209 protein-coding genes, 1 tRNA gene and 7 pseudogenes (1 of these 217 only partly in view) are annotated in these 224,525 nt (G+C 72.3%); 94 read left to right on the top strand and 123 right to left on the bottom strand.

Annotated elements, in window-relative coordinates; translation table 11 throughout:
* Positions 1–23: 23 nt before the first annotated feature.
* On the bottom strand, positions 24–1,379 hold the full coding sequence (locus tag AB0L37_RS11565) for an esterase-like activity of phytase family protein (protein WP_365502996.1): 1,356 nt from the start codon (positions 1,377–1,379) through the stop codon (positions 24–26).
* A gap of 197 nt (positions 1,380–1,576) precedes the next feature.
* Between AB0L37_RS11565 and AB0L37_RS11570 the strand changes: the two genes are divergently transcribed.
* Positions 1,577–1,942, top strand: a complete 366-nt coding sequence (locus AB0L37_RS11570) for a hypothetical protein (protein WP_365502999.1) — start codon at positions 1,577–1,579, stop codon at positions 1,940–1,942.
* A 36-nt stretch (positions 1,943–1,978) separates the two neighbouring features.
* On the opposite strand, the gene AB0L37_RS11575 is transcribed toward AB0L37_RS11570, so the two are convergent.
* The 3 genes from AB0L37_RS11575 to AB0L37_RS11585 all read right to left on the bottom strand — a co-directional run bounded on the left by AB0L37_RS11575 (position 1,979) and on the right by AB0L37_RS11585 (position 4,138).
* The gene (locus AB0L37_RS11575; protein ID WP_365503002.1) at positions 1,979–3,274 is read right to left on the bottom strand and encodes a replication-associated recombination protein A; all 1,296 of its coding nucleotides are present in this window, start codon (positions 3,272–3,274) and stop codon (positions 1,979–1,981) included.
* A gap of 100 nt (positions 3,275–3,374) precedes the next feature.
* Positions 3,375–3,746: an MmcQ/YjbR family DNA-binding protein gene (locus AB0L37_RS11580; protein WP_365503005.1), complete on the bottom strand. Its 372-nt coding sequence runs from the start codon at positions 3,744–3,746 to the stop codon at positions 3,375–3,377.
* Entirely contained in the window at positions 3,743–4,138 is a 396-nt protein-coding gene (locus AB0L37_RS11585) for an MmcQ/YjbR family DNA-binding protein (protein ID WP_365503008.1), read from the bottom strand. The genes AB0L37_RS11580 and AB0L37_RS11585 overlap by 4 nt, the downstream gene beginning before the upstream one ends.
* An 87-nt stretch (positions 4,139–4,225) precedes the next feature.
* Here AB0L37_RS11585 and AB0L37_RS11590 point away from each other — a divergent pair, with 87 nt between their 5' ends.
* Positions 4,226–5,161, top strand: a complete 936-nt coding sequence (locus tag AB0L37_RS11590) for an AraC family transcriptional regulator (protein ID WP_365503011.1) — start codon at positions 4,226–4,228, stop codon at positions 5,159–5,161.
* A gap of 123 nt (positions 5,162–5,284) precedes the next feature.
* Here AB0L37_RS11590 and AB0L37_RS11595 read toward each other — a convergent pair whose 3' ends face one another.
* Both AB0L37_RS11595 and AB0L37_RS11600 read right to left on the bottom strand, forming a co-directional pair.
* Positions 5,285–6,721: a carboxylesterase family protein gene (locus AB0L37_RS11595; protein WP_365503014.1), complete on the bottom strand. Its 1,437-nt coding sequence runs from the start codon at positions 6,719–6,721 to the stop codon at positions 5,285–5,287.
* A gap of 284 nt (positions 6,722–7,005) precedes the next feature.
* Positions 7,006–7,287, bottom strand: coding sequence for a ribosomal protein L7/L12 (locus tag AB0L37_RS11600; protein WP_365503017.1), 282 nt, complete (start codon positions 7,285–7,287; stop codon positions 7,006–7,008).
* A 176-nt stretch (positions 7,288–7,463) separates the two neighbouring features.
* Between AB0L37_RS11600 and AB0L37_RS11605 the strand changes: the two genes are divergently transcribed.
* Complete coding sequence (locus AB0L37_RS11605; RefSeq protein WP_365503020.1) at positions 7,464–8,585, top strand: substrate-binding domain-containing protein; 1,122 nt, start codon at positions 7,464–7,466, stop codon at positions 8,583–8,585.
* Here the strand turns inward: AB0L37_RS11605 and AB0L37_RS11610 are convergent.
* The 13 genes from AB0L37_RS11610 to AB0L37_RS11670 all read right to left on the bottom strand — a co-directional run bounded on the left by AB0L37_RS11610 (position 8,554) and on the right by AB0L37_RS11670 (position 24,227).
* Positions 8,554–11,007 (bottom strand): polysaccharide lyase family 8 super-sandwich domain-containing protein, encoded by a 2,454-nt coding sequence (locus AB0L37_RS11610; RefSeq protein ID WP_365503626.1) that lies wholly within the window; start codon positions 11,005–11,007, stop codon positions 8,554–8,556. The genes AB0L37_RS11605 and AB0L37_RS11610 overlap by 32 nt on opposite strands.
* 262 nt (positions 11,008–11,269) lie before the next feature.
* Entirely contained in the window at positions 11,270–12,664 is a 1,395-nt protein-coding gene (locus AB0L37_RS11615; RefSeq protein WP_365503023.1) for an NADP-dependent succinic semialdehyde dehydrogenase, read from the bottom strand.
* 93 nt (positions 12,665–12,757) lie between these two features.
* Positions 12,758–13,234 carry an NUDIX domain-containing protein gene (locus AB0L37_RS11620; RefSeq protein ID WP_365503026.1) on the bottom strand — a complete coding sequence of 159 codons (477 nt, stop codon included), beginning with the start codon at positions 13,232–13,234 and terminating at the stop codon, positions 12,758–12,760.
* Positions 13,235–13,249: 15 nt separating this feature from the next.
* Entirely contained in the window at positions 13,250–13,897 is a 648-nt protein-coding gene (locus AB0L37_RS11625; protein WP_365503029.1) for a response regulator transcription factor, read from the bottom strand.
* A 39-nt stretch (positions 13,898–13,936) separates the two neighbouring features.
* Entirely contained in the window at positions 13,937–15,205 is a 1,269-nt protein-coding gene (locus tag AB0L37_RS11630; protein ID WP_365503032.1) for a sensor domain-containing protein, read from the bottom strand.
* Positions 15,198–15,995, bottom strand: a complete 798-nt coding sequence (locus AB0L37_RS11635) for an ABC transporter permease (RefSeq protein ID WP_365503035.1) — start codon at positions 15,993–15,995, stop codon at positions 15,198–15,200. The genes AB0L37_RS11630 and AB0L37_RS11635 overlap by 8 nt, the downstream gene beginning before the upstream one ends.
* Complete coding sequence (locus AB0L37_RS11640; protein WP_365503038.1) at positions 15,992–16,717, bottom strand: ATP-binding cassette domain-containing protein; 726 nt, start codon at positions 16,715–16,717, stop codon at positions 15,992–15,994. The genes AB0L37_RS11635 and AB0L37_RS11640 overlap by 4 nt, the downstream gene beginning before the upstream one ends.
* Before the next feature lie 110 nt (positions 16,718–16,827).
* Positions 16,828–17,394 carry a GAF domain-containing protein gene (locus AB0L37_RS11645; protein ID WP_365503041.1) on the bottom strand — a complete coding sequence of 189 codons (567 nt, stop codon included), beginning with the start codon at positions 17,392–17,394 and terminating at the stop codon, positions 16,828–16,830.
* Between the two features lie 78 nt (positions 17,395–17,472).
* Positions 17,473–19,002, bottom strand: coding sequence for an MFS transporter (locus tag AB0L37_RS11650; RefSeq protein WP_365503044.1), 1,530 nt, complete (start codon positions 19,000–19,002; stop codon positions 17,473–17,475).
* 127 nt (positions 19,003–19,129) lie between these two features.
* Positions 19,130–20,383, bottom strand: coding sequence for a cation:proton antiporter (locus tag AB0L37_RS11655; protein ID WP_365503047.1), 1,254 nt, complete (start codon positions 20,381–20,383; stop codon positions 19,130–19,132).
* A gap of 4 nt (positions 20,384–20,387) precedes the next feature.
* Positions 20,388–20,873 carry a TrkA C-terminal domain-containing protein gene (locus AB0L37_RS11660; RefSeq protein ID WP_365503050.1) on the bottom strand — a complete coding sequence of 162 codons (486 nt, stop codon included), beginning with the start codon at positions 20,871–20,873 and terminating at the stop codon, positions 20,388–20,390.
* A 110-nt stretch (positions 20,874–20,983) separates the two neighbouring features.
* Positions 20,984–22,531 (bottom strand): ATP-dependent DNA ligase, encoded by a 1,548-nt coding sequence (locus AB0L37_RS11665; protein WP_365503053.1) that lies wholly within the window; start codon positions 22,529–22,531, stop codon positions 20,984–20,986.
* A gap of 37 nt (positions 22,532–22,568) precedes the next feature.
* Positions 22,569–24,227, bottom strand: coding sequence for a sigma factor (locus tag AB0L37_RS11670; protein ID WP_365503056.1), 1,659 nt, complete (start codon positions 24,225–24,227; stop codon positions 22,569–22,571).
* Between the two features lie 218 nt (positions 24,228–24,445).
* On the opposite strand from AB0L37_RS11670, the gene AB0L37_RS11675 reads away from it, so the two are divergent.
* The 3 genes from AB0L37_RS11675 to AB0L37_RS11685 all read left to right on the top strand — a co-directional run bounded on the left by AB0L37_RS11675 (position 24,446) and on the right by AB0L37_RS11685 (position 25,959).
* On the top strand, positions 24,446–24,886 hold the full coding sequence (locus AB0L37_RS11675; RefSeq protein WP_365503059.1) for an SsgA family sporulation/cell division regulator: 441 nt from the start codon (positions 24,446–24,448) through the stop codon (positions 24,884–24,886).
* Between the two features lie 21 nt (positions 24,887–24,907).
* On the top strand, positions 24,908–25,825 hold the full coding sequence (locus tag AB0L37_RS11680) for an aminoglycoside phosphotransferase family protein (RefSeq protein ID WP_365503062.1): 918 nt from the start codon (positions 24,908–24,910) through the stop codon (positions 25,823–25,825).
* A 54-nt stretch (positions 25,826–25,879) separates the two neighbouring features.
* Positions 25,880–25,959: transfer RNA gene (locus AB0L37_RS11685), tRNA-Arg, on the top strand.
* A 120-nt stretch (positions 25,960–26,079) separates the two neighbouring features.
* Here AB0L37_RS11685 and AB0L37_RS11690 read toward each other — a convergent pair.
* Together AB0L37_RS11690 and AB0L37_RS11695 are read right to left on the bottom strand one after the other, a co-directional pair.
* Positions 26,080–26,571 (bottom strand): glutathione peroxidase, encoded by a 492-nt coding sequence (locus AB0L37_RS11690; protein WP_365503065.1) that lies wholly within the window; start codon positions 26,569–26,571, stop codon positions 26,080–26,082.
* Between the two features lie 31 nt (positions 26,572–26,602).
* Positions 26,603–27,385 (bottom strand): ABC transporter permease, encoded by a 783-nt coding sequence (locus tag AB0L37_RS11695; RefSeq protein WP_365503068.1) that lies wholly within the window; start codon positions 27,383–27,385, stop codon positions 26,603–26,605.
* Between the two features lie 118 nt (positions 27,386–27,503).
* On the opposite strand from AB0L37_RS11695, the gene AB0L37_RS11700 reads away from it, so the two are divergent.
* Both AB0L37_RS11700 and AB0L37_RS11705 read left to right on the top strand, forming a co-directional pair.
* A complete protein-coding gene (locus tag AB0L37_RS11700; RefSeq protein WP_365503071.1) occupies positions 27,504–28,589 on the top strand; it encodes an S-(hydroxymethyl)mycothiol dehydrogenase in 1,086 nt (361 codons plus the stop codon).
* On the top strand, positions 28,589–29,218 hold the full coding sequence (locus tag AB0L37_RS11705; RefSeq protein WP_365503074.1) for an MBL fold metallo-hydrolase: 630 nt from the start codon (positions 28,589–28,591) through the stop codon (positions 29,216–29,218). The genes AB0L37_RS11700 and AB0L37_RS11705 overlap by 1 nt, the downstream gene beginning before the upstream one ends.
* Positions 29,219–29,274: 56 nt before the next feature.
* Here AB0L37_RS11705 and AB0L37_RS11710 read toward each other — a convergent pair whose 3' ends face one another.
* From AB0L37_RS11710 to AB0L37_RS11735, 6 genes are all read right to left on the bottom strand, one after another.
* Positions 29,275–29,676 carry an ATP-binding protein gene (locus AB0L37_RS11710; RefSeq protein WP_365503077.1) on the bottom strand — a complete coding sequence of 134 codons (402 nt, stop codon included), beginning with the start codon at positions 29,674–29,676 and terminating at the stop codon, positions 29,275–29,277.
* A 5-nt stretch (positions 29,677–29,681) separates the two neighbouring features.
* Positions 29,682–30,281: a VanZ family protein gene (locus AB0L37_RS11715; RefSeq protein ID WP_365503080.1), complete on the bottom strand. Its 600-nt coding sequence runs from the start codon at positions 30,279–30,281 to the stop codon at positions 29,682–29,684.
* Between the two features lie 48 nt (positions 30,282–30,329).
* Positions 30,330–30,617, bottom strand: coding sequence for a hypothetical protein (locus AB0L37_RS11720; RefSeq protein ID WP_365503083.1), 288 nt, complete (start codon positions 30,615–30,617; stop codon positions 30,330–30,332).
* Positions 30,618–31,103: 486 nt separating this feature from the next.
* Positions 31,104–31,856 carry an anti-sigma factor gene (locus tag AB0L37_RS11725; RefSeq protein WP_365503086.1) on the bottom strand — a complete coding sequence of 251 codons (753 nt, stop codon included), beginning with the start codon at positions 31,854–31,856 and terminating at the stop codon, positions 31,104–31,106.
* Entirely contained in the window at positions 31,853–32,437 is a 585-nt protein-coding gene (locus AB0L37_RS11730) for a sigma-70 family RNA polymerase sigma factor (RefSeq protein ID WP_365503089.1), read from the bottom strand. The genes AB0L37_RS11725 and AB0L37_RS11730 overlap by 4 nt, the downstream gene beginning before the upstream one ends.
* Positions 32,438–32,588: 151 nt before the next feature.
* Entirely contained in the window at positions 32,589–34,175 is a 1,587-nt protein-coding gene (locus AB0L37_RS11735) for an FMN-binding glutamate synthase family protein (RefSeq protein WP_365503092.1), read from the bottom strand.
* Between the two features lie 125 nt (positions 34,176–34,300).
* Between AB0L37_RS11735 and AB0L37_RS11740 the strand changes: the two genes are divergently transcribed.
* Positions 34,301–34,996 (top strand): DUF2470 domain-containing protein, encoded by a 696-nt coding sequence (locus AB0L37_RS11740; RefSeq protein ID WP_365503095.1) that lies wholly within the window; start codon positions 34,301–34,303, stop codon positions 34,994–34,996.
* Here AB0L37_RS11740 and AB0L37_RS11745 read toward each other — a convergent pair.
* From AB0L37_RS11745 to AB0L37_RS11765, 5 genes are all read right to left on the bottom strand, one after another.
* Positions 34,977–36,077: an acyltransferase family protein gene (locus AB0L37_RS11745; protein ID WP_365503098.1), complete on the bottom strand. Its 1,101-nt coding sequence runs from the start codon at positions 36,075–36,077 to the stop codon at positions 34,977–34,979. The two genes, AB0L37_RS11740 and AB0L37_RS11745, sit on opposite strands and share 20 nt — an antisense overlap.
* Positions 36,078–36,192: 115 nt before the next feature.
* A complete protein-coding gene (locus AB0L37_RS11750; RefSeq protein WP_365503101.1) occupies positions 36,193–36,984 on the bottom strand; it encodes an SDR family NAD(P)-dependent oxidoreductase in 792 nt (263 codons plus the stop codon).
* An 8-nt stretch (positions 36,985–36,992) separates the two neighbouring features.
* On the bottom strand, positions 36,993–37,664 hold the full coding sequence (locus AB0L37_RS11755; RefSeq protein ID WP_365503104.1) for a TetR/AcrR family transcriptional regulator: 672 nt from the start codon (positions 37,662–37,664) through the stop codon (positions 36,993–36,995).
* Between the two features lie 72 nt (positions 37,665–37,736).
* Positions 37,737–38,777 (bottom strand): PhlD, encoded by a 1,041-nt coding sequence (locus tag AB0L37_RS11760; RefSeq protein ID WP_365503107.1) that lies wholly within the window; start codon positions 38,775–38,777, stop codon positions 37,737–37,739.
* A gap of 73 nt (positions 38,778–38,850) precedes the next feature.
* Complete coding sequence (locus AB0L37_RS11765) at positions 38,851–39,699, bottom strand: helix-turn-helix domain-containing protein (RefSeq protein WP_365503110.1); 849 nt, start codon at positions 39,697–39,699, stop codon at positions 38,851–38,853.
* Positions 39,700–40,174: 475 nt separating this feature from the next.
* Here AB0L37_RS11765 and AB0L37_RS11770 point away from each other — a divergent pair, with 475 nt between their 5' ends.
* Positions 40,175–40,726, top strand: coding sequence for a hypothetical protein (locus AB0L37_RS11770; protein WP_365503113.1), 552 nt, complete (start codon positions 40,175–40,177; stop codon positions 40,724–40,726).
* A gap of 15 nt (positions 40,727–40,741) precedes the next feature.
* On the opposite strand, the gene AB0L37_RS11775 is transcribed toward AB0L37_RS11770, so the two are convergent.
* A complete protein-coding gene (locus AB0L37_RS11775; RefSeq protein WP_365503116.1) occupies positions 40,742–41,935 on the bottom strand; it encodes a DUF4032 domain-containing protein in 1,194 nt (397 codons plus the stop codon).
* A 56-nt stretch (positions 41,936–41,991) separates the two neighbouring features.
* Between AB0L37_RS11775 and AB0L37_RS11780 the strand changes: the two genes are divergently transcribed.
* On the top strand, positions 41,992–42,948 hold the full coding sequence (locus AB0L37_RS11780) for an aminoglycoside phosphotransferase family protein (protein WP_365503119.1): 957 nt from the start codon (positions 41,992–41,994) through the stop codon (positions 42,946–42,948).
* Here the strand turns inward: AB0L37_RS11780 and AB0L37_RS11785 are convergent.
* Positions 42,916–43,845, bottom strand: a complete 930-nt coding sequence (locus AB0L37_RS11785; RefSeq protein ID WP_365503122.1) for a Gfo/Idh/MocA family oxidoreductase — start codon at positions 43,843–43,845, stop codon at positions 42,916–42,918. The genes AB0L37_RS11780 and AB0L37_RS11785 overlap by 33 nt on opposite strands.
* A gap of 150 nt (positions 43,846–43,995) precedes the next feature.
* On the opposite strand from AB0L37_RS11785, the gene AB0L37_RS11790 reads away from it, so the two are divergent.
* Positions 43,996–45,453: an MFS transporter gene (locus tag AB0L37_RS11790; RefSeq protein WP_365503125.1), complete on the top strand. Its 1,458-nt coding sequence runs from the start codon at positions 43,996–43,998 to the stop codon at positions 45,451–45,453.
* A 4-nt stretch (positions 45,454–45,457) separates the two neighbouring features.
* Positions 45,458–46,051 carry a TetR family transcriptional regulator gene (locus AB0L37_RS11795; RefSeq protein WP_365503128.1) on the top strand — a complete coding sequence of 198 codons (594 nt, stop codon included), beginning with the start codon at positions 45,458–45,460 and terminating at the stop codon, positions 46,049–46,051.
* Here AB0L37_RS11795 and AB0L37_RS11800 read toward each other — a convergent pair.
* From AB0L37_RS11800 to AB0L37_RS11845, 10 genes are all read right to left on the bottom strand, one after another.
* Positions 46,027–47,907 (bottom strand): DUF2264 domain-containing protein, encoded by a 1,881-nt coding sequence (locus tag AB0L37_RS11800; RefSeq protein ID WP_365503131.1) that lies wholly within the window; start codon positions 47,905–47,907, stop codon positions 46,027–46,029. The two genes, AB0L37_RS11795 and AB0L37_RS11800, sit on opposite strands and share 25 nt — an antisense overlap.
* Complete coding sequence (locus tag AB0L37_RS11805; protein WP_365503628.1) at positions 47,904–48,884, bottom strand: hydroxyacid dehydrogenase; 981 nt, start codon at positions 48,882–48,884, stop codon at positions 47,904–47,906. Before AB0L37_RS11805 ends, AB0L37_RS11800 begins: the two co-directional genes overlap by 4 nt.
* A 23-nt stretch (positions 48,885–48,907) precedes the next feature.
* Positions 48,908–49,771, bottom strand: a complete 864-nt coding sequence (locus tag AB0L37_RS11810) for a carbohydrate ABC transporter permease (RefSeq protein ID WP_365503134.1) — start codon at positions 49,769–49,771, stop codon at positions 48,908–48,910.
* Positions 49,768–50,754 carry a sugar ABC transporter permease gene (locus AB0L37_RS11815; RefSeq protein WP_365503137.1) on the bottom strand — a complete coding sequence of 329 codons (987 nt, stop codon included), beginning with the start codon at positions 50,752–50,754 and terminating at the stop codon, positions 49,768–49,770. The genes AB0L37_RS11810 and AB0L37_RS11815 overlap by 4 nt, the downstream gene beginning before the upstream one ends.
* A gap of 31 nt (positions 50,755–50,785) precedes the next feature.
* Positions 50,786–52,138, bottom strand: a complete 1,353-nt coding sequence (locus AB0L37_RS11820; protein ID WP_365503140.1) for a sugar ABC transporter substrate-binding protein — start codon at positions 52,136–52,138, stop codon at positions 50,786–50,788.
* 103 nt (positions 52,139–52,241) lie between these two features.
* Positions 52,242–53,375, bottom strand: coding sequence for a substrate-binding domain-containing protein (locus AB0L37_RS11825; protein ID WP_365503142.1), 1,134 nt, complete (start codon positions 53,373–53,375; stop codon positions 52,242–52,244).
* Between the two features lie 87 nt (positions 53,376–53,462).
* A complete protein-coding gene (locus tag AB0L37_RS11830; protein ID WP_365503145.1) occupies positions 53,463–54,266 on the bottom strand; it encodes an arylamine N-acetyltransferase in 804 nt (267 codons plus the stop codon).
* A 10-nt stretch (positions 54,267–54,276) separates the two neighbouring features.
* Positions 54,277–55,539: a cytochrome P450 gene (locus AB0L37_RS11835; protein WP_365503148.1), complete on the bottom strand. Its 1,263-nt coding sequence runs from the start codon at positions 55,537–55,539 to the stop codon at positions 54,277–54,279.
* A 96-nt stretch (positions 55,540–55,635) separates the two neighbouring features.
* Positions 55,636–55,818, bottom strand: a complete 183-nt coding sequence (locus AB0L37_RS11840; protein WP_365503630.1) for a hypothetical protein — start codon at positions 55,816–55,818, stop codon at positions 55,636–55,638.
* A 151-nt stretch (positions 55,819–55,969) separates the two neighbouring features.
* Positions 55,970–57,187, bottom strand: a complete 1,218-nt coding sequence (locus AB0L37_RS11845; protein WP_365503151.1) for an erythromycin esterase family protein — start codon at positions 57,185–57,187, stop codon at positions 55,970–55,972.
* 69 nt (positions 57,188–57,256) lie between these two features.
* On the opposite strand from AB0L37_RS11845, the gene AB0L37_RS11850 reads away from it, so the two are divergent.
* Positions 57,257–57,979 carry a TioE family transcriptional regulator gene (locus AB0L37_RS11850; protein WP_365503154.1) on the top strand — a complete coding sequence of 241 codons (723 nt, stop codon included), beginning with the start codon at positions 57,257–57,259 and terminating at the stop codon, positions 57,977–57,979.
* 142 nt (positions 57,980–58,121) lie between these two features.
* Here AB0L37_RS11850 and AB0L37_RS11855 read toward each other — a convergent pair whose 3' ends face one another.
* On the bottom strand, positions 58,122–59,579 hold the full coding sequence (locus AB0L37_RS11855; RefSeq protein WP_365503157.1) for a cytochrome P450: 1,458 nt from the start codon (positions 59,577–59,579) through the stop codon (positions 58,122–58,124).
* Positions 59,580–59,701: 122 nt separating this feature from the next.
* On the opposite strand from AB0L37_RS11855, the gene AB0L37_RS11860 reads away from it, so the two are divergent.
* The 3 genes from AB0L37_RS11860 to AB0L37_RS11870 all read left to right on the top strand — a co-directional run bounded on the left by AB0L37_RS11860 (position 59,702) and on the right by AB0L37_RS11870 (position 62,241).
* Positions 59,702–60,301, top strand: a complete 600-nt coding sequence (locus tag AB0L37_RS11860; RefSeq protein WP_365503160.1) for a TetR/AcrR family transcriptional regulator — start codon at positions 59,702–59,704, stop codon at positions 60,299–60,301.
* A 69-nt stretch (positions 60,302–60,370) separates the two neighbouring features.
* Entirely contained in the window at positions 60,371–60,826 is a 456-nt protein-coding gene (locus AB0L37_RS11865; protein ID WP_365503163.1) for a MarR family transcriptional regulator, read from the top strand.
* 17 nt (positions 60,827–60,843) lie between these two features.
* A complete protein-coding gene (locus tag AB0L37_RS11870) occupies positions 60,844–62,241 on the top strand; it encodes an MFS transporter (RefSeq protein ID WP_365503632.1) in 1,398 nt (465 codons plus the stop codon).
* Between the two features lie 15 nt (positions 62,242–62,256).
* Here the strand turns inward: AB0L37_RS11870 and AB0L37_RS11875 are convergent, their stop codons facing one another.
* From AB0L37_RS11875 to AB0L37_RS11885, 3 genes are all read right to left on the bottom strand, one after another.
* Positions 62,257–62,907 (bottom strand): maleylpyruvate isomerase family mycothiol-dependent enzyme, encoded by a 651-nt coding sequence (locus AB0L37_RS11875; RefSeq protein WP_365503166.1) that lies wholly within the window; start codon positions 62,905–62,907, stop codon positions 62,257–62,259.
* Positions 62,908–63,139: 232 nt separating this feature from the next.
* The gene (locus AB0L37_RS11880) at positions 63,140–63,580 is read right to left on the bottom strand and encodes a nuclear transport factor 2 family protein (RefSeq protein ID WP_365503169.1); all 441 of its coding nucleotides are present in this window, start codon (positions 63,578–63,580) and stop codon (positions 63,140–63,142) included.
* 44 nt (positions 63,581–63,624) lie between these two features.
* Complete coding sequence (locus AB0L37_RS11885) at positions 63,625–64,425, bottom strand: slipin family protein (protein ID WP_365503172.1); 801 nt, start codon at positions 64,423–64,425, stop codon at positions 63,625–63,627.
* Positions 64,426–64,541: 116 nt separating this feature from the next.
* Here AB0L37_RS11885 and rpmF point away from each other — a divergent pair, with 116 nt between their 5' ends.
* From rpmF to AB0L37_RS11900, 3 genes are all read left to right on the top strand, one after another.
* Entirely contained in the window at positions 64,542–64,712 is a 171-nt protein-coding gene (gene rpmF, locus AB0L37_RS11890; RefSeq protein WP_365503175.1) for a 50S ribosomal protein L32, read from the top strand.
* 243 nt (positions 64,713–64,955) lie between these two features.
* Positions 64,956–65,774: a putative protein N(5)-glutamine methyltransferase gene (locus tag AB0L37_RS11895; RefSeq protein ID WP_365503178.1), complete on the top strand. Its 819-nt coding sequence runs from the start codon at positions 64,956–64,958 to the stop codon at positions 65,772–65,774.
* 77 nt (positions 65,775–65,851) lie between these two features.
* On the top strand, positions 65,852–66,244 hold the full coding sequence (locus AB0L37_RS11900; RefSeq protein ID WP_365503181.1) for a hypothetical protein: 393 nt from the start codon (positions 65,852–65,854) through the stop codon (positions 66,242–66,244).
* Here the strand turns inward: AB0L37_RS11900 and AB0L37_RS11905 are convergent.
* The 4 genes from AB0L37_RS11905 to AB0L37_RS11920 form a co-directional block, all read right to left on the bottom strand.
* Positions 66,232–66,876, bottom strand: coding sequence for a DUF4230 domain-containing protein (locus tag AB0L37_RS11905; protein WP_365503184.1), 645 nt, complete (start codon positions 66,874–66,876; stop codon positions 66,232–66,234). The two genes, AB0L37_RS11900 and AB0L37_RS11905, sit on opposite strands and share 13 nt — an antisense overlap.
* Positions 66,877–66,925: 49 nt before the next feature.
* The gene (otr(A), locus tag AB0L37_RS11910) at positions 66,926–68,854 is read right to left on the bottom strand and encodes a tetracycline resistance ribosomal protection protein Otr(A) (protein WP_365503187.1); all 1,929 of its coding nucleotides are present in this window, start codon (positions 68,852–68,854) and stop codon (positions 66,926–66,928) included.
* Positions 68,855–68,992: 138 nt separating this feature from the next.
* Positions 68,993–69,430 (bottom strand): protein phosphatase, encoded by a 438-nt coding sequence (locus AB0L37_RS11915; protein ID WP_365503190.1) that lies wholly within the window; start codon positions 69,428–69,430, stop codon positions 68,993–68,995.
* A complete protein-coding gene (locus AB0L37_RS11920; protein WP_365503193.1) occupies positions 69,427–70,068 on the bottom strand; it encodes a TetR/AcrR family transcriptional regulator in 642 nt (213 codons plus the stop codon). The genes AB0L37_RS11915 and AB0L37_RS11920 overlap by 4 nt, the downstream gene beginning before the upstream one ends.
* A 92-nt stretch (positions 70,069–70,160) precedes the next feature.
* Here AB0L37_RS11920 and AB0L37_RS11925 point away from each other — a divergent pair, with 92 nt between their 5' ends.
* On the top strand, positions 70,161–71,138 hold the full coding sequence (locus tag AB0L37_RS11925) for a DMT family transporter (RefSeq protein ID WP_365503196.1): 978 nt from the start codon (positions 70,161–70,163) through the stop codon (positions 71,136–71,138).
* Here the strand turns inward: AB0L37_RS11925 and AB0L37_RS11930 are convergent.
* The 3 genes from AB0L37_RS11930 to AB0L37_RS11940 all read right to left on the bottom strand — a co-directional run bounded on the left by AB0L37_RS11930 (position 71,089) and on the right by AB0L37_RS11940 (position 73,806).
* Positions 71,089–71,535, bottom strand: a complete 447-nt coding sequence (locus AB0L37_RS11930; RefSeq protein WP_365503199.1) for an SPW repeat protein — start codon at positions 71,533–71,535, stop codon at positions 71,089–71,091. The two genes, AB0L37_RS11925 and AB0L37_RS11930, sit on opposite strands and share 50 nt — an antisense overlap.
* A 95-nt stretch (positions 71,536–71,630) precedes the next feature.
* On the bottom strand, positions 71,631–72,797 hold the full coding sequence (locus AB0L37_RS11935) for a dihydrofolate reductase family protein (protein ID WP_365503202.1): 1,167 nt from the start codon (positions 72,795–72,797) through the stop codon (positions 71,631–71,633).
* A gap of 37 nt (positions 72,798–72,834) precedes the next feature.
* Positions 72,835–73,806, bottom strand: a complete 972-nt coding sequence (locus AB0L37_RS11940; protein WP_365503205.1) for a glutathione S-transferase C-terminal domain-containing protein — start codon at positions 73,804–73,806, stop codon at positions 72,835–72,837.
* Between the two features lie 164 nt (positions 73,807–73,970).
* Between AB0L37_RS11940 and AB0L37_RS11945 the strand changes: the two genes are divergently transcribed.
* Positions 73,971–74,519, top strand: coding sequence for an SRPBCC family protein (locus tag AB0L37_RS11945; protein ID WP_365503208.1), 549 nt, complete (start codon positions 73,971–73,973; stop codon positions 74,517–74,519).
* Between the two features lie 24 nt (positions 74,520–74,543).
* On the opposite strand, the pseudogene AB0L37_RS11950 reads toward AB0L37_RS11945, so the two are convergent.
* Together AB0L37_RS11950 and AB0L37_RS11955 are read right to left on the bottom strand one after the other, a co-directional pair.
* Positions 74,544–74,678: pseudogene (locus tag AB0L37_RS11950) on the bottom strand (LysM domain-containing protein); the annotation flags it as partial.
* A gap of 69 nt (positions 74,679–74,747) precedes the next feature.
* Positions 74,748–74,969: pseudogene (locus AB0L37_RS11955) on the bottom strand (M23 family metallopeptidase); the annotation flags it as partial.
* A gap of 138 nt (positions 74,970–75,107) precedes the next feature.
* Here AB0L37_RS11955 and AB0L37_RS11960 point away from each other — a divergent pair.
* Positions 75,108–75,344, top strand: coding sequence for a hypothetical protein (locus AB0L37_RS11960; RefSeq protein WP_365503211.1), 237 nt, complete (start codon positions 75,108–75,110; stop codon positions 75,342–75,344).
* 42 nt (positions 75,345–75,386) lie between these two features.
* Positions 75,387–75,734 carry a VOC family protein gene (locus AB0L37_RS11965; protein ID WP_365503214.1) on the top strand — a complete coding sequence of 116 codons (348 nt, stop codon included), beginning with the start codon at positions 75,387–75,389 and terminating at the stop codon, positions 75,732–75,734.
* Between the two features lie 22 nt (positions 75,735–75,756).
* On the opposite strand, the gene AB0L37_RS11970 is transcribed toward AB0L37_RS11965, so the two are convergent.
* From AB0L37_RS11970 to AB0L37_RS11980, 3 genes are all read right to left on the bottom strand, one after another.
* Complete coding sequence (locus AB0L37_RS11970; protein ID WP_365503217.1) at positions 75,757–76,146, bottom strand: VOC family protein; 390 nt, start codon at positions 76,144–76,146, stop codon at positions 75,757–75,759.
* Positions 76,147–76,282: 136 nt separating this feature from the next.
* The gene (locus AB0L37_RS11975; RefSeq protein ID WP_365503220.1) at positions 76,283–76,918 is read right to left on the bottom strand and encodes a flavin reductase family protein; all 636 of its coding nucleotides are present in this window, start codon (positions 76,916–76,918) and stop codon (positions 76,283–76,285) included.
* 64 nt (positions 76,919–76,982) lie between these two features.
* Entirely contained in the window at positions 76,983–78,158 is a 1,176-nt protein-coding gene (locus AB0L37_RS11980; protein WP_365503223.1) for a TIGR03364 family FAD-dependent oxidoreductase, read from the bottom strand.
* Positions 78,159–78,295: 137 nt separating this feature from the next.
* Between AB0L37_RS11980 and AB0L37_RS11985 the strand changes: the two genes are divergently transcribed.
* Together AB0L37_RS11985 and AB0L37_RS11990 are read left to right on the top strand one after the other, a co-directional pair.
* Complete coding sequence (locus tag AB0L37_RS11985; RefSeq protein WP_365503226.1) at positions 78,296–79,084, top strand: GntR family transcriptional regulator; 789 nt, start codon at positions 78,296–78,298, stop codon at positions 79,082–79,084.
* Entirely contained in the window at positions 79,081–79,779 is a 699-nt protein-coding gene (locus tag AB0L37_RS11990; RefSeq protein WP_365503229.1) for a phosphonatase-like hydrolase, read from the top strand. Before AB0L37_RS11985 ends, AB0L37_RS11990 begins: the two co-directional genes overlap by 4 nt.
* Here AB0L37_RS11990 and pgm read toward each other — a convergent pair.
* From pgm to AB0L37_RS12010, 4 genes are all read right to left on the bottom strand, one after another.
* On the bottom strand, positions 79,772–81,394 hold the full coding sequence (gene pgm / locus AB0L37_RS11995; protein ID WP_365503232.1) for a phosphoglucomutase (alpha-D-glucose-1,6-bisphosphate-dependent): 1,623 nt from the start codon (positions 81,392–81,394) through the stop codon (positions 79,772–79,774). The genes AB0L37_RS11990 and pgm overlap by 8 nt on opposite strands.
* A 159-nt stretch (positions 81,395–81,553) precedes the next feature.
* Positions 81,554–82,291: a Clp protease N-terminal domain-containing protein gene (locus AB0L37_RS12000; RefSeq protein ID WP_365503235.1), complete on the bottom strand. Its 738-nt coding sequence runs from the start codon at positions 82,289–82,291 to the stop codon at positions 81,554–81,556.
* Positions 82,292–82,375: 84 nt separating this feature from the next.
* Entirely contained in the window at positions 82,376–83,410 is a 1,035-nt protein-coding gene (locus AB0L37_RS12005) for an aldo/keto reductase (protein WP_365503238.1), read from the bottom strand.
* Positions 83,411–83,538: 128 nt separating this feature from the next.
* The gene (locus AB0L37_RS12010) at positions 83,539–84,492 is read right to left on the bottom strand and encodes a hypothetical protein (RefSeq protein ID WP_365503241.1); all 954 of its coding nucleotides are present in this window, start codon (positions 84,490–84,492) and stop codon (positions 83,539–83,541) included.
* Positions 84,493–84,604: 112 nt separating this feature from the next.
* On the opposite strand from AB0L37_RS12010, the gene AB0L37_RS12015 reads away from it, so the two are divergent.
* The 3 genes and pseudogenes from AB0L37_RS12015 (at position 84,605) to AB0L37_RS12025 (ending at position 87,562) form a co-directional block, all read left to right on the top strand.
* Positions 84,605–85,402, top strand: coding sequence for an alpha/beta fold hydrolase (locus AB0L37_RS12015; RefSeq protein ID WP_365503244.1), 798 nt, complete (start codon positions 84,605–84,607; stop codon positions 85,400–85,402).
* A pseudogene (gene murJ, locus AB0L37_RS12020) lies at positions 85,399–87,038 on the top strand (murein biosynthesis integral membrane protein MurJ). Before AB0L37_RS12015 ends, murJ begins: the two are co-directional and overlap by 4 nt.
* Positions 87,039–87,061: 23 nt before the next feature.
* Positions 87,062–87,562, top strand: a complete 501-nt coding sequence (locus tag AB0L37_RS12025; RefSeq protein WP_365503247.1) for a hypothetical protein — start codon at positions 87,062–87,064, stop codon at positions 87,560–87,562.
* Between the two features lie 275 nt (positions 87,563–87,837).
* Here AB0L37_RS12025 and AB0L37_RS12030 read toward each other — a convergent pair whose 3' ends face one another.
* From AB0L37_RS12030 to AB0L37_RS12050, 5 genes are read right to left on the bottom strand one after another with little or no spacing between them, the layout of a single operon-like run.
* The gene (locus AB0L37_RS12030) at positions 87,838–89,256 is read right to left on the bottom strand and encodes a cellulose binding domain-containing protein (protein WP_365503634.1); all 1,419 of its coding nucleotides are present in this window, start codon (positions 89,254–89,256) and stop codon (positions 87,838–87,840) included.
* A 56-nt stretch (positions 89,257–89,312) separates the two neighbouring features.
* Complete coding sequence (locus AB0L37_RS12035; protein WP_365503250.1) at positions 89,313–90,878, bottom strand: beta-N-acetylhexosaminidase; 1,566 nt, start codon at positions 90,876–90,878, stop codon at positions 89,313–89,315.
* Between the two features lie 41 nt (positions 90,879–90,919).
* Complete coding sequence (locus tag AB0L37_RS12040) at positions 90,920–91,744, bottom strand: carbohydrate ABC transporter permease (RefSeq protein WP_365503253.1); 825 nt, start codon at positions 91,742–91,744, stop codon at positions 90,920–90,922.
* Positions 91,741–92,709: a sugar ABC transporter permease gene (locus tag AB0L37_RS12045; protein WP_365503256.1), complete on the bottom strand. Its 969-nt coding sequence runs from the start codon at positions 92,707–92,709 to the stop codon at positions 91,741–91,743. The genes AB0L37_RS12040 and AB0L37_RS12045 overlap by 4 nt, the downstream gene beginning before the upstream one ends.
* A 43-nt stretch (positions 92,710–92,752) precedes the next feature.
* Complete coding sequence (locus AB0L37_RS12050; RefSeq protein ID WP_365503259.1) at positions 92,753–94,024, bottom strand: extracellular solute-binding protein; 1,272 nt, start codon at positions 94,022–94,024, stop codon at positions 92,753–92,755.
* Between the two features lie 228 nt (positions 94,025–94,252).
* On the opposite strand from AB0L37_RS12050, the gene AB0L37_RS12055 reads away from it, so the two are divergent.
* From AB0L37_RS12055 to AB0L37_RS12070, 4 genes are all read left to right on the top strand, one after another.
* Positions 94,253–95,107, top strand: a complete 855-nt coding sequence (locus tag AB0L37_RS12055) for a GntR family transcriptional regulator (protein WP_365503263.1) — start codon at positions 94,253–94,255, stop codon at positions 95,105–95,107.
* 19 nt (positions 95,108–95,126) lie between these two features.
* Positions 95,127–95,567, top strand: coding sequence for an OsmC family protein (locus AB0L37_RS12060; protein WP_365503266.1), 441 nt, complete (start codon positions 95,127–95,129; stop codon positions 95,565–95,567).
* Positions 95,568–95,717: 150 nt separating this feature from the next.
* Positions 95,718–96,368, top strand: a complete 651-nt coding sequence (locus tag AB0L37_RS12065; protein ID WP_365503269.1) for a TNT domain-containing protein — start codon at positions 95,718–95,720, stop codon at positions 96,366–96,368.
* Between the two features lie 11 nt (positions 96,369–96,379).
* Entirely contained in the window at positions 96,380–96,613 is a 234-nt protein-coding gene (locus AB0L37_RS12070) for a hypothetical protein (protein ID WP_365503272.1), read from the top strand.
* Between the two features lie 4 nt (positions 96,614–96,617).
* Here AB0L37_RS12070 and AB0L37_RS12075 read toward each other — a convergent pair whose 3' ends face one another.
* The gene (locus AB0L37_RS12075; RefSeq protein ID WP_365503275.1) at positions 96,618–98,333 is read right to left on the bottom strand and encodes a glycoside hydrolase family 18 protein; all 1,716 of its coding nucleotides are present in this window, start codon (positions 98,331–98,333) and stop codon (positions 96,618–96,620) included.
* 159 nt (positions 98,334–98,492) lie between these two features.
* Between AB0L37_RS12075 and AB0L37_RS12080 the strand changes: the two genes are divergently transcribed.
* Positions 98,493–98,789: a DUF1905 domain-containing protein gene (locus tag AB0L37_RS12080; protein WP_365503278.1), complete on the top strand. Its 297-nt coding sequence runs from the start codon at positions 98,493–98,495 to the stop codon at positions 98,787–98,789.
* Positions 98,790–98,804: 15 nt separating this feature from the next.
* On the opposite strand, the gene AB0L37_RS12085 is transcribed toward AB0L37_RS12080, so the two are convergent.
* Positions 98,805–99,305: a DinB family protein gene (locus AB0L37_RS12085; RefSeq protein ID WP_365503281.1), complete on the bottom strand. Its 501-nt coding sequence runs from the start codon at positions 99,303–99,305 to the stop codon at positions 98,805–98,807.
* Positions 99,306–99,499: 194 nt separating this feature from the next.
* Between AB0L37_RS12085 and AB0L37_RS12090 the strand changes: the two genes are divergently transcribed.
* The 4 genes from AB0L37_RS12090 (at position 99,500) to AB0L37_RS12105 (ending at position 101,319) form a co-directional block, all read left to right on the top strand.
* Positions 99,500–99,913 carry a hypothetical protein gene (locus tag AB0L37_RS12090; RefSeq protein ID WP_365503284.1) on the top strand — a complete coding sequence of 138 codons (414 nt, stop codon included), beginning with the start codon at positions 99,500–99,502 and terminating at the stop codon, positions 99,911–99,913.
* A gap of 113 nt (positions 99,914–100,026) precedes the next feature.
* Positions 100,027–100,386 (top strand): hypothetical protein, encoded by a 360-nt coding sequence (locus AB0L37_RS12095; RefSeq protein ID WP_365503287.1) that lies wholly within the window; start codon positions 100,027–100,029, stop codon positions 100,384–100,386.
* A 7-nt stretch (positions 100,387–100,393) separates the two neighbouring features.
* On the top strand, positions 100,394–100,912 hold the full coding sequence (locus tag AB0L37_RS12100; protein WP_365503290.1) for a hypothetical protein: 519 nt from the start codon (positions 100,394–100,396) through the stop codon (positions 100,910–100,912).
* A 38-nt stretch (positions 100,913–100,950) separates the two neighbouring features.
* Positions 100,951–101,319, top strand: a complete 369-nt coding sequence (locus AB0L37_RS12105) for a peptidase inhibitor family I36 protein (protein WP_365503293.1) — start codon at positions 100,951–100,953, stop codon at positions 101,317–101,319.
* A gap of 198 nt (positions 101,320–101,517) precedes the next feature.
* Here the strand turns inward: AB0L37_RS12105 and AB0L37_RS12110 are convergent, their stop codons facing one another.
* On the bottom strand, positions 101,518–102,060 hold the full coding sequence (locus tag AB0L37_RS12110) for a sigma-70 family RNA polymerase sigma factor (protein WP_365503296.1): 543 nt from the start codon (positions 102,058–102,060) through the stop codon (positions 101,518–101,520).
* A gap of 155 nt (positions 102,061–102,215) precedes the next feature.
* Between AB0L37_RS12110 and AB0L37_RS12115 the strand changes: the two genes are divergently transcribed.
* Positions 102,216–103,202, top strand: a complete 987-nt coding sequence (locus AB0L37_RS12115; protein WP_365503299.1) for a MerR family transcriptional regulator — start codon at positions 102,216–102,218, stop codon at positions 103,200–103,202.
* Here the strand turns inward: AB0L37_RS12115 and AB0L37_RS12120 are convergent.
* From AB0L37_RS12120 to AB0L37_RS12130, 3 genes are all read right to left on the bottom strand, one after another.
* A complete protein-coding gene (locus tag AB0L37_RS12120; protein WP_365503302.1) occupies positions 103,177–104,550 on the bottom strand; it encodes a deoxyribodipyrimidine photo-lyase in 1,374 nt (457 codons plus the stop codon). The genes AB0L37_RS12115 and AB0L37_RS12120 overlap by 26 nt on opposite strands.
* A 48-nt stretch (positions 104,551–104,598) precedes the next feature.
* Complete coding sequence (locus AB0L37_RS12125; protein WP_365503304.1) at positions 104,599–106,164, bottom strand: SDR family oxidoreductase; 1,566 nt, start codon at positions 106,162–106,164, stop codon at positions 104,599–104,601.
* A gap of 93 nt (positions 106,165–106,257) precedes the next feature.
* Complete coding sequence (locus AB0L37_RS12130; protein ID WP_365503307.1) at positions 106,258–108,219, bottom strand: hypothetical protein; 1,962 nt, start codon at positions 108,217–108,219, stop codon at positions 106,258–106,260.
* A 166-nt stretch (positions 108,220–108,385) separates the two neighbouring features.
* On the opposite strand from AB0L37_RS12130, the gene AB0L37_RS12135 reads away from it, so the two are divergent.
* The gene (locus AB0L37_RS12135) at positions 108,386–108,847 is read left to right on the top strand and encodes an ATP-binding protein (RefSeq protein ID WP_365503309.1); all 462 of its coding nucleotides are present in this window, start codon (positions 108,386–108,388) and stop codon (positions 108,845–108,847) included.
* Between the two features lie 27 nt (positions 108,848–108,874).
* On the opposite strand, the gene AB0L37_RS12140 is transcribed toward AB0L37_RS12135, so the two are convergent.
* The gene (locus AB0L37_RS12140; protein WP_365503312.1) at positions 108,875–109,747 is read right to left on the bottom strand and encodes a SigB/SigF/SigG family RNA polymerase sigma factor; all 873 of its coding nucleotides are present in this window, start codon (positions 109,745–109,747) and stop codon (positions 108,875–108,877) included.
* A 99-nt stretch (positions 109,748–109,846) separates the two neighbouring features.
* Between AB0L37_RS12140 and AB0L37_RS12145 the strand changes: the two genes are divergently transcribed.
* Complete coding sequence (locus AB0L37_RS12145; protein WP_365503315.1) at positions 109,847–111,277, top strand: FAD-linked oxidase C-terminal domain-containing protein; 1,431 nt, start codon at positions 109,847–109,849, stop codon at positions 111,275–111,277.
* A gap of 18 nt (positions 111,278–111,295) precedes the next feature.
* Here the strand turns inward: AB0L37_RS12145 and AB0L37_RS12150 are convergent, their stop codons facing one another.
* A complete protein-coding gene (locus AB0L37_RS12150) occupies positions 111,296–113,710 on the bottom strand; it encodes a GH92 family glycosyl hydrolase (protein WP_365503318.1) in 2,415 nt (804 codons plus the stop codon).
* A 259-nt stretch (positions 113,711–113,969) separates the two neighbouring features.
* Here AB0L37_RS12150 and AB0L37_RS12155 point away from each other — a divergent pair, with 259 nt between their 5' ends.
* Together AB0L37_RS12155 and AB0L37_RS12160 are read left to right on the top strand one after the other, a co-directional pair.
* Positions 113,970–115,253, top strand: a complete 1,284-nt coding sequence (locus tag AB0L37_RS12155; protein WP_365503321.1) for a hypothetical protein — start codon at positions 113,970–113,972, stop codon at positions 115,251–115,253.
* A 51-nt stretch (positions 115,254–115,304) separates the two neighbouring features.
* Positions 115,305–116,177 carry a universal stress protein gene (locus AB0L37_RS12160; RefSeq protein ID WP_365503324.1) on the top strand — a complete coding sequence of 291 codons (873 nt, stop codon included), beginning with the start codon at positions 115,305–115,307 and terminating at the stop codon, positions 116,175–116,177.
* A 21-nt stretch (positions 116,178–116,198) separates the two neighbouring features.
* Here AB0L37_RS12160 and AB0L37_RS12165 read toward each other — a convergent pair whose 3' ends face one another.
* Positions 116,199–117,023: a family 1 encapsulin nanocompartment shell protein gene (locus tag AB0L37_RS12165; RefSeq protein ID WP_365503327.1), complete on the bottom strand. Its 825-nt coding sequence runs from the start codon at positions 117,021–117,023 to the stop codon at positions 116,199–116,201.
* Positions 117,024–117,028: 5 nt separating this feature from the next.
* Positions 117,029–118,021, bottom strand: coding sequence for a Dyp-type peroxidase (locus tag AB0L37_RS12170; RefSeq protein ID WP_365503330.1), 993 nt, complete (start codon positions 118,019–118,021; stop codon positions 117,029–117,031).
* 273 nt (positions 118,022–118,294) lie between these two features.
* Here AB0L37_RS12170 and AB0L37_RS12175 point away from each other — a divergent pair, with 273 nt between their 5' ends.
* From AB0L37_RS12175 to trpS, 3 genes are all read left to right on the top strand, one after another.
* A complete protein-coding gene (locus AB0L37_RS12175; RefSeq protein WP_365503333.1) occupies positions 118,295–119,335 on the top strand; it encodes an NAD(P)-dependent alcohol dehydrogenase in 1,041 nt (346 codons plus the stop codon).
* Between the two features lie 129 nt (positions 119,336–119,464).
* Entirely contained in the window at positions 119,465–120,688 is a 1,224-nt protein-coding gene (locus AB0L37_RS12180; RefSeq protein ID WP_365503336.1) for a cytochrome P450, read from the top strand.
* A 192-nt stretch (positions 120,689–120,880) separates the two neighbouring features.
* Positions 120,881–121,948, top strand: a complete 1,068-nt coding sequence (trpS, locus tag AB0L37_RS12185) for a tryptophan--tRNA ligase (protein WP_365503339.1) — start codon at positions 120,881–120,883, stop codon at positions 121,946–121,948.
* Between the two features lie 36 nt (positions 121,949–121,984).
* Here the strand turns inward: trpS and AB0L37_RS12190 are convergent, their stop codons facing one another.
* The 6 genes from AB0L37_RS12190 to AB0L37_RS12215 form a co-directional block, all read right to left on the bottom strand.
* Positions 121,985–123,223, bottom strand: coding sequence for a cytochrome P450 (locus AB0L37_RS12190; RefSeq protein WP_365503343.1), 1,239 nt, complete (start codon positions 123,221–123,223; stop codon positions 121,985–121,987).
* Complete coding sequence (locus AB0L37_RS12195) at positions 123,220–123,837, bottom strand: ATP/GTP-binding protein (RefSeq protein ID WP_365503346.1); 618 nt, start codon at positions 123,835–123,837, stop codon at positions 123,220–123,222. Before AB0L37_RS12195 ends, AB0L37_RS12190 begins: the two co-directional genes overlap by 4 nt.
* Positions 123,818–124,177, bottom strand: coding sequence for a DUF742 domain-containing protein (locus tag AB0L37_RS12200; protein WP_365503349.1), 360 nt, complete (start codon positions 124,175–124,177; stop codon positions 123,818–123,820). The genes AB0L37_RS12195 and AB0L37_RS12200 overlap by 20 nt, the downstream gene beginning before the upstream one ends.
* The gene (locus AB0L37_RS12205) at positions 124,174–124,593 is read right to left on the bottom strand and encodes a roadblock/LC7 domain-containing protein (protein WP_365503352.1); all 420 of its coding nucleotides are present in this window, start codon (positions 124,591–124,593) and stop codon (positions 124,174–124,176) included. Before AB0L37_RS12205 ends, AB0L37_RS12200 begins: the two co-directional genes overlap by 4 nt.
* A gap of 106 nt (positions 124,594–124,699) precedes the next feature.
* A complete protein-coding gene (locus tag AB0L37_RS12210; RefSeq protein WP_365503355.1) occupies positions 124,700–126,367 on the bottom strand; it encodes an ATP-binding protein in 1,668 nt (555 codons plus the stop codon).
* Positions 126,368–126,893: 526 nt separating this feature from the next.
* Positions 126,894–128,039, bottom strand: a complete 1,146-nt coding sequence (locus AB0L37_RS12215; protein WP_365503358.1) for an ROK family transcriptional regulator — start codon at positions 128,037–128,039, stop codon at positions 126,894–126,896.
* 149 nt (positions 128,040–128,188) lie between these two features.
* Between AB0L37_RS12215 and AB0L37_RS12220 the strand changes: the two genes are divergently transcribed.
* The gene (locus AB0L37_RS12220; protein WP_365503361.1) at positions 128,189–129,388 is read left to right on the top strand and encodes a Gfo/Idh/MocA family oxidoreductase; all 1,200 of its coding nucleotides are present in this window, start codon (positions 128,189–128,191) and stop codon (positions 129,386–129,388) included.
* A 10-nt stretch (positions 129,389–129,398) separates the two neighbouring features.
* On the opposite strand, the gene AB0L37_RS12225 is transcribed toward AB0L37_RS12220, so the two are convergent.
* Positions 129,399–129,680 carry a zinc-ribbon domain-containing protein gene (locus tag AB0L37_RS12225; RefSeq protein ID WP_365503364.1) on the bottom strand — a complete coding sequence of 94 codons (282 nt, stop codon included), beginning with the start codon at positions 129,678–129,680 and terminating at the stop codon, positions 129,399–129,401.
* A 183-nt stretch (positions 129,681–129,863) separates the two neighbouring features.
* On the opposite strand from AB0L37_RS12225, the gene AB0L37_RS12230 reads away from it, so the two are divergent.
* Together AB0L37_RS12230 and AB0L37_RS12235 are read left to right on the top strand one after the other, a co-directional pair.
* Positions 129,864–130,355: a peptidylprolyl isomerase gene (locus tag AB0L37_RS12230; RefSeq protein WP_365503367.1), complete on the top strand. Its 492-nt coding sequence runs from the start codon at positions 129,864–129,866 to the stop codon at positions 130,353–130,355.
* 173 nt (positions 130,356–130,528) lie between these two features.
* The gene (locus AB0L37_RS12235; RefSeq protein ID WP_365503370.1) at positions 130,529–131,857 is read left to right on the top strand and encodes a S28 family serine protease; all 1,329 of its coding nucleotides are present in this window, start codon (positions 130,529–130,531) and stop codon (positions 131,855–131,857) included.
* 44 nt (positions 131,858–131,901) lie between these two features.
* Here AB0L37_RS12235 and AB0L37_RS12240 read toward each other — a convergent pair whose 3' ends face one another.
* From AB0L37_RS12240 to AB0L37_RS12250, 3 genes are all read right to left on the bottom strand, one after another.
* Complete coding sequence (locus tag AB0L37_RS12240) at positions 131,902–132,651, bottom strand: ferredoxin reductase (RefSeq protein ID WP_365503636.1); 750 nt, start codon at positions 132,649–132,651, stop codon at positions 131,902–131,904.
* 13 nt (positions 132,652–132,664) lie between these two features.
* Positions 132,665–133,276 (bottom strand): sulfite oxidase-like oxidoreductase, encoded by a 612-nt coding sequence (locus AB0L37_RS12245; protein WP_365503373.1) that lies wholly within the window; start codon positions 133,274–133,276, stop codon positions 132,665–132,667.
* Positions 133,277–133,383: 107 nt separating this feature from the next.
* Positions 133,384–135,549: an FUSC family protein gene (locus AB0L37_RS12250; protein ID WP_365503638.1), complete on the bottom strand. Its 2,166-nt coding sequence runs from the start codon at positions 135,547–135,549 to the stop codon at positions 133,384–133,386.
* A 271-nt stretch (positions 135,550–135,820) separates the two neighbouring features.
* Between AB0L37_RS12250 and AB0L37_RS12255 the strand changes: the two genes are divergently transcribed.
* Positions 135,821–136,021, top strand: coding sequence for a hypothetical protein (locus AB0L37_RS12255; RefSeq protein WP_365503376.1), 201 nt, complete (start codon positions 135,821–135,823; stop codon positions 136,019–136,021).
* On the opposite strand, the gene AB0L37_RS12260 is transcribed toward AB0L37_RS12255, so the two are convergent.
* From AB0L37_RS12260 to AB0L37_RS12270, 3 genes are all read right to left on the bottom strand, one after another.
* Positions 136,022–137,680 carry a penicillin-binding transpeptidase domain-containing protein gene (locus AB0L37_RS12260; protein ID WP_365503379.1) on the bottom strand — a complete coding sequence of 553 codons (1,659 nt, stop codon included), beginning with the start codon at positions 137,678–137,680 and terminating at the stop codon, positions 136,022–136,024. It lies immediately after the preceding gene.
* Between the two features lie 82 nt (positions 137,681–137,762).
* A complete protein-coding gene (locus AB0L37_RS12265) occupies positions 137,763–138,182 on the bottom strand; it encodes a hypothetical protein (RefSeq protein WP_365503382.1) in 420 nt (139 codons plus the stop codon).
* Positions 138,179–139,303: a molybdopterin-dependent oxidoreductase gene (locus AB0L37_RS12270; RefSeq protein WP_365503385.1), complete on the bottom strand. Its 1,125-nt coding sequence runs from the start codon at positions 139,301–139,303 to the stop codon at positions 138,179–138,181. The genes AB0L37_RS12265 and AB0L37_RS12270 overlap by 4 nt, the downstream gene beginning before the upstream one ends.
* Before the next feature lie 158 nt (positions 139,304–139,461).
* On the opposite strand from AB0L37_RS12270, the gene AB0L37_RS12275 reads away from it, so the two are divergent.
* Together AB0L37_RS12275 and AB0L37_RS12280 are read left to right on the top strand one after the other, a co-directional pair.
* A complete protein-coding gene (locus AB0L37_RS12275; RefSeq protein ID WP_365503388.1) occupies positions 139,462–140,709 on the top strand; it encodes a hydrolase in 1,248 nt (415 codons plus the stop codon).
* A 90-nt stretch (positions 140,710–140,799) separates the two neighbouring features.
* Positions 140,800–141,372: a transcriptional regulator gene (locus AB0L37_RS12280; RefSeq protein ID WP_365503391.1), complete on the top strand. Its 573-nt coding sequence runs from the start codon at positions 140,800–140,802 to the stop codon at positions 141,370–141,372.
* 23 nt (positions 141,373–141,395) lie between these two features.
* Here AB0L37_RS12280 and AB0L37_RS12285 read toward each other — a convergent pair whose 3' ends face one another.
* Together AB0L37_RS12285 and AB0L37_RS12290 are read right to left on the bottom strand one after the other, a co-directional pair.
* The gene (locus AB0L37_RS12285) at positions 141,396–141,959 is read right to left on the bottom strand and encodes a dihydrofolate reductase family protein (protein WP_365503394.1); all 564 of its coding nucleotides are present in this window, start codon (positions 141,957–141,959) and stop codon (positions 141,396–141,398) included.
* 82 nt (positions 141,960–142,041) lie between these two features.
* Positions 142,042–142,917 (bottom strand): SGNH/GDSL hydrolase family protein, encoded by an 876-nt coding sequence (locus tag AB0L37_RS12290; protein WP_365503397.1) that lies wholly within the window; start codon positions 142,915–142,917, stop codon positions 142,042–142,044.
* A gap of 253 nt (positions 142,918–143,170) precedes the next feature.
* Between AB0L37_RS12290 and AB0L37_RS12295 the strand changes: the two genes are divergently transcribed.
* Positions 143,171–144,451, top strand: a complete 1,281-nt coding sequence (locus AB0L37_RS12295) for a M48 family metallopeptidase (RefSeq protein ID WP_365503400.1) — start codon at positions 143,171–143,173, stop codon at positions 144,449–144,451.
* 17 nt (positions 144,452–144,468) lie between these two features.
* On the opposite strand, the gene AB0L37_RS12300 is transcribed toward AB0L37_RS12295, so the two are convergent.
* Complete coding sequence (locus tag AB0L37_RS12300) at positions 144,469–144,633, bottom strand: hypothetical protein (RefSeq protein WP_365503403.1); 165 nt, start codon at positions 144,631–144,633, stop codon at positions 144,469–144,471.
* A gap of 214 nt (positions 144,634–144,847) precedes the next feature.
* On the opposite strand from AB0L37_RS12300, the gene AB0L37_RS12305 reads away from it, so the two are divergent.
* From AB0L37_RS12305 to AB0L37_RS12315, 3 genes are all read left to right on the top strand, one after another.
* Positions 144,848–145,240: a tautomerase family protein gene (locus tag AB0L37_RS12305; RefSeq protein WP_365503406.1), complete on the top strand. Its 393-nt coding sequence runs from the start codon at positions 144,848–144,850 to the stop codon at positions 145,238–145,240.
* 138 nt (positions 145,241–145,378) lie between these two features.
* The gene (locus AB0L37_RS12310; RefSeq protein WP_365503409.1) at positions 145,379–145,981 is read left to right on the top strand and encodes a GNAT family protein; all 603 of its coding nucleotides are present in this window, start codon (positions 145,379–145,381) and stop codon (positions 145,979–145,981) included.
* Between the two features lie 217 nt (positions 145,982–146,198).
* Positions 146,199–147,734, top strand: a complete 1,536-nt coding sequence (locus tag AB0L37_RS12315; RefSeq protein WP_365503412.1) for an MFS transporter — start codon at positions 146,199–146,201, stop codon at positions 147,732–147,734.
* Here AB0L37_RS12315 and AB0L37_RS12320 read toward each other — a convergent pair.
* The 5 genes from AB0L37_RS12320 to AB0L37_RS12340 all read right to left on the bottom strand — a co-directional run bounded on the left by AB0L37_RS12320 (position 147,718) and on the right by AB0L37_RS12340 (position 151,527).
* Positions 147,718–148,632, bottom strand: coding sequence for a PDR/VanB family oxidoreductase (locus AB0L37_RS12320; RefSeq protein ID WP_365503415.1), 915 nt, complete (start codon positions 148,630–148,632; stop codon positions 147,718–147,720). The two genes, AB0L37_RS12315 and AB0L37_RS12320, sit on opposite strands and share 17 nt — an antisense overlap.
* Positions 148,629–148,820, bottom strand: a complete 192-nt coding sequence (locus AB0L37_RS12325; RefSeq protein WP_365503418.1) for a hypothetical protein — start codon at positions 148,818–148,820, stop codon at positions 148,629–148,631. Before AB0L37_RS12325 ends, AB0L37_RS12320 begins: the two co-directional genes overlap by 4 nt.
* The gene (locus tag AB0L37_RS12330) at positions 148,817–149,857 is read right to left on the bottom strand and encodes an aromatic ring-hydroxylating dioxygenase subunit alpha (RefSeq protein ID WP_365503421.1); all 1,041 of its coding nucleotides are present in this window, start codon (positions 149,855–149,857) and stop codon (positions 148,817–148,819) included. Before AB0L37_RS12330 ends, AB0L37_RS12325 begins: the two co-directional genes overlap by 4 nt.
* Before the next feature lie 94 nt (positions 149,858–149,951).
* The gene (locus tag AB0L37_RS12335; protein WP_365503424.1) at positions 149,952–150,719 is read right to left on the bottom strand and encodes an IclR family transcriptional regulator; all 768 of its coding nucleotides are present in this window, start codon (positions 150,717–150,719) and stop codon (positions 149,952–149,954) included.
* Positions 150,720–150,726: 7 nt separating this feature from the next.
* Complete coding sequence (locus AB0L37_RS12340) at positions 150,727–151,527, bottom strand: alpha/beta fold hydrolase (RefSeq protein ID WP_365503427.1); 801 nt, start codon at positions 151,525–151,527, stop codon at positions 150,727–150,729.
* Positions 151,528–151,667: 140 nt separating this feature from the next.
* Here AB0L37_RS12340 and AB0L37_RS12345 point away from each other — a divergent pair, with 140 nt between their 5' ends.
* On the top strand, positions 151,668–152,867 hold the full coding sequence (locus AB0L37_RS12345; RefSeq protein ID WP_365503430.1) for an ROK family transcriptional regulator: 1,200 nt from the start codon (positions 151,668–151,670) through the stop codon (positions 152,865–152,867).
* The gene (locus AB0L37_RS12350) at positions 152,864–153,724 is read left to right on the top strand and encodes a Cof-type HAD-IIB family hydrolase (RefSeq protein WP_365503433.1); all 861 of its coding nucleotides are present in this window, start codon (positions 152,864–152,866) and stop codon (positions 153,722–153,724) included. The genes AB0L37_RS12345 and AB0L37_RS12350 overlap by 4 nt, the downstream gene beginning before the upstream one ends.
* A gap of 3 nt (positions 153,725–153,727) precedes the next feature.
* Here the strand turns inward: AB0L37_RS12350 and AB0L37_RS12355 are convergent, their stop codons facing one another.
* The 3 genes from AB0L37_RS12355 to AB0L37_RS12365 form a co-directional block, all read right to left on the bottom strand.
* Entirely contained in the window at positions 153,728–154,249 is a 522-nt protein-coding gene (locus AB0L37_RS12355) for a hypothetical protein (protein WP_365503436.1), read from the bottom strand.
* Between the two features lie 115 nt (positions 154,250–154,364).
* Complete coding sequence (locus tag AB0L37_RS12360; protein WP_365503439.1) at positions 154,365–155,438, bottom strand: sulfite oxidase; 1,074 nt, start codon at positions 155,436–155,438, stop codon at positions 154,365–154,367.
* A 351-nt stretch (positions 155,439–155,789) separates the two neighbouring features.
* A complete protein-coding gene (locus AB0L37_RS12365; protein ID WP_365503442.1) occupies positions 155,790–156,455 on the bottom strand; it encodes a type III effector protein in 666 nt (221 codons plus the stop codon).
* A gap of 136 nt (positions 156,456–156,591) precedes the next feature.
* Between AB0L37_RS12365 and AB0L37_RS12370 the strand changes: the two genes are divergently transcribed.
* A complete protein-coding gene (locus AB0L37_RS12370) occupies positions 156,592–157,023 on the top strand; it encodes an Hsp20/alpha crystallin family protein (RefSeq protein ID WP_365503445.1) in 432 nt (143 codons plus the stop codon).
* Positions 157,024–157,607: 584 nt separating this feature from the next.
* Positions 157,608–157,988: a DUF2267 domain-containing protein gene (locus tag AB0L37_RS12375; protein ID WP_365503640.1), complete on the top strand. Its 381-nt coding sequence runs from the start codon at positions 157,608–157,610 to the stop codon at positions 157,986–157,988.
* Positions 157,989–158,352: 364 nt separating this feature from the next.
* Here AB0L37_RS12375 and AB0L37_RS12380 read toward each other — a convergent pair whose 3' ends face one another.
* On the bottom strand, positions 158,353–158,709 hold the full coding sequence (locus AB0L37_RS12380) for a hypothetical protein (protein ID WP_365503447.1): 357 nt from the start codon (positions 158,707–158,709) through the stop codon (positions 158,353–158,355).
* 366 nt (positions 158,710–159,075) lie between these two features.
* Between AB0L37_RS12380 and AB0L37_RS12385 the strand changes: the two are divergent.
* From AB0L37_RS12385 to AB0L37_RS12400, 4 genes and pseudogenes are all read left to right on the top strand, one after another.
* Positions 159,076–159,234: pseudogene (locus tag AB0L37_RS12385) on the top strand (DUF3140 domain-containing protein); the annotation flags it as partial.
* Between the two features lie 280 nt (positions 159,235–159,514).
* On the top strand, positions 159,515–161,953 hold the full coding sequence (locus AB0L37_RS12390; protein WP_365503450.1) for a glycoside hydrolase family 3 C-terminal domain-containing protein: 2,439 nt from the start codon (positions 159,515–159,517) through the stop codon (positions 161,951–161,953).
* Positions 161,954–162,000: 47 nt separating this feature from the next.
* Positions 162,001–163,044, top strand: a complete 1,044-nt coding sequence (locus tag AB0L37_RS12395) for a LacI family DNA-binding transcriptional regulator (protein ID WP_365503453.1) — start codon at positions 162,001–162,003, stop codon at positions 163,042–163,044.
* Between the two features lie 309 nt (positions 163,045–163,353).
* Entirely contained in the window at positions 163,354–163,518 is a 165-nt protein-coding gene (locus AB0L37_RS12400; RefSeq protein ID WP_365503456.1) for a hypothetical protein, read from the top strand.
* A gap of 57 nt (positions 163,519–163,575) precedes the next feature.
* Here the strand turns inward: AB0L37_RS12400 and AB0L37_RS12405 are convergent, their stop codons facing one another.
* The 3 genes and pseudogenes from AB0L37_RS12405 to AB0L37_RS12415 form a co-directional block, all read right to left on the bottom strand.
* Entirely contained in the window at positions 163,576–164,652 is a 1,077-nt protein-coding gene (locus AB0L37_RS12405) for a DUF1996 domain-containing protein (protein ID WP_365503642.1), read from the bottom strand.
* Between the two features lie 44 nt (positions 164,653–164,696).
* Positions 164,697–166,874 (bottom strand): discoidin domain-containing protein, encoded by a 2,178-nt coding sequence (locus AB0L37_RS12410; protein ID WP_365503459.1) that lies wholly within the window; start codon positions 166,872–166,874, stop codon positions 164,697–164,699.
* A 208-nt stretch (positions 166,875–167,082) separates the two neighbouring features.
* Positions 167,083–167,526, bottom strand: a pseudogene (locus tag AB0L37_RS12415) (PAS domain-containing protein); the annotation flags it as partial.
* On the opposite strand from AB0L37_RS12415, the gene AB0L37_RS12420 reads away from it, so the two are divergent.
* A complete protein-coding gene (locus AB0L37_RS12420) occupies positions 167,502–167,942 on the top strand; it encodes a hypothetical protein (RefSeq protein WP_365503462.1) in 441 nt (146 codons plus the stop codon). The pseudogene AB0L37_RS12415 and the gene AB0L37_RS12420 overlap by 25 nt on opposite strands.
* 292 nt (positions 167,943–168,234) lie before the next feature.
* Positions 168,235–169,650: an FG-GAP-like repeat-containing protein gene (locus tag AB0L37_RS12425; RefSeq protein WP_365503465.1), complete on the top strand. Its 1,416-nt coding sequence runs from the start codon at positions 168,235–168,237 to the stop codon at positions 169,648–169,650.
* A gap of 57 nt (positions 169,651–169,707) precedes the next feature.
* Here AB0L37_RS12425 and AB0L37_RS12430 read toward each other — a convergent pair.
* Positions 169,708–170,031: pseudogene (locus tag AB0L37_RS12430) on the bottom strand (ISKra4 family transposase); the annotation flags it as partial.
* Positions 170,032–170,414: 383 nt separating this feature from the next.
* Complete coding sequence (locus tag AB0L37_RS12435; protein ID WP_365503468.1) at positions 170,415–171,467, bottom strand: DUF1254 domain-containing protein; 1,053 nt, start codon at positions 171,465–171,467, stop codon at positions 170,415–170,417.
* Positions 171,468–172,190: 723 nt separating this feature from the next.
* On the opposite strand from AB0L37_RS12435, the pseudogene AB0L37_RS12440 reads away from it, so the two are divergent.
* From AB0L37_RS12440 to AB0L37_RS12455, 4 genes and pseudogenes are all read left to right on the top strand, one after another.
* A pseudogene (locus AB0L37_RS12440) lies at positions 172,191–172,700 on the top strand (IS5 family transposase); the annotation flags it as partial.
* A 1,334-nt stretch (positions 172,701–174,034) separates the two neighbouring features.
* A complete protein-coding gene (locus tag AB0L37_RS12445) occupies positions 174,035–175,552 on the top strand; it encodes an NAD(P)/FAD-dependent oxidoreductase (RefSeq protein ID WP_365503644.1) in 1,518 nt (505 codons plus the stop codon).
* Positions 175,553–175,568: 16 nt separating this feature from the next.
* Entirely contained in the window at positions 175,569–176,549 is a 981-nt protein-coding gene (locus AB0L37_RS12450) for a diiron oxygenase (protein WP_365503471.1), read from the top strand.
* Between the two features lie 45 nt (positions 176,550–176,594).
* Positions 176,595–178,208 (top strand): FAD-dependent oxidoreductase, encoded by a 1,614-nt coding sequence (locus AB0L37_RS12455; protein ID WP_365503474.1) that lies wholly within the window; start codon positions 176,595–176,597, stop codon positions 178,206–178,208.
* 15 nt (positions 178,209–178,223) lie between these two features.
* Here AB0L37_RS12455 and AB0L37_RS12460 read toward each other — a convergent pair whose 3' ends face one another.
* Positions 178,224–178,913, bottom strand: a complete 690-nt coding sequence (locus tag AB0L37_RS12460; protein ID WP_365503477.1) for a TetR/AcrR family transcriptional regulator — start codon at positions 178,911–178,913, stop codon at positions 178,224–178,226.
* Between the two features lie 147 nt (positions 178,914–179,060).
* Complete coding sequence (locus AB0L37_RS12465) at positions 179,061–180,092, bottom strand: hypothetical protein (protein WP_365503480.1); 1,032 nt, start codon at positions 180,090–180,092, stop codon at positions 179,061–179,063.
* An 82-nt stretch (positions 180,093–180,174) separates the two neighbouring features.
* Here AB0L37_RS12465 and AB0L37_RS12470 point away from each other — a divergent pair, with 82 nt between their 5' ends.
* The gene (locus AB0L37_RS12470; protein WP_365503483.1) at positions 180,175–180,789 is read left to right on the top strand and encodes a TetR family transcriptional regulator C-terminal domain-containing protein; all 615 of its coding nucleotides are present in this window, start codon (positions 180,175–180,177) and stop codon (positions 180,787–180,789) included.
* A 555-nt stretch (positions 180,790–181,344) separates the two neighbouring features.
* Here AB0L37_RS12470 and AB0L37_RS12475 read toward each other — a convergent pair.
* Both AB0L37_RS12475 and AB0L37_RS12480 read right to left on the bottom strand, forming a co-directional pair.
* Positions 181,345–181,992: a hypothetical protein gene (locus AB0L37_RS12475; RefSeq protein ID WP_365503486.1), complete on the bottom strand. Its 648-nt coding sequence runs from the start codon at positions 181,990–181,992 to the stop codon at positions 181,345–181,347.
* Between the two features lie 123 nt (positions 181,993–182,115).
* On the bottom strand, positions 182,116–182,607 hold the full coding sequence (locus tag AB0L37_RS12480) for a GNAT family N-acetyltransferase (RefSeq protein WP_365503489.1): 492 nt from the start codon (positions 182,605–182,607) through the stop codon (positions 182,116–182,118).
* A gap of 100 nt (positions 182,608–182,707) precedes the next feature.
* Between AB0L37_RS12480 and AB0L37_RS12485 the strand changes: the two genes are divergently transcribed.
* Both AB0L37_RS12485 and AB0L37_RS12490 read left to right on the top strand, forming a co-directional pair.
* A complete protein-coding gene (locus tag AB0L37_RS12485) occupies positions 182,708–183,667 on the top strand; it encodes a LysR substrate-binding domain-containing protein (RefSeq protein ID WP_365503492.1) in 960 nt (319 codons plus the stop codon).
* A 325-nt stretch (positions 183,668–183,992) separates the two neighbouring features.
* Positions 183,993–184,250: a hypothetical protein gene (locus AB0L37_RS12490; RefSeq protein WP_365503495.1), complete on the top strand. Its 258-nt coding sequence runs from the start codon at positions 183,993–183,995 to the stop codon at positions 184,248–184,250.
* A 765-nt stretch (positions 184,251–185,015) separates the two neighbouring features.
* On the opposite strand, the gene AB0L37_RS12495 is transcribed toward AB0L37_RS12490, so the two are convergent.
* A complete protein-coding gene (locus AB0L37_RS12495; protein ID WP_365503497.1) occupies positions 185,016–185,474 on the bottom strand; it encodes a helix-turn-helix domain-containing protein in 459 nt (152 codons plus the stop codon).
* Positions 185,475–185,561: 87 nt separating this feature from the next.
* Between AB0L37_RS12495 and AB0L37_RS12500 the strand changes: the two genes are divergently transcribed.
* The 3 genes from AB0L37_RS12500 to AB0L37_RS12510 all read left to right on the top strand — a co-directional run bounded on the left by AB0L37_RS12500 (position 185,562) and on the right by AB0L37_RS12510 (position 189,701).
* Complete coding sequence (locus AB0L37_RS12500) at positions 185,562–186,794, top strand: MFS transporter (protein ID WP_365503500.1); 1,233 nt, start codon at positions 185,562–185,564, stop codon at positions 186,792–186,794.
* 990 nt (positions 186,795–187,784) lie between these two features.
* Entirely contained in the window at positions 187,785–188,306 is a 522-nt protein-coding gene (locus tag AB0L37_RS12505; protein ID WP_365503503.1) for a hypothetical protein, read from the top strand.
* 504 nt (positions 188,307–188,810) lie between these two features.
* On the top strand, positions 188,811–189,701 hold the full coding sequence (locus AB0L37_RS12510; protein ID WP_365503505.1) for an ATP-grasp domain-containing protein: 891 nt from the start codon (positions 188,811–188,813) through the stop codon (positions 189,699–189,701).
* Positions 189,702–190,344: 643 nt separating this feature from the next.
* Here the strand turns inward: AB0L37_RS12510 and AB0L37_RS12515 are convergent.
* Both AB0L37_RS12515 and AB0L37_RS12520 read right to left on the bottom strand, forming a co-directional pair.
* Positions 190,345–190,830, bottom strand: a complete 486-nt coding sequence (locus tag AB0L37_RS12515) for an iron-sulfur cluster assembly protein (protein WP_365503508.1) — start codon at positions 190,828–190,830, stop codon at positions 190,345–190,347.
* Entirely contained in the window at positions 190,827–191,936 is a 1,110-nt protein-coding gene (locus tag AB0L37_RS12520; protein WP_365503511.1) for an amidohydrolase family protein, read from the bottom strand. The genes AB0L37_RS12515 and AB0L37_RS12520 overlap by 4 nt, the downstream gene beginning before the upstream one ends.
* 145 nt (positions 191,937–192,081) lie before the next feature.
* Here AB0L37_RS12520 and AB0L37_RS12525 point away from each other — a divergent pair, with 145 nt between their 5' ends.
* From AB0L37_RS12525 to AB0L37_RS12540, 4 genes are all read left to right on the top strand, one after another.
* On the top strand, positions 192,082–194,289 hold the full coding sequence (locus tag AB0L37_RS12525; RefSeq protein ID WP_365503514.1) for an MMPL family transporter: 2,208 nt from the start codon (positions 192,082–192,084) through the stop codon (positions 194,287–194,289).
* Positions 194,290–194,669: 380 nt separating this feature from the next.
* Entirely contained in the window at positions 194,670–195,305 is a 636-nt protein-coding gene (locus AB0L37_RS12530; RefSeq protein ID WP_365503517.1) for a TetR/AcrR family transcriptional regulator, read from the top strand.
* A 419-nt stretch (positions 195,306–195,724) separates the two neighbouring features.
* Positions 195,725–196,144, top strand: coding sequence for a DUF4260 family protein (locus AB0L37_RS12535; protein ID WP_365503520.1), 420 nt, complete (start codon positions 195,725–195,727; stop codon positions 196,142–196,144).
* 174 nt (positions 196,145–196,318) lie between these two features.
* Positions 196,319–197,557 carry a cytochrome P450 gene (locus AB0L37_RS12540; protein WP_365503523.1) on the top strand — a complete coding sequence of 413 codons (1,239 nt, stop codon included), beginning with the start codon at positions 196,319–196,321 and terminating at the stop codon, positions 197,555–197,557.
* 202 nt (positions 197,558–197,759) lie between these two features.
* Here AB0L37_RS12540 and AB0L37_RS12545 read toward each other — a convergent pair whose 3' ends face one another.
* Positions 197,760–199,007, bottom strand: coding sequence for an FAD-dependent monooxygenase (locus AB0L37_RS12545; protein ID WP_365503525.1), 1,248 nt, complete (start codon positions 199,005–199,007; stop codon positions 197,760–197,762).
* Positions 199,008–199,107: 100 nt separating this feature from the next.
* Positions 199,108–199,548 carry an SRPBCC domain-containing protein gene (locus tag AB0L37_RS12550; RefSeq protein ID WP_365503528.1) on the bottom strand — a complete coding sequence of 147 codons (441 nt, stop codon included), beginning with the start codon at positions 199,546–199,548 and terminating at the stop codon, positions 199,108–199,110.
* A gap of 379 nt (positions 199,549–199,927) precedes the next feature.
* On the opposite strand from AB0L37_RS12550, the gene AB0L37_RS12555 reads away from it, so the two are divergent.
* The 14 genes from AB0L37_RS12555 (at position 199,928) to AB0L37_RS12620 (ending at position 216,965) form a co-directional block, all read left to right on the top strand.
* Complete coding sequence (locus tag AB0L37_RS12555; RefSeq protein ID WP_365503531.1) at positions 199,928–200,617, top strand: hemerythrin domain-containing protein; 690 nt, start codon at positions 199,928–199,930, stop codon at positions 200,615–200,617.
* A gap of 56 nt (positions 200,618–200,673) precedes the next feature.
* Entirely contained in the window at positions 200,674–202,638 is a 1,965-nt protein-coding gene (locus AB0L37_RS12560; RefSeq protein WP_365503533.1) for an HAD-IIIC family phosphatase, read from the top strand.
* Between the two features lie 309 nt (positions 202,639–202,947).
* Positions 202,948–204,732: a fatty acyl-AMP ligase gene (locus AB0L37_RS12565; RefSeq protein WP_365503536.1), complete on the top strand. Its 1,785-nt coding sequence runs from the start codon at positions 202,948–202,950 to the stop codon at positions 204,730–204,732.
* 1 nt (position 204,733) lies between these two features.
* The gene (locus AB0L37_RS12570; protein ID WP_365503539.1) at positions 204,734–206,509 is read left to right on the top strand and encodes an acyl-CoA dehydrogenase family protein; all 1,776 of its coding nucleotides are present in this window, start codon (positions 204,734–204,736) and stop codon (positions 206,507–206,509) included.
* A gap of 9 nt (positions 206,510–206,518) precedes the next feature.
* The gene (locus tag AB0L37_RS12575; RefSeq protein WP_365503542.1) at positions 206,519–208,297 is read left to right on the top strand and encodes an acyl-CoA dehydrogenase; all 1,779 of its coding nucleotides are present in this window, start codon (positions 206,519–206,521) and stop codon (positions 208,295–208,297) included.
* A gap of 57 nt (positions 208,298–208,354) precedes the next feature.
* Positions 208,355–208,630: an acyl carrier protein gene (locus AB0L37_RS12580; protein WP_365503545.1), complete on the top strand. Its 276-nt coding sequence runs from the start codon at positions 208,355–208,357 to the stop codon at positions 208,628–208,630.
* The gene (locus tag AB0L37_RS12585; protein ID WP_365503549.1) at positions 208,630–211,674 is read left to right on the top strand and encodes a beta-ketoacyl synthase N-terminal-like domain-containing protein; all 3,045 of its coding nucleotides are present in this window, start codon (positions 208,630–208,632) and stop codon (positions 211,672–211,674) included. Before AB0L37_RS12580 ends, AB0L37_RS12585 begins: the two co-directional genes overlap by 1 nt.
* On the top strand, positions 211,671–212,705 hold the full coding sequence (locus AB0L37_RS12590; protein ID WP_365503552.1) for a 3-oxoacyl-ACP synthase III family protein: 1,035 nt from the start codon (positions 211,671–211,673) through the stop codon (positions 212,703–212,705). Before AB0L37_RS12585 ends, AB0L37_RS12590 begins: the two co-directional genes overlap by 4 nt.
* On the top strand, positions 212,702–212,947 hold the full coding sequence (locus AB0L37_RS12595; protein WP_365503555.1) for an acyl carrier protein: 246 nt from the start codon (positions 212,702–212,704) through the stop codon (positions 212,945–212,947). Before AB0L37_RS12590 ends, AB0L37_RS12595 begins: the two co-directional genes overlap by 4 nt.
* A complete protein-coding gene (locus AB0L37_RS12600) occupies positions 212,944–213,810 on the top strand; it encodes a 2-oxo acid dehydrogenase subunit E2 (protein WP_365503558.1) in 867 nt (288 codons plus the stop codon). The genes AB0L37_RS12595 and AB0L37_RS12600 overlap by 4 nt, the downstream gene beginning before the upstream one ends.
* The gene (locus AB0L37_RS12605; RefSeq protein WP_365503561.1) at positions 213,716–214,594 is read left to right on the top strand and encodes a 4'-phosphopantetheinyl transferase superfamily protein; all 879 of its coding nucleotides are present in this window, start codon (positions 213,716–213,718) and stop codon (positions 214,592–214,594) included. The genes AB0L37_RS12600 and AB0L37_RS12605 overlap by 95 nt, the downstream gene beginning before the upstream one ends.
* Positions 214,595–214,671: 77 nt before the next feature.
* A complete protein-coding gene (locus tag AB0L37_RS12610; RefSeq protein WP_365503564.1) occupies positions 214,672–215,718 on the top strand; it encodes an alpha/beta hydrolase in 1,047 nt (348 codons plus the stop codon).
* A gap of 54 nt (positions 215,719–215,772) precedes the next feature.
* Positions 215,773–215,955 carry a hypothetical protein gene (locus tag AB0L37_RS12615; protein WP_365503567.1) on the top strand — a complete coding sequence of 61 codons (183 nt, stop codon included), beginning with the start codon at positions 215,773–215,775 and terminating at the stop codon, positions 215,953–215,955.
* Positions 215,956–215,960: 5 nt separating this feature from the next.
* Complete coding sequence (locus AB0L37_RS12620) at positions 215,961–216,965, top strand: alpha/beta hydrolase (protein WP_365503646.1); 1,005 nt, start codon at positions 215,961–215,963, stop codon at positions 216,963–216,965.
* A gap of 74 nt (positions 216,966–217,039) precedes the next feature.
* On the opposite strand, the gene AB0L37_RS12625 is transcribed toward AB0L37_RS12620, so the two are convergent.
* The 5 genes from AB0L37_RS12625 to AB0L37_RS12645 form a co-directional block, all read right to left on the bottom strand.
* On the bottom strand, positions 217,040–219,706 hold the full coding sequence (locus AB0L37_RS12625; protein WP_365503570.1) for a BTAD domain-containing putative transcriptional regulator: 2,667 nt from the start codon (positions 219,704–219,706) through the stop codon (positions 217,040–217,042).
* A gap of 40 nt (positions 219,707–219,746) precedes the next feature.
* Positions 219,747–220,814 carry an AfsA-related hotdog domain-containing protein gene (locus AB0L37_RS12630; RefSeq protein WP_365503573.1) on the bottom strand — a complete coding sequence of 356 codons (1,068 nt, stop codon included), beginning with the start codon at positions 220,812–220,814 and terminating at the stop codon, positions 219,747–219,749.
* Between the two features lie 551 nt (positions 220,815–221,365).
* Positions 221,366–222,022: a ScbR family autoregulator-binding transcription factor gene (locus AB0L37_RS12635; RefSeq protein ID WP_365503576.1), complete on the bottom strand. Its 657-nt coding sequence runs from the start codon at positions 222,020–222,022 to the stop codon at positions 221,366–221,368.
* A gap of 477 nt (positions 222,023–222,499) precedes the next feature.
* On the bottom strand, positions 222,500–223,672 hold the full coding sequence (locus AB0L37_RS12640) for a cytochrome P450 (protein ID WP_365503579.1): 1,173 nt from the start codon (positions 223,670–223,672) through the stop codon (positions 222,500–222,502).
* A gap of 200 nt (positions 223,673–223,872) precedes the next feature.
* Positions 223,873–224,525, bottom strand: partial view of a ScbR family autoregulator-binding transcription factor gene (locus AB0L37_RS12645; RefSeq protein WP_365503582.1) — the 3' portion only. The gene runs 28 nt beyond the window's last position; only the last 653 of its 681 coding nucleotides appear in the window; its start codon lies off the right edge, out of view; its stop codon occupies positions 223,873–223,875.

A 224,525-nucleotide genomic window follows, 5' to 3' on the forward strand; every position in this document is an offset into this window, starting at 1 on the left:
GAATCGCTGTGACAGGCCGGGCCCTACAGTGCGCCCTTCGGCAGCCGCACGTACGTCACCTTCGTCTCGATGCCGCTGTCCACGAGCCGTCCGTCCGCGTCGAACGCGCCCGTGCCGTCGGTCATCCCGAAGTCGTTGTCGTTGATCAGCGCGAGCGTGTCGCGGCCGGCCACGGCGACGCCCTCGATCTTGTCCTGCACCCCGTCGACCGTGTTCAGGTCCACCACGAGCCGCTTCGCGAGGATCGGCACGCCCGACGCCGCGGGGTCGTCGAGCTGCTCCAGTGACGGGGACGTCGCGTCGTCGTCCCACCGCTCGCCCAGAATGTTCGCGCCGTGCGTGAGCCGCACCTCCTGGAGGCGGGCCGCCTTGTCGGTGCGCTCCTCGACGAGGAGCCGGTCGCCGCCGAGCGCGACGACCGAGGAGATCTTCAGCTCGGACGGGTCGTCCTCGCCCGGGTCGACGACGTCCACCGCGTCGAAGCGGTACGCGTACTCGGCCGTGACCGCCTGCTTCTTCGGCGAGAACCGCAGCAGCCGCGTGGTCCGCGACGCCTCCCCGGCGTCGGTGTCCGGCAGCGACAGTGGGCTCTGCACCGCCAACACCAGGTCACCGCCGGGCAGTTGGGCCAGTCCCTCGAAGCCCCGGTTGACCTTGCGGTGCAGCAGGACCGACGGAAGCGACTCGACCACCGGGTAGTCGGCGCCCTTCAGGACGAGCCCCTTGGGCACGTGCCGCGCGAGCACCTTCCCGTGCGCGGAGACGTGCACGAGCGAGGGGCCGTACTCGTCGACCAGCCAGAACGATCCGTCGGCCGCCCGCACGACACCCTCGGTGTCCAGGCCGTTCGGGTCGTACGAGAGAGGGGTCGACGCGTCGTACGAGTACGGCTTCTCGTCCCGGGCCTCCTGGTTCGGCAGGCCGGTGACGGGCCTGCCGGACGACGTCGTCAGCGGGATCGCCCGCACCACCTTCACCCGGTCGCCGGTGACGCGGATCTTCACGAGCGCCGGGTCGAAGCCGGGCACGGGGAAGGTGCGGCGCTTGCTCCCGGACACCTTGATCTGACCGTTCGGGCCGCGGTCGGTCACCGTCCAGTACTCGCCCTCGCGGCCCGCCGGGTAGATGTCGGAGCCGATGCCGCCCAGGTCGACGCCGCGGTCGTCGGCCACCGTGCCCGGCAGCAGGGCATTGCTGAACCGCCCCAGCGGCAGGTCGCCGAGCGTCGCGCTCCCCGTCACCCCGGCCGCACCGGAACCGCCCGGCGCGGCACCCGTCGCGGTCCCGGCCACGGCGATCGCGGCCAGCACGGCAAGGGGCACCCCGGCGGCGACGGAACGGCGGACGACGCGGCGCTTGCCGGGAACGAGCGGGGACATGGGGCCTCCTGAGGCGCGTGAACCGTGAACGGCGAACTGGGCTCACCGTCGACCCCGGCGCCGAACTCCCGGTGACGGCCGGGTGAATACGGGTGAACGCGAGAACGGCGCACTCCTCGCGAAAACCGTGGCCCGTGCCCCGTGCCCCGTGCCCCGTGCCCCGTGCCCCGTCCGGCCGGGCCCGTAGGCTCCTGCCCGTGACAGCACCTACCTTGCGCGCGACCGAGTGGAACGGGACGGCGTGGGACGACCCGTCCGACGACCGACTGCACGATCTGCTCGCCGACATGAACCTGACCCACCGGCACGTGGTCGTGGCCCGCCTCGACCGTGAGCCGGCCGGCCAGCACTACATGCAGGTCGCCCTGAACGACGACCTGAGCTACCAGATCGAGTACCGCGACGGCGGCCCCGACCGCCATTTCCAGGCCCATGTCCCGTGCGACGGCAGCCCGTTCGCCGTGGAGCCGGTGGCCGCGGTGCTGGCCGACTGGGCACGCGACCGGCCCGGCTGGCGCGACGCCCTTGCCTGGCGGCCCTGGCCCGACCTCGATCCGTCCTGAGGGAGGGTCTCGCGTCGCGCGTCCGACGCATCCACGTCAACCGCTGCGTCGGCGAGCGCGCAGAGCGGTCCAGTGGCGCAGGCGTTCGGAAATCTGGGACTCGTATCCGTTGCGGGTGGGCGTGTAGTACGTCTCGCGCTCCATGGCCTCGGGGAAGTAGTCGGCGCCGGAGAAGCCGTCGGTGGCGTCGGGGTCGTACGCGTAGTCCTTGCCGTAGCCGAGGTCCTTCATCAGGCGGGTCGGCGCGTTGAGGATGTGGGCGGGCGGCATGAGGGAACCGGTGCGGCGCGCGCTTTCGCCCGCCCTGGTGAAGCCGCGGTAGACGGCGATGGACTTGGGGGCGGTGGCGAGGTAGACGACTGCCTGGGCGATCGCCAACTCGCCCTCGGGAGAGCCGAGTCGCTCGTACACGTCCCAGGCCGCGAGGGCCTGCTGGACCGCATGGGGGTCGGCCATGCCGATGTCCTCGTTGGCAAAGCGGGTCAGGCGGCGGGCGATGAAGAGGGGGTCCTCACCGCCGTCGAGCATGCGGGCGAGCCAGTACAGGGCCGCGTCCGGGTCGGAGCCGCGCATCGCCTTGTGGAGCGCGGAGATCAGGTTGTAGTGGCCCTCCTGCGCCTTGTCGTACAGCGGGGCGCGCTGCTGGACGTGGCCGGCGAGCGCCGCGGTGTCCAACACGGGCCCGGAGGCCGGAAGTTGTTCGGCCATGTTGAGCAAGTAGCGGCCGTCGCCGTCGGCCATGGCGATCAGGGCACGGCGGGCGTCGTCGTCCAGGGGCAGCGGGTGGCCGGTGAGGTGTTCGGCGCGGTCCAGGAGCGTGGACAGGGCGGATTCGTCGAGGCGTTTGAGGACGAGGACCTGGGTGCGGGAGAGCAGGGCGCCGTTGAGTTCGAAGCTGGGGTTCTCGGTGGTGGCGCCGATCAGGGTGACCGTGCCGTCCTCGACGTAGGGCAGGAAGCTGTCCTGCTGGGCGCGGTTGAAGCGGTGGATCTCGTCGACGAACAGCAGGGTGCCCTGGCCGACGGAGCGCCGGCTGCGGGCGGCGGCGAACACCTTGCGCAACTCGGCCACGCCGGAGAAGGTCGCCGACACCGGTGCGAAGGCCAGTCCTGCGGCGTCGGCGAGAAGACGGGCGATGGTCGTCTTGCCGACGCCGGGAGGCCCCCACAGGATCGCGGAGCAGAGACGGTGCTGGGCAATCATGCGGCCGAGCGGGGCGTCCGCGGCGAGGAGGTGGTCCTGGCCGACGACGTCTTCCAGCCGGGTGGGACGCAGGCGGTCGGCGAGTGGCCGGGCGGGCTCCTCGTCGAAGAGCGGCAGGGTCGGTTCCATCGGTCTCTCGGATCGCGGGCGAGGGTGTGCGGGCATGTCGAGCCTTGCACGGGGCACTGACAGGCGCGGGTTCAGCGGCTCGCGAGCGCGCCCTCGGTGCTCATCGTCGGGTACGGGGGCGGTCGCGCCGCGGCAGCCGCTCGACGGCCAGGTCGTAGGAATCCTCGACTGCGTCGGTGACCAGCCGCTCGGTGATGCCGGGGCCCGGTCCGAGCGAGATCCAGTGCCGTTTGTCGAGGTAGCGGCCCGGTGTGATCGATGCGTGGCCGTGCACGAGCCCGCGCGCATGTTCCGGTTCGCACTTGACCGTGATGATCTGCTCGTCCGGGTCGTCGGTGACGATCAGGAACACCTTGCCCGCGACCTTGTACACGTCCAGGTGCTCGGTGAACGGGTAACCGTGGTCCGTCCCCGGCAGCGCGAGCGCCGCGTGGCGGGCGGCGTCCTGGAGCCTGTCGCCGGCCGTGCTCACCGGGCCGCCCGCATCCGGGTGCCGTAGGTGTGCGGGGCGACGGGCTGCTCGGCCCTGGGCAGGCGGGCGACGACGAGCCGGTAGGAGTCGGTGACGAGTTCGTCGACGAGTGCTCTGTCGATGCCGTCGCCGCCCTCCAGCGTGATCCAGTGCTTCTTGTTCATGTGGTAGCCGGGGGTGATGTGCGCGTACCGCTCCCGCAGGGCGTGGGCCTCGCCGGGGTCCGCCTTGAGGATCACGACGGGGCGGCCGGGGACCTCGGTCATCAGCATGAACACCTTGCCGCGCACCTTGAAGACTTCCCAGTCGTCGCCGAAGGGATGCTCCAGCCGGGCTCCGGGCAGTTCCTCGGCGCGGTCGGCGGCCATCTTGTGCAGGGTCGTTCCGTTCATGGGGCGTTGCCTTCCTTGCGGCGTGATCGCGGCAGCAACCCCATTCTTCGGCCGAAGCCGGCCATTAGGGCGGTAGGCTGCGGACACATGATGGTCGACAAGCGACACCCCGGCCTGAGCGGACCGGGCGGACCGGCCGCGGTGCCGTTGTACGGTTTCCAGCCCCCGGTCGGCACCCCGTACGGCCTTGAAGTGGGCACCGTCGAGGACTTCTTCGCCCAGCACGACGACTGGCCGTGGAACCCGCCGGTCCCCGGCCGTGCCTCCTTCCACTACCTCATCGCCGTCACCGAGGGTGAGCTGCGGCACGACGTCGACCACGTCACCCGGACCGTCACCCCCGGCCAGTGGCTGTGGGTACGCCCCGGGCACGCGCAGTGCTGGCATCCGCCCGGCGCCGCCCGCGGCCCGTTCATCCTGTTCGAACCGGACGTACTGCGGCCCGACATCGCCCGCCTCCTGGCCCCGCTCACCGCACACGAGGCTCCTGCCGTGCTGAGCCCGCACCCCGACGACGCCGCCTGGCTCCAGCAGACGGCACTCCAGCTTCTGGACGAACACCGCGCACTGGGGCGCCGCCCCCTCGACGTCCACCACGCCCTACGGCGCAGCCTCCTCGAATCGCTCCTGCTGCGCCTCGCGGGCGCCCCCGGGATCACCCCCGCTGGCACGAGTGCCGACACACGCCGTGCCGACACGCGCCGTGGCGACACCTACCGGCGGTTCGCGGACGCCCTGGAGCTGCACTTCCGCGAAGTGCACCGGGCCGCCGATTACGCGCAGTTGCTCGGCTGCTCGGTCCGCACCCTCAGCCGGGCTGCCCGGGAAGCCACCGGCAAGACGGTGCGTGAGGTCATCGACGAGAGACGTCTGCTCGAGGCCCGGCGCCTGCTGACAAGCGCCCGATGGGACGCCCGGTCCGTGGCCGACCACCTCGGCTTCACCGACCCCGCGAACTTCGGCCGCTTCTTCCGCGACCGTACCGGTCTGACGCCGGCGGCCTACGCGTGCTCTTCGGTGTAGCGAGCGCCGATCCACTCTTCGGGAGGATTCCGTGGCCGGCGCCGCAGCCCGGCTTGCGTGCGGGCACCGGCACGTTGTCGATCCTCAGTGAGTCGCGGCCGCCTGGCCGGGCGACGACCACCGTCAGGGGCGGTCGATGCCCTCCCACACGTCGAGGGCCTGCTGGTAGTGGGCAGTGGCCTCGAAGGGAGGATGGCCGACGCTTGTTGCGGTGGGCCGGTTCGTGACGGCGGGCCACAGACGGGTCTGCTCTCCGGTGGCGAAGTCCAGCACGATGTCGCGGATACGCGTGTCACGCTCGGCCTGTTCCGCGCTGCGGCCCGGCTGTTCCTGGCCGACCAGGGCGTACATCTCGGAGCCGTGCACGGCGGGCGCACCCTCGGCGGGCCCGACCAGGAGGAGATGGGCGTTGCCGCCCGCGGCGGCGTGGGCCAGGGCACCCCGGGCTGCGGGGAGCCCGAAGATGTAGTCCGTCAGGAGTGCGGCGCGGACCTCGGCCGGGGTACGGCCGCCCTGGTCGTAGGCGTCGACGATCTTCTGGGCGCGTGAGCGGGGAATGCGCCACCCCGCGACCTCGTCGACGATGCTCTCGACGGTGTGCGGGTCGAACCGGTCGAGGTCGTTCGCCACCCACCAGCCCATGTCGTCGCTGGCCATGCTCAGCAGCACGTCGACATCCCGGTGTGCGCCCGAGGCGAGGACGTCCATGGGGTGGGCGTGCAGCACCGCGCCCGGCTGTGCGATGTCCAGCACCACGCCGAGGCTCTTGCCGTCGATCCCGCCACGCACGCCGAGGTCAGTGGGGGTGACCTTGTGCAGGGCGGCCACCAGGGAAGCGGTGTCGAGGTCGAGCAGTTTCTCGGGGTCGTCCGCGACGCCGAGTTCGGTGACGAAAAGGTGGGCGAGCTGCTCGGCCCACCAGGCCGGCTGGAGACGCGAGGGCCCGGCGGAGAACCCGGCCAGACGCTGGTACAGGCCGTCGGCGGAGGCAGCGCCGAGCAACCCGAAGGTGGAATAGGCGCCGCCGCTGTGGCCGTAGACGGTGACGTTGTCCGGGTCGCCGCCGAAGTGGGCGATGTTCTGCTTGATCCAGGTGAGCGCGGCGATGACGTCTTGCAGGCACAGGTTGCTCGCCTCCGCGAGCCGCCCGCCGTACTGCGAGAGCGAGACCGCGCCCAGGGCGCCCAGCCGGTAGTTGAGGGACACGCCCACCACGCGTCCCGACGCGGCGAGACCGGAGGCGTTCGAGGTGATCTGCGTGTTCGCGCCGAACTCGAATCCGCCGCCGTGGATGTACACGGCCACCGGCAGCGCCGTGCCGGCCGGCTGCTCGGGGGCCCACACGTTCAGGTTCAGGCAGCCCTCGCCCGTCCCGCTGTCCGCCTCGAGCCAGTCGCCGGTGTCGGGCTGGACGGAGGCGACGCCCTTGCGGTCGTAGGGCAGGTCCGGATCGAAGCCGGCGACCACGGGGCTGCGGTAACGCTCGGCGGTGGCGTACGGAATTCCCCACCAGGACCGCACCCCTGATGCGGTCGGAGCCGTGAGTGTGGTGGCGGTCATGGCAGATCCTTACGCCGTGGTTCGGGTGATGTGCGAAGGCGCGGCGGCTGATTGCTCGCCGTGACGCGCCCTCCCATCCTTCCCCTGGACCCGACGGACGGCCCGTCGGGCAGCGGCCACCCGATGGTCGGTAGGCGACTCTTTGCGCCTACCGCCCTGGACGACACTCCGTGGAATCCATCAGCAGGTACTCGCCCGGCCGCGCCGGCCGCAGCTTCCCGTAGAGGCCCTCCGGGCGTTCGGCGATGTCCGCCTCCCCGCACCCGTCGCCCTTCCTCGTCCTGCTAGAGCTTCAGCGCGTCCACCGAATCCTTGGCCTCCTTCAGCCCCGCCCCGGTGATCCGGCGGTAGACCTTGATCGCCTCGATCTCCTTGCCCTGCAACACCAGCGCCCGTACCTCACTCAGGCCATCCGGCTCGGGCTCGGTGATGCCCAAGTGGTCGAGGACGAGGTCGAGTCGGCGGTCGATTCGGTCCACCTTGCGCTCAAGTCCCCGGATCTTGAGGCTCATGGAGGAGCTCAACCAGCTGACGGCGAGGATCAGGACGATCAGGAAATAGAACATGACCGGAGCTTAGGTGACCTGGTCACCCGCACCCTTGGCCCTCAGCTCTCCGCCCTTGACGCCCCGCCCTGCCCGCGGGTGAACGAAGGGATCGTATCGATCGCAAGTGATCGATACGATGGGCCGCTCAGGGGTGAGGCACGGGCCGCGGGCCCATGGACAGGGGAGGCCGGATCGTGCGGCTGCACGTCGATCGGCGTCATGAACGGCTGCTCGAACTGGTGAGGGAGCGCGGCACTGCGCGTGTCGCCGATCTCGCCCGTGAGCTGGGCGTCTCGCCGGTCACGCTGCGCAGGGACGTCGAGATGCTCGCCGCTCAGGGCCGGCTCCAGCGGCTGCACGGCTCCGTCGTCTGGCCGGACGACAGCGCCGTGCGGGAGCAGGGCCGGACGGCCGCGGCGCCCGGCGCGGGCACCGTCGTCGGGATGGTCGTACCGACCACCGAGTACTACTACGCGGAAGTGGTGCGCGGCGCCAGGGACGCCGTGGAGGCGTGCGGGGCGCGCCTCGTCGTCGCGCTCTCGCGCTATCTGCCCGGTGAGGACGCGGCGCAGGTCGAGCGGCTGCTCGGCGCCGGTGCCGACGGGCTGCTCCTGACGCCGAGTTGGGATCGCGGTGAGCCCGCCGCGGGGGAGGGGCGGTGGATCACCGAGCTGCCCGTGCCGACCGTCCTCGTCGAGCGGTCGGCGCCGCACGGCCACCCGGTCGCGGCCCTCGACCGGGTCCGCTCCGACCACGCCCACGGCGCCGCCGCCGCTGTCCGTCACCTCGCCGCGCTCGGCCACCGCGCCGTCGCCCTCGCGGCCCAGGAGTCGCCCACCAGCGGCCGGCTGAGACTCGGCTACGAGGCGGCCGTGACCGCGCTCGGGCTCACCCCCGCGCCCCGCCTGGTGCACGATCCCGCCGCCACGGAGGCCGAGCGGTTCGAGTGGACCTTCGCGTATTTGCGCGGGGCCGTCGAGGAGCACGGGGTGAGCGCCGCGATCCTGCACAGCGACGCCGACGCGATCGTCCTCGTGCCCCGGCTGCGGGCGTGCGGCGTGCGCGTCCCCGACGACCTGGCCGTCATCACGTACGACGACGAGATCGCCGACCTCGCCGACCTGCCGCTCACCGCGGTCGCCCCGGCCAAGCGGACCGTGGGCCGGCGCGCCGCGGAACTTCTGCTGTCCCGCCTCGCCGACTCCGCCGGACCGGGACAACACCTCGACATCCTCCCTGAGTTGAGGGTGCGTGCCTCATGCGGCGCGTCAGGTGGATCGTCCGTCACGCCAGGCGCACGGTCACCTTCTGCGTGACGCCCCCGGCCGCGCTCAGGTCACCGAACGTCAGCCGCAGTTCCCGGCCCACCTCGGCGCCCGTCACCGAACCCGGCTTCGACGCAACGGACTTGACGGGCCGTCGCCAGATCAGCGTGGCACCCTTCACCGTACGGTTGGGGTCGGCCACGCACACCGTCGCCGTCCCGTCGCGCCGCTCCCGGATCTGCACGACCAGCGGCGCGTCCACGGTCACCTTGCCGACCGCGCCCGGCTCCCAGAACGTGACGCCGGTGAACCCGAGCGACGGCACCCGTACCCCTTGCGCCGCAGCCGAGTTGACGGTCACGGCAAGCCAGTCGGCGTCCGACGCCCGCGCGGCCGTGCGCAGTTCACTCGCGCCCGGCAGGAGCACGTACGCGTACGAGGCGTCCGTCGGGTCCGTGCCGTGGTCGGCGAGAAGGGTGACATAGCGGCGGGTGACCGGGTCCGTGGAACCGCCGCCGTTGATGGCCTTCCACGTCCCCGTACGCTCCTCGCGCAGTGCCGTCAGCGAAGCGCCGCCGGGGAAGACGTAGCCGCCGTGCCCGGCCACATGCGCCCAACGCGCCCGGGGGAAGGCCGAGTTCCACGGGTGCGCGGTGGGCTGGGGGCGGCCGTCGACCGTCAGCCGGGCCGTGCCCGACGCCCCCAGGTTGCGGGAGTCGACGACGCTCTCCACGCCGGCGCCGTCCGTGCTCGTGATGCCCGCGCCCAGGCAGACCACCGCGTCGTCCAGGAAGAACCACGTCTTCTTCGCGCGCAGCGTCGAGGAGAGGCCGCGCGTGTCCTGCGCCAGCGCCGCGTACGTGCCGTCCGTCGCCCCGCCCACCCACGTCGTCGCCGGCCGGGCCGCACCCCAGGTGCCGCCCTCCGCGTCCGCCAGCGTCTTGCGCGAGACGGTCGTGCCGGGCAGCCGGTACGGGTCCACGGTCGGCCAGTAGCCGTCGCTGTACTGCCCGCCGCCCGCACTGTCACCCGCGGCCCACCAATAGAGCATCCCCGAACCGGTGTGCCAGCCGCGGACGTTCTCGCCGTTGCCGTTCTCGTAGAACGTGATCGCCTTCGACGACATCGACACCGACGCCGTGAACCGGCTCGTGCGGTGCGCGGAGCGTGCCATCGAGGGGAAGACCAGCGACCCGGTCGGCTCGGCCGCCGGCTTCACCGCGGAGTCGTCGAGCAGGGCCGCGACCCGGGAGAGCGCGGCGACGCCGAGCGTGCGGCCCGTCGTCACGTCGCTGTAGCGGTCGCGCGTGTACCAGCCCTTGGCGAGCGCCCGCCAGCGCGCGTTCTCCTCGGCGCTCGCGCCCTGCCCGAGGAGCAGGATCGACGCGATGACCGCGTGCCCGCGGGAGTGGTCGTCCTGCTGGATCCTCAGCGGGTCGGTGGCGACCAGACCACGGCTGATCGCGCGCCCCGACACGTTGTCGACCATCAGGCCGTCGTGCAGGAACGGCGCGTAGGAAGCCTCCACCGAGTCCAGGAAGATCTGCCGTCCGCTGTCGGTGATCGCCCACGTCGACCCGCCGAGCAGCGCGAACAGCTTGCTCAGACCGTCGATGAGGACGGCCCCGTACGAGCCGGTGTACGGCACGTAGGTGTGCTGGATGAGCGACCCGTCCGCGTACAGGCCGTCGCCCGACGTGACGTACGGGAACACCGGCGAGATCGCGTCACGGGCGAGGGCGACCTTCGCCGCGGTGCCGTCGAGGATGCCGCGCAGGGCGAGGACGCGGCACAGGTCGATGCGGTTGGCGCCGGTGCTCGTGCCGGTGTACTTCGACACGAGCGAGTCCGGTACGAAGTGGTCGATCGCCTCGCCCGCCGCCGTCAGCTGCTCGGCGCTCAGGTGCTCGTACATGAGCACGCAGATGTCGAGCAGTCGCTGCGGGGCGCCTATCTGGAAGTTGTACCAATTTCCGTACTGCGTCTGGGACTTGTTGTAGACCTGCGCGCTGAGATGGTCGACGGCCGTCAGGATCGCCGCCTTGAGGGAGGCGTCGCCCGTCAGGCCGGTGCCCGGCTGGCAGAACGCCTCGGCCATCGACCGCAGCCGCTCGTAACTCGTCTGGATCTTCTCCGAGTAGCCGTACGACTCCGTGTCCGTGTCGGGCTCCGGATCGCCGAACACGGCATCGGGCCACAGGGAGCCGGTCGCCGGGGCCATCGCGTCCTGCCACGCCTTCGCCTGCGTACCGAGCGTCGCGAGCTTCGAGCGGAACGGTTCGGCGGTCGGGCTGAACCCTTCACCGAGGTACAACGCCCGCCATTTCGAGCGCAGTTGGGCGAACTCGTCGTCGGCGGCCCCGGCCGCGCTCACGGGGACGGCCGAGGCCGGACGGGGAACGCCGACGGCGAGCGCTGTACCGGCGGCCGCGCTCGTGGCCAGGAAGGCGCGACGGGACCAAGGGGACGACATCATGAAGAGCTCCGGAGGCTGGAGGGTCCGCTGGGAGTAAGCGGTTTCTAGCACCCGGTGTTCCAAACGCTCAAGAGAATCGGCCGAATTGATCGTTTCGATCGTTCGGGCGGGCGGGCGGGCAGGCCGGACGGCCCCGGGGTGACGCCGTCCGGCGACGACCTGCTGGGCGGCCCGCTCCTCGCGGTCGGCCACAGCTCCGCCAGCGACCTGCTGCACGGACTGTGCGCGGGGGCCCGCCTGATGACCGGTGTGCAGGCGCTCAGGCCGCGACCCACACCGTCGTGATGTTGCAGAACTCCTTGATGCCGTGGCCCGACAGCTCGCGCCCGTAGCCGGAGCGCTTGGCGCCGCCGAAGGGGAGCGCCGGGTGCGAGGCCGTCATGCCGTTCACGAAGACGCCGCCCGCCTGGCTGTCGCGCGCGAACCGCTCGATCTCGTCCTCGTCCGTGGTCCAGAGGTTCGAACTCAGCCCGAACGGCGTGTCGTTGGCGACCCGGACCGCCTCGTCCAGGTCCGCGACGCGGTACAGCGTGGCGACCGGCCCGAAGGTCTCCTCGCGGTGGATCCGCATCTCCGGCGTCACATCGGCGATCACCGTCGGCTCGTAGAACCAGCCGCGGTCCGCGAAGTCCTTCGGCCGCTGCCCGCCGCACAGCACCGTCGCCCCGGCCTCGACGGCGTCGTCGACCAGCTCCTCCAGGTCCGTGCGGCCCTGTTCGCTGGCGAGCGGCCCGACGTCCGTGTCCTCGTCGAGCGGGTCGCCGACCCGCAGCGCCCGCATGCCCGCGACGAACGCGTCCCGGAACTCCTCGAAGACGTCCTCGTGCACGATGAACCGCTTCGCCGCGATGCACGACTGCCCGTTGTTCTGCACGCGCGCCGTCACCGCGGTCTTCGCCGCCTTCGCCACGTCCGCCGACGGCAGGACCACGTACGGGTCGCTGCCGCCCAGCTCCAGGACCGTCTTCTTCACCTCGTCGCCCGCGACCGCCGCGACCGAGCGGCCCGCGGGTTCACTGCCGGTGAGCGTCGCCGCCACCACCCGCTCGTCGCGCAGAATGCCCTCGACCGCGCCCGAACCGATCAGGAGGGTCTGGAAACAGCCCTCGCGGAACCCGGCCCTGCGGAACAGGTCCTCCAGGTAGAGCGCTGTCTGCGGCACGTTCGACGCGTGCTTGAGCAGCCCCACGTTCCCCGCCATCAGCGCGGGCGCCGCGAACCGCACGACCTGCCACAGGGGGAAGTTCCACGGCATCACCGCGAGCACCGGGCCGAGCGGCCGGTAGCGGACCACGGCGCGGCTCGCCCCGGAGTCCTTCACGTCCGCCTCGGCCGGGTGCTCGTCGGCGAGCAGATGCTGCGCGTTCTGCGCGTACCAGCGCATCGTCTTCGCGCACTTCGACGCCTCGGCGCGGGCCGCCGCGACCGGCTTGCCCATCTCCGTCGTCATCACGCGGGCGATGTCCGGGGTGTCGGCGTCCAGCAGGTCGGCGGCCCGCTGCAGCAGCCGTGCCCGGTCGAAGAACGTCGTCGTGCGATACGCGTCGAACGCCGCGGCCGCCCGGGCGAGCTTCACCTCGACGTCCTCGTCGGAGAGGGCGTCGTACGTCTTCAGCGTCTCGCCGGTGGCGGGGTTCACCGTCGCGATGGGCATGGGGGAGACCTCCTGAGCGCGGTTCCTTCGACCTTCCCGCGCGGCGCGGGGCGGCGCAACGCGGGCCGCCCCGGGTACCCGCCGCACCGCACGTCAGACCTGCTCCGCGAGCCGGTCCAGGAACACCGTCTGCGCCTTCACCACGGCGGCCCGCGCCGCGTCGAGCCCGAACCAGGAGACCCGGTCCAGCTCGGGGAACTCGGCCTCCTTGCCCGAGCCGCGCGGCCACTCCATCGTGAACGTCCCCGGCACCACGTCCGCCGGGTCGAGATCGGCCTCCACCGCCCACACGGTCACGTGCTTCCCGCCCGACTGCACCGTGTCGCCGAGCGGCAGCGGCGTCCCGTCCGGCGCGGGCAGCCCCAGCTCCTCGCGGAACTCGCGCCGCGCCGCGTCCCACGGCGTCTCGTCGTCCCCGTACTCACCCTTGGGCACGCTCCACGCCCCGGCGTCCTTGCGCGCCCAGAACGGACCGCCCATGTGCCCGAGGAGCACCTCGACGCCCGCCGGGGTGCGGCGGAAGAGGAGGAGGCCCGCGCTCTGTTTCCTTCGCTTCGTCCCGTCAGCCATGGGTCCCAGTGTCGGTCAGTCCCGGTGCAGATACCGGATGACCGCGAGTACACGCCGGTTGTGGTCCTCCGACGCGGGCAGCCCGAGCTTGCCGAAGATCGCCGCCACATGTTTCTCGACGGTGCCCGCGGAGACGTGCAGGGACTGCGCGATCGCCGCGTTCGAACGGCCCTCGGCCATCAGTGTGAGGACGTCGCGCTCGCGGCCGGTGAGCGCCGAGATCTCCTCGGTGCGCCGGCCCGCCCCGGCCAGCTGCGTCACCACCTCCGGGTCGAGGGCGGTGCCGCCGGCCGCGACGCGGGCGAGCGCGTCGGTGAACTCCGCGACGTTCGCCACCCGTTCCTTGAGTAGATAGCCGACGCCAGCCGAGCCTTCGGCGAGCAGCCGCGTCGCGTACTTCGTCTCCACGTACTGCGAGAAGAGGAGCACGCCGGTGCCGGGCCGCTCGCGCCGGATGTCGATCGCCGCGCGCAGCCCGTCGTCCGTGTGGGTCGGCGGCATCCGGATGTCGACGACCGCGACATCGGGCTCGTGCTCGGCGACCGCCGCGCGCAGGGCGTCCGCGTCGCCGACGGACGCCGCCACCTCGTGGCCGCGCATCCCGAGCATCTGGGCGAGGAGCTCCCGCAGCACGGCGGCGTCCTCGGCGATCACTACACGCATACCGGGAGCCTCGCACACCTCGTGTTCCGCCGGGCGGGATCAGGCATGCAGCGGCAGCCGCACCGCGACCGACGTCGGCCCGCCCGCGGGGCTCGCCACGTCCAGGGCGCCGTCCACCGTCCGCACCCGCTGCACCAGACCCGCAAGCCCGCCGCCCTCCTCGATGCGGGCGCCGCCGCGCCCGTCGTCCGTGACCCGCAGCCTCAACACGCCGCCGCCCGCAGCGAGTTCGACGGTGCAGCGGGTCGCGCCGCTGTGCTTGATGACGTTGGCGAGGAGTTCCGACGCGCAGTAGTACGCGAGGCTCTCGATCGCCGGGGTCGGCCGCTCCGGCGCGTCCACGCTCACCTCGACGGGGAGCGCGGCGCGGGCCGCGAGCGTCGTCAGGGCGCCTGCGAGACCCTCGTCGAGTGCCGGTGGATGCAGCCCGCGCGACAGGTCGCGCAACTCGGTCAGCGCCTCCGTCGCGTTGTCCCGCGCGCCCTCGATCAGGCGGCGCAGCTCGGGCCGGTCCCGGTCGTCGAGCTGCTCCCGCGCCATGTCGAGGCTCATCGCGAGCGCCACGAGCCGCACCTGCGCCCCGTCGTGCAGATCGCGCTCGAGCCGCCGCAGCCGTTCGTTCGCGTCGTCCACGGCGAGGGCCCGGGTCTCCTCCAAGTCTCGTACCCGCTCGGCCAGTCGGTCGGGTCCGAGCAGTGAGCGTACGAGCCTGCGGTCCGCCGACACGGTCGCACGCGTCAGCCACGGCGCGATGACGAGAATCGCGCAGCCCGCCACCGTCGCCCCCAACGCGCCGGCCAGGGAGTGGACTTCGGGGGAGCCGCCGAACGGCAACGGCGTCACCAGGTTCACGTCGTCCGGCGCGAACGCCCACCGCACCGGCGCGACCACGTTCACCGCGCCGATCACCCACCACGACACCGCGTACAGCGTCACCATCGCAACCGGCAGCCGCACCAGGACGTACGCCACCGCCCGCCACGCGGCCCCGTCCCGCAGCCGCGCCTCCGTACGGGCGAGCACGCCGCCGTCCGCTCGCGGCCCGCCCGGCGCCGCCACCCGCTCGCTCAACAGGCTCCGGGCGAGGCGCCGTTGGAGGGATCCGAGGCCGCGCGCCAGGGCGAGCCCCGCCATCAGGAACAGCACACCGAGCGCCGCCCCGAGCAGCGTCAGCGTCAGCGCCGAACCCAGCGCCAGGGCGACGACCACCAGTAGGAAGCCCGCGAGCGCGGGGACGGAGGACGCGAGGCCGTACAGGGCCTCCGCCCATGCCCGCCGCGTCGCGAACGCGGTCACGGCCTCACGCATCACGGCGCACCAGGTGCCGGCCGCCCACCGTGAGGAACGCCGCCGTGTACAGGCACAGGACCACGAACCCCGCCCACGGCGACAGCATCCCGTCGACCGGCACGGTCACCGCGAGCGAGTTGCCCGCGATCATCGTCGGGAAGAACTTGGCGACCGCCGTCCCGGTCGTCCCCGCCATCAGCGCGGGCAGCACGTACATCAGGCCCACGAAGGAGCCGATCGCGGCCGCCGTGTGCCGGGTGATCGCACCGATCCCGACCCCGATCAGGCCGACCATCGCGAGATAGGCCCCCGACATCACAACCGCGCGCAGCACGTCCGGGTCGCCGAGCGACGGATGCGGCACGTCGGCGCCGAGCGCCGCGCGCCCCGCCACGAACGCCACGAACGTCACCGACTCGCCCACCACCAGGGCGAGTCCGCCGAACACGACCGCCTTCGCCGTGAGCACGAGACGCCGGTCGGGCACCGCGGTCAGCGTCGAGCGGATCGTGCCCGACGCGTACTCGCCGGTGACGACGAGGACACCGAGCACCCCGATGACGAGCTGACCGAGCGCCACCCCCGCGAGGACGTTGTTCGTCGGATCGAAGGCCGCCACCTTCGAAGCCCCGTGCGGCGCCTTGGTGTTGGCCATCGTCACCACACCCATCGCGATCATCGCGAAGACCGTCAGGAGCAGCGCGTACGCGGTCGACCGCAGACTGCGCAGCTTCACCCACTCCATGCGCGCCGCGTCCCGCAGGCCGTGGCGGTCGCCGATCGCGGGCGCGTACCCCATGCCGCTCATCGTGCCCCTCCTGCCTGGTACGTGGCCGACGCCGCCGTCAGCGCGAAGAAGGCCTCCTCCAACGACCGCCCGGACGCGGTGAGTTCGGCCACCGACGTGTCCGCGAGCAGCCTGCCCTGCCCGATCACCAGCAGATGGTCGGCGGTCAGCGCCATCTCGCTGATCAGATGGCTCGACAGCAGGACCGTACGGCCCTCGGCGGCGAGCGAACGCATCAACTCGCGGATCCAGCGCACCCCTTCGGGATCGAGACCGTTCACCGGCTCGTCGAAGAGCAGCACCGCGGGATCGCCGAGCAGCGCCGCCGCGATCCCGAGACGCTGCGCCATGCCCAGCGAGAACGAGCCCGCGCGCCGCCCCGCGACCGAGGCGAGGCCCACCGTCTCCAGGACCGTGTCGACCCGCTTCGGATCGATGCCGCCGCCCGCCGCGAGGGCCGCGAGGTGGCTGCGCGCGCTGCGGCCCGGATGGAACGTGCGCGCGTCCAGGAGAGCGCCCACCTGCCGCAGCGGCCGGCGCAGCCGCGCGTACGGCAGGCCACAGATCGTGGCGTGCCCGGCGTCCGGCCGGTCCAGGCCCATGATCATGCGCATGGTGGTGGACTTCCCGGAGCCGTTCGGGCCGAGGAACCCCGTCACGCTGCCCGGCCGCACCCGAAAGCTCAGATCCTCGACGGCGACCGTCCCGCCGTACCGCTTGGTGAGACCCCTGGCCTCGATCATCACGACTCCCTGTGCCGTCCGCGTGGTGTGCGATCCACGCTAGGAGCGCGCCCGGGGCGCAGGAACGAGGTTGTCCTCCGACCCCGCTGGGGGAAATCCCCCAGAGCGGCTCAGCAGCGGGGCCGGGGCAGGATGCCGAGCGCGGCGGCGTCCGCGAGGTGCTGGCCCAGGCGCAACTGGAGCGGCCCCGGCGGCCCCGGACGCTCCGAGAGCAGGCTGAGCGAGCCGAGCGAACGGTCCGCGGTGCGCAGCGGCACCGCGACGACACAGGCGAACCCGAGGCTGCGCGCCATCGCCGTGTACGAGGGCCAGTTGGCCCGCGCGTACGGGTGCGCGAGCGGCACCCCGCGGATCGGCTGGGCGGAGGCCCGGCAGTCCGCGCCGGGGCCCTCGCCCCAGGACAGCGCGGCCTTCTCCAGACGCAGGCCCCGCGGATCCGACGCGGCCACCTCGACGCGGCCCGCCGGCGGTTTGAGCACGGCCGACGCGGACGGCACCCCGAGCAGCGCGACACAGTGGCCGACGAGCGCCGTGAGGGCCTGCGGTCCGCCGCGCACGGCGGCGTCGGCCACTTCCACGAACGCCGTCGCGAGCCGCTCGCTGTCCACCTGGTACGCCTCGTACGGCACGCCGCGCATGACGCCCCACCCCTCGACCCCGTCTCGTCCGCCCCGCACGGGCAAAGCCGCCCCTCGGACGCCGGGGGCGGACTTTGCAGAAGGGGTATGCCCCGTGGGCGGGCCGACCGAACCGCCTCACATGTGCACGGCGCCCTCGGTCGCCACAATCTTCGGCCGGCCGGGGCGGTACAGGACCAGGGTCACCACGAAGCCGACCGCGAAGAACAGCGCCGACCACCAGTAGGCGGTCGAGTAGCTCTCGATCGAGGCCTGCGCCCGCACCTGCGGGGTCGGCTGCTTGCCGACGAGATAGCTCGTCGCGGCGGTCGTGGCGAGCGTGTTGAGCAGTGCCGTACCGATCGAACCGCCCACCTGCTGGCTGGTGTTGACCATCGCGGAGGCCACACCCGCGTCGTGCGCGGCGACGCCGCCGGTGGCCAGGTTCATCGCCGTCGCGAAGATCAGACCCATGCCGACGCCCAGGAGGAGGAGCGGGGGCAGCACGTGCGCGGCGTAGCTGCTGTCGACGTCCAGGAAGGTCAGCCAGACCATGGACAGGGCCGCGATGGCCATGCCCAGGGGCACGATCGGTTTCGGTCCGAACCGCGGCACGAGCTTGTTGGTGGTGATGATCGACGAGGCGACCATGCACGCCACCATCGGCAGGAACGCGACACCCGTCGACACCGGCGAGTACGCGAGGATCTGCTGCAGGTAGTACGTCAGGAACAGGAACACGCCGAACATGCCCGCGCCCGCGATGAACATCGCCAGGTACGACGCGCCGCGGTCCCGGTCCAGGACCACGCGCAGCGGCAGCAGCGGGTGTTCCGCCCGCGTCTCCCACCAGGAGAACGCCGCCAGGAGCACGGCACCGACCAGGAGGAAGCCCCACGTCTGCGCGTCGCTCCAGTCGTGCGTCTCCGCGTTCGAGAACCCGTAGACGATGCAGAACAGACCGACCGACACCAGGATCGTGCCCGGCACATCCAGTTTCGGCCGGTCGGCGGGGCGGCCGCCGTGCAGCAGCCGCAGACCGCCGAGGATCGCGACCACGGCGAAGGCCAGGTTCACGAACAGGCACCAGCGCCAGTCCAGGTACTCGGTGAGCACACCGCCGAGCAGCAGACCGACCGCACCGCCCGCACCGGCGATGGCGCCGTAGATGCCGAACGCCTTGGCGCGCTCCTTCGGGTCCGTGAATGTCGTCGTCAGGAGCGACAGGGCGGCCGGCGCGAGCAGCGCGCCGAACGCGCCCTGCAGCGCCCGCGCCGCGACCAGCATGCCGAAGCTGGTGGCCGCGCCGCCGAGCGCCGAGGCCGCCGCGAAACCGGCCAGACCCGCGATGAAGACGGTCTTGCGGCCCACCAGGTCGGCGATGCGCCCGCCGAGCAGCAGCAGGCTGCCGAAGGCGAGGGCGTACGCGGTGACGATCCACTGCCGGTTGCCGTCACTGAACCCGAGATCCTGCTGGGCCGACGGCAACGCGATGTTCACGATGGTCGCGTCGAGGACGACCATCAGCTGAGCGAGACCGATGACGCCGAGGATCAGCCACCGGTGTTCGTGCTTGCCGCCGCCCGCGTACGGGACGGCGCCGCCGCCCGGTGGCGCGGTGCGTATGCCGGAGTCGGCAGCGGCGGTGGAGTCGGGCGAGCGATCCATGGTGGCCTCCAGAGCACCCAGGTACACCCCCCGATCAACCTCGCCCACCACGCTATGCGCCCTGGTCACGGACGGCGACCGGGGAGGGAACGCGGCCGTTCACCCCGGCGCCGTCCACCCGGTGAGGTCAGTCCACCGGCGCGGCCGGCTCCCCGGCCTTGACCGGCGCCGCATCCGTCGGCGACGAGGCCGGGCGGGGTGCGGGCACCGCGCCCGCGGGCAGTCGGCCCCGGCCGAAGAGGCGCTGGGCGAGCGGCTCCGTGTAGCGCGCGGTGAGCGGGCCGACGATCACCAGGATCAGCACGTACGCGGTCGCCAGCGGCCCGAGCCGCGGCTCGATCCCGGACGTCACGGCCAGTCCGGCGATCACGATCGAGAACTCGCCGCGCGCCACGAGCGCCCCGCCGGCCCGCCAGCGCCCCTTCACCGAGATGCCGGCGCGGCGGGCCGCCCAGTACCCCGTGAAGATCTTCGTGCAGGCCGTCACGACGGCGAGCAGCAGCGCGGGCAGCAGGACCGGCGGAATGCTCGCCGGGTCCGTGTGCAGCCCGAAGAAGACGAAGAACACGGCCGCGAACAGGTCGCGCAGCGGTGAGAGGAGCGTGTGCGTGCCCTCGGCGACCTCGCCGGACAGCGCGATGCCGACGAGGAACGCGCCGACGGCGGCGGACACTTGGAGCTGCTGGGCGATCCCCGCGACGAGGATCGTCAGACCGAGCACGACGAGCAGCAGCTTCTCCGGGTCGTCGCTCGACACGAACCGCGAGATGTGCCGCCCGAACCGCACCGCGACGAACAGCACCAGGCCCGCCGCGCCCAGCGCGATGGCGAGCGTGAGCCCGCCCGCCGCCCACCCGACGCCCGCCAACAGGGCGGTGATGATGGGCAGATACACGGCCATGGCCAGATCCTCGAGCACCAGGATGCTGAGGATCACCGGCGTCTCACGGTTGCCGAGCCGCCCGAGGTCGCCGAGGACCTTGGCGATGACGCCCGAGGACGAGATCCAGGTGACACCGGCGAGCACCACGGCCGCCACCGGACCCCACCCCATGAGCAGCGCGGCCGCCGCGCCGGGCAGCGCGTTGAACGTCATGTCGACGAGCCCCGCCGGGTACTGCGTCTTGAGATTGCTGACGAGATCGCTCGCCGTGTACTCCAGGCCGAGCATCAACAGCAGCAGGATCACACCGATCTCGGCGCCGATCGCGACGAACTCCTCGCTCGCGCCGAGCGGCAGCAGCCCGCCCTCGCCGAACGCGAGACCGGCCAGCAGGTAGAGAGGGATGGGGGAGAAGCGCAGCCGCCCCGCGATCCGGCCCAGCAGGCCGAGCGCCAGGATGATCGCCCCGAACTCGATGAGGAAGACGGCGGAGTGCATCCGATCACTCCCGCCCCAGGATCGTCGCCGCCGCCTCGACGCCCTCACGGGTGCCGATGACGATGACCGTGTCGCCGCCCGCGAGCCGGAAGTCGGGGGCCGGTGACGGTATCGCCTCCGCCCGGCGCAGCACGGCCACGATGGAGGCGCCCGTCTCGGTGCGCATCTGTGTCTCGCCGAGCAGCCGCCCGTTCCAGTACGAGACGCCGGACACCTCGATGCGCTCGGCGACCAGGCCGAGGTCGGTGGTGTGCAGCAGGTTCGGGCTGTGGTGCGAGGGCGCCAACGCGTCGATGAGATACGCCGCTTCGCCCGCGGACAGTCTCAGCGACAGCTCGCACGCGTCCGGGTCGTCGGAGCGGTACGCGCTGAGCGTGCGGCCCCCGTCCCGGTGGGCGACGACCGACACCTGGCGCTGTTCGCGGGTGGTGAGGTCGTATCGGATGCCGATCCCCGGCAATGGTGTCCTGCTCAGGCGTGAAGCGGGCACGTCTCTCCCCTTGGTCCGCGCGTTGCTGATGAGTGTCCCCTGCACCTTTCGGTGCCGGTGTCACCCTATACGCCTCATGTTTTGGCAAAGAAACGGTCAGGAGTCGCGGATCAGACGTCCAGCGCCGGATGTGCCGCGAGCACGGCGTCCACCGTGTCCGCCTGCTCGGCCGTCTTGTCCTCGCGGTAGCGCACGACGCGCGCGAACCGCAGCGTCACGCCCGCCGGGTACCGGGTCGACTTCTGCAACCCGTCGTAGGCGATCTCCACCACCAACTCCGGCCGCACGGTGACCACATGACCGTCGTCCTCGACGGCCAGCTCCCGCAGCCGCTCCGTCTGCCAGGACAGCAACGCGTCGGTGAGCCCCTTGAACGTCTTGCCGAGCATCGCGTACGAACCGTCATCGCGCCGCGCGCCCAGGTGCAGGTTCGACAGCTTGCCGGTCCGCCGCCCGTGCCCCCACTCGGCGGCGAGCACCACCAGGTCCAGAGTGTGTACGGGCTTCACCTTCAACCACGACGCACCCCGGCGGCCCGCGCTGTACGCCGCCTCCAGGCCCTTGAGCACGACGCCCTCGTGACCCCGCTCCAGCGTCGCGGCGAAGAACGCGTCCGCGGCGGCGCGCTGATCCGGGTCCGACTCGTCCTCGACGACCAGCCGGCGCACCCGCGTCGGCTCCGGCACCAGCCGCGCCAACTGCGCGTGCCGCTGCGCGAACGGCAGGTCGAGCAGATCGCGGCCGTCCACGTACAGCGCGTCGAAGAAGACGACCGAGACGGGCAGCGCCGCGGCGGCCCGCGCCACGTCCACCCGCGACCCGACCCGCCCCGCCACCTCCTGGAACGGCCGCGGCCGCCCGGTGTCGTCGAACGCGATCACCTCGCCGTCCAGAATGAACCGCTCACCCTTCAACTCGGCCGCCGCGGCGATCACTTCGGGCAGCCGGTCCGTGATGTCGTCGAGGGTGCGCGTGTACACCCGCACCTCGTCCCCGTCCCGGTGCACCTGCACGCGGATGCCGTCCAGCTTCTCCTCGACGGCGCACGCGCCCAGCTTGTCGAGCCCCTCACCGACCGAGCCCGCCGAGTGGGCCAGCATCGGCTGCACGGGCCGTCCGACGGTGAGCCGGAACTCCTCCAGGGCCTGCGGGCCCCGGCCGAGCAGCGCCTGCGCGACCGGCTGGATCCCGCCCGCGAGCATGACCGCGCGGCGCACGTCCGCCGGGGGAGCGCCGGTCGCCTGCGCGAGCCCCTCGACCGCGACGGCGTCCAGGGCGCCCTGCCGCACCTCGCCGGTCACCAGGCCGATCAGGAACCGCTGCTCGTCCGGCGTCGCCGCCCCCATCAACTCCCCGACCAGGCGCGCCCGTTCGGCCTGCGAACCGGCGCCCGCCACATCACCGAGCACGGTCAGCGCGGCATCGACGTCCTGCACCGTCAGACGGGGTTCGGCGGCCGGCTCGACCGCCCGGCTCAGCACCCGCCAGCCGACCCCGAGCCGCCCCTGCGGCAGCCGCCCCGCCAGATACGGGATGACGATCGGCACGTCGTCGGGGTCGGCGTCCCGGAACAACTCGGCGAGCAACGCGACCTTCCGCGAGCGCGCCGAGGTGGCGGCGACGTCCTGGGACACCTGAGCGAGCCGGGCCAGCAACATGCAGCCATGGTGCAACGCGGGGCGCGGCGGTGCACGGTCAGCCGACGCGGCAGATGAAGATCGGGCCGATCCAGGGGGTGCAGGTTCGGGGTGAGGTGGGGGTGGTGGGGTCGGCGGGTTCCGGGGGCTCCGTGGGCTTAATGGGTTCAGAGGGCTCAGAGGGTTCGGTTGGCTGAGCGGGCTCGGTGGGCTGCGTCGGCTCCACAGGGTCCGTGGGCCGGGTCGGCTCCGTGGGTTCGGTGGGTTCGGTGGGCGTGGTCGGTGGGGGCGGCTGCGTCGGTTCCGACGGCTGAGAGGGCTCGGTCGGCTGCGTGGGCGCCGTGGGGTGTGCTTGCTGTGTCGGCTGCGTGGGCGCGGCAGGGGGAGCGGCCGGTGCCGTGCGCGCGCCGGGGGCAACGGCGGGAGACGAGGGTTCGGAGGGGGCGGGCTGAGTGGGCCGGGCCGGCTGGGTCGGCTCCGGTGCCACGGGCTGCGCCCTTTCCGCCGCCGTTGCCGGCGCATCCGGCGTATCCGGAGCAGCGGACGTCTGCGGTGCCGCGGACGCATCCGGCGCCTGAGAGGCCGCGGGCGCATCCGGCGCCGGCTCGTTCGGTGCGGGCGACGGCGGTGTCGGCGCGGTCGACGGCCCCGGTGCAGCCCCGCGCGGCGCCGAGGGCGCGGACGAGGGCGCATCGCCGGTGGCGGCCGCGTCCGCCCGCTGGGCCGGCACCGGCGCCGCCCCGCCGGACCCGCCGAGCACGAGCCCCGCCGCGACCGCCGCGCCGGCGACGGAGACTCCGAGTACGCCCGCCACGGCGGCGGGCGCCTTCGCCCCGCCGGTCAGCACGTGCCGCACCCCGTGCAGCAGACCTGACCCGTGCCCGCCGGACCCGGCTCCGGCTCCGGTACCGGCACCGGCAGCCCCGGCGCCCGCCGCGAGCGGCAGCAGGAACTTCCCCGCGCCGCCGACCACGAAGATCAGGAGCGCCGGGCCCACCAGAGCGGGCAGCCGGTCGTTCGCGCGGAGCAGGACGGCGAGCCGGGCCCGGCAGTCGTCGCAGGTGTCGACGTGCGCGAGCAGCTTCTCGGACTGCCGCGCGGAGGCGACGCCCCGCACCTGCGCGGGCATCCGGTCCCAGTGCGCCTCGCACGCCGGGTCCTCGGGCGTCCCCGGATGCGCGCGCAGGAACGCCTGGCGCAGCCCCTCGCGCGCCCGGTGCAGCAGCACCGCCGTGGCGCCGCTGCCCGCGCCGATGCCCCGGCCCACCGCCTCCAGCGGCTGCCCCTCGGCCTCGGCGAGCCACAGCGCCTTGACCCAGCGCTCGGGCAGCTGGCCCAGCACCCGGGTCAGCAGATCCACGCGGGACGCGCGAGCGGCGGGGTCCTCGTCCCCGTACGAACCGAACGCACTCCGCGCGACCTGCACCGACTCGACCGCCCCGTGCGGGTCGAGCGGTGTCTCGCGCGCGGCGCCGCGCCCCGCCGTCGCGGCGAGGTGGCGCACGGTGGTCGTCAGGTACGCCGCGACGTTCTCGATCTCGTGTCCGGCGGACAGCCGCCGCCAGACCTTGAAGTGCGCCTCGGCGACCAGATCGTCGGCGAGCCAGGGGTTGCCGGTGAGCGAGCGCGCGTATGCGACCAGGCGCGGCTGTTCGTCGGCGTAGATCCGGGCGTAGGCGGCAGGGGATATCGGGGCGGCTGCGGGGCCGTCGGCCATGACAGGAACACTTCCGTCGGGCGGGATCGGGCAGGATCGCGCGGGATCGGGCGGGATCGGTCGGCAAGTTTGAAACGTTAAGCGAGAAATGTCGGATTATGGAGGGGTGAGTGGCGTAGGTCACAGGGACGACTTCCGGAACTCCCGTAATACGCCGCCCCGCTCCCGCGTCGAACGGGCAACCGCACCTCGCGTGCAGCGCAGAAAGGGAGCCCGCCATGCCGACCACCGTGCCCGTCGTCCTCGAACAGCCCGCCAGCGCCCGGCTCGTCACCGCCGGGGGCCGGGGCCCCGAACGCAGTCTCACCGTCACGCTCCGCTACGCCTCCGACGACCCGCTGGCGGTCAGCCTGGCCTTCCCCGCCGAGGTCACGCTGGTCGGCGCCGAGGTGACGTGGGCGTTCGCGCGCACGCTCCTCGACGACGGGCTGCGCGTGCCGACCGGCTCGGGGGACGTCCACGTGTGGCCGTGCGGCCGGGCCCGTACCGTCGTCGAGCTGCACGCACCGGAGGGCATGGCCGTCGTCCAGTTCGACACATCGGCGCTGCGGCGCTTCCTGCACCGCTCGTACGCGCTCGTGCCGGCCGGCGGCGAGGACGTCGCGGCCGTGGTCGACCGGGCGCTCGCCTCGCTCCTGGGTCGCGACCGGCCCGCCTGACGGTCTGGCACCCTACGACGCATGAGCGACGTCGACAGTCCGAACCATCGCCCCATCGACGCGGACCTGGTGCGCTCCCTCCTCCAGGAGCAGCACCCGGACCTCGCGGAGCTCGATCTGCGTCACGCCGCGTCCGGCTGGTCCCATCAAATGTGGCGTATCGGTGAGGAGTTGGTCGTGCGGCTGCCGCGCACCGAGGACGTCGTCCTGAACGTGCTCAACGAACAGCGCTGGCTGCCGGAGCTCGTCGACCGGTTCGCCCTGCCGGTGCCCGTGCCCCGGCGGACGGGCGGGCCGTCCGAGCGTTTCCCGTGGCCGTGGACGGTCACGACGTGGGTGCCCGGTGAGCCGGCCGACGAGCAACCCATCGCCCAAGGCGGCCCGTCCACCGAGGCGTTGGCGCACTTCCTGCGCGCCCTGCACCGTCCCGCGCCCGACGACGCCCCCGCCCACCCGCAGCAGCGGGGCGTCGCGCTGTCCGCGTTCGTGGACGACATCGAGAGAGGCTTCCGGGACGTGCTGGGCGAGGACCCGGCGGCCGGCGCGCTCCGGGACATCTGGCAGGACGCTCTCGCCGCACCGGAGTGGACGGGGCCCAAGGTGTGGCTGCACGGCGACCTGCACCCCGCGAACGTCGTCGTACGCGACGGAGCCCTCGCCGGCGTCATCGACTTCGGCGACCTCTGCGCCGGCGACCCGGCGACCGACCTCAGCGCCGCCTGGCTCCTCCTGCCGCAGGGCGAGGCGGACCCCTTCTTCAAGACCTACGCCACCGCCGACGAGGCGACGGTCCGCCGCGCCCGGGGCTGGACCGTGCTGCGCGGCATCGGCCTGATCGGCATCGGCCGTGCCGGCGACCGCGGCCTGCCGGGCGGCCAGCCGACCTGGGGCACCGCCGGGCGAGCGGCCCTTGACCGCCTGCTGCGGACCACGCCCTGATCCCACGCCGACCGCCGAACAATTCGGCTGCGCCCCTGCCGGGCCCCCGCTATCGTCGACGTCGTTCAGGTGCGCAGGCTGCGGCTACTTCTCCTCCTAAGAGAGCAACGCGGGTTCGAATCCCGCCGCCGGCTCCGCCCGGTGTCGTCCAGCGGCCCAGGACGCTAACGTCGCCGTCGCCGACCGGGATCTCTGAACACCCGCGCGTCAACCGGCCCGGATCCCCGGGCCGGTTGCGGCTGCCCCGCCGGGCGTCAGCGCGGCAGGTGCTTCTCGACGGCCGCGACGAGTTCGGCCGCGTCCGGCTCCGTCTGCGGGGAGAAGCGGGCGACCGGGGTGCCGGACGCGTCGATCAGGACCTTCTCGAAGTTCCAGCGGATGTCGCCGGTGTAGCCCTCGGCGTCCGGGACCTCGACGAGCTTCGTGTACAGCGGGTGCCGGTCCGCGCCGTTGACGTCGACCTTCTCCGTCATCGGGAACGTCACGCCGTACGTCGAGGAACAGAACTCCGCGATCTCCTCCGCGCTGCCCGGCTCCTGCCCCATGAACTGGTTGCAGGGGACCCCGAGCACCGTGAAGCCGCGCGACGCGTACTGCTCGTGCAGCCGCTCCAGGCCCGCGTACTGCGGGGTGAGGCCGCACTTGGACGCGACGTTGACGATGAGGACGGCCGAGCCCAGGTACTGGGACAGATCGGCGGAGCCGCCCTGGAGGCGGTCGATTTCTACTGCGTCGTAAACGGTCATGGTCCGGAGCGTACGCCCCTCGGCACCGGCATCACGGCGACCGGTGCAGCCGCCCCCGAGCCACCAGTTCCACCGTCACCGCCACCGCGATCGCCTGCACGGCCAGCAGCGCCACCAGCACGAACAGCTGCACCGCGCCCGCCGTCACCGGTGACGCGCCGCCCAGGAGCATGCCCACGAACGCGCCGGGCAGCGTGACCAGGCCCACCGTCCGCGTCTGGTCGAGGCCGGGCAGCAGCGCGTCCGACGCGGCGGGGCGGGAGATCTCCGAACGGGCCTCGTGCGCAAGGAGCCCCAGGGCGAGACAGGCCTCCACCTCGCCGTGGCGCGCGGTCAGTTCGTCGAGCGCGCGGCGGCCCGCGAGGACCGTCGCCGTGAGCGCGCCGCCGATCAGGATGCCGGTCACCGGGATCAGTGCGATGCCCCGGAGCGGCAGCAGACCGCAGGCCACCAGTGACCCGACGACGGGAGCCACCGGCGCGCCGATCGGCAGGGCCGCCCACACCCAGGTGCGGTTCGGGGTGAGGCGGCGGCCCGCCGTGCGCACCGCCACCGCGAACATCAGCAGCAGGAAGGCGAGCAGTGCCGTACCGTGCCGCACCACCCAGCCGATCACCAGGGAGACGGCGGCGAGTTGGACCGCGGCCCGCACGCCCGCCACGACGATGTCCCGCGCCCGTCGCCGCGACGCATCCGGCGCGAGCCGGAAGACCGCGGCCACGGCGGCGGCCACCAGCAGCAGGGCGACGAGCACCGCCGCGAGGACGCCGTTCACGGGCAGCAGGGTGGCCGTGGCCAGGGTTCGCGCACGCATCCGGGCAGCCTAAGCGGCTTTGACCTGGGCACCGATGGTGTGTGGCAGGCCCGCGTGAGCGACGATGGGCGGGCAACACGTTGTGAGGAATCCGCGAGGAGAAAGAGGGCTGACCGTCATGGCACAGCAGGTGCAGGGCGTGATCGCGCGGGCCAAGGGCGCGCCGGTGTCCATCGAGACGATCGTCATCCCTGACCCGGGGCCGGGTGAGGCGGTGGTGAAGATCCAGGCGTGCGGGGTCTGCCACACCGACCTGCACTACCGGGAGGGCGGCATCAACGACGAGTTCCCGTTCCTGCTCGGCCACGAGGCGGCCGGGATCGTGGAGTCCGTCGGCGACGGCGTCACCGAGGTCGCGCCCGGTGATTTCGTCATCCTCAACTGGCGTGCGGTGTGCGGCCAGTGCCGGGCCTGCCTGCGCGGCCGCCCGCAGTACTGCTTCGCCACGCACAACGCCAAGCAGAAGATGACCCTGATCGACGGCACCGAGCTGTCCCCGGCCCTGGGCATCGGCGCGTTCGCGGAGAAGACGCTGGTCGCCGCCGGACAGTGCACCAAGGTCGACCCGGCGGCCTCCCCGGCCGCCGCCGGTCTGCTCGGCTGCGGCGTGATGGCCGGCATCGGCGCGGCGATCAACACCGGTGGGGTGTCGCGCGGTGACTCGGTCGCGGTGATCGGCTGCGGCGGGGTCGGCAACGCGGCCGTGGTCGGCGCGCTCCTGGCCGGCGCCTCGAAGATCATCGCGGTGGACATCGACGACAAGAAGCTGGAAACTGCCCGCACCCTGGGCGCCACGCACACGGTCAACTCCCGTGCGACCGACCCCGTCGAGGCGGTGCGGCAGTTGACCGGCGGCTTCGGTGCGGACGTCGTCATCGAGGCGGTCGGCCGCCCGGAGACCTACGAACAGGCCTTCTACGCCCGTGACTTGGCGGGCACCGTGGTCTTGGTGGGCGTACCGACGCCGGAGATGCGCCTGGAGCTGCCGCTGCTCGACGTGTTCGGGCGGGGCGGGGCGCTGAAGTCGTCCTGGTACGGGGACTGTCTGCCCTCGCGTGACTTCCCGATGCTCATCGACCTCTACCTCCAGGGCCGCCTGGACCTGGACGCGTTCGTTACCGAGACCATCGAACTCGCCGACGTGGAGAAGGCGTTCGAGCGGATGCACCACGGCGACGTGCTGCGCTCGGTGGTGATGTTCTGATGCCCGCCCGGATCGAACACCTCGTCACCTCCGGCACGTTCAGCCTGGACGGCGGCACCTGGGACGTCGACAACAATGTGTGGCTCGTCGGCGACGACGAGGAGGTCGTCGTCATCGACGCCGCCCACGACGCCGACGCCATCGCGACGGCCGTCGGCGACCGGCGCCTCGTCGCCATCGTGTGCACCCACGCCCACGACGACCACATCGACGCCGCCCCCGCCCTCGCGGAGCGCACCGGTGCGCCGATCCTGCTGCACCCCGCCGACACCGACCTGTGGAAGCGCACGCACCCGGACCGCGCCCCCGACGGCGACCTGGCCGACGGGCAGCAACTCACCGTCGCGGGCGTGGAGTTGACGGTGCTGCACACGCCGGGCCACTGCCACGGCGCCGTCAGCCTGTACGCGCCGGACCTCGGCACCGTCTTCACCGGCGACACGCTCTTCCAGGGCGGGCCGGGCGCCACGGGCCGTACGTTCAGCGACTTCCCGACGATCATCGAGTCGATCCGCGGACGCCTGCTGACCCTGCCGGCCGAGACCGTCGTGCGCACCGGCCACGGTGACAGCACGACGATCGGGGCGGAGGCGCCCCAGCTCGACGAGTGGATCAGCCGCGGTCACTGATCGCTCGTACGCGCGGGGGCCGTTCGGTAGCAGAGCGAACGGCCCCCGTACGGCGTTCAGCAGTGCGCCAGCACCGCCCGGACCGTCTTGCCGCCGCGCGGATGGGGCTGCACGCTCCAGCGGTTCGCGAGCGCGTGCACCAGCGCGATGCCGCGGCCCGACTCGGCCGTCTCCGACGCGGGCGCCATCCGTGGCATCCCCGGCCCGTCGTCGTGCACCTCCACCGTCAGCTCACCCGCGTCCAGACGCAGACTCATCCGGCAGTGGCCGTCCTGGACGCGAGCGGCGTTGGTGACGAGCTCCGACACCACCAGCTCCGCGTCCGCCGCTCCGTCGCCGGTCCGACCGGCGAGGAACGACCGGGTCAGGCGCCTGGCCCAGCGGGCGGCACCCGAACCCCGCGGCATGAGGAACTCCACGCGCGCGGCACGCCGGTCGGCGTCCCCGAACGCACGCATGACGATCACTCCCTCTCTTCGACTCCTGCGTGGGCCTTGCTTCGGTAACGATCCCCATTCCCACGGAACCTGATCGCCAAGCGGGACCGCTCCCGCGGACCCGACAGCGCGTGGAAGCCGTGCCCGATGCGCCGCCCGACCAGGACGTACGCGATCAGCGCACCCGTCGTGTTCAGGATGATGTCGTCCACGTCGAAGGCGCGGCCCCGCACGAGGGCCCCCTGCGCGAGTTCCACCAGGACCATGACGGCCGCCGTCACGAGCAGCACCTGCAACAGCCGGAGCCTGCGCGCCACGAGCACCGGCAGCAACAGCCCGAAAGGCGCCCCGAGCAGAAGATTTCCGCCGATCTGCTTGCACGCGGCCAGGAAGGTGTACGACTCCGCGTACTGCCGCAGGCTGGCACCCGGCCGCAGATTGGCCCCCGCGATCCGGTCGGACGCGGGGGAGGGGGAGAGCGTGAGGCGGGCGAGCACCGCCGAGAACGCGACGAGGGCGAGAAACGCGACGAGAGCGACCAGAAGGCGGACCGGGGTCCGCCACCAGCGGGCCGGGCGCTCGGCCCGGGACGTGACCTTCCTGCGTCGTGCCGTCACCGAAGTCATGTCCACCGTGTGCCCCGGCGGGCCGCGATCACGCGCGGTGACAAGCAGTCACGTGCCGTCCGAGGGGTGCGCCAGCGCGTCCAGGAAGCGGTCGAGAGCCGGTGACGAGGCGCCGTCCCGGCACCGTGCCCGCTCCACCTGCGGTATCGACAGCTTGCCCAGATGCAGCGCCTGGGCCTCGATCGCCTCGGCCAAGTGCAGCCGCTCCAGGGCCCGTTCGGCGGCCGAGCGGCGAACGTACTCGATGACCGTCACACCCAGATGGTCCGCGTGGCTGCGGACAGCGTCGAACTCGTCGGGCGTGAAGAGCTCCCGCAGGAGCGCAGTACCGTCCATGGCGGCATGATGCCGCTCCGGATCGCCGGGCGCGGGCAGTTGGCATATTCCCCGCCCGAAGGCGTGGTCCCGCGGGCCCCTGGAAGCCCCCTTCTCTCACTCGTTCGAGTGAGAGACCCCGAAGAGCTGACCCGGCCCTCTCGACGGGCCCGCGAGGGGCGGGACGGGAGGAGCGCGACGCGGGGGACGGCACAGCGCGGGACCGCCGGGGTCGGAAGCGGGGTGGCCGACCTCGCCGCCGCGCACATCCTCGCCCCCGCGCCACCGCGTGACCCTGTACGAAGCGGCTGGGCGGCCACGCCCACACCCCCGAGCGCCCGTCATGAGTTGCCTGCTCACCAAGGGGAGCCGAAGACCGCACCTGGCACGGCACATGGCCGAGCGCCCCGGCTACGCCGAATACGTCGCACGCACCAGCGGCTTCTTCCCGCGACTGCCGCGACTGCCGCGACCGTCTCGATCGCCGCACCTGTCGTGCCGCTCCCGTCAGGCGGGCAGCGACATCAGCGCGACCGGTGGCGACGTCGGCTGCTCGGAGCCGCCGGCCGGTTCGACGGTGACACCCATGCCGGACGCGTCGCCCACCGGACCCTTCATCAGGACCGTCTGGTCGGCACGCGCCGGATCCATCAGGCCGGCCGGACGCATGTGACCGCCGTCGTCGAACCAGAGCTGGTAGACCTTGCCGCCGGGCGGTGCCGCCATCCCCGCCGCGACGAACACGGCCCGGTCGCGGTCGTGCGACACGACCACCGACCCCCGCGCCCCTCCCGCGAGCCGGGCCGAGGTGACCTTCGCGTCGGGCGCGGACAGCACCTGCGCCACCTGGTCGGCCTGCCGCTCGGCGGCGCGGGCCTCCTGTCGTGCCCGGTCGGCCTGTTCGTGCTGCCACACGGCGACCCCGCCGAGCGAGGCGGCCGCCGCCAGACACGCGGCGAGCGCCCAGTGCGCGAGCGGCCGACGGTGCGACGCGGCCGGCGCCCCGACGCCGCCGGCGGAAGTCCGCGGCGGCTCCTGCCGCACGGTCGTCACCCGGCGCAGCACCTGTTCCCGGAACCCGGCGGGCGGCGTCACGGCGACCGCGAGCCCCAGCCGGGCCGCCGTCGCGCTCAGTTCCCGTACCTCCTGTGCGCACGCGGCGCAGTCGCCGAGGTGCCGCTCGAACGCCTCGCGCTCGTCGTCGGCCAGGGCGTGCAGCGCGTACGCCCCCGTCAGGGTGTGCAGTTCGGCGGTGGTCACGCCGTCACCCCCAGGCAGTCGCGGAGCCGGATGAGACCGTCGCGCAGCCGCGTCTTGATCGTGCCGAGCGGTACCGCGAGCAACTCGGCCACCTCGCTGTACGTCAGCCCGCGGTAGTACGCCAACGACACGGACTGGCGCTGGAGCTCGGTCAGGGTGCGCAGACAGCGGCGCACCTGTTCGCGCTCGATCCGCGCCTCGACCTCCTCCGTCACCTCGTCGAACTCCGGGGTGCGTTCCAGCAGGGCCGCCTTGTGGTCGCGGGCCGCCGCGGCCTCCACCGAACGGACCCGGTCGATCGCCCGCCGATGGGCGAGCGTGAGCACCCAGTTGACGACCGTGCCGCGGTCCTCGCGATAGTGGGCCGCCGTGCGCCATACCTCGACCAGGACCTCCTGGGCCACCTCCTCCGACTGCGCCCGGTCGCGCAGGACGCCACGGACGACGCCGAGCACCGGCCCCGCCACCGCGTCGTACACCGCGGCGAACGCCTCGTGATCGCCCTGGGCGACCCCGGCGACCAGCTCCTGGAGATCGGGCCGGGGCGCGGGCCCTCTTCCGATGTGGACGGCTTCTTTCACGTGCGGGGCCTCCATGACCTGTCCGGTGCGTGAGCGACGTGCTGTACATGAGTGATCCGTTGCGGACGGGCGCACGGATGGGTGGGACTTCCCCTCCGCTCCGCGTTCGGCCCGCGCGACCCCTACGGATGCACCGGACAGCTGTCCCCGCTCAGAAGCGGTCGGGGTCCGCCGCCGCCCAGTCCGCCGCCCAGCTCGCCGGGGGACCGTCGAGGAGGCAGCCCGGCTCCAGCCACTCGTAGAGCTGCGCGTACGAGGCCACCTCGTGCGGGGACGTACGGCGCATCAGCAGGTCGGGGCGGAGCCGGTGCGGATCCCTGATGCCCATCGCCGCCATGATCTGCGCGGCGCTGCGCACCGTCGCCTCCTGGAAGTGGTGGACCCGGGCCGCCTTGTCGTCGACGTCGAGCGCGCGCACCCGGCGCGGATCCTGCGTCGTCACGCCCACCGGGCACGTGTTGGTGTGGCAGCGCTGCGCCTGGATGCAGCCGACGGCGAACATCATGGCCCGGGCCGCGTTCGTGAAGTCAGCGCCCTGGAGGAGCCGTTTGACGATGTCCGCGCCGGTGGCGACCTTGCCGCTCGCGCCGATCCGGATCCGGTCCCGCAGCCCTGCGCCCACCAGCGCGTTGTGCACGGTGATGAGGCCTTCGGTCAGCGGTGTGCCGAGATGGTCGGCGAACTCCAGCGGCGCCGCGCCCGTGCCGCCCTCCGCACCGTCGACGATCACGAAGTCCGGTGTCACGCCCTCCGCGAGCATCGCCTTGCACACCGCGAGGAACTGCGTCCGCGAGCCGACGCACAGCTTGAACCCGACCGGCTTCCCGCCCGCGAGATCCCGCAACTCGGCCAGGAACAGGACCAGTTGGCGCGGCGTGTTGAACTCCCGGTGGTACGGCGGCGAGACCACCGTCTCGCCCTCGGGCACATCGCGGGCCGCCGCGATCTCCGCGTTCACCTTGCTGCCGGGCAGCACCCCGCCGATCCCCGGCTTGGCACCCTGCGACAGCTTCAGGGACACGCACTTGACCTGTTCGTACGCCGCCTTCTCGGCGAACTCGGCGCGGTCGAAGCCCCCGTCGTCCGTACGGCATCCGAAGTACCCGGTGCCGATCTCCCACACCAGGTCCCCGCCGTGCGCCAGATGGTGCTCGGACAGACCGCCCTCCCCGGTGTCGTGCGCGAAACCGCCGAGCGCGGCCCCCTTGTTGAGCGCGCGGATCGCGTTGCTCGACAGGGCGCCGAAGCTCATCGCGGAGACGTTCAGGAGCGCCATGTCGTACGGGTGCGCGCAGTCGGGGCCGCCGATCCGTACCGTCGACGGGTCGTCGGGCGCGTCCACGGGACGCATCGACGGCACCAGGAACTCGTGCCCGTCCGCGTACACGTCCTGCTCGGTGCCGAACGGCTCCTCGGCCTCCGCGCCCACGACGGCCTTCGCCCGTTCGTAGACGATGTTGCGCACGTCGCGGTCGTAGGGCCGCCCGTCGTAGTTGCGCTCCACGAAGTACTGCTGGACCTCCGGGCGCAACGACTCCATGAGGAACCGCAGATGGCCGACGACCGGATAGTTGCGCAGCACCGAGTGGCGCGACTGGAGCAGGTCCCACACGCCGAGCGCGGTGAGCGCGAGCAGCGGGCCCGCGGCGCACCACCACCACGGGGTGAGGAGCAGCGACAGGGCCAGGGACCCGATCGCACCGGCGACGACGAACAGGAACACGAGGAAGCGGCGCACCCGTCGAGTCAACCGCACCGCGCGCCGTGCGGGCGCGGGCGACACAGGGCCATGGGGTGGACGTGGGGTGGACCCCTGTCCGCGATCTCCGCTACGTTAGGCAAGGCTTACCTAAGGAGGTCGGAATGGGTGTCCGTCAACTCGCTACCGCCGTGCCCACCACCGCGTCACGCGCACGCTCCGTGCTCGCCGCCGCGTGGACCTGCGGCGTCACCACCGACGTGGGACAGGACGACCTCGTCGGCGCCCACCGCGTCGCCGACGACGGTACGGTGCGGATCGCGCCGCCGCCGGAGAGCGTGCTCGCCGCGGCGGTGCTGCTCGCGCCGCACGGCCGGCCCGCCGCGCTCCTGGAGTTCGCCGACGCGGCGCCCGTCCCCGTACGCGACCGGGTGCGCGCCCGGCTGCGGATGTCGGGCGAACTCGTCCCCGACGGCGACGAGATGGTCCTGCGCCCCGAACGCGCCGTCCTTCAGACCCGCACCGAACGCCTCGGGATCGATCTCGCCGAACTCGCCGACGCGACACCCGACCCGCTGGCCCTCGCCGAACCGCGGCTGCTGCTCCACCTCGCCGACGCCCACCCCGAAGCCGTCGAGCAACTCACCCGGCTCCTCACGCCCGAGAGCCTGCACGGTGTCGTCCGCGTCCAGCCCCTCGCCGTCGACCGGCACGGACTGACGCTGCGCCTCGAACGCGCCCGCGGCCAGGCCGACGTCCGCATCCCCTTCCACGCGCCCGCCGACGACCTCTCCTCCCTCACCGAGCGCATGCAGTGCCTGCTCGCCTCGGCCCAGGCCGTCAGCCGCCGCCGGAGGTGACCTTCTCGCGGGCCGCCGGACGCTCCTCCTGGCCCGGCGCGGGACGCGGACGCCGGAACGCCCAGTCCATCCGCGGTTCGACGACATAACGGAACACCGTGCGCACCGGCGGCGTGCACAGCAGCGTGATCCCGCCGACCGCCACCGCCGTCACGGCCAGCTCACCCGCCGGGGTGTGCAGCCACGGATGCGCGTACCACTCCCAGAACCGGGAGGACTTGATGACGAACCCGTGCAGCAGATACGCGTAGATGGTTCCGGTCCCCAGAGCCGTGAACCACAGCCGCCGCCCCGGAACCCACGACAGGAAACACGCCGTCAGCACGAGAGCGAGCACGAACAGGGCGGGCGTCGCCCACAGCCCCGCCCAGGCGGGCACGCCCCGGCCCACCACGCTCCCGCGGTGGTAGAACCAGCCCGCGTCGAACCACGGAGCCACCCAGTACGCGGCCACGACCGCCGCCAGCAGCACCGGCAGGGCCGCGAGCCGCGTGCCCCAGGTGCGCAGGAACGAGAAGTGCTCGGGCCGCATCACGAGACCCACCACGAAGAACGGCAGGAACTGAAGGACGCGTTGGAGCGCGAGGTCACCGCCCGCGCCCGGCCACATCGACACGGCCGTCCCCACGCCGAGGGCCACCCACACGGGATGACGCAGTTGCAGCCACAGCGGCGTGGAGAGCCGCCAGATGAACAGCGCCGCGAGGAACCACATCAGGTACCAGGGGTCCAACAGGCTGATCGGATAGCCCGGATCGTCCTGCGCCCACCGGTAGAAGAGCGTGTACGCCACCTCGAAGACGACGTACGGCACCACGACCCCGGTCACCAGCCGCTTGAGCCGGCCCGGGGCCATGTCGAAACTGCGTGAGAAGTACCCCGACACGAGCGCGAACGCCGGCATGTGGAAGGCGTACACGGTCAGATACAGCGCGGTGACCGCGCGCGAGCCGTAGGTCAGCGGCTCCCAGGCGTGCCCGCACGCGACGAGCACGATCGTCAGGAACTTCACGTTGTCGAAGTACGACTCGCGCTTCTTGCCCGTGCCGTGGGTGGTGGTCTGTGCGGCCTGCCGGTCCATCGTGCGCCTGCGCCCCTCCTCCTGCGTGGGTCAGGCCCCCCGCCTGCCCCACGCAGACCGTTCCATGACTGGGCCTGTGACACAAGCGCCGTAAAGGAACGGGAGGTACGCCTTGTCACACGGCGGTGTAGGCGCCGTCCACCAGGTGGTAGCTGCCCGCGATGAAGGAGGCACGCTCCGAGAGCAGGAACACGATCAGCTCGGCGACCTCCTCGGAGTGGCCGAGGCGGCCGGCCGGGTGCAGGGCGACGAGACCGTCGTAGGCGGCCTTGTCCATGTCCTTCAGGAGCGGGGTCGCGATGAAGCCGGGGCCGACCGCGTTCACGCGGATGCCCTTGGCCGCGTACTCGGCGGCCGCCGTCTTCGTCAGACCGACGACGCCGTGCTTGGCCGCCACGTACGCGGGGGAGCCCGCGAAGCCGACCGAGCCGAGGATCGAGGAGACGTTGACGATGGCGCCGCCCTTGCCCGCGGCCTCGATGGCGGGGAGTTCGTAGCGCAGCGAGTAGAAGACGCCGTCGAGGTTGGTGCGCACGACGCGGTCGTAGACATCGATGTCGTACGCGCCGGTCGGGGCGCTGGCGCCGCCGATGCCAGCGTTGTTCACGGCCAGGTCGAGCCCGCCGAAGGTGTCGACGGCGAACTGCACGGCGGCCTCGACGGAGGTGGGCTGCGTCACGTCGAGCGCGACGGCGGCGGCCTTGATGCCCTCGGCCTTCAGCGCCTCGGCGGCTTCCTCGGCGCCCTGCTGGTTGTAGTCGGCGATGACGACGTTCGCGCCGCCGCGGCCGAGGCGGCGGGCGGTGGCCAGGCCGATGCCGGAGGCGGAGCCGGTGACGAGGGCGGTCTTCCCGGCGAACTCGGTGGCGTAGTCGGTGATCTGGCCGGTGGTGGGGGTGGTGCTCATGGTGCGGGTCACTCTCTGCTTGCGAGGTCGGAGGTCGCCGCCGATCGGGCGGCCTCCCCGATGAGGGCGTCGTAGGACCGCGCCACCAGATCGGCGAGGTCCTCGGCGTCCGGTCCTTCGCCGCGTGCCCAGGTGCGCAGCGCGGCGGTCAGCACGCCGGCGGCGGCACCGACCACGACCTCGGGGCGGATGTCCCGGGCCGGGTCGGTGCCGAGGCGGTCGGCGATGATGCGTACGGACTCGTCCTGGGCGTCGACCCGGATGCGTTCGTACGCGGCGAACAGGGTGGGTTCGCGGTCCACGGCGGCGTACAGCTCGCGCAGCTGCGGACGGTGGTGCCAGGCGGGGGTGTCCCGGTCGGCGAGCCACTCCGCGACGGCCCTGCGGTAGGCGAGCAGCGGGGGTTCGTCGGCGGGCCGCTCGCGCAGCGCCGCGTTGATGCGGGCGCCGTCGGAGCGGGTGAAGTCCAGCGCCGCGTCCTCCTTGCCGGCGAAGTGCCGGCTGAAGGTGCGGCGCGTGACATCGGCCCGCTCGGCGATCGCCTCGACGGTCACGTCCCCGAGCCCCCGCTCGAGCACGAGCGCGACAGCGGCCTCGGCCAACGCGTCCCGCGTCCGCCGCGCCTTGACCTGCCGCCGGTCCTCGGAGGGCCGGCTCGTGGTGGGTTCGTTCGCCTTCATGGTGCCGAGGGTACACCTTTGTGTCCCAATGGGACATGAGTCTCGGCGGGACGTTTGAGGGGCTGTACGGCGTCAGGCTTGCCAGCGCCCGTGGAGCGCCGCGGTGGTGAAACCCGGGCCGTACGCCACGGCGACCCCGTGCTCGCCCGTGCTGGGTGGATCGCCGTAAGTGCGCTCCAGGACGCGGAGCACGCTGACTCCGCCGATGTTGCCCTCGTCGGCCAAGGTGTCCGTCGAGTGCCGCGTATGGCTGCTGCTGAGCCCCAGGGCCTCGGCGGTGTCGGCGATCATCCGCGGGCTGCCGGGGTGGATCGCGGCGAACTCGACCGCTCGTCCGTCCAGCCACTGGACCAGGCTCGGAAACGTTTCCGCCGGCGCCTTGGGGGCCTGCTTGGTGGAGTCGAAGTGCATACCGTGCGCGTCGAGTCGCCCCCGGTACCGGTCGTAGCTCCCCGGCAGTGTGTATTCGAGGGTGTCCTCGATGGCCAGCCCGGCAGTGAGCGGTGCGGAACTTATGACAGCTGCCGCTGCCGCGTCGGCGAAGAGCGCTTTGTAGATCATCGCTTCTGTGGTGGCGGCCGAGTGGTTGTACGCGGTGGAGAGCACCTCGGCGGCTACGACAAGCACCTTCTCGGTGGGGCGAACGGTGATCAGATCCGCTGCTCTTACCAATGCGTGGACGCCGCCGGCGCAGGCCACAGTGGTGAGGGCGATGCGACGGGTGGTCGGGCGCAGTCCCAGGCGGTGGATCAGGTGAACGTCGAGGTTCGGAACCGCATAGCCCGTGGCGTGCGTCGTGACGATGGCGCCGATGTCGTCCGGGGTGAGATGCGCAGCCTCGAGTGCGGCGAGTGCGGCGCGTTCCGACATGTCGAGCGCGTCGTCGAAGGCGGCCTGCGTGCGCTCGTGGACGCCCGCCCGGCCGGCCACGGTGGGGGACTGGAGCGGGCGGCTGAAGTACCGCGTGCGCACACCGCAGTTGTTGACCACGCGCAGGAAGGCGCCGAGACGCGGGTGGTCGGCGTGGTGGGCCTGTATGTCCTCGGATATCTCCTCCGTGGTCACCTTGTGGGCGCCGAGGACAGTACGTGGCGGGGAAAGATAGGCGGGCATGCGGCAGCTCCCACTGGGGCGAGTAGGGCGTGGGGGGTACCGCTCAACGTACTTGACCGTAAGTGCGGGTCGTCTAGGGGTTCGAATCGAACGAGGGGGCTGTGCCGGCGCGCAGCATCTGGCGGGTGTGCCGAGGGCGCATGACACCCGGACGGAAGACCAGGACGAAGAGGCGGGATCCGGGAGCGGTCATCGGCTGCGCGGCACAGATGGACACCCAGCCCGGCCCGAGCCGGTCATGATGGATCGGTCGCTCGTGGCCGTCGGCGTGGATCAGGGTGGCTCCGGTTTCGTAGATCGGTGAGGTGTCGGGGTCGGCGAGGACCTCCTTCTCGATCTGCCGCAGTGTCTCGTCCTCCGGCCGAGTCGCGAGCGCGGCTCGCAACTGAGGCAACACCCATGGCGCCCAGGCGTTGTGCCAGTCGGTCAACACCTCGCGACCCTGGGGTTCGAGCAGCATCCAGCGCATGGTGTTGCCCGGCACCCGGCCATCGGGGAAGAGCGCGGCGAAAGCGGCGTTGTGCGCGATGAGGTCCCAGGACGCGTCGGACACGTAAGCCATGTGCCCCATGCTGTCGAGCGCGTCCTGCCAGAAGCTGGGGATCTCCTTGCCCGACGACTGGTGGAGAGGCCCTGGCGGATCCTGGACCAGGGCGTAGCGGCACAGGGAGACCCATTCCTGTTCGTCCAGTTGGAAGAGCAGGGCGACGTCGCGCAGCAGGTCCGTGGGCGGATTGGGATAGTTCCCCGACTCCAGCCGGTGATACGTCCCCAGCGTCCGATGCAGCAACTGGTCGACCTGGTGCTGGGAGAGGCCGGGGGCGCGGCGGCCCTGGCCTGTGGGGCGGGTGAAGCCGTGGGACTCGGGGGCTATGAGGGCGCGACGTTCACGGAGCAGGGCGCGCAGCGCCTTCTTGTTCATGGTGAGTAATCCCTCTTTGTACACGCCGAGTTGAGCGTGAGCAGTCTAAATACTCCCATCGCCTTTGGTAATAAACATTGCCCGAAGAAAACGATCAGACGGTCCGTCATGATGGGACGTGCGGGGTTGCCCACCTGCCGGTTTCATCGTCTGTGAGCACGTGGACACAGCGATGGGGCACCTGTGCCGGGCCGCTCGAAAATGGCCGAAATTTCCCGGCGTCGGGTAACCCGCGAGCCTTCGGGCTGTTCGAGGAAGGGAGAGCGGGACCGGGCCACCAATTCGCAGGATGTGGCCGGAAAATGCGTTGCACGACGCACGTCCCGCACTCGTTCCGAGGCAGCCGCAGAAGGTCACTGGCTGCGGTCGGTGCCGTCACTCGCCATTACGTAGCGGCCACGGCACCGGCCGCGCCCGGTCATCCGTGCCCGGTCACCGGCACTCGCCCGGACGCCCCCCGGGCATACTCGGGCCCATGACGCTACGAAGACGCGCCATCGGCACGGGAGTTGTGCTCGCCCTGGGGTGCCTGTCGGTCCTCACGGCGTGCGGCCAGGAGAAGGCCGACGACGCCGCCTCCACTCGGGCGCCGCGCGCCGCCGCGCCGCCCTCCGCGAAAGCCGCCGACTGCGCCGGCCGCTCCGCCCGCCCCACCGCCCGCGCATCCCAGCCCGCCGACGCCGGCGACGCCAACCCCAAGTACGGGGAGAACCACCTCTTCCAGTCGACCGCCGCCCTCACCGGCCGGGCCGTCTGTGACGCGGCCGACGCCGAGGAGCGGGTCAGGAAGGCCCTCGCGCCGTACGCCGAGAGGCGGGACGTCACCGGCGCCCAGGTCAGCGCCGCGCTGGCCGACGCCGGGTACAAGAAGGTGACCGTCAGCGGAGCGAACGGCTTCGTCGGGTTCGTCGTGGACGCCGGTCCCGCCTACTGCCTGGACGGATCGGTCGGCGGGACGGTCAGCGTCGAGAGTCACGGCGTCTATCTCGAAGGCACCGGATGCGAGAAGCCGCAAGGCGGGCACTGACGCCGGCGAACCAGGTCAGCCCTCCGACTTGAGGCGCGTGCGCACGTAGTCCTCCGTGGCCGCGTCAAGGCCGATGTCGTGCTGCGCCCGTTCCGACAAGTACCAACGGTGTTCCAGGAGTTCGTGGTACAGCTCGGCGGGGTCCATCGGCGCCGGGACCCGGTCGCGCACCGCGCGGACAGTCGGCCGGAACACGTCGCGCACCCAGCGGTGCGCGAGCACCTCGGGGCGGGCGTCGGGGGCGTCGTCCTGGGTCGCCATCCAGCTCTCCAGGTCGTTCAGGAGCCGCCGCGCCTGGTTCTCCTCCGCGTCCATGCCGGTCAGGCGCAGGAGTTGGCGCTGGTGGTGGCCCGCGTCGACGACCTTCGGCACGAACGTGACGGTGTCGCCCTGCGGGGAGCGCGAGATCTGCATCTCGGCCACGTCGAAGCCCAGATCGTTGAGGCGGCGGATGCGGCGCTCCATGTAGTGGTGCTTGCCCGCCGGATACACCGACGTACGGGTCAGCTCGCTCCACAGGTTCTCGTAGCGCTGCCCGACCTCGGCGCCGAACTCGATCGGGTCGATGGACGGGTGCAGCGCCCCCGAGGCCTCCAGGTCGAGCATCTCGCCGCTGATGTTCACCCGCGCCAGATCGATGTCGTACGCCCGCTGCCCGTCGCTCAACTTCTCGTGCAGCTCGCCCGTTTCGGCGTCCACGAGATACGCGGCGTAGGCGCCCGCGTCCCGGCGGAACAGGGTGTTCGACAGCGAGCAGTCGCCCCAGGCGAAGCCGGTGAGGTGCAGGCGAACGAGGAGCACCGCGAGGGCGTCCATCAGGCGGTGCACCGTGGAGGGGCGCATCGTCGTCTCGAACATGGACCGGTACGGCTGGGATCCGCCGAGGTGCCGGGTGATCAGAACGGGTTCGAGGGGGCTGCCGTCCGGCTGCTCGCGGCCCGTGACGACGGCGAGGGGGTCGACCGACGGGATCCCCAACCGGTCGAGCGTGCGCAGCAGTTCGTACTCGCGCAGGGCCGGACGCTCGGCCAGTTCCTTCACGGCGACGACCTCGTCACCGGCGCGCGCGTAGCGCACCACGTGCCGGGAGATGCCGCGCGGCAGCGGCACGAGGTACTCCTCGGGCCACTCCTCCAGGGGTATGTGCCAGGGCAGGGCGAGCAGGAGCACTGGGTGCTCGGGGTTGGTGGCGCTGATCTGGAGCGGCATGGTCACCAGCGTAAACGGCGCGAAGAAGGGGCCGGGGCGCGGCTACAGTGCCGATCATGCTGCCTGAGGTGACCAGCGACGAGGAGTGGGCCCGCGTCGTGCGGGACGAGGCCCTGCTGCGGCCCGGCCTGCTCGACCTGTGCCGGCGGCTCGGCCTGCCGGACGCGGCGCCCGTGCGGTTCGCCGACGGGAGCGTGCCGGTGTACGCCGTCGACGACGCGCATGTCCTGAAGCTCTTCCCGCCCGCGTCCGCCGCGGACGGGGTGCGCGAGGCCCGCGTCCTGGAGCGGCTGCACGGCCGACTGCCCGTCGCCACACCGGAGTTGCTGGCCTCGGGGACGTGTGAGAACGGCTGGCGCCACGTCCTCATGGGGCGGCTGCCGGGGGAGAGTCTCGCGCTCGCCTGGCCGCGCATCCCTGGCCCGGACCAGGATCGCCTGGTGGACGCCGCGGGCGAGGTCCTCGCCGCGCTCCACGGGCTGGACGCCGGCCCGCTCGCGGACGTCCTCGGGCCGCCGGACTGGACCGCGTTCGTCGCCGGGCAGCGCGCGAAGGCCGTACGGCGCCAGCGCGAGAAGGGGCTGCCGGAGGAGTGGTGCGCGCAGATCGACGCGTTCCTGGACCGTCACGTGCCGTCGCTCGGAGGGCAGCCCGCCCTGCTGCACACCGAGTTCATGCGGGAGCACCTGCTCGTCGAGGGCGACGGCGACAGTGGCAGCGGCAGGGACACCGCCTCCGCGCGGCTGAGCGGACTCTTCGACTTCGAACCCGCGATGATCGGCGACCCGGTCTACGACTTCGTCGCCGTCGGCCTCTTCGTCACCCGCGCCGATCCCCGCCTCATGTCCCGCTTCGCGAAGGCCTACGGGCGCGCGGTCGAACCGTGCGCCGCGATGGCGTACACGCTGCTCCACGTGTACAGCGATCTGCCCTGGTACCTGAGGGAGTTGCCGCCGTCCGACGGTGTCACCTGCCTCGCCTCACTCGCCGAGGAGTGGTTCGGCGCCGCCTGACTCCAAGGACGTCTCCGCCGCTGCGAGGATCTCCGTCAGCCGCAGCCCGAACCGCGCGTCGCAGGCCGCCGGGACCCCCGTACGCGCCGACTCCAGCAGGGCGTCGATCGCCACGGACAGGCACTCCTGAGCGACGCCGGTGCCCGTCGGCATCGACACCAGGCCCTCCGCGCCCCGCAGTTCGACCGCGATGCCCGCCGCGGCCGGGGGAGTCGTCAGGCTCAGCGCCGCCGTCGAGGACGCACCCGAGGCGTGGCGCAGCACCAGATGCACCGTGTCGCCCGGACCGCGCCGCGCCGTCAGCGCTTCCACGTCGCCCAGGACCGGAAGGAGCACCGACAGGGCGTGCGGGCCCACGTCCCACAGGGCGCCCCGCTCGGCACGCCACGGCGACGTGGCCCGCACCTCGGCGTCGTCACCGGGCGTGTACAGAGCGCCGAACCAGTCGGCCCGGCCCGTGTACCAGCCCTCCGCCGCGGCCTGGCGGGCGATCCACTCCGCCGTCACGGGCGCGTAGCGCAACGTGCAGAACACGGCCGACGCGACCCCCGCCGCGTCCGCGGCCGCCACCACGGCCCGTCCCGCGTCCGGGTCGAGCGCCAGCGGCTTGTCGAGCAGCAGGTGGCAGCCCGCCGCCGCGGCCCGTGCCGCGAGCGGCGCCTGGACGTCCGGCGGCACGGCGAACGCCACCGCGTCGCACGCCGCGAACAGCGCGTCCACATCGTCGTACGCCGTCGTGGCGTGCGCGGCGGCGAGTTCGGCCGCGGCATCGGGACGCCGGCCCCACACGCCCACGAGGTCGACCCCCTTGTGGGCCTGGAGCGCCGGACCGTACGTGCGCCGGGCCCACGAGCCCGTACCGACAAGGCCGAAACGCGGTGTGTCAGTTGAGGTCATGGGCACCAGTATCCCCCGCGCGCCCCGCGAACGGGCTGGTCGCGGCAGGAGCGGACGCCGGGCGCAGACAGGGCGCCGCGCTTGGTGAATACTGATTCACCGACACGGGTGAATGGCCATTCACCCGGGCGTTTCCCGAGCAGGAGACCCATGGACACCGCCCCGATACCCGTGCCGCCGCGCCCGCGCGAGCGGTTCGCCGTGCCCGTGCTCGCCTTCGGCGGCATCCTCATGGCGGTCATGCAGACCGTCGTCGTGCCGCTGCTGCCCGACCTGCCCCGACTCACCGGCGCGTCCCCCGCCGCCGTCTCGTGGATGGTCACCGCGACTCTGCTGGCCGGCGCCGTCCTCACGCCCGTACTCGGCCGGGCCGGCGACATGTACGGCAAGCGGCGCGTCCTGCTCGGCGCGCTCGGCCTGATGACCGCCGGCTCCGTCCTGTGCGCCCTGACCTCCGACATCCGGATCCTCATCGCCGCCCGCGCGCTCCAGGGCGCCGCCGCCGCGGTCGTCCCGCTGTCGATCAGCATCCTGCGCGACGAACTCCCGCCCCACCGCACCGGATCCGCTGTCGCCCTGATGAGCTCCACCGTCGGCATCGGCGCCGCCCTCGGACTGCCTCTCGCCGCGCTCATCGTCCAGTACGCCAACTGGCACGTCATGTTCTGGGCCACGAGCGGCCTCGGCGCGCTCGGCCTCGCGCTCGCCTGGTGGGCCGTGCGCGAGTCGCCCGTCAGGTCGCCCGGCCGGTTCGACGTGCTCGGCACGCTCGGCCTCGGCGCGGGCCTCGTCTGCCTGCTGCTCGGTGTCTCGCAGGGCGGCCAGTGGGGATGGAGCAGCGGACCCGTCGTCGGACTGTTTGTCGCGGCTGTCGTGATCCTGGGCCTGTGGGCCTGGCAGCAACTGCGCACCGCGGCGCCTCTGGTGGACCTGCGCCTGGCCGTCGGCCGCCGCGTCGGACTGCCCCACGTCGCGGCACTGCTCACCGGGTTCGCGTTCTACGCCAACTCCCTCGTCACCGCGCAACTCGTGCAGGCCCCCGTCGCCACCGGCTACGGCCTGGGCCTGTCCATCGTCGCGACGGGCCTGTGCATGCTGCCCAGCGGCGTCATCATGCTGCTGTTCTCACCCGTGTCCGCCCGGATCTCCACCGCGCGCGGCCCCCGCATCACCCTCGCCGTCGGCGGCGTCGTCCTCGCGCTCGGCTACGCCGTCCGCATCGCCGACAGCACCGACCTGTGGGTGATCCTCGTCGGCGCGGCCGTCGTCTCGACCGGCACCACCCTCGCCTACTCGGCGCTGCCCACCCTGATCCTGCGCGCCGTCCCGGCCGGCGCCACCGCTTCCGCCAACGGCGTCAACGTCCTGATGCGCACCATCGGCCAGGCCGTCTCCAGCGCCGCCGTCGCCGCCGTCCTCGTCCACCACACCACCCGGGTCGGCGGCGGCGAGGTACCGACCCTGCACGGGTACCAGCTCGCTTTCACGATGGCGGGTACGGTCGCCCTGCTGGCCACGGCCGTCGCCCTGGCCGTCCCCGGGGACAGCGCGGAGGACCGGGCGGGCGCGAGCGCGACGGCCCCCGTCGCCACGGCGAAAGGAGCGTGAGGCGATGACCACGGCACCCACCGACGAACGGCGGCGCGCGGCGGGACGCCGCGACGCGGAGGCGACCAAGACCGCCATCGTCCGCGCCGCACGGTACTTGCTCGCCCGGCACGCGCACGGCGACATCACGCTCAAGGCCGTCGCCGACCGGGCCGGCGTCAGCCCACCGCTCATCCTGAAGTACTTCGGCAACAAGGACGCACTGTTCGCCCGCGTCATGAACTTCGAGACGGACGTGGACGCCCTCCTCGACGCACCGCTCGACGCGCTCGGCCGGCACATGGTGCGCTCGGTCCTGACCGGGCAGGCCGAGCGGGGCGTCGACCCGATTCTGCGCATCGTCTTCGCCCCGCTGCACGGCGACCGGGGCGACATCCTGCGCGCCGACTTCCGCACCCAGGTCAGTGAACGCCTCGCCGCCCGCCTCACCGGCGACGACGCCGGACTGCGCGCCGAACTCGCCGTCGGCCTTCTGCTCGGCCTCGGCGTCATGTACGGCATCGCCCGCGGCCCGCACGTGCGGGCCGCGGACATCGACGACGTGGTGGACCGCTACGGGCCCGCCCTCCAGGCTCAGCTGGACCCGCCGGCTCCCTGAACGGTCAGCGGCTCGAAGCCCACGACGGTGACGTGACCGTCGGCCCAGCGCACCGTCAACGAACCGTCGGCGCGGGCCACTTCGGCCACGACGCCTTCCAGCGACTGCTCCTCGGCGCTCAGCGAGGCGAGCGCGACGAACACCGCCGTGCCCTCGGCCTCCGCCGAGAGCCGCGGCACCCGCACCCACGGCTCGAACGCCGTGCCCTGAGGCGCCCGTACGGTGTCCCGCTCGCCCCAGCCGTACACGCCGGCCAGTTCCGAGCGCAGCGCGTCCGTCGCCCAGCCGGTCAGTGTCACCCGCGCCCCGTGCGGCGCGCCCACGACCCGGTGGACCCGCAGCTCGTGCCGGCCGCGCGCCACGGTCACGCTCTCCACGCGCAGCCCCGGCACCATCGGCGGCCCCGACACGAACACCGGCCGGTGCCAGGACGCCGCCCAGCCCCACCCGTCCTCGTGGCCGGCGCCCAGCGGGTGGATGCGCCGCCGCACGCTGGCGACGCCGCCGACCTCGACCGACAGGTGATTGTCGGCCACGTTCGTCAGGGACGTGGGGCCGGTGTGCGTGGAGTAGGCCTGGCGGCCGTAGTGGGCGTCCGCCTGGTCCGCGAACTCGCCCTCGTGCGGCCGGACATGGTCGCTGCCGTGGTTGTGCAGCCGCACGATGCCGTCGGCCCGCGTCGACTGGAGCAGCAGGCCCGGCGCGGGCAGCGCGAGGACCCGGTCGGGGCCCTCGCTCGGCGCGGCCTCCTCCGTCGCCGTCCACAGCGGGTGGTCCTCGCCCGCGAGCAGCGCCACGAACCCCTTCGACGCCCAGTACGGGGACGCCGGGCCCGAGTAGTGCTGGAGCGTCGCGTCGTGCGGGCCGTGCCAGCCGAGGCTCAGCAGTCCGTCAATGGTGAGCGCGCCGCGGTCGAGGAAGTAGCGCAGGTTCCCGCTGATCAGACGGCGCGACGCACCCGGCGAGAGCGGCGTGCGGCCCGTGACGGCGCCGATGCCGACGGCCGCCGACGCCGCGAACCGGTAGCTCAGGGACCGCCCGTAGTGCAGCGGCGCCCCGTCCCCGCCGAACATCAGCGAGAAGCCCTCCAGGTGTTCGCGCAGCCGCGGCCCGAAGCGCTCCGCGAGCGCCGCGTCGCCCGCCAGGTGGGCGTGCAGCATCGGGTACAGGTGCAGCGCCCACCCGTTGTAGTGGTCGAAGGCCCGCCCGTCGCCGTCCGCGTACCAGCCGTCGCCCCGGTACCACGTCTCCATCAGGTCGAGCGCCCGCTCCATGGCGCGCGCCGTCGCCGCGTCACCGCGCCCGGCCGACTCCAGGAACGACGCCACCATGAAGGGGAAGAGGTACCAGTTGTTCGGCGCCGGGGTGTGGTTGATCGCGCCGCGCAGCCACTTCTCCGCCCGGTCCTGTACGTCCCCGTCGAGCCGGTCCCACAGCCACGGCCGGGTCAGCATCAGGCCGAGCGCCACCGACGCGGACTCCACCATCGGCTGGCCCTGCACATGGTGGTCGAGGATCAGCGGCCACGACTCGGCGTCGTCCCGGCCCGGGGTGAGGGTGCCCGCGGTCAGGCCCTGCGCGTACCGCTCCAGCCAGCCGTGCGGGTCCTTGCCGTCGGCGCCCGCGACCCGGAAGCCGGCCGCGAGGAACGTCCGGGCGTACCCCTCCAGGCCGTCCGAGCGGACCCCGGAACCCGAGGGCCGGCCCGGCAGGTCGAGCAGCGCGCCCTGCGGGGTGGCCCACCGCCACGCGGCACCGAGCAGTCCGTCGGCGACGGCCTCCCAGTGCGCGCGCGTGTATCCGGTGTACGGGCTCAACGCGCGGTCTTCCGCGGGGAGTTCGAAGGGGATCGTCATGCGAGGAACGCCAGCCTTTCACGTCGTACGGGATGGGCGAAGCCGTCGCCCGCGGCCCAGCGGGCCACCTCGCCGACGGCGGTGTCGGCGAGCCTTTCCCACTCGTTGCCCTGGGAGCCGGCGAGGTGCGGGGTGATCAGCGCGTCGTCGCACTCCCACAACGGGTGGTCCGCGGGCAGGACTTCGGGGTCCGTCACGTCGAGCACGGCCCGGATCCGGCCCGCGCACACGGCGTCGGTCAGCGCGCCCTGGTCGACGACGGCGCCGCGCGCGGTGTTGATCAGGGTCGCCCCCGGACGCATCGAGCCGATGAGTTCACGGCTGACGAGCCCGCGTGTCTCGGGGAGCAGGGGCGTGTGGACGCTCACCAGGTCGCTGCGCGCGAACAGTTCGGGCAGCCCGACCCGCTCCACGCCCAGCGCGGCGGCGTCCTCCTCGGTGACGTACGGATCGTGCAGCAACACCTCGATGTCGAAGGGCCGCAGCAGTTCGATCACCCGGCGCCCGATCAGTGAGGCGGACAGGATGCCCACCGTGCTGCGGTAGTTGCCGACCTGCTGCGAGGTGAGCAGCCAGTTGCCGCGCGCGCGGGTCTGCCGGAAGTCCCGGGCCCGCTCGAGGACCTGCTTGCCGTACAGCAGGATCATGCCGAGGGTGTACTCGGCGACCGGCAGCGCGTTGGCCGCGGCCGCCGACGTCACGGCGAGGCCCCGCTCCCAGCAGGCGTCGGTGACATGTCCCCGTACCGAACCGGCCGCGTGGACCACGGCCTTGAGCCGGGGAGCGGCGGCCAGCACGTCCGCGTCGAGCCGGGGACAGCCCCAGCCGGTGACAAGGACCTCGACGTCGGCGATGAGCTGCTTGGCCCGTACGGTCGTCAGGTCGTCCAGAGCGGGCAACGGCGCCAGGTCGCACACCTCGGTGAGCGCGGCCAGCGAGCGTGGCGTGAAGACGGCCGTCGCGGCCTGGGGGTTCATGGCCAACGCCACGCGGGGCAGGGTCACTTGACCGCCCCCGCCGTCAGGCCGGACCGCCAGAAGCGCTGGAGGAGGACGAACGCGAGAATGAGGGGGAGGACCGCGAGAAGCGAACCCATGATCACCACCGGGTAGTACTCGGGAGAGACGGACGCCTGGCTGTTCCACTGGAACAGACCGAGGCTGACCGGATACAGCTTCTGGTTCGACAGCATCACCATCGGCAGGAAGAAGTTGTTCCAGATCGCCGTCAGTTGGAACAGGAACACCGTGACGAGACCGGGGCCGAGCATGCGCAGCGCGACCTTGAAATACGTCGCCAGCTCACCGGCGCCGTCGACGCGCGCGGCCTCCAGGACCTCGTTCGGCACATAGCCCTGGGCGAAGATGCGGCCCAGGTAGACCCCGAACGGGTTGAACAGGACCGGGATGAACACCGACCAGAACGTGTTCACGACGCCGGTCTCGGACGCGAGCAGGTACAGCGGCAGGGCCAGCACCGTCTGCGGCACCATGACCGCCGCGAGCACCAGGCCGAACAGCTTCTCCTTGTGCCGGAAGGCGTACTTGTCGAAGGCGTACCCGGCCGCGACGCTGATCAGCGCGCCGAGCGCGGCGCCCAGGACCGCGTACAGGAGGCTGTTGCCGTACCAGCGCCCGTACAGTCCGCCGTCCATCGCGAACAGGTCCTTGACGTTCTGGACGAGGGAGAAGTCGCTCAGCGACAGGATGCTGCTGCTGAACAGGGCGTCGCGGGTCTTCGTCGCGGCGAGCGCCAGCCACAGGACGGGAAGCAGTGTGTAGAGGACGGAGATCGTGACGACGACGTTGACGGTCGCCCGGCCCAGCAGGCGCGGGCGAAGGAGCCGGCTGTCCGTGGTGCTCATCGGGCGTTCTCCTCGGCCGGGGCGACGCGGTTGGTCCAGCGGGTGACGCCGTACGAGACGGCGATCGTGATGATCAGGAGGATCACCGAGGCGGCCGCCGCGAGCGAGTAGTTGTTGCGGCTGAACGCCGCGTCGTAGATGTACATGCTCGGCGAGAACCGGGTGTTGATCATCTGTGACGACTGGTGGAGCAGCATCGGCTCGGTGAACAGTTGCAGCGCCCAGATCAGCGTGAACATCGCGACCATGACGATCGACGAGCGCACCAGCGGAGCCTTCACCTGGAGTGCGGTGCGCACCGGGCCCGCGCCGTCGACGACCGAGGCCTCCAGGACCTCGCGGGGCACCGCTTGCAGGGCCGCGTAGAAGACGACCATGTTGTAGCCGAGGTTCGACCACAGGGCGATGTTCACGATCGAGGGCAGCGTGGTGTGCAGGCCCAGGAAGTCCACCGTGATGTCGGCCTTGCCGAGGACCTCGATGACCGGGCTGATGCCCGGCGTGTACAGGTACAGCCAGATCAGCGCGGCGATGATGCCGGGCACCGCGTGCGGCAGGAACAGGCCCAACTGGGCCCAGGAGCGCAGCCGTACGACACCCGAGTCGAGCAGCAGCGCGAGTGCCAGCGAGCCGATCACCATCAGCGGGATGTAGATCACGCAGTACAGGGCGACCGTGCCGAGCCCGGACAGGAACGTCGGGTCGGTCAGCACGGCGCCGTACGAGCGCAGGCCCACGAAGACCGTGCGCTCCGCGCCGAAGCCGAGGCCCGGCTGGTCGTCGCTGAAGAAGCTCAGCCACACCGCCGTCCCGACCGGGATCAGGAAGACCAGCGTGAGCAGGATGAGGAACGGGGCCATCAGGACGCCCGCAGCGCCGGTGCGGCGGCGCGCGGCCGCCCTGTAGGCCTTGCCGTGTGCGGGATCGGCGGCCTGCTGGGCAGCGGGCGGCGCCGTCGGGGCGTGGGCTGTCGTCGCGGTCATGGGGTTCACCTGCCTTTCGGGGTGCGGGCGTTCACGTGGAGCGCTGGGTGGTGGCGAGGCCGAGCGCCTTGAGGTCGGGCATCGTGCCGTCCTGCGCGGCCCGTACGGACGACAGGACCGTGCCGGATCCGCTGCCGGCCCGGGCGAAGGCATCCTGCATGACGTTGCCGGTGGCGGTCATGCGCGGGCCCCAGGTCCAGCCGTCGCGAATCTTGTGGGCCTCCTCCTCGAACAGGGTGTAGATGTCCTGGCCGCCGTAGTACGACGCGTCGAACGCCTTGCGGCCCACGGGGATCAGCCCGGTCGCGGCCGGGTACTGGCTGCTCGCGCCGCTGGACAGCCGGGCCTTGAGGGCGTCGGGGTGCGAGACCTGCCACTCGATGAACTCCATGGCGGCCTCGGGGTGGCGGCTGTCCTTCGTCACGGCGAACGTCGAACCGCCGTGCGTGCCGAGCGCGGGCCTGCCCGTGTCCCACTGGGGGAGCGGGGCGATGCGCCACTTGTTCTTCTGCTCGGGCCGGGCGTTCATCTGCGCGCCCGCGTCCCAGGCGCCGCTGAGCCGGGTCAGCACCAGGCCGTTGCCGATCTGCGCGTCGGCGAGGCGGCTGCTGGCGGAGTTCACGAAGACCAGGTCCTCGTCGATGAGGCGCTGCCAGTACGCGGCGACCTTGCGGGTCGGGGCGTCGGCGAGCGACACGTTCCACGCGCCCTTCGACGTGTCGAACCACTGGGCGCCCGCCTGCCAGGACCAGGCGGCGAACTGCGTGAAGCTGTCGGTGGGGAAGAGGGTCAGCTTGCGGCCGCCGCCGGTGCGCGGCACCTCGCGGGCCAGCTCGGCGAACTCGTCCCACGTGGTGGGTACGTCGAAGCCGTACCGGTCGAAGAGGTCCTTGCGGTAGTGCATGACCATCGGCTCGACGTCGAGCGGCACGCTGAACGTGCGGTTCTCGAACGTCGTCAGGCTCAGCGACTGCGGCAGCAGCTTCGACCGGAGGCCGTCGCTGATCATCGACGTGATGTCGCGGGTCACGCCGTCGATGGCGAACCCGGGCAGCTGCGGGTACTCGATGGTCGCGACGTCCGGGGCGTTGCCCGCGCGTGCCGCGTTGCTCAGCTTGAGGTACCCGCCCTGGGTGCCGGAGGGTATCTGCTCGAAAGCGACCTGGATGTGGTCGTGGGTCTTGTTGAACGCGTCCACCACTTCCTGGCTGCCGCGCAGCGCGGACCAGAACGTGATGGTGGTGGTGCCTTTGGTACCGGACGTGCTGGTGCTCCCCGAGCGATCCGACGCACTGTCGTCTCCGCTGCAAGCGCTCAGGGCGCCCGTCAGCGGCAGCGCGGTGATCGCGGCGAGCAGGGATCGACGGCTCTGTCGACCAGGCATGGGCGCCTCCCGCGGCTCCTGCGTGTTCGAGTCACGGGAATCCTGATCGGCTGAGCGGACCTGGTCAATAGATCGATCAGAAGAAAATGAAACGGTCAAACGCTCACTGTGAGGCGAGGGTTGGAGCGACCGCTTCCGGCGGGGGCTGCGTGGAGCCGCGCACCTGGAGCGAGGGGAGCAGTTCGAGGCGCCGCACCGGGGAGGCCGCGGCGGCCGGGTCCGCGAGGCGGCGAAGCAGCAGTTCGGCGGCGGCCCGGCCGACCTCCGTCTTCGGCGGGGACACGGCGGTCAGCGGGGTGCTGCCGAGCCCCGCGACCACGTCGTCGTAGGCGACGGCCGAGCAGTCCTCAGGCACCCGAAGACCGCTGTCGCGCAGCGCCTGCACCAGCATCAGCGCGTCCACATCGCCGTGCAGGACGGCCGCGGTCGCCCCCAACTCCGAGAGCAGCGCGGGCAGTTCGACGGCTGCGGCGTCGCTCGCCGCCGCCGCCGGGTCGGGCACGGCGCCCGGGGCGCTCAGGGCCACCGCCCACTTGTCGATGCCCGGGTGGTCCGCCGCGATCTCCCGGAACGCGGAGCGCACGGCACGCGCCGTCGGACTGTCGTCGCGCGCGGCGAGCACCACGCGCCGGTGGCCGAGCCCCGTCAGGTGCTCGACCGCGAGGTGCACCCCGTACCAGTGGTCCGTGCACACCGTGTCCACGGCGTGCAGCGCGCTGCCCCGCCGCGGCCTGCGCTCCATCACGACGGCAGGCACCGTCAGACGCGACAGCCACGTGTAGTCGGCCTCCTCCGTCGCCCGGCTGCGCCAGCGCGGCGCGATCAGCAGGCCCCGCGCGCCCTCCGCCAACGCCCGCTCCACCAGCGGCTGTTCGGCCCCCGAGACGGCCGGTGCGATATGCAGAGCGATGCGGATGCCGGCTTCCTCGAACACGGTGCGCGCGCCGTGCAGCGCCTCGTACAGATACGCGTGGCGCTCCGGCACGACGAGGGCGACGGGCCCGCCGTCCGCCGCCGGCTCCGGCGGGGCGGCCGCCCTCTCGTTCTCGGTGAGGACCGGCCGTGCCACCCCGTGCCCGCGCCGCAGCCTGCCCTCGCGGGCGAGTTCCTCCACGTCGCGGCGGACGGTCACCACCGACACCGCGAGCTCCGCGGCGAGGTCGCTGACCCGGGTCGCGCCGCGCGACTGCACGACGGCGAGGATCCGCTGCCGCCTGAGATCGACCGGTTCGCGCATGCTGATGGCCCCCTCACAACCCGCTGTTCGTTTGAGCGCTTCGCTGAACGCTTCGGCGGCAGCATAACCAGCGGGTGCCCGGCGGGGTCAGCCCTCGGCGGATTTCGGTTCCGGCGGAATCCGGTCGAGCACGATGCCGAAGTGCTGGTCGTAGGCAGCGAGCACGGCCGCGTCGGAGGGCAGCTCGGTACGGGTGCGCTCCGCGCCGGTCGTCGTCGTGAGCGTATGACCGCTGAGGGTGACCCGGCCGCCCTCGGTCAGCAGCGAACAGACCAGGGACCGCGTGAAGTGCGAGGCGGGGGAGGTGCGGTGGTACCAGGCCCCCGCCTCGAAGTCCCGCAGCGCGCGCGGGCGCAGGTCGAGCAGATATTGCGGCTCGCCGTCGCGCAGCACCAGCAGATCACCCTCGGCGGCGTCCTCGATCCGGAAGACACCGCCCGGGTCCCGCTGCTCGCCCCGCTCCTCGAACGCGAGCGGGAACTCGGTGTGCGTGCCGAACCCGATGTCGGCCAGCCAGCACGAGCCGTCGCCGGCGCGGACGCGCAGCGCAAGATGGTCGTACGGGATACCGAACCGCCCGTCCTTCCCGGCGACCCGCGCCTGCAACAGCGTCACCTCGAAGCCGAGGGCGTCGAGCAGCGCGGCGAACGCGCCGTTGAGCTCGTAGCAGAAGCCGCCGCGCCGCCGGTCCACCAGCTTCGCGACGAGGTCCCCGGCGTCGAGCGGGACCTCCTCGCCCAGGTGCACGGAGAGGTTCTCGAACGGGACGGTCCGCAGATGCGCGCGGTGCAGGGCCCGCAGTGCCTCGGCGGTCGGGGCGGCCGGGCGCGCGGCGCCGATCCGGTGCAGATAGGCGTCGGCACGGTCCCGGCCCAGTGGTTCGTCGGTCATGCGACCAGTGTCACCGATGCCCCGCGTCCCGCCCCGGCCGCACCGGCAGCTCCCGCACGCTGTTGCCGACGAACCCGGCGTGCGCGGGCAGTTCCCCGTCCGGCACGGCGAGGTCGAGGTCGGGGAACCGCGTGAACAGGCGCTCCAGGGCGACCGTCGCCTCCAGGCGGGCCAGCGACGCGCCCAGGCAGTAGTGCGGGCCGTGCCCGAGCGACAGATGCCTGCGGCGGGCGGGGCGCAGGATGTCGAAGCGGTCGGCGTCCGGGCCGTGCGCCGCCGTGTCGCGGCCCGCGCCCGAGTAGCCGGCGAGCACCAGGGTGCCCTGGGGTATCAGCGTGCCGTCCACCGTGAGATCGCGGGTCGGATAGCGGAACGGGAAGTAGCTGACCGGGCTGTCCCAGCGCAGCGTCTCCTCGACCACGTCCTCCCAGGAGGCCTCTCCGGCGCGTACCAGGGCGAGTTGGTCGCGGTGCCCGCACAGGGCCCGCACCGCGTTCGTGATCAGGTTCAGCGTCGTCTCGTGCCCCGCGATCACGAACAGGATCAGCGTGCCGATCAACTCCTCCTGGGCGAGCCGGTCCCCGTCCGCCTCGCGGGCGGCGAGCAGCGCGCTGGTCAGATCGTCGCCCGGATCCCGCTCGCGCGCGGCGGCCACCTGCGCGAGCACGGCCACCATCTCCTTGTTGGCCGCGACCGCGTCCTCGGGGCGGGTCCGGGTGGACACGACCTGGCTCGACAGATGGTGCAGCCGCGTCCTGAACTCCTCGTCCACGCCGAACAGTTCACAGATCACCCGCATTGGCAGCGGCAGCGCGAACCGCTTGCGCAGCTCCACGACGCCGTGGGCTGCCGCCTCCTCGGCGACACCGTCGAGCAGCTCGTCCGTGAGCTCCTCGACGCGCGGCCGCAGCGCCTCGACCCGGCGGGCCGTGAACGCGCGGCCGACCAGCGACCGCAGCCGCTGGTGGTCGGCGCCGTCGGCCGTCGTCATCCCGCGCACCGTCGCGAACGTCCGCAGCGGCCAGCCGTCGGGTATCCGCCCTTCGGTGAGCGCGGTGAAGTGCCGTGCGTCCTTGGCGACATCGGGGTGCGCGAGGAACTCCTTGAGCGCATCGTGACCGAGGACGAGCATGCCCGGCACGTCACCGGGCAGCACGACGGGCGCGACGGCGCCGTGCGCCCTCAGCCGTGCGTTCACCGCGTGCGGGCAGCCGCCGGCCGGGTCGATACGGTACGGCGCCTCGGCGGCGGGGACTTCGGGGGACGGCGTCAACGCGCACTCCTGACAGGTCGGGGACGGGGCCCGGAGGAACTCCCGGCCGACCGGACCCGACCCGCCAACTCCCCCCGAGCGCGGCGTGCTTGGATCCTAGGGCGATTCGGGCCCCAGGCCCAGGTCGTAGATCCGGTCGAGCAGCCACGCCTCGTTGCCCGCGAGCCCCGCACGGCGCAGGGCCTCGTCGGCCTCCGCGATCGGCACGGCGAGCACCGCCGCCGTGCCGGGTGGCTCGGTGCCGGAGAGCGCGGCGCGCGCCGTGTGCAGCAACCGCAGGCACGCCTGCGCCGCCGCGACCTCGTGACTCCTCGACTGTGATCCGGGCGCGCCGTGCGCAGTGTGCGAACTGTGCTGTACATGCTGCCTGGTGTTCCTGGTCCCGTTCATGCCTCCACTCTTGCGTACGGGTCTGACAATTCGCCTTGAGTCATGGCCGGCCCTGAGCCATGTCCTTGAGGAACAGCAGCCCGTCGGCGCCCGCCAAGTGCGCCGGGGGGAAGGGCGCGTAGCCGAACCAGGGGGACACGCGCGGTTCGGGTCGCGTGTCGCTCAGGGCCGCGTGGAGCCGCCGCACGTCGACGGCGCAGCGGTCCTGAGGGAGCGCGTAGAGGAGACCTTCGAGGGTGTCCGCTGGCGGGGTGTCCACGCCCTGGTGCCGGATCGTGCCGAGGGCGGTGGCGACGAACGCGTACTCCCCGCCGAGCCGGGCGTGCGCCAGCGCTCCCGCGCTCCACCACTCCAGCGGATCCCCGCCCATCCGCATCGAGCTCTTCTCGCGCTGGAGATGGGAGTTGTGGGCGTACACGAGGGTCGGCCCGCGGTCTGCCAGGGCGAGGAGGTTCCGGGCCATCATGTGGTCCCGTACGCCCAGGAGCCGAGGCAGGCGGGCCGGGGACGTGTCGGCCATCCAGGAGTGGTAGCGCAGCAGGCCGGTCGCGGTGCGGGCGTGGAGGCACGCCCGCTCCCACGCCTCCTGTGAGGTGGCCGCGAGCAGGTGCGGCTGCTGCCCCTCCAGGAGCGCCGTCAAGTCGTCGGCGAGCAAGCGCAGTTGGCCGGCCTCGGGGGAGCGGCCGAAGGAGCGGGCCGGATCCATCATCGCGGCGGGTTCGGTCCAGCGGCCGTCGTCGCCGAGCAGATCGTCGAGGCCGTCGCGGGTGCAGGGCAGGAGTTCCGCGTCCACGTGCGCCGCGAGGTGGTCGTGCAGGGAGGTGAGGGCCGGGCGGGGGCTCTCGGCACCGGTGATCTCCAGCGGGCCGTCGAATCCGGCGAACCTGACATGGTCGGCCGCGGGCCGGTCGGCGTTGAACTCCCGCATCCAGCGCACGAGTTCGCGGTTTCCGGTCAGGTCGCCCCACTCGTGGCTGATGCCCTGCCGCACCACCTCGTCGAGGTCGCCCGCGCCCGACGTGACGTAGGCGTCGACGTCCAGGCCCTTCAGGCAGTCGCTCTCGAGCGCGATCGTGCGGTATCCCGCGTGCTCGACGAGGTGGCGGAAGATCTCGTTGCGCAGGTCGAGGAGGGTCTCCTCGCGGTGTGTGGGCTCGCCCAGGGCCAGCAGCCGGGGCCGGTGCGCGAGCAGGTCCAGGACGGCGGCGCCGTCGGCGGGACGGGCGGACTCCTCGATGCCGGTGATGTCGATAGCCATGCCTTCAACGCTATCGTTGAACTATCGGTGGAAACTTTTGCGCGCTGATGCCCCGCTACCCTTGGATTCATGGAGCAGAACCTTCAAACGGGGGAGCGGCTGCGGCCGATCGACCTGGCGCGCGGCAGCGGTCTGTCCACGCAGGCGGTCAGGAACTACGAAGAGGCCGGCATCCTTCCTCCGGCATCGCGATCCGCCCACGGCTATCGCGGCTACACGCCCCTGCACGCCCGGGCGCTGCGCGCCTTCCTCGCCCTGGCGCCCGGCCACGGACACCGCACGGCGACGGCCATCATGCGGGCGGTGAACGACGGGGCGACCGACGAGGCGTTCCGCCTCATCGACGAGAGTCACGCCCAGCTCCTCGACGACCGGCGCACCCTCCAGGCCGTGGAGCGCGCCCTGCGCGACCTGGACCCCGCGGACGCGGGCGAAGAACCGTCCGGCGGCATCACGTTCATCGGCCCCCTCGCCCACCGGCTCGGCATCCGGCCCGCGACCCTGCGCACATGGGAGGACGCGGGCCTGGTCCGCCCGCGCCGCGACCCGCGCACCGGCTACCGCGTCTACGGCCCCGCCGACGTGCGGGACGCCCATCTGGTCCACCAACTCCGGCGCGGGGGCCACCTGTTGGAGCAGATCGCGCCCCTCCTCGACCAGGTCCGCACGGCCGGCGGCCTCGCCCCGCTGGAGGGCGCCCTGCGCGACTGGCAGCGACGCCTGTCCGCGCGCGGCCGGGCGATGCTGGCCGGCGCGGCGGAACTGGAGGCGTACCTGAGCGCGCGGGAATGACGTGCACCGGTCGCTCCCCGTGCGATGAGGTGCGCGGCCCGCTACCCGTGCATGACGTGCGCGACCCGCCACCGCCGCCGCGTACTCAGTGGACGTCCCTCAGCCACGCCCCCCTGCGAGGCAGGCCCCCGCGCCCGAGAGATCACCTCCGGGTAAGCCGCAGCCGCAGCCCGCGCGGCATCAGCGTCAGCCGCTCCGTGACCGCCAGCCGGTAGTCGGGCTCCGGCGCGAGGTCGTAGCGGCGCAGCAGCAGACCGAGCACCAACGTGGCCTCGTGCAGGGCGAACTGCCGCCCGATGCAGGCCCGCGCGCCCGTGCCGAACGGCTTGAACACGTGCGCCGGGCGGGCCCGCACCGCCTGCGGCGCGAAACGCTCCGGGTCGAAGGACTCGGGGTCCTCGCCCCACGCGGCCGTGTCGCGGTGCAGCATCGACGTCAGAACGAGCGCCCACGCGCCGCGCCGCATCGGATGCACCCCGCCCAGCGTCGTGTCCGTGACCGCCTCGCGCGCGAACGCCGGAGCCGTCGGCCACAGCCGCAGCGACTCGTCCAGCACCCGTCGCAGATAACGCAACTTGGCCACCTGCTCGTACGCGGGCACCTCGACGCCGGCCCAGACCCGGTCGACCTCCTCCTGCGCCCGCGCGAGCACCGTGCGGTCCTGCGCGAGGTAGTGCAGGGCGAACGACAGAGCCCCCGACGTCGTCTCGTGGCCCGCCACCAGGAACGTGATCACCTGTCGGCGGATGTTCTCCGCCGTCAGCCGCTCGCCCGTCTCCGGGTGCGCGACCTCCAGCATCCGGTCGAGCAGATCGCCCGGGCCGCCGCCCGACGCACGCCGGGCCGCGACGACCTCGTCGACCGTACGGTTCAAGTACGCGCGATCCGCGGCGTTGCGCCGCTGCGCACCCCGCAGCAGCACCGACGTCAGCAGCGGCGGCACCACGTTGCGCCGCTGCGCGAACGAGAGGGCGCCCACCATCGCCGTCACGAACGGATGCGGCCCCTCGGCGGCGAAGTCCCGCTCGAACGAGCCGAAGTCGTGCCCGAACCCGGTCCGCGCGATCGTCTCCAGCGTCAGCTTCGTCATGTCGCCCGGCACGTCCACGCTCAGGCCCGCCGCCGCACTCGCGTCCCACGCCCCGGTCAGCTGCCCGGCCACGTCCAGCATCAGCGGGTGGTAGCCCTCCATCGCCTCCCGGCTGAAGCCCGGCGCCAGCACGTCGTGCGCCAGCTGCCAGTTGGGCTCGTGGTTGTACGCCGTGAACAGGCCGTCCCCCGCGACCGGGCGCAGGTTCGCGACACCCAGGCCCACGTGCTTGGCGAACCGGGACTCGTCCGCGAGCTCGGCGGCCAGCTCCGCGCCCCACACGAACACGATCTCCTTGCCGAACGCCCGGCGCCGGAAGATCGGCCCCAGTTCGGCGGCCAGCTTCATCGAGTCCTGGATCGGTGTGCGCACATTGGCGCCCACCACGTCGCCGATCAGCGGGACCCGGCGCGGCGGATGCGGGATCCGGTCCAGGCGCGGCCAGCCCTGCTCGGCGCTGCGAAAGCCCCGAGGCAGCGTGTCCGCCGTCGACTGCGTCGTCTGCGCCATCGTGCCCATCTCCCTTGCACCGTCGGCCCGTTGGACCCGCCCGGCAGGCTTGTTAGACGTGGATTCAATAGTGCGCCTCAGTCTGGGCCCGCTATTGAACTCACGTCAAGTAAGGTGCCCGCATGAGTGGTGAGCGGACACGGCGCAGGCTGAGCACCCAGGAGCGGCGGGAGCAACTCCTCTCCGTGGGGGCCAAGTTGTTCGCCCAGGATCCGTACGACGACGTCTGGATCGAGCAGGTCGCCGAGATCGCCGGCGTCTCGCGCGGCCTGCTCTACCACTACTTCCCGACCAAGCGGGACTTCTTCGCCGCGGTCGTCCGGCGGGAGAGCGCCCGCATGCTGCGCCTGACGGCCGCTGTCCCCGGCATCCCGGTCCGCGACCAGATCGGTGCGGGGCTCGACACCTTCCTCGAGTACGTCGCCACGCACGCGCAGGGATTCCGGGCCTTCCACCGCGCCGAGTCCGCGGGCGACCCCGCCGTGCGCACCGTCTACCGGGAGGGCCTCGCCGCGCACGAGGAGCAGATCCTGGCCGCGCTCGCCGCCGACCCGCAGACGGCCGGCCGCCTCCCGGAGCCCGCGGCGCTGCGGCTCGCCGTGCGCGGCTGGCTCGCCTTTCTCGTCGCCGTCTGCCTGGACTGGCTGGACGCCCCCGAACTCTCCCGGGCCCAGGTGCGCGACCTGTGCGCGCGGGCCCTGCTCGGCGCGCTCGACGCGTGAACCACGCCCCGTACCCGAGATCGTAAGGAAAACTTGCAAGGCTTCCTGTCGAACTCCTATCGTGGGGGCATGTCAGGAACGCTGGGACCCGAGCCCTCAGACCCGCCCACCGAGCGGATCGCCGCCGACCTCGCCACCGTCGTCGGACGTCTGTCGCGCCGGCTGCGCACCGCGTCGCCGGACAGCCTCCTCACCCCGACACAGCGCACCGTCCTGGCCCGCCTCGGCACGGAAGGGCCCGCGACCACGGCCGCCCTCGCCCGCTCCGAGTACGTGCGCCCGCAGTCGATGCGGCTCACGCTCGGCGCGCTGGAGGAGCGCGGGTTCGTGACCCGCTCCCCGGACCCGAACGACGGGCGGCAGTCCGTCGTGTCGATCACCGACAGCGGCCGGGCCACCCTCGACGCCGTCCGCGCCGCCAAGCACGGCTGGCTCACCCAGGCCCTCGACACCGAACTCGACGCGGCCGAGCGCCGCACCCTCGCCGAGGCGACCGCCCTGCTCGAACGCCTGGTGCAGAAGTGAGCGGTGACGGCGGCGTCATAGCCACCGCGGCCGCACCGGCCGCGGCCGCCGGACGGACCGGCACCGGCTTCCGCGCCCGGCTCACCGCCCCGCTCCTGCTCGGCTCCGTGCTCAACCCGCTCAACACCACGATGATCTCCACCGCCCTGGTGGCGATCGGGCACCACTTCGGGATCGGCGCCGCCGACACCGCCTGGCTGATCTCCGTCCTCTACCTCGCCAGCGCCGTCGCCCAGCCCGTCCTCGGCAAGCTCGCCGACGCGCTCGGCCCGCGCCGCGTCTTCCTCGCCGGACTCGTCGTGGTCTGCGCCTCGGGTCTGGTCGGCGCGTGCGCGCCGTCCTTCGGCTGGCTGATCGTCTCCCGGCTGCTGCTCGGCATCGGTACGTCCGCCGCCTACCCCGCCGCGATGGCCGTGCTGCGCGACGAGGGGCGCCGCGTGAACCGCCGTCCGCCGCGCCCCGTCATGGCCCGGCTCTCCTTCGCCGCGCTCGGCAGCGCCGCGGTCGGCCCGACGCTCGGCGGACTGCTCGTCACCTTCGTCGGCTGGCGCGGCATCTTCGCCGTCAACGTGCCCGTGTCCGTCGTCGCGTTCATCTGCGCCCTGGCCTGGATCCCCGCCGACCCGCCGCGCGAGACGGGCACCGCACCGGCCCCGAAGCTCTCCCTCGACCCCCTCGGCATCGGCCTGTTCTCCACCGCCCTGACCCTCCTGGTCTTCTTCCTCCTCGACCTCGCCCACCCGATGTGGTGGCTCCTGGCGCCGTTCGCCCTGCTCGCCGGCGCACTGGTGTGGTGGCAACTGCGCTGCGCGGCCCCGTTCATCGACGTACGGATGCTCGCCGGCAACGGCCCGCTGGCCCGCACCTACCTCCGCCACGGTCTGAGCTACCTGCTCATCTACTGCGTCATGTACGGGTACACGCAGTGGCTGGAGGAGGCCCGCGGCTACTCCTCCGGACACACCGGACTGCTCATGCTGCCCATGTCGCTCGCGGCCCTCGTCTGCTCGCTGCTCGGCGCCCGCACGAAGGGCATCCGTGCCCCGCTCACCGTCGCCTGCGTCCTGCTCGCCGTCGGCGCGGGTGTTCTGGCCTTCGTCTCCGGCGGCACACCGCTCGCCGTCCTGCTCCTCGCCGGTGCCTGCTTCGGCATCCCGCAGGGCCTCATCGGCACCAGTAACCAGGCCGCCGTCCAGGAGTACGCCCCCGCCGCCGACATCGGCGCCGCGGCCGGACTCCAGCGCACGGCCCAGTACATCGGCGCGATCACCGCGTCGAGCCTCATCGCCCTCGCCTACGGCCGGCGCGCCGACGACGCCGGTCTGCACCTGATGGCGGGCGCCTCGGTCGTCCTCGGCGTCCTGCTCGTCGCCCTCACGGTCACGGACCGGGCCCTGCGCCGCACGGCCCGCTGAGCTCGTTCTTCCACCTCAGCGCAGTCGGGCGCGCAGGATTGCGGCACCGTCACCCTCAAGGTCCTCGCAGGCCGCCGCACGGCCTGCCATCGCCATCACCAGCGAGAGGGTCGGCCCCCGGAGCGGTTCCCCCGAGCCGGTGGTGAACGGTCCGTCCGTCGCCTCGATCCGCAGACCCGCGATCGCGGTCTTGCTCGGGACGGCGAAATCGCGGCCGGCGAAGAACCGGGCCACGGCGGTCGTCGTGGCCGCCGGGGGTGTCCGCAGCAGCCCCAATGGCCGACGGATGTCCTCGCTGTGGACGACGATCTCGCCCAACCAGGCCGCCGTATGTCCTGACGGCCCGGCGGGCCCGGCGACCACTGCGCGAAATCGTCGCAAGGTCTCTTCCGGTGTGGCACCACGGTGCTCTGCCATCCGTCGGTCGTTGTGCAGATCGGGTTGGAACCGCGCGGCCAGCATGCTCAGCAGCCAGCGCCACATCCGCGTGCCGGCACCTGCCGTCAGATGGGCCACGACCTCCTCCACGGTCCAGCGTTCACACAGTGATGCTGTCGCCCACTGGGCCTCGCTGAGCTCGGCGAGGTCCTGAGCGAGCGCGGACCGCTCGACGTGGATCGCCCTTTCCAGAGCTTTCCGGGTCTCCAGAACGTGTGGTTCAGCCACGGGCCGGCCTCCAGAAGTCGGGTGTCCTCCATCAGACTCCTGTCGCGGCCCGAACTCATCGACCGCACCCGCCCCGCGGACCGTATGCGTAGGAGAGGCGACACGTCTCCGGGACTGCGGTCGGGCGCGCCGTGCTCGCAGGACCGGCTGTTGCGTCGCGTCCACGGCCGCGCGGGAACGGCCTCCCAGTTCGTCCCCGGCCGGTCGGCGCTGCCACGGCGGTGACCGCCGCTCAGCTCCGCGATGTCGGCGGACGGTTCATCGCGGCAGGCTCCAGGAACAGCCCGCCCTCAGGCTCCTGATGCCCGTCCGCGGTGTGCCAGTAGTCCCGTGTCTCCACCGCGAGCCCGTCGGCGTCGAAGCGTACGAACACGCACCCGGCCAGCGTCGAGGCGTGCCCGCCCTCCTCGGCGAGCACCCGGAACTCGGCGACCGCCACCCCGTCGGGCCCGACCACGGGCGGCCCGAACCGTACATCGAGCGGCACCTCGTCCTCGAACGACCAGCGCAGATACGCGGCGAGCGCGGCCCGCCCCCGGTGCGGTTCGCGGAACGGCATCGAGCGGTGCACGCAGTCCGGCGCGTACAGGCCGATCAACGCGTCGACATCGTGCCGCGCCCACCCCGCCTGCCACCCGGCGACGAACCGCCGTGCGGCCTCAGCCGTGTCCATCTGCCGCTCCCTGTCCGCCGGTTGCCGCAGACGCTACCCCGATGTCACGCGGCAGGGGGCTGCTGGGCGCGTTCCAGGAAGCGCAGCAGCTCGACCGGGAACGGCAGGACGAGGGTGGAGTTCTTCTCGGCGGCGACCGCCACCACGGTCTGCAGCAGCCGGAGTTGGAGCGCCGCGGGCTGCTCGGACATCACCTCGGCCGCCTGGGCGAGCTTCTTCGAGGCCTGGAGTTCGGCGTCGGCGTTGATGACCCGGGCCCGCCGTTCCCGGTCGGCCTCGGCCTGCCGGGCCATCGACCGCTTCATCGACTCGGGCAGCGAGACGTCCTTGATCTCGACCCGGTCGATCTGCACACCCCACCCGATGGCGGGGCTGTCGATCATCAACTCCAGGCCCTGGTTGAGCTTCTCGCGGTTGGAGAGCAGATCGTCGAGGTCGCTCTTGCCGATGATGGAGCGCAGCGAGGTCTGCGCCATCTGGGAGACGGCGAACCGGTAGTCCTCGACCTGGATCACCGCGCTGGCGGCGTCGACGACCTTGAAGTAGATGACGGCGTCCACCCGCACCGTGACGTTGTCCCGCGTGATGCCGTCCTGCGCGGGCACCGGCATCGTGACGATCTGCATGTTCACCTTGCGCAGCCGGTCGAGCCCGGGCACCACCATGGTGAACCCCGGCTCGCGCACCCCGCCGGACAGCCGGCCCAGGCGGAAGACGACCCCGCGCTCGTACTGCTTCACGACCCGGGCCGCGGCCGCCGCGTACGCCATGCAGGCGGCGGCCACCCCCACCCCGGCCAGCACCAGTTCCTGGACCATGACGACACCCCCAGGTGTCCGAAGCATCCGCTTCTTCCAGGGTATGCCCGGTTCGCAAGGGGTGACCTGAGTCGTTAATGGGATTCATTTTCATGTAGCGTTGCGGCGCAGTCGTCCCCGTACCGGAGGAGGAACGAGCCGTCATGGCCGTGCCCAAGCGCAAGATGTCCCGCAGCAACACCCGTCACCGCCGCGCCCGGTGGAAGGCGACCACGCCCACCCTGGCCCCGGTCACCGTCGACGGTGTACGCCACCTGGTCCCGCAGCACCTCGTCCGCGCCTACGAGCGCGGACTGATCGCACCGCCCCGCTGAGCGCCTGTGGTTGAGCCCCGACGGGCGCCGCTCGGGGCGGGTCCGGGTGGGATAGGGTGACCGGGCCCAACAGCGCAACGAGGGAACGAGGAGGTGAGTCCGATCACCGCTGTGCACGTCACCGCCGTGTCAGATCGGGAACTGCCTTCTTCTGTCGTACGGTCCGTCCGCTCGGTCTGAGCGGGACGGCGCCGTCCGGCGGCCGGGAGCCCGATCGGTGTCCCGAGAGGTCAGATCCGCCCCATGTCGCTCACCCCGTCGCCCCGTTGCACCCCTGCTTCGCCGCTCTCCCTCGACCCCGAGCCGGTCGTGGCCGCCCTGCGCGCCGCCGGCTGCGTCTTCGCCGAGGACGAGGCCCGCGTCCTTCTGGCCACCGCCCGCGACGCCGCCGAACTGGCCGCGTTCGTGGAGCGCCGCGCCACCGGGCTGCCGCTCGAACACGTCGTCGGCTGGGCCGAGTTCTGCGGGCTGCGGATCGCCGTCGACCCCGGCGTGTTCGTGCCGCGCCGCCGCACCGAGTTCCTCGCCCGGCAGGCGCTCGCCGTGACCCCGCCGGACGCCGTCGTCGTCGACCTGTGCTGCGGGACGGGTGCGGTCGCCGCCGTACTCGCCGCGCGCGGCCCCGCCCGGCTGCACGCGGCGGACCTCGACCCGGCCGCGGTCGCCTGCGCCCGCCGCAATGTCGGCCCGCTCGGCGGCCAGGTCCACGAAGGCGACCTGTACGCCCCGTTGCCCGCCCGCCTCAAGGGCCACGTCGACATCCTCATCGCCAACGGCCCCTACGTCCCCACCGCCGACGTCGCCCTGCTGCCGTCCGAGGCCCGCGACCACGAGCGCCTGATGGCCCTCGACGGCGGTGCCGACGGGCTCGACGTCCTGCGCCGCGTCGCCGCGGGCGCCCCGGACTGGCTCGCACCCGACGGGTTCCTCTTCGTGGAGACCGGCGAGCACCAGGCGGCCGACGCCGTGGCGGCGGTCCGCGCCGCGGGCCTGGACGGGCGGGTGGTCGAGGACGACGAGCTGTACGCCACCGTCGTCATCGCCCGCCGCACACCGCGCTGACCCGGGGGTTTCGACTCCTGAGGCGCCGGTACCCGGTCCTTCCCGGGTACCGGAACGATCTTGAGGAGGGACCCGTCATGAGCCCTGAGGACCGCAACCCCGTCCACGGCTACGGTGCCGCGTCGGTGGGCGTGGAGCTGAGCGAATGCACCCCCGACGACGCCGCGTCCGTCCTCGCCGTGCTGTGCGCCGCCTACCCCTCGGACCGCGTCGAGGGCGAGGCTCCCGACCCGAAGGCGACCGTCTGGCCGACGACCGTGGACGTCACGCCCGACGTCGCCCCGCCCGCCCGTACCTCCTCCCTGAGCGGCCCGGTGACGGCCGACCTGCAAGGCGGCCCGCAGGCACTGTCCCGCCTGCGGGCCACCCTCGACGCGGCGTTCGCCGTGGAGGAGGTCTCGACGACCTCCGGTGACCAGGAGCAGGTCCAGCACCTGCGCCTGACCACGGCGACAGGTCACGCCGCGTAGGCCACACGGACCTCCTTGAAGCCGAGCGAGCGCAGCAGCCCGCGCAGCATGTCCGTCGTGTTGCGCTCAGCGCGCCCGGTGAGGTCGCTGTCCTTCGCCGCCTCGCCGATGTGCCGGGCGGCGAGCTTGCGCACGGCGCGCTCGTCGTTGGGGTTGTCGGAGAACAGGTCGCCGAGCCGGTCCAGCAGCCCGCGCTGCTTGGACACGGCGTAGGACCGGTCCGTGTCCAGGGCCGGTTTGCCGAGTTGTGCGTGCGGCAGCGTCAGCGTCGCCTTCGTACGGTCGCCGTTGACCCGCACGTCACCGTCGTCGACCTTGCCGAGATCCACGTACGCGTCGACCGTTCCGGCCCCGATGTACAGGGTGCGCGTCCCGCGGACCGCGTCGGGGAGGTATTTGGTGTCCTTCTCCAGGTCGACGACGACCTGGAAGTTCCCGGACGCGGCGTCGTAACGGCTCAGGTCCCGCACGGACTTCAGCAGTGCGGGCCCGGACCGGTCGTGGGTCTCCGTGCCGAACACGCCGTCCAGCCGGTCCAGTAGGCGCAGACCGGTGAAGAGCAGCACGAGGACCACGACGACGACGCCCACGGCCTTGCCCCAGCGGGGCAGTGGCAGAGCCCTCCGGTTCATGAGGGAAACCTCCTTCGCTCGCAGGGCGAGTCCCCACCACGAGGGCTGATCACGCCTGGGGCGCCGCCCCGGTGGCCGGGAGCGGCCGGTCGCCCGACACACGCGACCACCACACCCCTTCGCCGTGCGTGAGCCCCGGCAGCGCCAGCTCCATCGCCCGCACCCTGCGCGCCGTGAGCTCCCCGGTGATCAGCCAGGACGTGCCGCCGCCCGTCGTGTCCCGGAACTCGGCTCCCAGAGCGGCCAGTTGGGCCGTCACCGGGGCGAGCGCGTCCAGCGGCACCTCCGCCTCGAAGGAGTGCACCGGCTCGAAGACACGGGTCCCGGCCCGCTGCACGGCCCTGCGGGTCACGAGCGCGGTGACCGTACGGAAGTCGCCCGCGACGCTGACCGGAGAGGAGAACCCTGAGCGGATCAGCGTCACATGACAGTCCGTCACCGGCCAGCCGTGCGGCCCGCCTCGGGCCAGCGTGGCGAGCGCCGTGTCCTCGACGGCCTGGTGGAACGCCCGGGGGAGCGCGCCCAGTTCGGTCTCGTACGAGAACACGCGCCCGGAGCCGGGCGGCCCCGGCTCGACGCGCACCCCGACCGTCGCCGGCAGGCCCGTCTCGCTGTCGCGGCCCATCTCCTCGACCGCCTCGGCCCTCCCCGCGGGCCGCTCGACGCAGCGGATGCGGCTCGGTTCGAACTCCGCCTCGATGCCGAACTCCTGGGCCAGTGTGGCGGTCAGGACCTCCTTCTGGACCTCGCCGTACAGCAGCAGCGCCGTGCTGCCGTCCGGGCCGGGCCGTGCGTGGATGAGCGGGTCCTGGTCGGCGAGATCGAGCAGCGCGGCCCGCAGCGCGGCGCCCTGCCCGGGGCGTACCGCGCGCGCCACCGTCTCCAGCGTCGGCGGCGCGAACCGGGCCCGCCCGTCGCGGAGTTCACCGAGCCGGTCGCCGACGCGGATGCCGGAGACCCCGCGCACCTCGGCGATCTGACCGGCCCGCACCACGTCGCCGTCCGTGCCGACGACCCGGACACCGGTGACGCGCCCGGCCACCGGCACGGCGGCCCCGTCGTCCGGGTCCCGGCGCAGGAACACCACCTTCTGCCGGGCCCGCACCTCACCGTCGTACATCCGCAGCAGGCCGATCCGCTCGCCGGCGGGACCGCGGCGCACCGCGAAGACGGTCCCGATCGGCCCGGCCGAGACCGACGGCTCCGGCTTCGCCGCCGCGGGAACGAACTTCCGTACCGCATCGATGAGTTGGCCGACCCCCTGTCCGCCGAGCGCGGAGCCGAACAGGACCGGGTGCAGCACCCCCGCTCCGACCCGTGCGGTCAGGGCGTCGCGCACGGTGGCGGTGTCCGGCCGCTCGCCGTCCACGAGAGCGGCGAGGATCGTGTCGTCGACCTCGGCCAGCGCCGTCGCCACCCGGTCCCGTACGGCAGGAACGTCGAGCGTACGGGCCGTGACGGCGGCACGCGCCGTACCCGCGTCGCGGACGTCCGCCAGCGGCACCACGTGCGGCGTGAGGCGGCGCCGGATGTCGTCGAGCAGCGGGCCGACGCGTGCGCCCGCCCGGTCGATCTTGTTGATGAAAACCAGCGTGGGCACGCCGAGTCGGCGCAGCGTCCTGAGCAGCACACGTGTCTGCGCCTGCACGCCCTCCACCGCGGAGATCAGCAGGACGGCGCCGTCGAGCACGTCGAGGGCCCGCTCGACCTCGGCGATGAAGTCGGAGTGGCCCGGGGTGTCGATCAGGTTGATCTGGGTGTCGCCCACGCTGAACGCGGCGACGGCCGAGCGGATCGTGATGCCGCGCTGCCGCTCGATCGCGCCGGTGTCGGTGCGGGTGTCGCCCCCGTCGACGCTGCCGAGCCGGTCGATGGCGCCCGTGTCGAACAGGAGCCGCTCGGTGAGGCTGGTCTTACCGGCGTCGACGTGGGCCAGGATGCCGATGTTCAGGGTCGTGCGTACCTGCGGGGTCTGCATAAAGGGTCGAGTCCTCGAAAACGATGGTCCGGCGGGGTCGCTGAACTGCTTCGAGGAATCGGCGCATTCGAGTCTCCTGAACTGGCGAAAACGTGCCCGGCCATGGTGCGCAGCAGGTCATGGCCGGGCGCAACTCATTTATCCGGCCGTGGGCTGTGCGAAGCGGCGCACGTACCGCTTCTGCCACGGCGTCTCCACGGCGCGCCGGTCGTAGTGGGCGCGCACGTACGCGACGGCCTCACCGGCCGGGACGCCGTCGAGGACCGCGAGGCACGCGAGCGCCGTCCCTGTCCTGCCTTTCCCGCCGCCGCACGCCAGCTCCACGCGCTCGTCGGCGCACCGCCGCCAGGCGTCCTGGAGCACGGCGCGGGCCCGCTCCGCGTCGGCGGGCAGCCGGAAGTCCGGCCAGCGCAGCCAGGTGAACTCCCACTCCGTCGGCGGTGGTTGAGAGCCGAGGAGATAGACGCCGTACGAGGGGAGCGGCCCGGGCGGCAGCGGCCGGCGCAGTCCGCGGCCCCGCACGAGCCGTCCCGACGGCAGCCGCAGCACACCCGGCGCGTCCGCGTCCCACGTCATCGGACCTCCCGCGCCGCGGACAGGAGGAACGCGGCCAGCCGGCGCGCCCGGCCGAACGCGTCCGGGAACACATCCAGGCCGTCCGAGACCAGCGCGCCCTCGTGCAGCAGCATCAGGGAACGCCCCAACTCCCGTGCCGCGTCCGGCGACACGTCCCGGGCGAGCCCGGTGAACAGCTCCAGCATCCACTGCTTCTGACCCGCGATCACCGCGTACGCGGGGTGTGCCCGATCGCTGATCTCGGCGTGCGCGTTGACCATGCTGCATCCCTTGCCGGAGTTCTGCCGCATCCACTCCTCGGACGCGTCGAACACCGCCAGCACCCGTTCGGTGGGGGAGAGTTCGCCGGGATCGTGGTGCGCGGCGAGGTAGGCGCGCCAGCGGGCGTCGCGGGTGGCCAGATAGTCGACCACGATCTGCTCCTTCGAGCCGAACCGGTCGTACAGCGTCTTCTTCGTGACGCCTGCCTCGGACGCGATGAGATCCACCCCCACCGCGTGGATGCCGCGCTCGTAGAACAGTCGCGACGCGGTGTCGAGGACGCGCCGCGCCGCGGGGGTGAGATCGGGGCGCTCCGGATCGACCAGGGCCGGCGCCGGGGTCGAGGCCGGTGCCGGGGGCTTGGGTGTCGTACGCATGACTCCACAGTAGACCGATCTGTATAGTCGAGTCATGTAGACCGATCTGTATACCCGCGCGGTTTCCGCGCGTTCGGAGGCGGTGTCACGCCATGAACGTCCTTCTGTCCCTCGGCTTCATCCTGACCTGGAGTTCCGGATTCATCGGCGCCAAGCTCGGCGCCGGCGAGGCCAGCGCCGTGACCATCCTGATGTGGCGGTTCCTGCCGCTCGCGGCCGTGCTCGTCGCGGTGGCCGGACGCCGCGCCCTGCGCGGCCTGACGGCGCGCGCGCTCGGCCGGCAGATCGTCGTCGGAACCCTGTCGCAGAGCGGCTACCTGCTGACCGTCTACTACGCGATCCAGCTCGGCGTCTCCAGCGGCACCACCGCTCTGATCGACGGCACCCAGCCGCTCGTCGCCGGCGCCCTCGCGGGACCGCTGCTGCGGCAGTACGTCACCGCCCGGCAGTGGCTCGGCCTGTGCCTGGGGGTGACCGGGGTCGCCGTCGTCACCAGCGCCGACGCGGCCGCCGTGACGGGCGTGGCCGCATGGGCGTACCTCGTCCCGTTCCTCGGCATGCTGTCGCTGGTCGCCGCCACCTTCGTCGAGAGCCGCTCGCCCACGCCCGTCGCCCCGCTGACCGCGCTGACCGTGCACTGCGCGACGAGCGCCGTCGTCTTCACCGGTCTCGCCGTCCTCGCCGGTGAGGCGGCCCCGCCCGCAGCGCCGTCGTTCTGGCTCGCGGTCGCCTGGCTGGTGGGCCTGTCGACCTTCGGCGGCTACGGCCTGTACTGGATCGTGCTGCGGCGGCGCGGACTCGCCCAGGTCAACACCCTGATGTTCCTGATGGCGCCGGTGACGGCGGTGTGGGGAGCGCTCATGTTCGGCGAGCCCTTCGGCGTGCGCACCGCGCTCGGACTCGCGCTCGGGCTGGCGGCCGTCGTGGTCGTGCAGCGCGGGAGCGCGCAGCGGCGACGGCCCGGGAGCACGGTCTCCGGGCCGCCGCCGCGCGACTGCGATCCTGCCTCTCTGCCCGCTCCTACATCTCGGCCGGCCTGCCGCTGCGCGCCGCGACACCCGAACACATGAGACCGAGCGCGAGCGTGAGTCCGCCGACGATGACGTTGTTGAGGATCACGCCCGTGTCGGGGCTCGAGCCCACGACCCACGGAGCGACGATCATCCACACGCCCATGGCGCACATCGCCCAGCTCAGACCGGCCATGCGCGCCGGTGCGACGGTGAAGCCCAGACCCAGGACCGCGATCGCGATGCCCATGATGAGGTTGTGGGTGGTCAGCGCGGGCTGGCTCGCGGTGAAGTGCACCACCCAGGGGGAGAAGGCGCAGTAGAGGCCGAGCAGGAACACCGGCCCGTCCACGAGCGCCACGTCGCGGTCACCGATCACGCGTGCGTACCGGTCCCGCATTTCGGATACATCGGGGTGACCTGTGATGTCAGCCCTGTGGTGCGAAAGGTCGGCCATGGAAATCGACTCCTCGGCTCGCTGAGTCCGACCGGGTCCGCGTGGCGGGGCCGCCTTGCGGACGGCGAGGCCGCGCACTTCCATTCTGCTCTTATTTATTCCTTATGTGTAGAGCTGGGAAGGGTGGGAACCAAGTGCCGGTTGGGGCGCACAGCCGCCTCCGCGAGTTCCGGGACCTCCGCGACCACGACCCCCGCCGCGCCGAGCACCCCGATCCCGTCGGCCCCCGGCACGAACGTGTCCGGCTCCCGCCAGGCCGTCACGACCCGGCGCACCCCCGCGTCGACGATCAGCCGCGCGCAGGGCCGGGGCCGCGAGGCGCGGTGGGCGCACGGTTCCAGGCTGCTGTAGACCGTGGCCGTCGCGAGCCGCGCGTCGTCCGCCGGGAGCTTTGCAAGGGCCGCCTCCTCGGCGTGCACCACCGGGTCACCGCCCTCCCGCGAGTGCCCGCGCGCGAGTTCCGTGCCGTCGGCGGCGACGATCACCGCGCCGACGCTGAACGCCGTCTCCGAGGGCGGGCAGTCCGCGGCCAGATCGCACGCGAGCCGCAACCAGTGCCGGTCCGCCGCCGTGGCCGCCTCCGTCGTGCCGGGGACCGTCGGCGCGTACCGGGTCACGATCACGTCGCCGACCCGCTCGGCGTCCAGGACCCGCATCCGGCTGCGCGGCCCGCCCGGATACGCGCCGGGCCCGAACAGGCGCGGCGCGTCCGGCTCGCCGACCACCAACGGGGCGACGGCGAGCCGCAGTTCGTCCGCGAGTCCCAGTTGCAGCAGCTGCGTGTGCACCCGCGCCCCGCCCTCCACGAGCAGACGCCGCACACCGCGGGCGCCGAGGTCGTCGAGCAGCGCCGCCCAGTCCACCGTCGCGCCCAGCGCCACGACGTCGGCGGCGCCGCCCACCCGGGCGCGGGCGAGCGCCGCGCCGTCGTCGGTGGTGTAGAGCAGCCGCGCCCCGCCCGTCGTCCAGAACGGGTCGCCCGGGTCGAGGTCGCCGGAGGCGCTGACGGCCACCTTCAGCGGGTACGCGGGGCGGCCGTCCTCGACCCGCTTGGCGCGCCGCTCCGCCGAGTTGACCAGCAGACGCGGCCGGTCCGCACGGAGTGTCCCGGCCCCGACGAGGATCGCGTCGCTCGCCGCGCGCACCGCGTCGACCCGGTCGAAGTCCTCCGCGCCGGACAGCAGCAGACGCTCCGGTCCGGTGTCGTCGAGGCACCCGTCGAGCGAGACGGCGGCGGACAGCAACACGTGCGGGCGGGACATGGCGACTCCGTGACCGGGCGGGACGTACGCCCCGACCCTATCCAGCGGCCGGCGGTGTCCCGTCACCGAACGGCCGCCCGCCGAGCGCCTCACGGCCGTGCGGCGTCAGCCAGCCCGCCGGGTCGGGCCCGAGCGGCACGATGCCGGTCGGATTGATGCCGGTGTGCACCTGGTAGTAGTGCCGCTTGATGTGGTCGAAGTCGACGGTGTCGCCGAAACCCGGCGTCTGGAACAGGTCGCGGGCGTACGCCCACAGGACCGGGTCCTCGGCGAGCTTGTTGCGGTTGCACTTGAAGTGGCCGTGGTAGACGGCGTCGAACCGCACCAGCGTCGTGAACAGCCGCACGTCCGCCTCGGTGATCGTGTCCCCGACGAGGAAGCGCTGCCCCGCGAGCCGCTCGGAGACCGCGTCGAGCCGCGCGAACACATCCCGGTACGCGTCCTCGTACTCGCTCTGCCCGGTCGCGAACCCGGCCCGGTACACCCCGTTGTTCACGTCCCGGTACACGCCCTCCATGACCTCGTCGATCTCGTCGCGCAGCGGCTCGGGGTACAAGTCGGGCGCGCCGTCCCGGTGCAGCGCCGTCCACTCGGTCTCCAGGTCGAGCGTCAGCTGCTGGTAGTCGTTGGTCACGAGCCGCCCGGACGGTACGTCGACGATCGCGGGGACGCTGACGCCGCCCGGATAGTCCTTCTCGCGGGCGTCGTACGCCTCGCTGAGGTAGCGGATGCCGAGCACCGGGTCGCGGCCGTCGGGGTCGAGCGTGAAGCGCCAGCTGCGGTCGTCCTGGATCGGGTCGGCGACGGCGAGCGAGAGCGCGTCCTCCAGGCCGAGCAGCCGCCGCACCACCAGGGCGCGGCTGGCCCACGGGCACGCGTAGCTCACCACGAGGCGGTACCGCCCGGCCTCCACCGGCCAGCCGTCCCTGCCGTCCGCCGTGATCCGGTCGGCGAAGTGACTGCGGGAGCGTTTGAAGCCCTTCTTGCCGTACGAGGCGTTGCCGTCCACGGGAGTCTCCTTCCGGCGCGCGTGACATCTACGAGCGTGCCCGCGAAACGCCGTCCTCACCACCGTGCCGCAGGCGACTGTCGGTGGCCGGTGAGAGGCTCGAAGGGGAGAGACGCCCCCGCGCGGCTCCCCGGCACGCTCTTGGGACGAAGGAAGGCGCAGGCATGACGACCACGACCACCGGCTCCTACCTCACACTGGACGACGGCATCCCCGCCGTCCGCTTCACCCGCACCTACGACCGGCCGATCGACCGCGTCTGGCAGTACGTGACCGACCCCGCGGACCTCGCGCGCTGGTTCCCGTCCGCCTTCGAGGCGAAGGAACTGGCGCCCGGCGCGCCGATCCGCTTCTTCGGTGACCCGGACCAGCCCGAGTCCACCGGCCTGGTCCTCGCGGCCGAGGCGCCACGCCACTTCTCCTTCAGCTGGGGCGGCGACGAGCTCCACTACGACCTGGAGGAGCGCGGCGACGGCGGCACCCACCTCACCCTCACCAACGTCCTGGTCACCCACGACACGGCGGCACGGAACGCAGCGGGGTGGGAGGTCTGCCTCGCAGCCCTGGACGCCGCCGACCGCGGTGAGGACCCGGGCCCGTCGCACACCGGGGCGAGCGTGCGCTGGAAGGCCCTCTACGACGCCTATGTCGCGGCGGGGTTCCCCTCCGGCGCACCGGTCCCGGGGCTGGACGGCCCGGACGCGCCGGCCTGAGCGTGAACTCCCTTCGCGGGAGCGCTACTTCGCGGGCAGCTTGAGACGCTGACCGACCCGGATCAGGTTCGGATCCGCGATCCCGTTGAGCTTGGCGATCTCGCCGTAGCGGGCCGCGCTGCCGAGCTTCGAGCGCGCGATGGCCGAGAGCGCGTCCCCGGCGCGGACCGTGCAGCCCGTACCGGACGACGTCGTGCGCGGCGCGGCCGGCTTCTTGCCGGCCGCCTTCGCGACGCCGTGGTCGGCGAGACGGGCCAGTGGATCGGTGTGCCCGTCGTGCTCGTTGCGGGTACGCGCCTCGAAGTGCAGATGAGGGCCCGTCACGTTGCCCGTGGCGCCGGACAGTCCGAGCTTCTGCCCGCCGGTGACGGACTGGCCGCTCTTCACGTCGAGCGAGTCGAGGTGGACGGCGAAGTCGACGCCGGTGTGGAAACCGGCCGCCCAGCTCCCGGGCAGGCGGTACTTGGCGCTGACGCGGCCCTTGTCGACGGGCATGCCCCAGGTTCCGTTGCTCATGATTCCGTTGTACCGGCGGTGCTCGGGGGCCGCATGTGGCGGGATCGCGGCACTGGGCCCAGAATCGGTGACATGTCCTTTATGTCCGCGGGTGTGACGTGGCTCGGACTCGGCTTCACGCTCGGTATGGCCGGCCTGGTGACCTATGGTCTCGCGGTCCTTCCGTGCACGGCGGCCGTCCGGCAGGAGGACGCGGAGCCGGTCTGCCGACCGGCTCGGCGCACGGCCCTGGTCCTGGCGGTGCTGTCATCGGCGGCACTCGTCGTCGGGACGGTGTACTGCGTCCTGCATGTCACGGACTTCGGCTGAGGCTGCGGGAGCAGCACGTACGGGAAGCGAACGGGAGCACGCATGACCTCAGGCCAGAAGACCGTCATCACGCCCGTCGGCGACCTCGCCGCGGCCAAGGCCCTCTACGCCGCACTGCTCGGCGTGCAGCCGAGCGTCGACGAGGCGTACTACGTCGGCTTCGACGTCGCGGGGCAGCACGTGGGGCTCGACCCCAACGGGCACAAGAGCGGGATGACGGCCCCGGTCGGGTTCTGGCACGTCGACGACATCCGCGCCACCGTCGACGCGCTCGTCGCCGCGGGCGCCGAGGTCGTGCAGGGCGTCACGGAAGTGGGCGCCGGCCGGGAGATCGCCAAGCTGAAGGACGCCGACGGGAACGTGTTCGGGGTGCTCCAGGATCCGTCCTGAAGCACCCCTCAAGCCGTGCGGCTCAGTTCCCGCCGCTCCCGTACGGGCGCGTGATCACTTCCATGCCGTGGTTCGACGGGTCCATGAAGTACACCCCGCGACCGCCGTCGTTGTGGTTGATCTCGCCCGGCTGCTTGCCGTGCGGATCGGCGTAGTACGTGAGTCCGGCGTCCTTGATGCGGGCGAAGATCCCGTCGAACTCCTCCTCGGTGACGAGGAAGGCGTAGTGCTGCATGACGATCGACTCGGCGGGGATGGTCGCGAAGTCCAAGGTCACGTCGTTGCTGAGGGGTAGAGCGACGAACGGGCCCCATTCGGCGCCGACTTCGAGTCCCAGGATGTGCGCGAGGAACTCGGCGGATTCCCGGTTGTTCCGGGCGTGAACGATGGTGTGATTGAGCTGAACAGCCACGATGGATTGCCTCCAGAAGGCAACTCCGGCACCTCCATGCCTCACCCGGTCGGTGACCGGCACGCGATGCTGCCGAAGATCTTAGACGGGGGACGCGGCGTGTGGCCACCCTCTTTTTTCGGCAGCCACGCTGTCGTCAGCCGGCCCGCGCCGCGCCCGCCGTCGCGCTGCGGTAGGTGTGGCCGAGTTCGGGCCCGAGCCCGAAGTAGTGGCGGAAGTTGTAGACGAGCGGGCTCCACGCCACCGGGTCGATGTGGTCGGTGCCGGGCACGACGATGTCGGCGCTCGCGTGCACCTCGCGCACGGCGGCCTCCACGACGACGAAGCCGTCGCCCGCGTCCCGCCGCACGTCGACGGCCCGGGCCTCCAGTTGCAGGGGGCACTCGGCGACCCGCGGCGGCCGCACCACCATGGACGGTTGCGGCGTCAGGCCCGCCGCGCCGAACTTGTCGGGCTCGTAGCGGCAGCCCGGCGCCTTCGTCGGCGGAACGGGGTCGCACCCGGTCAGTGGTGCGAGCCGCTCGACCGCCTGCCAAAGGCCGGGCCCCGGCAGGTTGATCACCAGGTCGGGCCGGGCCGCCAGATTGCGGGCGGTGCGCCCGTCGGCGCCGAGCCCCAGGACGACCGTGTGCCCCAGGGCCCACGCCGACGACATCGGGGCCAGGTTGAACGTGCCGTCGGGGTTCTCCGTCGACAGGAGCACGACGGGCGTGCCGAAGTACAGGACGCTGGGCTGGACGGAGCGATGGGGCAGGGGAGTCGCGGTGTTCATGGCCGTGAGCGTAGGCAGCCATCGGTTCGGCGCCTGCCGAAGTGTGCAGGTCGGCCTCGGTCGTTCAGGCCGTCGCCCGCAGCGCCCCGTCGAACGTCGCCGCCGCGAGACCGAACGACAGCGTCATCCCGATCCCCGACGTCACCGACAGCGCCCGCACCCCCGGCGCCACATCCCGGACGAGCAGGGGCCCGCGCGCGCTGCTCGCGTACACGCCCTGCCAGCGCTCGGTCACCCGCACCCGCGCCACCCCGAGCACCCGGGCCGCCTCGCGCAGCAGCAGCTCCGTCGTCGCCTCGTCCTGGAACGGGATCTCGGTCGCGTCGTACGCGTGCGAGTCGCCGACCAGGACCGTGCCGTCGGGCAGCCGCGTGAACATCACGTTGGCGACGACATCGAGCAACTCCCGGCTGTGCGCGGCAACTTCGGCCCGCAGTGGCGCCGCGGACGGCATCGCCGTGAAGCCGTCGTAGCGCAGCATGGACGTCGCGGTCAGGACCGCCGCGTCGGTCCGGAAGGCGGTCGGCGCCTCGACGCGCGCCATGGACAGACGGCAGCGTTCGACGCCGTGCGCCTCCGCCTCCACCGGGTAGAGGCGGTCCAGATCGTGGCCCACGCAGACCAGGATCCGGTCGCCGTGGACCGGGCCGCGGGCGGTGTGCACCGTGCCGGACTCGACGCCGACGACATGGGTGCCCCACCGGACGTCGACGCCGGGCTGTTCCGCCAGCCATGCGGCAAGGCGCGGTGCCGCCTCCCGCGGGTTCACCCGCAGATCGGCCGGGAGGTGCGCGCCGCCCACCAGGTCGTCGCGCTCGTCCGCCGGGCGCCCGAGTGCGTCGCCCACCTCGTCGCGCGTGCGCAGCCGTACCGCGTCCGCGCCGCGCTCGTCGCGCAGCTCCTCCAGGACCGCGAGCTCCGTCGCCGACCGGGCCACGACCAGGGCGCCCGCCTCCGGGGCCCAGAACCCGGCCCGCGCGGCCGCGTCCACCCAGCCGCTGCGTGAGGCGGTGGCGAGGCCGAGCAGGTCGCCGCGCTGTGCCGTGATGCAGCAGTGCCCGAAGTTGCGCACGGACGCGCCCACCGGACGCCGGTCCCGCTCGACCACGGTGACGCTCAGGCCGCGCCGCACTGCCTCGAAGGCGTGCGCGAGTCCGACGATGCCGGCGCCGACGACGACGACGTCGCTGCGGCCGCGCGGCGGCCCGACAGGGACGGAAGGTGCTGTACCGATGCTCATGCCGCCCAGCCTGCGGAGTCCCGGTCGACCACGGCAAGAGCTGTCTATACAAGTTTCCCGGATGTTTACCAGCTCTTCCCAGGAGCATCTGTGCAGCGCCCTTGCCTGCTCTGTTGTCCGGGTGCCAGACTCAACTTGTGAAGACAAGTGAGGAGGGGCCGCTGCATAAGCGGCTCGGAGCTGAGTTCCGGCGCCGCATCGAGACGGGGGAGTGGCCCGAGGGCAGACCCGTGCCGAGCGAGGCGCAGCTGTGCGAGGAGTTCGGCACCTCGCGCGGGCCGGTCCGCCAGGCCCTCGCGCAGTTGCGCGCGGAGGGCCACCTGGCCGGCGGGCGGGGCAGACCGCCGGTCGCCCGGCGCGTCACGCCGTCGCAGCCGTTCGCCTCGCTCATGTCCTTCACCCAGTGGGCGCGCTCCATCGGGCGCACCCCGGGCCAGCACACCGTCGAGGTCGCCCGGCGCCGCGCGACGCCGGAGACCGCCGGGCGACTCGGCCTCGACGAGGGCGCGCCGGTCGTCGACCTCGTCAGGCTGCGCCACCTGGACGGCGTGCCCGCCATGATCGAACGCTCCACGTTCGTGCTGGACGCGGGGTCGCACCTGTTCGCCTTCGACCCCGACGAGGGCTCCGTCTACGAGGCCCTCACCACGCGCGGCGTGGACCTGCACCACGCCCGCCACACCATCGACGCCATCGCCGCCGACCCGGACGACGCCCGTCTGCTCGGCATCGACCCCGGCCAACCGCTGCTGCGCGTACGCCGGTTGGCGTTCACCGGCGACGGCACCCCCGTCGAGTACGCCGACGACCGCTATCTGCCGGCCATGGCGACCTTCACCATCGAGAACACCGTCGGGGGCCGCACCGTCGCGGGCCGCGACCGCACAACCCCGGCCGCCCGCACCACAGTTGAGGAAAACCAGTGATCGAACTCGCCGTCTTCGACATGGCAGGCACCACCATCGAGGAACACGGAGCCGTCTACGAAGCGCTGCGCCACGCCGTCGAGTCGACCGGGGTCGCGGTCGCCGACGCCGACCTCCAGACCTGGATGGGCACCGACAAGCGCGAGGCCATCGCCGCGCTCGTCCGCATCGGCGGCGGGACGCCCGACGCGGAGCTGGTGGAGCGACAGTACGAGGCGTTCCGCGCCTACCTCGTCAAGCGGTACGCGGAGGTCCCGCCGACGCCGATAGCCCACGCCGACACGGCACTTGAGGAGCTGCGCGCCCGCGGCATCAAGGTCGCCCTGACCACCGGGTTCAGCGACGACGTGGCACTGCCGCTGCTCGCCTCGCTCGGCTGGTCCACCGGCGAGGGCGGCAACCTCGACGCGGTCGTGACCTCGGACGAGGTGCCGCGGGGCCGGCCGGCCCCGTACATGATCCACCGCGCGATGGAGAAGACCGGCGTCGTGGACGTGCGCACGGTGCTCGTCGCGGGGGACACGGTCGTCGACCTGGAGGCGGGGACGAACGCGGGCGCGGGTGTCGTCGTCGGCGTGCTCACCGGACAGCTCTCCCGTGAGCAGCTCGAACTCCACCCGCACACCTACGTGCTGGACGGTGTCGCGGCCGTCCCCGGTCTCCCGGAGACGGCCCGCGCCGCGGCCGTCAGCTGAGCGCCGCGTCCACGATCGCCTGCGCCTCGCTCTGCACCTGCGCGAGATGCTCGGCTCCGCGGAACGACTCGGCGTAGATCTTGTACACGTCTTCCGTACCGCTGGGCCGTGCCGCGAACCACGCGTTCTCGGTCGTCACCTTCAGGCCGCCGATCGCGGCGCCGTTGCCCGGAGCCTCCGACAACCGTGCCGTGATCGGCTCGCCCGCGAGGGTGTCCGCGGTGATCGCGTCCCCGGTGAGCTTGGCCAGGCGTGCCTTCTGCTCCTTGGTCGCCTTGGCGTCGATACGGGCGTACGCGGCGCCCGACGCCCCGTGTTCCGCGGCGAGTTCGGCGTAGTACACCGACGGCGTCCGCCCCGTGACGGCGGTGATCTCGGCGGCGAGCAGCGCGAGCAGGATGCCGTCCTTGTCGGTCGTCCACACGCTGCCGTCCTTGCGGACGAAGCTCGCCCCGGCGCTCTCCTCGCCGCCGAACGCCACCGAGCCGTCGACCAGGCCGGGCACGAACCACTTGAACCCGACGGGGACCTCGACGAGTTCGCGGCCGAGGGAGGCGGCGATCCGGTCGATGACGGCGCTGGAGACGAGCGTCTTGCCGATCGCGGCCGACGCCGACCACTGGGGGCGGTGCGAGAACAGGTAGTGGATGGCGACGGCCAGGTAGTGGTTCGGGTTCATCAGGCCCGCGTCCGGGGTGACGATGCCGTGCCGGTCGGCGTCGGCGTCGTTGCCGGTCAGCAGGTCGTAGTCGTGGCGGCGCGCGAGGACCGACGCCATCGCGGGCGCCGACGACGGGTCCATCCGGATCTTCCCGTCCCAGTCGAGCGTCATGAAGCGCCAGGTCGGGTCGGTCTCCGGGTTCACCACCGTCAGGTCGAGCCCGTACATCTCGGCGATCCGCGCCCAGTAGTGCACGCTGGCGCCGCCGAGCGGGTCGGCGCCGATCCGCACGCCGGCCGCGCGGATCGCGTCCACGTCGATGATGTTCTTGAGGTCCTCGACGTAGCGCTCCCGGAAGTCGTACGGCTCCCAGGCGGCCTCGTCCGCCGTGCGCGCGGACCAACCCGGGTCTTCCAGAAGCTCGTTGGCGCGCTGCGCGATCCATGACGTCGTCGTCGAGTCCGCGGGGCCGCCGTGCGGCGGGTTGTACTTGAAGCCGCCGTCGCGCGGCGGGTTGTGGCTCGGCGTGATCACGATGCCGTCGGCGCGGTCGGCGGGCTCGTCCCGGTTGTGGCGCAGGATCGCGTGGCTGAGGGCGGGCGTCGGCACGAAGTCGTCGTTCGCGTCGGCCATCACCCGCACCCCGTGCGCCGTCAGGACGGCGAGCGCCGTCCTCAGCGCGGGCTTCGACAGGGCGTGCGAGTCGGGGCCGATGAAGAGGGGGCCCGTGATGCCCTCGGCCGTGCGGTGCTCGACGATGGCCTGAGTGATCGCGGCGATGTGCCTCTCGTTGAAGGCGCCGTCGAGGCTGGAGCCGCGATGGCCACTCGTACCGAAGACGACACGCTGCTCGGGGCGCGTGACGTCGGGCTCCCTCGTGTAATAGGCGTCGATCAGCTCGTCGATGTCGACGAGGTCGTCCGGCCGGGCGGGGGTTCCAGAGCGGTCAGTCATGGCAGCAGTCTCCCACCTGCGCCTATGGCCGCCCACCGGTGGTGACACGGTTCCGCCGCCTTCGGGCGGACCAGGGAGAGGGTGTGCGCGGCGGCCGGCCGGCCGTCACGGGCCGGTTCCGCCGCGCCCACCCCGAACCCGCCGGTGCAGGGGGCGAGTTCAGCCCTCCTGGGCCGCGACGATCTCCGCGAGCGCCGCGCCGATGTGCTCCTCGGCCCGGTCCTTGTCGATGCCCAGGCCGGAGAGCAGCCCCGACCCGTTCTCGTGCTCCAGGAGCGCGAGCAGGATGTGCTCGGTGCCGACGTAGTTGTGCCCGAGGCGCAGCGCCTCCCGGAACGTCAGCTCCAGGGCCTTCTTGGCGTCCGCGTCGAACGGCACCAGGGCCGGGGTCTCCTCGGCGGCCGCGGGGAGCCGGGCGGCCGCCTCCTGGCGCACGGTGTCCAGCAGGACGTCCTGCGCGAGGATCGCCCGCGCGCCCAGGCCGTCGCGCTCGTGCACGAGCCCGAGGACCAGGTGGGCGGTGCCGATCGTGGTGTTCTTCGCGGCGTGGGCCTCGTTCTGCGCGGCCACGACCACGTTCCTGGCGCGCTTCGTGTACCGGTTGAAGCCCTGGCTCGGGTCGAGGTCGTTCTCGGAGCCCTTGGGCACGAACCGCTTCTGCGCCGCCTGCCGGGTGACGCCCATGCTCTTGCCGATGTCGGTCCACGAGGCGCCGGATCGGCGGGCCTGGTCGACGAAGTGGCCGATCAGGTGGTCGGCGACGTCACCGAGGTGGTCAGCCGCGATGACCGCGTCCTGGAGCTGGTCGAGCGCGTCGGTGTGGGTCTTCTTGATGGCCTCGATCAGATCGTCGAGGCGCACGGTCTTGGACGGGGTGGGGTCGACTGAATGCGTCATGAGGCAACCCTAGGTTGACAGTCCAGGGGTGTCAACCTCGGGTTGACACCCCTGGGTGACGTGTCGTTCGGGCGAGCGGGTCGTTCAGACGAGCGGCGGGTTCAGCTGCCGGAACCCGTCCTGGATCCGGTACGGGTAGTAGGGGTAGGGCGCCATGACCTCGCTCGCGGCGTCCAGCCTCGCGACCTGCTCCGGCGTGAGCTCCCAGCCGACGGCGCCGAGGTTCTGCTTCAGCTGCTCCTCGTCGCGCGCGCCGATCAGCACCGTGGCCACCGTCGGCCTGCGCAGCAGCCAGTTGAGGGCGATCTGCGGGATCGTCCGCTCCGTCTCCTTCGCGATCTCGTCCAGCGCGTCGACCACCCGGTACAGGTGCTCGTCCTCGATCGGCGGCCCGAACTGCGCGGTCCGGTGCAGCCTGCTGTTGGCGGGCAGCGGCTGCCCGCGGCGGATCTTCCCCGTGAGCCGGCCCCAGCCGAGCGGACTCCACACCACCGCGCCGACGCCCTCCTCCTTCGCGAGCGGCATCAGCTCCCACTCGTAGTCGCGGCCGACGAGCGAGTAGTAGACCTGGTGCGCCGCGAACCGCGGCCGCCCGTGCTTCTCCGCGGCGGCGAGTCCCTTCATCAGCTGCCAGCCCGCATAGTTGGAGACGCCGGTGTAGCGGATCTTGCCCGCCCTGACCAGGTCGTCGAGGGTCGCGAGGACCTCCTCCACCGGGACGGAGGCGTCGTAGGCGTGCAGCTGGAAGAGGTCGATGCAGTCGGTGCCGAGGCGACGCAGCGCGGCCTCGACGGACCGGATCAGGCGGGAGCGGGAGACTCCGGCGTCGTACGGTCCCTCGCCCGTGGGCAGCGCCGCCTTCGTGGAGATGAGGACCTGGTCGCGGCGGCCCTTGAGCGCCGCGCCGAGCACTTCCTCCGAGGCGCCGTCCGAGTAGACGTCGGCCGTGTCGAACAGGGTCACCCCGTGGTCCAGGCTCAGGTCCACCATCCGCCGCGCCTCGTCGACGCCGGACGTGCCCCAGGCGGAGAAGAGGGGGCCGCGCCCGCCGAAGGTGCCGGCGCCGAAGCTCAGCGCGGGGACCTTCAGGCCGGACGTCCCCAACTGTCGGTACTCCATGTCGATCCCCTTGCGTCAGAAGCGAGTTGAAGCGTCGAGCGCACTAATGGGCCGTGAGTCCCGTTAGTGCGTGCCGCAACTCTAGCAAGGTCGAGCGCGTAATGAAACCCTGGTTCCTTTAGATGGGGTCAGGGCAGGTTCTTGGCGAGCTCCTCGTCCGGATAGAGCGTCCGCTTGCTGTCGTTCAGCAGCCGGTCCGCGAAGTCGTCGAAGACCTCAAGGGCAGGCGCGTGCGGCGCGAGCAGTCGCGTCACCGCCTGGGGGTCCTCCGGTGGCAGATGGTGGCGCCGCAGATGGCGCAGCGCCGTGAGGAAGTCGTACGACGACAGGTGGCGAGCGAGGAACTCACGCTCTCCGGGGGCCAGTTGGAAGCGGGAGCTGAGGGCGAGACCGAAGTCCGTGAACAGGATCCGCTCACCGTCGGTCAGCAGATTGCGCAAGTGCGCGTCGAAGTGCACCACGCCCTGCTCCCGAAGGAAGGCGGTGCCGCGCGCCACCTCCCGCAGCACCCAGCGGTACGCCGAAACGTCGTCACCCCGCGTCCAGAGCCAGTGGGCGACCGTGTCCGGGACGTGCTCCAGGAACAGCACGACGCTGTGCCGCGCCGCCGCCAGCTCCTCCAGACGGCGGCGCACGGCCGGGGAGTCCTCCCAGTGGGCGACGGCCCCGTCGATGCCGCCGAACAGGTCCATGCACCCGTCGGGCGGCGTGTCGGGAAGCACCCGCCAGTGATACGTCAGCGGAAAGCCGTCGTACGCGCCCGAAAGCACCCAGTTCGTCGTCATCACGTGCAGCGCGAGCTCCCGCCACGCCCCGAACCCGGCCGACCCGATGCCGTACTGGTAGAAGTCCGGAAGCCCGAAGAGGTTCGCCGTGGACCGTATGTGGTCCGGTCTCAGTTCCCGGTCCGTCAGGGGCACCCGCTTCACGAACACCGGTGTGCCGTCGACCTCGACGACCCCGGAGCGGCCGCCCACCCCCGCGCCGCCGGTCCCGGCGCCGTCGACGAGTCCGCGCAGCCGGCGGTCGTCGATCAGTGCGAGGGCGGTGGAGAGGCGGGCGTGGTCGGTGCGGCGGTGCATGGGCGCCTCCTGGGCGGGGACGGGCGGTCGGCCCCCCATCCTGCGCCCTTCCCGCCCCTTCGCGGCAGATCGGTGATCGTGAACGAGGGGCGATGAGGGAGAATGCCCGACCATGTCCCACGCGCAGGCGGCCGACGGTGCCGCGCTCCACTACGAAGTCCGCGGCAGCGGCGCCCCCTTGGTGCTGCTCGCCGGCCAGTCCAACAGCCACCGCTGGTGGGAGCCGGTCCGCGACCGCTTCGAGGCGGCCTTCACCACCGTCGTCATGGACTGGCGCGGCACCGGCGAGAGCGACGCCCCCGACACCGACACGTACAGCACCCCGCACTTCGCCCGCGACGTCGTCGCCGTCCTCGACCACGCGGGCATCGACCGCGCCCACGTCTACGGCACGTCGATGGGCGGCCGCGTCGCCCAGTGGCTCGCCGCCGACCACGCGCCCCGCGTCGACCGCCTTGTCCTCGGCTGTACGTCACCGGGCGCGCCGCACGGCATCGAGCGCGGCCCCGCCGTCCGCAAGGCCCTCGCGGACCCCGATCAGACCGCCGCCCGCGCCGCCCTGCTCGACCTCATGTACACCCCGGCGTACATCGCCGCGCACCCCGGCCCGTTCACGACGCTCGGCGATCCGGCGATGCCCGCGCACGCCCGCCGCCGCCATCTGCGCGCCAGCGCCCGCCACGACGCGTGGGACGCGCTGCCCCGCATCACCGCCCCCACCCTCGTCGTGCACGGCTCCGACGACGACTTCAACCCCACGGCGAACGCCCCGCTGATCGCCGACCGCATCCCCGGCGCGCGCCTCCTGATCGTCCCCGGCGGCCGCCACGCCTACTTCGAGGAGTGCGCCGACGCGGCGACACCGCCGGTCGTCGACTTCCTGAACGCACGGACGGAGCGCACCCGTTGACCGAGACCGCCCGAATAGCGGCCCCGCCCACCACGACGAAGCAGCCTTCGCTCGCCCGGTCCTCGCTCCTCATGGCGGCCGGCACGATCGTCTCGCGCGCCACCGGCATCATCCGCCAGGTCCTCCAGGCCGCCGCTCTCGGCACGGGCCTGTACGCGAGCACGTACAACACCGCGAACACCGTCCCCACGAGCCTGTACACCCTGCTCATCGGCGGCGCCCTGAACTCGGTCCTCGTGCCCCAACTGGTGCGCGCCCGCGCCGAACACGCCGACGGCGGCCGCGCCTACGAACAGCGCCTCGTCACCCTCGTCGTCTGCGTCCTCGGCCTCGGCACGGCCCTCGCCGTGTGGGCGGCGCCGCAGATCGTCGGCATCTACATGAACGACACACCCCACCAGCACGAGGCCTTCGAGCTCACCGTCGTCTTCGCCCGCTCCTGCTGCCGCAGATCTTCTTCTACGGGCTCTTCGCGATGTTCGGACAGGTCCTCAACGCGCGCGGCAGGTTCGGCGCCATGATGTGGACGCCGATCCTCAACAACATCGTCCTCATCGGCATGTTCGCCGCCTACCTCGGGATGATGACGGTGTCGCGCGACATCGACGACGTGACCGCGTCGCACGTCCGCCTGCTCGGCATCGGCACCACCCTCGGCATCGCCGTCCAGGCTCTCGCCCTCATCCCCTTCGCCCGCGCGGCCGGCTTCCGGCTGCGGCCCCGCTTCGACTGGAAGGGCACCGGGCTCGGCCGCAGCATCCAGGCCGCCCGCTGGACGCTCCTCCTCGTCCTCGCCAACCAGGTCTCCCTCGCCGTCGTCACCCACTTCGCCAACGCCGCCGACACCGCCCTCCCGAACGACGGCGTCGGCTACACCGCCTACACGTACGCCCAGACGATCTGGCTGCTGCCGCAGTCCATCGTCACCGTCTCCCTGGTCACGGCCCTGCTGCCCCGGATGAGCGCCGCCGCCGTCGAGGGCCGCGTCGACGACGTCCGCGCCGACCTGTCCCGCGCCCTGCGCGCCACCGGCGCCGTGATCGTGCCCGCCGGGTTCCTGTTCCTGGCCCTCGGGCCGCAGATCGCCACCCTGCTCTTCGGACACGGCCAGGCCGCCCCCGGGCCCATCGGGCACATGCTCCAGGCGTTCGGGCTCGGCCTCATCCCGTTCTCCGCGCAGTACCTGATGCTGCGCGGGTTCTACGCCTTCGAGGACACCCGCACCCCGTTCGTCACCGCCGTCTGGATCGGCGCCGTGAACATCGCTCTGGTCTGCGCCTGCCACTGGCTGCTGCCCACGCGCTGGGCCGTCACCGCGATGGCCGCCGCCTACGCGGTGTCGTACGGCATCGGGCTGCTGCTCACCGCGCGGCGGCTGCGGCGCCGCCTCGACGGACGGCTCGACGGGCGCCGCCTCGCGCGCAGCTACGGGAAGCTGACCCTCGCCGCCGCGCTCGCCGCGGCCGCCGCCTGGACCGCCGCCCGCTCCTGCACCGACGCGCTGGGCGCCGGCACGACGGGCACGGTCGCCGCCCTCGGCGCCGGAGCCCTCGCCATGGCCGTGGGCTTCCTGACCCTGGCCAGGCTGCTGCGCATCACCGAACTGCGTAGGCTGCCTTTCGGCCGAACCCCTTGATCCTGTACGGAGGTGCGCGAGCGATGCCCGCTGCCCATGTGTCCCTGGCGGACCTGCTGACCTCGGCGGACGCGAGCGCGACCGGCGCGGTGTGGCGCCTGGAGGGCGCGGCCCGCCAGCTCGACGCCAACGTCGTACGGCTGCGCCCCGGCACGGCCGGCGAACCGTACGTCGAATCCGATCTCGACGTCCTGCTCGTCGTCGCCGAGGGGCACGGCACCCTGCACCGCGCCGACGGCGACGCCGAACTCGCGCCCGGCGTCCTCGCGTTCGTGCCCCGCGGCGAGCGCCGCGCGGTCAGCGCAGGCCCCGACGGTCTCGTCTACATCACCGCGCACCGCAGGCGGCCCGGCATGACGATCCGCCGGGCCCCGACGTCGGTGGCCGCCGCGGAGGGCGGCGAGGCGCCGTGTCTGCTGCCGCGGGTCTGCACGGGCTGCGGCCGCGTCACGGAGGACGCGGCCGCGCGGTACTGCGCCCGCTGTGGAGAGCGCTTGCCCGGACCGGGATCCGGCCTTAGTTGATCCGACGTGATCACGCCAGACGGCGGTTCAGCCACGTCAACTACCGCCTGGCAACAGGGTTTTGCTGCTCCTCCTCCGTCACATCTCGCCACTGATTCAACACGCAAGGTTACCGAAAGCCGGTGGTCCGACGTGAGTTCCCGGCCGGTCCACGGCAGACTCTCGCCCACGACGGCCGCCGAGTCCCGCGGCGGCCGCGTGGGGAGGGGAAGCACCCCTGGGGAGCCCGTTCGTGTGGGGCGCGCGGGCTCCCCGTCCGACCCTGGAGTCCCGGCTCAGGAGGCCGGCACCGTGTCCTCGAACGTGGTGCCCGCCGTCCGGTAGGCCGCCACCTTCGCCGCGACCTGCGCCGGGGTGAGCACCTGGTCCTTGACGTGCAGCACGTAGTCGACCTGCTGGTCGTACGCGCGGGCGCTGGTGCTGCTCTGGCCCGCCAGGTCGATCAGCCACTGGTTGAAGTTGATCGACATCGGCCGCTCCGGCAGATACGCCGAGCCGTGCGTGCCGAAGAGCTGACCGTCGATGTAGTAGCGGATGTCGCTGTTGTCGATGGTGACGACGAGGTCGTGCCAGCCCGCGTAGCTCTGCCGGCTCTCCGTGTGCTGGTTCACGGCCTGCCACGGGTCAGGGTTGTAGGTCTCCCAGGACGTCGTGTACAGGATGTTCGACGGCTCGCCCCAGCCACCGTTGGGCAGGTACTCGAAGTCGTACTCGGCGTAGTCGTCGGCCATCGGCGCCTTGAGGTCGTTGATGGTGAAGAAGGTCTGCACCAGGTGGTCCCCGTCCGGGCCGCTCTTCGGCGCGTCGGAGAACTTCACGCGGGCCGCGTACGTCCCGTTCCTGAACTTCAGTGACTTGGTGAGGACTTCGGTCTGCTTCGTGCTCTCGCCGGTGCCCGACGTCGACGTCTCCAGGTTCATGACGGAGTTGCCGGAGGAGGTGGCGAACGTGACGTTCTGCGGCGCCCATGTCGCGCCCGGCACGCCCGGGCCGCCGGAGTTGGAGCGCACGCTCCAGCCGTGTGCGTCGATCTTCGGGTCGTTGTAGGCGGAGTAGTTGAAGTCGTCGAACAGGGTCGCGCCGCCGGCGGGCGGATCGGTCGGGTCGGTGGGGTCCGTGGGGTCGGTCGGGTCGTTGCCCTCGGGGGCCGTGCCCCAGACGGTGGCGCCGTCGAGCTGAGCCGTCACCTTCGACCAGTTCGCGTACGAGGTCTGCGTCGCGCCGAAGGAGTAGTCGTCGGCCTGGTTCAGCGACTGCCAGTCCGCGCGGTAGAAGCGCAGCTGCATGTCGCCGGTGTCGGCGCCCGCCGCGAGCGAGCCCGCGCCGGACGTGAAGCCGACCTCCAGATAGCGGTCGGCGGTCGCCGTCGGGTGGGCGAGCGTGCCGAACGTACCCGTGATGTTGCCGCAGCCCTTCACGGCCCACGAGCAGGCGAAGCGGTAACTGGGGTTCCCCGCGTCGGACTTGAAGTAGTAGCGGACCTTGACGCCGCTCAGCGGCACGCTCGCGGTGCCGGTGTTGCGCACCTTCAGCCAGGGCTCGGCCTGGTCGCTGCCGGTGGAGCCCGTGTGGTACTGCACGGCCAGGTCGCCCGTGGCGGCGCTCGCGCTCGCCGGCAGCGCGACGAGGCCCGCGCAGCCGAGCGCGACGGCCACCGCGCACGTGAGGGATCTGCCGAGCCGCGAGCCCGCCATGCGCGTGCCCTTGCTGCCGGTGCCGGTCGTGCGTGTGCTCGTCATACGTGTGCCCTTCATGCGTGTTCCTTTCCGGAACGGTGGGGGAGGGGGACGTGCGGGTCGAGCGGTCCGTGCCGCACGCCGAGCGCGGCGAGCCGCCCGATGTGCTCGGTGACGCGGACACGGAAGTCGGGCCAGGAGGGGTCGCCGTGCCACGCCCGGTCGGCGAGCGCGCACAGCCGGGGAAAGGCGAGGAAGTCGACGTGCTCGGCGGTGGGCGCGAACTCGGTCCACAACTGCGCCTGCATGCCGAGCAGTTGACCGGCGTCCTCCGGCGAGGAGGCGGGGTCGTGGTCGTGCACCGCGCGCAGGTCGACCACCGGTCCGGGCTGCGCCTGCGGCGTACCGGGCGCGTAACTCTGCGCGTAGTCGAGGTAGGTCGCGCGGTAGTGGCCGCTGACCACCGCGTGTCCCCGCTTGAGGGCGATCCGCGTGTGCTCGGGGTCGCGCCAGGTCATCACCAGGAACTCCGGTGGCAGCCCTTCGCCGGTCTCCGCCCACGCGGCCGGGGTGCGGCCCTGCTCGATGAGGAAGTCGCCGATCCGCCCCAGGAACCAGGTGCGCAGCGCGGCCGTGTCCGCCAGTCCCTCGGCGGCGGCCCTGGCCCGCGCCGCCGGGCTCGCCGCCCACTCCGTCGTCGGGCACTCGTCGCCGCCCACATGCACGTACGGCGAGGGGAAGACGTCCAGGACCTCGCCGAGGACCGTACGGCAGAACTCCAGGACCGGGTCGTGGACGCCGAGGACGGTCTCGCACACGCCCCATCGCGTCCACACGTCGAGGGTGCGGCCGGGGACGTTTCCGAGTTCCGGATACGCGGCCAGCGCGGCCCGCGCGTGCCCCGGCATCTCGATCTCCGGGACGACACGCACCCCGCGGGCGGCGGCGTACGCGACGAGGTCCTTCAACTCCCTTGCCGTGTAGGCCCCTTCGTGCGGCGCACCGTCGAAGAGGGAACTCCCGGCGGGCCCCACCATCGACGCGGCGCGACGCCCGCCCACCTCCGTCAGCCGCGGGTACGCCGCTACCGGCATCCGCCAGCCCTGGTCGTCGGTGAGGTGCAGATGCAGCACGTTCAGCTTGTGCAGGGCGAGCAGATCCACGTACCGGCGCAGCAGGGACACCGGCTGGAAGTGCCGCGCCACGTCGAGCATGAAGCCGCGCCACGGGCGTTGCGGCACATCGGTGATCTCCACGCAGGGCAGCCGCCAGTCGACACCCGCCTGGGCTGTGCTCAACAGCGCCTCTACAGGGAGGAGTTGACGGAGCGTCTGGACGCCGCGCAGCAGCCCGTCGACGTGAGCGGCGCGCAGCAGCACCGCGTCCGGCGCCACCGTCAGGCCGTACCCCTCCTCGCCCAGGCCCCCGAGCTGCGGGTCGAGGGCGAGGACGAACGGGGCGTCGGGGGAGTGCGGCAGGGACAGCCCCGTGGCGGGACGCAGGAGCGTGCGCAGCAGGGCCGCGGCCGGCTCCGCGCCGGGGGAGACCCGGACCGTCGTCCCCGTGTGCAGGGTGAAGTGGCCCGGGCGGTAGGAGAGTTGGGTGGGCAGGGGGACCAGCGAGGGGCGGTGTGCGGGCACGGCGAACCTCCGGAAGACCACGAGTGGGGAACAGCCCTTCATCAGCCCTTCACGGCGCCGGCCGCGAAGCCGGACGTGACGTGCCGCTGCAACAGCAGGAAGATCGCCAGGGCGGGCAGCGCGAACAGGGTGGAGGCGGCCATCGTGGCGCCCCAGTCGGTGCCGAACGTGTTCTGGAACGAGGACAGCCAGACGGGCAGCGTCCGGTGGTCCTGCTGCTTGATGATGAGGAAGTTGGCGTACGTGAACTCGTTCCACGCCGTGATGAAGCCGAACAGTGACGTCGCCATCAGCCCCGGCGCGAGCAGCGGGAACGCCACGTGCCGGAACGCCCCGAACCGGGTGCAGCCGTCGACCTGCGCCGACTCCTCCAGCTCCGCCGGGATCGTCGCGATGAAGCCGCGCAGCACGACGATCGTGAACGGCAGCGTCATCATGAAGTACACGAGCGTCAGCGTCGGCAGCCGGTCCAGCATGTCGGTGTCCCGCGAGATGATGTACACGGGGATGATCAGCGACTCCCACGGCGCCATCTGCGCGATGAACACCGCGAGCATGAACTGCCGCCGGCCCCGCCACCGCATCCGCGCCACCGCGAACGACGCGCCGAGCGCCACGACCAGGGCGAGCGCCACCGCGCCGAGTGTGACGAGGACGCTGTTGCGCCAGAAGAGCGCGAAGCCGTCGGCGTCGACCGCCCGCCGGAAGTGGTCGAGTGTCCAGCTCTGCGGCAGGAGTTGGGGGTGGTCGGACTGGATGTCGCGGTTCGGCTTGAAGGACGTCGCGACCATCCAGTAGACGGGGAAGAGGCAGACGACGATCGTCGCGGTGGCCGCGAGGTGCAGCGGCAGTCGGCGCGGTCTCACAGCTCGGCCTCCTGTCGGAACATCTGCCGGAAGTAGGCGACCAGCACGCCCGACATGAGCAGCACCGTCACCATCGACGCCGCCGAACCCAGGTCGTAGCGCTGGCCCGCGAGCGCCGTCTGCACCGCGTACACCGGCAGGATCGTCGTCGCGTCGCCCGGACCGCCCTGGGTCATCACCCAGATCTGCACGAACGCCTTGAACGTCCAGATCACTTCGAGGGAGAGCACCAGCATGAAGATCGGCCGGACGATCGGCAGCGTGATCGAGCGGAAGATCCTCACCCCGGACGCCCCGTCGATCCGCGCCGCCTCGTACAGCTCGGTCGGCACCGTGGTCAGCGCCGAGTACAGGGTGATCGCCGCGAACGGCACCGACTGCCACACCACCAGCGCCACCAGGATCGTGAACGCCGCGGGGCCGTGCGCCAGCCACGGATAACCGTCGAACGACGAGAACCCGAGGCCGGTCAGGGCGTGGTTGACGATGCCGAACTCGGAGTGGAACAGCCACTGGAACACGGTCGTCGCCGCGACCACCGGCATCGCCCACGTCAGGACCAGTGCGCTGAGCACCGCCGTCCGCCAGCGCCGGCCGAGCCGCTCCACCATCAGTGCCACCAGCGTCGAGATCCCCATGATGAGGACGACGTTGACCGCCATGAACAGGAACGTGCGGCGCACCACGGTCCAAAAACGCGGATCGGACAGCAGGGTCGTGTAGTTGTCCAGGCCGACGAAGTGCGCGTCGCCGAGGATGAGCTGACGCAGGCCGAAGTCCTGGAAGGAGATCAGGACGGTCCGGGCCAGCGGGTAGAGCAGCAGGTACAGCATGCCGAGGACGGCGGGAGCCACCAGCAGGTACGGCCACAGGCCGGACGTGGTGGCGCGCCGGGCCGGGTCCGGCGGGCGCCGGGACGGCCGGGTGAGAGGGCGGGGCGCGGTCCGCTCGCGGACGACCGACACGGCGCACACTCCTTTCGCAGGAAGGACCGGGGGAAGGGGGCGATCAGGAGCCGGAGTTCATCGCCGTCGTGATCGCCTCGGACGCCTTTGCCGCCTCCCGCTTCGGATCCCCGCCGGTCAGCACGGCCGTCATGTAGTCCTTGATCGGGTTCTTGGCCTCGACGGCGGCCCAGCCCGGCGTGTTCGGCGTGGCGTGCCCGACGGCGGCGCCGACCGCCATCGCCGAGGCACCGGGATCCTTCGCGACGGCGCCCGTGAGCGTCGTCTTGTTCGGTACGTAGCTCATGGCGACGGCGAGCTTCTTCTGCCAGGTGTCGCCGGTCAGCTCCTTGACGAACGTGTACGCGGCGTCGTGGTGCTTGGACACCGTGGGGATCACCAGGTCCGAACCGCCGGTGAACACCGCGCCCGGGGTGTCCGCGGTCTTCCCCGGGATCGGGAAGAACCCCAACTTGCCTTTGAGCTCGGGGTTGTTCTGGATGACGACGTTGGCGCCGCCCGGCGTGCTGATCACCTGGGCCACCTGCCCCTTGGCCATCACCTCGGCCTGCGGCGGCTCCGCCTCGTCGGAGTCCTTCGGGCCCTTGCCGAGGGCCTGGAGCTTCTCGTAGAAGGCCATGGCGCGCAGCGCCTCGGGGGTGTCGAGGGTGCCCTTCCACTTCCCGCCGGCCTCGGTCGCGAGGTCGCCGCCCTCGTCCCAGACGAATCCGGAGAACGTGTACCAGTTCTGTCCGGGCAGGTAGATCCCTTGCTGGGAGCCCTTGTTGAGCTTCTTCGTGGCGGCGACCCACTGCTCGCGCGTCTTGATGGCGGCCGCGTCCACGCCTGCCTTCTCGAACAGGTCGGTGCGGTAGATGACGACCCGGTTGGCCGCGTAGTACGGGATGCCGTACTGCTTGCCCCCGTACGCGCCGGGTTCGGCGAGCCCCTTCAGCCAGTCCTTGCCGCCGAGCGCGTCGACCTTGTCGCTGAGGTCAAGGAGGCCGCCGCTCTGCGCGAACTGGGCGACCTGCGTGTTGCCGGTCTCGATCACGTCCGGGGCGTCGTTGCTGGCGAGCGCCGCGGTGACCTTCCCGCCGATGCCGTCCCACTCCTGGATCTGCACCTTGACGTCGATGTCGGGGTGCGCCGCCTCGAAGCCCTTCTCGAAGTCCTTCTGGAACGCGGCCGACACGCTGTCGCGCATCAGCCACACGTCGAGGGTGGTCCGGCCGCCGTCACCGGACCCTCCGTCCTCGGAGCCGGAGGAACTGCAGGCACTGAGCCCGGCGGACACGACGAGCACGGACACACCGGCGAGCAAGCGGAGCTTCACGGTTCACCTCTGGGAGCCGGACCTGACCAGTTGGGTAACTGGTCAGGTGACCTCTGATGGTGGAGAAACGTGGCATAGACCAATGGGCGCGTCAACCCCCTGCGAAATACTGGTCAGTTGAGGATCGCGCCCCGATCTCGCCCTCCGGGCCACCGGTTCGCTTGTCGATCAACGGCCCGACGTGGTCAACTGGTCAGGCAACTGGTCGTACGGCACAAGGGGGCGGGCGTGAACACCGACGCGAACAGGGACGCGCCGGGAGCGGTGCTCAAGCGCGAGCGGGTGCGCGACCACATCCTCGAACTCATCGAGTCGCAGCGGCCCGGCGACCCGATCCCCTCCGAGCGCACCCTCTGCGCCCGCCTGGAGGTCTCCCGTCCCACGCTGCGCGCCGCCGTCGACGAACTCGTCGCCGCGGGTCTGCTCGTACGCGAACACGGGCGCGGCATGTTCGTCGCCCCAGAGAAGATCACCCAGGAACTCGTCTCCCAGGAACAGGCGCTGACGCTCCCGCAGGCGGCGGGCACCTGGTCGAGCCGGCTCCTGGAGTTCACCACCATCCAGGCCGGCGCCCGCGTCGGCCGCAAGCTGCGGATCTCGCCTGCCGCGCAGATCGTGTACGTGGCGCGGCTGCGGCTCGTCGACGGGGCGCCGATGGCCATCGAGCACCTGCACATCCGGGCCGATCTCGTGCCCGGGCTCAGCGCCCAGGAGTTGGAGAGCGGCGACCTCTACGCCCATCTGCGTGAGCACCACGACGTTCACGTCCGCGAAGCAGTTCAAGCCATCGAGCCGACCGTCGTCACCCGCGCCGAGGCCGAGCTCCTCGACGTCCCCGAACTCTCCCCGGCGCTCCTGTTCGAGCGCCTCACCTCGGACACATCGGGGCGGCCCGTCGAGTACGTGCACTCCCTCTACCGCGGCGACCGCTACCGCATCGTCTCCCGCCTCACCCTCGGCCCGGCCGCCGCGGCGACGGCCGCCGGCCCGCTGAGCGGCCATCATCCCGGCATCCCGCCCGGCGACTTCGCCCACCGCGACACGCTCGCCTCGTCCACCCGGGGCGACGTCCAGACCCCGTAGCCCTGGTTACCGTTCCGCCATGGCCGACTACCGCATCGAAACCGTACGCAACGGCGAACGCGACTGGACCGCGCGCAACGACCGGGGCGCGGAGGTCCGCATGGCCCCCGCCGACGCCGACGCCGCCCAGCCGTCCTTCACCCCCGTCGAACTCCTGCTCGCCGCGCTCGGCGGCTGCGGCGGGCTCGTGGTGGACCGCACCGCCCGCACCGTCCCCCACGACGACCTGCGCATCACCGTCGAGTCGGTCTCACGGCCCGAGGACGACGGCCGGGTCGGCGCCGTCCGCATCGCCTACGAACTGGCCCTGCCCGACGGGGACACGGCCGCCGCCGAAGCCCTCGAACGAGGCATCCGCCTCACCCACGACACGTACTGCACCGTCAGCCGCACCGTCGAACACGGCGCCCGCGTCGAGGTGACGGGCCCGGACGGCACCCAGCTCTTCCTCGGCGGCTGAGCCGACCCGGCCGACGTCCGCGCGGCTGCCCCGGCCCCGCAGATGGCCAAATGTCGTCATACATGAGGCGCGGGGCGGCTACTGTCGCGCTGCGCCGCATGATCACCACGCGTGCGCGCCCCGTCACCTCTCGTCACTGGAGACTTCCACGTGAAGCCCTTGCGTACGATCCTGGCGTCCCTCGGCGCCGTCCTCACGCTCGCCGCCGCCCCGTCCGTGGCCGCCGCCGCGCCCACCCCGGTCCACGAGCCGTGCACCGGCACCTACCACGGCGACGCCCGGCTCGGCCCGCAGCACCTGCCCAAGAAGTGGCAGGGCCCGGTCGGCCCGCTGCTCAAGGGGTACGACCGCACCGGCGGGCTCAGCGACCAGGCGTTCCTGAAGAAGTACTGGGAAGGGCCCGCGGACGGCGGCTCCTGGAAGTACCCGCCGAACGACGGCTTCACCGAGACGAACGGACAGGTCGACCGCACCCCGACCGAGCTCGCGCCCGGCGAGGAACTCGACCGCTTCGGCTCCGAGTACGGCGCCTACCTGGCCCCGGCCGGAGACGCGTACAAGAAGCGCGCCCTGCCCCCGCAGAACCTCAACACCCGTGACGCCGCCTACGCCTGCGACTACCACACGTACGTCGTGGAGAAGCCGTTCCACGTGTGGCAGGGCCCCATCGCCCCCTGGTTCGAGCAGCCCGGCGGCGGCCGGCAGATCAAGCTCGACGCCGTGTTCCTCAACCCCGGTGAGGGGCAGCGGCTCAACGTGAAGTGGCTGATCGAGCACGACTACCTCGAGCCCACCGCGTAAGGAGCGGACCCGTGGACGTCACCGAACTCGACGAGGCGCTGCGCCGCTCGGGCGTGCCCGCCGCGTACTACTGGATCGAGGGCGTCCACGAACCCGCCCCCACGCCCCCGGACTTCCTGTACCTGCGGACCACGCCCGACGGGGCGTGGGAGACCGGTGCGTACGAACGCGGTACGCACCACCCGATCTCCGCACACCCCACCGAACAGGCGGCCTGCGCCCACCTGTTGAGGCTGCTCGCCTGACGCGCTACGGCAGGCTGTGCACCTTCGGGCCGACCGCGTTCGACCAGGCGCCGCCCGCCGTCGCGTCCCAGTTCGTCGACCACGTCATCGCGCCGCGCAGCCCCGGATACGTCTTCGCGGGCTTGAACGTGCCGCAGCCGGTGCCCCGGGCGAGACAGTCGAGCGCGTTGTTCACCACCGACGGGTCCACGTAACCGCTGCCCGCGCCGCGCGTCGACGCCGGCACGCCGAGTCCGACCTGCGACGGGTCGAGGCCGCCCTCCAGCTGGATGCAGGCGAGCGCGGTGAGGAAGTCGACCGAGCCCTGGCTGTAGACCTTGCCGTCGCAGCCCAGCATCGAACCGCTGTTGTAGTACTGCATGTTGACCACCGTGAGGATGTCCTTCACGTTCAGCGCGGTCTTGAAGTACTCACCGGACGTCGACTGCATGTCGATCGTCTGCGGCGCCATCGTCAGCACGAACCCGCTGCCCGCCTTGGCCGCCAGCGCACGGAGCGCCTTGGTCATGTAGGTCGAGTTGAGGCCGTTCTCCAGGTCGATGTCGACGCCGTCGAAGCCGTAGGTCTGCATCAGCGCGTACGCGCTGTCGGCGAACGCGGTCGCCGACGCGTCGCTGTTGACGGAGATGCTGCCCTTCTCGCCGCCCACCGAGAGGACCACGGACTTGCCCGCGGCGTGTTTGGCGGCGATGTCGGCCTTGAAGTCGGCGGCGGAGGCGTAGCCGACGGCGGGGTCGAGGTTGAAGGTGATCTGGCCGGGCGTGGTCGTGGCGTCGGCGAACGACACCGCGATGATGTCGTACTGCGCGGAGACGTCCCGCAGCTTCTGCACCGTCGCGCCGTTGTCGAAGTTCTGCCAGTACCCGGTCAGCGCGTGCTTCGGCACGGTACCGCCGCCTCCGCCGCCGCTTCCGGACGTCGCCGTCCGCGCGCTCACGGCGGTCGACTTCGCGGACTCGCCCGCCGCGTTCACCGCGCTGACCTGGAAGCTGTACGAGGTGTCGGCGGTCAGGCCGGTGACGGTGGTCGAGGCACCCGTCACGGAGGCGACCTTCGTGCCGTTCCGGTAGACGTTGTAGCCGGTGGCCGAGGAGACCGGCGTCCATGACAGGTCGACGGACGTCGAGGTCGTGGCGCCCGCGGCGAGACCGGTCGGCGCCGACGGCACGACGACCGGGTCGCTGCCGCCGCCCCCGTCGGGACCGAAGACGCTCACGTCGTCCACGTAGTAGGCGCTCTGCCCGTACCAGCCGTGCGTGTAGACGGTCACCGAGGTCGTGTTCGCGCCGGTCTTGAAGCTCGTGGTGAGCTGCTGCCAGGAGGAGCCGCCCGGCGTCCACGTGGAGACGTCGGTGGTGCCCGTGCCGCTCGCGCCCAGGTAGGCGTAGCTGCCCTGCACCCAACTGCTCAACGTGTAGGTCGAGTTGGGCTTGACGGCGACGGTCTGGGTGCACTGGGCGTTGTCCTGGCCGGACGGGGTGGCCTTGAGTGCCTTGGCGCCGCCGTGCACGGGAGAGGAGACGATGGCACCGCTGCCCGCGGTGCACGTCCAGTTGGACAGGTCCGACTCGAAGCCGGCGTTCTTCGCGACGTTGACGTCCGCGGCCTGCGCGGGCGCGGCCAGGGCGGTGATGCCGAGTGCGGCGGCCGAGGTGACGGCAAGGGCGCCGCCGAGCAGGCGGCGCGCGCCTGGTCTGCCGTGACGTGCAGCACGGTCCACGAGGTGCCTCCGGGGGAGAGGTGAGGGGCGGATGTGAACGGTGGCCACCGCTGTGCGCTGAGGCTGGTCCAGACCAATCGACTTGTCAAGACCTCTGGAGATGCGATGAGTTCGGCGGCCCGGCAGGGTCAGAACCGTAGACACCGAACGGAGGCCGCCATGACAGCGCACGCACACGCCGGAACGGCGCTGAACAAGGAGTTCAGCGCCGTCCTCGAGAAGAGCCCGAACCCGGGCGGATGGACCTATGTGGTGTGGCCGCAGGCGGCCGAGTTCTTCGGCACCCGGGGCCTGGTGAAGGTCCGCGGCACCGTCGACGGGCACCCGTTCCGCAGCTCCTTCATGGCCCTCGGCGACGGCCGCCACAAACTGCCCGTGAAGGCGGACCTGCGCCGCGCCATCGGCAAGGACGAGGGCGACACCGTGACGGTCCGCCTGGAGGAGCGCCTTTCCTGAACCCGGTGGTGAACGTCAGAGCAGGCCGCGGACATAAGCGGCCTGCCCCACGTGCTGGAGATCGTCCGACAGCACACTCACCAGCCGCACGCCGAGCGTGACCGGCGGATCCCATCGCTCGTCGACGACGCGGTCCAGATCCTCATTCGTCAGGCCCGACAGAAACGCGAGCGTCTGCTCGTGCACGGCGTCGTAATACTCGAGCAGCATCTCGCCCGAGTCCACTTTCACCTGGCCGACCTGCTTCTGTGTATGTCCGTATCCCGTGTCGCTTTCCTCGAGCGGCAGAGCGAACCGGTCCGCCCAGCCCTTCGCGAGCCATGCCTGCTCGATACCGGCGGCCTCCGCGACATGGTCGTCCTGGACGCGTGTCAGATGCCAGACCAGCCACGCGATGGAATTCGCTTCGTCACCGGGGCGCGCGTGAAGATCGTCGACGGAAAGCCCGTCGACGACCGCGTGCACCTCTTCCCGAATTCGTCCGTATCCCTCGATGAGTACGTCGTGTGAGCGCATGGGGTGCAGTTTCGCCGACGCTGTGGATTTCGGCCAACGGAGCCCGTGAATATGCCACGAGACTGGCGTGAAAGGCATGGTGACAGAGCGTTCGAAGTGTCGATACTCAACGTGTGGGACGGTTGAACTTTGTTCGAATGCTGATCAATTGCTGACCGGTTACTGATCAAGAGCGCCAGGCAATGGGGGAGATCGTGCACGACGAATTCCTGTGCCATGTCACCGCGTACGGAATCTGCGGCGGTCGGCGCGTCGGAGTCCCGCTCGGCACCTATCGCGCCCCCACCCTGCCCCTCGCCCTGTGGTGGCTGCGCGACCGCGCCACCTGGATCGCCGAGCGCCTCGACCCGCGCCCCGACCGGGGCAACCTGCCCGAAGGCGCCCTGATGCCGGTGGCCGACGACACCCCCGACGTGCCCGCACTGCTGCGCTCCTGGTGCGCGGACGCCGACCTCCAGGAACGCGCCGCCGAGGAACTGGCCGGGGGCCAACTCCTGCGCGTGGCCGCCCGCGACGACACCACCGAGTACGAACTCCTCGCCGAATCCGTGGACGCCCTGCGCATGGCCCGCACCGTGCCGCGCGGCCGGGCCACGGCCTCCGTGTGAAAGGTACGACTGTCATGAGTAGTCACCGACACGAGTGACACGGCGCGTACTCCGGTCGGCAGCCGGGGAGGGTGGTCACGCACAGTGATCACCACCACTCTGGGGCCGCCTGAATGAAACGAACGTCCGCACTCGCCCTCACGCTGCTCTCCGCAGCGGCCGCACTCGTCCCCGCAGCCGCGGGAGCGCAGGCCGCGGCGGGTCCCGGCCAGGTCTGCTTCTGGACCGAGACCGGCCAGCACGGCCAGGCCTGGTGCTACGGACCGCCCGGATACGCCGAGGCCGAGAACGGCACACAGCGTCACGCCTACTCCTTCGAGTCGCGCGTCGGCGACACCGTCTACGCGATCAGCTACACCGCCTCGGGGTGCCTCTACCGGGAGATCCGCCGCGACGACTACTCCGAGAACTGGGAGTGGGCGCAGAAACTCGACGGCGTCGCCGACAACACCCAGGGCTGCGAGCGCGGCTGACCCGACCATGCACCCCCGACGACCACGAACCCGGTGGCTCGCCCTGCTCGCGGGCACACTCATGCTCACCGGATGCGCGCACCGGCCGGCCGGGCCCGCGCTGTCGCCCGACGACACGATTCGCGCCGCACAGCAACGGCTCACCGACCGCTGCCTCACCCGCCAGGGCCTCACCCCACCCCGGCCGGGGCAGCGTCCGCCGAGCCGCACCGAACAAGAGCGCGTCGCCGACGCCCTCTTCGGCCGCCCGCCGGCCGAACTCTCCCTGACCCTCGCGAACGGCATCCCCGTCCGCGCCCACACCGACGGCTGCCTCGCCGAGGCCCAACGCACCCTCTACGGCGACCAGAAGCGCTGGTTCCGGGTCTCGACCGTCGTCAACAACCTCCGGCCCGAGGCCGCCTATCGCGAGCGCAGCCTCGCCTCCGTACGGGCACAGCACCGCACGGAACTCACCGAATGGCGCCGCATGCACGCTCACGCGCTCGACGCGTCGGCCCGTGTCCTGCACGCCGACACCCCCTGACGCGCCCCTGGCGCTCCACCAGAAGGAGACCTTTCCGTATGAAGCATCCCGTCGCCCTGCTCGCCGCCTTCGCCCTCGCCCTCGGCGGGGCCGCCGTCACCACCACCGCGTACGCCGCCCAGTGTCCGAGCGGAGACTTCTGCGCCTGGACCGACGCCAACTACAGCGGGCAGCGCTGGAACTGGTCCGGTGACGACGGTGACTGGGAGCCCGGCATTCAGGACGAGGACTCGTCCTGGGCCAACCACGGCATCTCGGGCCCCGGCATCAAGGACCACGTCCAGGTCTACGAGAACCCGGGCTGGGTCGGCCTCGGCACCGTGTGCCTCTCCCCGGGCCAGGAGATCCCCTACGACTCCTGGGGCAACGACAGCGGCGACTCCCACACCTGGAAGATGAGCTGCTGACGTCCCCTTGCCGCGGGCGGCGCCGACCCGGCGCCGCCCACGCCGATCGCTCTCAGCGGCGCCGACTCCGCTGAGAACGCCGGGGCCGGCGGGGTCCGGGCCGGCCCGTGCGCCCGCGTCGCGGGGCGGGACTGCCAGTACTTCGGCGGCAGGCGCCCGCGCGGATGCACCGGATGCGGACTTTTCCGGTACGAGGGCTCAGGGCGCGGCCGCGCCCCCGTCGAGGCGCGTGCGCAGCCGGCTCAGACCGCGCCGCGCATGACTCTTGACGGTGCCCAGCGGCCAGCCCGTGCGCTCCGCGATCTGCGGCTGGGTCAGGTCCTCGTAGTACGCGAGGCGCAGCACCGTGCGCTGCGGAGCCGGCAGCCGGGCCAGTTCCTGGGTGATCAGGACCCGGTCGACCACCCACTCCACCCCCGGAACGCCCGCGGCCTCCCGCGCCGCGAGCCGGTCCACGACGGCCGTCCTGCGGGTCCGCGCGTCGAGAGCGTCGGCGATCCTGCGGCGCGTGATACCCGTCAACCAGGCGGCGGGGGAGCCGAGTTCGGGCCGGTATCCCGCCCGGCCGCGCCACGCGGCGAGGAACACCTGCTGGGTGACGTCCTCCGCCTCACGGACGTCACCCAGCGCACGCCGGGCCAGGCCGTGCACCAGGGGCCACCACTGTCGGTACGCGGCGGCCAGGGTCATGTCGTCGGACGGCCCGCCGGCCGGGCCGGACGCACCCGCGGCTGTCCTCATCGAAGCCTCGTCAACTCCTCGGTGCGGTCAAGGACTTGTCCCCCGCTGATCGAAAAAGTGCGCACGGACCGCAGGGCCCGTCACGGTCCGGTCATCCTGGAAACGGCGGCGTCGGGGCGGCAACCCGCGTCGTTCGTGCGTCGTATCGTGGGCCGATGGACAACGCTCGGGACACAGCGCGGACGGGTGCCGGTGTCACCACGGGAGCCCTCGCACGGCAGTTGGGCGTGGCGCCGACGACGTTGCGCACCTGGGACCGCCGTTACGGCCTCGGCCCCGCCCAGCGCTCCACGGGACACCATCGCCGCTGGTCCGCGCAGGACATCGCGGTCGTCGAGGAGATGTGCCGGCTCACCGCCACCGGACTGCCCCCGGCCGAGGCCGCCGAGCTGGCCCGCAAGCGGCTCGACGCGGGACCGGTGACCGCGCCCGGCGCCGCATCCGTCGTCCCACGGGCGCGGCGCGCGCCGAGCGCGGTCTCCGTCGAGCGGCAGTGCCGGGGTCTGTCCCGCGCCGCCACCCGCCTCGACGCGCCCGTGGTGCAGGACCTGCTGGACGAGGCGGTGGCGCGGCACGGTCTCGTCGGTGCCTGGCAGGAGGTGATGGTGCCGGTGCTGCACGCGATCGGCCGCAAGTGGGAGGAGGCCGGCGACCGGTACGTCGAGGTGGAGCACCTGCTGTCCTGGCACGTCTCGCGCACCTTGCAGCGCGGCGTGCCGGACCCGCCCGCGCCGCCGCCCGTGCTGCCGCCGGTCGTGCTGGCCTGCGTCCCGGCCGAACAGCACGCGCTGGCCCTGGAAGCGCTGAGCGCCTCCCTCGGTGAACGCGGCCTGCCGCAGCGGATGTTCGGGGCGGCGGTGCCCGTCGAGGCCGTCTCCGCCGCGGTCCGCAGGACCGGCCCCCGCGTCGTCGTCCTGTGGGCCCAGGCCCGGTCGACGGCGAGCGTGCCGCTGGCCCGCGCCCTCGCCGACGCCCGCTGGGGTGTGCGCGGCGCCCGCGGCCGTCCGGCCGTGATGCTGGGCGGCCCCGGCTGGGCGGGCCGCACCGTCCGTGGAGCGCTGCGCCCGACGACCCTGCCGGAGGCCCTCACCCAGATCGACCGGCTGTACCCGGAAGTCAGTCGAGACCCCGCGCGCTCTTGAACCGGGCGAGCCCGTCCGACAGGTCGAGCAGCGGGTCGGGGTAGTCGTAGGCGGCCCGGTCGAGGCCGGTCAGCTTCCACGGTTCGTGGATCGCGGCCCCCGGCAGGTCCGCCAACTCCGGTACCCAGCGCCGCACATACGCGCCGTCCGGGTCGTACCGCTTGGCCTGGGCCACCGGATTGAGGACCCGGTTGGGCCTGCTGTCCGTCCCGGTGCCCGCCATCCACTGCCAGTTCAGCTGGTTGTTCGCCACATCCCCGTCCACCAGCAGGTCCAGGAAGTACCGGGCTCCGACCCGCCAGTCGACGTACAGCGTCTTGGTGAGGAAGCTCGCCGTCAGCAGGCGGCCCCGGTTGTGCATCCAGCCCTCGTGGCGCAACTGGCGCATCGCCGCGTCGACGATCGGATAGCCGGTCAGCCCCTGCCGCCACGCCTCGACCTCCTGCGCCGCCGACCGCTCCGAGCGCCAACGGTCGTGCTGGGCACGGTAGTTGGCGTGGGCGGCGGCCGGCCGGGCCGCGAGCACCTGGTGGTGGAAATCCCGCCAGGCGAGCTGCCGTACGAACGCCTCGGCGGCGCGGCCGCCCACCGTGCTCGCCCGGTGCACCACCTCGACCGGGCTGACCGTGCCGAAGTGCAGGTCGGGGGAGAGCCGGGAGGTGGCGTCGCCCGCGAGGTCGTCGTGCCCGGCCTCGTACCCGGCGATCCCGGAGCGCAGCCAGGCGGTCAGGCGTGCCCGGCCCGCCCGTTCACCGCCCTCGGCGAGGCCGGGGGACACACCGGAGACGGCCGTACGGGCGGGCAGCTCCTCGGAGCCGACCCCGTCCGGGACCGTGACGGCGCGCGGCGCCCGGACCACGGCCCGCGTGCCCTGGTTCGACCAGTGCCGGTGGTACGGCGTGAACACGGCGAAGTGATCGCGTCCGGCCGGGGTGACCGCGCCCGGCGGCACACAGGTCACCACCGCGTCATGGACGACCAGGTCGCAGCCCATCGCGTGCAGGGCCTCGCGCAGCCGGTCCTCGCGCCGCCGCGCGTACCCGCTCACGCCGCCCGCCAGGTGCACCGCGAGCGCGTCCGTCTCGGCCACCACCTTCGCGACCTCGTCCACCACGTCCCCGGAGCGCACCACGAGCCGCCCGCCGCGCTCGCGCAGCCCGGCGTCCAGATCACGCAGACAGTCGGCGAGGAACGCCTCGCGGTTCGGCGCGGGGAACCCGGTCGCGGCGATCCCCCGGTCCCGCACGAAAAGCGGCACCACGGCGTCGGCGGAGTTCAGCGCGGCCCGCAGCGGCGGATGGTCGTGGATCCGCAGATCGGAGGTGAACAGGACGACTCGGACGCGCACGGGACTCTCCTGGAACGGGGTCGGACGAGGGCGGAGGAACGGATGTCGTCAGCCCTTCCCGGACGGGGGCGCGACCGGATGCACCCCGGGGCCGCTCGGGTCGCCCTCTCGCGCGGAGCGCTCCGCCGCTCTCGCGATGTTGCGTGCCATCCCGCCGAACACCACGGCGTGGAACGGCGCGACGCTCCACCAGTACGCCTGACCGGCGAGCCCGCGCGGATGGAACAGGGCCCGCTGGCGGTACCGGGCCCGCCCCGCGCCCACCGGCTCCACCGTCAGCTCCAGCCACGCGAGCCCCGGCAGCCGCATCTCCGCCCGCAGCCGCAGCAGCCGGCCGGGATCGATCTCCTCCACCCGCCAGAAGTCCAGCGAGTCGCCGACCCGCAGACGGGCCGCGTCCCGGCGGCCCCGGCGCAGGCCCACCCCGCCCGAAAGCCGGTCGAGCCAGCCGCGCACCGCCCACGCCAACGGGAAGGAGTACCAGCCGTGCTCACCGCCGATGCCCTCGACGACCGCCCACAACCGCGCGGGCGACGCGTCCACGATCCGCTCCCGCTCGTCCTCGTACAGGCTGCCGCCCGCCCAGTCGGGGTCGGTCGGCAGCGGATCGCTGGGGGCGCCCGGCAGCGCGGCCGACGACCACCGCGTCGCGACCTGCGCCTCCTGGACGCGGCGCAGCGCGAGCCGCACCGCGTCGTCGAAACCCAGCCGGCCGCCGGGACCCGGCGGTACCCACGTGTCGATGTCGTGCTCGTGGCAGACGACCTCGTGGCGCAGCGACTCGGTGAGCGGGCGCGCGATGGACGCGGGCACCGGTGTCACCAGACCGACCCAGTGGCTCGACAGACCGGGGCTGAGCATCGGCACCCCCACCACAAGGCGTCGCGGGAGCCCGGCGACGGCGGCGTACCGCAGCATCATGTCGCGGTACGTGAGCACGTCGGGGCCGCCGAGATCGAAGGCGCGGGACACCTCCGCCGGCAGCTGCGCGCTGCCGACGAGACAGCGCAGCACGTCGCGCACGGCGACCGGCTGGATGCGGGTGGCGACCCAGCTCGGCGTCACCATCACCGGCAGCCGCTCGGTCAGATAGCGCAGCATCTCGAACGACGCCGAGCCGGACCCGATGATCACCGCGGCCCGCAGCACGGCGGTCGGTACGCCGGAGTCCAGCAGGATGTGGCCGACCTCCGCCCGCGAGCGCAGATGCGGCGACAGCTCCCGCTCCGGCACGCCCTCGGGCGTGAGGCCGCCGAGATAGACGATCCGCCGCACACCGGCCCGGCGCGCCTGCTCGGCGAAGATCGTCGCCGCCTCGCGGTCCGTGCGCTCGAAGTCCTTGCCGGTGCCGAGTGCGTGCACCAGGTAGTAGGCGACGTCCACACCGTCAAGGGCGGCGCCCACCGAATCGGCGTCCAGGACGTCACCGCGCACGATCTCGGCGTCCTCGGCCCACGGATGGTCCCGCAGCTTGCCGGGGGAGCGGGCCAGGCACCGTACGCGATGACCCGCCGCGAGCAGCTCGGGCACCAGGCGCCCGCCGATGTAGCCGCTCGCGCCGGTCACCAGACAGCGCAGAGCGCCGTCGTCGTTGCCGCCGCCGTGCCCGCTCATGGGATCTCCCTCGCTCTCCCCCTTCGACCACCGTCGGCCCCAGGAACGACTTCCGCATCAGCACGGGCGGCGGATGCACGTCCGCGCGGAAGATCAGCGCGGTGCGGGCGCCACCTCCGCGAGCGTCGCGCCGGTGTCCAGGCGCGCCGTCACCCGGACCGCGCCGTGCTGCGGAGCACGTACGGCCAGGGTGCGGCCCCGGCCGCTCTCGGTCACCGCGCCGCTCGTCGCGATGCGGACGACCGCCCGGCTGCCGGCCGCGACGAGATACCAGCGGCCCTCGGACGACTTCCAGCGCGTGGCGGCCACGACGTGCTGCCCGAAGCGGCTGCACGCCGCCGTGGCACGGGCCCGGCCGATCAGCACGGCGGGACGGGTGGCCGACGCGCTGGGCGTGCGCAGCAGGAGCGCGACGTCGCCGGGGCCCCGCCAGGTCGTCGCCCGGACGCAGGACCACACCGCGCGGCCGCCCCCTTCCGGGAGCTGCTGCTCGGCGAAGTCCCAGGCGTTCACGGCGCGCACCTCGCCGCCTCGCCACGGCTGGAGGCGGCACGCGGTGCGCGCCCAGGCGACCAGCGCCTGCGGCCCCGTCGCCTCGCGCGGCTGACGCGGCGGCGGCGTCCCGTGACCGGGCAGCGGCGTGAACGTGAGATGCACCGGCGAGAGCCCGCCGAGATCGGCGAGCAGGAACGAGTGGTCCTCCACGATGCGCGACGAGGACCGCAGTTGCAGCACCGGCCGCCGGGTGCAGCCGTCGGCCGGCGCGACGGGCACCGCGTCGGTCACGCCCGCGGCGGACAGGCCGAGAGGCCGGGCCGCGACGTCGGGGCGCAGCAGATCGCGGGTGCCCGCCCGCGCGACCCACGGCGCCGTCAGGTAGCGGGCCGTGCCCTGGGAGCGGGCGAGGACCACGGCGGCCGCGGTCGTCACGTCGGCGTCGTCGGCCCGGGCCAGGTCGAGCGCGGCCCGCCCGTCACCGCCCGGCTCGGTGTAGCGGGCGAGCCGCTCCCCGTCGCTCAGGAGCACCACCGCGCGGGCGCCGACCTCCCCGGCGAACAGCAGTTGCGGGGCGCGCGGCGGAGCGCCGGCCGCCGTTCCCCGCGTACGGGTGACACGGACGGCGTCGGACGGCGCCGCCCACGCGGCCAGCGCCCGGTCGAGGAGGGCCGAGTCGCCGGTGCGGTCTCCGCGCGCGGGCCAGGCCGTGAAGTCGACCCGGGACGTGTCGGCCCAGGTGTCCCGTCCGGCCCGGGCCAGCTCGTCGGCGGTGAACGCGGGCCCGGTCGAAGAGGCGGGCCCCGGCGCCTTCGCCGGCCGTCCGCCGTCCGGCACGAGCAGCGCCGTCCCCGCGACGACGGCCACGGCGACGACGGCCAGCGCCGCCCGGGTCCGCCGCGCCCGGCGCAGCAGATCCGTCGGCCGCGTCTGCACCGCGCAGGCGTCGAACTCCTGGGAGCGCAGCAGCGCCGCGGCGGCCGGGCCGGCCTCGGCGTCCAGGGCGACGGACTCGCGTACCGCCGTCGCGGCCTCGGTGACTCCGGCCGCGGCCAGGAGCGCGGCGGCCCGCTCCCTGTCCACGCCGTCGACGTGCCGGAGGACGAACGCGGCCCGCGCGGGAGCCGACGCGTCCGCGAGCGCGCGGACCAGGGCCAGTTCCTCGGCGCCACCGGCCCGCGGGAACAGCCGCAGCCCCCACACGAAGGGGAGCCGGGGCACCAGGGCGCGCGGCGGTGGCAGGGCCGCGGGCCAGCCGGCCGGCCGGTGCGCGGCGCCGAGGGCGCGCGACAGGACCCGCACGCGCAGCGCGTCGGCCGCCGGGTCCGCGCCGTCCTGCGCGGTGCGCGGCCCGGGCACCGCGGCCGGGCGTCTGCCGGGCAGCGCGCGCTGGGCGGCGGCATGGGCCAGCAGCACCCGACGATGCCGGGTGAGGGCGGAGGGAAGGGTGAGATACGCCAGACGTACGAGGGCGGTGTACTGCTCGAGGAGTGCCGCCTCCGCCCGGTCGACGGCTATGCGGGTACGGGGGACGGTGCGGTCGCGGCGGAGCGTGGGCACGCTGGACCTCTTCCGGCTGCTCGAAGGGACGCTGTGTGGTCCTTCAAACGAGAGGCCCGATCCGGGGTCACCCATCGCATCGGGGAGGACTGGGCCGCGCGCGGCGGGGTATCAGCATGGCTGCGGCGCCTCCCGACCGGAGGCCGGGCAGGTGAGAGAGACACGAATGACCGATTACGCGAACGGGGCCGTCGGGGCGGTGCTCCCCTCGGGCTTCGACACTCCTGTCGAGTCGCTGTGGCGCGTGACCCACTACTCCGGCGAACCCGGCTGCATAGCGCAGGCGCGGGCGTTCGCGGAGGCGTTCCTGACGCAGCTGAGGCAGGAGTGGTGCGTCACGGTCGACCGCAGGACCGAGGGTGACGTCCTCCTCGTGGTGAGCGAGCTGGTCACCAACGCCGACCGGCACAGCCACGGCCCCTACGTCCTGGAACTGGAGGGGACGCCCCGGCAGGTCGCCGTCGTCGTCTACGACAGCAGCGCCGCCGCGCCGCTGCGCCACCCCCGCGACCCGGCCCGCGTCGGCGGGCACGGCCTGGAGATCGTCGACGCGCTCGCGGACATCACCGTCGAGCGGGTTCCGGTCGGCAAGCGGGTACGGGCGGTGCTCACGCTTCCCGCGGCGTGAGCGCCGCCGTGCGCCACGAACGCCCGCTCAGCCGGCCGCGTCCTCGGCCAGCATCCCCGCCTTCAACCGGCCGATCAGTTGCTTGATCAGACGCGACACATGCATCTGCGAGTAGCCGAGCCGTTCGCCGATCTCCGCCTGGGTCAGCTCCTCCACGAACCGCAGGTGCAGCAGTCGCCGGTCGCGCTCGGGCAGGTCGGCGACGAGCGGGGCGAGCGTGTGGAAGTCCTCGACCAGCTCCATGGCCTCGTCCTCGACGCCGAGGAAGTCGGCGAGCACCGAGTCGCTGTCCTCGCCGTTGTCACCGGACAGGGCGGCGTCGAGCGACGCCGACGTATAGCCGTTCGAGGCCAGCTGGGCCTCCACCACCTCGGGCTCCGACAGGTCCATCAGCGTGGCCAGTTCGGCGGTCGTCGGCTCGCGGTCCAGGCGGCTGCACAACTCCTCGCGCGCCCTGGCCAGTTCGATCCGCAGCTCCTGCAGCCGGCGCGGCACGTGCACCGCCCACGTCGTGTCGCGGAAGAACCGCTTGATCTCGCCGGTGATGTACGGCAGCACGAACGACGTGAACTCGACCTCGCGGGAGATCTCGAACCGGTCGATCGCCTTGATCAGGCCGATCATGCCGACCTGGACGATGTCCTCCATGTCGTCGCCGCGGTGCTTGAAGCGGCCCGCCGCGAACCGCACCAGCGACATGTTCATCTCGATCAGCGTGTTCCGGGTGTACTGGTACTCCTCGGTGCCCTCCTCCAGTTCCGCGAGCCGCCGGAAGAAGTGCCGGGACAGCTCCCTCGCGTCGCGCGGTGCGATGCTTCCCGGGTCCGCCGGAAGGCCGTGAAGCGTGGTGCTTCCCGTCGTCGTCCGGGTCGTGGCCGCAGTGACATCCGTCCCGCTCATGGTGGAGTCCACCGTCCCTCCCGCGCCGTGCACCGGCGCAACACCCTGTTCCATCATGGTGCTCCGGCGATTACCCGCGAAGTCGCCGGTCATGCAGGCATGTTCAGGAGGTACGACATCAACACGGCAGACACAGCAGACACGGTGCGCGAACTGGCCGCCGCGCTCCCGGGCAGCACCCTCGTCACCGACCCCGACGTCCTCGCGTCGCTGGGACACGACGACGCCGAATGGGCGCCGGCGGGCCGGCCGCTCGCCGCGGTGCGGGCCGGCTCCGCAGAGGAGGTGCAGTCGGTGGTGCGGGCCTGCGCGGCCCGGCGCATACCGGTCGTCACGCGCGGCGCGGGCACCGGCCTGTCCGGCGGCGCCAACGCGGTCGACGGCTGTGTCGTCCTCGACGTGTCACGGATGAACCGCGTCCTGGAGATCGACACCGAGAACCTGATCGCGGTCGTCCAGCCCGGCGTCGTCAACAACGACCTGAAGGCCGCCGTCGCCGCACACGGCCTGTGGTACCCGCCGGACCCGGCGAGCGCCCCCTGGTCCACCCTCGGCGGCAACGTCGCGACGAACGCGGGCGGCCTGTGCTGCCTCAAGTACGGCGTCACCCGCGACTACGTCCTCGGCCTCGAAGTCGTCATGGGCGGTCCCGCGGGGGAGTACGGCACCCGCGTCCGCCTCGGCCGGCGCACCACCAAGGGCGTCAGCGGCTACGACCTCACGAGCCTGTTCGTCGGGTCCGAGGGCACGTTCGGCGTCATCACGGAGATCACCCTCAAGCTGCGGCCCGCACCGGCCGGTGAACCCCGTACGGTCGTCGGCGCGTTCGACAGTCTCGCCGCCGCGGGCCGGGCCGTCGCCCTCGTCACCCGCCGCGGCCTCGCGCCCGCCGCCCTCGAACTCCTCGACCGCGCCTGCATGCAGGCCGTCGAGGACTGGAAGCACCTCGGCATCGAACCGGCCGCCGAAGCGATGCTGCTGGCCCGCGTCGACGCTCCGGGCGACGCGGGCGCCGCCGAGGCCGACGCGCTCGCCACCGCCTTCCAGGAGGCCGGCGCTCTGTGGGCCGAGCAGTCCACCGACGCCGTCGAGGCCGAGGCGCTCTTCGACGTACGACGCCTCGCCTACCCGGCGCTCGAACGCCTCGGCCCCGTCCTCACCGAGGACCTCTGCGTCCCCCGCTCCGCCGTGCCGGAGATGCTCGCCATCATCGAGAAGACCGGCCGCAGGCACGGCGTGCGTATCGCCACCATCGCCCACGCCGGGGACGGCAACCTGCACCCCCTGCTGATCACCGAACCCGGCGACGAGGCGGCCCGCGTCGCCGCGCAGGCCGCCTTCGAGGAACTGCTCCAGGCGGCGATCGCGGCGGGCGGTACTGTCACCGGCGAACACGGCGTCGGCCTGCTCAAGCGGGCGGGTATGCGCAGCGAACTCGGTCCCGCCGTCTGCGCGTTGCAGCAGGCCGTCAAGCGGGCCCTCGATCCGCTGGACCTGTTCAACCCGGGGAAGGTCGTCGGCGAGGACTGACCTTCCCCGGGCCGCACGTCACCGGGGCAGGCCCGTCGGATCGGTCGCCCAGCCCGTGTCCGGCCGGTCCGTCAACCGGTACGCGAGTGTGCCGCCGGTGCGCAGGAAGCCCGCGTCCGTCCACGACCGCGGATGGTCACGCCCGTCGACGGTGACCCCGGCGACGTAACGATGCGTGGCATCGGCCGCGGGCGCGTCGATCACCAGGTCGGTGCGCCCCGGCCGGTCCACGACCGCGTGCGGGAACAGCGGCGCCCCGAGCAGCAGATCGGCGCTGCCCGGCGCCTTCGGGTAGAGGCCGAGCGCCGAGAACACGTACCAGGCCGACATGGTGCCGAGGTCGTCGTTGCCGGGCAGGCCCGAGGGCCCGGTCCCGTACACGGAGTCGACGATCTCGCGCACCGTGGCCTGCGTCTTCCACGGCTGGCCGAGCGCGTTGTAGAGCCACGGCGCGTGAATGCCGGGCTCGTTCGTCGGGTCGTAGCGCACCGCGTCGCCGCCCCTCACCGACCACGAGCCGTCGGCCTTGTGGAAGAACCCGTCGAGCCGTGTCGCCGCGACGTCCCTGCCACCCATCGCGGCCGCGAGCCCCTGCACGTCCTGCGGCACCATCCAGGTGTACGTGGCGCTCGTGCCCTGCGCGAAACCGCGGTCACTGCCCGGATCGAAGGGGGTCACCCACGACCGGTCGAGGTCGCGCGCCTGGACGTAACCGGTCTGCGGGTTGAAGACGTTGCGCCACCAGGTGCCCCGGTCGGCGAAGTACGCGGCCTGCTCATCGCGCCCGAGCAGCTTCGCCCAGGAGCCGAGCGCCGCGTCCGCCACCGAGTCCTCCAGCGTCTCGGCCGCGCCGCCCCAGCAGTGGCACACGTCCTGCGCCGCGTAGTGCGATCTCAAGTACTGCGCCAGATGGGGGCGTTGGCCCTCGCACTGGCCCGGGCAGCCCGCGTCCGACAGGCCCGCGTCACGTGGCTCGGTCGCCTGCCGGGCCAGCGAGTCGAAGGCACCCTCGTAGTCGAAGTTCCGTACCCCCATCGCGTAGAACGTCGCGAGCGTGGCCGCCGACGGGTCACCCGTCATCACATGGGTCGCGCCGTTGATGTGCACCCAGCGGTCCCACACGCCGTCGTTCTGGCGCGCGAAGTTGAACAGCGACTGCGCGAAGTCCCCGGCGACCTTCGGCTTGAGCAGCGCGAGCAACTGGATCTGGGCGCGGTACTGGTCCCAGCCCGAGAAGTTGCTGTACTGCGCCCGCTGCCCCCGCTCCACGCGGTGCGGCCGTCCGTCCATGCCGGGGTAGCGGCCGTCGGTGTCGCTGATGATGTTCGGCTGCATCAGCGCGTGGTAGAGCGCTGTGGTGAACGCGGTGCGCTGCTGCTCGCTGCCGCCCGTCGTACGCACCGAGCGCAGCTCGCGGTCCCAGTCGGCGCGGGCCTGCTCGGCCACCTGGGCGACGCTCGCCCGCGGCGCGATCTCCTCGCGCAGATTCGTCTCGGCGCCCGCGAGGGACACGTACGAGATCCCGAGCCGCATGTGGACATCGTTGTCAGCACCGGTGTCGAAGCCGACCCAGCCACCGGATCCGCGCCCCGCGCGGTCGGCCCCGGTCGCGTACCCCTCGCCGCCGTCACCGCGCGTCGCGCCCGGCGAGACGGTCGCGTCCTTCCACGTCCCGTAGGAGGAGAAGGCCCGGTCGAACGAGGCGCTGAAGTACAGCCGGTAGTAGCTCTTGCGGTTGTTGACGCCGCCGTTGGCGCGCCGCCCGCAGAACGCGCCGGTCAGCACCCAGCCGGTGACCTTGCGGTGCGCCCGGTCGATCTCGACGTGCGCGTCCTCGCTCCCGTTGAGGGAGTTGGAGGTGCGGAAGAGCAGCGAGGCGGGCTTGCCGGCGGGGAACGTGAAGTCGGCGACGCCCGCGCGCCGGCTCACCGACAGGTCCGCCGTCGCGCCCGAGTCGAGGCCGAGGGTGTAGCGGCCGGGCACGGCGCGCTCGTTCGCGTGCGAGAAGTCCGACGCGTAGACGGCGTCCTTGGTGTCGGCCGACGGCGACGAGGTGACGTCCCCGACGAACGGCATGACCGGCACGTCGCCCGCGGCGCCCGGATTGCAGCCCGCGCCGTTCACGTGCGTGAGGCTCAGTCCGCGGATCCGGGTGGTGTTGTACTCGTACCCGTTCGCGGCACCGGTGCTGGTCTGGTCGCCGCGCGTGCTGGTCGGCGACCAGGCGATCATGCCGTACGGGCGGGTGGCGCCCGGGTAGGTGTTGCCGCCGTTCGACGAGCCGATGAGCGGGTCGACGTACGCGGTCGGCCGTTCCTGCGGCGCGGCGGCCGAGGCGACGGGGCCCGGCAGGGTCAGTGCGAGCGCGCTCGTCAGGGCGAGCGCTCCGGTGCGGCGCAGCAGCGCCGCGGGTCTGGGAAAGCCGTCGAACATGGCGCGGAACCTTTCACGGTGGACGGGACGGATCACGTCAAGGCGCCGCCGAGCGTAGGTCGTTGATCCGCCGCCGGGAACGCCCTTGCGCACACCCGCGGTGAACGGCCGGTGAAGCCGGCCGCTCCCGGTGGCCCTTTTGCGCGGCACGCCGCACCAAATGAGCCATTTGTCGGTTTATCAGGCCTACGGTGCGGTGGTCAGTGTCGAACAGGGGGGACGCACAACGCGCCTGCGCACGGCGCGGGTTGGGACGTCCATGAGTGCAATCAGCCGCAGAGGCGCGGCACGCCTGGGTCTCGGAGTCGGACTCGGAGCCGCGGCCGCGACCCTCGCCGGCTGCGGAAGCGGCGAGGAACAGGGCAGGCCCCCGGCGGGCCCCGACCGCAGGCCGGACCGGCGCGGCGCCCCCGGCAAGAAGGCGGCACCCCGCCTGATCGGAGACGGCTCGACCTCGTACACCGGGAAGCAGCCCCGCCAGCCCGCGGCGCCGGTACCGCTCGAAGCCGGCCAACAGCCGCCGCAGTTCGTGATCTTCTCGTGGGACGGCGCGGGCGAGGTCGGCAACGGCCTCTTCCCGCGCTTCCTCGAACTGGCCCGTGAGCACAACGCCCACATGACCTTCTTCCTCTCCGGCCTCTACCTGCTGCCCGAGTCGAAGAAGCGCCTGTACCGCCCGCCGAACAACCCCGTGGGCGCCTCGGACATCGGCTACCTCACCGACGCCCACGTCAAGCAGACGCTGACCTGCGTCCACGACGCGTGGATGGACGGCCACGAGATCGGCACCCACTTCAACGGCCACTTCTGCGGCGGCCCGGGATCGGTCGCGAACTGGAGCGCACGGCACTGGCGCAGCGAGATCGAGCAGGCCCGTTCCTTCGTCACGTCCTGGCGCAGCAACACCGGGTGGCACGACCACCCGTCGCTGCCCTTCGACTACGACAAGGAACTCATCGGCGGCCGCACCCCGTGCCTGCTCGGCCAGGAGAACCTGCTGCCCGTCGCGCGTGAACTGGGGTGGCGCTACGACGCATCCTCGCCCGGCGGTCTGCAACGCTGGCCGGACAAGAAGCAGGGCGTGTGGGACCTGCCGCTCCAGGGCATCCCGTTCCCCGGCCACCGCTTCGAGGTCCTGTCGATGGACTACAACATCCTCGCCAACCAGTCGAAGAACTCCACGCGGGCGCCGTCGTACAACTACCCGGGCTGGCGCCGCCAGGCCACGCAGGCGTATCTGGAGGGCTTCCGGCGCGCGTACGAGACGAACCGGGCCCCGTTCTTCATCGGCAACCACTTCGAGGAGTGGAACGGCGGCATCTACATGGACGCCGTCGAGGAGACCCTCAAGCGGATCGCCGACAAGCCGGACGTCCGCCTGGTCTCCTTCCGGCAGTTCGTCGACTGGCTTGACGTCCAGGACCCCGCGATCCTGGCCAAGCTGCGCGGACTGGAGGTGGGGGAGCGGCCCCCGGGAGGCTGGTCCTCCTTCCTGCGGCCCGAGCGGCCTGCGACGTCCGGCGGCGCGCGTCCGGCGAAGTAGGGCAAGATCGACGGACGGACCCATTCGGCGCACGTATGAGGAGGCAGTCCCATGACCCGGCCCATCACCGCGGGAGTGGACGGATCACCCGAGAGCGCGGCCGCGGCCGCGTGGGCGGCGCGCGAGGCGGTGCGGCGCGATCTGCCGCTGCGCCTCGTGCACGTCGGGGAGCCCGCCCCCGAGGCCCTTGCGCTCGCCGCCGACGAGTCCGCGAGGACCCAGTGGGCGAACGATCTGCTGGCGGAGACCGAGCAGGAGATCGCCGACCGGCACCCGGGGCTCGCGGTCACCACCGACGTCCTCGACGACGGCGCGGCCCGGACCCTGACCGCCGTCGCCGCCGACGCGGAACTGCTCGCCCTCGGCTCGCGCGGCCACGGGCCGATCGTCGGCTTCCTGCTCGGTTCGGTCGGGCAGCAGGTCATCGCCGCCACCGAGCGGCCCGTCGTCCTGGTCCGCTCGGGGGACGAGGCGACCGCCGAGGCGGCCGGGCGTGACGTCGTCGTCGGGCAGGAGGGCGATGCCGAGGACAGCGCCGCCGCCCTGGAGTTCGCGTTCCGCACCGCGGCGGCGCGCGGCGCGACCGTACGGGCGGTGCGCGCGTGGAGCCTGCCGCCGGTGTTCGCCTACAGCCCCGCCTCGCTCGAACTCCTCGACGAGGCGGGCGGCTTGGAGCCGTACGAGAAGAAGGCGCTGGCCGCCGCCCTCGCCCCGCTGCGCGAGCGGTTCCCCGACGTGCCCGTCACCGAGCACGTCGAGATCGGCAGCGCGGGCCAGGTCCTGCTCTCCGTGGCGCCGCAGGCCCAGCTCCTGGTCGTCGGCCGCCGGGCCCGGCGCACCGCCGTCGGCGCCCGCATCGGCTCCGTCGCCCACGCGGTGCTGCACCACGCGCCGTGCCCGGTCGCGGTGATCCCGCACACCTGAGCCGTATCCGCCCAGGTCCGCTCAGGCGCGCAGGGCGACCACGGCTTCGTCCGTGTACGGCAGGAACGTCAGGGTCTGGTGGAAGTACAGCTCGATGCCGCTCGCGTCGTGCGCCGTGTAGCCGATCGCCAGGTCCTGGCCCAGGCGCAGCTCGAAGTCGCCGCCGCGGGTGGACAGGACGAACGCGCCGTTGAGGGCGGGTGCCCAGATCAGCTCGCCGTCCAGGATCCGCGCGAGGTGGTTCGCGATCGGGTAGCCGTGGTCGGAGGTCTCGCTGACCGCTGTGTACGCGTCCGCGCCGAGCAGCAGCGCGTACGGGCCGTCGACCCCGGCGAGCCGCAGGGCGGTCAGGGCGCGGCTGATGGTGTCGGGGTAGTCGCGGGGCTCGGCCGGCAGGCTCAGGACCGGGTTCGACGTCCGCTCGCGCAGGCCGTCGATGCCCGCCGCCGCGTACCCGTCGAAGATCGCCTGGTCCTCGGCGAACGCCATGGCCCGGGCCGCGTCCTTGACCGGCTGCCAGTCCGAGTCCCGGGCGCCGCGCTCCACGTCGTCGACCGCGTCCCGGCTCACCGTGAACGGCACCCGCAGCTCCACCAGCGGGTGCACGCCGCGCAGGCGCGCCGAGACGCCGGGCGCGGGCGGTGTGATGTCCGCGAGGTGGCCGGTGCCGACAGCCGCGAGTTCGGGCCCGTCGGGCCCGGTGACGTCGACGACGCGGCGGCCGGCGACATGGCGCTGGAACGTGCGGGACGCCTCCTCCTCGATCTCGGCCCAGGCCGCGGGCGTGATCGGCGCGAGTTCGCGGTGCAGGTTGGTGCTCGGCGTGGGGTTCGGGGCGATGCTCATGGTGCTCAGGCTCCTTTGAGGCTGCCGATGCCCAGCGAGCCGCCGCCGATGACGGCGGCGGCGCCGGCCGGTGCGGGGTCGGGCAGGTCGTCGAGGAAGTCGGCGCTCGGCACGTGGAAGAGGGATCCCGTGACCGCCGTGGAGAAGTCGAGGATGCGGTCGTGGTTGCCGGGCGGATCGCCGAGGAACATGTTGCGCAGCATCCGTTCGGTGACGTCCGGGGTGCGCGCGTAGCCGATGAAGTACGTGCCGAACTCGCCGCGCCCGAGGCTGCCGAACGGCATGTTCTCGCGCAGGATCTGCCGCTCGGTACCGTCCTCGTCGACGATCGTGTTCAGCGCGACGTGCGAGTTCGCGGGCTGCACGTCGTCGGGCAGCTCGACGTTCGCGGTCTTCGTGCGCCCGATGACCCGCTCCTGCTCGTCGCTGGTCAGCGCCTCCCAGGCGGCCATGTCGTGCAGGTACTTCTGCACGATCACATAGCTGGAGCCGCGGAAGTCGGGGTCCTCGTCGCCCACGTACACGGCGTCCGCGGCCGCCCGGCCCTCGGGGTTCTCGCTGCCGTCGACGAAGCCGAGCAGGTCGCGTTCGTCGAAGTACTTGAAGCCGTGCACCTCGTCCACGACGGTGACGGCCCCGCCGAGCCGGTCCATGATCAGCCGGGCCAGCTCGAAGCAGAGGTCCATGCGGCGGGCCCGCAGGTGGAAGAGGAGGTCGCCGGGGGTGGCCGGGGCCAGGTGCCGGGGCCCGGCGAGCGCCTGGAAGGGGTGCAGTGCGCGCGGCCTGGGGCCGGCGAAGAGGCGGTCCCACGCGGTCGAGCCGATCCCGGCGACGCACGTCAGCCCGTCGTCGGGGGAGCGGAAGGCGACGGAACGCCGCAGCGCGGACAGCTCCTCCAGCGTGTCCCGCACGGCGCTCTCACCGCCCGGCGCGACGGTGACCACGAGAAAGACCGCGGCCTTCGCGGGCGGGGTGAGTACGGACTGCGGCTCGACCACGAGTGCTCCCGTCGCGGAGGGCGGCGATTGATGGCCTTTGTCACGATATGGGCAGCCGCGGAGCGCGGCATGCGGGGCGGCCGAGGGTTCTGGTGCGGAGCATGGTTGGTTCGCTGTTAAACTATGAGATGAAGGCCTCGACCGTTCTCCCCCGTACGGTCGGGGCCTTCTTTGTGTCGTGATGCATGTCCCATGGGGACACGTGTCTCATTGGGACGCAAAAGAGTTACGGTGGGGGAGCGGGGGAACGAAGAGCGACGAAGGAGTCGAGCCATGAAGGCGCTTCAGTACCGGACCGTCGGAGCAGCACCCGAGGTCGTCACCGTCCCCGATCCGGAGCCCGGCCCCGGCCAGGTCCTGCTGAAGGTCACCGCCGCCGGTGTCTGTCACTCCGACATCGCCGTGATGAGCTGGCCCGCGGAAGGATTCCCCTACGAGCTCCCGCTCACCCTCGGCCACGAGGGCGTCGGCACGGTCGCCGCGCTCGGCGCCGGCGTGCGCGGTCTCAAGGAGGGCGACCCGGTCGCCGTGTACGGCCCCTGGGGCTGCGGTACCTGCGCCAACTGCGCGCAGGGCAAGGAGAACTACTGCCTGCGCGCCGGTGAGCTCGGCATCTTCCCGCCCGGACTGGGCGCGCCCGGCTCGATGGCCGAGTACATGATCGTCGACGACCCGCGCCACCTCGTCCCGATCGACGGCCTCGACCCCGTCGCCGCCGTACCGCTCACCGACGCGGGCCTCACCCCGTACCACGCGATCAAGCGCTCGCTGCCCAAGCTGGTGCCCGGCTCGACCGCCGTCGTCATCGGCACCGGCGGCCTCGGCCACGTGGCCATCCAGTTGCTTCGCGCCATGACCGCGGCGCGCGTCGTGGCCCTCGACGTCACCGAGGACAAGCTCGCCCTGGCCCGCACCGTCGGCGCCCACGAGGCGATCCTCTCCGACGCCGAGGCCGCCGCGAAGGTCCGCGAACTGACCGGCGGACGCGGCGCCGAGGCCGTCTTCGACTTCGTCGGCGTCCAGCCCACCGTCGAGACCGCGGGCGCCGTCGCCGCGGTGGAGGGCGATGTCACGATCGTCGGCATCGGCGGCGGCTCGCTGCCCGTGGGATTCGGCAGGACCGCCTTCGAGGTCAGCGTCACCGCGCCGTACTGGGGCAGCCGCGGCGAGCTCATCGAGGTCCTCGACCTCGCCCGGGCGGGCGCCGTCTCCGTGCACACCGAGACGTACTCGCTCGACGACGCCCCCAAGGCGTACGAGCGACTGCACGACGGCAAGATCAACGGCCGCGCGGTGATCCTCCCCAACGGCTGATTCACAGAGGTGGTTTTCGGCCACGGAATTGGTGCAGCGCTCAACTGACGGCGCGGAGTGGCCTGTTCCGTACGACGGGCGGTGCATAGCCTGAGGCGGACCGCCCGTCCGCCGTATCCAGGGAGTTCCATGTCCACCGCGCAGGCACCCGACATCCTTTCGCCGGAGTTCGCCGCGAACCCGTACCCCGCCTACCGTGCGATGCGGGAGTCCGCGCCCCTCATCTGGCACGAGGCGACGCAGAGTTGGATCATCTCGCGCTACGCCGATGTGGAACGCGTCTTCAAGGACAAGGAAGCGCAGTTCACCACCGACAACTACGACTGGCAGATCGAGCCGGTGCACGGCAAGACGATCCTGCAACTCAGCGGCAGGGAGCACGCCGTGCGCCGCGCGCTCGTCGCACCGGCCTTCCGCGGCAGCGACCTCCAGTCGAAGTTCCTGCCCGTCATCGAGGCCAACTCCCGTGAGCTGATAGACCAGTTCCGCACGACCGGGTCCGCCGACCTGGTCCGCGACTACGCCACCCGCTTCCCGGTCAACGTCATCGCCGACATGCTCGGCCTCGACAAGGCCGACCACGCCCGCTTCCACGGCTGGTACACCGCCGTCATCGCGTTCCTCGGCAACCTGGCCGGGGACCCCGAGGTCGCCGCAGCGGGGGAGCGCACCCGCGTCGAGTTCGCCGAATACATGATCCCGATCATCCAGGCCCGCCGCGAGAACCTCGGCGACGACCTGCTCTCCACCCTGTGCGCCGCCGAGGTCGACGGCGTGCGGATGAGCGACGAGGACATCAAGGCGTTCTGCAGCCTGCTCCTCGCGGCCGGCGGCGAGACCACCGACAAGGCCATCGCCAGCATCTTCGCCAACCTCCTGACGAACCCGGAGCAGTTGGCGGCCGTCCGCGAGGACCGCTCGCTGATTCCGCGGGCCTTCGCCGAGACGCTGCGCTTCACGCCGCCCGTCCACATGATCATGCGCCAGTCCGCGGTCGACGTGGAGGTCAGCGGCGGCACCATCCCGGCCGGGGCGACCGTCACCTGCCTCATCGGCTCCGCCAACCGCGACGAGCAGCGCTACAAGGACCCCGACCGCTTCGACCTCTTCCGCGACGACCTCACCACCACGACGGCGTTCTCGGCCGCCGCCGACCACCTCGCCTTCGCGCTCGGCCGGCACTTCTGCGTCGGCGCGCTGCTCGCCAAGGCCGAGGTGGAGACCGGTGTGAACCAGCTCCTGGACGCGATGCCCGACCTGCGGCTCGCCGACGGCTTCGACCCCGTCGAGCAGGGCGTGTTCACCCGCGGACCGCAGTCCCTGCCGGTGCGTTTCACCCCGGTCGCCCCCTGACGGGCCGCCGCGCGCAGGTGTACGATCCCCTTATGCATCGTTCTTCGTGTCTGAGCTGGTGGCGCCTCACTTAGAGGCGGCCACCACTCATGCACGTACAAGGGCCGTCCCCGGACGGCCCTTCGTGTTTCCCCGCTCCTTCCCGCGGAAGCCACGCCGTCCCGAGGACGCCCGTGACCCTCGGGAGAGACCATGAACAGCACCGACACCCTCGGCACCACCGCCGCGCAGGCCCGCAGCGCCGAACTGGAGCAGCTGATCCGCAAGGACCCCGGACAGTTCCGGGTGCTCACCGGCGACCGCCCCACCGGACGACTCCATCTCGGCCACTACTTCGGCACCCTGCACAACCGCGTCAGACTCCAGGACCTCGGCGTCGAGACGTTCGTCCTCATCCCCGACTACCAGGTGCTCACCGACCGCGACGTCGCCGAGAACCTCAAGGAGTACGTCGAAGAGCTCGTCCTCGACTACCTGGCCATCGGCATCGACCCGCAGCGGTCCACGGTCTTCACGCACAGCGCCGTACCCGCGCTCAACCAGCTGCTGCTGCCGTTCCTCAGCCTGGTCTCCGTCGCCGAACTCAACCGCAACCCCACGGTGAAGGACGAGATCGCCCACTCCCGCCAGGCCGCGGTCAGCGGGCTGATGCTCACCTACCCGGTCCACCAGGCCGCCGACATCCTCTCCGTCCAGGCCAACCTGGTCCCCGTCGGCCAGGACCAGCTGCCGCACCTGGAGATCACCCGCACCGTCGCGCGCCGCTTCAACGACCGCTACGGGCACGGCACGTCGGTCTTCCCGCAGCCAGAAGCGCTGCTGTCGCAGGCGCCGCTGCTGCTCGGCACCGACGGCACCAAGATGAGCAAGAGTCGCGGCAACTCCATCGCCCTGTCCGCCACCGCCGACGACACCGCGCGCCTGATCCGTGGCGCGAAGACCGACGCCGAACGCCGCATCACCTACGACCCGGCCGGCCGCCCCGAAGTCTCCTCGCTCGTGCTGCTGGCGGCGCTCTGCGAGGGCACCGACCCGCACACCGTCGCCGAGGAGACCGGCGACGGGGGCGGCGCCGCCCTCAAGAAGCGCGTCACCGAAGCCGTCAACACGTATCTCGCGCCGATCCGGGCCCGCCGCGCCGCCTTCGAGCGGGACCGCCAGGTCGTCAGGGACGTCCTGCGCGCGGGCAACGAGCGGGCGAACGCCCTCGCCGAGGCCACCCTCCAGGACGTCCGCACCGCCATGAACACCGACTACTGAAGAGCCCGCCGGGCACCGCTCCAGGTGCCCGGCGGCTCACTGCACCACGGGCGTGAAACTCACCGGCAGCGACGTCAGACCCCGCATCCAGATCGACGGCCGCCACGTCAGCTCCTCGGGCTCCACGGCCAGGACGAGATCGGGGAGGTGATCGAGGAGCGTCTCCACCGCCGTGCGCGCGATGACGTCGGCCAGCAGGGGAGCGGGATAGGGGCAGCGGTGCTCGCCGTTGCTGAACGACAGATGCGCCGCGTTCTCCGCGCCCACGTGCGAGTCCGGCCAGATCTGCGGGTCGGTGTTCGCCGCCGCGAGCCCCAGGACCAGACAGTCCCCGGCCCGGATCTGCCGGCCGCCGAGCTGGGTGTCGCGCACCGCCCAGCGGCCGATGAAGTTCTGCGTGGGCGTGTCCAGCCACAGCACCTCGTTGAGCGCCTCGCCCACGCTCAGGCGCCCGCCGGACACGTTCAGGGCGAACCGCTCGTCGGTCAGGAGCAGCCGCAGCGTGTTGCAGATCCAGTTCGCCGTCGGCTGCTGCGCCGCCGCGATCACCGAGATCAGGTCCTGCACGATCTCCTCGTCGGTCAGGCCCGCCGGGTCGAGGATCATCCGCGACGTCACGTCCGCGCCCGGTCGCTCCCGCTTCTCCTTGACCAGCCGCTGGATGCGCTCCCCGACCCGTACGTACGCGGCCACCGGATCGTCGCCCTCGGCGGCGTCCAGCGAGATCCGCAGATCGTCCACCAGATCCTGCGTGTCGGTGCCGCGCTGCGGCATCCCGCACATCTGGACCGCGGCCCGCATGGGCAGCGCGTGCGCGTACGAGGACATCAGCTCGGCCCGGCCGCTGCCCGCGAAGCCGGCGATCAGCCCGTCGGCGATCTGCGCGCAGTCCCGGGCCAGCTCGAACTGGTCGACCTGCTCCAGGGCATGGGTGATCACGCCGGCCCGGCGTTGGTGCTCGGCGCCCTCGGTGAACAGCACCGACGGCTGGTACCCGACGAACGGCAGCAGCGGCCAGTCCTCGGGGATGTGCTCCCACTGGTTCCAGCGCCGCGAGTCCCGCGCGAACAGCTCGTCGTGGGCCGTCACATAGGTCAGCTCGGAGTAGCCGAGCACCAGCCACGCGGGCACGTCCCCGTCGAGCAGCACCGGCGCCACCGGACCGTGCTCCGCGCGCAGCGCCCGGTACAGCTGCGACGGCGTCTGCTGGTACTCCAGGCCGCTGAGCGGGACCGCGCCCGCGTGTGCCGGGCAGGAAGGGGTCTGTTCCGTCACGGTGTCGTCTCCTGGGCCATGGCCCGTGCGTAGAGGTGGTCCACGAGGGTGATCAGCACGTCCTTGCCCGACGATCGGACGCGCGCGTCGCAGTCGACCATCGGCACGTGCGCGGGAAGCGCCAGCGCCTGGCGGATCTCGTCGAGGGAGTAACGCACCGGCTCGTCGTCGAACCGGTTGACCGCGACGACGAACGGCGTGCCGTGGTGCTCCAGGCGGTCGACCGCGTACCAGGAGTCGTCCATCCGCCGGGTGTCGACCAGGACGACCGCGCCGAGCGTCCCGGAGAACAGCCGGTCCCACAGGAACCAGAACCGCTCCTGGCCCGGCGCCCCGAACAGGTAGAGCACCATGTGCTCGTTGAGGCTGATGCGGCCGAAGTCGAAGGCGACCGTGGTCGTGGTCTTCGCCGCCACCCCGGCCGTCGAGTCGACACCCGCTCCGGCCTGCGTCATCACCTCTTCGGTGTTGAGCGGCCTGATCTCGCTCACGGAGCGGACCAGTGTGGTCTTGCCGACGCCGAATCCGCCGACCACGACGATCTTCAGGCCGGTGTCCGCGGCGGCGCCGAGCGGCGTGCGGCTCGCGGGCAGTTCAGAGGTTGCGGAGCCCATGGAGCACCTCCTTGAGAAGGGCGGAATCGGGGAGACCGGCGACGGCGGCGGCCGCGCGCGGATGGCGGGCGGTGACCTTGCCGGTCGCCAGCAGGTCGCCGAGCAGGATCCGGATCACGGTGATCGGCAGCTTCAGCTCCGCGGCGATCTCCACGACCGCCGTCGGACGCCGGCACAGCTCCAGGATCCGTACGTGCTCGGACTGCATCGCCGCGACCGGCTCGCACTCGGCGACGACCAGCGTCACCAGGTCGAACGAGCTGTCGTCGGCGCGGCTGCGGCCCCCCGTCACCGTGTAGAGCCGGTCCGGGGCGCCGGTGTCGACCGGCCGGCGCGTCACGAGGTGCCGCTCCCCGCGGCCCGGTCGCGCGGCGCGGCCCGCAGATGTTCGCCGATCTGCTCGACCAGCTCCGTCATCTGATGGCCGACCACACCCGGGTCGGCCTCCTCGGCGGCCACCACCGCGAGGTGCGCGCCGTCGCCCGCGTCCACGATGAACAGCAGGCCGCCGTGGAACTCGGTCATCGAGTGCCGGACGCCGCCGGTCCCGTCGCCGAACTCCACGGACGCGCCCTGGGCGAGGGCCTGGATGCCGGAGCAGATCGCCGCGAGCTGGTCGGCCTGGTCGAGGGTCAGGTGCTCGCTCCAGCACAGCTTGAGTCCGTCCCGGGACAGGACCAGGGCGTGCCGGGTGCCGGGGGTGCGTTCAAGCAGGCTCTCCAGGAGCCAGGTCAGGCTGGTGTCAGTCGTCTGCATGGCGGGGTCGGGCGGGGACGGGGTCCGGCGGGCGCCGGGTCGCCACCCGTGCCTCCAATCTCACGGTGTAGTGCGGGGGGTTGAGGGTCGTCGGGGCGGAGCGGGACTACTCGGCCGCTCCGTCCTGCTCGGCCGGTTCGCCGTCCTTGGCCTTGCGGGCGCGGTGGAAGGCGCCGAAGCGGGCGCCCGCGTCACGGGCCGGCTTCGCCTCGGGTTCGGGGGAGGGGGCGGGGCGGCCCCGGTCCTGTTCGGCGGCGGCCATGGTGCGCCCCGGCGGGCGTACCGGGAGCCCGTTCGGCGTCGCGGCGGCGGGCTGCGCGGGACGGGGCGCGGACCCTTCCTCGGCCGCGGCCCGCTCGTGCGTCTCGGCGGTGGCCCGCTCGTGCGTCTCCGCCGGAGCGGAGCGCGGGGCGACGACCGGGGCCACGGGTTCGCGCTGCTGGGCGAGGAGCTGGGGCGGCAGCAGGACGACGACGCCGGTGCCGCCGCGCGAGGACGGCCGGAAGTTCACGTCGATGCGGTACTTCGCGGCGAGCCGGCCCACCACGGCGAGCCCGAGCCGGGTGCCCTGGAGCGACGCGAGGTCCGTGACCTGCCCGGACACCGCCTCCTCGGCGCGCCGCATCGCCGCGTCGGCCATCTTCAGGCCGCTGTCCTCGACGGTCACGACGAGCCCGGCGGACCGTTCCTCGACGTAGACGTGGACCTCGTCGATGGGCGGCGAGAAGTTCGCGGCGTTGTCCATCAGCTCAGCCAGCAGATGCATCACGCCCTCGGCCGCGAATCCGGCGATCGCCGCGTTCGTCGCGCAGTGCAGCCGCACCCGCTGGTAGGCGGCGATCCGGCCGACGGCGCCGCGCAGCACGCTCTCCATCACGATCGGCCGGTTCCAGGCGCGGCTGGAGCGGCCGCCCATCAGGAGGGCCAACCGGTCGGTCATCAGGCCGAGTTGGGAGGTGGCGTGGTCCAGGCGCAGCAGATCGCCGAAGACCTCCTCACCGTGCCGCTCCTGCATGCCGCGCAGATCCGCCAGCATGCTCACCGACTTGGCCTGCACCCGGCTGAGCGCCTTCGCCGAGGCGGCCTGCGCGGCCGCGGCCCGCCGCTCGCTCAGGGCGAGTTCACGCAGCAGCGTCTCCGCGGGCAGCCGCAGCAGCGGGTTGTCGGGCCAGTCCAGCTCGGCGAGGACGGTGTCGGCGGACAGCCCCTCGCGCAGCCGCGCCACCGCCGTGGGGAACGTGTGGGCCGTGAGCCGGTCCAACTCGGCGCCCGCGCGCTCCAGTTCGCCGCGCGCGGCGTCCCGCTCCGCCGCGACCGCCGCCGTCTGCCGCAGCGACTCCTCGGCGAGCGCGGTGAACTCCTCCAGAATGCGCCGCAGTTGAGGATCGGACGGCGGCGTGGCCGGGGGAGCCGCGGCGTTGTGCGGATCCCTCACCTGCCGTACGAGAGCGGGCAGCATCCGGTGTGCCAGATCCGACGACTCCGCGCTCTGCTGCGCCAACTGGCCCCGGACGAGGGCGAGTTCCTCCCGCGAGCGCCGGGCGTCGCCCCGGGCGCGGCCGAGAAGCAGTGTCGCCGACACGACGGCCGCGGCCAGGCACGCCCACGCGACCAGGGCCGTCCACACCGCCCAGGTCCGGGCGGCCTCGGGGGCGAGGGCTGCGGCGCCACCGGCGACGGCGGCGGCCACCACGAGCACGGCGAGCGCCACGCCTAGGCCGGTGCGTCCCGCTCCGGCGGTCGCGTGCGGGCGGGGAGGAGCAGGCACTGACATTCCGCGGGTCCCTCGGTCCTTGAGTGCGGGGGTGACGAGCCGACCGGTCACGCCGACTGAGGGTCCGGGCAGCGGGCGCCGAAAAGGACGCTGATCTTCCGGACCGTACGGATGTTCATGCTAGTCATGCCGCGTGGCGGGACGGACGGACAAGCCGGGCAGACTGCCCCGCCGCCGACTTCGTCGTGAACTCGCCGCTCCTGGAAGGGGCCGTGATATTCGACGAGTGAGCGCTGAATGCTGAGGTCCACCCGCCGAAGGTGCACGTGCGAGCCCTGCCGACGCCCCGGATCCCCGGTCGCCGAGCGCTCTCAACTCCCTGCGGACGGATGGGTTTCAGCCAACGTCGGCCGCCCCGGAGGCTCTGCCGAAACTTCTTCGGAACTCGGGTGCATGCCCCGGCCGATCCCGGGCAGCAGCACAGAGAGACAGCTCAAGCAGCCCACCCCCCCCGGGCGCTCGAGCCTGTGGCCCCGTCGCTTCCTCTCCCCCCTGCGAAGCGACGGGGCCGTTTCACCGGCGCGCCTCAGGCCCCGAGGACCAGGGTCCGGATCGCGAGCGCGGCCGCCCCGCGCGCCCAGGCGTGGAAGTCGCTGGGCAGGGTGTCGAGCACGACCGGTTCGGTGTCCGGGTGGCGGCGCGCGCGGATCGTGGCGGCCACCGTGTCGCCCGCCACGTCCATCAGGCCCACACCCTCCCCGGCCAGCAGGATCTTCTGCGGCAGCGCCAGGTCGGCGATCTGCGCCACCATCAGGCCGAGAGCCCGGGCCGCCTCGCCGACCACACGGGACGCCGCCGGCTCCCCGTCCGCCGCGGCGGCCAGAAGCCGTGCGTAGGACACCGGTTCTCCGGTCGCCGCCCCCACCTGGCGGCACATGCTGGGAATGGTCAACAGGGCGGCGGCGCTGCCCCGTTCACCCTCCGGCGTCAGCGGGCCGGCCGGGTCCACGATCCAGCGCCGGCCGATCCCGCCGCCGCCGTCCCGAGTACGTACCGGACGGCCCCCGATGACGAGCGCGTAGCCGATGCCCGCCCCGATCGTCAGGAGCGCGAACCGGTCGAGGCCGCGGCCCGCGCCGAACCAGGCCTCCGCCTCCGCCAGCGCCGTCACGTCGTTGTCGACGACGACCGGCAGCCCCGTCCGTTCCCGTACGAGAGGGGTCAGCGGCACCCCGCTCCACCCCAGGAACGCGTTGTCGACGACGACGCCCCCCTCGCGCACCGGACCCGCCACCCCCACCCCGACCCCGGCGATCCGCGGGAACTCCTGCCTGAACCGGCCGACGAGATCACCCAGTTGATCCGCGACCCGCTCCGGCTCGGGGTTGCCCAGCGGCACCGACCGCCGCGCCACGACCTCGCTGCGCAGCGTCGTCACGACGCCGTAGACCGTGTCCGCCGTCACCTTGAACCCGGCGAAGTGCCGCGACCCCGCGACGACATCGAGCGGCAGCGACGGCCTGCCCTGCCCGGCCCCGGCCCGCGCCGGCTCCTCGACGAGCACCCCGGCGGCGATCAGCGGTTTCGTCAGCCGCGTGAGACTGCCCGCCGACAGGCCGAGCCGCCGCGCCAGCGCGCTGCGGGACAGCGGCCCATGGCTGAGGACCTCGATCGCCACCGCCCGTTCCCTCGCGCTCAAGGCCGGCCAGCTGTCCACGTCACGTGTGCTCATACCGACGAGGATTGTTCCGCGACGAAAGCAACGTCAAGAGGTGAGCGGGGAGTTCACGGCAGTGAGCGACACCGTGCGGCCCTCTTGACGACGACTTCCTTCCGGGCCAAAAGTAATCCAGGTCGGAACCAACCTGAAGGGATCCGCCCGTGACGTTCTCCCTCGGCATCGTCGGCGCCGGCCAGTTCGCCGGACAGTTCGCGAAGCTCTTCCGTGCCCACCCCGGCGTCGGCGACCTGTACGCGACCGACCTGATCCCCGACCGGGCCCGTGACCTGGTCGCCGCCGAGCGCCTGACCGCGACCTTCGACTCGTACGACGCCATGCTGCGCTCCCCGGACGTCGCCGCCGTGGCGATCTTCACTCAGCGCTGGACGCACGGCCCGCTCGTCGTCCAGGCCCTGCGCGCGGGCAAGCACGTCTACTCCGCCGTCCCGATGGCGATCACCGAGGAGGAGATCGCGGCGATCATCGACGCCGTACGGGAGACCGGACTGACGTACATGATGGGCGAGACCAGCCAGTACAACCCGGCCACCGTGCACGCTCGCGACCGGATCGCCGACGGTGCCTTCGGACGGCTCTTCTACGCCGAGGGCGACTACGTCCACGACATGGACCTCGGCTTCTACGAGGCGTACCAGTACAGCGGCGGCGCCGACTGGAAGGCCACCGCCAGCTATCCGCCGCTGCTCTACCCGACGCACTCGGTCGGCGGTGTGCTCGGTGCCTGGGACACCCACGCGGTGAGCGTCTCCGCGATCGGCGTGGCCGACGAGCGGGGGGACGGCGTCTTCGACAAGGACGTCAGCCAGTTCGGCAACGACCTGTCGAACGCGACGGCGCTCTTCGAGGTCGCGGGCGGTGGCTCGTTCCGTACCAACGAGTTCCGCCGCGTCGGCTACCCCTCCCACATCCGCGAGTCCCGGTTCCGGTTCTTCGGCACCGACGCCAGCATGGAGCAGCTCGCCACGGTCAGCTTCTGGCAGGACAAGAAGGGGGTCACGGACATCACCGAGCTGCTCCAACCCAGGCCCACCCTGGCGCCCGACGACCCTTCCCTGGAGAAGATCGCGCCCGCGCTGCGCGCCGCCTTCACCTCGGGCTCCGCCCCCGTCCACGACCGCACCCGGCTGCCCCGCGTCTTCGACCACCTGCCGAACGGGCACGAGGGCAGCCACCACTTCCTGGTCGACGACTTCGTCACCGCCGTCACCACGGGCACGCACGCCCCGGTCAACGCCTGGGTCGCCGCCCGCTACACCCTGCCCGGCATCGTCGCCCACCGCTCGGCCCTGCGCGACGGCGAGCGCCTGCCGATCCCCGACTTCGGGAACCCGCCGGCCTAGCCCTGCCCGTCTAGCCCTGGTGGAAGTGCTGCCGCCCCGGCTCGCCCTGCGGGGCGGCGGCGGCCTGTGCCAGCAGACCGTCGGCCTGCTCCCTGGGCAGCTTCTGCTCGGTGCCGCAGAACGTGCACTGCGTACGGAACCGCGTCGACACCGGGAACAGCGGCACGAAGAACAGCGTGAACTTCGTGACGTACTTGCGCAGCGTGTGGGCGGCGGGGTTGCCGCAGCCGCCGCAGACGAGCGTGAGTATCGCGAGCTGATACACGTAGCCCCGCGTACCGAAGATGATCATTGGTGGTCCCTCCCGGTCGACGGCCACCGTCGAGCGTCCGTGGCCCGCGACCATCGTAGACAGCGACCTCTTGAGAGCCGGATGTGATCACGGAGCGAATGGTCGCGACTACGAGGTGTCGCGAGAAGGCCGTTCTGGCGGGCCGAATCGGCATTCCGGGCTCCGTGATGAAAGGATTGCGGCATGGCAATCAAGACCTACTTCGACATCACGATCAACGACGAGCCCGCCGGGCGGATCACGTTCAACCTCTTCGACGACGTCGTCCCGAAGACCGCGGAGAACTTCCGCGCGCTGTGCACCGGCGAGAAGGGCTTCGGCTACGCCGGCTCCTCCTTCCACCGCGTGATCCCGGACTTCATGCTCCAGGGCGGCGACTTCACCGCCGGCAACGGCACGGGCGGCAAGAGCATCTACGGCGAGAAGTTCGCCGACGAGAACTTCCAGCTCAAGCACACCAAGCCGGGCCTGCTCTCGATGGCCAACGCCGGCCCGAACACCAACGGCTCGCAGTTCTTCATCACCACCATCGTCACCGACTGGCTGGACGGCAAGCACGTCGTCTTCGGCGAGGTCGAGGACGGCATGGACCTCGTGAAGAAGATCGAGTCCCTCGGCTCGCGCAGCGGCGCGACCTCCGCGAAGATCACGATCGCCGAGTCCGGCCAGCTCTGATCCTCCACAGCTGACGCACGGCACGGAGCCCGGCCCCGCCACGACGGCGGGGCCCGGCTCCGTCCGTATGTCCATGTGCGCCGACTCCAACTCCACGGCGCCGCCCCCGGGTTAAGGTCTCCGTCACCGGACCAGTGATCCAACTCACCGTTCCCACAACCCGGGAGGCATCCGTGCGCCTGCGCACCGTACCCACGCTGCTCCTGTCCGCCGCCCTCACGGCCGGAGCCCTCGCCGCCACCGCGGCACCGGCGGCCGCCGCGACCACCGCCCAGGCCTCCTTCGAGGACCAGCTGCGCGCGATACCCGGTGTCACCGTCACCGGTGTCAGCGACAAGGAGGGCCACCCCCTCTACGCCTTGTCGATCACGCAGCCGATCGACCACACGAAGCCCCGACTGGGCACGTTCCAGCAGCGGTTCACGCTCTGGCACAAGTCGACGGCGAAGCCCGTCGTCGTCTACACCGGCGGCTACGGCCTGTCCTCCTCGACGCGCGAGCCCACCACGATCCTCGACGCGGGCCAGCTCAGCATCGAGCACCGCTTCTTCGGGCCCTCCGTCCCGGCCGGCGGCACCCCGTGGGCGAAGATGACGGTCCAGCAGGAGGCCGCCGACGAGCACGCCATCGTGCAGGCGATCAGACCCCTGTACGAGAAGTCCTCCAAGTGGCTCGCGACCGGCGGCAGCAAGGGCGGCATGACGGCCACCTACCACTACCGCTTCTACCCGAAGGACTACGACGGCGTCGTCGCCTACGTCGCCCCGAACGACGCGAACAACGACGACGACAGCACGTACGAGCGCTTCTTCGAGAACGTCGGCACCCCGGAGTGCCGGGAAGCGCTCGCCGCCGTCCAGCGCGAGATGCTCGCGCGCCGCGACACCCTGCTGCCCAAGTTCGAGCAGACCGCGAAGGACGAGGGCTACACCTTCACCAACACGCTCGGCACCACCGACCGTGCCTACGAGTTCGCCGTCCTGGACCAGGTGTGGAACTTCTGGCAGTCGGGCACGTACAGCGACTGCCCGACCGTCCCGGACGCCAAGACCGTCTCCGACGACGAGCTGTACACGTGGTCCCTCGGCCACGGCCTGTCGATCTACGAGGACTCGACGCTCGGCGCCAACAGCAGCGGCCCCTACTACCGTCAGGCCGCGGCCCAACTCGGCTGGGCCGACCTGAAGTTCAAGAACCTCAAGGGCGTGCGCCACTACCCGGACATCTACCAGCCGAACTCGGTGCTCCCGGCCGACATGCGCACCACCTACGACGGCACCGTCATCAAGGGCGTCGACAAGTGGGTGCGCACCGAGTCGCAGCGCATGCTGTTCGTGTACGGGCAGAACGACCCGTGGAGCGCCGAGCAGTTCACGCCGAGCAAGCGCGACTCGTACAAGTACGTCGTGCCGAACTCCAACCACGGCGCCCGGATATCCGCGCTGCCCACCGACCAGAAGGACGCCGCGACGGCGACGATCAAGCGGTGGGCCGGTCAGTAGGTCCGGCCATCAGCGGTCTGCGGTCTGCGGTCTGCGGTCTGCGGTCAGCCGAAGCGTTCGATGCGGATCCGGTCCACCGGCTGACCGAGGCCGACGAGCAGCTGGGAGGCGTGCTCCGCGAAGGAGTTGGAGCCGCAGACGTACGCCTCCCATTGCGGCGCGCCGTCCGTGAAGCACGGCGCCAGATGGTCCGCGGCCAGGCGCCGGCGCTCGCCCTCGCGGGTGAGCACCGGCGTCGTCTCGGCCGCGTACTCGTCGGCGTAGATCAGCTCCGCGCGGGTGCGCGCCGACACGAACAGGCGCAGGGGCGTGGCGAGTTCCAGGCGGCGGTGGTGGCGCAGCATCGACATCAGCGGGACGACGCCGGAGCCCGCACCGATCAGCAGCGCCGGGCGGTCGCCCGGCCACGCGAAGAAGCCGCTGTTGGGGCCGCGGACCTCCACCTCGTCACCGACCCGCGCCACCGTGTGCAGGTAGCCGGAGACCTCGCCGCCCTCGACGTGGTCGAGGGTCAGCTCGATGTGCCCGGAGTCGTCGGGCGCCGAGGCGAGCGAGTAGTGCCGCTGCGCCGTGTACCCGTCCTCGGCGGTCAGCCGCAGCATCAGGTGCTGCCCCGGCAGATGCCCCTGCCAGCCGGGCACCGCGAAGCGGAACGTGGACACCTGCGGCGTCTCACGGCGGATCTCGGTGAGCACGGCGCGCTGCCAGGTCGTCGCGGTCTGGTTGCTCACGGCGATCCGGCCGGGCACGGCGAACCGGGTCGGGGGCGTGAAGGCGGGGGCCTGGGCCGTCATGTTCTCGCTCGTCTCAGTCACCGGCGTAACGCTGCTCTTCCCACGGGTTGCCCCGCGCGTGGTACCCGTTCTGCTCCCAGAACCCGGGCTCGTCATGGTCGAGCAGACGCAGACCCGCGAGCCACTTGGCGCTCTTCCAGAAGTACAGATGCGGCACCAACAGGCGGGCGGGGCCGCCGTGTTCGGCGGGCAGCGGCTCGTCCCCGTAGGTGAACGCGACCCACGCCTTGCCGCCCGTCACGTCGGCGAGCGGCAGATTCGTCGTGTACCCGGTGTGCGCGTACGCGACGACGTGGGTGGCCGCCGGATCCGGACGCACGGCGTCGAGGAGCACGTCGAGCGAGACCCCGCCGAAGCGCACCCCGAACTTCGACCAGCTCGTCACGCAGTGGATGTCGCCGTGATACGCGGAGGTGGGCAGCGCCTGCATCTCGTCCCAGGTCCAGGTGCGCTCCTCGGCGACCAGCCCGTCGATCCGCAGCGTCCACTCGCGCGGCTCGATCCGGGGCGTCACCTCCGCGGACAGGACGGGCCAGTCGTCGCCCGCGTCGTACTGGCCGGGCGGCAGCCCGGGGTTGTGCACACGGGGGCGGCCGACGAAGCCGCGGGTGGGGTGGCCGGTCATGCGGAGGTCTCCAGGAGCGAGAGGCGGCGCCCTGGTCGAGCGTCGTGGGTGCGCGGGCGCGCACGGAGAACCATGCCATTCATGAGGGATTTCCGCACGTCGCAGCCCTATGAGCGGGGGCCTGCCGGCACCCCGAGGGGCCGTGCGAGGCCGGTGACGCCCTCGTCGAGCCGCTGGAGGTGACGAAGGACACGGAACGTCACCGTGTTCGCGGCCGGGACGCCCAGGCCGTCGGTCTCCAGCATCGCCGCGATGCTCGCGCCCGCCTCGACGGCGGCCGTCGTCTGCTCGTCCTTGACGTGCGCGACGAGCACCTCGATGTTGTGGTCGATGCGCCGCGCGGCGCGCGCGAGCCGTGGATCCGCCCCGACCCGCTTGCTGTACGGCACGAGCTCGGCGGTCGCCGCCAGCGAGCGGGCGTGGTACGCCGACGTCTCCAGGAGCGCCACCAGATAGCGGGCGGTCTGGCGGCGCCCGCGCAGCGGCGTGATCGGATGCGTCAACGGCTGGGTGGACGCCCGCAGTTCGTCGAGGGCGGTGTCCAGGTCGCGGGCCTTGTCGAGGAGGTCGACGGCGGGGCCACCGCTGAGCTGTTCCACCGCGCCCGCGACCACGTCGCCGAGCCGCTCCAGGACGGTGGCGAGCTGCTCGTCGGTGTGCCGGTCGGTGCGTACGGGCAGCACGAGCATCGCCGCGATGATGCCGCAGGCCGCGCCGAGCGCGGTCTCCTCGATGCGCAGCACGAGGACGTCGAAGCTGTAGGTGTTCAGGAGCGTGTACAGCAGGCCCAGCATCGCCGTCACGAAGAACGACATCAGCGCGTACGACAGGGGAGCGGTGAAGAACATCGCGAAGACGCAGACCAGGACCAGGACGAACGCGATCCACGTGTGGTTGCCCACGGCGCCGGCCAGCGCCACACCGGCGACGACTCCGAGCACCGTGCCGAGGAGCCGCCGGTAGCCCTTGACGACGATCTCGCCGGTGGACGCCGTGTTGAGGAAGACGACCCAGCACGTGAGCACCGCCCAGTACCAGCGCTGGCTGGAGAGGAACTCGCCGCCGACGATGGCGAGCGCCGAGCCGACGGCGACCTGGAACGCGGCCCGGGTGGTGGGCCGCTGAAGCCCGGCGGGTTCCTCGGGCTCCGCCTCGGAGCTGGTGATCGACACGTCCTCCGCGTCGAACTCCTCGCGTGAGCGGGTCGTGGCGGGGGAGTCGTCGGACTCGTCCTGCGGCCCGTCGAGCGCGAGCCGCAGACCGAGGACCGCGCGGGCCGCCTCACCGATGCCGCGGAACACGTCCTGCACGGCGAGGGTGGCGCCCGGCGGTATGCACTCCTCGTCGCGGTAGCCGAGCAGCCGGTTGCGGATCTGGGCGACGGCCGTGCCCCGGTTGGCCTCGGCGGGGCGCGCCACCATCAGGTGCAGGGAGCCGAGGTCGCGGCGGAGCGTCGCGGTCGCCTCGTCCTCGCGCGGCAGCAGCCGCCCGGTGGCCGGGACCGGCGCGTTCGGCAGGTGCAGGGTCAGGGTGTCGGCGCGCTCGGCGCTGCGGGCGGTCAGGAGCAGCATGCCCAGGCGCTCGGCGGCGACCTCCGCGTCGGCGACACGGCGCTGGATGAGCGCGGCGGTGGCCTCGTCACGGGTGCCGTCCTCCAGGCGCCCCTGGATCATCAGCGCCGCCTCGTGCAGCCGCGCCGTGTGCCGGCGCAGATCGTCGAGGACGTCGTCGAGCTCCTGCGGCGCGGCGTCGAGCAGGCGCGTCTGCGCGGTCACCAGCTGGGCGAGCCGCGCCCGGAACGCCTCCCGCAGCCGGCCGAGGACGCGCTGCGGCGTCTCCGGCACCAGTGCGAACCTGGCCACCGCGCCGCACGCGAAGGCGATCGCCAGCGTGCCGTACAGACGCGGCAGCCCGTCGACCGTGGCGTTCACGAACAGCGACACGAAGTAGACCTGGAAACCGATCAGGCCGAGCGCCGTGCCCCGGTCGCCGAACCTGCGGCTGTAGACCGCGCCGAAGATCAGCGCGACGAAGAACAGGTCACCGGCGACGACCCTGCTGTGCAGCAGCGCGCCGAGCGACACCGCAGCGAGCGCCACCGGCAGCCCGAGCGCGAGGGTCACGGCCTGCCCGCGCACCGTCTTCTCGCGAATCGCGAACGTGCCGACCATCGCGGTCATCGCGCCCGCGACCATGTACGTCACGTCGGTGCCGAGCAGCGCGAGCACGGCGAGGGTCAGGCCGATCGCGGTGACGGTGCGCAATCCGGCCATCAGGCGCAGCAGCCCCGGGTCGGAGGCCACGAAGCGGTCCCAGGTCGCGGTCAGGGTCGGCGTCCGCGGTCGCGCCACCAGTGTCACTCCAAGATCGATCCGGCGTTCGTGCTCCCGAGCATACGAGGAGGTGAACGCGGTCCCGCAGGGCGCATGGCTCACCCTTCGCCGGCGCTGACGGCCTGTCGCGACATGAGGCCATTCGGTCGGACTCGGCCGGGCGCCTCGCGCGTACGCCCGCCGTCCGGCCGGGGCCCCGCACGATGGTCCGATGATCGACGTAGTGGTGCTCCTGTGCGGAGTGATCGGTGTGGCCCTGCTGACGGAAGCCGCATGGACGATGCGGCGCAGCGTGCAGGAAGGGGGTGACACGACCGCGGTGGTGGCGAAGGCCGTCCATATCGCGATGGCCGCCTCACTGTGCGGGGCGCTCGGCCTCACCGCGATCCTGATCTTCGCCGTGGGGCACTGACTACTCGCTCGGCACTGCTTTGAGTACGGCCGCCACGAGCGGCCCCGACGACTCGCCGCCCCGGCCGCCGCGCTGCATCACGGCGGCCGCGGCCAGGTCGCCGTGCCAGGCCGCGAACCAGCCGTTGGGCTCTTTCTGCCCGATGACCTCGGCGGAGCCGGTCTTCGCCCCGATGTCCCCGGTGAGCCCCGCCATGGAACCGGCGGCGGAACCGGCCGTCGCCGTCGTGTGCAGCAGATCCCGCAACTGCCGGTGCGCGGCCGGGTCGAGCGTCCGCGACGCCGTCGCGAGCGTGCGGTGCCCGATCGACGGCGCCACCAGGTACGGCTGCCGGAACGTGCCCGTCCGAGCCGTCGACACCACCGACGCCATGGTCAGCGGGTTCATCCGGACCTCGCCCTGCCCGATCATCGAGGCGGCCTTCGACGCGGCGTGCTCCACGGGCACCGCGCCGTCGAACGCGTCGACGCCGACCGACCAGTGCTCCCCGATCCCGAACACCTCCCGGGCCTGGCGCGCCAGTGCGTCGTCGGCGAGCTTGCCCGCCTGCGTGATGAAGGCGGTGTTGCAGGACGCGGCGAAGCTCGTACGGAACGTGCCGCCGGCGATGTCGAAGTCGTCGACGTTGTGGAACTGCCAGCCGCCGTACGAGGCCGTCTTCGGGCAGGGGTGCGGCTTGTCCGGGTCGGCGATGTGCTTCTCAAGGAGCAGCGACGCCGTGATCATCTTCATGGTGGAGCCGGGCGCGAGCCGCCCTTCGAGCGCGATGTTCGGGCCGCCCGTCCGGGAGTTGGCGACGGCGAGGATCTCGCCGGTCGACGGCTTGAGCACGACCAGGGACGCGTCGGTGCGCCTGGCCACCTCCCGCTCGGCCGCCGCCTGCACCCGGGCGTCGAGCGTCGTCCGCAGCCGGCCCGGCGCACCTTCGGGAACGGTGAGGAGGACCTTGCCCGCCGGAGGCGCCGCGTCCGAGCTCGCCCGACCGTCCGGCACCACCCGCAGTTCGAGCCCGGGCCTGCCGCCCGCCGTCTTCCCGTACGAGCGGCGCAGCCCCTCCACGACGGGCTTGAGCGAGGGGAACGTCTCGGTGTCGAGCGCCCGCCCGCTCCGGTCCGCCGCGCGCAGCGGCGCGGCGCCCGTCTCCCGCGTCTCGAGCCGCTTGCCCGCGGTCAACTGGGGGTGCGGCACGGACGGTTCCCAGCGCACCACCGGCTCACCGTCCCCGGCGCGCCGCACGACGGTCAGCGCGGTGTCGTACGTGAGCGGGGCCCGCGCCCCGTCGTACGCGAACTCCGCGCCGACCCCGACCGGCACCCGCGTGCCCTGCGCCGCCCCGGGCGTCAGCCGCTTCGGTACGAGGTGGGCCCGGTCCCGGTAGGCACGCAGCGCGGCGCCGGCCGACGCCGCGTCCGAGGTCCGGCGCGCCGCCCCGTCCGTGTCGCCCTCGGCCCACGCGTCGAGGAACCCGTCGGCGGCCGACCTGACCTCCGCCGCGGACAGCGGGCCGGTGCGCGGCTCGTCCCGGCCGCCGAACACCGCCCAGGCGCCGGCGCCGATCCCCACCAGCGCGAGCGACGCGGCGCCCACGATCCAGGCGGGCCGTCTGCCGGACGCACCCGCCCGAGGTGATCCGGTGGTGTCCTGCCGCTCGCCGCCCACGGGGCCTCCGCCCTGCCGCACCTGATACCGACGCCTCACCGTAGGGCGGTGAGCGGTGCCGCTTCCTGTCGGAGTGCGCCGTTCAGGGGCGCGCTCGCCGCGCGGCGCGCCGCCGCAGCCACCACGCGCAGCCGCCGGTCACACACGCGACCCCGGCGAGCAGCAGGCCCAGGTCGAGGGGGTAGTCAAGCGGCAGCACCGAGGGGTTGCGCGGCCGACCCGGGCGCAGCACGACCGGCACCGCCACCAGGATCAGGCAGCCCGCCGTGATCAGCCCGGCGCGCAGCGCACCGCGGGCCCGCCCGCCGCCGATGAGCAGGCCGACCGCCATGACGAACGGAACGAGCAGCCCGTCGTGCACGACCACCGCGCCGACCAGCCACACGGCGACCTCGGCAGGCGTCCCCGCCCGCGTCCCGGACCACAGCTCCGACACGCCGATCGCCGCGACACCCACGCCCACGGCCCCAAGTGCCCAACGGAATACAAGGGTTCGGCTCATGCGTCGAGCACCTCCAGCCGGGACACCCATTTCGTCTGGAGCACACCGGGCCGGTTCGGCGCGATGATGCGCGCCGGGAAACCGTGGTCCAGGGAGAGGACCTCCCGGTTCAGCCGCAGCGCGAGGAGCGTGAGGTCGTCGCGGCTGTACGGCCGGTCCATCTCCGTCACGCGGTACGCCCCGCCGCGCTGCAACGACACCACCCGCAGCCGCGCACCGTCCGGCACCCCCGCCCGCGCCAGCAGGTCACGGACCCGTACGCCCTCCCAGTGCGCGGTCTTCGACCAGCCCTCCACGCACGCGATCGGCAGCGTCGCCGTGTGGTGCGGCAGGGCGCGCAGCTCCGCGAGGCTGAGGGAGTACGGCCGGGGCCCGGTCACCGTCAGCCGCCAGTCGGCGAGGTCGTCGCGCCGCACCCGCGCCGCCCGCGCCGTGCGGTTCACCGGCAGCCCCTGCGGGCCGTGGTCGGGGTGGCGGGGCGCCAGCAGGGTGAGGTTCTTCAGCGGGGTGACCGACTGCCCCGCGGTGACGGCGGTGACGGTGCCGACCGCCAGACCGACCCCGATGAGCAGCGAGCGCCTGTCGGGCCCGTCGGGGGACGGGGTCCGCGCGGCGCGCCAGTGCTCGGCCACCAGCGGGGCCTTGACCGCGAGATGCAGCAGCAGCGACCCCACGACGACCCAGGCGAGGGCCCAGTGCACGGACCGGAACGAGAACGGCCACGGATACCACTGCGCCGTGTTCAGCAGACCCATGGACACCTCGAGCAACGTCGCGGCCACGAGCACCCCGATCGACAGGCGCTCCAGGGCGTGCGCGACGGACCGCACCGGCGGCCACGCGAGCAGCCGTGGATACACCGTCCACAACTTGGCGAGCAGCAGCGGGATCGCGGCGATCCCGCTGATCACGTGGGCGCCCTGCGTGACCCGGTACCCCCACACCGGCCGCGTCGGCACCCGCGCCGAGAGCCAGCCGGGCGGCTCCTGGAGGTAGTGACTGACCAGACCGGTCGTGAAGCAGACGAGGATCGCGACGCCGAGCAGCCGGCCGATGACGGTGGCCGTGCGCGGATCGTGCAGCGGCGCCCGGATGACGGGCGGCCGGAGGCGGAGGTTCATGGCTCCATCCGACCGCTCCGCATGCCGGTTTCCCAGCTTTCGCGGCATTACGGAAGTCTGACGCGTCGTCGATGTTCCCCGTCTGGGGGATGCCCCCCACGCCGTCCGGCGGGTCTGCCGGATGGTCCGACCGGCCCCCGCCCGGCGAACCTTGGGCCATGGACGATCACGCGAAGACCTCATCCGCGCCGCCGACCCGCCGCCGCGTCCTCACCGTGGGCGCGGCCCTGCTGACCCTGCCCGCGACACCGGCCCTCGCCGCGCCCCGGGACCGGGCCGCCGACCGTGTACGTCTGCGGCTGCTTGCCCCGACCGGTCCGTACCCGGTCGGCACGACGACACTGCGCCTGGTGGACGACGCCCGTCGCGACCCGTGGACGGCGGGCCCCGTACGGGAGTTGGTGGTCGACGTCCGCTACCCGGCCGCCGCCGTCGCCGGGCACCGGCGCGCACCGCAGATGACGGCGGGCGAGGCCGCGGGCTTCGACCGGCTGAACAACTTCGCGGGCCTGCCCGCCGGCCGCGTCGACTGGGCGGCCACCCGCACCCACGCCCACACCGGCGCGCCCCTCGACCGCCGCGCGCCGCACCCGGTCGTCCTGTACTCGCCGGGCGTGCTCGACCCGCGCACCCTCGGCACGACCCTGACGGACGAACTCGCCTCGCACGGCTACGTGGTGATCGCCGTCGACCATCCCTACGACGTCTCCGCCGTCGAGTTCCCGGACGGCCGCGTCGCGACGAGCCGGCTGCCGCAGGAGTTCGCCGTGGCCCAGGACAAGGGGCCCGCCGCGGTGACCGCGCTGCTGAGGAAAACCGCCGACGTCCGGGTCGCCGACACCCGCTTCGTCCTCGACGTCCTCGACCGGGCCTTCGGCCGCGGCCGGCTGCGCCGCGCGCCGGTCGGCATGTTCGGCCAGTCCGCGGGCGGCTTCACCGCGCTCCAGGCCCAGCACGACGACCGGCGGATCGCCGCGTCCGCCGACCTCGACGGCGTCCTCGCGTACGTACAGGACGACCACGACGAGGGCGGCCTGTCCACCGTCGCCGCCGACGGCACGGACCGGCCGGTCCTGCTCTTCGGCAGCGACGGCAACGACCGTACGAACGTGCCCTCATGGCGCGAACTGTGGCGGCACAGCACCGGATGGCGCCGCGACCTCACCCTGGAAGGCGGCGCGCACGCGACGTTCACCGATGCCGCGAGCCTGCTCCCGCAGGTCGCCGCCCGCCTCGGCCTGCCCCGCGAGACGCTCACCGACTGGGTCGGCACCGTGCCGCCCGCCCGGGCCGTCGCCGCCCAACGCGCCTTCCTGACCGCCTTCTTCGACCGCCACCTGCGCGGCGCCGACCGGCCCCTCCTCGATGCGCCCTCGTCGCGGTTCCCCGAGGTGGACTTCACGTAGCGGGCGACCGTCACAGTGATCCGGTAGCCTCGGACCACCGCGCCCCAGGGCGTGGTGAAGGGGCGTCAGGAAGCGGATCGGGAGGCCCGGGTGCCGGAGCGCAACATCGAGTTCGGCAAGCTCGGCGCACGGGGTGTCAAAGGCCACGAGGCCGTCGCCCGACAGCTCGACCGGCTCGCCGGCTTCGTCGTCACCCCCGTCACCGCGCGCCGCGGACTCCTCGCCCGGCTGCACTATCTGACCCGCAGCGACCACGCCCGCGCCGCCGCGCGCAGCGCAGGACTGACCGTCACCGACCGCACCCTGAAGGCCTGGCTCGACGGCACGCGCCGGCCCTCGGTGAAGAACCTCGCGCGCATCGAGCAGGCCTACCGCACGGTCCGCCGCCGGAACGTGGCCCGCCACCTGCTGGCCCGCCTCAACCGCGCGGGCCGCGGCACCCGCGTCGAGATCCACCCCCTCAACCAGTCCCAGGTGCCGAGGCCCCACCAGCGCGTGGTGGAGTTCCGCGCGCTGAACGTGCGGCACTGGGACGCCGTCGTCGCGGCATGGGCGGCGTCCGACGACCGCGCCCTCGACGACGCGTGGGTGGAACAGATCGTGGATCTCGGATCGCAGTGGGGCGCCTACGAGTTCGTCACGAACGTGGGCTTCGCGGCCTGAGCGGCGCCCGTCCCACCCGTCGCTCAGCGCCTCGTCTCGTACCTGGTCAGGGTCACGCCGCCGGCCAGCGTCCGCGTCTCCACCAGGTTCAGGTCCACCCAGTTGTCCAGCGCGGTGAAGAACGGGGTGCCGCCGCCCACCAGGACCGGCGCGGTGGCCAGCACGTACTCGTCGATCAGCCCGGCGCGCAGGGCAGCGCCCGCGAGGGTCGCGCCGCCGATGTCCATCGGGCCGCCGTCCTCGGCCTTGAGCCGGGTGATCTCGGCGACGGCGTCGCCGCTGACGAGACGGGTGTTCCAGTCGACCTTGTCGATCGTCGACGAGAACACCACCTTGGACATGTCCCGCCAGCGGCGCGCGAACTCGATCTCCGCCGCGGTGGCTTCCGGCTGCTGGTCGCCGGTCGGCCAGTACGAACTCATCGTGTGCCACAGCTTGCGCCCGTACAGCGTCAGCTCCGTCGCCCGCAACTGGTCGGACCAGAACTGGAACAGCTCGTCGCTCGGCACGCTCCAGCCGATGTCGTCGCCGGGAGCGGCGATGTAGCCGTCCAGGCTCACATTCATGCCGTAGATGAGTTTCCGCATGGCGCAGGCCTCTCCGTGATCCGGTGTCTCAGGGGTACAGACCGGCGCGATGCGGAGAACTCATCGGTTCGGACACAGGCTCCTAACGCAGGCCCAGCGCGCCGATCGTCAGGTCCGCCATCGCCGCCTCACCGCGCGCGTTCGGGTGCACCGGCACGAAGTTCGTGCCGAACAGCGCCGGTTCGACCCAGCGGGTGCCGATCGGCTGACAGGCGTCGTGCCCCTCGGAGGCCGCGGCGAGATCCACGTACGTCGACCCGGTCTCGTCCGCCGCCCGCCGCACCGCACTGTTGAGGTGGGTCTGGATGTCGCGCACGTACGGTACGTCGCCGGAGGCGATCGGCATCTTCACGTAGCAGCCCGCCTGCGCCGTGGCCGGCATGATCCACGGGTAGCCGAGGACGGCGACCCGGGCGTTCGGTGCCTTGTTCCTCACCGCCTGGAGTGCGGCCTTGACGGCCGGATAGGTCTTCGAGTCGATGTCACTGCTGAACTTGTCGCCGTATTGCGACTTGCAGGGGCTGCCCTGGCCGCCCGAGAGCACGCCCGCCGTGGCGCAGGCCAGGATCGTGCTGATGAAGGTGTTGTTGTCGTTGCCGCCGATGGTCAGCGTCACCAGGCGGGTGCCGGCGCTCAGCGCGTCGAGCTGCGGTGCGACGCCCGGGTACTGCGACCCCGCGAAGTCCTTGGTCTGCGCGCCGCCGCACGTCACGTCCTTGAGGGCGGCGCCGGTCCGCTCGGCGATCACGTGCGGGTAGTTGGCGGTGGACCGGGCGCACAGCAGGCTCGCGGACGGGTCGAGCGGCAGCACGCCGGAGGCGGCGCTGTAGCTGTCACCGAGCGCGACGTACGGAAGGGGCTGCTCGGTCGCCTGCGCGGGCACGGCCAGGCCGAGCGTCGCCGCACCGGCTGCGACGGCCGTGGCCGCCAGACGGGTGCGGACAGCGTGAATCGCCATCTGTTGCTCCTTCGAAACCGGCTCGGCTCATGGCCAAGTTCCGTATGAGACAGGTGAGTTCAGCGCTGATAGTTGAAAGTTACCGATGAGTTTGAAAACGAGTCAATAGGCGTGCACGCAGTGCTGAACAGGGTGGACGGGGAGCGGGGGGGGGGGGAAGGGGGTTCCGCTTGCGGGGTGACACGTGATCAGATGTGCGCGATATGCAGGATGCGGCCTCTGGGGAGGGGCCGAGGGGTGGGGAAGGACAGCGGTGACGCACACCGTCGAGGAGACAGTTCAGCCGTGCCCGCAGTGCGGGGACACCATCAGATCCGACGCCCGGTTCACCACCTGGTGCACCGGCTGTGACTGGAACGTGGACCCGGCCGCGCCCGACCCGGACACGGGCCGACTGGAGCGGGCGCGCCGCGCGCTCGCCCGGCGCCACGGGGAGCGGCTGATCGGGGAGCTGACGGCCGGCGGCGGTGAGCGGCCCGTCGCCGCGCGCAGGGACCTCGCGAGCGTCGCCGCCCTCGCGCTCGCCCTGGCCGTGCACGGCGTGACGCTGGCCTTCACCGCGGGCGGCGTCTGGCTCCTGGTCACCGGCTGGGGGCACACCGGCCGGCTGATCGGCGCGGCGATGCTGCTCGCCGTCGCCTGCGCGCTGCGGCCCAGCTTCGGGAAACTGCCCGATGACCGGCCCGTCCTGCACAGGGAGGCCGCGCCCGCGCTGTTCGCCCTGGTGGACGAGGTCGCCGCGGGCGTCGGCACCCGGGGCGTCGACGCCGTCGCCCTCGACCTCGACGTGAACGCGAGCGTCACCACCTACGGCCTACGCGGCCGAAGGCTGCTGACCCTGGGCGTACCGCTGTGGGAGATGCTCGGCCCCCAGGAGCGCGTGGCGCTGCTCGGGCACGAGCTCGGGCACTTCGGCAACGGTGACACCCGGCACGGCATGATCGTGGCGCATGCCCTGCGCTCCCTGGGCACCTGGCACTACTTCGTGGCCGCCACGCCCCGGCCGGGGCCGCTGGAGGCGGTGCTCAACGTGCTGAGGCTGCCGGCGCGGATGTTCGTCACCGGCGTGAGCCTGCTGCTCGACGGGCTCACCCTGCGGGCGGCCCAGCGCGCGGAGTACCTGGCCGACACCATGGCGGCCCGCGCGGCGTCGACGGACGCCGCCGTCCGCCTCCTGGACGTGCTGCTCGTCGCGCCGTCCGCCGAGCGCATGCTGCGCACGGAGGGCAACGCCCGGCAGGTCCGGTCCCGCGCCGTGGACGCGGACGGTCTGTGGGAGCGGCTCGCGGCCCACACCCGGTCCGTGCCCGAGCGCGAATACGAACGTCTGCGCCGGGCCGGCGCCCGCCGCGGACACAGTGTCGACTCCACGCACCCGCCGACCCATCTGCGGCGTCGGCTGCTGACGGGGGGCGCGCCGGTCGCGGCTGCGGTCCGCACGGACGCGGCACACGACGAGGCGGTGGCCGGGGAGCTGGCCGACGCCCGGGCGAGGCTCGCGCGCGAGCTGCTGCGCGACGGCCTGCGCGGGTAGGGACGGGGCCCGTCAGGTCAGTTCGACTGCTCGGCGGCGTCCGCGGGACGGCCGAAGTCCAGGACGTCTTCCGCCGTGCGCTCGGCCTCCTGAGCGGCTTCGCGGACGTCGGACAGGACATCGCCCTGCTCGTCGACGAGACGGTCGTAGATGGGCGCGGGTGCGCTGGACGGTGCGGGCACGGTGCATGCTCCTGGTCTGCTGGTTTCCGAGGTCCCGGAGGGTTCGGGACAAAGGGGGACCCTACGCGGAGCGGGTGACGGGAGGCCACCCGGGGTGCGATCACCCGGACCGAAACTGTAACTACTAGTATGTACGGGCTGGTCGGTGACGCCCACCGGCGTTCGACGACGCACAACGACGCACAACGACGTACTGACGACAGGAGCCCCGCCCGTGCCGCCGGTCCGAATCGACGCCCTGACGACCGACCCCGCCCGCCTGAACGCCCTCGGCCGCGCCGTGCACGACGCCCTCATGGAGACGTTCGGCTTCCCGCCCGACGACCTGTTCCAGATCCTGACCGGCCACGACGGGGTCCGCAGCACCCTGCGCCACGGCGACCACCTCGGGGTGCACCACGACGACGGCATCGTGTTCGTCGGGATCACGCTGCGCGCGGGCCACCCCGCGCAGCGCAAGCGCGCCCTGTACCGGCGGATCGCCGAACTCGCGCAGGCGTACGCCGGAACCGAGCCGCGCAATGTTGTGATCACTCTCACCGAGAACGCGTCGGCCGACTGGTCCTTCGGCAACGGCGTCGCGCAGTACGCGCCGGCCGAGGACTGACCGGCACCGGCCGACCTCCACTCGGCCCGGCGCAGTGCCACGTCCGCGCCGCGGGGCGCACAAGTGAGTGGGCGGGGGCCCACTGGTCGACGTAGCATCCCGGCTTGATCCGTACCGGCAGGCGACGTGGAGGCCACCATGTACTCGAAATCCCTGGGCGACGACGGCGCCGTCCTGAGCCCTCTCGAACCCTGGCACGCCGAGGAGTTCCTCGCCCACATGGACCGCGCGCGGGAGTTCCTCGGGCAGTTCATCGGGCTCGCCGACGCCGTGCACGACATCGACTCCAGCCGGGCCTTCCTCCAGAACTACGCGGAGAAGGCGGCCGCGGACACCGGCCGGATCCACGGCATACGCGTGGACGCCGAGCTTGTCGGCGGCGTCCTGTTCCACACCATGGACGTCTCCCTCGGCACGGCGGAAGCGGGCTGCTGGCTGGAGCCGGCCGGCGTCGGCAAGGGGCTGGTCACCCGCGCTGCCCGCGCACTCATCGACTGGGCCGTCGAGGAGCGTGACATCCACCGCGTCGAATGGCGGGTCGCGAGCGAGAACGCCGGGAGCATCGCGGCCGCCCGCCGTCTCGGCTTCACCAAGGAGGGCGTGCTGCGCGAGAGCTTCCCGTTCCGGGGCCGGCGCCTCGACATCGAGGTCTGGTCGGTGCTCGCTCCCGAGTGGCGGGCATCGTCTTCTTCCTGTGGCCGCGTCCTCCCGCGCCCGGAAAACGCTCGGACACGACCCTGACCCCGCTGCTGGTCCTTGTCCTCGGCGTACTGGTCGCCCCGACCGATTTCGGGCGGGCCGTCGGCGACTTCGTGGGGGAAGTCGTGCGGAGCGTCGACTCGTTCGGGACCTGAGGTCCGGGGGCGGGGGCGGGGCCGACTCCGGCGTACGGCTAGGTTAGGGTCACCTAAGTAGGGGGCCGGTCCGGTCCTCTCGCCTGCCGTACGAAGGAGCCCGCATGACGGCGACGCCCGCCGCCGAGCCGCCGAACGCCCTCGTGTCCGACCGGCCCCGGGATCCGCGCCGCTGGCTCGTCCTCGGCGTGATCTGCCTCGCGCAACTCGTCGTCATCCTCGACAACACCATCCTGAACGTCGCCGTCCCGACGCTCACCGCCGACCTCGGCGCCACCACCGCCGACATTCAGTGGATCATCAACGCGTACGTGCTCGTCCAGGCCGGACTGCTGCTCGCGGCAGGCGCGGCCGCCGACCGCTACGGCCGCAGGCGGCTGCTCCTCGCCGGACTCGCCGTCTTCGGCGCGGGCTCGCTGGCGGCCGGACTCGCCCAGGGCACCGGCCAGTTGATCGCCGCCCGGGCAGGCATGGGTATCGGCGGCGCGCTGCTCCTGACCACCACCCTCGCGGTCGCCGTGCAGATCTTCGACGAGGACGAACGGGTCCGGGCCATCGGCGTCTGGGCCGCCGTGAACGCCCTCGGCTTCGCCGCGGGACCGCCCGTCGGCGGCATCCTCCTCGACCACTTCTGGTGGGGCTCCCTCTTCCTCGTCAACCTGCCGGTCGTCGCCCTCGGCCTGCTCGCCGTCGCCCTCCTCGTGCCGGAGAGCCGGGCCGAGCAGAGCCACCGCCCCGACCTGCCGGGCGCCGCGCTGTCGATCGTCGCCATGACCGCCCTCGTGTACGCCGTCGTCTCCGGCCCCGAACACGGCTGGAGTTCGCCGTACGTCCTGGCCGGCGCCGCCGTCGGAGGGCTCGGCCTCGTCGGGTTCGTCGCCTGGGAGCGCCGCGTCCCGCACCCCATGCTGGACATGAGCTTCTTCAGGGACCGGACCTTCACCGGCGCGGTGTTCGGGGCGCTGCTCATCACCTTCGGCAGTGGCGGAGCCCTCTTCCTGCTCACCCAGCAGCTTCAATTCGTCCTGGGATACGGCCCGTTGGAGGCGGGCCTGCGCACCGCCCCGTTCGCGCTCACCGTCGTCCTGCTCAACTTCACCGGTCTGTCGGCCCGGTTGAGCACGCGGCTCGGCATCCCGGGCGCCGTCGCGGTCGGCATGACGCTGCTGGCCTGCGGACTGGCCGCCGTCGCCCTGGCCGGACACGTCGTGGACGGGTACGGAGGGCTGCTCACCGGCCTCGTCCTGATGGGCGTGGGCTGCGCCTTCGCGAACCCGGCGATGGCCGTCGCCGTCCTCGGCGCCATCCCGCGCGAGAAGGCGGGCGCAGGCGCCGGCATCGAGGGCACGGTCACCGAGTTCGGCAGCGGCCTGGGCGTCGCCGTCCTCGGCGCCGTGCTCAGCGCCCGCTTCTCCGCGCTGATCCCGGTGACGGCAGCGTCGCTGCCCGCCGCCCTCGCCGCCGCGGACTCGGCCGCCGAACGTCGCACGGTGACGCGGGCGTTCGGCTCGGCCCTGGAGACCGGCCAACTCGTCGGCGCGGCAGCCGTGTTGACCGGCGGCCTGGTGGCGGCGGGGCTGCTGCGCCGCGCTCAGAGGACGGCACCCGCCGTCGCCGCGGTCGTCACAGATCCAGCGTGAGCCGGCCCCCCTTCGCCGCCCGCGACACGCACACCATCATCGTCTCGTTGCAGGCCCGCTCCTGCGCGGTGAGCACGCTGTCGCGGTGGTCGACCTCGCCCGCGAGGACGTCCGTCTCGCACGTGCCGCACGTCCCCTCGGTGCAGGAGTAGAGGATCTCGACCCCCGCGTCCTGAAGGGTGGCGAGGACCGAGCGGTCGCCGGGAACGGTCAACGTCCGCCCCGTGCACGCGAGTTCGACCTCGAACGCCTCGTCGCCGTCCGTGTCCACCGCCGTCGGCGTGAACCGCTCCGTGCGCAGCGCCTCGGACGGGACGAGCGCCTCGACTGCGGTCAGCAAGGACTCCGGGCCGCACGCGTAGACCAGTTCACCGGGCCGCAGATCCGCCAGATGCGCCGCGAGATCGAGCGGCCCCTCCCGAAGGTGCAGCCGCTCGGCCGGATGCCGGGCGCCCAACTCTCCGGCGAACGCCATCGATTCCCGCGACCGGCCCCCGTAGAACAAGGACCACTCCCCGTCGGCGGCCGCCAGCATCGGAAGGATCGGCGTGATGCCGATGCCGCCCGCGACGAACCGGTACGCCGGTGCCGGCTCGAGCCGGAAGTGGTTGCGCGGGCCGCGTGCGCGGACGGCCCGCCCGGGCGTCAACTCGCCGTGCACGAGGGCGGATCCGCCGCGCCCGTCCGGCTCCCGCAGCACCGCGATCCGCCACGACGACGCGTCCCCGCCGCACAGCGAGTACTGCCGCTCCAGGCCGTCGCCGAGCAGGAGGTCGACATGGGCGCCGGGCTCCCACTCCGGCAGGGGCGCGCCGTCCGGGCGGCGCAGCAGCAGGGAGACGACGCCCTCCGCCTCCTGGCGGCGGTCGGCGACGACGAGGTCGAGCGTGTCGGTCACGGGGTGCGGTCCTCTTCAAGGGTGGCGGCGGCTGCCGCCGACGGGTGATCGGGGTGGGCGAGCATCCACTCCCACATGGCGACCGGGTCCTGGCAGGTGTGCCGCGCGCCGCAGTGGCAGCGCCCGCTGAGCACATCGGTGCCGGGCAGCCATTCGATGCGGTAGACCTCGCCGGTCCGGCCGCTCATCCGGCGGCCAGCTTGCCGAGGATGCGCCGGGCGGCGAGCCCGCCGGTGTCGATGTTGATGCTCAGCTCCTGGTACCCGGCGGGCTCGGTGTCCAGGGTGCGCTGGAGCAGATTGAGCGCGTCGACGTCCTGCATGACGACGGTGTGGTTGAAGTCCCGCAGGAACGTAGTCACTTCGTCGTCCTCGACCGCGAAGTTCCGCGACACCGCCCAGAAGTCGTAGACCTTGCCGGGCGCCGACGGTGTGATCGCGTACGTGATCTCCGTACGGAAGGTGGGGGTGTCGGAGCCGGTCGGGCTGATCCGGCTGTGCAGCAGATACAGACACGGGGCGTGGTACTCGATGTCCTGGAGCCGCTGGATGCGCCCCTCGATCCCCGTGGAACGGGCGTAGAACGGCGGGCACTCGGCGTCGAGCATGTGCCGCGAGACCCGTACGATCCCGGCCGCCTCGTCGACCTCGGTCGTGATGGGCGTCTCGGCGACCTCGGGCGTGCCGATGTAGCCGCCGTGCAGATACGTCTCGTGCGAGAGGTCCATCAGGTTGTCGACGAGGAGCATGTAGTCGGCGTCGATGGGCTCCATGCCCTGCACGGTGACCCAGCCGTCCTCGACGAGGTGCGGGGCCCGCGGGATCGCCGCGGTGTCGGCCGCCTCAGGGTTGCCGACCCACACCCAGACCATCCCGTCGACCTCGGCCACCGGGTACGAACTCACCCTGGCCGTACGGGGGATGCGCTTCTGCCCGGGCACGTACACGCACGTCCCCGTCGTGTCGTACGTGAAGCCGTGGTAGCCGCACACGACCCGGTCACCGTCGAGCCCGCTCGCCGAGAGCGGGTACCGGCGGTGCACGCAGCGGTCGGCGAGCGCGACCGGTTCACCGGCCTCGGTGCGGTAGAACGCGATCGGCTCGCCGAGGATCGTCCGGCCGAGCAGCTCGCGGCCGACCTCCGAGGACCAGGCGGCGACGTACCACTGGTCACGGGCGAACGCGGACGAGGCCGAAGGGGCCGAAGAGGCGGGGGAGTCGGGCATGGCAGGCGTCCTCCTGTCGTCCCGCGCGGCGCCGTCGCCGCGCGGTGCTCCACAGAGTGGTGACCCGGGCCACACCGCCACAACGCCGCTTCCGTCAGGCGGAAGCCCCGCTGTCCGACGGTCCCGGCTGCCAGCCCAGCGCGCGCGAGATGCCGCGCCCCGCCAGTTGCACCGCCGGTATCAGCGCGGGCGTCCGCGCCCCGGCGTAAGGCACCACGACGGAGACCGCCGCGACGACGTCGCCGCGCGGCCCGCGCACCGCGGCGGCGACGGACAGAGCGTCGTCGGTGATCTGCCGGTCGCTCACCGCGACACCGGAGCGGCGCACCTCGGCGAGCATCCTGCGCAGCCGCTCGTGCTCGGTGACGGTGTACGGAGTGAACGCCTCCAACCCGCTTTCGTGGTACCGCTGTTGGAGCTCGGGGCCGCCGTGCGCGAGCAGGACCAGACCCACCCCCGTCGCGTGCAACGGCCAGCGCGCCCCGACGCGCGAGTGCACCCCGACGGCCGACCGGCCCGACAGGCGCTCGATGTAGACGACGTCGAGGCCGTCGCGCACGGCGAGGTGCACGTTCTCGTGCGTCGCCTCGTACAGGTCCTCCAGGAACGGCAGCGCGACCTGGCGCAGCCCGAGACCGCGCGGGGCGAGCGCCGCGATCTCCCACAGCCGCAGCCCCACCTGGTAGTGCCCCGCCTCGTCCCGCTCCAGGGCGCCCCACCGCGTCAGCGCGCCCGCGAGGCGGTGCGCGGTGGCCAGCGGCAGATCGGCGCGGTGGGCGAGCTGGGTGAGGGTCAGCGCGGGATGGTCGTGGTCGAAGGCGCCGAGCACGTCGAGGAGCCGGTCCGCGGCGGAGCGGGTCACCGCCGGGCTACAGGGACGCGAGGAAGTCGAGCAGGGCCGCGTTGAACGCCTCGGGCTGCTCGGCGCCCGGCAGATGACCCGCCTTCTCGATGACGCGCAGCGTGGCGTCGGGCACGAGCGCGGCGATCGCCTCGGCCTGCGCCACGGGCGTGTAGACGTCGTCGGCGCCGACCACGACCAGCGCGGGAACGCGGGCCGCGGCGAGGCTCTCGCGGTAGTCGGGGCGTTCGGCACGGCCCCGCAGCGCGGCCGCCGCACCCCGCGGATCGGTCGACCGCATCATCCCGAGGACGTGCTCGGCGACGTCCGGCAGCGCCGTCACGTTGTACGCGGCGAGCATCTTGTCGATGACCTCGTCGGCGTACCCGCCCATCCCCTCGGCGAGCAGCCGGTCGGCCAGCGCGTTGCGGTAGGCCTTGCCCTCCTCGGTCTCGGCCGGCGCGGAGGTGTCGCTGAGCACGAGCGCCCGCGTGCGCCCCGGGTGGCGCAGCTGGAACTCCATCGCGATCTGCCCGCCCATGGACACCCCGCCGACCACGGCCCGGTCCACGTCGAGATGGTCGAGGAGCGCGGCCACGTCGTCCGCGAACCGGGCGAGCAGCACCTGCCCCGGCGTCACCTCGCTCTCCCCGTACCCCCGCAGATCAGGGGTGATCACGCGGAATCCGGCCGCCGCGAGCGCGTCCGCCTGAGGCCGCCACAGCGTCCGGTTGAACGGATGCCCGTGCACGAGAACCACGGCGACCGCGTCGGCCGGCCCCCGATCGTCGAAGTGCAGTGCGGTGCCGTCCACCGTGAAACGGGCCATCGAACGCTCCTGACGTGGTTGGTCGGTGGCGGCACCGTAGGCGTGGCCTGCCGTTTCGATCAAGTGCTTTGCACGCGCGCAGGGTGCTCCGAGGGCCCCGCCGAACCATTTGGGCAACAGTCCTTACTAGACTGCTCGCCATGGCCACGCCCAAGCCGACCCTGGAGATGCTGCGCGCGCTCACCGACGAGAACGTGCTGCGCGCCCTCATGGCCGAGCCCCGGCTGACCCGCGCGGAGATCGCCGCGCGCACCGGCATCTCCAAGCCGACGATCTCCGACAGCGTGCAGCGCCTGAGCGCGGCGGGCCTGCTCGTCGACACCGGCGAACGCACCACGGGACGCGGCCGCGTCGGCTCCTACTACGCGCTGGCACCGCACCTCGGCGCCGCGCTCGTCGTCACCGTCACCCAGCACCGGGTGACGGCGCAGACCGTGGACGCGCTGGGCCGCGTACGGGGCCGCGAGGACCTCGCTCTCGGTCCGGGCGCGGGGGCGCGGGCGGCCGCCGCCGCGCTCGCCGGCGTCGCGGGCCGCCTCGCCGAGCGGACCCCGGGCGGTCTGCGTACCGCCGTGGTCAGCGCCGCGGACCCCGTCGACCGCGGCACGGGGCGGCTCGTCCGGCTGCCCGACGCACCGTTCCTCATCGGCGACCTCGACCCACCGGCCGCCCTCGCCGCGCACGTCACCGGGACCGTCCACGTCGACAACGACGTGAACTGGGCGGCCCGCGCCGAGCACGCCGCCGGCCACGCCCGCGGCACCGACGACTTCGTCTACCTCCACCTCGGCGAGGGCCTCGGCGGCGCCGTCGTCGGCGACGGGTCGGTGCGCCGCGGTCACCACGGCTTCGCCGGCGAGATCGCCCACGTATGGACCGTCGGCCCGGACGGTACGGCGATGCCACTGACCGAGGTCTTCGCCGCGCTCGGCCTGCGCAAGCCGGACTCGACGGCGATCGACGTCACCGCGCTGCGGACCCGGCTCACCCCCGGCGAGGCCGGAGCCGACGCGACGCGCACCGCCCTGGCGCGCGCCATCGGCCCCGTCCTGGAGGCGGCCGTCGCCTTCGCCGACCCGCGCATGATCGTCCTCGGCGGAGCCTGGGGCCCGGACCTGGCCGACCCGGTCGCCGAACGCCTCGCCCGCAGCCCGCGCCCCGTCCCGGTGACCGCCGCGACCCTGACCGACCCCGAACTGACCGGGGCGCGCACCCGGGCGGTCGACGAACTGCGCCGCCTGGTCGTGGAGTTGACGCGGCCGGCGGACCGCACACGGCATCCACCCGCCACCCCGCACCCCCGCCCGACCACCCACCACCGCACCCAGGACGCACCGTGACCACGCACCACCCCCAGGACGCCCGGCCCGCCGCCGACGCACCCGACATCCGGCTCATCGTCACCGACATGGACGGCACCCTCCTCGACGCGGACGGCCGCATCCCCGACTCGCTGTGGCCCCTGCTCGCCGAACTGAACCGGCGCGGCATCGTCTTCTGCCCCGCCAGCGGACGCCAGTACGCCACCCTCGCCGACCAGTTCTCCGCCGTGGACGAGGGCGGCATGGTCTACATCGCCGAGAACGGCACGTACGTCGTCCGCGGCGGCGCCGAAGTCAGCTCCGACCCGCTCGACCCCGCCGTCGCCGCATGGATCGTCAAGGCCGTACGCCAGCTGAACGACGAGGGCGTCGACGTCGGCGCCGTCGTCTGCGGCAAGAAGTCCGCGTACGTGGAACGCGCCGACGAGGCGTTCATGACCGAGGTGCGCAAGTACTACCACCGGCACCTGATCGTCGACGACGCCACCGCCGTCGACGACGACATCCTCAAGGTCGCCCTCTTCGACTTCGGCAACGCCGAGCGCACCACCGCCCCCGCCCTCGAACCGCTCAGGGACTCCCAACAGGTCGTCGTCTCCAGCGAACACTGGGTCGACATCATGAGCCCCACCGCCAACAAGGGCGTCGCCGTGCGCGGCCTCCAGCGCGCCCTCGGCGTCACCGCCGCCCAGACCATGGTCTTCGGCGACTACCTCAACGACCTCCAGATGATGGACGAGGCCGACCACTCGTACGCGATGGCCGGCGCCCACCCCGACGTCCTGCGACGCGCCCGCCGCACGGCGCCGCCGCACACCGAGAACGGTGTCGTCCGTACGATCCGGCAGGTCCTCGGGATGCCGCCCGTGCAGTGAGGCTCAGTGGCCGGCGACGAGCTTCACCGCGACGACACCCGCCCCGATCACGGCGTTGAGCGCGGCGGTGACCAAGCAGCCGAACAGTCTCGCCCCGGCCCGCCGCCCGCCGACGAACCCCCAGCCCGCGAGCGCCGCGACCTCACTGCCCACCGAGATCCAGAGCGCGGTCGTGAGGTGCAGCGCCCCGAGCGCCGACACCCCGATCAGCAGCAACGGACCGGCGGCGGACGTCAGCAGGGGGCTGCTGACGAACAGCGTGTGCCGGATCTCGGGCAGCCGCGGCATGCGCCCGTGCGCCACCGGATGGGCCTGGAGATCGGCGACCAGCGTGGCCAGCCACAGTCCGAGCGCGGTGACGGCGACCGACACCGCGGCGATCAGATGCGTGGGGCGCCCGCTCTGCGCGAGGCCCACGAGGACCGCGAGCAGCGTGATCGAGGCGTAGATCCGTTCTTTGAGCCGCTCGCGCACCAGGTCGGCGTGCTCCTGGACCGCGGCCGGCGGTGACATGCCCTTCGTCATGGCCGCACCCTAAGCGGGTCGGGGGACGTACGAGCGCGACCCCGGCCCGCGCGGAGCGCCGCCGGCCCCGTGCCCGCCCGGCCCGGCTGGCTGGTCCATCTTCTGAGGGAGGGTGTCAGGTGTGTGGGGTGCAGTGGACGGTGGTGTGGTGGAGGGAGTTGTTGGTGAATCCGCCGTGGTTCCAGGGCGGGTCGAGGGGCTGGGTGTTGCCGTGGGTGTCGGTGGCGCGGGCGGTGATGCTGTACAGGCCCGGGGTGGGGTTCCAGGAGGTGTGCCAGGCCTGCCACGCGTGACTGTCCGCAGGGCGGGGAGTGACGTGGGCGTCGTGCCAGGTGTGGCCGTGGTCGGTGCTGACCTCGACGCGGGCGATGGGTCCGTGCCCGGACCAGGCGCGTCCGTGCAGGGTGGTGGGGCCGGGGCGGAGGGTGCGGGCGCGGGTCATGAAGTCGGGGAATCCGGGTGGGACGAGGAGTGCGCGCGGTGCGATCCGGGTGACGGGGCGGCCGGGGTCGTCGGGATCGTCGGGCCGGTCGCGGTAGCGGTAGGCGACGGCCTGCTGGTATCCGGTGAAGGGGGTGTCGACGAGGGTGATGCCGCGCAGCCATTTCACGTGTGCCATCCCGTACCAGCCGGGCACGATGAGCCGTAGCGGGAAGCCGTGTTGGGGCGGCAGGGGCCGCCCGTTCATCGCGTAGGCGAGGAGGACGTCGGCGGGCAGAGGCAGGGGCAGGCTGCGCTGGTAGTCCTGTTCCACGCCCCGCTCGATGCCGTGGTCCGCCCCGGTGAACACCGCTTCGACCGCGCCCGGGCGGACGCCGGCCTGTTCGAGGACGGTGCGCAGCGGTACGCCGGTCCACTGGGCGCATCCCACGGCTTCGACCAGCCAGGGCTGGCTGATGGGCCGGGGGACGAGCAGGGCGCGCCCGTTGCCGGCGCATTCCATGACGACGTGGTGGGTGACGGAGGGCAGGGACCGGAGGTCGTCCAGGCTGAGGCTCAGTTCGGTGCGGACCTGGCCGGTGACCGACAGCTGCCAGTCCTCGGCGCGGGCGGCGGGGATGTCGTAGTGGACGAGGATGTAGTGCAGTCCCGGCGGAGTGACGTCGTAGCGCAGGGCTTCGAGGGGCAGACCGTGGTTGCGGGTGGCCAGGGCGAGTTCGTCCAGGGTGATGTCGTTACGCGGGCCCACGGGTGAGTGGGGCGCGGCGGGTGAGTGGGGCGCGCCGGGTGAGGCTTTTGGTGTGTTTAACGGGTTTTCCATTCCTTTATCGTCGCGCTGGGGCGGCGTGGTCGGCTAGGCGTGGGGCGGGTTTACGCGCGGACGTACGGGCCTCGTCCTCGCCTGTCGCCGCCTGTGCGGCCACCGGCGAACGCGGCGGCCGCATGGCTCAGGTCGAGGGAGAGTCGAGAAAGAGGGGCAGTCCACGTCCTGCGGTCTTGCTTGGTCTCTGGCGGCACGGAGTCGGTGACGGGGGCCGGCGCCCCGGACGGGGCGGGGCGGCGGGCTCGTCGGGCGAGGCTCACGGACCGTCATGACCTGTCAGGGACTGCCGGGGGTTCGGGTGAGGTGGTCGAGCTGTGCTGCCAGGGCGGGATGGGTCGCGGTGAGGTGGGGGCGGGTCGCGTCGAGGGGAGCGAGGAGCTCGGCGGGGTCGTCGTGCGCGAGGGCCGTGTGGAGCCGACCGAGGGGGGCGCGGGCGGCGGGCGGCAGGTCGGTGAGGGCGGCGATCTGGCCGGCGATGCGGCGCAGGTCGGCCGCGTGGTCGCGGGCCCAGGCGGTAGTGGCGCGTGCGGCGGCACGGCGCTCGCGGGTGGCCTGCACGCGCTGCTCGCCGGTGGTCCCCGCGGGGCCTGGGCGCCCTCGCAGGTAGCGGCGTTCGGCGGCCTGACGGCTGGCGACGCCGAGCGGGTGGGCGAGGTCGGCCCAGCTGGCGCCGGCGTCGCGGGCCGTCTCGATCAGGCCGGTCTCCCAGACGGCGAGCTGCTCACGGACCTGCCGCAGCAGCAGCAGCGAGGCCAGCGCCTGCTCGGGCCCGGGGGAACCCGGGGTGTCCGGGGTGTCCGGGCGGTCCGGGCGGTCCGGTGATGCCCGCTGGGCATCCCGCAGTGCGTCGTCTATGGCGTGCAGGGCCGCCGCGGCGGCCAGGAACGACGCCGGACGGTGGTCGTGCGTGCCGCTCGTGGGCGGCTGTTCGGCTCCGGTCACGGGTTCGACTCCCCCTGCACATCGCTTGTCATCTTCTCGACGACATCATGTTTGTCATCCATTCGATGACATGTTACAACGGTGTCAGTGAAGCGCATTGGCAGCAACTGCCCGACCTGCTGGAGGTGTTCTCACGATGTTGATGCGCACTGACCCCTTCCGTGAGCTGGACCGCCTGGCGCAGCAGCTGACCGGCCCGGGTACCTGGACGCGCCCGTCGACCATGCAGATGGACGCCTACCGCGAAGGCGACCAGTACGTGGTGGCCTTCGACCTCCCCGGCGTCAGCGCGGACGCGATCGACATCGACGTCGAGCGGAACATGCTGACCGTCAAGGCCGAGCGGCGCCCGGTGGCCAAGGGCGACGATGTGCAGATGGAGCTGTCCGAACGGCCGCTGGGGGTCTTCTCCCGCCAGATCGTGCTCGCCGACACCCTCGACACCGAGCACATCCAGGCCGACTACGACGCGGGCGTGCTCACCCTGCGCATCCCGATCGCCGAGCGCGCCAAGCCCCGCAAGATCACCGTCGGGGCCGGGTCCGGCCGCAAGGAGATCTCCGGCTGACACCGGTCGCACAGGCGCGGAGCGCCGGCACCCGGTCTCTCCTCCCGCCGCGCGCTCCGCACCCCGCCACGGCCCGAACCTGTCTCCGGTCCCGCGTCCGAAAAGACCAGGGCCGACGGCCGGCACATTTCCGCGGTACGAAGTCCTCCTCGACCCCATCCGGGAACGCGGCAAGCACCGGCCCGCCGGGGGAGACCGACCACGCGCACCTCACGGCACGCACGCCCGCCCAAGGCATTCCCGCGGATCCAAGTGCAGCCCGCTGCCGACCGCCGTCCCGAAGCCTTAACCCCTGGCTCCCGACGGGTTCGTCCGTGTGCCCGCCGCGTGGACCGAAGACCGTGCCGAGCAGTCCGCGGCCCGGATCGCCGGCGCCGCGCCCGCTGCCCCCGCCGTCGCGTTGGTGGTGCCGGTGAGCGGACCCCTGCTCCCGCAACCCGCCGGATACAACCTGCTCCTCGGCCACCCCACGCGACACCCGCACCCCCAACACCCGCTCCACACACCACGAAAGGGAAACCACCGCTGTGATCTCCGACCCGTACGCGCTCGCTCCGCAGCAGGGCGAGAGGGATTACGAGCAGATGCTGGAGAAGGTCCGTTACGAGGGCGCCTACCCCACGCGCGAGCGAGCCGACGAAGCCGTCCGCCTGGTACTGGCGGGCCTGGGCCGCCAGCTGACCGGCGACGAGCGTGTCGACCTGGCCCGCCGCCTTCCCAGAACGGCCGCCCGCATCCTGACGGAGCAGATCCCCGACCCCCAGCCCCTGACCGGATGGGCCTTCGTCAAGGATCTCGCGGCCCGCAGCGGGGCTTCCCCGGCCACGACCCGCTGGGACACCGGCTCCGTCTTCTCCGCCGTCGCGGCCTGGGCCGGCCCCGACCTGATCACCCGTATCCTGGCCCAACTCCCCACCGGCTACCCGCTGTTGTTCGGTCGCGCCGAACTCGCCCCGGCGGCGTAACCGCCCATCCGGCCCGCAACACGCTCTGCCGCCCGCCCGGTGCGCAGGCGACCGGCAGGTCATCGCCTGCGCACGGCACCCGACAGGGCTATGGCCCTGCCCGGAGCCGCGCATCCCTCGCGCAACGGCCACGCGCGCGCGACCGCGTGCAGCGTGCCGAACTGCCAGGCAGTCCACGACAGCCGGCTCAGCGCCAACTGCACGACAGCGGAGCCGACCGAGCCGGAGGCGGAAGACCAGCCCTGGCGCGAGTTTCGCCGCGGGCCGAGGCCGATTCGAGTCCTGCGCGGCCACCCGCGCCGGGCGTCACCGCGCAGCGGCCCGCGCCTCCCCGAAGCGAGCGGCCCTGGAGAGCCGACCCGCCTCAGCCCCGCTTGACCGTGACCCCTCCGATCAGGCCCCACGCGTCGATCCGAACCGTCGGGCCGCCGGGCTTGCTCGGGCCTGCGTCGTTCACGCCGCCGAGGCGGATGCCGTGGACCTCCACGCGGACGTCGGGGCGGACCTTCAGGCTGACGCCGCCGAGCAGGCTGAGCTTGGTGATGCGCAGTTCGGCTCCGTCGGGGATCTCGATGTCGCTGAGGTCGACATCGGCGCCGCCGATCAGCGACGCGGTCAGCGTGCGCTGGTGCAGCGTTTCGCCCTTGAGCCGGTGACCGCCGATCAGGCTCACCTTGATGTCGGTCTTCTGCGGCCCGTTTCCGTCTGCCTTCTTCGTCATGGGAGGAACGGTACGGACGGAGGCGGACGTTCCTCAGTGTCCGTGTGCATCGCTTCCGTATGACAACTGTCATACCCGCAACGGCGAAGGCCCGCCCCGGTTGGCCGGCCGCGGCGCGATTCCGGCGGTGCCGAATCCGGATAGCCGCGACCCACGGTCCCATCGAGGAAGCCGTACGGGAATTCCTGGCGTGACGCCCGGCCCCTGGTCGAAGGAGCGGACCATGGCCAAGCAGAAGGAGAAGGATCCCTCTCAGGGGACGCGGTCTCGTAGCGCAGCCACGGCCAGGCCGCAGGGGAACAGAAACAAGTCGTCATGACGAAAGAAGAGCGAGCGAAGAACGCGGAGAAGACCCGCGGCGAGTTCCGCACGAAGAAGGGCGACCTCACGGACCGCGATCTCGCCCACATGCGCAAGGCCGTCGGATACGTGCATCGGCACCTCGCGCAGCGCCCGTCGGGAGACGTCACCGAGATCAACTGGCTTTACTCGTTGACGAATTGGGGTCACGGCCCCGCCGAGTGACCCACGCCGTCCGCCGGGGCATCGCTCCTGCGACGACAGGGCGACGGCTCGAAGGCGCGCGTCTCCGCACTGCTCGTAGACCTCGGGGTTGACCGGGGTCGCGCCGTTGCCCGTGGGCCCGTCTGTCCGTGGGCGGAAGCGGGGATGGTCCGGACCGCGCCCGTGCCGAGGTCCTTGCCGGGGCCGTCGACGGTCGGGTTCGGGGAGTCATTGACAACCCCCGCCTTTGCCCGGATCGTTGGAGAGCGCTCTCCCGACGGGCGCTTGGGGGGGGGCGAGCGTGACCGAAGAAGAACGCGAGCGGCTGCTCGACAAGCTGGACCTCGCGCAGAAGGTGCGCCTGCTGGCGGGAGCCACCACTTGGCGCACGGTCGCCGAGCCGGCCGTCGGCCTGAGACCCATGGTGATCTCGGACGGGCCCGTGGGCGTGCGCGGGGAGTCCTGGGACGAGCGGATCGCCTCGGTGCTGCTTCCCTCGCCGTCGGCTCTCGCGGCGATGTGGGACGACGAACTCGTGGAACGCCTCGGTAACCTGCTCGCCGCCGAAGCGCGACGCAAGGGTGTCCACGTCGTCCTCGCTCCCACGCTCAATCTGCACCGCTCGCCCCTGGGCGGCCGCCACTTCGAATGCTTCTCCGAGGACCCAGAACTGGCCGCCCGGGCCGGCGCCGCGCTGATCCGCGGCATCCAGGCACACGGCGTCGCGGCGGCCGCGAAGCACTACGTCGCCAACGACTCCGAGACCGAACGGCTCACGGTGGACGTCCGCATGAGCGAACGCGCCCTGCGGGAGGTCTATCTCGCACCGTTCGAAGCCGCCGTCACGGCCGGAGTGCGAGTCGTCATGGCCGGTTACAACAGCGTGGACGGGGCCACGATGACGGAGAACCCCCTGCTCGCGGAGCCGCTCAAGCGGAGGTGGGGCTTCGATGGCGTCGTCGTCTCCGACTGGGGCGCCGTGCGCTCCACCGTGGCCTCGGCGCTCGCCGCGCACGATCTGGCGATGCCGGGACCGCAGACGTCCTGGGGGCCCGCTCTGGTGCGGGCCGTGCAGGAAGGCGCCGTGCCGTCGGCGGTCGTGGACGACAAGGCCCGCCGGGTGCTCAGGCTCGCCGACCGGGTGGGTGTGCTCGGTCCACCCGGTCGCGACCAGGGCGGCCGCACGGGCGTCGACGACGAGAGGGCGCTGCTGCGCCGGGCCGTCGCGGCCGGCTCGGTACTCCTGAGCAACGACGGCGTCCTGCCGCTGGACCCGGCCGCACCCGGGACGGTCGCGGTGATCGGAACGCACGCCGTGCGCCCGAGGGTCCAGGGCGGCGGCAGCGCGGGCGTCCACCCCCGCCACGTCGTCACCCCTCTGGACGCCCTGGGTGAGGCGCTGGGGGACACGGCCCGCGTGCTCCACCTGCCCGGGCCCGACCCGGGTGTGGGGCCGCTGCCGCTCGACGACGGCCTGTGCCGGGATCCGCGCAGCGGCAGGCCGGGTGTGCTGGTGCGCGCGCTCGACGCGGACGGCGGCGAGCTCTTCGCCGAACACCGCCTCTCCGGAAGGCAGTTGGAGCCTCCGATTCCTCCCGGCACCGAGTGCGTCGAGGTCAGTGCAGTGCTGACGCCCACGGTCGACGGCGTATGGACCTTCGGAGTGGCGGGGTTCGGCCGTATGACCCTCACCGTCGACGGCCGTCCGGTCGTGGACGGCACGTTTCCCCGCGAGACGGACGACCCGGCCGTGGTCCATGTCGATCCGCCCGGCCGGCACGGGCGCATCCGGCTGTCCGGCGCGCGGGACGTGCAGATCGTGGCCCGCCGGGAGTTGGACCACGACAGCGGCCGGGCCGTCGTGGTCACCGCCGAGCCGCCCGCACCGCCCGCGGACACGGCGATCGCCGAGGCGGTCGAGGCCGCACGCACCTGCGACTCGGCCATCGTGTTCGTCGGGACCACGCCGGACAGCGAGTCGGAAGGACGCGACCGCCAGGAACTCGCTCTGCCGGGGCGCCAGGACGAACTGGTGCGGGCCGTGGCGGCCGCGAATCCGCGCACCGTCGTGGTCGTCAACGCGGGCAGTCCGGTGGAGCTGCCCTGGCGCCGGGAGGTGGCGGCCGTCCTGCTGTGCTGGTTCCCCGGCCAGGAGGCGGGGTCCGGACTGGCCGATGTCCTGTTCGGGGCGGCCGAGCCGGCGGGTCGCCTGCCGACCACCTGGGCCGCCCGCCTCGCCGACGCGCCGGTGACCGGGACACGGCCCATCGGCGGAGTCCTCGACTACGACGAGGGTCTGCACATCGGCCACCGCGCCTGGCTGCGTGCGGGCACCGAGCCCGCCTACTGGTTCGGGCACGGCCTCGGCTACACGACGTGGGACCACGAGCGACTCGACGCCCCCGCCGCCGTCGACGACGACGTGCCCTGGACGGTCCGCGTCCACGTGCGCAACACGGGCCCGCGCAGAGGACGCGAAGTGGTGCAGGTGTACCTGGCCAAGCCGGGCTCCGCGGTGGAGCGTCCCGTGAGGTGGTTCGCCGGCTTCGCGGCCGTGGAGGCCGACCCCGGTGAGCGGGTCACCGCGGAGATCGGGGTCTCCCCGCGCGCCCTGCGGCACTGGTGCGAGGCCGAGGCCGCCTGGCACGTCGAGCCCGGCGTGTGGCACGTGCTGACCGGGCGGTCGGCCGGCGACCTCGGACTGACCGCGACCGTGCTGCTCCGCCGCCGGAACGCCTGATCTGGAGAGCGCTCCACGGCCAGGCACCGGCAGGTAGGGTACCGGCCATGACGGCTCAGCTTCCGACGCTGGAGGATGTCGCCCGGGAAGCGGGGGTCTCGCGTGCCACCGTCTCCCGGGTCATCAACGGCGTACGCAACGTCGATCCCGCGATCCAGGAACTGGTCCGGGGCGCGGTCGAGCGCACCGGCTACCGGCCCAACCGTGCCGCCCGTTCCCTGGTGACCCGGCGGGCCGAGACGGTCGCACTCGTCGTCTCCGGTGCGGGGGACGACGAGACCGAGGGGGAGCAGTCCGCGTTCGCCGCACGTGTCTTCGCGGACCCCTTCTTCGGTCGCGTGGTCAGCGGCGTGATCGGCTATCTGCGACCGCGTTCGACGCACCCGGTGCTGATGTTCGCCGAGTCCCGGGACTCACGTCAGCAGGTGGTGGACTACCTGCGGCACGGCAACGCCGACGGGGCGCTCATCTTTTCCACGCACGCCGAGGACCCGCTGCCCGCCCTGCTCGCGCGCGACGGCCGACCGTGCGTGCTCTTCGCCCGCCCGGCGTTGAGCACACCGGTGAGTTATGTGGACGTCGCGCACGGCGACGGGGGCCGACTCGCCGCCGAGCACCTGCTGGCCCGGGGGTGTCGGCGTGTCGCCACCGTGACGGGGCCCCTCGACCTGCCGGCCGCCCAGGACCGGCTGGCCGGTTTCCGCGATGCCATGGCGCGCCACGGACACCCGTACGTCCCCATCGCCGAAGGCGGTTTCACACTCGAGAGCGGTGCGGCGGCGACCGACCGGCTGCTGGCCGAGCATCCGGATCTCGACGGGATCTTCGCCGCCAACGACCTGATGGCACAAGGGGCTTGCCAGGCGCTGCGGGAGCGGGGCAGGACGGTACCCGACGACGTGGCGGTGATCGGTTTCGACGACTCGATCACGGCGACCACCTGTCGCCCCCCGCTGACCACGATCCGCCAGCCCATGGAAGAGATGGCGGCCGCGATGGCCCGCATCCTCCAGGAGCACATCGAGGGCACCCGGACGGAACCCACATCGGTGATCTTCGAGCCGGAGCTCGTGGTGCGGGAGTCGGCGTGACCGTGCCCGCCGCAGACGTGGCCCGAGCGGGCGGTGTCGCCCGGCATGGGGATACTGACGACCTGTCTGGTCTCGTCGGCGCCGTGCACGCGGCGATGTCGCTGATCCGGGGCCCGGACGGGTCTCGACGACCATCACGCTGAGCTGCTCGGCGCCGGGGGAGCGGCTGTGCTCCACCGACGCCCGACCTCGTGATCTGGAGCGCAACTCCTGCCGTACCGCCGAGGTGGCGGTCCGCCTTCTGCGACAGGACGGCCTCATCGAGGGGCCTGACGCGCCCTGCCAGAACCAGGGTCCACCGGTGGCGGCGTGGATCCGGGCCGCCACGAGCCTCCCCTGCACCCGCGCGGCCGGGGCCTGTCCAGGAAGTGCGCCTGGGCGGGACTCGTCGACCACACGCTTCGTGCCTTCGAGCTGCTGACGACGTCCGAGAGACTGCGCGCGACGACCGCGCCGCGCCCCGGCGCGCAGTGAGCCCGCCCCGCACCGTGTCTGCCGGTGCGGGGCGGGCCGGGTGCGAGGCCGGTGCGATCAGGGAAGCCGGTAGTCGGTTCCCAGCGCGGCGCCCGCCTCGGGATGTGTCTGGTCGTAGCCCCGGGCGTCGCACTGCAGGCCACCGACGACGCAGTGCTCGACGAGGGCCTTGAGCGTCGGCTCGTCCCACGCGTTGAAGAAGTCGTAGTGGAACGAGTAGCCGCGGCCGCTGGCGAGGTGCACCTGCGACATGTCACCGTCCACCGGGAACGCCATCTTGAACTCGATCATGGGCAGGGCGACGGGGTGGCTCGCCGGGCAGACGTTGTCGTTCGTGCCCGCCTTCACGACCGGATAGGCCATGTGGCTCTGGTGGCCGGGCGTGTCGAGGTACCGGCCGTCCCAGCAACTCGGCGCCTGCATGCGGATGTTGAGCTGCGAACCGGTGGGGCAGTTCTGCGGGAAGTCGATGTTCTTGAAGCTGTCGCCGCACTCCCAGCCCTCGACCCATCCCGGGTGCGCGCGGAACTCCTGGGCGCTCTGCATGGGACTGCCGACGACGAAGCGCAGGCCCTTGGGGAACGGACGCACACTGGTGTAGTCGGTGACGCCGGCCTTGTAGTAGATGGTCTGCGGGCCGGTCGGCAGGACCTTGCGGTCCCCCTGGAAGAGCGAGGGCATCCAGTACGCCGACGCGTCGCCCGGCGCCTTGCAGGTGGTGTCGCCGCCGATGAGCGAGGCCTCGGTGCTCTGTGCGTCGGTCGAGGTGTTGCCCATGAACGTGTGGTCGTGGGACTTGCCGGGCTGGCCCGGGTAGACGATGGGGTCGTCGGGCGCGGTGTGCGTCACCGAGCAGTTGGCCTGGAACTCGTGGAAGTAGCGGGGAGCGGGTTCCCGGTCGGACGGGGTCACGCCCGTCACCGGCGGATTCGCCGGTATGTAGCCGTCGCCGTCCGGGTCGTCCCCCGAGGGCGCCGTGGAAACCGCCATGGTGTGGCCGCTGTGGGCGACCGGTGCCGGAACGCCGGCGGAGGGCGGGTCGGCGACGGCCGTGATCGAGCCGACGCCGATGAGGGTGCTCGCGAGAGCCCCGCCGACGAGTAACGCGGACAAGCCTCTGGAACGTCGTTTCACTTGGACCTCCTTGTGGGGGGGGGCAGGGGATGCGGGCCGGCTGCTCAGCTGTAGACGCCGAACTCGTGGAGCGAGTAGCCCCAGGCGGTGCCGCGGGCGGTCAGCTGGAGCCGGACATGGCGGGCGGTCGTCGACACGTCGAGGGTGTCGATGTCTCCGTTGCCGGAGGTGGTGGAGTACACCGAGCGCCAGGTGGAGCCGTCGTCGGAGACCTGCACCTCGTAGGACTTGGCGTAGGCGGGGTCCCAGTTCAGCTGGAGCCCGCGGATCGCGGTGGGCTCCTTGAGGTCGACCTGGATCCACTGCGGATCGCTCCAGTCGCTGGCCCAGCGCGTGTCGGGGTCGCCGTCGGTCGCCTTGGCCGCCGTGCACGGGCAGTCTCCGTACTCGGCCTGGTACGAGGACGCGGTCGTGGGCTTGCCGAGGGCCACGTTCGTGCCGCTGACCGGCGGTGCGACGACCTTGACGGACTTGGTCTCGATCCCGGCGTTCCCCTTTCCGTCCCTGGCCTCGATATAGACCTTCCACACGCCGAGCTTTGCGGGAGCCGTCACCGCGAAGGTGCCGTTGCCGGTCGAACGCCACTTCGCCTCGACGAGCGCCTTGTCCCCGCCGGCGTAGTTCCCGCTCAGGAAGATCTTGTATGCGATCGGGTCGCCGTCCGGGTCGCGGACGTCGGCGCGCACGGTGAACTCCCCGCCGGCCGGCGCGGCCGATGCCGGGGACACGGCCATGTCGCTGATCACCGGCGGCGTGTTGTCGCCCGCGGTCGAACCCGCGTACGCGCGCTTGACGGCGTAGTACGACAGCCGTTTGAGGCCGCCGGACAGGACGTTGAACCAGACGCCGCCGAAGTCGTGTTCGGTGCCGTAGTGGAAGAGGGTGGCACCCAGCGCGACGCCCTTGTGGCCGGTGACGCAGTTCCAGGCCTTGGTGTAGCCGTCGGCCTTCTGGACGTCGGTGGGCTCGTCGGGGATGCCGTTGGCGTCGTCGGGGACTTCCCACTCGCCGGCCGGACCGCCCTCGGTGATGATGTAGGGCTTGGTGTAGCCGCCCGACTCCCAGTCCTTCTGGACGTTGCAGATGTCGCCGTAGGAGTTCATCGCGTACAGGTCGAGGTCCGGTGCGTTGCGCTTGTAGTACGGCCAGGCGCCGGTCCAGGCGTCGGTGGAGGTCACCGGGTGGTCGGGATCGATGGAGTGGATCTTTTTGGCGACGTCGTTCACGAACGTCGTATAGGCGTTGCGCTGCGTCTCCAACTCGCCACCGCTGTAGCAGTTCTGCAGGCCGAGTACGGACTCGTTGCCGACGTTCCACATCAGCGTGCCCGGGTGGCTCTTGTAGGTGTCGACCCATTTGGCGAACTCGGTGAGCATGTTGTTCTTGTACGTCGTGTCCGTGACGTAGTTGACGCAGCCGCCGCTGCCGGGACCGCCGCCGGGCTGCAGCCAGAAGCCGTTGATCACGCGGATCCCGTTGGCCGCGGCCGCGTCGAGCAGAGGCTTCGACGAGCTGTCGGTGCCCCAGGTACGCACGGTGTTGACGCCCATGGACTTCAGATCGGGCATGTAGGTGGGAGCGTCCGCCATGGCCGGGCCCCAGGTGAATCCCTTGACGGTGTACGGCTGCCCGCCCACCTGGAGCTGCCAATTGCCCTGGGCCCCGGTCACCTTGACCGCTCCGCCGGCCGGCGGGGGAGTGGTGTCGTCGGGGGAGCCGTACACCTGGAACTCCCACAGCGAATATCCGTAGCCGCTCGATCGGGCGGTGCCGAGCATGCGGACGTAGCGGCCCTCGCCGGAGACGGCGAGGTCGTCGGTGCCGCCGTCGCCGCTGGTGACGGTCTTCAGCGTGCGCCAGTCGGTGCCGTTGTCGGAGGCCTGGATCTCGTAGGACTTGCCGTAGGCGGACTCCCAGGTGAGGACGACGCGGCTGAGGTCCGCCTTCGCGCCGAGGTCGACCCGGAGCCACTGGGAGTCGGTCCACTGGCTCGCCCACCGGGTGCCGGTGAGATTGCCGTCGACCGCTGCCGCCGCCGAGTAGCCGTCGCCCTCCTGCGAGGAGGCCGTGGCGGGTCTGCCCTGGGACAACAGGGTGTCGGCCGCAGCTGCGCCCGGTGCGGTGATCACGGTGAGGGAGGACGCCGACAGCGCGCCGAGATTGACGAGAAGCGTCGCGATTCGCGGGCGTCGGAACCTGCCGACTCGCGAGTGTCGGGACATGACAGGGGGTCTGAACACGGGGTCTCCTGGCGGGGGTGGGCGGCGTGCGGGAGGGGGCGGTGCAGCCGTTCCGGAATCTGGGAGAGCGCTCTCCCAGAGAGTGGCGTGCGGGCGTGACCCTGTCAACGCCCTGGACTCCGCTCCTCACGCATCCGGCCCAGGTGAAGATCGACGTCGGGTGCGGGTTGGAGGGGGAGACGCGGAGGGCGGTGGCATGTTGCGCGCCGGTTCCCGTCGGCACCTGCCGGGCCCGTGCGGCGAGTTCCGAATCGGCGACACCTTCGGCGAACTCGTCGAGCCGATGTCCGAGCACCGCGCCGGGGTGCAGCCCCTGCACGTCGCGCGCTGCGGGGTTGTAGCGCTCCACCCGCAGGTCGGCGTCGAAGACGTAGAGCCCCCACGGCGCCTGGGTGAACAGGACGTCCAGCACGACGGCATCGAGCGCGCGGCTCTCAGCTTCGGGCACGGGTGCAGCTCCGAGGGGGTGAGCCGTCGGGCGGCCTTGTGCCCGTGGGGCGAAAGGATCAGTGCGGGGGCTCGCCGACAGTCGGCGTTGTCGTCCCAACAGCGCCTGGGACGTCAGGAGTTGGCCGGGCGTACGGGGCTGGGCGAGTGAAGGGTGGCGGCATGCCGAAGCGTGTTCTCGCACCATCGAAAGCGCACATATGTGAGTGCGGCACGGCCACGAAGGCGAGCCTGCGCAGCGGCCGCCTGTACGAACACGACGCTCCCGACGGCACCGGCCCGTGCGCGAAGTCCGGCGCCGTGGTCGTGGCCGGCTCCGAGCTGGTGAACAGCTACGAGTGCGCGTGCGGCACCTGGGCCCGGGTGACGAGCAAGGGAGCGCTGGCCCGCCACGTGATGCCGGAAGGGCCAGGGTGTCCGCTGTCCGGAGAGCCGATCGAGACGCGCGCTGCCCCACAGCGCCCCCGGCGCGTCGGCGGCGGCCTGGTGCGGATGGTGCCGCTGGCGCCCACCGAAGGGTGGGCCAAGCCCGTTACCGGCGGCAGCGGTTCCAGCGTGTACGCGATTCCCGCCGGACTGCCCGGTCACGGGCGCCGCCGCTAGGCGATCAGAGATCGAGGGCGGGCGGCACGCCGGGGAGTCAGGGATCGGCGTCCGGGTCCTGGACCGGTGGCGAGCGGTGCACGCCCCCGAGACCGGCGCGAAGGACACGGGAACCGAGGCGGGGACGGGGTTCGGCGCCGAACCCCGCTGAGCGAGGGCGCGTACGGAAACTCGCGCGCCTCCTGTGCGCAACGATTCACCCACCTCGCACGTCTCACCTACGAACGGCATGGCCCTTGCCTCTTGCCGCTGCGCAACCTGAACTTCTCCCGCCGGACACCCAGGAGCCCTCGTGCGCCGCAGTATCGCCATCGCGCTGACCGTCACCGCAGCCCTCAGCACCGCCTCGGCCCTCACTGTCACACCGGCGGCCGCCGCCCCCGTGCCGCCCCGCACCCCCCTCACCGACTTCAACCACGACGGGTACGCCGACCTCGCGCTCGGCGGGCCGGGCACCACGGTGAGCGGGACCCTGAACGCTGGGGCCGTGTCGGTCGTGTACGGGAGCAAGAACGGGCCGGACATCGCGCACGCGAAGGTGTTCACCCGGTCGACCGCCGGGGTACCGGGGGTCCGGACCTCGTACGAGTTCTTCGGGGAGCGGGTCTCCCCCGGCGACCTCGACGGCGACGGGTACACCGACCTCGTCGTCGGCCCGACGAACGGCGGCCACCCCGTCGTGCTGTGGGGCTCCGCGCAGGGCCTGACCGGCACCGGAGCCGTCAGCCTGCCGGGCGGCTCAGGACTGTTCTCCGTCGGCGACTTCAACGGGGACGGCCACCGCGACCTGGTCACCGACGACTTCCCGTATGACCCGGACGACGACATGGGCGGGATGACCATCCTGTACGGGCCCTTCGACCGGGCGACGGGCGCGGTCGCGAAGACCGACACCATCGCGACCAGCCAGACGTACGGTCCCCACGACTTCGTCGTCGGTGACATGACGGGTGACGGCGCCGACGACATCGTGACCAGTCTCGGCTTCGAGGAAACGGCGTACGGCAGCGAGTTCTGGAAGGGCGGAAAAGACGGCGTCAGCCACACCTCCACCACCCTCACTTCCAGCCTCGCGGGCGCCGTCGCCGACGTGGACGGTGACGGCTATGGCGACCTCGTCGTGCACGACATCGGCGCCAACTACGAGGACATCCCCTACGAGAAGGGGACGGTACGGGTCCTGTACGGCACCGCCTCCGGCCCTTCCAGCACGCGTACGAAGGCGATCACCCAGGAGACCAGCGGCGTCCCCGGCATCGGTGAGAAGGGCGACCAGTTCGGCACGGACATCGCCGCCAGTGACGTGAACGGCGACGGGTACGCGGACATCGCCGTCGGCGTCCCCGGCGAGGCCATCGGCTCAGTGAAGAACGCGGGAGCCGTGGTCCTGCTCAAGGGCGGCAAGGCCGGGCTGAGCGGTACCGGGGCGCAGGCCTTCAACCAGTCGACCACCGGGGTACCCGGGGCGAGCGAGAGCGGCGACATGTTCGGCCTTCAGGTGCTGCTGACCGACGTGAACGGCGACGGACTGGCCGACCTGACCTCCGCCGCGCCGCTGGAGGACGGCACGTACAAGGACTCGGGAGCGGCCTGGGTGCTGCGCGGCACGAAGAGCGGCCTGACCGTCAAGAACATCACCTCCTTCGGGCCCGCCGCCGTCAACATCCCCGAGAAGGGCGCCCAGCTGGGCCGGGACCTGGGACGCTGACGCCCCGGGTCGGTGCGCGGGTCCATGCATCTTCGCCTGGTCGGGTCCTCCGGCCACGTACTCGGTGACGTGCACGAAGTCCAGGAGCACGTTGATCGTGACGTTGCGGCGGCCGGCTTCGCGCTGGATCAGGTCGCGTTGGTGGCGGGCGCCGTCGACCAGGACCACCCAGCAGCGGTGATGGCCGGGATCGCGGGCCTCGGCCTGGGTGAACGCGTCAGCGATGACCTTCTCCGGCGGGTGGACCAGGGAGGCGGTGCACTACTTGCGTATCGCGGTCGGCCCCGGGCGGGGCCGACGCATTCCGGTGCGGCCGCCGGGCGGATGGATCACATCGTGTGGCCTCGGGGGCGGGGGAGGGGTCACGCAGCCGATGGTAGAGCGGCCCCCCGGGTCGCAGGGCAGGTTCGTTCCGTGAAGGCGCAGGTCAGTCGAGCTGCATGCACGTTGACTTGCGCACGAAGGCGCCCCGGACCCAGCCTTTGGCGTTGACCGTCAGGCCTGAGGTGGGGGCGGTTGTCGAGGTGCCCCTCTTCCACGCTCTCTTGCTGCTCAGCACGGCTACCTGATCGCCGTCGCGCAGCAGTCCGTAGGAGGCGTAGGTGGTCCTTGGCCCGGAGCGCAGGTTCGTGGTGCCCGTGATCTCGTATCCGCAGTCCGCCGAGGCCAATTCGGTTCGCGCTGCCCCGTCAGTTCAGAGCCTTTCCCAGATCGCCGACAGCGTCGGTCCGGATCGCCGGGGCATGAGGCCATGGTGATTCAGGTCAGGCTGGTCGGGCGGGAGGGAAGGTCCATGTGCCGTCCAGGATCTCCGGGCGGGGGCGGTAGAGGCGGACCATGTAGTTCCAGTCCTTGGGAACGGGGAGGACGTTGACGTCTTCGTCGGTCGTGGTGCCGCCGAACTGGACGGTGATGGTGCCGTCGGCGGTCCGTTTCGCGCCGAGGTTGTTCAGGGTGTAGACCCCGTCGGTGTTCTGCTCGAAGTAGCCGTCGCTGTTGTACACGCTGATCGACCAGAACCCGTCGACCGGCACCTCGCCCACGGTGAGCCGGTAGACGGTGCCGCCGTCGTTGTGCTCAGGGGTCACGTTGAGATAGGTGGCGTCCTTGTCGGGGTTGCCGCCCCATGCGCTGGCGCTGGCGATCAGGTGGCGGACCGGATCGACTTGTCCGGGCGCACCGAATGCACGGGCGAGGTCTGGAAGTCCCTCGCTGAGAATGACCAGAGCGTCCCGGACCCGCTTGTGCGAAGCCTGGTCCCAGGCGGGCAGATCGAGGCTTCCGGGGCCGCCGGGCTGGTCGATGCGCATGGAATCCTGAAGCGCGTGGACGGCTGCCATGTCGCCGGTGATGCCCGGGGTGACCATCGTGCGGATGCCGACCATCACGTAGCGGGTTCCGACCTGCTCGCGCGTGACGTGGTAGGCCCCGCCTCCGTACTCGACGCCGGCGATGTAGTGGTCCTCGTTGATCAGGATCATCGACAGGAATCGGTCTCCGGGGTCGGGCAGCCTGATGGTCGCCGGGCCGGCGTCCAGGTCGAGCACGGCATCTGAGTACAGGGTGTCGCGGTTGGCACGAACGACGCTCTGGTGATCGATTGGCATCAGGGCGCGGTGATGGTGGAACGTCCCGAAGCCTCCCTGGTTCGCTGACACGGAGAAGTACATGTCGCTCTCGGCCCGGGGAAAGGTCTCGACCGTGACGGTGACGGGAGTGTCCTGCCGATGTACCACGCGTGCTCCTCTGTCATCTTGCTCGGGCGCCGGTCCTTCGAAGGGGGCGTTGGCCCCGCCCGCAGGGGCTGCGGCCAGCACAGCACCCGCAGAACGTCCTCGCTCGACGGGTCGACCGAGCGGGTGATGGATGCGGTGGATCCGCGCCAGCCGCCCGGCCTTCACCGTGCGACAAAGCCAGACGGCGCTTGGCCGGCCCGGGGCCGGGTGACCCGTCGCCGGATCGTGTCGCGGGAGACGCCGTACGCCGCCGCCAGCGCTCCAAGAGACTCGCCGGCCCGGTGGCGTCGGCGCAGTTCCTCGTCCGGCAGCCGGTAGGGCTGTGTGACACCGATCCGGGCTCGGATTGTCGGCACCGAGACCCGGTACCGGGCCGCGATCGCGACAGCGACGCGCCTTCCTCGTCCCGCAGCCGGCGCAGCTCGTCGACCGGCAGCTCCACCGGCCGCGCCCCCACGGGCACGCCCCGCATCCGGTGCGAGACCAGGCGCCCGCTCACGCCGAGCTCGGCCGCGATCGCCTGGACCTCCTCGCCCTCGACGAGGTAGCGGCAGCCCAGTTCCTCGGGCGAGACCGGCAGTTGTTGCCGACGTCCGCGCCGCGCGACTCCGTGCCGGTCGAGGACCCGGTACATGGTCCGCTCGGTCGTGGAGTGCGCCGCGGCGATGGCCCGCACCGGCTCCCGCCGCCAGTACCGGCGCGCCATGTCGGCCACCGGCAGCGCCCCCGCGAGCGTCAGCAGCGACTCAAGCGACGCAGCGTCGACGCCGAACTCGGCTGCCAGTTCCGGGAGTTCCGCACCCGCGGTGCGCGATCGACTCGGTCAGTCTGCGGGCTGCAAAAGGGGGCCGCTGACGGGACCGAATCCGACCGATCGCGGCAAGCCGGGATCGAAGATTCACCTCATCACCGACCGGAACGGACTGCCGCTGTCCGTGGGTCTCTGGCGCGAACATGCACGACAGTCAGGGCCTGGAGCCGCTTGTGCGCGGTATTCCACCCATCCGGTCCCGCCGTGGGCCCCGGCGCAGGAAGCCGGTGAAGCTGCACGCCGACAAGGGCTACGACTACGACCACCTGCGCTGATGGCTCCGCGAGCGCGGTATCCGCCACCGCATCGCCCGCAAGGGCGTCGAGTCCTCGCAGCGGCTGGGCCGGCACCGGTGGGTGGTCGAGAGAACCGTGTCCTGGCTGGCCGGGTGCCGCAGGCTCCACCGCCGCTACGAACGCAGAGCTGAACACTTCCTCGCCTTCGTCGGCATCGCAGCGGGTCTCATCTGCTTCCGCCGGCTCATCGGCAGCCCTCGTCACTGACCACTGCAGAAGCGCGGGCAGGACCGCCCCGCCAGTGCACCAGCCAGCAGGGGAGCAACAACAAGAATTAAGGCCATGGGGACGAAGATGGCCACAGATGCCCCCGGGCCCGCATGGACGTCAGAGTCGCCGAAGAGTGCCACAGCGACAGCCCAGAGGAACATTCCCGCGGCGGCACACGCACCCAGTACCTCCCAGGTTCGAGCACGTCCGAGCAACAGCCCCAGAAGCAAGGAAGGGGCGATACCACCGGCCATCATGCTCAAGAAGACAGTGACGCCCGACAAGTCCGCAACGCCCGCAATCAGCGGAACCCACGGGCTGACAACGATCACCGACACCCAGGCCAGAACCGCCGCCGCACATAGCCTCGCGGGCCGCCCAACTGCGGTCCCCCGATGGATCGCCGACCTGTGCTTCATCTTCGCTCCCCCATCCGCGTGAAGGAGATCCTGCCAGCAAAATTGAACGTGTTCAACTCTTATCGAATTCGTGCCCATCACCCCTCGCTTGGCACACAGTGCTTGCCTATGCATCCTCCGATGAGCCAAAGGAAACGACGTCTTAACGCTGTCGGCCCCGCCCGCCGCCCGGGGAACTCTGGTGGGATCTGACCGGCAGTCGCGGAGTACCCGCGACCGGGCCCTCGACGTCCTCGTCGTCGTAGTCGGCGGTGGGGAGATCGAGGAACCATCCTCCGTTCCGCGCAGGCCGGGTACGTTCTCCCGCCAGCCGGGGCGCCTCGATGGTGGCCCGCTGCTTTTGTGTCGTGCAGTCGTCGTGGGAGACGGTGACCGGCTCGTCGGGTTCGTCAATCGCGGGCGTCGGCGCGGCGCTCGGGCGGGCCGGTGCGGCCGGGGAGGCGGGCGCATTCGTCTCGTCGAAGCCGTACGCCGCGCACGGGCCCGGCCAGTTGTGTGGGTGCGGGATGCTGCGACCGGCTTCCCAGTGTTGATCGTGCTGGTGGAGGCGACGCGGGCGAGCTCCGCGGTCTTGGCGCGGGAGCGGCCGGACCGCGTGCGGCGGGGGAGTAGCTCGCGGGCAGCGGGGGTGCGTCGACGGTCCACGTGAGCAGGCGCCGGGCGGCGTCCTGGCGTTTGGGCTCGGCGGTGACGTGGGTGACGACGTCGAGGGCCAGGCGCGAGGTGTGCCGGCGCGGGTTCGTCTCGGGGCCCAACGGCCTTTCCCTGTCAAGGTATTCGCCATCAACGTTGTGGCCCACATCACATTACCGGCGGTATCTGAAACAGTGTGTCGCAGGTAAATTGCGGGTGCCGCCCGTATGGATCGCCTCTGTCGCACCAGGGGCCCGAGCGAGAGTGAGGCCCATGACGATGGAACGGCAGCACGTCGACGTCCTGGTCATCGGGGCCGGGATCTCCGGCATCAGCGCCGCCCGCCACGTCCTGCGCGACAACCCGCGCGCCACGCTTGTCGTCCTGGAGCGCCGCGCCCGGGTCGGCGGCACCTGGGACCTGTTCCGGTACCCGGGCATCCGCTCCGACTCCGACATGTCCACCTTCGGGTTCGGCTTCCACCCCTGGCGCGGCGCCCGCATCCTCGCCGACGGCCAGGAGATCCGCGGCTACGTCGAGGACGCCGCCGCCGACGCGGGCATCCTGGAGCGCACCCGCTTCGGCCGCCGCGCCGTCAGCGCCGACTTCTCGCACGCCACCGGCCGGTGGACCGTCGAGGTCGAGGACGAGCACACCGGCGCGCACGAGTCGTACAGCGCCGGCTACCTCGTCGGCGCAACCGGCTACTACGACTACGACGAGCCCTACCGCCCCGAGTTCCCCGGCGAGGCCAATTACCGGGGTACCCTGGTCCACCCACAGCAGTGGCCCGAGGACCTCGACCACACCGGCAAGCGCGTCGTCGTCATCGGATCCGGCGCCACCGCCATCACCCTGCTCCCCGCGATGGCCGACAAGGCCGCGCACATCACCATGCTCCAGCGCTCGCCCACCTACGTCCTCGCCCTGCCGGAGGTCGACCCCGTCACCTCCGTCCTGCAGAAGCTGCACGCGCCCGCCCGCCTCACCCACAAGATCGCCCGCACCCGCAACATCGCACTGCAACGCGGGAGTTACGCGTTCTGCCGCAAGTACCCGCGCCTCGCCCGCCGCATACTCCTCGGCCTCGTACGGGCACGCGCCGGCAAGGGCGTCGACATGCGCCACTTCAGCCCCCACTACAAGCCCTGGGACCAGCGACTGTGCGTCGTGCCCGGCGGCGACCTGTTCAAGGTGCTCAGGAGCGGCAAGGCGTCCGTCGCCACCGACCACATCGACACCTTCACCGCCGACGGCATCCGCCTGAAGTCCGGCCAGGAACTGAAGGCCGACATCGTCGTCACCGCGACCGGCCTCAACGTCCGCCTCCTGGGCGGCATGGCCCTCACCGTCGAGGGCCGCCCCGTCGACGTCACGAACCGCGTCCTCTACAAGGCCGTGATGCTCGAAGGCGTACCGAACATGTCCCTCGTCATCGGCTACACCAACGCCTCCTGGACCCTGAAGGCGGACCTGGCGGCCGACTACACGGCTCGACTCCTGGCCCACATGCGGCGCCACGGACACGACATCGCCACCCCGGTCGCCACCGACGCCGACCGTTCGGAGTTCTCCGTCATGGGCGAGGCGCTCACCTCCGGCTACATCGCCCGCGCCGACCGGGCCATGCCGCGCCAGGGCACCCGCGACCCCTGGCGGCTGTGGAACAACTACTACCGCGACCGCGCCATGCTCCAGGACGCCCCGATCGAAGACGGTCCGCTGCGCTTCGACACCGTCGGCCCATCCGGTACGGAGCATGCGGCCGACGCACCCACATCGACCCGCGTCGCCTGAGAGGACAAGGACAAAGATGACCGCGAACCCGACCAGGAATCTGACCCGGAAGGTCTACGACGAACGCCTGCGGACCCTGTCCGAAGGCTCCGTCAACGTCAACTTCAACGCCTTCACCGACATCAAGTGGGACGACCCCGAGTTCGCCGTGGACACCAGCGACCCGCGCTGGGTGCTGACCTCCGCGGACGCGCTCGGCGCCCACCCCTGGTACCAGGAACAGCCCCTCGAGACGCAGATCCGGATCGGGATCTGGCGCTGGGCGACCATCGCCAAGGTCGGCATGCAGTTCGAGAACCTCCTCATGCGCGGAGCCCTCGACTACGTCTACCAACTGGGCAACCAGAACCAGGAGTTCAGGTACCTCACCCACGAGATCACCGAAGAGACCCACCACACCCAGATGTTCCAGGAACTGGTCAACCGCACCGGCGTCGACACCGCCGGCGGCAAGCGCTGGTTCCGCCAACTCAGCCGCGTCCTGCCCCTGTTCGGCTCCCTGTACCCCGAGGCGTTCTTCACCGGCATCCTCGCCGGCGAGGAACCCATCGACCACCTGCAAAAGGGCGCCCTGCGCAGCGGGGAGCCGGTGCACCCGCTGCCGCAGCGGATCATGCAGATCCACATAGCGGAGGAGGCCCGGCACATCTCCTTCGCCCACGAGTTCCTGCGCCTGCGCGTCCCCCACTACGGCAAAACCCGCCGCGGCGCACTCTCCGTCCTCTTCCCGCTGATCATGCGAGTCCTGTGCGACGTCATCATGATCCCCGACCGGAAGTCCGCCGCCCAAGTGGGCATCCCCGCCTGGGTGCTCAAGGACGTCTTCTGGAAGTCCGACGCCGGACAGAAGATGCTCCACGACCTCTTCTCCGACGTACGGATGCTCGCCGAGGACATCGGCCTGATGAACAAGGCGTCCCGCCCGCTGTGGCGGGCCCTGCGCATCCACGGCCGCCCCGCGCGCTTCCGCGGCGAGCCGGTCCCGCAGACCGACTGACCGCCCGACCGCCTCCTCGCCCCCTCTGAACGGAGCCAGCCCGCCGTGCCGTACGTCGTCACCCGATCCTGCTGCGCCGACGCCTCCTGCGTGCTGGCCTGCCCGGTCAACTGCATCCACCCCGCGCCGGGCGAACCCGGCTTCGCCACCGCCGAGATGCTCTACGTCGATCCGCGCACCTGCGTGGACTGCGGTGCCTGCACGACAGCCTGCCCGGTGGACGCCCTCAAGCCCCATACGGCCCTCGGCGCGGCCGAGTTGCCGTTCCTGGACCTCAACGCGACCTACTACAAAGAGAATCCGCACGCGGACCGCACGCCCATGTACGTCGTGCCCCGCCAACGGGACCTGCCCGCAGGCGAGTTGTCGGTCGCCGTCGTCGGCGCCGGACCGGCAGGACTGTTCGCCGCCGACGAACTCCTACGCCACCCGGGCGTGCGCGTCACCGTCCACGACCGGCTCCCCACCCCGTACGGTCTGGCGCGAGCCGGCGTCGCCCCGGACCACCAGGACACCAAGCAGGTCAGCGAGCTCTTCCGGGCCATCGAGTCGCAGCCCGGCTTCCACTACCGGCTCGGCGTCGAGATCGGCACCGACCTCACCCACGCCGACCTGCTGCGCACACACCACGCGGTGATCTACGCCGTCGGCGCCGCGACCGACAAGCGCCTCGGCATCGACGGCGAGGACCTGCGCGGCAGCGTCGCCGCCACCGACTTCGTCGCCTGGTACAACGGCCACCCCGACCACGCCGACGACCACTACGACCTCGACACCGAACGCGCCGTCGTCGTCGGCAACGGCAACGTCGCCCTCGACGTCGCCCGCATCCTCACCGCCGACCCCGACACCCTGGCCCGCACCGACATCTCCGACCACGCCCTGGCCGCACTGCGCGCCAGCCGGGTCCGCGAGGTCGTCCTCCTGGGCCGCCGCGGACCCGCCCAGGCGGCTTTCACGCTGCCCGAACTCCTCGCGCTCAGCGCGCTGAAGGACGTGGACGTGACCGTCGAAGGCTGGCCCGACGACCTGCCGCCCGGCGCCACCGACAAGACCCGCCTGCTGTCCCAACTCGCCGCCCGCACACCGCACTCGACGCGACGCCGTATCATCCTGCGGTTCCTCACCAGCCCCGTACGCCTCACCGGCGAAGGCCGCGTACAAGCCCTTCAGACCGCCACGACCACCCTGCACACGGACACCGACGGCACCGTACGCGCGCGCCCCACCGCCGAGACGCGGACCCTGGAGACCGGCCTCGTCCTGCGCTCCGTCGGCTACCGCGCCCGCCCCGTCCCCGGCCTGCCCTTCGACGAGGACACCGCGACCGTCCCGCACGACGGCGGCCGCGTCGCACCCGGCGTCTACGTCGCGGGCTGGATCAAGCGCGGCCCGACCGGCTTCATCGGCACGAACAAGACCTGCGCCCAGGAGACGGTCGCCGCCCTCCTGGACGACTTCACCGAGGGCCGCCTCACCCCGCCCGAGTCCGGCGCCGCCACCGCGCCCCGCGCCCTCGACCTCGCCGCCTGGCGCGCCATCGACGCCTCGGAACGCGCCGCGGGGGAAGCGCAGGGTCGCCCCCGCGTCAAGCACACGGACCTCAACTCCCTTTACGAAGCCGCCAGTCGGGCCACCCCGGCAGCGGCCCGCAGCTGACCCCCGGCCCCTCGGTCAGACCCCTTCCAGATCCGACACCCGCTGCTGCGGCGACAACTCCACACCCAGGTCGCGCAGCGTCGCGTCGAGCACCGCCCACACGGAACGGCACAGCATCGCGCGCAACTCCTCCTCGGCCTGCTCCCGCTGCGGATCACGTACCCACTGGTTGACCGAGGTGTCCACGAACCCCACGATCCCGATCGCCACCGACCGGATCGGCGCCTCGGGCAGCCCGAGTGCCTTGAGCACGTCCCCGAACCGATCACTCAGTCTCAGCGCGATGGCCGTCTTGACGTCCGCCACCAGCGACCCGTCACCCATCGAGTGCTCGCCGACACCCATGTACGCGTACAACTGCGGGTGTTGGACCACCCAGTCCAGATGCGCGCCCACCACACGGCGCACGGACTCCTCGATCGTCCCCTCGAAGCTGAGCGTCGGCTCCATCCGCCGCATGAACGACTCCACCACCCGTCGACGGATCAGCTCGTCCAGCGTGGCGCGGTCCTTGAAGTGCCGGTAGAGCACCGACCGCGGCAGCCCCACCCGCTCCGCGAGCCGCTGCACCCTGAACCGCGCGCCCTCCTCCTCGATGAGCGCGACCGCCGCATCCACCAACTCGCCCTGCCGCTGCGCTTTGTGCTCCCCCCAGCGGGTGGAACGCCCGTCGACGGCCGGGGCGTCACCGTTTCTGTCCGCCATCGGCCCAGGATATCGGCAGGCCGCACCCGTGCGGGGCCCTCGGGGCCCTGGCCGGCCCGCAGGTCGGTGCCTTCGCCCGTCGTCGGCCGATCCGGGAGCCGGCCGCGCGGGGAGGGGAATCTTCGGATGGGGCACCGTTTGTGGCTTTTAGATGCGGAAGATGTGCACCACATGAGGGGTGTCCGCGAGGGTGTGCGGGGCCAGGGCGTGGTAAGCCCAGACGTGGACCCAGGCGTTGCCCGTGCGCAGAGTGAGCACCGCCTTCATCATGCCTGGGGCGAAATAGGTGAGAAGCAGGAAGGCCCCCGAGAGCAGCGAGTCTTTGAGGGATCCGAACTGCGTCCAGGCGTCCCACAGATGGAAGGCGGCGTAGGCCAGGCCGCCCGCGACCACGGTGGCGACGGTCGAGCCGGTGAGTTTGAGCACGCGGGGGAGCAGGATCGCGTAGATGAAGACCATGGCGGGGAGCACCGCGCCGGCGAGGTAGAGCGTGAAAGTGAGCGGCAGGCCCACGAGCAGTCGGCGGCCGCCCAGCTCGAAGGTCTCGGGTTCGAGAGCCAGGAACTGCACGATCGACTCGACGGCAAGCACGACGGCGACCAAGACGGTGTCCGCCCGGCGGTCGGCTGAGCGCAGGCAGAGCTGTTCGGTGGTGTAGCGACGGCGAAAATACAGCAGAGGCGCGACGGCGTACACCATGAGGTTGTAAAGCGCCCAGGTGACGGCCTCTGCCGGAGTGACGTGTTCATGGGTGCCGTAGAGCGTGCCGGCGAGGTGGAAGCCGAAGGGGTGCAAGCCGAGAGAACGGGCGAGGACGTAGCCGAGGGCGAGTCCGGTCGCGCCGTAGGCGAGCAGCAGGAGTGACTCGCGCAGCGCCTGCGCACGCTCGGGTGCTCGGGCGGCGAGGTCGGGCCGGGGCCGCCGGCGGGTGAGCAGACCGACGAGAGTGATCAGCAGCAGCACCTCGCCGAGACCGACGTTGGCTTGCAGGAGGTGGTCCTTGGTGTGCTGCCCGGTGCTGGATGCCCAGGCGAAGGGCAATCGGTCTCCCGCGACGGTGACGACGAGAGCGTTGACCGCCAGCCAGCCGAGGGCGGCTGCCCACAGGGCGCGTGAGCGCAGCAAGGGCTTGTGAGGGGCCGAGTCGGATCCAGGGGTGGTGAGGCGGGTGAGCCGCATGGGAGCCTCCGCGATTTATTTAGCACGACCGTGCCATGAAGCCTCAGGATTGAATGTAGCACGACTGTGCTATAAAAGACCCATGCCCAAAGTGGTCGATCCCCGGATCCGTCGCAGAGAACTGGCCGAAGCGGTATGGCGGGTGGTCCGGCGCGACGGCTTGGAGCACGCCTCGGTCCGCAACGTGGCCCAGGAGGCAGGACTCTCGATGGGCTCACTGAGGCACTACTTCGCGAGCCAGTCCGAGCTGATGACCTTCGCGCTGCGGATGGTCATCGAGGGGATCGAGGAGCGGATCGCTCTCGTGCCAGCGGACGGTGATCCGCGGCTGCGTGCCACGCGTGTACTCACGGAACTGCTGCCACTGGACGACCAGCGGCGAGCGGAGAACGAGGTGTGGCTGGCCTTCACCGCCCGCGCCATGACGGACGCCGAGCTGCGGACCCTGCGCGACGAGGGGTACGACATGCTCCGTGCGGGCTGCCGCGATCTCGTGGCCGGCCTCATCGGTCCCGGCCGCGACCCGGACCAGGAGGCCGCCCGGCTGCACGCCCTCTTGGACGGGCTCGCTGTCCACGCCGCCATGCGCCCGGACATCGCCACCCCCGACGCGCTGCGCGCCGTCATCGCTGATCACCTGGCCGAGCTGCAAACCCAACGGACCGCTGACGGGCCGACGCGGCCCTTTGGCGCTTGAGTTCGCAGCGTCGTGGGCGTAGCGGTACCCGTCTGCCGGGTGGAACGGGTACTGCCAGGAGGGACGGCAGTTCTGTCTCTTGTCGTCCAAGCGAGGCGTTTGACGACGAACCCGGTCGTCTGCGAGTAGCCGAGCCCGCTCGAGATCGGAGTGGCCGACCTGGCAGCTGCCCGGGCGGGCGTGCCGTTCAGGCCGAATGCGATGCCTGGTCGAGGATGCCGTCGACGACCTCGGCCTCGCCGGCTGCAAGGGGGAGAAGCGCGAAGCCGATCAGCCCGGAGGCAAGATCACGCAGGCCCTTGATGGTCAGGTATGCCGGATCGCCCGCCTCTCTGGCCGGTACTCCGTGTACCAGGCGGCAGCCGCCTGCGGCTGGAGGAAGAGAATCTGTCCCTGCCGACGATGAGGAGGTTGAGCACCACGGTGAGGCTCCGCGCGTGAGGCACTGCGGCGTCGGCTGAGGTGAGAGGGGTCCGAGGTGCCCGGGGGTGATGTGCCGGGACATGCCCTGCCGGATGCCGCGGGTGTGCGGGCGAGCAGGGCGGTTCCGGACCCCTACGACTTTGCGTTCACCCATGGCGCGAGCGCTTTGCGGAAGGCTGGGAGGTCGGGGTCGAGCCATACCGTCTGCTTCAGGGGTTCTGCGCCGAAGAAGTACATCTGGGCCGGGCAGGTGTAGGTGTCGTCGCCCAGCACTGTCGTGGTGCTGAGTCTGCGGCCGGTCCTGGCCTCGTACACCGTGACCGCGTACTGGCCCTGGCGGTAGTAGCGGACGTAGTTGTCGATGTTGTGCGAGTACCGGCAGGTGGTGACGAGCCTGCCCTTGTGCTGGTTGGTGACGCAGGCGACGAGCTGCGCCTTCGCCGGGTCGGGGTGGTACGTGTCGTGGGGCGGTTCGCTCTGTGTCCCGCCCGGCGACGGGAACGGGGCCCGGGTGGCGCCCACGGAGTCCGGGGCTTTGGTGGTGAGCAGTACGGGGTGGGGGCCTTTGCCCTTGTACGCCGGCTGACCCGTCAGCAGCGTGGCGGGGCCGCGCTTGTCGCAGTATGCCGCCAAGTCGTACATGTTCGTCGCGGCCGGGTGTGCCGCGGCCGAGGGGCTGGCGGAGGAAGCCGTCGTCATGGTGGACGGGGAAGGGGCCTGCGTCCGGCCGTCACCTCCGCTGCCGCACGCCGACGTCAGAAGCGCGATGCCCACGATCATGGCCGGAACTGTGCCACGCACCCTCGCCACTGCTGTCTCTCCTCGTGTCCTTGTGTGTCCACGCGTCCGCCCCGCCACCCCTGCCCCGCCCTCTTCCCGGCTCAATGCCTCGCGACCGGGGCGTCACGTCAGCTCCATGAGGGTGTCCGCGCGGGCGTAGTAGTCGCTCACCGGGAGGCGGTCGCGGGTGATCCTGGCGAACCCGGCTTCCTCATAGAGGTGGATGGCGGCGGCCAGCTTGCTGTTCGTGCCGAGAAACAGGCGAGCCCCGCCGAGCGCTCGGGCGCGGTCGATCGCTGCGGCGATGAGTTGGCGGCCGATGCCGCGTCGCTGCGCGGCGGGGGCCACGGCCATCTTCGCCAGCTCGAACACGGCTTGCGGGTAGGAGATGAGGGCGACGCATCCGACGACGGTGCCGCGGCCCGGCTCGCGTGCCAGGAGCACATCGCCGCCCGGGCCCACGATGCGGCCGAACGGATCGTCGAGGACCGCCCGGTCCTGTTCCTGCAAGGTGAACAGGCGCGCGATCCACTCCTCGTTCAGCGCTCGGAACGCCTCGGCATCACTTGATGAGGCGATCGAGGAGACCACGGTCGGGGCAGAGGTGTACGGCATGAAGCAGGTGTCCTTCCGGTGCAACTTCTCCCATGCAGCTTCCGGCCGCCTCACCCATATGTCCAATACCTGCATTAGGCTCTATTGATAAGTTTGAACTATGGATCAGCGCATCGAGCTCCGCCATCTGCGGTACTTCCTGGCGGTAGCCGAGGAACTCCACTTCGGCCGTGCCGCCCAGCGGCTGAACATCGCCCAGCCGGCCCTGTCGCAGCAGATCAGGCAGCTCGAGAAGATGGTCGGTGTCGAGCTGTTCCGGCGGACCTCGAGAAGCGTGCGCCTCACAGAGGCAGGAGCGGCGTTCCAGCCACGGGCGCGCGGCCTTCTGGGCCGTCTTGCGGCCGACCTCGACGAGGCCGGCCGTATCGGGCGCGGCGAGTCCGGTCGCCTGGACATCGCCTACATCACCTCCGCCACCGCGATCGTCAGCGAACGGATCCGCGCATTCTCCCGCCGCCGCCCGGACGTCCAGATCAAGCTGCACGACGGCTTCACCGTCGACGTGCTGACGGCCCTGCGGCGGGGCACAGCCGACGTCGGAATCGTGCGGGACGCCGAGGAGCAGGACGGCATCGACCTTTCCCCGCTGACGACTGAACGGCTCGTCGCCGTCCTTCCCTCCGAGCACCCCGCCGCACAGGGTGACCGTGTCGAAGCAGCCGCGTTGGCTGCTGACCCGCTGATTCTTTTCCCGCGCACAGCAGGGGCCCACGCCTTCGACCTCAACACGCAGCCACTACGGGATGCCGGCATCGACGTCCAGGTCGCGCAGGAGTGCTCGAACTGGCACACCATCATCATGTTCGTCGCCGCAGGCCTGGGCGTCACCATCGCCCCCTACAGCGTGACGGCGCTGCTCCCCCCAGGCGCCCAGCGCCTCGAACTCGACGGGCCTGCCACCGTGAGCCGGATCTTCATGGCCACCCGCCGAGGAGACAACCGCCCCCTCGTACAGGCCTTCATCGCAGCATCCGAGTCCGTGACAGGCCACGACGACGGTCCGACGACGAGAACACGCACCGGAAAAGGCCTCGTGCACGGCACTGCCGGCACGCTCTGACCATCCATGGAACGCAAGCTAACGCAGGCACGTTGAAAGATGGGCTCCACACTGCCCGTAACGAATAGCTGGCCCATACCGTCCGCCAACAGACCCTCCCAGCGGGACTGGTGCCACGCTGTCGGCGGCGCCTTGAGCCCGTGGGCGGGCAGTGCAGACCTTCTCCTGGCCCCCCACCCGGAGTTGGGTATCACCGGAGTCGCGTCGTGTATTCCTCGGGGATTCAGTCTGGGGGAGCACCGTGTGTGGTCGCCGAAGGCGCCATCGTTTGCTGGCACAAGCCCCGGTCGTTCGCTGCCCGTGCGCCGTTCCGTACCATCCGCTGGTGATATCCCGCCTTCTCTCTACGCCGCGCCGCCGAGTCGCAGCCGTCCTCACAGTGACGTCCGTCGTCGTCGCGTTCGGGTCGTGGGCGCTGTGGCCGGTCCACGACTCGTCGTGCGTCGTCTACTCCGGGGCCTACGTCCCCATGAATGCGGCGAAGGCCGAGGTGGAAGCCGCCATGCAGCGGGCTTACGACAAGGCCCTCGCCGACGGCGCGTGCGGTCCCAAGCGGGCGCGCTTCCACAACTGGACTGAGTGAGGTCGATCCTGGCGAGCCGCAGAGCGCGTCTTGCCGGTCGCCACCGAACTGCTGCCCGTTCTCGGGTTCTGGCTCAACTTCTGAGAAGGGACCACTTTTAGTGGCTGCTGGGCCTCTTCGAGTTGCGGGTGAAGTCGCCTGAAAATGATCCCTGGGCAACCCAGCCGGGCTGAAGGTTCAGGGTCGTGGAAGAGGCCCTGCTCCGGCTGAAGGAGTTGTTGTTCCCGTCGATCGCGGACGTCGTGGTGCTGTCGGTAGACGCGAACATCGCGACAGTGGGCATCGATGCGCACTGCACGGCCGACGGCGCCGTGCGCCCGGTCTGTGGCACCTGGTCGAACCGGGTTCATGGTTCCTACCTGCGGTTTCCCGCTGATGTTCCTGGCGGAGGCCGACGGGTTGTCCTTCAGTTGGGGCCCCGGCGGTTCACCTGCGGAAGCCCGGGCCTCATCGACATCGAAACCCGCCGCCCTGTCGACCTGTTGCCCGACCGGGAGGCGTCCAGCCTGGCGGCCTGGCTCGCCGAACGCCCCGCGTTGGGATCGTCTGTCGTGACCGCGCCCCCTTCTTCGCCGACGGCGCCCCGCGGCGCCCCGCAGGCCCTCCAAGTCGCCGACCTGTGGCACCTCTGGCGCACCCTGGGCGAGGCCGCCGAGAAGTGCGTCTACCGGCATCGCGGTTGCCTGCGCTCCACGTCGGAACGGCCAAATAGCCCCACGAGGAGCCCAAGTTGGCCGCGTCATCGCCCGGGCCGAGGGGTCCGTGCTACTGGACCTTCTGCACGTGGGTGGTGTCGACATCAAGGAGAGTGCCGTCGGCCCCGGTCGGTGCGATGTCGGGCACAGGTGTGCCGTACTGGTCGACCAGAGTGGAGTGGGGTTCGCCGGGGTTGAAGGCGTGACGTTCTCCCCACTGGCGCAGGGTGACGAGGACCGGGAAGAGATCGCGTCCGGGGCCGGTGAGCGCATACTCCATGCGACGGCCCGACGGCGCGGTGCGCTGGACCAGGAGCCCATGGTCGGTGAGCTTGCGAAGGCGGTCGGTGAGGATGTTTCGGGCGATGCCGGTGCGTCGTCGGAACTCGGTGAAAGAGCGCGCACCGTCCATCGCATCGCGGATGACCAACAGACTCCACCGGTCGCCGACGAGGTCGAGCGTGCGGGCGACAGGGCAGTCGGGATCGGTCCAAGCGGACTTTGGGGCACCAGCGGCTGGGCGTTGCATGACACCTCCCAATGAGTTGCAGATCGAGACCATCATGCCGTAGCGTCAAAACGGTTGCAATCTGCTACCTTTTTTGATTGGAGCGCAATGGACGTCTGGCGACGGTTACTGCTTGCGACCGTGTGCGGTGTCGCGGTGGCGAGTGTCTATGCGGCGCAGCCGGTACTGGCGCCGATGGGGCACAGCCTCGGGATTTCCGCGGAACATGCCGGATGGATCGTCTCGACCGGCCAGCTCGGCTACCTGGCCGGACTGGTGCTGCTGGTGCCGCTCGGTGACGTCGTCGCCAACAGGCGTCGCCTCATCACCCTGCACCTGGTAATCACAGCAGCAGGCCTCGGCCTGACGGCTGCGGCGTCGGCCGCCTGGATGGCGTTCGCCGGGCTCGCGTTGGCCGGCATGTTCGCCGTCGTCGTGCAGACTACGGTGGCCTACGCCGCATCGGTCTCCCCGCCCGCCGAGCGCGGGCGGAATATCGGCGTAGTCACGTCTGGGGTGGTGGTCGGCATCCTGGGCGCACGGATTGTTGCCGGGGCCCTGGCCCAGGCCTGGGGCTGGCGGAGCATCTACGCCGTGCTCGCGGTGCTCGCCCTCGGACTTGCGGCCCTGGTGCTGCTCGCGTTGGAGCCACAGGAGCGCGCACACCAGCCGGCGGGGTACCGGCGGGCCATCGTCGCGCTCGGCTGCCTGTTTGGACAGCGACTCTTCCTGTCGCGAGGGCTCATCGCATTCTTCCTGTTCGCATCATTCGGAACGCTCTGGAGCGGGTTGTCACTGTCCCTGGCGGATGCGCCGTGGCACCTCAGCGAGAGCCAGATCGGGCTGTTCGGTGCAGCCGGGCTCGCCGGAGCACTGGGGGCGGCCCGCGCGGGCCGGTGGGCAGACGCGGGGCGAGCAGCTCCGATCACCGGCTTCGCGCTCGCCCTGCTCATCGTCTCGTGGGCCGCAACCGCTCAGCTCCACTGGTCTCTGTGGCTGCTCATCGTCGGCGTTGTGGTTCTGGACTTCGCGGTCCAGGTCGTGCATGTGAGCAACCAGCACGTGCTGACCACGGCGCACCCGGAACAGACCAGCAGCGTCATCGGCGGGTACATGGTCTTCTACTCGCTCGGCTCCGCCCTTGGTGCTGCTGCCACCACCTCCGTCTTCACCTCTCACGGCTGGGTCGGCTCCAGTCTCCTTGGGGCCGCGTTTGCCGCCTGCGCACTGCTGGTCTGGGCGATCGACGTGCGCCGGCCCTCTGGAGGAACGGGGGCCCGCCCCCGGGCGGCGGGGGCGCGGGGGAAGGGAGCGAGGACGGAAGTCGAACAGATCGGGTGAACACGCCCGGAGTTCCTTGGAGGCGGAACTCTGGCGCCCGGTACCACCTCGCGTAGAGGATGCGCTCAAGCTCAGGGATTACGAGGTATTCCGCTTCGGCCATGACGAGCTGAAGATCCTCGAGGACGCCCAAAAACTGCTGCGGGAATTCCTCCCGGACCTCTTCCGTCGCTTCAGGGTGCGCCGCGGCTCACACCGCGAGCGCGTACCAGTCCGCCGTGAGTCACTCAGATGCTTGGGGGCACTCGAAGCCGAGTGGACCCAGGATGCCCGAACCCTGGGCAGGCGACATGCACCCGGCTCCCCAGTACATCCTGGAGTGCCCGGTGCTCAGTCTGACAAGGACCATCGACCGCCGCTGGACCATGCAGGCGGAGGCACCTTGACCTGCACCACATCTGGTCCACTACTGCCAGGACACCCCAATGTCGACCGGCTCCACAGAAAGTGGTCCAGAGCCCATTCTCATGAACGAAGCCAACCCCTGTGCCCCTCGTGCGGGAAGCCGCAGAAGGAGGTCATGGGGGCACGCGAGGCTCCCGAGCCGGTAGCGCGAGATCTCCCGGCCCGGTTCGTCGCCGGCTGAAGGGGAGGAAGCCGGCGCGAGGAGCTCGGCAGGGCCGCACCAAGGGCGGCAACGAGCGCGACCAAGTCATCAATGTCCACACGCCGGTTCTCGTACTCGATCTGATTGATCGCGCACTGCCCCAGCACCCACCCATGTGCCGTGACACGCTCCGCGAGCTCACGGACCGACAGGTGTCGGCGTACAAGCGACCCTGCGTACGTTGGTACAGCCGAACGTACACAGAGGAGTGTTTGCCGGGGCGACGGTGGGGACCGGTCCTCATCGACATGCCGCTGAACGACGGCGGTGACAGCCGTCCGTCGCGTGGGGGAGACGCTGGTTCGGGTCTCCTCCCAAGGTCGGCTGCTAGCCGGTCCTCAGGGGCGACGCCGAGGCGAGAACACGCCGAGACGATGGTGCACATGACCGCCACCCCACTTGATCCCGCCTTGCCATCCCCGCCCCGCTGGGCCGTCAGTGCCGCCCACGCCGCCGCGCTGGTCACCCTGCCGTCCGGCATCTGGCGCTTCCTGCTGACAGCAGGCTTCACCGCCGGGTATACCCAGGCCGGGTACGAGGCGATGGGCTTCACCGGCTGGGGTTCGGCATACGTGATCGGACTTAGCACGGCCGGAGAGATATTGGCACTGCTCACGCTCGGGCTGGTCCGGCCGTGGGGCCAGGTGCTGCCACGGTGGGTCCCCCTCGTCGGCGGGCGCAGGCCGAATCCGCGCACGGTCACTGTGGCGGCAGGCCTCGGCGCCGGGGTGTTGACCTTGGTCCTTTCCCAGTTCGCCCTCTGGTGGGCCTTTCCTCACCCGAACATGACCCCGCTCGGCCACACGGTCGCAGGATTCCTCTACCTGCCCCTCGTCGCCTGGGGGCCACTCCTCGGCGCCGTCACCATCGACTACCACCGTCGGCGTCGCGCAGTAGGAGCTTGAAGGGGCCGGTGTCAGCCCCTCCTGCCCCGGCCGATGCCGCCCACCCTGGGCGCACGGCGCGCTGTGCACGTTCGCGGGTACGTGGCTGTGCAAATGAGCCTCTACCTCGACCACAGGCCCCGCGCTGCTCGGAGAGCACGAATGTTGTCCGCCACGGGGGCCCTGCGACGCCTACGGGGTTAGTTGGCACCTTTCTGCTCCTCCGCAAACAGCACTGCGCCCCCGGCCCTGGGTACGCGGGGGTGCCGGGCGCAGCAGTCTCCGTTGACACTGGGTCTACAGCGGAGGCACCGGTCAGTGGTCCTGAAGCTGCAACCAGCCGGCCCTTTGTCCGGCTCATCCGGGGGCACGTGTGCGTCTGGCGGCCTTGGAGGTCAACGGGTGCCTGCGTGGTGGGGTGGGGAGGACGGGGGAGTCGTGGTGGAGTGGTGGTCCGTTGCGATGGTGGTTGAGCGCAGCGGTGAATGATGCGTGCTGGCGCGGTCAGGAAGTGAGGCTGCGTGCATGACGGCTGCTCTGTTGACGTGTTGTGACCCGCTGCGGATGCGTCGTCCGGAACCGCACTTTGCAGCTGCGGTGGAGGCCGCCGGGGCCCTGGGGAGTGGCGTTGCGCTCCTTGATCACGATGCTTTGTTGCGGGGGGATACCGCAGGGGCGGTGGCGGGTGTGCCGGGGGGTCTTGGGCGGCTGTGGTACCGGGGCTGGATGCTGCCGAGTGCCAGCTACGCCCGACTGGCGGATGTGCTGGCCGAGCGCGGCAGTGTTCTGGTGACCGATGGGCGGCGGTATCGCAGAGCTCATGAACTGCCCGGCTGGTACGAGACATTCGCGACCATGACTCCCCGTAGCGTCTGGCTGCCGGCGGAACCGAAGAGCATGCTTCCGGCGGCGCGGCTGGCAGGGCTGGCCGCGTCGCTCGGCCCTGGTCCGGTCGTCGTCAAGGACTACGTCAAGTCCCGTAAGCACGAGTGGGACGACGCGTGTTACGTGCCGGACGGCGCCGACACGGAGCGGTTGGCGGCTGTGGTCCGGCGCTTCATGGAGTTGCAGGAGGACTTCCTCGCGGGCGGAATCGTCCTGCGCGCTTTCGAGGACTTCACCGGCGACGAGGTCCGGGTGTGGTGGATCGACGGCGAGCCGTCCCTGGTGACCGTGCACCCGGACGTCCAGGAGGGCACAGATGTGGCGGAGGCGTCCTTGCCGGGTCAGGAACTGGCACGCGTGGCGCCGCTGGTTCGCGCCCTCGCCTGCCGGTTCGTCACCACCGACCTGGCCTTGCGCTCCGATGGGGTCTGGCGGGTGGTGGAGGTCGGCGACGGGCAGGTCAGCGATCTGCCTGCGGCCGTGAATCAGGGGTGTCTTGTGGAGCCTCTGTTGAACGCGCTGTCGAGTTGACGATGGGGCTCCTCCAGGGGCACGTAACGCCGCTCAGGCTTGTGGGGGAATCGCTTCTGTGCCGCCGTTGCCTTGCAGTTGGGCGGATCGTTCGCCGTGGGGTGCGGGGTGCCTGCCGCAGTCCTCAGGTGTATGTGCCTCGCCGGGGCTTGTCGGTCAGTGCCGTATATGGCACCTCGCCTGCACCGTGGGGCGAGCGGGTGGTGCCGGAGCTTGGTCGTGGTCTGCGCCGCGTTGCGCGGGTTTCGCTGCGGGCTCGTAGTCGTGCGCCGGTGACGCGGTCTTGAGCCGGACACCGTCTTCGGCCGCGAAGGAGCCGGGGATCGTGAACGCGGCGTTGGGGGCGGCGCGGGTGGCGAAGTCGATGGTTCCGGGGGCGCTTTGGGGGTCAGGGAGGATGTGAGGCTTGTCCCTGGTCCTGGGGTCCGGAGCGTGTTCGAGGTTACGTGCGTGGGGCCGGGGTGCTTTGCGCCCCGGCCTGCGGCTGCCGGTGTCGCGTGCGGTCGGCGCGTGTCGTCAGGTTTTCCTGGCGGCCGTTCTTCGGGAGCGGCCGGTTGTGAGCTGGGGAGTTGGGGGTGTGCGCAGCGGTGCTGCGGGTGGTGAGGCTTCCCGGGTGTGGGTGTGGGTGCTGTGGGTGTGTGTTTCAGGGTTGTGGGTGGGTGGTGGTGGGGTGGTTTTGGGTGCGGGCGTGGGTGAGGAGTTGGCGGCCGTGGGGGGTCATGAGGTCGGGGTGCCAGGGGGTGGTGCCGTCGATTTCGGTGGTGACGTGGGTGATGCCGTGGATGGTGCGGGTTTTGTGTTCGATGGTTTGCATGATGGTGGGGACGGCCATGCAGAAGGGTGCGGTGAGGCTGATGCGGATGGTTGCGTGTCCGTGGGGGGTGACGGTGATGTGGCGGATGAGGCCGAGGTCGATGAGGCTGAGGGGGCGTTGCCAGGATTGGCTGCAGGGGTCGTAGGCGTGGGTGAGGGCGTTGCGGATTTGTTCGGTGGCGGTGGTGGTGTCGGTGATGGTGGTGGTGTCGGCGGCAGGGGTGGTTTCGGGGGCAGCGGCGGCGGTGGTGGTGGCTGCGGTGTCAGCGATGGCCGCGGTGGTGGTTGCGGGGGTGTCGGGGGTGGTGGTGGTCATGGGGTGGTCCTCCAGTGTTCGGGGTGCATGGCGCGCCAGTTGGACCACATGGGGTGGTTGGTGTTGTGGGGGGCGCGGGCTTGGGTGAATTCGTCGTGGGTGTGGTGGGTGGCGGCCTGGGTGAGGTCGATGCCGGCGATGCGGGCGTAGTTGCCGGCGAGGATGGCGGCTCGTTGGTCGTGGGTGATCTGTTCGAGGCCGTAGCGTTCGAGGATGTGGTCGGGGAAGGTGAGGCGGGCTATTTTTTCCAGGACGGGCTGGGGGTGGAAGTGGAGGGCGCCGGAGGCGTAGATGATTTTTTCGGTGCCGCCGAGGGAGATCATCTGGGCGAGGGCTTCTTCGACGTAGCCCATGCCGTGGGCGAGGATCGCTGAGGTGATCTCGAGGTTGGCGTAGACGTTGGGCAGCCGCATCAGGGCCATGGCGACTTCTTCCACGAAGGGCGGCAGGCCGGCGTGGACGATCTCGAAGGAGAGGTCGAGGTGGCGGATGGCGACGGTTTCGAGGTCGTCGATGCCGAAGGGGCTCAGGGGGACGAGGCCGTTGGGGACGATTTTGTGCAGGGCGATGATTTTGATGCCGAGTTCTTTGGCGAGTTCGAACAGGGGGGTGAACTCGGGGTCGTCCAGGCGCCAGCTCAGGTCGGGGGAGCCGGCGTTGGGGTACATCTTGATGCCGATGGTGCCGGGGACCTGGGTGACTTGGTCGCGCAGGTCGCGCAGGCAGGCGTCGATGCCCATGGCGGGGTTGATGCCGGCGTAGGGCACGATGCGGTGTGGCCAGCGCTGGGCGAGTTCCCGGTTTTTGTCGGCGTTGCACAGGCCGTCCTCGAACACGGCGTCGATGCGCAGCCGGTGGTTGACGGCCATGTCGACGTCGGACTCGGTGAACAGGGTCCGGGCGAGCAGTTCGGGGGACCAGTCGGTGCAGAAGGCTTCGCGGGGGATGGCGGAGCCCTTCGTGGCGAAGCGCTCGTGCATGCCCCAGAGCATCTCGCGCAGGGCGAAGGCGTGGAGGTTGGGGAACTCGCCGTCCTTGCGGAGGTTGTCGTCGGCCACGTTGTAGGGGTGCACGGTGGCGTCAATCACGAACATGTTGTCGATCAACGGGGTCTCCCGGGGCGGCGGTCGGCGTCGGCGGCCGGTGCGGCCGGCCGGGGAAGGCTGCAGGGGGGAGTGTGCGGGGGCGGCCTTCAGCGGGACTAAAGCGGCTGCCTCGATAGTGCGGGTGACCGACGGAAGGTGACCTTCGATGTTTTCTGCCCTGGGCTCCGCACTGCACGCACGGCGGCGCGTCGGCCTGTTACTGGCCGGGCTCGCCGCGCTCCTGGCCGCCGTGTTCGGCGGCACGGTGGAGAGCAAACTGACCAACGGGCTGTCCGATTACGACGATCCGGGCGGCGCGAACGTGGCGGCCCGCCGCATCATCGAGCAGGCCACCGGTGTCGATGCCCAGCAGGGGTATGCCGTGCTGGTGCGTCCCGGTGGGGCGATCGATCCGGGTGCTGCGCCGCCGGCGTCCGTGGCGGCCGCGGTGGAGCTGCTCAAGGCCCGGCCCGAGATCAAGAGCGTGGTGGACTACGCGTCGGCGGGCAATGCGGACCTGGTCTCCGCCGACGCGCGCAGCACGGTCGTGCTCGGCCTGGTCGGGCCGATGACGCAGCGGGCCACGGTCGCCGCGGAGAAGGAGCTGCAGGAGGCGATCGAGGAGGATCCGGCGCTGCGCGGTCATGCCTGGCTGGGCGGTGCGACGCCGGGGCATGTCCAGGTCGACGAGGTGTCGACCCAGGACCTGGCCAGGGCGGAGTCGTTCGCGCTGCCGTTCATCCTGATCCTGTTGTTCCTGGTGTTCCGGGGGGTGGTCGCGGCGCTCGTGCCGCTGGCCGGTGCGGTGGTCACGCTGCTGATCACGTTCGCGGGGCTGCGGGTGGCCACCTGGTTCATGGATGTGTCCTCGGGCTCGCTCAATCTGGCCTTCGCCCTGGGGCTGGGTCTCGCCGTCGACTTCGGGCTGCTGATGGTCTCGCGCTACCGGGAGGAACTCGCGGTGCACGGGCCCGGGGGCGAGGCGGTGCGCCGCACGGTGGCGAGCGCGGGGCGCACCGTGTTCTTCAGTGCGCTGACGGTGGCGGCCGCGCTGGCCTCGATCACCGTGTTCCCGCATCCTTACCTGCGCTCGATGGGCCTGGCCGGTGTGATCACGGTGGTCGCGGCGGCGCTGTTCGCGCTGCTGGGGCTGCCGGCCCTGCTGGCTGTTCTGGGCCCGCGGATCAACGCGCTGGCGCCGCGCCGCTGGCAGCGCGACGGCGCGGCCCGGGCGCAGGCGGGGCGGCGCTGGCACCGCATCGCCCGCGGGGTGATGCGCCGGCCGGTGCTGGTCGCGGCCGGGGCGATCGGCGTTCTGCTGCTTGTCGCCGCTCCGGTGACGGGTATCAGGTTCACCGGCGCCGACCCGTCCATGCTGCCCGCCTCCACCAGCGCCGGGCAGGTGGCGCGGGCGCTGGAGAGCGACTTCGCCAGGCCGCCGGCCGCGCCGCTGCAGATCGTGCTCGACACTGCGGCGGCGGACGGCCGGATCACCGCCTACGCCCGCCGGGTCGCGGCCGTGGAGGGGGTCGAGGCGGTGGCCGCGCCGGTCCGTCTGGACGGCCGGCACTGGCAGCTCGATGCGGTGCTGGGCGGTGCCCCGCTGGGCACCGGGGCCAAGGCGGCCGCCCAGCGGGTGCAGGACCTGCCGGCGCCGGTGCCCGCCCGCTTCACCGGGACGACCGCCGACTTCCTGGCGCAGAAGGCCAGCATCGGCGAGCATGCACCGCTGGCCGCGGGGATCCTGGGCCTGGTCACGCTGCTCCTGCTGTTCGTCTTCACCGGTTCCGTGCTGCTGCCGCTGAAGGCGCTGGTGATGAACACTCTCTCCACGGCGGCCACGCTCGGCTTCCTGGTCTGGGTCTTCCAGCACGGCCAGCTGGGCTTCGCGGCGCAGAACGGCATCGAGGCGACCAGTCCGGTGCTCATCCTCGCCCTCGCCTTCGGCCTGTCCACCGACTACAACGTCTTCCTGCTCGGCCGGATCAAGGAGGCCAGGCAGGCCGGTCTCGACGACCGCTCGGCCGTGGCCGAGGGGCTGGCGCGCACCGGTCCCGTGGTCACCTCGGCGGCGGCCCTGTTCTGCCTGGCGCTGGGCGCGCTCGCGCTGTCCCGCCTGGTGCTGCTGCAGGAGCTGGGGCTGGGCACCGCGTTCGCCGTGCTGGTCGACGCGACGCTGGTGCGGGCCCTGCTGGTGCCCTCGTTGATGGCGCTGCTCGGCGGCGCCAACTGGTGGGCCCCCGGCCCGTTGCGCCGCCTGTATGCGCGCCTGGGGCTCGACCGGCTGGAGGCGGAGCCCGCCCCGGTGGCCCCGGCCCCCGGGGAGCGTCCGGCGGAGCCGCTCGACCAGCGGCCCCCCGTCGGGGCGGCCTGACCCCGGCCCGGCCCGGCCTGACCCCGGCCCGGCCCGGCCCGGCCCGGCCCGGCCCGGCCCGACCCGACCCGGCCTGGCTGGGCCGACCCGGCCCGACCCCCGGCCTGACCCGGCCCGGCCCGGCCTGGCCGGTCCCGTACGCCGGTCCGGTTCCGCACACCCCCGCGGGCCCGGTCCCGTCCGTCCGCCGGCCCGGTCCCGCACACCCTGCGGGCCCGGGCCGGCGGGGTGCGCGGGGCCCGGGACCGGCGGGGGTGCCGGGCCATCTTATTTACGCTACGCCTGTTGCGTAAATGGGGTGCCGGTCCTACGCTGAATAACGAAACTGCCGTATCGGAATGTGTGGTGCGGCGGTCCGCCCCGGCCCCGAGGAGCAGCCCGTGACCAGCCCTGCGCGCAGAGGCCGTCCCCGCAGCGAGGATGCCGGGGCACGGATCCTGGGGGCTGCCCGTGGCCTGCTGACGGAGCGGGGCTACGACCGGTTCGCCATCGACGAGGTGGCCGCCCGGGCCGGGGTGGCCAAGACGACGCTCTACCGGCGCTGGCCCACCAAGGACCACCTGCTCGTCGCGCTGGTGGCCCGGGTCCAGGACGAGGTGGATGTCGCCGACACCGGCGACATCCGGCACGACCTGACCGTCTACCTGAGCGCCGTCGCGGCCGGCCTGGAGCGGATGCGCCGGGTCGGGCGGGACGGCGCGCCGGAGGCCGGCCGGTCGGCCGGGGTCGTCGCCGAGCTGGTGGCGGCCGCGGCCCGCCACCCGGACGTGGGCGAGGCCGTGCGCGCGCTGTTCGCCCGGCGCAACGCCCTGCCGCTGCGGCTGCTGGAGCGTGCCCGCGCACGCGGCGCGCTGGACCGTGCCGTCTCGCCGGGCGTGCTCTTCGACCAGCTGGCCGGAGCCCTCTACTACCGGCTCCTGATCACCGGGGCGCCGATCGGCGCCGGCTATGTCGAGGGACTCGTCGGCCAGGTGCTGGCCGGGGCCGCCCCCGCCCCCCGCCTGGAGAGGACCTGACCATGTCCGCCGCCTCCGCCTCCGCCTCTGGTGCCGTGGCCCGCGCCCCGGCCGGCTCCGCGTCCGCCGCGCCCCCCGCGGCGGGGCCCTCTCGGCCGCCGCCCGTGTCCGGAGCCTGGGGGAGCGGCCGGCTGCGCGGCGGGGACCCGCCCCGGCCCGGTCCGGGTCCCGAAGAGAGCACCGCGCCCACCGGGCCGCGGCACCGGGCCGCGGTCAAACGGAACGCATCCGGCACCCCGCCCACCCGCCCTGGCCGGCCGGCCCGCCCCCTGGTGAACGAATCCGAAACGCCGTCCACCCGGCCACCGGCCCCGTCCCTGGCCGGCTCCGTCCCGCCCGCCGGGTGTCGCTTTACCCGCCGTTTAGCGCCGGGTCCCACGCTGGATCCCGGCTACCGTCGCCTTGCAAGGAGTGCACGCATGACATCCCCGACGCGTCCGCCTGCCACCCGCCGTTCCGCCTCGGGCCCGGTCCGCGGGGCCTGGGCCCTGTTCGCCGTGTTTCTGCTGGCCTGGACCGTGCTGGAAATGGTCAACCACGGCGGCGCGGCGATCGTGCTGGGCATCGTGGGTTTCCTCGCCCCTGACCTGACGCTGGTCATCGGGCCGGCGGGGCCGCACGAGGCCGGGCAGCTCCCCCGCGGCAGGGTAGCCGCCTACAACTTCGTCCACCGGCCGGTCCTGCCCCTGGCGGGGCTCGTCGTCGTCCCCTTCCTGCCGGGCGACGGACCGAGCGCCAACGTGGGGCTGTTCACCCTCGCTCTCGGCTGGCTGCTGCACATCGCCGCGGACCGGGCCCTGGGCCACGGACTGCGCACCGCCGACGGCTGGCAGCGCTGAGCGCCGGCCGGGCGGCCTGCGCGACACCAGCACCAGCACCGGCACCGACACCGGCACCGGCCCGGCACCGGCACTGACACCGGCACCGGCCCGGCACCGCGACCGGTACCGGCCCGGCACCGTGGCCGCGTTCCCGCACACCTCGACCCAGGCTCATCTTTGGAGGCTTTCTTCATGGACACCCCTCAGCGGCCGGCCGGGGAGGCCGACGCGGCCGGCACTCCCGCGCTCAGCTATCCCTTCCCCCGGCCGTCGGCGGTCGAGATCCCCCGCGTCTACGGTGAACTGCGCGAGCAGTGCCCCGTGGCGCACGTGCGGCTGCCCAGCGGCGACACGGGATACGTGGTCACCCGCTACGACGACGTGCGCACCGTCCTGGCCGACGGCGTGTTCAGCCGGGCGGCCACCGTGGCGCCGGGAGCGCCGCAGCTGTCCAAGACGCCGCCGCTGGCCGGCGGCCTGTTCACCATGGATCCGCCCGAGCACACCGAGCTGCGCAAGCTGGTGCTGCGGGAGTTCACCAACCGCCGGGTGCAGCAGCTGCGTCCGCGCATCCAGGAGCTGACCGACGGTCTGCTCGACTCGATGGAGCGGCTGGACCCGCCGGCCGACCTCAACACCGAGCTGGCCTTCCCGCTGCCGGTCATGGTGATCTGCGAGCTGCTCGGGGTGCCCTTCGAGGACCGCGGCCGGTTCCGCGCCTGGTCGGACGCCTTTGTGTCGCTGACCTCGCACACCGCGGAGGAGTCCGCGGCCCAGCGCGCGTCGATGATCGGCTATCTCAAGGAGCTGATCGACCGCAAGCGTGCGGAGCCCGGCGACGACCTCATCAGCGCGCTGGTCGCCGCGCACGACGAGGACGGCAAGCTCACCGAGCACGAGCTGATCACCATGTGCATCACGCTGCTCGTCGCCGGCCACGAGACGACCGTCTCCATGATCGGTACGTGTGTGCTGACCCTGCTGCGCCACCCCGAGCACCTCGCCGCGCTGCGCGAGCGCCCCGAGATGATCGAACACGCGGTGGAGGAGCTGCTGCGGATCAACCCGATCGGCGACGGCGGCCCGCTGCGCGTCACGCTGGACGACGTGGAGGTGGGCGGCACCCTGATCCCGAAGGGCAGCGCGGTGCTCGCCGCGATCTGCTCGGCCAACCAGGACGCCGGGCGCTTCACGGAGGGCAGCCCGGCCGACTTCGACCCGGCCCGGCCCACGGCCGGACAGCACCTGGCCTTCGGCTACGGGCCGCACCACTGCCTGGGCGCCCCGCTGGCCCGGGCCGAGCTGCAGATCGTGATCGCCAGCCTGCTGCGCCGCTTCCCCGGGCTCAAGCTCGCCGAGGAGGTCGAGTCGCTGCGCATGACGACCGGCATGATGGTGCACGGCCTGACCCGGCTGCCCGTGACCTGGTGACACCGGGCCCGGGCCGCCCGGCCCGGCCCGGCGGCGCGGCCGCCGCCCCCTCAAGGGGCGGCGGCCGCGCCGCCGTGTCCTTTCGCCGCGCCCCCGCCCGGACACCCGCAGAGCACAGCACGGTGTCCCGCCGCCCGAGGGGGCGGCGGGACACCGTGCGTGCTGTGCTGTGCCGTGCCGTGCTGTGCGGGTCCGGGCGGGGTTATACCCGGCTGGCCGGGCGCGGGGCGGCCGCCTGGTGCGGGCCCGGCTTTTGCAGCTGGAAGTAGGCGCCGGCGAGCACCCGCTGCTTGAGCGGCTGGCTGTGGTCCACCACCCGGTACAGGGCGCGCCGCAGCAGCGCGCCCGCGCCGTGCAGCGCGAACAGCCGTTCCTGGCGCAGCTGGAGAGCGCGGGACTTGCCCACGGAGGTCTCGCGCGCGTGCTGGAACCGCTCGGCCGCGCGGGTCAGCTGCGCGGGTGTGCCGCCGGCCCGGAAGGCCGACTGCACCAGCGGTGCCAGCGTCACGGCGTCGATGATGGCGTGGTTGACGCCCTGGCCCAGGATGGGGGTCAGGGTGTGTGCCGCGTCGCCGGTCAGGACGAGCCCGGGGCGGTGCCAGCGCGGCACGAGCGTGGTGAAGATGTCCAGCATGGAGGTGTCGGACCAGCTGCGTATCTCCGAGCGCACGGCGCCGGACAGTTCGGGGGCCAGCCGGTCCAGGCGCTCGTACAGGGCGGGCAGGCCCTGGGCGCGCAGGTCCTTGAGGCCGCCCTTGGGGATGTTGAAGCCGACCCGCACGCTGTCGGGGTGGGTGGGGATGAACAGCCCGTGCTGGTCGCCCTGGATGCGGATGCGGTACGTGCGCGCGTCCCACTGGGCGGGGAAGGGCAGCTTCAGCCAGACGACGTCGCGCTCCAGCGGGACGCGGGTGTAGGGCAGGCGGGACATCTCCCGTACCTTGCTGAACCGGCCGTCGGCCGCCACGGTCAGGGCGGCCCGCACGCGCACCTCGCCGTGCGGGGTGCGGGCCCGCACCCCGCACACGGTCCCGTCCTCCTCCAGCAGGCCGGTCGCCGTGGCCCTGCGCACCAGGGTGAAGTGCTCCGCGTGCTCCTCGCCCATGCCGGCGAGGGCCGACAGGAGCGCGGGCTGGGGCAGTTCCACCGGGCAGGGGTGCGGGTAGGGGAAGCGGGTGAAGTCGGCGCGCAGCACCCTGCGGCCCGCGTCCATGATCTCCATGCGGTGCATCTGCTGGTAGCCGCCCTCGAGCCGGTCCAGGAGCCCGAGGCGGTCCAGGAGCCAGACCGAGTCGGGGGAGACGGACTCGCCGCGGAACGACCGGTCGAAGTGGCCGCTCTGCTCCAGGACCACGACGGAGACCGCACGTTTGGCGAGTTCCACGGCGAGCGTGAGACCCGCGGGCCCTCCTCCCACGACGCACACCTGCGCGGTCAGCTCATCAGTCATCGTCACTGCTGCCTTTCGGGAAGGAGGAGCTCAGGGGGCCGATCGTCCCGGCGCGGACTAAAGGGGTTCTTGCGGACCTTCCCCGCACCGGCCCGGCGCGTCAGACGGCGGCCCGCGCCTCGACCCGCGTCTTGAGCGCATCGGTGAGCCGGGCGAAGCCCACTTCGCTCTGCCGCAGCAGCGGGCCGGTCAGGGGCACGAGCACGCCGGTGAACGTCTCCGTCTGCAGGACGTGCGTGCCCGCGCCGCGGGGCGTCAGCTCGAAGCTGTGCAGGCCGTCGAAGAACCCCGGAGCGCCCAGGCGGCCGCGCCAGCGCAGCAGGCGTCCCGGCTCACTGGCGAGCACGGTCGGCCGGAACGTCATCTCGCGGCCGCCGTCCGGCAGCCTCAGCCGCAGGCTCAGGCGCTGCCCCACGCGTGCCCGGCCCGCGGCCTGCACGAGAAAGGGGTTCCACTCGCGAAACCTCGAGAAGTCGGCCAGAACGGACCACACCGCCTCGGCGCCGGCGTCGATGTGGACCTCGGAGGAGATACGGCGCATGGGGAGCGCTCCTTCCACGGCCCCGTCAAGAACCGTTCGCTGGGGGATCGGTGAGCCACGGCGGCCGGCAGCGCCCCGGATCCGCCCGCCCGCCGCAGCCCTGCGGGGGGCCGCGCTCCGGCGGCGGGCGCCGGGAGGGGCCGGGCGCCGGCCAGCCTGCGGGGCCCGGCTAGAGCGCCGCTTGCGCCCGTGCGCGCCCGGGGCCGGCGGCGGGCCCGGACCCCCGTCATTTCGAAACGGCCGTTGCGTAAATGCGGGGGGCGCCCGTACCCTGAATAACGAAACGCTCGTAGCGGAATTGTGGGCGCAAGAACCGCTTAAGGCCGGCCGGACAGGATCCGGCGGCAACCTACCGACCACGAAGGCCAGGGTGAGAAGGATGTCGGCCAGCCACGGACCAGGTGCGCCGGACACCGGGGAGATGGTGGTCGTGCACCGCCTCTTCCTCCAGGAGTACGCGGCCGCGGTGGCGCTGATCCGCGCCGTCGCCCCCGGTGACACGGCGCGGGCCGCCGCCGTCGCCGCCCATCTGGCGGCCCTCGGCCAGATGCTGACGGAGCATCACCTCGCCGAGGACGAACTGGTCTGGCCGCGCCTGGCCCACGACCCGGCCGTCGAGGCGGGCCTGGTGGCCCGGATGGAGGAACAGCACGAGCGGATCGCCGCCGCCCTGGACCGTCTCGAACGCGCCCTGCCGCCGTGGGGCGCCCGGGCCGAGCCGGACCTCAGGGACGAACTGGCGGACGCCTGCACCGCCCTGCTGCCCGCCCTTGAGGAGCACCTCGGCGACGAGGAACAGCACATCCTGCCGCTGGTGCCCGGCCGCTTCACCGCGGCGCAGTGGGCGCAGCTGAGCGAGCGCGGCCGGGCCGCCGTGCCCCGGGCACACCGCCTGTACATGCTCGCCGCGCTGGGCGAGGCCGCCGGCCCCGACCGCAGGCAGGAGTTCCTGCGGCGGCTGCCCGCCCCCGTCCGCCTGCTGTACCGGGCGGCCGGCCCCCGGCTGCGCCGCCGCACCTGGCAGCGCCTCAGCGGCGCCCCCGCCAAGGACCCGGCGGCCGCGGCCTGAGCGCCGCGGCCGCCGCCCCCCGCCACACACGCCAGCAGCGAAGCGAGGAACAGTCCGTGAGCGCACCCGTGACGACCAGGCCCGCTCCCTTCGACCGCGCCGAGGCGCTGGAGCGCATCCGCGCCCTGCACGCCCAGGAGCGGCTCGCCGAGCAGTTCCCCGCGCTGGGCCCCCTGCTGGCCGCCCTGGCCCAGGGGCCCGCCGCCGCGGCCGACCTGGCCCGCGCCGGCCGGCTCCTCGCCCGGGTCGACCCCGCCCGCATCCATGCCGCGCACCCCGGGGCCCGGCCGCTGAACGTCACGGTCTCGGGCCACGGCACCCTGGACGCGCTCACCGGCCCGCTCACCGCCGAACTGGCCCGCCACGGCATCCCGCTGCGCGCCACCCACGGCGAGCACGACAGCTGGCGGCGCGACCTGCAGGACACCGCCGGAGCGCTGTACGCCGCCGACACCGACCTCTCCCTCGTCGTGCTCGACGCCCAGCTCGTCTTCGACGAACTCCCGCACCCCTGGCGGGTGGCGGACGTCGCCGACGCGCTCACCGCCAAACTGGGCCTGATCGAGCGGCTCGCCCAGCACTACGTCCGCGACGCCTCGGGCACCCTCGTGCTCAACACCCTGCCGCTGCTGCCCGGACACCTGCGCCAGCTCGTCGACCACCGCTCACGCACCGAACTGTCCCTGCTGTGGCGGGAGTTCAACGCCCAGCTGCTGCGCCTGGCCCTGGACCACCCCCGGGTGCACGTGGTCGACCTCGACCCGCTGATCGCCGAGTCGGGCCCGGCCCGCGACAGCCGCCTCGCCCTCTACACCAAGGAACACCTCGGCGCGGAACTGCTGGGCCGCTACGCCCGGCAGATCGCGCACCTGGCCCGGGCGCTGCGCGGCCGCACCAAGAAGGTGCTCGTCCTCGACCTGGACCACACCCTGTGGGACGGCGTCCTGGGCGACGACGGCCCCGACGGCATCGCCGTCGCCGGCACCTACCGGGGCGAGGCCTTCGGCGCCTTCCAGAAGGTGGTGCGCCAGCTGGGCGCCCAGGGCGTCCTGCTCGGCGTGTGCAGCAAGAACGACCAGGAGCCCGTGGAGCAGGTCCTCGCCGGCCACCCCGACATGGTGCTGCGCCCGGCCGACTTCGTGCGCATCACCGCCAACTGGCAGCCCAAGGACGGCAATCTGCGGGAGATGGCCGCCCGCCTCAACCTCGCCACGGACAGCTTCGTGTTCGTCGACGACTCGCCCTTCGAGTGCGGCCTGGTCGCCGCCTCCGCGCCCGAGATCGCCGTGGTCCGCCTCGACGAGGAGCCCGCCCTGCACATCGACCGACTGCTCGCCGACGGCTGGTTCGACGTGCGCGAACTGACCGAGGCGGACCGGGACCGGGCCGGCCAGTACCGGGCCGACGCCGGGCGCCTGGAACTCCTGGACGGCGCCGCGTCGATGGAGGACTACCTCCAGGCCCTGGACGTACGGGTCACCCTCGCGCCGGCGGCCGAGAGCGACGTGCCGCGCATCTCCCAGCTCACCTTGCGCACCAACCAGTTCAACCTCACCACCCGGCGGCTGGGCCCCGACGAGGTGCGGGCCCGCCTGCACACACCGCGCCACCTGGTCCTCGCCGTGCGCTCCGCGGACCGCTTCGGCGACAACGGCCTGGTCGGAGCGGTCTTCGCCGAGCGCGACCAGGACGCGCTGCGCATCGACAACGTCCTGCTCAGCTGCCGCGTCTTCGCCCGCGGCATCGAACAGGCCGCCCTGTGCGCGCTGCTGGCCCACGCCCGCGACACCGCGGCACCGGCCGTCGTCGCCGCCTACCGGCCCACCGCCAAGAACGGCAAGGTCCGCGACCTGTACCCCTCGCTCGGCTTCGCCACCGTGCGCACCGGCCAGGACGGCGCCCTCGACTTCCGCCACGACCTCACCCGGCTGCCGCCCCGGCCCGGCCACATCACCCTCGACGCGACATTCACACCCCCCGGCACACCCCCCGGCACACCGTCCGGCACGCCTGCCGCCTGACCCCGCAGACCTCCCGGCTCCGGAAGGGGCCGGCCCTCCCGGCGCGTCACCATCCCCCGCCGCGCCCGGGACGTGCCGGCCCGCCCGGAGCCGGGAGCCGCACGCCCCGGCGTGCGCAGCATGCGACGGCCGCCCGCCAGTCCCCTCCTGGCGGGCGGCCGCCGCATGCCCGGCCCCCGGCCGCGGCCGGCCGAGGCCCCGGCCGGCCAGCACAAGCGGCGCCTTAGCGCCGCGGGCGAGGCTCGGACCGTCCCAGACAGCCCTCGCCGGCACCACGCCTGCGGATCGCGGAGAGGTCAGGCAAAGACGTTGACAAGCTTCCGAACCTTCACGGAACTGGTTCTGGACCGTGCGGCCGAACGCGGTGCCGAGGACGCCTTCATCTTTCTGCCGGACGATGCCAACGGCTCGGTGCCCGAGCACCTGTCGTACGCCGGACTCGACCAGGACGCCCGGCGGATCGCCGCCTGGCTGCAGGCGCACGGCGTCGCCGGCGGCCAGGTGCTCCTGCTCTACCCCTCGGGCACCGACTTCATCAAGGCGTTCACCGGCTGCCTGTACGCCGGCTCCGTCGCCGTGCCCGCCCCGCTGCCCACCGAGCAGGGCCAGCACTTCACCCGGGTGTCCGGCATCCTGCGCGACGCCCAGGTCCGCGCGGTGCTGACCGACTCGGCGAGCGCCCCCGAGATATCCGCCTGGCTCACCTCCGAGGGCTTCACCGACGTGCTGTGCCTGGCGACCGACAGCGCGCACTACGCCGACGCGAGCGCCTACCGGGTACCCGACCTCACCCCCGAGCACCTCGCGTTCTTGCAGTACACCTCCGGCTCGACCAGCGACCCCAAGGGCGTCATGGTCTCGCACCGCAACCTGCTGGCCAACGAGGCCGCGATCCAGAACGCCGCCGGGACCGACCAGCAGACCCGGTTCGGCGGATGGCTGCCCTTCTACCACGACATGGGACTCATCGGGCACATCCTGCACCCCCTGTACCTCGGCGGCTCCGCCGTGCTGCTGTCCCCGACGTCCTTCCTGCGCCGCCCGCACCGCTGGCTGAAGTCCATCGGCGACTACGGCGTCACCATCGGCGGCGGCCCCAACTTCGCCTACGACCTGTGCGTGCGGCGGATCACCGACGAGCAGCTCAGCGAACTCGACCTGTCCACCTGGGTGAGCGCCGCCAACGGAGCAGAACCGATTCGCCGCGAGACCATCGACGCCTTCACCCGGCGCTTCGCACCCGCCGGCTTCCGGCCCGAGGCGTTCTTCCCCTGCTACGGCATGGCGGAGACCACCCTGCTCGTCTCCGGCACCCCCAAGGACCGCCGCCCCGCCGTGCGGACCGTCGACGCCGCCGCCCTCGAACAGGGCACCCTCGCCGCCCCGGCCGCCCAGGGACCGCACCGGGAACTGGTCAGCAGCGGCGTCGTCCACGACTTCACCGTGAAGATCGTCGACCCCGACACCCGCACCGAACGCCCGCAGGGCTCGGTGGGCGAGATCTGGGTCAAGGGCGACAGCGTGGCCGACGGCTACTGGAAGCGCCCGCTGACCAACGTGGAGATCTTCGACGCGCACCTCAGCGACGGCGCCGGCGGCCAGGACGCGGGCGGCTGGCTGCGCACGGGCGACCTCGGCGCCCTGGACGACGGCGAGCTCTACGTCACCGGCCGCCTCAAGGAGCTGATCATCTTCTCCGGGCGCAACCTCTACCCGCAGGACGTCGAGCGGACGGTGCAGGCCGTCGACAAGGCCCTGGGCGTCGGCTCCGGTGCGGTGTTCACCGTCGAGACCGACCGCGAGCACCTCATCGTGGTCCAGGAGGTCCGCCTCAGCGCCGTCGACGGCGACCTGCGCAGCCTGGCCACGACCATCCAGAGCCGCATCGGCCAGCAGCTCAACGTCTCGGCGGGCAACGTCCTGCTGGTCCGCCCCGGCACCATCCGCAAGACCACCAGCGGGAAGATCCAGCGCACCCTGATGCGCAAGCTGTTCCTGCACGGCGACCTCACCCCCCTGTACGAGGTGCTGGAGCCCGCCGTCCGCCGGATCGTCGCGGACGCCTCCGGCCCCGCCCTGGCCGTGACGGCCTGACATGAGCGAGCCCACCACATCGGCCGCCGAGGAACTCGACGCGTTCCTCGGCGACCCCGAGGAGCCGGGCGGCTGGTTCTCCCGCGAGCGCTGCCTGGACCTCGACGAGCAGGAGGCGTTCCCGGCCGACATCTGCCGCCGCCTCGACGAGTGGGGCCTGCCCGGCCACTACGTACCGGCCGAACACGGCGGCCGGCTGACCGACTACGCGACCCTGCTGGAGGTCATGCGCACCCTGGCCCGCCGCGACCTCACCGTGGCCATCGGGCACGGCAAGACCTACCTGGGCGGCATCTGCGTATGGGTGGCCGGCACCCCCGAGCAGGCCGCCGCGCTCGGCGCGGACATCCGCGCCGGGCTGCCCGTCTCGCTCGGCCTGACCGAACGCGCCCACGGCAGCGACCTCCTGGCCGGCGAGGTGCACGCCACCGCGGGGGAGACGGGCTGGCTCGTCGACGGCGAGAAATGGCTGATCAACAACGCGACGCGGGGCAGCCTGCTGTCCCTGCTCACCCGCACCGACCCGGCCGGCGGACCCCGCGGGTTCAGCATCCTGCTCGTGGACAAACGCACCCTGGACCCGGCGACCTACCACCATCTGCCCAAAGTGCGCACGCACGGCATCCGCGGCGCGGACATCTCCGGCATCCGCTTCACCCGGGCGGCGGTCAGCCGCTCCGCGCTCGTCGGCCCCCAGGGCGGCGGCCTGGAGATCGTCCTCAAGGCCCTGCAGCTGACCCGCACCATGTGCGCCGCCCTGTCCCTGGGCGCCGCCGACCAGGGCCTGCGCATCGCCGCCGACTTCGCCGCCCGGCGCGAGCTCTACGGCCGCCGGCTCGTCGAACTCCCGCAGGCCCGCCGGGTCCTGGGCACCGCCGCCGCCGACGTGCTGCTGCACGAGGCCCTGGGCACCGTCGCCGCCCGCCTGGTCCACACCCAGACCGACGAGATGAGCGTCACCGCCGCCGTCACCAAGTACCTGCTGCCCAGCGGCACCGAGGACGTGCTCACCCGCCTGACCCGGGTGCTCGGCGCCCGCGCCTTCCTCAAGGGCGTGCACGCGCACGGCGCGTTCCAGAAGGTGGAACGCGACCACCGCATCGTCGGCATGTTCGACGGCAACACGCTGGTGAACCTCACCTCCCTGGTCAACCAGTTCCGTGCCCTGGTCCGCGGCCGCCGGCGCGGCACCGGCGACGTGGCCGGCGCCCGCGCCGCCTACGACCTGTCCGCGCCGCTGCCCCGCCTCGACCCCGGCCGGCTGTCCCTGGTCGCACGCCGCGGCAGCGGGGTCCTGGCCGGCCTCGAGGCGGGCGTGGCCCGCCTCGAAGAGCTGGCCGGCCAACAGCCCGCCCTCGCCCCCGCCGCCACCGCCGCCCGCCGCCTCGCGGCCGCCACCGACCAGGTCCACCAGGAGATGGAGCAGTGGCAGGGCCTCGCCGGCGACATCCCCGCCGCCGCCTTCGACGCGGCCCGCCGCTACGCCCTGTGCCACGCCGGGGCGGTCTGCGTCGGCCTGTTCACCCACAGCGCGCCCCTGTTCACCCACACCTCCGCCCAGCCCCTGTGGCAGGACGGCCTGTGGCTGCGGGCCGCCCTCGACCGGGTCCTGGACCGCCTGGGCGACACCGGCGCCCGGGACGACGAGGCCTATGACGCGCTCCTCGAGCACATGAGCGCCACCCGGCGCGCGGGCGAGCTGTTCTCGCTGCGCCCCCACCGGCAGCCGGCCCCGCAGGGCGCGCCGCAGGCCGACGCGACCACCGCACGCAACTGAGAGGACGCCATGCTGATCGGTACCGCAGCCCCCGGGCCGCACGGAGCGTCCGCCGGAGCACCCCACCCGCCCGGCGGCCAGGAAGACCGGGCCGCCGCCCGCATCGCCGAGCTGGAACACCGTCTGGGCGACCCCACCGACGAGCGGGGGGAGATCTCGTACGCGGCGCTGCTCGCCGACGACGAGCGCGGCGAGCTGTCCGCGCCGGGCGAGCGCGCGCTGGACGAGCTGCGCCTCAACGCCGAGTTCGTGCCGGTCCACCACGGCGGACGCCTGGAACGGATCGACACCCTGGTGCGGGTGATGCGCCAGGTCTTCCGCCGCGACATCGCCCTCGGCCTCGGCTACGGCGTCACCTCCTTCATGGCGGCCGTCAACGTGTGGAGCTCCGGCACCCCCCAGCAGCAGCAACGCCTCGCCCAGCTGCTGCTCGAGGGGAAGAAGGTGTCGGTGGCCTACCACGAACTCGCGCACGGCAACGACTTCGTGCGCAACGAGTTCCAGGCCCGCCCCGTGGACGGCGGCTACCTCCTCAACGGCGCCAAGGAAGTCATCAACAACGCCGACCGGGCCGCGGCCTGGGTGCTGTTCAGCCGCACCAGCCCGGCCCCCGGCAGCCGCAGCCACTCCGTCGTCCTGGCCGAGCGCGACACCCTCGACCAGGACCGCTTCCAGGTCCTGCCGCGCTACGACGCGGTCGGTGTGCGCGGCTGCCACCTGTCGGGCCTGGACTTCGCGGACTGCCCGGTGCCCGCCTCCGCGCTCGTCGGCGAGGAGGGCAAAGGCGTCGAACTGGCGCTGCGCGCCTTCCAGGTGACCCGCAGCGCGGTACCCGGCATGGCCCTCGGCGCGACCGACACCGCCCTGCGCACCGTCACCGGCTTCGCCCTGGGCCGGCAGCTGTACCGCAAGGCGGTCATGGACATCCCGCACGCCAAGGCGACCTTGTCGACCACCTTCCTCGACCTGCTGATCTGCGACAGCCTCTCGCTCGCCGCGACCCGCGCCGTGCACGTCCTGCCCGAGGAGACCAGCGTCTACGCGGCCGTGGTGAAGTACCTGGTCCCCAAGATGCTCACCGACGCCATGTACGACCTGTCCATCGTGCTGGGGGCCCGGTTCTACACACGCGAGGGCGAGTTCGGGATCTTCCAGAAGCACGTGCGCGACCTGCCGGTGCTCAGCCTCGGGCACGCCGGCTCCGCCGCCTGCCAGGCCACGATCATCCCGCAGCTGTCCCGGCTCGCCCGGCGCTCCTGGTTCAAGGACGACCCGGCGCCCGCGAGCCTGTTCCGGCCGCGCCAGGAACTGCCCGACGTCTCCTTCGACCGGCTCACCCTGGCCAGCGGCCACGACGGCCTGAGCGCCTCCCTGGTCGCCGCCGTCGACCTGCTGCCCAGCTCCAGCCCCGAGGAGCGGGCGGCCCACGGCGCGGCCCTGCGCCTGATGGACGAACTGCGCCAGATCCAGGAACAGAGCCTGCACCTGGCCCCCCAGGACCGCACCGCCCTGGCCAGCCCGGCCACCTTCGCCCTCGCCGACCGGTACGCGGTGCTGCTCGCCGCCGCCTCGGTGATCGGCGTGTGGCAGCAGGCCCAAGGCGGCCCGGACAGTTTTCTCGCCGACCCGGCCTGGCTGGCCGCAGCGCTGCACCGCCTCGGCCGGCGCCTGGGCCACCACCTGCCCGACCTGCCCGCCACCTGCCAGACGCGGCTGCACGACGAGGTGCTGCGCCGCTTCAGCGACGCCCGCAGCTACGACCTGTACAACACCCCGCTGGCGGGCTGAACCGCCCGCCCCGCCAGCCGGGCTGACCGATCGAGGACCCCTTCCGAGGAGCGCAGAATGTCCGTTCCCACCACCGGACGCACCACCGAAGAACTGACCACGTGGTTGTCCGACCGCATCGCCCTCTATCTCAAGCGCAGGCCTCAGGAGATCGACCCGAGCGTGCCCCTGGCCGAGTACGGCCTCGACTCCGTCGCCGCCCTCAGCCTGTGCGGCGACATCGAGGAGGACTTCGACCTGATCCTCGAACCGACGGTCGCCTGGGACTACCCGACGGTCCAGGCCCTGGCCACCCACCTGGCCCAGAGCCTGGCCGAGCCGGCGGCGGGCTGATGGACCGGATCGCCATCGTCGGACTCGACTGCAGGTTCCCGGGGGCGCCCGACGCGGGCGCCTACTGGGACCTGCTGATGCGCTCGGGGGACGGGATCTCCACCGTCCCCCCGCAGCGGTGGGACGCCGCGGACTTCCACGCGCCGGCCCCGGCCCCAGGACGCGCCAACACCACCGAAGGCGGCTTCATCGACGCCCCGGACGCCTTCGACAACGAGTTCTTCACCGTCTCCCCCCGCGAGGCGGCCGCCATGGACCCCCAGCAGCGGCTGCTGCTGCAGTGCGCCTGGCGCGCCGTCGAGGACGCGGGGATCGCCCCGAAACAGCTCGCCGGCACGGCCACCGGCGTCTACGTCGGCATCATGGGCAACGAATGGGCCCAGCTGCACCTGACCGACTACGACCGGGTCAGCGCCCAGGTCGGCTCCGGCAACGGCTACTGCATGACCGCCAACCGGGTCTCCTACCACCTGGACCTCAAGGGCCCCAGCCTGGCCGTGGACACCGCCTGCTCCTCGTCGCTGGTCGCCGTGCACCTGGCCGGCAACGCCCTGCTGTCCGGCGAGTGCGACTACGCCATCGCGGCGGGCGTCAACGTGGCCCTGACCCCGGCCCTGTCCATCTTCTACAACCAGGCCGGACTCTCCGCCCCCGACGGCCGCTGCAAGCCGTTCAGCGCCCAGGCCGACGGCATCGGCCGCGGCGAAGGCGTCGGCGCCGTCGTCCTGCGCCGCCTGGACGACGCACTCGCCGACGGCCAGCAGGTGTACGCCGTCATCCGCGGCACCGCCGTCAACCAGGACGGCCGCAGCAACGGCATCACCGCGCCGAACCGCTGGTCCCAGCAGGACGTCATCGGCGCCGCCTACCGGCGCGCCGCCGTCACCCCGGACCAGGTCGCCTTCACCGAGGGACACGGCACCGGCACCGTGCTCGGCGACATGATGGAGGTCTCGGCCCTGGGCCACCACCACGCCGCACGCGCCGCACGGCCCATGGCCCTCGGCTCGGTCAAGGGCAACTTCGGGCACACGGAAGGCGCGGCCGGCATCGCCGGCCTCATCAAGGTGGCCCTGTCCCTGCACCACCGCACCGTGCCCGCCAGCCGGTTCGCGGCCAAGGAGAACGAGCGGCTGGACCTGCGCGGCAAGGGGCTGCGGCTGCTCAAGGCCCCGCTGCGGCTGCCCCGCGGCACCAGCGTGGCCGGGCTCAGCAGCTTCGGCATGGGCGGCACCAACGCCCACGCCGTCCTGGAATCCGCGCCGCCGCCGGCCCCGCGCCCCGCCACCGGCGGCGAGCGGCCCCGCGGCATCGGCAGCGCGCTGTTCACCCTGACCGCCCCCAGCCCGCAGGCCCTGCGCCGCAACCTCGCCGCGCAGGCCGACGCGCTGGGCGCCCGGCGGGCCCCCGCCGGGCCCGTCGGCTGGACCTCCCACCGCGTCAAGTCCGGCCACCGGCACCGCTTCGCGGTCAGCGCCCCCGACACCGCGACACTGGTGCAGCGGCTGCGCGCGGCGGCCGCCGACCCGGCCGTGTTCGCCGCGCTCACCGGGGAGGCCGGCGCCGCCCCGCGCCCCGCGTTCCTCTTCACCGGACAGGGCTCCCAGTACCCGCGGATGACCGCCGCCCTCTACCAGGACGCGCCGCTGTACCGGCACTTCCTCGACGAGGCCGACACCGCGCTGCGCCCGCACACCGAACGCTCGGTGCGCGACCTCCTCCTCAGCGGGGACGAGGCGGTGCACCGCACCCGGTGGGCCCAGCCCGCCCTGTTCGCCGTCGGCTACGCACTGGGCCGCACCCTGCAGGAACTGGGCGTGCAGCCTTTTGCGCTGCTCGGCCACAGCGTCGGCGAGTACGCGGCGGCCTGCCTGGCCGGGGTGTTCCCGCTGGACGCGGCCGCACGGCTGATCACCGCCCGGGGCGCGCTGATGCAGCAACTGCCCGACGGCGGCGGCATGCTGGCCGTCCTGGCCGGCCGCGACGACCTCGCCGAGCGGCTCGCGGACGAGCCGCAGGTGTGCGTCGCGGTGGTCAACGGGCCGCGCGCCACGGTGCTGTCCGGCGACGCGGCAGCGCTGCACCGCCTGAACGAACGGCTCGGGCAGGACGGCATCGGCACCCGGATGCTGCACGTCTCGCACGCCTTCCACTCGCCGTTGATGGACCCCATGCTGGACGCCTTCGCCGAGGTCGCCCAGGAGGTCGGCGGGGGAGTGCCGCAGCTGCCGCTGTACTCCACGCTGCACGGCCGTCTCCTGGACGGCGAGGCGATGGGCCCCGACTACTGGGTGGCGCACATCCGCCGCCCGGTGCTGTTCGCCGACGCGTTCACCGCCCTGGCGCAGGCCGGGCCCAGCCACACCGTGGAGGCCGGCCCCTCCCCGGTGCTCTCCTCGCTGACCCGCGCCCTGGCGCCGTCCGCCTCCGGGCCCCGCCCGGTGGCCACCGCACCGGTGCGGGCCGCCCACTCCGGCGGCCAGGACCTGGCGGGCACGGTCGCCGAGCTGTACCGCGCCGGCCTGGACCCGCGGTGGGACGTCCTCTACCCGGTGCGCGACCAGGTGCCCTACCGGCTCAGCCCGTACGCCTTCAGCGACGAGCACCGGTACTGGACCGCAGGCCCGGCCCGCCGGCCGGCCGCGGGCCCGGCCCGCACCCCCCAGCACACCGCAGACCCCGCAGACACCCCAGACACGGCCGGCGCGGCGGGCGCGGCGGGCACCGGGGACGCCGCGGTGCTCGTCCTGGAGCGGCCCGCGCCGGCGGACCCGGTGACCGAGACCGCCCTGAGCGCCATCGGACAGGTCGGCGGCTACCAGGCCGGCGACCTCGGACCCCAGCTGCGCCTCTACGAGGACCTGGGCTTCGACTCCGTGATGGTCATGGAACTGAAAAAGCGCCTGGAGGAACGCCTGCCCGCCCTCGCGGCCCTGACGGTGCAGGACCTGCTGCCCCGCCTGACATCGGTCGGTGACCTCGTGGCGTTCCTGCGGCAGTACTGCGCCCCCGAGGCCGACAGCACCCAAGGAAGGACAGCATGAGCGAGCACCCAGACGACCGGCAGGTCCATCTCGCCTCCGTCGGCACGGCCCTGCCCGGCGACCCGGTCGACAACGCCGAACTGGCCCGCGTCCTGGGCGCGAACGAGGAATGGATCGAGATGTTCATCGGCACCAGGACCCGGCACTTCGCCCGGGACCTGACGACCGGCGCGGTGCGCTGGTCGCTGGCCGACCTGTGCGCGCAAGCGGGCGAGCGGGCCCTCACCGCGGCCGGCGTGGACCCGGGCGACCTCGACTTCGTCATCCTGGGCACCGCCACCCCCGACACCCTGATGCCCGCCACCGTCAACACCGTCGCCGACCTGCTCGGCCTCGACCAGGTCCCCACCTTCCAGCTGCAGTCCGGCTGCGCGGGCGCGGTGCAGGCCCTCAGCCTGGGCCGCACCCTCATCGCGTCCGGCGAGTACCGCACGGGCCTGGTCATCGGCGGCGACGTGTGCAGCAAACACCTCGACGTCGACCGCGACCTCACCAAGGCCGCCCCCAGCGACCTGGTCAACTTCGTCCTGTTCGGCGACGGCGCCGGCGCCGCCGTCCTCACCGACGAACCGCGCGGCGCCCAGGTCGTCCTGCGGCACGTCCTGAACCGCTTCACCGGCCTGGGCCGCCCCCCGGGACAGGTCATCGAGTGGTTCGGCCTCGCCGACCGCCACGACGACCGGCAGGCCCTCACCGAGGACTACAAAGCCATCGAGGAACACGTCCCGGTGATGGCCGTGGAGATCCTGTGGGAACTGCTCGGCGAACTCGACTGGAGCCAGGACGAGCTGGACTACCTCCTGCCGCCCCAGCTGTCCGGCCGGATGACCCGCAAGATCACCGAACAGCTCGACGTGCCCTCGGCCACCGAGATCTCCTGCGTCGCCGACACCGGCAACAACGGCAACGCCCTGCCGTTCCTGCAGATCGAGCGGCTCCTGGAGAAGATGACGGCCGGCCAGAAGGCCCTCGCCGTCGCCATCGAGTCCAGCAAATGGATCAAGGCCGGCTTCGCCCTGGAGAAGATATGACCACCACACCCCCCGCCTACAGCCTGGCCGACTTCGTCACCACCGTCCGCGACGAACTGGGCCTGCCCGTCACCGACGAACAGGTCACCGCCGACTTCGACGAACTCCCCGAATGGGACTCGCTGCACCTGCTCAAACTCGTCACCGCGATCGAAGGGGCCACCGGCCTCACCGTCCCGGTCGGCCGGGTCCTGGAAGCCCGCAGCCTGCACCAGTTCTACGAACGGGCGGTCCGGGCATGACCGGCACACCCCACGCGCACCCGGAACGGCGCCGCCGCCACACCCTGTACTTCCTGGAATGGGCGGCCGGACAGCGCCCGGTGCACCTGGACACCGACATCGACATGACCCGGATCCAGGCCCACCGGGCCGCCGCCCGCACCGCCGGCACCCGCTACTCCCAGGTCAGCTACCTGCTGCACGCCACCGGCCGGGCGATGGCCCGCCACCCCCAGGCCAACGCGGTCATGGCACCGGGCTGGCCCTCCGTGCTGCGCCGGCCCCGGACCCTGCGGTTCAGCTCGGTGACCGCGAAACTGGCCCTGGACCGCACCGTCGAGGGCGAACGCACCGTGCTCTCCGCTCTGGTGCCCGCCCTGGAGCGGCTCTCGCTCGACCAGATCCAGGAACACGTGGACCGCTACCGGGGCGAACACACCGCCGCACTGCCGGAGTTCAAGGGCGTGCGCCTGCTGGGGCGGCTGCCGGTCCCGCTCGGCAGAGCGGCCTTCGCGGCCGCCCTGCGCGACCCGCGCCGCCGCCCCGGGATCTTCGGCACGGTGTCGGTCAGCTCCCTCGGGCACGGCACCGTCGACGGATTCCACTCCGCCGGCGGCACCGCGGTCACGCTCTGCGCCGGGCGCGTCCTGGACCGCGCCGTCGTCCGCGACGGGCACGTGGTGGCGGCGCCGGTCATGCGGCTCGGGCTCACTTTCGACCACCGGGTGATCGACGGGGCGGCCGCCGCCGACCTGCTCGGCGATCTCCGCCAGACTATGGAGGACTTCGATGACGGCTCCAGGGAAACCCTCCCCGAGCCGGACGTTCGGCGACCCGATCGTGATCACCGGACCGCGCGGGGACTGGAGCGCCGTCCGACGTGACCTCGCCACCCACGCCACCGCGATCCTCTACGCCCGCCTGGACGACTGGCGTCCCGAACGGGCCGGGGGACCGCGGCTGCGCGCGCTGCTCGGCCGGGACTGGGCCCGCTACCTGGACCTGACCCACCCGGCGGTGCGCACCCGCTTCGCCTCGTCGCGGGTGCTGCTGAAGTTCGCCGCCGGCGCCGCGCTCCATGTGCCGCCGCAGTCGGTGGAACTGGGCTACACCCCCTCGGGCCGCCCCTACCTGCACGGCTATGACGGGGTGCAGATCAGCCTCAGCCACACCGAGGACCTGCTGCTGGTGGGCCTCGCCACCGGCGCGGTCATCGGCGTGGACGCCGAACGCGCCGACCGCACGCTGTACGGCGCGGGCCTGGGACGGCATCTGTGCACCCCGCGCGAGGCCGAGCTGATCGAGGCGATGCCGGCCGCGGACCGGGACCCGGCGATGGTCCGGCTGTGGACGCTCAAGGAGGCGTACAGCAAGGCCATCGGGCTCGGCATGCAGTTCCGGTTCACCGACTTCGGATTCGACACCGACGGCACCCCGACCGGGGTACGGCGCCCGGACGGGACCCCCGGCACCGGCAGCGAATGGTCCTTTCGCACCTACGCGCTGCTCGACCAGTTCACGGTCAGCGTGGCCGTGGGGGACTCGGGCTTCGGCGTCACCACCGACACCCAGGCGCACACCATGCTCGACGCGGGCATCGTCGACGCCCTGTCCGAGGCGCTCGGCGTCGAGGAGGACGACCGCCGCGGCGGCGACGACTGGTGGTGAGCCGCCCACCCGTCCGACCGTACAACCGGCCTGCAAGCGGCGGCCCGGACACTGATCGCACACAGCGGGGAGCCCTCATGGACCAACAGCACCTGACGGAGCATCACCTCCCGGAGCTCAAGGAGTTCGCCCTCCTGCACGCCCGGGGGCAGGGGATGGCGCCGGGCACGGCCGCCCGCATCCTGTCCCGGATCACCAACGACCGGCCCGGCGACCCCGCGTCGTGGGCCGTCACCTGGACCCGGGCCGGCCGCGCCGCCGCGCTGCGCGGACGCCACCTGGAGGCCCGCGCCCACTTCGCGCTGGCCCGCTTCCCCTACCACGGGGACCCGGTGCGCGCGGCTGCCGGCCGGCTCGGCGTGGAGGCCTTCGACACATGGCGCCGCGGCCGCGGCATCGACCGCCACGAGATCCCGTTCCAGGACGGCACGCTGGCCTGCTGGAGCACAGGGCTCCACCCGGCCCGGCGGCGCCCGCTGCTGGTCGTCATGGGCGGCATCGTCAGCGTCAAGGAACAGTGGGCGCCGCTGCTGCCCCTGCTGGGGCGGCTCGGATTCGCCGCCGTGGTCACGGAGTTCCCCGGCGTCGGCGAGAACACCCTGACCTACCGGCCCGACTCCTGGGAACTGCTGCCGCACCTGCTCGACCGGCTGGCCGGCCGGGCGGACGTGGCCGACACCTCCCTGCTCACCCTCAGCTTCAGCGGCCACCTCGCGCTGAGCGCCGCCGCCGAGGACCCCCGCATCCGGCGCGTGCTGACCGTGGGCGCCCCCGTCGGCGCGTTCTTCACCGACCCCGCCTGGCGGCCGCGCATCCCGCGGATCACTCTCGACACGCTGTGCCGCCTGACCGGATCCGCGGACCACGACACCCTGTGGTCCGCCCTGCCCGCACACGCCCTCGGCCCGGACCGGCTGCGGCAGGTCCGCGTGCCGGTCCGGTACGTCGCCAGCAGCCGCGACGAGATCATCCCGGCCGCCGAGCAGGACCTGCTGGCCGCCCTGCCCGACCTGCGCGTCAAGACGTTCGACGACGTGCACGGCTCGCCCGGCCACCTCGCAGCGATGCGGCGCTGGCTCATCGGCCAGCTCCTGCTGTCCCGGTTCACCGGCCGCCGCCCCTGACCCACCACAGGCCCCCCACCCCCCTCCCCGCCCACGAGCCCAGGAGACGCAGCCATGACCGATGGACCGACACGCAGGGCCACCACCGGGACGGTAGGTCCCTGGCAGTCGCTCGCCTCACTCGGGGTGATCGACAGCGACCTGACGACCCCACGCCACCGGCCCGCCCCGGCGCCGTACACCACCAAGGGCCGCACGCCGCACACGCGCCGCCCCGGGCGCGACGAGGAGGCGTGACCTCCGTGTCCCTGTCCGCTCAGTACGTGCCCCGCGGCCCCCGCGGCGCGGGTATCCGGCTGCGCCACCGCACCGTGCACGGCCACCGCCGGGCCTTTCGGATGGCGGGCAAGGGCGACGCCGTCCTGCTGATCCACGGCATCGGGGATTCCTCCGACACCTGGCGCGATGTCATGCCGGGCCTCGCCAAGAGCCACCGCGTCATCGCCCCCGACCTGCTCGGGCACGGGCACTCCGACAAGCCGCGGGCCGACTACTCGCTGGCCGCCTACGCCAACGGCATGCGGGACCTGCTGAGCGTGCTCGGCGTCGAGCGGGCCACCATCGTGGGGCACTCGCTCGGCGGCGCGGTCGCCATGCAGTTCGCCTACCAGTTCCCCGAACGCTGCGAACGCCTGGTCCTGGTCGGCACCGGCGGGGTCAGCCGGCACGTCACCCCGCTGCTGCGCGCCGCCTCGCTGCCCGGCGCCGAACTCGTCCTGCAGATGCTGCACCTGCCCACCATGCGCTGGCAGGTGGGTGCCGCCGTCAAGGTCCTGCAGTGGCTGGGCACCGATCTCGCCGTCGACGCGCCCGACCTGCTGCGGGTGGTGGACGCCCTGCCGGACGCCACCTCGCGCAACGCCTTCGTGCGCACCCTGCGGGCCGTTGTCGACTGGCGGGGACAGGTCGGCACCATGCTCGACCGGTGCTACCTGGCGCAGGGCATGCCCACCATGCTGATCTGGGGCGGCCGTGACCGGATCGTCCCGGCGCTGCACGCGGGCCTCGGGCACGTCTCGATGCCCGGCAGCCGCCTGGAGATCTTCGAGGAGGCGGGGCACTTCCCCTTCCGCAGCGACCCCGACCGCTTCCTGTCGGTCCTGCGCGACTTCATCGGCACGACCGAACCGGCGAGCTTCAGCCCCGAGCAGTGGCGCCAGATGCTCCGCAACCGCCGCCCGGCGCCCCTGCGCCCCGGCGCCCCCGACCTCGACCCGGCCACGCTGCGCGCACTGCGCCCGGCCTGACCCCCCTGCGGCGCCGTGCCGGACCCTGCCCCGTCCACCCGGACGGGGCAGGGCCCGGCGCCGCAGGGGGTGCCTCACCCGGCCGGCGCCTCACTCATCAGCCACACGCCGGGGCGCACCTCCAGATGGGGCCAGGCGGCGGGCGGCGCACCCCCGCCGGCCCGGACGTGCGCGGCCAGACGGCGGGCGTAGCCGTGCCAGCGGGCGTCGCCCAGCGTGCTCGCCGCACTGGCGCACGCGGCGAGAGAGGCCAGGCAGTCGGCGGGCCGCCCCGCCAGGAGCGCGGTGAGCGCCAGCCCGCGCTCCGCCTCCGCGCACCCCCGGGTGTCGCCCTCCGCCCGGGCCCGGTCCAGGGCCCGCCGGTACAGCGCGTCGGCCCGCCCGAACTCGCCCTGCCCGAGCAGGACATCGGCCTCTCCGGTGGCACAGCGGGCCGCCCCCACGCCGTCGTCGCTCAGGGCGAACAGCCGGGCCGCGTGCCGGTGGCAGTCCACCGCCCGGGCGGCGTCCCTGCGCTGCCAGGCCAGATCGCCCAGCGAACGCAGCAGCGCCGCCTCCGCCAGCGCGTTGCCCGAGCGGCGGGCCGCGTCGACCGCCAGTTCATGGCCGGCCAGCCAGTCCTCCCACACCCCGCACGCCTCGTAGTAGCCGCTCGTCGCCGAGGCCAGCGCGCAGGTCAGGTCCCACAGCCCGGCCCCGTGCAGCCGGCGCACCATCTCCAGCAGGCCCGCCGCCTCCTCCCGGAACCAGCGCAGGGGAGTGGCCACCGCCCGGTCGTCCGCCGGCAGCTCACCGGGGGCTGTCTCCAGCACGCCGGCCAGCCGGTCCCGGCCGGGCGTCAGCCGGGCGTCGGCCGCCCGGGCGCGCAGCAGGAACGTGTGGCCGAGCCTGCCGACGGTCTCGGTCACCGCGTCGTCGCCGTCGACCTCGGCCAGCATCTCCAGGGCCAGCGACCGCAGCAGCGGGTGATAGCTGTAGCGCACGGCCCCGCCCGGGGCGCCCGCCTCCTGGCGTACGTCCAGGAGCTGGGCGCGCACCAGGGCGTACAGGAGCTCCTCCGCGCTCTCCGGTGACGTGCCGAGCAGCGACTGCGCGGCCCACCCGGGGAAGTCGGGCAGCGGCGCGAGCCCCAGCCTGCGAAACGCACGCCGGCCGGCCTCCGACACCTCGTGGTAGGCGGTGAGCAGGCTGCTGCGCACGTCGAGGTCGCCCAGGGAGAGCGTGGTGAGCCGGGTGCGCTCGTCCGCCAGGCGGCGGGCGAGCCCGTCCGCGGTCCAGCGCGGCTGCACCGCCGTGCCGCCGGCCGCGACCCGCAGCGCCAGCGGCAGCCGCCCGCACAGCCGGGCGATGCGGGCCACGGCCGCCCGGTCCTGCGCCATCTGGGGGCCGCCGGTGGCGAGCAGCAGGGACTCGGCCTCCTCCTGCCCGAGCACGTCGAGCACGAGGTGCCGCGCGTGTTCCAGGGCGGCCAGCGCACGGCGTCCGGTGACCACCGCCGCGGCGTCCGGCACCGCGGCCAGCAGCGGCCGTATCTGGGCCTCCGAGACCGCGTCGTCGAGAACGAGCAGCAACGCGCGGGAGCGCGTGGTGTGCTGGAGCAGATCGGTCAGCTCGTCGAGGCCGGAGGGAAGGGCCGCGCCGGCCGCGGGCCCCGCCGGCAGCAGACGGCGCAGCAGCGCCGCCACCGCCGCCTCGGCGGTCAGCGCCCCTCCCGCGGAGTCCCGCAGATGCACCAGGACCCGGCCCGCGGCGAACCCCTCGGCCTGACGGGCCAGTTGGACCGCCAGAGCCGTCTTGCCCACCCCGGGCCGCCCGGAGACGGCCAGCACACGAGGGGCCGACGCCGCCGAGAGCACCCGGGCCCCGCGGGCCAGCTCCTCGGCGCGGCCGGTGAAGTCGGCGAGCGGCGGCGGCAGCCACACCAGGGGCCGGGCGTCGGCCGCCGGGGCGGGCGCGGCCGGCCGGCTCTGGGCCGGATGCCAGGCCAGCGCCGGGTCGGAGGCGAGCAGCCGGGCCAGGATCCGTTTGAGGGAGGCGTCCGGCTCGACGCCGAGCTCGTCCACCAGGGTGCGCCGCACCCGGTGGTAGGCGTGGACGGCGTCGGACTGCCGCCCGGCCCGGTACAGGGCCACCATGAGCAGCCCGTGCAGGCTCTCCCGCATCGGGAACTCGTGGGCCAGCGCCATCAGTTCACCGATCAGCTCGTGGTGGCGGCCCAGCTTCAGATCGGCGCTGATGCGCTGCTCCAGCGTCTCCGAGCGCAGTTCGTCGAGGCGGATCGCCGTGGACTGCAGCGAGGGCCCGTGCGGGATGCCGGACAGCGCCGGGCCCCGCCACAGTTCGAGGGAGGCGCCCAGCAGATGCGAGGCCCGCGCGTAGTCCCGCTCGTCGAACGCGGCCCGTCCCCGCGAGCGCAGCGACTCGAAGAGGACGAGGTCGAGTTCGTCGGGCGCCACCCGCATCACATAGCCCGGCGGCTGCGTCACCAGCGGTCCGGCCGCCGCGCCGCCGCCCGGCTCACCGTCGGCGTTCGCGAGCGCCTTGCGCAGGTGGGACACGTAGACCTGCAGGGTCGTCGACGCGGTGCGCGGCGGCGTCGTCCCCCACAGTTCGTCGATCAGACTGTGCGTGGAGACGACGCTGTTGTTCTTCACCAGCAAGGTCGCCAGGACCACACGAGGCTTGGCCGCCGTCGGGGTGCGCGGGGACATCCGCACCGGGCCCAGTACCTGAAAGCGCATCATTGCTCCTTGGGTGTGCCGCCCGGCCGGTGCGCGGCCGTCAGCAGATCTGCAGGACGCAGGCCGTCATCTCCGCCACGACCCGGATTCCCTGCGTGAAGACGAGCGTGAGTTCGGCGAAGGGGCGGCCCGCGGAGTCCCGCAGCACCTCTGCGGGCGCGCCCTGCCGGCGCGCCTGCACGGAGCACAGCAGCGGCAGTCCCGGCTCGGCGAACCCGCGGAAGACGGCCTCCCACCGGGTGAGCACGGCGTGCCCGGGGGCCAGCCCGTACAGTTCGCCGACCCCGAACAGGGCGGCCTGCCGGGACACTTCGAGGAACAGCGCGGCCGGCACCTCGGACCCGGAGTCGGGCAGCACCTCGCGCGCGGCGGGAATGTTCACGGGGAAGGTCAGGCACTCGCCGCCCTCTTCCAGCGGCAGCCCGATCAGCACGTTGCGGGCGCTGCGCCGGCCGACGAGTTCGGCGCCGGGGATGCCGTGCCCCGGGGGAAGGCCGCTGTTGCCGCCGGCCGTGCGCTCGCTCTCCTGGCGGCTGTGCGCCCGGTAGGTGCGGTGGACACCCGGCATCAGGAACACCAGGCGCGCCCGCACCGTCCCGCACGGCTGGTCGTCGATGCTGATCGTCGTGGCGCAGTCCATCGACCGGGGCACCCCCTTGACCACGTCGGCCGGCGTCAGGTCGAGGTCGAGGCAGAGCCTGGCGCCGGCGGGCGCGCCGCGCCGCCAGGAGGGCAGGGCAGTGAGCGAGAACGCGCAGTCGGCCAGCAGGATCCGCCGGTTCTCGGGCACCCGGAAGTAGCGGCCCGCCGCGAAGACCGCCATCTGCCGCAGCGACTCCATCGGGTACAGCACGTCGTGGAACGGCGCGGTGGAGTCGGCGAACAGCGGGTGGCTGTCGGGGAGTTGGGCGGAGAAGCCGAAGCGGTGCCGTCCGGGGGGCGTGGCGGAGTGCAAGAAGCCCTCCGGGGTGTCGGGCCGGTGGACCAGATGGTGCGGGCCGAGGAACGCCGCCGCGGGCGGGGGCACCTGCAGCGGTCCTGTGTCCGTGACCGCGCCGGGCCGTCCGGTGGGCAGCGAGCCGGTGGAGGGTGGGGCGGAGAGATTCATGGAGGGTCCTCTGTGACGAGAGTCCGGTCGGTGGCGTGCGCGGTGGCATCGTTCATCGGCTCACTGTGGTCAGCCGGACGGCTCCGGGCCCCGGTGCGGGCCGGCGAGGTGCGCAGCCGCCGGCCGGCCCCGCGTGCCTGGCCGCGGCGGCCGCGGCGGTGCCGTGCACCCTCAGCCGGCCGTGCGGGGTGTCGCGGGCGGGACGCGGCTCACGGCGGCGTCCACGACGCGGATCCGGCGCCGGCGGGCGTGATCGAGGCCCCGTTCTCCCGGCCGGCGAACGTCCCCGGTCCGTCGATGTTCATGCGATCCCCCCGGGATGCGCCCTCCGGGCCGAGGTTCATCGGATAGACCTCAAGGCCTCGGAGCGAGTAAAAAACAGCGCGCCCGGTTTGTCAATACTAAACCGCCCGCGCTGTTTATTTTCCTTCGCACAACCGCTCGTATTCAAGAGGAGGAAAACCCCTGAAATCATGGCATCTAGGACAGCGTCACCTCGCCCGGGGTTGCTCCGGACGTCCGGCGTCCTCCCTCGATACGTACCGTACGGTCTATTTTGGGCGGGGTGCGGCGGAGGGGCGCCGCGGGCTGCCGGGCCGGCTCGGGCCGCAGCTGAGGGCGCTCAGTTCACGGGGGCGGGCGATCCGGGGCGCCAGCAGCCCCCACAGGCGGGTGACCGCGTCGCGCGACAGCCACTGCTCCTGCGTGCTGCCGAGCACCTCGAGCCCCACGGTGGCCGCCACGATGGCGGTCGTCACCTCCCGCACCGAGACTCCTTCGGCCAGCTGTCCGGCCTGCTCGGCCCGGCTCAGGGCGTCCTCGACCCACCGCTGCCAGGCGCCCCGGAGCGCGGCGTCGTTCTCGCGGGTCACATCGCGGCACAGGGCGAAGCCGGCCCGCATGACGGCGTCCTCGGCGATGAGGCTCATCAGGACGTGCGTGGCGTCCACCAGGCCCTGCAGGGGGGTGCCGCCGTGGAGCGCCGCCCTGTGGGTGACCTGCCCGAAGGCGGCGGCCGCCTCGTCCTCGACGGCCTGCGCCAGGGCGTTCTTGCTCTCGAAGTGGAAGTGCAGGGCGCCGCTGCTGACGCCGGCCCGTCTGCTGATCGCCGCGAGCGAGGCGGAGGTGAAGCCGTCCTGCGTGAAAGCCTCGGCCGCAGCCTGGATCAGGGCGCGGCGGGTACGCGCCGCGCGCTGCTGTTTGACCATCAGGGAGCCTCCCGGGCGAGGGCGGCGGGGCCGGCCCCCGGCAGCGGCCGGGCGTCCGCGCAAGGCCTGCGGGACGCAGGGGGAGCCGGCCGGAGCCGGCGCTGTCCGCCCTTGATCGCCAGTGTAACAAACCGCGCGTGCGGTTTTAAGGGTGGGGTGCCGCCCTGCGGGATCCGCGGACGCCGGCGCAGCGCAAAGGGCTCCGGGGCGGGGCCGCGCAGCCTGTGCTGCACGGCCCCGCCCCGGAGCCCAGGTCCCTCCCACGAGGCCGTGCCCCCGGCACGCCGGGAGCACGGCACCGCACGCCCGCCGCGCGGCCGCCCTGCGGGCGAGGGGGGGCGGGGAGACGGGCCCTGGGACCTGCCTCCCCGCCCCCCGTCCCCCCTGCCCCGCGACGCCTGGCACGCACGCTCGCCGCACCGGCCACAAGGCCAAGTTCCCGTGCGAGGCCCTGCGGCGGGGCCGGGGAGAGGGGTCCTAGCCGAGCAGTACGGGAAGGGACCGGAATCCGTTCATCAAAAAGGTCGGCATCGGCTCGAGCTCGTCCGCGGAGCAGGCCAGCCGCAGGCCGGGGAAGCTCTCGAAGAGCTTGCTGAAGGCCGACTGGGCCTCCACCCGGGCGAGCGGCGCCCCCAGGCACCGGTGCGCCCCGTGCCCGAATCCGAGGGTGTCGCGTCCGGTGCGCAGCAGGTCGAACTCGGCCACGCTCTCGCCGTAGCGCACCGGATCGAGACCGCCGGCCGCGAAGGACACCAGGATGGGCTCGCCCTGTTTGATCAGGACGCCGTCCAGGTCGATGTCCTCCACCGCGAAGCGCAGCGGCGAGTAGGCGCCGGGGGTGTGCATCCGCAGCGTCTCGTCGATCACGTCGTTCCAGTCCGCCCGCCCCGCACGTACGTGCTCCAGCTGGTCGGGGCGGGTGAGCAGCGCCGCGACGGCGTTGGTCATCAGGGTCGTGGGGCTGTCCATGCCGCCCGCGATCATCAGGTAGAGGGTGCCCAGCAGTTCTTCCTCGGTCAGCCGGTCGCCGTCATCGCGAGCGGCGATCAGGGCCGAGGTCAGGTCGTCGCCGGGCTCGACCCGCTTCTTCTCCACCAGGGCGGCCAGCAGCCCGAACGCCTCCAGCAGCGCCCCGTTCATCTCCTCGGCGGACACCGAGGAGGTGAACACCGTGTGCAGGGCCGCGCACAGCGCGTCGGCCGCGTCCCCCTGCTCGACCCCGAAGAGCTCGCAGATCACCCGCATGGGCAGCAGCGCGGTGAACTGGGCCCGCAGGTCGACCGGGGCACCCGGCTCCTTCGTGGCCAGGGCGGCGAGCAGATCCGCGGTGATGGCCTCGACCTTGGGCCGCATCGTCTCGCTGCGGCGCGCCGTGAACGCGCCCGCCACCAGGCGCCGCAGACGGGAGCGCTGCTCACCGTAGGAGTTGAACATGTTCTCGTTCGCCACCCAGGGGTACAGCGGCCAGTCCGCCTGTATGTGCCCCTCGATGAAGTCCGGCCAGTGCAGCCGGGCCGACCGGGAGACCCGTTCGTCGGCCAGGACCCGTTCCACGTACTGCTGCTGGACCACCGCCCATGCGGCTACCCCGCCGGGCAGCGTGACCCGCACCGCCGGCCCCTGGGTGCGCAGCATCGCGGCTTCACGCATCAGGTTCTGCCCCGTCGCATCGAGTGCGTAGGGACATCTGGGCGCTTGCGTCTGAGTCCGTGCCATCGGTTACCCCTCCCGTTCGGTTGTCCGTATCCGTGGCCTTTCCTGCGTGCGCGCCGGGACGGCCCGCCCCTCGGGCGGGCCGTCCCGGCGAGAAGCGCGCCAGGGGCCGCCGCTCCCCACGGCGGCCGTGCGCGCTACGCGTTCGCCGGCACCGCGGCGCCGGAACGCAACTGCATCGCCTGCTCGTACACCTGCCGTCCGCGCTCCGGCGTGAAGTCGAGCCGGAGCAGGACCGACGGCACGGCGATGGACGTGACCAAGTGCTTGGTCATGACCGCGGACCGCTCCATCATGTCGTCGAACCCGCTGAGGAGTTTGGAGAGCATCTGGGTGCCGGCGAACCCCGCGACGAACATCTGCGCGGCAGCCTCGATGTCGACGTCCGGCAGGATTTCCCCCGCCTGGTGGGCGCGGGCGAGCAGCTCCCTGTTGTGGTTCACCCAGTTGTGCATGGGGATCCTGCGGTCCAGGCCGTCCTGGGGTGTGCCTTCCTCCACCGTGAGCCGCACGCTGCCACGGAGGATGCTGTCGCTGGAGCAGAGCATGTGCGCGAGGATCAGCGTCGCGTCCACCCCCTCCTGGAGGACGAGGTTCTGGGGCGCCACCGGGGGCACCACCGACAGCTGTTCCGCCAGGACCTCCTGGGCGAGATCCCGCTTGGAGGGGAAGTGGAAGTACAGAGCTCCCTTGGTCGTCCCTGATCTCTTGAGGATCTCCGAGATGGCCGCGGCTTCGTAGCCGACCTCGTCGAAGACCTCGGCAGCCGATTTCAGGATGGCCAGCCTCG

The organism is Streptomyces sp. NPDC052225 (assembly GCF_040679615.1).
In the GTDB taxonomy this organism is placed as follows: domain Bacteria; phylum Actinomycetota; class Actinomycetes; order Streptomycetales; family Streptomycetaceae; genus Streptomyces.

Excerpts from the sequence above, each read along its gene's own strand:
- AB0L37_RS11745 (WP_365503098.1), bottom strand. The coding sequence starts at position 36,077 with ATGGACCGGCAGGCCGCACAGACCACCACCCACGGCACGGGCAAGAAG.
- AB0L37_RS12210 (WP_365503355.1), bottom strand. The coding sequence starts at position 126,367 with ATGTCAGTGCCTGCTCCTCCCCGCCCGCACGCGACCGCCGGAGCGGGA.
- AB0L37_RS11880 (WP_365503169.1), bottom strand. The coding sequence starts at position 63,580 with ATGGACACGGCTGAGGCCGCACGGCGGTTCGTCGCCGGGTGGCAGGCG.
- AB0L37_RS12370 (WP_365503445.1), top strand. The coding sequence starts at position 156,592 with ATGTTGATGCGCACTGACCCCTTCCGTGAGCTGGACCGCCTGGCGCAG.
- AB0L37_RS12340 (WP_365503427.1), bottom strand. The coding sequence starts at position 151,527 with ATGGCCCGTTTCACGGTGGACGGCACCGCACTGCACTTCGACGATCGG.
- AB0L37_RS11680 (WP_365503062.1), top strand. The coding sequence starts at position 24,908 with ATGAGCGACGTCGACAGTCCGAACCATCGCCCCATCGACGCGGACCTG.
- AB0L37_RS12010 (WP_365503241.1), bottom strand. The coding sequence starts at position 84,492 with ATGCACCGCCGCACCGACCACGCCCGCCTCTCCACCGCCCTCGCACTG.
- AB0L37_RS12465 (WP_365503480.1), bottom strand. The coding sequence starts at position 180,092 with ATGCGGCTCACCCGCCTCACCACCCCTGGATCCGACTCGGCCCCTCAC.
- AB0L37_RS12240 (WP_365503636.1), bottom strand. The coding sequence starts at position 132,651 with ATGACGGCCCAGGCCCCCGCCTTCACGCCCCCGACCCGGTTCGCCGTG.
- AB0L37_RS11765 (WP_365503110.1), bottom strand. The coding sequence starts at position 39,699 with ATGAACAAGAAGGCGCTGCGCGCCCTGCTCCGTGAACGTCGCGCCCTC.
- AB0L37_RS12450 (WP_365503471.1), top strand. The coding sequence starts at position 175,569 with ATGACCGCGAACCCGACCAGGAATCTGACCCGGAAGGTCTACGACGAA.
- AB0L37_RS11675 (WP_365503059.1), top strand. The coding sequence starts at position 24,446 with ATGCCGACCACCGTGCCCGTCGTCCTCGAACAGCCCGCCAGCGCCCGG.
- AB0L37_RS11925 (WP_365503196.1), top strand. The coding sequence starts at position 70,161 with ATGAACGTCCTTCTGTCCCTCGGCTTCATCCTGACCTGGAGTTCCGGA.
- AB0L37_RS11625 (WP_365503029.1), bottom strand. The coding sequence starts at position 13,897 with ATGCGTGTAGTGATCGCCGAGGACGCCGCCGTGCTGCGGGAGCTCCTC.
- AB0L37_RS11930 (WP_365503199.1), bottom strand. The coding sequence starts at position 71,535 with ATGGCCGACCTTTCGCACCACAGGGCTGACATCACAGGTCACCCCGAT.
- AB0L37_RS12250 (WP_365503638.1), bottom strand. The coding sequence starts at position 135,549 with ATGGCCGGATTGCGCACCGTCACCGCGATCGGCCTGACCCTCGCCGTG.
- AB0L37_RS12445 (WP_365503644.1), top strand. The coding sequence starts at position 174,035 with ATGGAACGGCAGCACGTCGACGTCCTGGTCATCGGGGCCGGGATCTCC.
- AB0L37_RS11610 (WP_365503626.1), bottom strand. The coding sequence starts at position 11,007 with ATGTCGTCCCCTTGGTCCCGTCGCGCCTTCCTGGCCACGAGCGCGGCC.
- AB0L37_RS12085 (WP_365503281.1), bottom strand. The coding sequence starts at position 99,305 with ATGCGCTCACACGACGTACTCATCGAGGGATACGGACGAATTCGGGAA.
- AB0L37_RS12155 (WP_365503321.1), top strand. The coding sequence starts at position 113,970 with ATGAGTGCAATCAGCCGCAGAGGCGCGGCACGCCTGGGTCTCGGAGTC.
- AB0L37_RS11795 (WP_365503128.1), top strand. The coding sequence starts at position 45,458 with ATGACCACGGCACCCACCGACGAACGGCGGCGCGCGGCGGGACGCCGC.
- AB0L37_RS11670 (WP_365503056.1), bottom strand. The coding sequence starts at position 24,227 with ATGGCCGACGGCCCCGCAGCCGCCCCGATATCCCCTGCCGCCTACGCC.
- AB0L37_RS12605 (WP_365503561.1), top strand. The coding sequence starts at position 213,716 with ATGACGGCTCCAGGGAAACCCTCCCCGAGCCGGACGTTCGGCGACCCG.
- AB0L37_RS11810 (WP_365503134.1), bottom strand. The coding sequence starts at position 49,771 with ATGAGCACCACGGACAGCCGGCTCCTTCGCCCGCGCCTGCTGGGCCGG.
- AB0L37_RS12100 (WP_365503290.1), top strand. The coding sequence starts at position 100,394 with ATGCACCCCCGACGACCACGAACCCGGTGGCTCGCCCTGCTCGCGGGC.
- AB0L37_RS12535 (WP_365503520.1), top strand. The coding sequence starts at position 195,725 with ATGACATCCCCGACGCGTCCGCCTGCCACCCGCCGTTCCGCCTCGGGC.
- AB0L37_RS11845 (WP_365503151.1), bottom strand. The coding sequence starts at position 57,187 with ATGGCTATCGACATCACCGGCATCGAGGAGTCCGCCCGTCCCGCCGAC.
- AB0L37_RS11820 (WP_365503140.1), bottom strand. The coding sequence starts at position 52,138 with ATGCCTGGTCGACAGAGCCGTCGATCCCTGCTCGCCGCGATCACCGCG.
- AB0L37_RS12095 (WP_365503287.1), top strand. The coding sequence starts at position 100,027 with ATGAAACGAACGTCCGCACTCGCCCTCACGCTGCTCTCCGCAGCGGCC.
- AB0L37_RS12380 (WP_365503447.1), bottom strand. The coding sequence starts at position 158,709 with ATGACGAAGAAGGCAGACGGAAACGGGCCGCAGAAGACCGACATCAAG.
- AB0L37_RS11980 (WP_365503223.1), bottom strand. The coding sequence starts at position 78,158 with ATGAGCATCGGTACAGCACCTTCCGTCCCTGTCGGGCCGCCGCGCGGC.
- AB0L37_RS11935 (WP_365503202.1), bottom strand. The coding sequence starts at position 72,797 with ATGTCCCGCCCGCACGTGTTGCTGTCCGCCGCCGTCTCGCTCGACGGG.
- AB0L37_RS12510 (WP_365503505.1), top strand. The coding sequence starts at position 188,811 with ATGACGGCTGCTCTGTTGACGTGTTGTGACCCGCTGCGGATGCGTCGT.
- AB0L37_RS12285 (WP_365503394.1), bottom strand. The coding sequence starts at position 141,959 with ATGCGGAAACTCATCTACGGCATGAATGTGAGCCTGGACGGCTACATC.
- AB0L37_RS12475 (WP_365503486.1), bottom strand. The coding sequence starts at position 181,992 with ATGATCGTGGGCATCGCGCTTCTGACGTCGGCGTGCGGCAGCGGAGGT.
- AB0L37_RS11775 (WP_365503116.1), bottom strand. The coding sequence starts at position 41,935 with ATGCCGCTCCAGATCAGCGCCACCAACCCCGAGCACCCAGTGCTCCTG.
- AB0L37_RS12115 (WP_365503299.1), top strand. The coding sequence starts at position 102,216 with ATGGACAACGCTCGGGACACAGCGCGGACGGGTGCCGGTGTCACCACG.
- AB0L37_RS12555 (WP_365503531.1), top strand. The coding sequence starts at position 199,928 with ATGTCGGCCAGCCACGGACCAGGTGCGCCGGACACCGGGGAGATGGTG.
- AB0L37_RS12575 (WP_365503542.1), top strand. The coding sequence starts at position 206,519 with ATGCTGATCGGTACCGCAGCCCCCGGGCCGCACGGAGCGTCCGCCGGA.
- AB0L37_RS12005 (WP_365503238.1), bottom strand. The coding sequence starts at position 83,410 with ATGGAGTACCGACAGTTGGGGACGTCCGGCCTGAAGGTCCCCGCGCTG.
- AB0L37_RS12245 (WP_365503373.1), bottom strand. The coding sequence starts at position 133,276 with ATGACCGGCCACCCCACCCGCGGCTTCGTCGGCCGCCCCCGTGTGCAC.
- AB0L37_RS12025 (WP_365503247.1), top strand. The coding sequence starts at position 87,062 with ATGCCCGCTGCCCATGTGTCCCTGGCGGACCTGCTGACCTCGGCGGAC.
- AB0L37_RS11650 (WP_365503044.1), bottom strand. The coding sequence starts at position 19,002 with ATGGATCGCTCGCCCGACTCCACCGCCGCTGCCGACTCCGGCATACGC.
- AB0L37_RS11965 (WP_365503214.1), top strand. The coding sequence starts at position 75,387 with ATGACCTCAGGCCAGAAGACCGTCATCACGCCCGTCGGCGACCTCGCC.
- AB0L37_RS12230 (WP_365503367.1), top strand. The coding sequence starts at position 129,864 with ATGGCAATCAAGACCTACTTCGACATCACGATCAACGACGAGCCCGCC.
- AB0L37_RS12060 (WP_365503266.1), top strand. The coding sequence starts at position 95,127 with ATGGCCGACTACCGCATCGAAACCGTACGCAACGGCGAACGCGACTGG.
- AB0L37_RS11715 (WP_365503080.1), bottom strand. The coding sequence starts at position 30,281 with ATGACTTCGGTGACGGCACGACGCAGGAAGGTCACGTCCCGGGCCGAG.
- AB0L37_RS12205 (WP_365503352.1), bottom strand. The coding sequence starts at position 124,593 with ATGCAGACGACTGACACCAGCCTGACCTGGCTCCTGGAGAGCCTGCTT.
- AB0L37_RS12585 (WP_365503549.1), top strand. The coding sequence starts at position 208,630 with ATGGACCGGATCGCCATCGTCGGACTCGACTGCAGGTTCCCGGGGGCG.
- AB0L37_RS11565 (WP_365502996.1), bottom strand. The coding sequence starts at position 1,379 with ATGTCCCCGCTCGTTCCCGGCAAGCGCCGCGTCGTCCGCCGTTCCGTC.
- AB0L37_RS12550 (WP_365503528.1), bottom strand. The coding sequence starts at position 199,548 with ATGCGCCGTATCTCCTCCGAGGTCCACATCGACGCCGGCGCCGAGGCG.
- AB0L37_RS11750 (WP_365503101.1), bottom strand. The coding sequence starts at position 36,984 with ATGAGCACCACCCCCACCACCGGCCAGATCACCGACTACGCCACCGAG.
- AB0L37_RS12610 (WP_365503564.1), top strand. The coding sequence starts at position 214,672 with ATGGACCAACAGCACCTGACGGAGCATCACCTCCCGGAGCTCAAGGAG.
- AB0L37_RS11850 (WP_365503154.1), top strand. The coding sequence starts at position 57,257 with ATGGAGCAGAACCTTCAAACGGGGGAGCGGCTGCGGCCGATCGACCTG.
- AB0L37_RS12195 (WP_365503346.1), bottom strand. The coding sequence starts at position 123,837 with ATGGGCTCCGCAACCTCTGAACTGCCCGCGAGCCGCACGCCGCTCGGC.
- AB0L37_RS12215 (WP_365503358.1), bottom strand. The coding sequence starts at position 128,039 with ATGAGCACACGTGACGTGGACAGCTGGCCGGCCTTGAGCGCGAGGGAA.
- AB0L37_RS11740 (WP_365503095.1), top strand. The coding sequence starts at position 34,301 with ATGGGTGTCCGTCAACTCGCTACCGCCGTGCCCACCACCGCGTCACGC.
- AB0L37_RS12420 (WP_365503462.1), top strand. The coding sequence starts at position 167,502 with ATGCCGAAGCGTGTTCTCGCACCATCGAAAGCGCACATATGTGAGTGC.
- AB0L37_RS12515 (WP_365503508.1), bottom strand. The coding sequence starts at position 190,830 with ATGACCACCACCACCCCCGACACCCCCGCAACCACCACCGCGGCCATC.
- AB0L37_RS12225 (WP_365503364.1), bottom strand. The coding sequence starts at position 129,680 with ATGATCATCTTCGGTACGCGGGGCTACGTGTATCAGCTCGCGATACTC.
- AB0L37_RS11615 (WP_365503023.1), bottom strand. The coding sequence starts at position 12,664 with ATGCCCATCGCGACGGTGAACCCCGCCACCGGCGAGACGCTGAAGACG.
- AB0L37_RS12500 (WP_365503500.1), top strand. The coding sequence starts at position 185,562 with ATGGACGTCTGGCGACGGTTACTGCTTGCGACCGTGTGCGGTGTCGCG.
- AB0L37_RS12545 (WP_365503525.1), bottom strand. The coding sequence starts at position 199,007 with ATGACTGATGAGCTGACCGCGCAGGTGTGCGTCGTGGGAGGAGGGCCC.
- AB0L37_RS11590 (WP_365503011.1), top strand. The coding sequence starts at position 4,226 with ATGATGGTCGACAAGCGACACCCCGGCCTGAGCGGACCGGGCGGACCG.
- AB0L37_RS12540 (WP_365503523.1), top strand. The coding sequence starts at position 196,319 with ATGGACACCCCTCAGCGGCCGGCCGGGGAGGCCGACGCGGCCGGCACT.
- AB0L37_RS11690 (WP_365503065.1), bottom strand. The coding sequence starts at position 26,571 with ATGACCGTTTACGACGCAGTAGAAATCGACCGCCTCCAGGGCGGCTCC.
- AB0L37_RS11855 (WP_365503157.1), bottom strand. The coding sequence starts at position 59,579 with ATGGCGCAGACGACGCAGTCGACGGCGGACACGCTGCCTCGGGGCTTT.
- AB0L37_RS11710 (WP_365503077.1), bottom strand. The coding sequence starts at position 29,676 with ATGCGTGCGTTCGGGGACGCCGACCGGCGTGCCGCGCGCGTGGAGTTC.
- AB0L37_RS12505 (WP_365503503.1), top strand. The coding sequence starts at position 187,785 with ATGACCGCCACCCCACTTGATCCCGCCTTGCCATCCCCGCCCCGCTGG.
- AB0L37_RS12485 (WP_365503492.1), top strand. The coding sequence starts at position 182,708 with ATGGATCAGCGCATCGAGCTCCGCCATCTGCGGTACTTCCTGGCGGTA.
- AB0L37_RS12290 (WP_365503397.1), bottom strand. The coding sequence starts at position 142,917 with ATGGCGATTCACGCTGTCCGCACCCGTCTGGCGGCCACGGCCGTCGCA.
- AB0L37_RS12165 (WP_365503327.1), bottom strand. The coding sequence starts at position 117,023 with ATGAGCATCGCCCCGAACCCCACGCCGAGCACCAACCTGCACCGCGAA.
- AB0L37_RS11585 (WP_365503008.1), bottom strand. The coding sequence starts at position 4,138 with ATGAACGGAACGACCCTGCACAAGATGGCCGCCGACCGCGCCGAGGAA.
- AB0L37_RS11770 (WP_365503113.1), top strand. The coding sequence starts at position 40,175 with ATGACGCTACGAAGACGCGCCATCGGCACGGGAGTTGTGCTCGCCCTG.
- AB0L37_RS12000 (WP_365503235.1), bottom strand. The coding sequence starts at position 82,291 with ATGACGCATTCAGTCGACCCCACCCCGTCCAAGACCGTGCGCCTCGAC.
- AB0L37_RS12590 (WP_365503552.1), top strand. The coding sequence starts at position 211,671 with ATGAGCGAGCACCCAGACGACCGGCAGGTCCATCTCGCCTCCGTCGGC.
- AB0L37_RS12175 (WP_365503333.1), top strand. The coding sequence starts at position 118,295 with ATGAAGGCGCTTCAGTACCGGACCGTCGGAGCAGCACCCGAGGTCGTC.
- AB0L37_RS11665 (WP_365503053.1), bottom strand. The coding sequence starts at position 22,531 with ATGTTGCTGGCCCGGCTCGCTCAGGTGTCCCAGGACGTCGCCGCCACC.
- AB0L37_RS11635 (WP_365503035.1), bottom strand. The coding sequence starts at position 15,995 with ATGAGCGGCATGGGGTACGCGCCCGCGATCGGCGACCGCCACGGCCTG.
- AB0L37_RS12345 (WP_365503430.1), top strand. The coding sequence starts at position 151,668 with ATGGCCACGCCCAAGCCGACCCTGGAGATGCTGCGCGCGCTCACCGAC.
- AB0L37_RS12140 (WP_365503312.1), bottom strand. The coding sequence starts at position 109,747 with ATGAGCGGGACGGATGTCACTGCGGCCACGACCCGGACGACGACGGGA.
- AB0L37_RS12150 (WP_365503318.1), bottom strand. The coding sequence starts at position 113,710 with ATGTTCGACGGCTTTCCCAGACCCGCGGCGCTGCTGCGCCGCACCGGA.
- AB0L37_RS11815 (WP_365503137.1), bottom strand. The coding sequence starts at position 50,754 with ATGACCGCGACGACAGCCCACGCCCCGACGGCGCCGCCCGCTGCCCAG.
- AB0L37_RS12460 (WP_365503477.1), bottom strand. The coding sequence starts at position 178,913 with ATGGCGGACAGAAACGGTGACGCCCCGGCCGTCGACGGGCGTTCCACC.
- AB0L37_RS12270 (WP_365503385.1), bottom strand. The coding sequence starts at position 139,303 with ATGAACCTCCGCCTCCGGCCGCCCGTCATCCGGGCGCCGCTGCACGAT.
- AB0L37_RS12135 (WP_365503309.1), top strand. The coding sequence starts at position 108,386 with ATGACCGATTACGCGAACGGGGCCGTCGGGGCGGTGCTCCCCTCGGGC.
- AB0L37_RS12015 (WP_365503244.1), top strand. The coding sequence starts at position 84,605 with ATGTCCCACGCGCAGGCGGCCGACGGTGCCGCGCTCCACTACGAAGTC.
- AB0L37_RS11800 (WP_365503131.1), bottom strand. The coding sequence starts at position 47,907 with ATGACGATCCCCTTCGAACTCCCCGCGGAAGACCGCGCGTTGAGCCCG.
- AB0L37_RS11755 (WP_365503104.1), bottom strand. The coding sequence starts at position 37,664 with ATGAAGGCGAACGAACCCACCACGAGCCGGCCCTCCGAGGACCGGCGG.
- AB0L37_RS12470 (WP_365503483.1), top strand. The coding sequence starts at position 180,175 with ATGCCCAAAGTGGTCGATCCCCGGATCCGTCGCAGAGAACTGGCCGAA.
- AB0L37_RS12125 (WP_365503304.1), bottom strand. The coding sequence starts at position 106,164 with ATGAGCGGGCACGGCGGCGGCAACGACGACGGCGCTCTGCGCTGTCTG.
- AB0L37_RS11905 (WP_365503184.1), bottom strand. The coding sequence starts at position 66,876 with ATGAACCGGAGGGCTCTGCCACTGCCCCGCTGGGGCAAGGCCGTGGGC.
- AB0L37_RS12325 (WP_365503418.1), bottom strand. The coding sequence starts at position 148,820 with ATGAGCGGCCGGACCGGCGAGGTCTACCGCATCGAATGGCTGCCCGGC.
- AB0L37_RS12525 (WP_365503514.1), top strand. The coding sequence starts at position 192,082 with ATGTTTTCTGCCCTGGGCTCCGCACTGCACGCACGGCGGCGCGTCGGC.
- AB0L37_RS11865 (WP_365503163.1), top strand. The coding sequence starts at position 60,371 with ATGTCAGGAACGCTGGGACCCGAGCCCTCAGACCCGCCCACCGAGCGG.
- AB0L37_RS11720 (WP_365503083.1), bottom strand. The coding sequence starts at position 30,617 with ATGGACGGTACTGCGCTCCTGCGGGAGCTCTTCACGCCCGACGAGTTC.
- AB0L37_RS12105 (WP_365503293.1), top strand. The coding sequence starts at position 100,951 with ATGAAGCATCCCGTCGCCCTGCTCGCCGCCTTCGCCCTCGCCCTCGGC.
- AB0L37_RS11860 (WP_365503160.1), top strand. The coding sequence starts at position 59,702 with ATGAGTGGTGAGCGGACACGGCGCAGGCTGAGCACCCAGGAGCGGCGG.
- AB0L37_RS11975 (WP_365503220.1), bottom strand. The coding sequence starts at position 76,918 with ATGAACACCGCGACTCCCCTGCCCCATCGCTCCGTCCAGCCCAGCGTC.
- AB0L37_RS12640 (WP_365503579.1), bottom strand. The coding sequence starts at position 223,672 with ATGCGTGAAGCCGCGATGCTGCGCACCCAGGGGCCGGCGGTGCGGGTC.
- AB0L37_RS11705 (WP_365503074.1), top strand. The coding sequence starts at position 28,589 with ATGCCCGCCCGGATCGAACACCTCGTCACCTCCGGCACGTTCAGCCTG.
- AB0L37_RS12310 (WP_365503409.1), top strand. The coding sequence starts at position 145,379 with ATGTACTCGAAATCCCTGGGCGACGACGGCGCCGTCCTGAGCCCTCTC.
- AB0L37_RS12580 (WP_365503545.1), top strand. The coding sequence starts at position 208,355 with ATGTCCGTTCCCACCACCGGACGCACCACCGAAGAACTGACCACGTGG.
- AB0L37_RS12080 (WP_365503278.1), top strand. The coding sequence starts at position 98,493 with ATGACAGCGCACGCACACGCCGGAACGGCGCTGAACAAGGAGTTCAGC.
- AB0L37_RS12630 (WP_365503573.1), bottom strand. The coding sequence starts at position 220,814 with ATGAATCTCTCCGCCCCACCCTCCACCGGCTCGCTGCCCACCGGACGG.
- AB0L37_RS12495 (WP_365503497.1), bottom strand. The coding sequence starts at position 185,474 with ATGCAACGCCCAGCCGCTGGTGCCCCAAAGTCCGCTTGGACCGATCCC.
- AB0L37_RS11895 (WP_365503178.1), top strand. The coding sequence starts at position 64,956 with ATGTCGCTCACCCCGTCGCCCCGTTGCACCCCTGCTTCGCCGCTCTCC.
- AB0L37_RS12265 (WP_365503382.1), bottom strand. The coding sequence starts at position 138,182 with ATGAGCCGAACCCTTGTATTCCGTTGGGCACTTGGGGCCGTGGGCGTG.
- AB0L37_RS12395 (WP_365503453.1), top strand. The coding sequence starts at position 162,001 with ATGACGGCTCAGCTTCCGACGCTGGAGGATGTCGCCCGGGAAGCGGGG.
- AB0L37_RS12375 (WP_365503640.1), top strand. The coding sequence starts at position 157,608 with ATGCTGGAGAAGGTCCGTTACGAGGGCGCCTACCCCACGCGCGAGCGA.
- AB0L37_RS12030 (WP_365503634.1), bottom strand. The coding sequence starts at position 89,256 with ATGGCGGGCTCGCGGCTCGGCAGATCCCTCACGTGCGCGGTGGCCGTC.
- AB0L37_RS12615 (WP_365503567.1), top strand. The coding sequence starts at position 215,773 with ATGACCGATGGACCGACACGCAGGGCCACCACCGGGACGGTAGGTCCC.
- AB0L37_RS12625 (WP_365503570.1), bottom strand. The coding sequence starts at position 219,706 with ATGCGCTTTCAGGTACTGGGCCCGGTGCGGATGTCCCCGCGCACCCCG.
- AB0L37_RS11595 (WP_365503014.1), bottom strand. The coding sequence starts at position 6,721 with ATGACCGCCACCACACTCACGGCTCCGACCGCATCAGGGGTGCGGTCC.
- AB0L37_RS11695 (WP_365503068.1), bottom strand. The coding sequence starts at position 27,385 with ATGCGTGCGCGAACCCTGGCCACGGCCACCCTGCTGCCCGTGAACGGC.
- AB0L37_RS11825 (WP_365503142.1), bottom strand. The coding sequence starts at position 53,375 with ATGCGCGAACCGGTCGATCTCAGGCGGCAGCGGATCCTCGCCGTCGTG.
- AB0L37_RS11785 (WP_365503122.1), bottom strand. The coding sequence starts at position 43,845 with ATGACCTCAACTGACACACCGCGTTTCGGCCTTGTCGGTACGGGCTCG.
- AB0L37_RS12275 (WP_365503388.1), top strand. The coding sequence starts at position 139,462 with ATGGACGATCACGCGAAGACCTCATCCGCGCCGCCGACCCGCCGCCGC.
- AB0L37_RS11790 (WP_365503125.1), top strand. The coding sequence starts at position 43,996 with ATGGACACCGCCCCGATACCCGTGCCGCCGCGCCCGCGCGAGCGGTTC.
- AB0L37_RS12145 (WP_365503315.1), top strand. The coding sequence starts at position 109,847 with ATGTTCAGGAGGTACGACATCAACACGGCAGACACAGCAGACACGGTG.
- AB0L37_RS11960 (WP_365503211.1), top strand. The coding sequence starts at position 75,108 with ATGTCCTTTATGTCCGCGGGTGTGACGTGGCTCGGACTCGGCTTCACG.
- rpmF (WP_365503175.1), top strand. The coding sequence starts at position 64,542 with ATGGCCGTGCCCAAGCGCAAGATGTCCCGCAGCAACACCCGTCACCGC.
- AB0L37_RS12330 (WP_365503421.1), bottom strand. The coding sequence starts at position 149,857 with ATGCCCGACTCCCCCGCCTCTTCGGCCCCTTCGGCCTCGTCCGCGTTC.
- AB0L37_RS12410 (WP_365503459.1), bottom strand. The coding sequence starts at position 166,874 with ATGTCCCGACACTCGCGAGTCGGCAGGTTCCGACGCCCGCGAATCGCG.
- AB0L37_RS11805 (WP_365503628.1), bottom strand. The coding sequence starts at position 48,884 with ATGAACCCCCAGGCCGCGACGGCCGTCTTCACGCCACGCTCGCTGGCC.
- AB0L37_RS11575 (WP_365503002.1), bottom strand. The coding sequence starts at position 3,274 with ATGGAACCGACCCTGCCGCTCTTCGACGAGGAGCCCGCCCGGCCACTC.
- AB0L37_RS11600 (WP_365503017.1), bottom strand. The coding sequence starts at position 7,287 with ATGTTCTATTTCCTGATCGTCCTGATCCTCGCCGTCAGCTGGTTGAGC.
- AB0L37_RS12315 (WP_365503412.1), top strand. The coding sequence starts at position 146,199 with ATGACGGCGACGCCCGCCGCCGAGCCGCCGAACGCCCTCGTGTCCGAC.
- AB0L37_RS11630 (WP_365503032.1), bottom strand. The coding sequence starts at position 15,205 with ATGCGTGAGGCCGTGACCGCGTTCGCGACGCGGCGGGCATGGGCGGAG.
- AB0L37_RS12255 (WP_365503376.1), top strand. The coding sequence starts at position 135,821 with ATGATCGACGTAGTGGTGCTCCTGTGCGGAGTGATCGGTGTGGCCCTG.
- AB0L37_RS11945 (WP_365503208.1), top strand. The coding sequence starts at position 73,971 with ATGACGACCACGACCACCGGCTCCTACCTCACACTGGACGACGGCATC.
- AB0L37_RS12355 (WP_365503436.1), bottom strand. The coding sequence starts at position 154,249 with ATGACGAAGGGCATGTCACCGCCGGCCGCGGTCCAGGAGCACGCCGAC.
- AB0L37_RS12480 (WP_365503489.1), bottom strand. The coding sequence starts at position 182,607 with ATGCCGTACACCTCTGCCCCGACCGTGGTCTCCTCGATCGCCTCATCA.
- AB0L37_RS11920 (WP_365503193.1), bottom strand. The coding sequence starts at position 70,068 with ATGCGTACGACACCCAAGCCCCCGGCACCGGCCTCGACCCCGGCGCCG.
- AB0L37_RS11915 (WP_365503190.1), bottom strand. The coding sequence starts at position 69,430 with ATGACGTGGGACGCGGACGCGCCGGGTGTGCTGCGGCTGCCGTCGGGA.
- AB0L37_RS11830 (WP_365503145.1), bottom strand. The coding sequence starts at position 54,266 with ATGACCGACGAACCACTGGGCCGGGACCGTGCCGACGCCTATCTGCAC.
- AB0L37_RS11780 (WP_365503119.1), top strand. The coding sequence starts at position 41,992 with ATGCTGCCTGAGGTGACCAGCGACGAGGAGTGGGCCCGCGTCGTGCGG.
- pgm (WP_365503232.1), bottom strand. The coding sequence starts at position 81,394 with ATGACTGACCGCTCTGGAACCCCCGCCCGGCCGGACGACCTCGTCGAC.
- AB0L37_RS12110 (WP_365503296.1), bottom strand. The coding sequence starts at position 102,060 with ATGAGGACAGCCGCGGGTGCGTCCGGCCCGGCCGGCGGGCCGTCCGAC.
- AB0L37_RS12570 (WP_365503539.1), top strand. The coding sequence starts at position 204,734 with ATGAGCGAGCCCACCACATCGGCCGCCGAGGAACTCGACGCGTTCCTC.
- AB0L37_RS12160 (WP_365503324.1), top strand. The coding sequence starts at position 115,305 with ATGACCCGGCCCATCACCGCGGGAGTGGACGGATCACCCGAGAGCGCG.
- AB0L37_RS11885 (WP_365503172.1), bottom strand. The coding sequence starts at position 64,425 with ATGCTTCGGACACCTGGGGGTGTCGTCATGGTCCAGGAACTGGTGCTG.
- AB0L37_RS11900 (WP_365503181.1), top strand. The coding sequence starts at position 65,852 with ATGAGCCCTGAGGACCGCAACCCCGTCCACGGCTACGGTGCCGCGTCG.
- AB0L37_RS12635 (WP_365503576.1), bottom strand. The coding sequence starts at position 222,022 with ATGGTCAAACAGCAGCGCGCGGCGCGTACCCGCCGCGCCCTGATCCAG.
- AB0L37_RS11640 (WP_365503038.1), bottom strand. The coding sequence starts at position 16,717 with ATGATCGAGGCCAGGGGTCTCACCAAGCGGTACGGCGGGACGGTCGCC.
- AB0L37_RS12180 (WP_365503336.1), top strand. The coding sequence starts at position 119,465 with ATGTCCACCGCGCAGGCACCCGACATCCTTTCGCCGGAGTTCGCCGCG.
- AB0L37_RS12600 (WP_365503558.1), top strand. The coding sequence starts at position 212,944 with ATGACCGGCACACCCCACGCGCACCCGGAACGGCGCCGCCGCCACACC.
- AB0L37_RS11700 (WP_365503071.1), top strand. The coding sequence starts at position 27,504 with ATGGCACAGCAGGTGCAGGGCGTGATCGCGCGGGCCAAGGGCGCGCCG.
- AB0L37_RS12595 (WP_365503555.1), top strand. The coding sequence starts at position 212,702 with ATGACCACCACACCCCCCGCCTACAGCCTGGCCGACTTCGTCACCACC.
- AB0L37_RS11655 (WP_365503047.1), bottom strand. The coding sequence starts at position 20,383 with ATGCACTCCGCCGTCTTCCTCATCGAGTTCGGGGCGATCATCCTGGCG.
- trpS (WP_365503339.1), top strand. The coding sequence starts at position 120,881 with ATGAACAGCACCGACACCCTCGGCACCACCGCCGCGCAGGCCCGCAGC.
- AB0L37_RS11760 (WP_365503107.1), bottom strand. The coding sequence starts at position 38,777 with ATGCCCGCCTATCTTTCCCCGCCACGTACTGTCCTCGGCGCCCACAAG.
- AB0L37_RS11620 (WP_365503026.1), bottom strand. The coding sequence starts at position 13,234 with ATGGCTGACGGGACGAAGCGAAGGAAACAGAGCGCGGGCCTCCTCCTC.